Here is a 227,826-nt window from a genome sequence, read left to right as displayed (position 1 = left end):
GAAACTTCGTTCGCGTCCGTGCTCCCCAAGGTTGAGCGGCAGCGCCTGCATGACACCGTGGTGGGCCACCTGCGCAACTTCATCGTGGAGGGCGTGCTGAAGGCCGGCACCAAGCTCAACGAGCGCGAGCTGTGCGAAACGCTTGGCATTTCGCGCACCCCGCTGCGCGAGGCGTTCAAGGTGCTGGCGGCCGAAGGGCTGATCGACATCTCGCCTAATCGCGGCGCCACGGTCGCCAGCCTCTCTGCGACGGAGATCCTGGATACGTTCGAGCTGATGAGCGGCCTGGAAGCGATGTCGGGTGAACTGGCCTGCGAACGCATCACGCCGGTGGATCTTGCGGAGATCAAGGCCCTGCACTACGCCATGCTGGCGTGCCGCGCGCAGGACGACCTGTCGGGCTATTACCAATACAACCGCCAAATCCACGACCGCATCAACCTGGCCGCGCGCAACAGCGCGCTGCGCCAGACCTACCTGGCCGTGAATCGCAGGCTGCAGGCCTTGCGGTTCCGTTCGAACTTCCAGAAATCGAAGTGGGACAGCGCGATCCACGACCACGACGAGATGCTGGTGGCGCTGGAAGCGCGCGACGGCAAGCGCCTGGCAGCAATCCTGCGCCAGCATCTGCTCGACAAGCGCGACGCGGTGCTGAACCTGCAGGCGGCCGAGGCGGAAGCGGCGGACGCGGCCTCAGCGGGATCCCGCGACTGAGATTCAGCGCCGCCGGCCAAGCATGCCCGAGCCCGTCAGGCCACGCCATCCGACGATGAAGGGGATGTTGCGGGTCAAGTAGGTCACCGCAACCCCGTTTGCCGAACGGACCGTCCGCGGTCAGTCCGCGCCCCGGCGCCAACGGGGCGCCCCTTTGACCAGCAGATGGCAGGCAGGGCCAGCGTCAGGACACGTTTCGACGCCGGGCCACCTGATATATCACATATCTGATAGGATGCCCGTGAGATCCACGCAACCGGCGGCGCGCGGTTCAGGGGATGTCGCCGGTTGAAAACCGAGTCCAGCCGAACATGACAACGACGATTGTTTACACCCACGCCGCCTGTCTCGAACACCGGCCGGGGCCGCACCATCCGGAGTCGCCAGAACGCCTGAAAGCCGTCGTACAGGCGTTGCGAACGCCCGAGTTCGCTGCGCTGGCATGGCGCGATGCGCCGATGGGCACCGTCGAGCATCTGCAACTGATCCACGATTCGCACTACATCGACGAGATCGCGCAAAGTGCCCCCTCGCGGGGATACGTGCCGCTGGACGCGGGCGACACCGTCATGTCGCCGGGCTCGTGGGAGGCCGTCATGCGCTGCGTCGGGGCGGCTTGCGCGGGGGTCGACGCGGTGATGGACGGCCAGGCGCGCAACGTGTTCTGCGCGACGCGGCCGTGTGGCCATCACGCTGAACCGGCGAAGGCGATGGGCTTCTGCATTTTCAACCAGGCCGCCATCGCGGCGGCCTACGCCTTTGAGGTGCACAAACTCGAGCGCGTCGCCGTGGTCGATTTCGATGTGCATCACGGCAACGGCACCCAGGCGGCCTTCTTCAACCGCCCCGAGCTGTTCTACGCCTCCAGCCACCAGTCCCCCTTCTATCCAGGCACGGGAGCCCGGTCCGAGACAGGGGTGAACCACAATATCGTCAACATCCCGTTGCCGCGCGGCTGTGAGCCGGCGCAGTTTCGTGCCGCGATTTCGGCCCTGCTGCTTCCCGCGCTAAGGGCGTTCGCCCCCGACATCGTCATTGTCTCCGCTGGCTTCGACGCGCATCGCCTGGATCCGCTCGCCGGCATGAACCTGGAGGACAGCGACTTCCACTGGATCACCCGGGAACTGATGCAGATTGCCGACGAAACATGCAACGGCCGCATCGTGTCGATCCTGGAAGGCGGCTACAGCCTGGACGCATTGGCCACGAGTACGGCGGCGCATGTCAGCGCGCTGATGGCGTAAAGGTGTTGGGCGGCAGCGCGCCTTTATGAGAAGATTTGTGCGCCACAAGCGCCACGAAACATAACCGGCTGCCGCATTGCAGCCGATTCTTTTCATACGTGCCAACACAAAACCACAGGCACGGTTATTCATTGGCGTCTTGGGCAATGTCGTCAGCACGGTTCGCTTACGCAGCATTTACCAGGAGACTCCATGAATCCGAAGCCAGGCTTGCGGTGGTTCACCGCCGCGATTGCATCCCTCTGTCTGACGACCAGCTTCGCGCCGTCATCGTACGCGGCTTCCGTGGCGCCGGTCGCCGCCGAGAACGGCATGGTCGTCACCGCGCAGCACCTGGCTACCCGAGTCGGCGTCGATGTGCTGAAGCGCGGTGGCAATGCGGTCGACGCCGCCGTGGCGGTGGGTTATGCGCTGGCCGTGGTGTATCCGGCCGCGGGCAACCTCGGTGGCGGCGGATTCATGACCATCCAGCTGGCCGATGGCCGCAAGACATTCCTTGACTTCCGGGAGGTCGCGCCCAAGGGTGCGACGGCGAACATGTACCTGGACAAGGACGGCAACGTGATCAAGGGCGCCTCCACCAAGGGACATCTGGCCGTGGGCGTGCCCGGCACCGTGTCAGGCATGGAGTACGCGCGCCGCAAGTATGGAACGATGAAGCGCGCCGACCTGATCGCGCCGGCCATCAAGTTCGCGGAGAACGGCTTCACGCTCCAGCAGGGCGACGTGGATATGCTGCTCACCGCAACCAAGGACTTCGAGCAAGACCCGGCTTCCGGCGCAATCTTCCTGAACAAGGGCCAACCGTTCCAGGTGGGCCAGAAGCTGGTTCAACGCGACCTGGCCAAGACGCTGCGTGCGATCAGCAACGGGGGCACCGAAGGCTTCTACCAGGGCTGGGTAGGGAAGGCGATCGTTGCCTCCAGCCAGGCTGGAAAGGGCCTGATCACGCAGGCGGATCTCGATGATTACAAGACGCGCGAACTGGCACCGGTCGAGTGCGATTACCGTGGCTATCACGTCGTGTCGGCGCCGCCGCCCAGCTCGGGCGGCGTGGTCATCTGCGAGATGCTGAACATCCTGGAAGGCTACCCGCTCAAGGACCTGGGCTACCACTCCGCGCAGGCGGTGCACTACCAGATCGAAGCCATGCGCCACGCCTATGTCGACCGCAACAGCTACCTGGGCGATCCTGACTTCGTAAAGAACCCGCTGGACCGCCTGCTGGACAAGAACTACGCGGCGAGGATTCGCGCGGCGATCGACCCGAAGAAGGCAGGCGTTTCGAAGGACATCAAGCCCGGCGTGGCGCCGCATGAAGGCAGCAACACCACGCACTACTCGATCGCAGACAAGGACGGCAACGCCGTTTCCGTCACGTACACGCTCAACGACTGGTTTGGCGCGAAAGTGACGGCGGCTACGACGGGCGTGGTCCTGAACGATGAGATGGACGACTTTACCGCCAAGGTCGGCGTGCCGAACCTGTACGGCCTGGTCCAGGGCGAGGCCAATTCCATTGCCCCGGGCAAGCGCCCGCTCTCGTCGATGAGCCCGACCATCGTCACCAAGGACGGCAAGCCGGTGATGGTGGTGGGCACGCCAGGCGGCAGCCGCATCATCACAGCGGTACTGCTGACCATGATCAACGCCATCGACTACAACATGAACGTGCAGGAAGCCGTGGACATGCCGCGCTTCCATCAGCAATGGCTGCCGGACCTGACCAATGTGGAGGACTACACATTGTCCCCGGATACGCGCAAGATCCTGGAAGACATGGGGCATCGCTTCGGCCCGCCACAGCCTGCCAACCACCTGGCGGCCATCATCGTCGGCGCACCGGCTCTCGGTGGCAAGCCGGTCGGGAACAACCGGTTCTATGGCGCCAATGACCCGCGCCGCAACACCGGGCTGGCCGCCGGTTATTGATTCGGCATTGCACGCTGGACGCCCTCTGGGCGGACAGCAGGCAGGCGGCGCGAGACCAGTCGGCTCGCGCCGTTTGCTTTTTCAGCGTGGCGGGATCGGCCTGCCGTCACGGGCAACAATGCGCATTCCGCCTGAGTGGCCCATAAGGCTGCCCTCCTCCGCCGGCTCACGTGACGCTTTGATCCCCTTCTCTCCCATGGCAAGCAAACCGCGTGCAACCTGGGATAAGGTATTGGTGCGAAGGCGGACGTCGGCATTATTATTCTGAGATATACGTGGAGTCGCCAATGGATCACAAGATTGTCGCGTCGAAGGCTTCGACCGGGATACCCGGTCTCGACGAAATTCTTGGCGGCGGATTTTCCCGCGGACATGCGTTCCTGCTGGAGGGAAGTCCCGGCACGGGCAAGACGACGATCGGCCTGCAGTTCCTGCTCGCAGAACCGAACGACGCGGCGCTGTACCTTACGTTGTCGGAAACCGAACTGGAATTGCGGGAAGGCGCAAGTTCGCACGGATGGCTGCTCGGCGACAACATCACGATCTTCGAACTGGTTCCGCCAGAAAGCCTGTTAAGTGCGGAGCAGCAGCAGAGCCTGCTTCATTCGTATGATCTCGAACTTGGCGAGACCACCAGGCAGATATTCGAAGCCTTCGAGAAGGTGCGCCCCGCAAGGGTGGTGCTGGACAGTTTGTCGGAGATACGGCTGCTGGCACAGAGTTCCCTGCGCTACCGCCGACAGATCCTGGCCCTCAAGCATTACTTTTCACGTCAGGGCGCAACCGTCCTGCTGCTTGACGACCTGACCGCCGAGTCGATGGACAAGACGGTCCACAGCGTTGCGCACGGGGTCGTCAATCTCGAACAGCTGGCCCCGGAGTACGGATCCGAACGCCGGCGCTTGCGCGTCTCGAAATATCGCGGCCAGGCATTCCGCGGGGGCTATCACGATTTCACCATCCGGTCCGGAGGCGTCACGGTTTTTCCGCGTCTTGTCGCCGCAGAACATCGCACCGAGTTCGCGCGCACGCAGATGAAGTCCGATATACCGGAGCTGGATGCCTTGCTGGGCGGAGGCCTGGAACAAGGCTCCAGCGCGCTGATCCTTGGGCCGGCAGGCACCGGCAAGAGTACCTTCGTGTTCCAGTTTATTGCGGCCGCCGTTCGCCGCGGCGAGCGCGCGGCCGTCTTTGTATTCGATGAAGAGCTTGGCCTGCTGTTCGAGCGCACCCGCGCCGTGGGTATCGACCTGCAAAGCATGCAGGCGTCGGGCGCACTGCATATCGAGCAACTCGACGCGGCCGAGCTTTCCCCCGGCGAGTTCACCCATCGCGTGCGGGAGCGGGTGGATTTTGCGCATGCGAAAGCCGTGGCCATCGACAGCCTTAACGGCTACCAGGCTGCGATGCCCGAGGAACGCGCGCTCGTCCTGCACATACACGAGCTCCTGCAGTACCTGAACCGGCAAGGCGCCACGACGTTCCTCACGGTGGCGCAACACGGCCTGGTCGGGGACATGAAAGCCCCGGTCGACGTCACCTACCTGGCCGACACGGTCATCCTGCTTCGCTACTTCGAAGCCTTCGGGAAGGTGCGCCGCGCCGTGTCCGTGGTCAAGAAGCGCGCCGGCGCCCACGAATCCACGATTCGCGAGTTTGGCATCGGCGCCGCGGGGCTGCACCTGGGCAGTCCGCTGGAGCACTTCCATGGCGTGCTGAGCGGGGTGCCAAGCTTCATCGGCGAGCGCGGACCTCTGCTAGCGACGGAGCGGGAACGCAATGCCTGACGGGTCGCAAACCGTGCATCGCGCGTTGGTCGTGGCGCCGCTGGGTCGCGATGGCGCCATCCTGCTTTCGCTACTGCATGACGTGGGCGTCAGCGCGCAGTCGCTCCCCGACCTGGCGTCCTGTGAAAGCCATCTCGATGACGACGTGTGCTTTTGCGTCATTACCGAAGAAGCCCTCCTTCAATCGCCGCATCGTGGCCCGCTGCGATGGCTGGCCGCTCAACCGAGCTGGTCGGACCTGCCGTTCATCGTACTGGCCCATTCGCAAGGCAGCGCGCATCGCATCGACATTGCGTCCCATATCTGCACCCTGCTCGGCAACGTGACATTCGTCGAGCGCCCCTTCCATCCAACGACCTTTGTGAGCGTCGCGCGCACCGCGGTGAAGACGCGTCTGCGCCAATACGAGGCGCGCGCCCGTATTGAAGAACTGAAGGAGGGCGAGCAGCGCTTGCGCACCGCGCTCTCGGCGGGACAACTGGGATCCTGGGAACTTGACCTGGAACGTTGGACGCTGACGGCTTCCGATGTCTGCAAGGCCATGTTCGGACGTTCCCCGGCGTCCCCGTTTCGCTACCCGGACTTGCTGGCGAGCGTCCATGCGGAAGACCGTCCGGCGATGCAGGCCGCCGTCCGAAAGAGTGTGGAGACCGGGGCCGAGTATTCGACCGAGCATCGGGTCGTGTGGCCGGATGGATCGATCCATTGGGTCGAGATGCGCGCGAGGCGCGTGCAGACCGCCACGGCGACGGGCCAATCCTATCGGCTGGTGGGCGTCTCGCGCGACATCACCAGCAGCAAGACCGCGCAGCAGACCCTCAAGCTGCTGAACAGCAGCCTGGAAGCCCGTGTGGCGGAGCGCACGGCTGCGCTCGAGCAAGCGCACAAGAAAATCCTGGAGGAAATTGCCCAGCGCGAACGAACGGAGGAATTGCTGCGGCAATCCCAGAAAATGGAAATGCTGGGACAGCTGACCGGCGGTATTGCGCATGACTTCAACAATCTGCTGATGGCAGTGCTCGGCAACCTGGAGCTGCTTCGCAAGCAGGTTCCGGCGAATGCCCGCGTGACGCGCCTGATCGACGGCGCGATTCACGGCACGAACCGCGGTGCCGCGCTGACCCAGCGCTTGCTGGCGTTCGCCCGGCGGCAAGACCTGACCATCGGGCCCGTTGACGTCGGGAAACTCCTTGGCGGCATGCATGCGCTGATCGAGCGTTCGGCCGGCCCCGGCATCGAACTGGTCACGGCGCTATCGCCAGACATGCCCATGGCATTGGTCGACGCGAATCAACTGGAGCTGGCCATTCTCAACCTGGTCGTCAACGCGCGCGACGCCATGCCCCGCGGCGGCATGCTGACGATCCGTTCGACGGTCGTAGATGCGCCCGCGGCGGCCGATCTTGCTGCCGGAAGATATATTTGCCTGAGCGTCACCGACAACGGCGCGGGCATGGACGCCGCCACGCTGGCGCGGGCCACCGAACCTTTCTTTTCGACCAAGGAGATCGGCAAGGGAACCGGCCTGGGACTCTCCATGGTCCATGGGCTCGCGCGGCAGCTGAAAGGCACGCTACGCCTCAGGAGCGAACCGGGACGGGGAACCAGCGCCGAATTGTGGTTGCCCGTGACGGACAAGGCCGAGAGCCTTGCGACGGTCGCGGAGGCTGCCGGGGACACGCAGGGCGTGAAAGGCCTGACGATCCTCGTCGTCGACGACGACCCGCTGGTGTGTGCGAGCACCGCCGCCCTGCTGGAAGACCTTGGACACGTCGTCATCGAGGCGGAAACGGGTGCGCAGGCGATCGATATCCTGCGTGAAGGCAATCCCGTCGATCTCCTCATCACGGACTATTCGATGCCCGGCATGACCGGTGTCGAGTTGGTCAGGGCCGCCCGGGAGCTATCACCGGGCTTGCCGGCATTTCTTGCGACCGGCTATGCAGAAGCACTGGCCGACACCGCGCCGGAGCTGCCGAAACTGCGAAAGCCTTATCGGCAATCTCAGGTCGCTGCCCAGATCGCGGAGCTCTTCGGGTCTCGCGCGCAGGCGGTCTCTCGGGCGGTCTCTTCTACGGACGGGAAGCGGCGCTCAATCATTCTCGTGGTCGACGATGACCGCATCGTCCGCGAAAGCACGGCCGCGATGCTGGAGGACCTTGGATTCGACACGATCGAAATGGAATCCGGCGAGGAGGCGCTCGACCTCTTGCGCACCGGCCACACCGTGGACCTGATCATCGCGGACTACTCGATGGGCGGGATGACCGGCACCGAACTGGCGCGATCGGCCAGGACCATCCTCTCCGACTTGCCAGTACTGATTACGACCGGCTACGCAGACATACCCGTTCACAAGGATGACGCCAAGCTGCCGATGCTGCGCAAACCCTATGGCCCGTCGCAGGTCATGGGAGAGATCGAAAAAATTCTCGGCTCGCGCCGGCCGCTTGCGTGATCGGCCGGCAACGGCGCCATGATGGCCCGCCGGCGCACGCCACTTCACAAACGGTTACAACCCCGCACGCGTGGAACCCCTATGCTCTCGTCCGCAAGCGGCCAGCGGTGGCCAATGCATGACGGAGCGAACTCAATGGGCAGGATCGGGGTACTGGGCCTGGTGGCGTCTGCAGCGACGCTGTTGTGTGCTGGCGGGAATGCCTTCGGCCAGCAGGTCGTGGGCGGCATGGGCGAGCCGGTTCATGTCGGCGCGTTCGGTACGCATGCCGATAGCCCACTGGCGGTCCGCAATCCGGGGACAAGACCATCGGCCAGGGCGCGGCGCCCACGCAATACCGGGATGACGGGCGCGCCTGCGCGGCAAGCGACACCTACCTTGCCGGGAAGGCATCTGCGCTAGCCAGGGACGGCGCGAAGCCGTCGCAGGCAGCTGCCGATGCCCTCGCGATGCATCAAGCCGCGGGTTTAGCCGTGGTGGTCTTCGTCGTGGTGGTCGTGATGACTGTCATGGTGGTGGTGATGATGGTGGCGGTTCCACTCGTCACGTTCCCACCAGCGATGACCATCCCAATAGCGGTCGCCGTGCCAGCCCGCGCGCGTGCCGGCCGCAATCGTGGCGGGCCGCGCGTGGTCGACCGGAGCCGGCTGGACATAGACCGGCGCGCCCCGTTCATCCACATACTCGCGCGCCAGCGCAGTCGTGGTGGCGGCCGCGGCAAGCACCCCTAGGGTCAGGCAAGCAGCGTAGCGTCGGATCATGATTTACCTCCTTAGAAGACGAACCAGTATCTTCAATCTACGGCGCAAACCCCGCCCGCCATCTGCCATGGCGGCTGAAAGCCTTGTCGGTGCCTGTCCGATATCGCGACACGCAGTCGAGCCCGCTGCGAAAACGCATGCACATTTTTCCGATTCGCCGGGCGGGCGCTGGTTGAAGGGATTCATCGCTACAACCAAAGTGCCCCCCGCAACGCCTGGGGCAAGCACCGCGCTCTTGTTGCCTACCCGGGAAACAGCGCCATCTGCCCGGTCAGCAGCGTCTCGAAATCATCATCGAGGAACGGCAGGATCGCGTCGGCAATCGGCTGAAGCTGCCTGGCGACGTAGTGGCTGTAGTCGATCGGCGCCGCGCGCGCTTCGAGCGGCTCCGGCCCGGCTGTGGTCATCACATAGCTGATCCAGCCGCCACGCTGGTATTGCAGCGGGCGGCCGTGGCGTTCGTTATAGGCATCGGCCATGCGCGCGGCGCGCACGTGCGGCGGCACATTGCGCTGGTAGTCGTCGAGCCTGCGGCGCAGGCGCTTGCGATAGACCAGCTGCTCGTCAAGCTCGCCGGCCAGCGTGCGGCGCACGATGTCCCGCACATAGTCCTGGTAGGGCTCGCGGTTGAAGATCTTTTCATAGAGCGTCTGCTGGAACTGCTGGGCGAGCGGCGACCAGTCCGTGCGCACGGTCTCCAGCCCCTTGAACACCATCTCCGCCCGGCCATCCGGCCGCTGCACCTGCCCTGCATAACGCTTCTTGCTACCCAGGTCCGTGCCGCGGATCGTCGGCATCAGGAAGCGCCGGTAGTGGGTTTCGAACTGCAGTTCCAGCGCGCTGTCCAGGCCATGGGCCTGCGCGAGGTGCTCGCGCCACCAGTCGTTGACGTGGGCGACCAGGCTGCGGCCGATCTGTGCGGCGTCGGCCTCGGTGCGCGCGCGGCGCAGCCAGACGAAGGTGGAATCCGTGTCGCCATAGATGACCTCGTAGCCGCGGGCCTCGATCAGCGCCCGGGTCTGCTGCATGATCTCGTGCCCGCGCATCGTGATCGACGAGGCAAGCCGCGGGTCGAAGAAGCGGCAGCCGCTCGACCCGAGCACGCCATAGAACGCGTTCATGATGATCTTGAGCGCTTGCGAGAGCGGCTTGTTGCCGTCACGCTTGGCGATGTCCCGGCCTTGCCAGACCCTGGAGACGATTGCCGGCAGGCAGTGCTTCGTGCGGGAAAAGCGCGCGCCCCGGAATCCGGCCACGGAGTCGGCATCATCCGGATGCGCCAGCCCCTCCACCAGCCCGACCGGGTCGATCAGGAAGGTGCGGATGATGGACGGATAGAGGCTCTTGTAGTCCAGCACCAGCACCGATTCATACAGGCCGGGGCGCGAATCCATGACAAAGCCGCCGGGACTGGCCTCCGGCGCCTTCTCGCCGAGGTTGGGCGCTACATAGCCCTGGCGGTGCATCAGCGGCATGTACAGGTGCGTGAAGGCCGCCACCGACCCGCCGCTGCGGTCCACCGGCAGGCCGGTCACGGTGGCGCGCTCCAGCAGGAACGTCAGCAGCTCCGTCTGCGCGAAGATCCGCGTCACCAGTTCGCAGTCGCGCAGGTTGTAGCGCGCCAGGGCCGGCTTGTCGTGCTCGAACATGCGGTCGATGGCGTCCATGCGGTCATAGGGGTTGTCGATCGCCTTGCCTTCGCCAAGCAGCGACTGTGCCACCGATTCGAGGCTGAACGACGGAAAGCTCCAGGTTGCGGAGCGCAGCGCCTCGATGCCGTCGATGATCAGGCGCCCGGCGGCGCCCGCGAAATAATGCTGCTGGCTGGTGTGTTCGCGCCATTCCATTTCCGCGCCGCCACGGCCAAGGCGCAGGGGAATCTTCAACTGGCGCGCATGTTCCTGCAACACGCGCAGATCGAACTGGACCAGGTTCCAGCCGATGATCGCGTCGGGGTCGTGGCGGGCCACCCACTCGTTCAGCCTTTCGAGCAGGACCTGCCTTGTGGCGCAATATTCGAGCGAGAAATCGACCTCCGCGGGGGCCGGCGGTGCCGCGCCCAGCATGTAGACTTGGCGCTGGCCGCAGCCTTCCAGCGCAATCGAATAGAGATCGCCGAACGCGTTGGTTTCGATGTCGAGCGAGACCAGGCGCAGCGTCGGCCGGTAGTCCGGCGCGGGCTTCATCTGCGCGTTGCGCAGCACGCCGCTGCTGTCGGCTTCGCCGGCGTAGGACACCGGCGCTGTGATGAAGCGCTCCATCAGGTAGCGCTCATGCGGACGGATATCGGCTTCGTAGACATCCACGCCGGCGTCGCGCAGCGCACGGCTGTGCTGGCCCAGTTGCCGGTACTGGCGGCAGTAAAGGCCCAGGACGGGCCTGCGCTGGAAATCCCGGAGACCGAGCGTGCGCAGCTCGGCCTGGCCGTCGCCGTGCAGCATCGCCTCGGCGCGCTCGCGCTGCGCCTCGGGGACGAACGCAATGGCCGGCTGCGGCGGCAGGCGCAGCAGGCGCGGTCCGTCGTCGGTCGCCAGCCAGAACTCGACCTCCGTTCCAGCCGGCGTATCCCGCCAATGTCGGGTCAGGATAAAACCCTGTTGAAGTGCCACGCCGCAAACCTTAAGAACCGCTCCGGGCAGGATTCTAGCGGAGAGCCGGACCCGGAACCGATCAGGCGCGGAACAGCATCGCCAGCCGCACCAGGTCGACGACGCGGCTGCACTGCATCTTGGCCTTCAGGCTGGCAATCTGCTTGCGGACGGTGTGCTCGGAAACCGAGTTCGCCACCGCGACCTCCTGCGGCGTGCATCCACCTACCAGTGCGGCCAGCACGCGCGCCTCGGCCCGGGTAATGCCGAACTCCGCGACAAGGCAGGACAGGTCAAGCGCCTGGCCCGCGGTGTTCCGGCGCAACCGGACCAGTGCCAGCGGCTCGCCGACCAACTGCAGCGTGGCCGGAGCAGGCGCGATATCAAGCGAAAGCGAATCTCCCGACGACAGCGCGACCGACGCGTGCGTGCGTGAGCGGGTCCGCATGGCCAGGCGCAGCTGCTCGAGGACCTGCGCACCGACCGCGCCGTTCGGATGCGCCAGGCGCCCGTGCCGGATGGTCAGCCCCTGCCGGCTGTCGAACAGCGCGCCACACGACGGCGACATCCGCACCACCGTGCCGCCCTGCGACACCAGGCATACGGCCTCGCCAAAGGCGCCGAACGTCTCTTCCAGAACGTCGATGCTCTGCGCAATCAGGGCTTGCTTGGTAGCCAGCGCCGCCCGGAACGCACGGACATACGTGCCGATGTCGCCACGGCTCAAGCGCTCGCGCGCGCCCGTCTCGACCGACGCCCGCTGGAAGCTCATGGCGGTCAGGCGCGCGCCATTGCGCTCGAGCAGCAGCGCCAGGATCTGGCGCTGGCCGTTGGGTCGCAGGTAATCGTTGTGGAACGCCGAACGCAGCAGCGTCGCGCGCGGAATGGCCTCGTTGCTGTCGATCCAGGCGCCCACGTCCTGGTTCGCGGCCACATGCGTCAGCAAGTCGTGCCTGTGGAAATGTTCTTCGTATGCCTTCAGCGTGGCGTCGGCCAGCCCGACATGGCTGACATGCATGAGATCGCGGACCCCATCGACCATGAGGAACGAGCCGGAATCGGCGCCGATCAGGTCGCGGGTGGCCGTCAGGATATCGGCCCACGGCGGCGCGGCCTCAGCAATGCAGGCCACCGCCTCCATGGCCCGGTGAAAATGGATAGACGAAGGCACGTAATCCCCCCCTGTGCCTGATGAATCATTTGTTTGCCTGATCGCAATGGTCGTCAGGCTATGTTCTGGTGATTGGCCGCATTGTGGTGCGGCTGGCGTAGCGTAGCAGAGGCGCCGGGGGGAGGCGCTAAGCACTATCACCTAAGAGCGAGTTTGGAAAACAGTGCGTCGAGGCACCAAGGCCTTCGGCGGCGATCTCCTGCTGCGCGGCGCGCCGCATTGGCGACCAGAACCTGCCCTGGGAAGAGCTTTTTGGCTTCGGCGACATAGCGCTGGTAATCGTCGCGCCGGAAGACTCCGGCAACCGCATGGTGCCTAGCCCTCGCAACGGAACGTTCCGCCGTTCCAGGCGACGTTGCCGTTTCCGGCCTTGATGTTGCCGGGGCTCTCGCACGCCGCCCATTCCGCGGAAGCCTTCTTGAGCGTGACGATTTCCCTCCTGCCGGGAGCGATCGGGCCAGCGCCACAGCCAGTCATGCAATTGCCCTGGTCGAACCACTCCACGAACACACGGAATGGACAGTGATTCTCGAACACCGCCCTATCCTTGACCCTTGTCCCGTCGAGCGTCACACACGAATTGGCCAGCCGGTAGGTCTTCCCCGGCGTACTGGTATCCGTGCCACCGGTTGCCGTGCCGCCAATTGCCGTGCCACCGGTTATCGTGCCGCCGCAACCGCTCAACGAAATGGTCAGCAGTGCCACGCAAGCGATCCTGTTCATGGTAATACCCTCCCGTGTCCCGCGAGCAATGCCGCCTGAATGTGCCCGGCAGGCGGCTCCAGATAAACGGCAGATCAGGGCGACCACATGGGCGACGGACGTTCGCCTGGCAGCCGTGCGCTCTCAAGCGTAGAAAATCATTCCAGGCGTCGCGTCATCGGAACCGATGACAAAAGGAAGGCTGCTGAGCGAAAGCTCATCGGCAGAAGTGCTACTTCGGAGCCAGGGCGCAGAGGTGGTGACAAATCTTGTCACTTCCTGGATCGACGAGTGGCAAAATTTGTCCCGCCATCCCATCAAGACCCAGCGTCAATGCAGCAAGCGAGGGTCGTCAGCCAACTTGAGCGCTTATGTGGTCGTGAACTCGATGCTGACGTCTTTGGACTCGCCAATTCCACGCGGTACGGCCAGTTCCTGCCATGTCCGTCTGGACTCGCTATCGACGCACGGCGATCCTACCAGCAAGTATCGGCGCCCACTGGCAGTCACACCGATTCCCGTACGGCGGTTGAAAGACTCAATCGCAGTGCTCACCCTGTACTCCTGGTCTTCAAGGCAGTACCCCACGAAATGCTTTCGGCCAGAGCCTGTCTCGCGTATTCCCCACCGCACGATTGTGACTACTGGGTGTGTGTCAACAGCGGCAATCACCTTTTTCTTCATTGGGTGCCCTATCTCGGATTCACTGCGGACCATGGCCACGAAGAATGCGGTGGTCTGATGCTGCCGCTTTAGTGCCGGCAGGTTGAAAGTAGCGTTCGCGCACCCTTACGCAAAGGGCATGCCAAGTCCCAAGACGGTTTGTGATTGCCCCCCTCGAAGAAATGCTTATCCGACTATGCCCGCTTCAGCGGTGGCGTTTGGCGGTCGGGTTTGGCGGCGGTGGTGGGCTAAGGCCTGCGCTGCAACATTCCGCGCAGGTTTTTTTGTTATTGGTCTTGTCCGTCATCGCTTCCGATGACGCGGCGTTCAGAACGATTTCATAAGCTTACGAGCAACCCGAATTCCTACAGAACCGAGGTGCGCGGTGAATAACCGACGCTCCGTCGGACCGGATGTCGGGTAATGGCCGAAAGCTAGCCAACTCAGTCATTCACGGTCAACCAGGCAACGAGCGCGATGGCTTCTGCGAGAGTGGGCTAGGGACTCGCAGTCTGCCGCCACCGATACGGAGCCGCTGATGAATCCTGATCCCGTTCTGCGCACAACCTGGCGCCATGTTCTTGCCATTGGCGCACTGACATTCTGCGCTGCCGCACATGGCGAGCCGGCGGCAACGCCGGAACAGAAATTCCCGCCCGGCTACCTGGAAGCTTGCTCGACCGGATACGACAACGGTCAGGCCACCCACGAACCTGCTCCAGACAAGACGCAAGCCATGAACCCTGGTCCGGTGCTCCGGACCTCACTGGTTGCCCACCCTCCAACCCCGGGTTCTTCGCCAAACAAAGCCAAGACCGGGAAGTGACCAGGCGGATTTCAGGATAAAGAAGGGACATGCCGATCGCGTCGACATGTCCCTTTTCCTATCCTCCCACCACTCAGAAGATGTGCCGGATCCCCGTGGCTCATCTTGAGGCAGCGCATTGGCTGGAGCAGAATGGCATGCAATCCGCGAACGCTGCAGCGCCGATCTGCGCAAGGCGTTCCTTTGACGGGTATTCCAAATTTTCGCAAAGGAAGAACATGAGCACGCAAGGAAGCCCGATCCGTGCATCGCTGGCCGTCCACTCGCGCGAGAATGGCAAACTGGTTTCGGCACGCGAAGCCGTACGCCTGATTCGCGATGGCGACACCGTGGCGACCGGCGGCTTCGTCGGGATTGGCTTTGCGGAAGAAATCGCCATCGCCATCGAAGCGCTCTGCCTCGCGCAGGATGACGAGGCCCCGGTCAGCATGGCCAAGCCCCGCAACCTGACGCTGGTTTACGCCGCGGGGCAAGGCGACGGCAAGGACCGGGGCCTGAACCATCTGGCGCAGCCCGGCCTGGTGAAGCGCGTCATCGGCGGGCACTGGGGCCTGGTGCCAAAGCTGCAGCAGCTCGCGGTCGGCAACCAGATCGAGGCCTACAACCTGCCGCAAGGCGTGATTACCCATCTGTTCCGCGATATCGCGGCCGGAAAACCGGGACACCTCTCGCGCGTCGGGCTCGGTACCTTCGTCGATCCCCGCTATGGCGGCGGCAAGCTGAACGAGCGCACCACCGAGGACCTGGTCGAACTGATGCGCATCGGTGACCAGGACTACCTTTTCTACAAGGCCTTCCCGATCAACGTGGCAATCGTGCGCGGCACCACGGCTGATCCGGACGGCAATATCACCATGGAGCGCGAAGCCCTGACGCTCGAAGCCCTGGCGATTGCCATGGCCGCGCACAACTGCGGCGGCCTGGTGATCGTGCAGGTGGAGCGCATCGCCGAACGCGGCTCGCTCAATCCGCGCCAGGTGAAGATACCCGGCGTGCTGGTGGACTGCGTGGTGCTGGCGCAGCCCGAAAACCACCAGCAGACCTTTTCCACGCCCTACAATCCGGCATTTTCAGGCGAGGTCCGCGTGCCGGTGAGCAGCGTGGCGCCGATGCCGATGAGCGAGCGCAAGATCATCGCGCGACGCGCCGCCATGGAACTCAAGCCGAACAGCGTGGTAAACCTCGGCATCGGCATGCCGGAAGGCATTTCGAGCATCGCCAACGAGGAAAGGATCCTCGACCTGATGACGCTCACCGCGGAGCCTGGCGTGATTGGCGGCATCCCTGCCGGAGGGCTCAACTTTGGCGCGGCGACCAATCCGGACGCAATCATCGACCAGCCCTACCAGTTCGATTTCTACGACGGCGGCGGCCTCGATCTCGCCTTCCTGGGGCTGGCGCAGGCCGATCGCCTGGGCAACCTGAACGTATCCAGGTTCGGGCCGCGCCTGGCCGGCGCCGGGGGCTTTATCAACATCAGCCAGAATGCGAAGAAGGTGGTTTTTGTCGGCACCTTCATGGCAGGCGGCAGCGAGATCGCGGTGGTCGATGGCAAGCTGCAGATTCATCGCGATGGCAGCGCCAGGAAGTTCGTCGAGGAAGTCGAACATCGCACGTTCTCAGGCCCGCATGCAGCCGCGTCCGGGAAGCCGGTGCTCTATATCACCGAGCGTTGCGTATTCGAGCTGACCGCGCAGGGCCTGGAACTCATCGAGATTGCGCCCGGCGTCGACCTGGAGCGCGACATCCTTGCAAAAATGGCTTTCACGCCGATCGTGCGCTCCCCTGCCCTGATGGATGCGCGGATCTTCAGCCCCGAGCCGATGGGACTGCGCGCGGACGTGTTGCGCCTGCCGCTGGAAGCACGCGTCGACTACGATCCGGACAAGAACATCCTGTTCCTGAACTTCGAGCAGCTCGAGGTGAAGCGCGCCGAGGACATCGCCGCGATCCGCGCGCAGGTATGCCGCGTCTGCGAGCCGCTGGGCCACAGGGTCTATACCGTCGTCAACTACGAGGGTTTCGTGCTTGACCGCGGGGTGGAGGATGCCTACGTGGAAATGATCGATGAAATGGTGCAGCGCTTTTATATGGGCGTCACCCGCTTCACCACCAGCGCCTTCATGCGCGCCAAGCTCGGCGACACGCTCGCACGCCGCGGGCTGGCGCCCTATGTCTACGAGACCGAGGCCGAGGCGCAGGCGTCCTTGCGCGACCAGTCGGCCTGACGACCGCCCAGGCTGGCGGCCCGGGGCCGATCGCGGCGGGAGCACAGCAACTGGTCCCAGTCGGCCTCCGTAATGCCGGATATCCAGCTGTCGTGTGTCGCCTTTGGCAACACCAGCAAGGTGGACGGCCCGTGCCCGGCGAGTTCTTTCTGCAGTGCGAGTCCCGCCTGAGCGCCAACCAGCTCGTCGTGGCCAGCGACCAGTACCGACGAACGCCCATGGTATTGCCTGAGCGCGGTGGCGGAATCAAACGGGGATTTCAATAGCAGGCCGACCGGGATAAACCACATGATCCGAGCCGCGGTCTCGCGCAGGCTGTGGAACGGCGTGATGAGCACCAGCTCTTCTATGCTGGCGGGCATGGCGGCGGCCACCTGCGCCGCCACGCCACTCCCCAGGGACTCGCCCACCAGCGTCACCGGGCCGGGCCAACGCCGGGACACCTCGCCCATCAACGCCAACGCAGCGGGAACGATCGTGGCCTGCGACGGATTTCCGGGGTTGGGGCCAAACCCGGGATACTCGGCCAGAACCAGGCGGTACCCGCGGTTGTTGAAGATCTTGGCGAGGCTGAGCCGCTCAAGCGCATTGCCGTCGTTCCCGTGGAAGAAAAGGGCTGTTTTCGTCGATGCGTCAACGACTGGCGGCTCCACGACTATCGCGTTCACGCCTGGAATGATCTGGGCGCCGGCATGCGCAACCTGCTCCCGCCACGAGGACGCCTCGCTCGTGACCGGGAAGTAGATGAAGCGGTCCTGGCGCACATACATCCACACCAGCAGCAGGCAATAGCCGAGCACGACAATGTGCAGCGTGTTTCTCAAGGTCAGCCGAACTTGCATGGTGGGAGCCCCTGCAAACGTGAGACACAGCACTGTGGGTGCCCGCGCAAAGCGAAAAGAAGCTCCGGACGGCCGGCCCATGGGCGATGGTACGCCGTCAACATCGTTGATGGGGCATCCGGGCTGCAATTCGGGCCGCCGGACCCGCGACGCGACGCCCCGGCGCCATCCGCCCAGGAGTCTACGGATTGCCCCGGACATGGCCCTCGGACTCCGACAGATAGGCCGCGGCAAATGCCGCGAACACCGGACACGCCGGATTGTGGTTGGCATCTCGCCAGACCAGATGCACCTCGGCCCGCACATCATCGCGCCAGATCGGCCGGAACACCACGTCGGGAAAATGCAGATGCTGCGCCGACGCCGGCACCAGTGCCACCCCCAGTCCCGCGCGCACCAGCGCGAGCACGCTATGGGTCTGGCTCATCTGCTGCACCACGCGCGGGGGCCGGCCGGTGCCGGCCAGCACGGCGCCGATCAGGTCGTGGAAGTACTTGCCCTCCGTGGCGGAATACTGGATGAACCGCTGCCCCGCCAGATCGGCCCCCGCGATGCGCTCGCGCGCCGCCAGCGCGTGCGTCGCATGCACGGCAAGCAGCAGCGGCTCGCTGACCGCCGGCCGGCACTGCAGGTCGGGCTCCATGTCGCCGAGCAGGCGCAGGAAGCCGATATCGATGGTGCCCGTGCGCAACGCGTCGATCTGCGCGACCGACACCATCTCATGCAAGGTCACCTCGATCTCGGGCAAGGCTTCACCGGCCCTGGCGATCAGCTTCGGCACGAGATCGTAGCCCGCCACGGCGGTGAAGCCGATGCGCACCTTGCCGCTGGCGCCGCGGTCGATCCGCCGCGCCACGTCCACCGCATGGCCCGCCAGGGACAGCAGGCGCCGCGCATCGTCGAGCAATGCCGTGCCCGCCGCGGTCAGCCGCACCACGCGGCTGTTGCGGTCGAACAGCCGCACGCCGAGCGACTCCTCCAGCATGCGGATCTGCCGGCTCAGCGGCGATTGCGTCATGAAGAGCCGCGTCGCCGCGCGGCCGAAATGCAACTCCTCGCCCACGGCGATAAAGCAGCGCAACTGGTTCAGGTCCGGGATCATTGCATCATGCCAGAAGTTGGATTGATCAATGCAAACTATAGCTTAGACAGGCAACGATCGCGTTTCTATACTCGGGCAAATCGACAACCTGCCGAGATGCCCGCCAGTGAAACCCGCCATCCTGCTGACCCAACCCGTCGTCCCGAGCCTTGAAGCCGGCCTCCAGGCAGCCTATGAGATCCACCGCCTGTATGGCACGCCTTCGCCCGACGCGCTGCTCGACGAAATCGGGCCGCGCATCGAGGCAGTCGTTACCGGCGGCTCGCTCGGCCTGAAGGAATCGGTGATGCGCCGGCTGCCGGCGTTGAAGATCGTCGCGGTGTCGGGCGTCGGCACCGACGCGGTCGACCTGTCGTATGCCCGCGAGCGCGGCATCCACGTCACCACCACGCCGGACGTGCTGACCGCAGATGTCGCCGACCAGGCCCTCGGCCTGCTGATTTCGGTGTACCGCCGCCTGACCGAAGCCGAGCGCTACGTGCGTGCCGGCCAGTGGGGTAAGTCGTCCCTGTCGCTCGCGCGGCGCTTCAGCGGCAAGCGCATCGGTATCGTCGGCCTGGGCCGCGTGGGCCGTGCGATCGCCGTGCGCGCGGCGGCGTTTGGCTGCCCGTTGTCGTACACCGACCTGCGCGAGCAGCCCGACGTGCCGTACACGTTCCTGCCGGACATCGTCTCGCTGGCCACCCATTGCGATGCGCTGGTGCTGGCGGCGTCCGCCGACGGCGCGAAGCCGGTGGTCGATGCCGCCGTGCTCGATGCGCTGGGGCCAGACGGCGTGCTGATCAACGTGGCGCGTGGACGGCTCGTCGACGAGCCGGAACTGGTGCGCGCGCTGGAAACGGGCCGCATCGCCGGTGCCGGACTCGACGTCTTCTTCGACGAGCCGGCCGTGCCGACCGCGCTGCTCGGCATGGACAACGTCGTCATCCAGCCACACCGCGCCAGCGCCACCTGGGAGACGCGCGATGCCATGGGCGAGATCGTGCTCGCCAACCTGCGCGCCTGCCTGGCGGGCGAGCGTCCGCCGACCACGGTGCTGGCATAAGCCGCGCCCCGACCTCTTTTCCACATTGAACAGGCGCCACAGAACGCCGTGACAAGATCAGGAGACACCATGCAAACCCGCGCATTCCCGGCCTCGGCCCTCTCGCCCATTCCGTCTGTTTCTGCCAATTCCGTTCGTGCTGTCCTCCCGGCGCTGGGCCTGCTGGCCGTAGCCACACTCGTCACCCTGGCGCCGCAGTCCGCGCAGGCCGGTGGCGCCTTTCCCGAGAAGCCGGTGACCATCGTCGTGCCCTTCCCGCCCGGCGGCGGCACCGACACCGGTGCACGCCTGCTGGCGCAGCGCCTGACCGAGATGTGGGGCAAGGCCGTCGTCATCGAAAACAAGCCCGGCGCCGCCGGCCAGATCGGCAGCGACTACGTGGCCCGTGCGAAGCCGGACGGCTATACGCTGCTGATGGGCAATGTCGGCACGCATGCGATCAACCCGTCGCTGTACAAGTCGTCCTATGACACGGTCAAGAGCTTCGCGCCGGTATCGCTGGTGGCCGAACTGCCGCAGATCATGGTGACCGCTCCCGGCAACCCCGCGGCCACCGTGCCGCAGGCGATTGCGGCGGGCAAGCGCGAGCCGGGCAAGGTTACGTACAGCAGTTCCGGCAGCGGCAGCTCGATGCATCTGGCCGGGGCCATGTTCGCGCGCCAGGCCGGCGTGGAGATGCTGCACGTGGCATACAAGGGCGGCGGTCCGGCCGTGTCCGATGTGATGGCCGGCCATGTGAACTACACGTTCGCGACGCTGTACGAAACCATGGGCATGATCAAGGGCGGCAAGCTCAAGGCCGTGGCCGTCACCGGCGACAAGCGTGCGGCCGCCATGCCCAACGTGCCGACCGTGGCCGAAGCCGGCCTGGCCGGTTATGAAGCGGTGTCGTGGATCGGCCTGCTCGCGCCGGCGGGCACGCCGCCCGCGCTCGTCGGCAAGATCTCGCAGGACGTGCGCACGGCACTGGCCGACCCGAAGGTGAAACAGATGCTGGCCGACCAGGGCGCGGTCCCGGCGACCAGCACGCCAGAGGCCTTTGCATCGCTGATTGCGCACGATACCGCGCGCTATGCGAAGCTGATCCGCGACCTCGGGATCAAGGCCGAGTGACCGCCTGAATCAGGCGTCCCTCATGTCGAGCCGCGTTCGACGATGCGAAACCCGACATCGACAATCGGCTCGGCCACTGACTCGCCGCGGCAGCGGTCCAGCAGCAACCGCGCCGCCCGCGCCCCGATGGCGGCGCCATCGACCTGCACCGTCGTCAGCGACGGGTTCAGGTGCGCCGCGAAATCGGCATCGCCAAAGCCGCAGATCGCCAGGTCTTCAGGAATGCGCAGCCCGCACGCCAGCGCCTCGACCATGACGCCCTGCGCCAGCTGGTCGGAACTGCAATAGATCGCCTCGATCGTCGGGTCCTTTGCCAGCAGGTCGGCCAATGCCCGGCGGCCGAGGGCCAGGCTGCTCGGCGCCGGGACAACGACGGTCGGGACGTCATGCCCTACCGTCGAGACCAGGCCCTCGCGCCGTACCGACGCGCGATGATCGTCGCCGGTCGCGATGCCCAGGCGGCGCCACCCCTTGCCCAAAAAGTATCCCGCGATGGCGCTGCCCACCTTGAGGTGCGAGAACCCGACCACCATGTCGACCGGCCGGTCGCTGAGATCCCACATTTCGACGACCGGGATGCCGGCGCGCCGCAGGCGCTCGCGCGACGCCTGCGAGTGGACCAGCCCGATCAAGGCGATTCCGTCCGGTCGGCGGCTGATCATGGTGCCAAGCAGTGCCGCTTCGCGCGCGTGGTCGTAGCCTGTCTGACCGAGAATCAACTGGTAGCCGGCCGCGTCAAGCGCATCGGTCAGCGCCTTGACCGTGGGCAGGAACTGCGCGACCGCGATGTTCGGCACCAGCGCCGCCACCATCAGGCTGCGCTTCGACTTGAGCCCGCCCGCCAGCAGGTTGGGGATATAGCCCGTTGTCTCGACCGCCTTCTGTACCCGCGCGATGGTCTTTTCCGACACCATGCCGGGGTTGCCGAGCGCGCGCGACGCGGTGATCAACGAGACGCCGGCCTCGCGCGCAACATCATGCAGCGTCACGGATTTCGGCCCATTGGAATTCGACATGCGGATCCTGAATCAGGGTAAATCGCTACCGGCGATACGCGCCAAGGCGATTGACGATCGGGAATGACAACGTTAGCATTTCCTCCATTCCCGCGACGGTCGCACTAGCTATCCAAAGATATAGAAGCCTCAACCGCGCATAGGAATGACATATGGATTATATCAGCCCCTTCGCCCTGAAATGATAACGTTGTCATTTGACGAATGGAAACTGACCTCTCTCCCTTGTTGCCTGCATCCATGACGAACTGCACCGCTCAATCCGCCGACGCCATCGCCTCGATCCGGCTTTCCTCGTGCTACCTGCCGCTGGCCACGCCGATCAGCGATGCCAAGGTCCTGACCGGCCGCCAGAAGCCGATGACCGAGGTGGCTATCCTCTTTGCCGAGATACGGACGCGCGACGGCCACGAAGGCATCGGCTTCAGCTATGCCAAGCGCGCCGGCGGCCCCGGCCAGTTCGCCCATGCCCGCGAGATCGCCCCGGCGCTGATCGGCGAAGACCCGAGCGATATCGCGCGGCTGTGGGACAAGCTCTGCTGGGCGGGCGCGTCGGTCGGCCGCAGCGGCCTGTCGACGCAGGCCATCGGCGCATTCGACGTCGCGCTCTGGGACCTGAAGGCCAGGCGTGCGGGCTTGTCGCTGGCCAAGCTGCTGGGCGCCCATCGCGACGCCGTGCGCTGCTACAACACGTCCGGCGGTTTCCTGCACACGCCGCTGGACCAGTTGCTGGTCAATGCGGCGGCATCGGTCGAGCGCGGCATCGGTGGGATCAAGCTGAAGGTCGGCCAGCCCAATGGCGCGCTCGACATCCAGCGCGTGGCCGCGGTGCGCGAGCGTCTGGGCGATGCGGTGCCGATCATGGTCGATGCCAACCAGCAATGGGACCGTCCGACCGCGCAGCGCATGTGCCGCACGTTCGAGTCCTTCAACCTCGTCTGGATCGAGGAACCGCTGGACGCCTACGACCACGAAGGCCATGCCGCGCTCGCGACGCAATTCGACACGCCGATCGCCACCGGCGAAATGCTGACCAGCGCGGCCGAGCACTGGGACCTGATCCGGCATCGCGCCGCCGACTACCTGATGCCCGATGCGCCTCGCGTCGGCGGCATCACGCCGTTCCTCAAGGTCTGCGCACTGGCCGAGCATGCGGGCCTGATGATCGCGCCGCATTTCGCGATGGAGCTGCACGTACACCTTGCCGCGGCTTACCCCCGCGAACCGTGGGTCGAGCACTTCGACTGGCTCGAACCGTTGTTCAACGAACGGCTGGACATCCGCGACGGGCGCATCATCGTGCCGACCCGGCCGGGCCTGGGCATCACCATCAGCGAACAGGCGCGCGCCTGGACACGCGAGCAGGCTGTATTTGGCGAGCAGGCCTGACATCGCCCACCGCATTCCGCCGGCCTCCCACACAAGAGAGCAAGAGAGACAAGGAGACAAGACATGAAGAAGCTGATTGCATCCGCACTGATGACCCTCGCCATGACGGGGGCGCAGGCTGCGTGGCCCGAGAAGCCGGTCACGCTGGTAGTGCCCTTCCCCGCTGGCGGCTCGACTGACAACGTGGCGCGCATCCTGAGCGCGAAGTACCAGGCGCAGTTCGGCGGCAGCTTTGTGGTCGACAACCGGCCCGGCGCGGCCGGCATGATCGGCGCCGCCGCGGTCAAGCGCGCGCCGGCCGATGGCTACACCGTGTTCGTCTCGTCGCTCGGACCGTTCGTGATCGGCCCGCACCTGACGAAGAACGCGGGCTACGATCCGCTCAAGGACTTCGACTACGTCAGCGTCGCGGTGCAGGCGCCGAACGTGCTGGCCGTGCCGGCGAATTCGCGCTTCAAGACGATCCAGGATGTCGTCGCCTACGAGAAGGCCAATCCGGACAAGCTGACGTTCGCGTCCGCCGGCAACGGTACCAGCGACCATCTCACGGCCGAGCTGTTCTGGCAGCAAACCGGCACGACGGGCATCCATGTGCCGTACAAGGGCGGCGCGCCCGCGATGAATGACCTGCTCGGCGGACAGGTCGATGCGACGTTCATGAACATCAACACGGCGGTGCCGCACATCAAGGCGGGCAAGCTGCGCGCGCTGGCGATCACGAGCAGCGCGCGCTCGCCGATCCTGCCCGATGTGCCCACCATGGACGAGTCCGGCATCAAGGGCGTGACGGTCTACTCGTGGCAGGCCGTGGCGGCGCCCAAGGGATTGCCGCCGGAGGTCAAGGCCAAGCTGCATAGCGCCACGGTCGCGGCGCTCAATGACCCGGCGGTCAAGGCCAGGCTGCTCGAAGTAGGCTTCGAGATCGTCGCCAATACGCCGGAGCAGTTCACCGCGTTCCAGGCGTCGGAGTTCGCGCGCTGGAAGAAGGTGATCGAGGTGGGCAAGATCACGGCGGACTGACGAGCCCGCCGGAAGGACGCGATTCAGCCGGCGCTTTGCGCGCCATGGTGCCCGGCCCCGTTTGACCGCTTGGTGCGCCGGATCACCATGAACACCAGCAGCACGACCGGCACGATCAGCAGGCCCTCGACCAGTTCGGGGTCCATGCCCAGGTGCAGCGCGTGCAGCGAGCGCAGGCCGACCGCCGTCAGCGAGAGCACATAGTAGGAAATCGCCGCCACGGACAGCCCTTCCACCGCGTGCTGCAGGTGAAGCTGTGTGCGCGCGGTGCGATCCATCCCCGCCAGCAGCCGCATGGTATTGCCTTCCTGTGCGAGGCTGACGCGCGTGCGCAGCAGGTCGACCGCGCGCGCGACGCGCGTCGTGAACTGCTCCAGGCGGTTCGCGCTGGCGCGGCACGTGTCCATGGCCGGCGTGAAGCGGCGCTCCATGAATTCGGCGATGGTCGGGATGCCCTCGATGCGTTCCTCGCGCAGTTCCTGGATGCGCGCCATCACCAGCCGTTCGTAGGCGCGGCTCGCGCTGAAGCGGTGGCTCGACTCCGCCAGCGCCTCGCCGCGCACGGCCAGGTGCGTGAGTTCCTGCAGCAGGTTGGCGTCCACCTTGTCGTCCGGCGCGGAGTCCATGCGGTGCATCAGTCCGGCCAGCGAGCGCTGCAGCACGTTGAGCGAACGGCCCAGTTCGCGCGCGGCGGGCAGCGCCAGCAGGGCCATCATGCGATAGGTCTCGATCTCGTACAGCCGCTGCAGCAGGCGTCCGCCCTGCGCCTCGCGGAAGCCCTCGTCGATGACCAGGAAGCGCGAAAAGCCATCGGGCTTGATGGTCCAGTCGCAATAGACTTCGCCGTTGCCCAGCACGCGGCTGCCGACCTTGATCGGGCCGTCTATCCACTGCCGGTAGTCATGACGTGCAACCGGGGCATTCTCGCCGGACACCAGTTCCATGCGGATCGCGACGAAACGCTTGCCCGCGATCAGCTCGAACCAGGCCGGTGGAATGTGTTCGGTGGCCAGCCCGGAGAAGTAATCGGTGTCATGCCGGGTGGCCACGAACGTGTAGGTCGAGAATTCCGTGTGGCGTTCCCACTTCAGCTGGCGCTCGCCATTCCATTGCGCGGCATAGTGGGTACTGCCCGGCTCGGGCGGCGGCATGCCGGTCAGTTCGCACAACGCCGTCAGCAACTGCTCATGTACGGCGGCATCGTCCGCCGCATAGATCGCCAGGTGAGCGAGCGCGACGGAGCCTGACAAGCGCAGGAAAGGTCTTGCGTGCAGTTCGTTGGCAAGGCTGGCGCGCAGGGCGTGGTCCATATTCGTCGGTCTTTCGGAAGGTTTCAGTCAGGGAGCGTCCGTCAGGATATCAGTCGAAGATGACCGAACGTCGGCACCGAACTTTAGCAAGACCCGGGCCAAAACCCTGAAATCTATCCTTCCCGGCCTTCCGCGGGCGCTACAGTCGCCCCTGGATGCCGTGCCGCGCCAGCGCACCGGCCACCACACCGGTCGCCTTCATCGCTTCGACAAAGCCAGCGAGAAAAACCGCCGCGCGCTCGCCACGCGACTTCGGCACGCCCATGGCCTGCCGGATCACCATGAAGCGCTCGCCGAGCAGCCGCAGGCCATCCTTTCCCGCCGCATCGGATTCCAGTTGCTGGAACCGCTTTGCGCGATCCCTTGTCCGACCAGAACGCCATTGCATGCGTGCCGACAGGGACGGGAGACAAGCTGTTGATTGCCAGTGCCTGCGCTGGCAGCGCCTGTCCGGACAGCTTTTCCTACTACGTGATCGATCCCAGGCGCGTTCTGATTCTTGCGCCCTGGAAGGCCTCTGAAACGCGTGACGAGCGGTGCACGGAAAAGGTGCTGGGAGCCAAGGTGCCTGCAAGCGCCCGAAGGTGACCTTGCTCGGGCCAGCGGCACGCTGCCGCTGAACGCGGATGGCAATTCAAGCCCGGCAAGCAGCCTGCCACATCGGGCAAGCCCCTAATCGTGCCCCGTCACCGCGCGCTTGGTCGCGTGAAATCCGTGCTTGGTCGCATCGCCGACTGCATGCGCACCTGACTTCACGCCGCGGCCGATCGCGAATGTTGCATCGCGCACGGCATGCCCGCCCTTCTTGCCAGCCGCCTTGACGTTGTCCTTGAATGCATGGGCATCCCCGGACAGGCTCGCCTGCGCGAGCGGGGTGGCCGCGGCGAGGATGATCGCGATGATCAGGGTCCTTGTCTTCCTCATGTCAACGTGTCCGATTCTTTCGTGTCAAAGCCCTGACACCAGCCGTCCCGGCCGGTGTCACATATCGACATTTTAGACTCTGCCCGCGACGGCTCGCGCTCAACGCGCCGCAGGCCCCGCTTCCGTGATGGCGCTGTAGACCAGCGTGCGCAGTTGACGTCGCACGGGATAGGCCGAAGAAGGCAGAAGCTGGGTCAGAAAGAGACCGATCAGTTCCTCCTGCGGATCGACCCAGAAGAAAGTGCTGGCGGCACCACCCCAGAAGAAATCACCCGCGCTACCGGGAATCAGCGTGGATTCGGGCCGCACCGTGGTGGCAAAACCGAGCCCGAAGCCCACCCCGTCATACGTGGCCTCGCTGAACATCGAGCGTGACAGGGCTGGCAGGTCCACGCCGCCGGGCAGGTGGTTGGCGGTCATCAGCTTCAGCGTCTTCGGCGCCAGCAGCCGCACGCCGTCGAGTTCGCCGCCTTGCAGCAGCATGCGCGCGAAGCGCATGTAGTCCGCGGCCGTCGACACCAGCCCGCCGCCGCCCGAGATAAAACTAGGCGGCTTGAGATAAGGACTCGTCTGGGGGTCGTCCTGCAGCATCGGTCCCTTTTTCGACACGACTTTCGAACCGAGAACACCAACCGCGTAGCACGCGCAGAAGCGCGATGCCTTGTCTTCCGGCACATGGAAATCCGTGTCGACCATGCCGAGCGGATCGAAGATGCGCTGCTTCAGGAAGGCCTCGAACGGCATGCCGCTAACCTTGCCGACCAGGTAGCCGAGCACGTCGGTCGATACGGAGTAATTCCACGCCTCGCCCGGCGAGAATTCGAGCGGCAGTGTGGCGAGCTTCTCGATCATCTCGTCGAGCGTGCCGTCGGTGGCCAGTTCGCCGAGCTTCAGCTTGCGATACGCGGCGTCGACGTTGGTGTTCTGCTGGAAGCCGTAGGTCAGGCCCGAGGTGTGCCGCAGCAGGTCGACCACCAGCATCGGCCGTGCCGGCGCACGCGTCTGGAAGCTTTCCATGAAGCCGCCCGCATGGACGCCGAGGTTTTCCCACGCCGGAATGTATTTGCTGACCGGATCATCCAGCGCGATCTTGCATTCCTCGACCAGCATCATGACCGCCACCGACGTCACCGGCTTGGTCATCGAGTAGATGCGGAAGATCGAATCCTGCGCCAGCGGCACCTGCCGCTCGCGGTCGGCGAGGCCCAGCACCGAGTTCAGCGCCAGTTCGCCGCGCCGCCAGACCTGGATCAGCGCGCCGGGCAGCTTGCCGGTCGCGATATAGGATTCGTCGATGAAGCGTTCGACGCGGGCAAGCCGCTCGCGGGACATGCCCCGCGTTTCCCTGCTCTGCATAGTCATCTCTCCCCCCGGATGTGCCTGGACCGGCGTCCCGGTTACTTGGTTACGCCGACCAGGGTGCCGCTGAAGGCGGCGCAAACTCCGCCATCATGACATTTACGGTCCGTTCGCGCCAAGCTCGCAGAAACCCACGGCGCCGAAATTTGCGGCGAAACCGTCCCACGGACTGCTGGTATCCACTAAATTGGAAACTCGCTTGCGAAATGACCTTCAAGGGGGAATCACATCATGGCTGCACGGAATTTCGGATTCACCGCACTGGCCGTTGCAATCACGCTGACAGCATGGTCGGGCATGTCATGGGCCACGGAGCAAGGGGAGCAACGCCGCGACGCACGCGACGTGCGGCAAGATACGCGCCAGGACTCGCGGCATACCAAGCAGGATTGCCGCGCGGCCAACCAGAAGAGCAACGCAAGCTGCCGCCACGACAAGCGCGAGACCAAGCAGGGCGGCCGGCAGACGGCCCGCGACATCAAGTACTGATGCTGCGGGCTGACAGGCGGCCACCCGCCTCGCCTGTCAGCCTCCCAATACCCTGCCCCCGCCGTAGCTCGACTGCGTGGGCGCCATCCCGCCAAGGGTCACCCTGATCGCGCAGTACTTGAACTCGGGGATCTTGCCGAATGGGTCCAGCGCAGCGTTGGTGAGCTTGTTGATGGCCGCCTCGTAGTAGCAGAACGGCACGAACACGGCCCCGCGCGGCGTGCCGGCATCGGCGCGCGCGTACAGCGACACCTGTCCGCGCCGGGAGGCCAGCGTGACGACATCGCCCGGCTGGCCGCCGAGATCGGCCAGGTCGAGCGGATGCACCAGTGCCACCGGATCCGGCTCGATGGCATCCAGCACGCCCGCGCGCCGCGTCATGCTGCCCGTGTGCCAGTGTTCAAGCTGGCGTCCGGTGATCAGCACCATCGGATAGTCCGTGTCGGGCCGTTCGTCCGCGGGAACGATGTCCGCCGGAACAAAACGGCCGCGTCCGGTAGCGGTCGGGAACCGGTCGGTGAAGATCACCGGCTCGCCCGGATCGCCTTCGGCGCGGCACGGATAGGTCACCGCGCCCGACGCCTGCAACCGGTCCCATGTCACGCCGCCGATGCTCGGCATGGCGTGGCGCATCTCGTCGAACACGTCGGCCACGCTGCCGTACTGCCACGCCAAACCCAGGCCCTGCGCCATCTGCTGGATGATCCACAGGTCCTGCCTGGCCTGCCCCGGCGGCAACAGTGCCTGGCGCCCGAGCTGCACGGTGCGGTCCGTGTTGGTGAAGGTGCCGGTCTTTTCCGGGAAGGCCGATGCCGGCAGCACGACGTCTGCCAGATATGCGGTCTCGGTCAGGAAGATGTCCTGCACCACCAGGTGGTCCAGCGCGGCCAGCGCCTCGCGCGCATGTTCGGCATCCGGGTCGGACATGGCCGGGTTCTCGCCCATGATGTACATGCCGCGCACCTCGCCGCGCCCGATCGCGTCCATGATCTCGACCACGGTCAGGCCCGGCTGATGGTCGAGCGGCGTGCCCCACAGTTTCTCGAAACTTGCGATCGCCTCGGGATCGTCCACGCGGCGGTAATCCGGGTACATCATCGGGATCAGGCCCGCATCGGACGCACCCTGCACGTTGTTCTGGCCGCGCAGCGGATGCAGGCCGGTGCCGGGACGGCCGATCTGGCCCGTCATCAGCGCCAGCGCAATCAGGCAGCGCGCGTTGTCGGTGCCGTGCACGTGCTGCGACACGCCCATGCCCCACAGGATCATCGAGGCCTTCGACGTGGCATAGGCACGCGCGACTTCGCGGATGGTCTGCGCATCGATGCCGCATAGTGGCGCCATCAATTCGGGGCTGAACGCAGCCACGTTGCGCTCCAGTTCGTCGAAGCCGATGGTGCGGCTGTCGATGAAGTCCTGGTTGACCAGCCCTTCCGTGACGATCACATGCATCATCGCGTTGAGCAGCGCGACATCCGCGTCCGGCGTGAACTGCAGGAAACGCCAGGCAAAGCGCGCCAGGTCCGAGCGGCGCGGATCGGCCACGATAAGCTTCGTGCCGTTCTTCACCGCGTTCTTGATCCAGCTTGCCGCCACCGGGTGGTTCACGGTCGGGTTGGCGCCGATCACGATCACGACCTCGGCGCGGTCCACGTCCATCACCGGGTTCGACACCGCGCCGGAACCGATGCCTTCGAGCAGCGCCGCGACCGACGACGCGTGGCACAGCCGCGTGCAGTGGTCGACGTTGTTGCTGCCGAAGCCCGTGCGCACGAGCTTCTGGAACAGGTAGGCCTCCTCATTGCTGCCCTTGGCCGAGCCGAAGCCGGCCAGCGCGCGCTTGCCGTGCGTGTCGCGGATCTGCACCAGCATGCCGCTGGCCCGCGCGAGCGCTTCTTCCCAGGTCGCTTCGCGGAACACGTCCATCACGTGATCCGGGTCCATGACGAAGTCGCCGCGCTTGGGCACGCCGTCGCGCCGGATCAGCGGCACGGTCAGGCGCTGCGGATGCTGCACGTAGTCGAAGCCATAGCGGCCTTTCACGCACAGGCGCGCGTGGTTGGCCGGGCCATCGCGCCCCTCGACATAGAGGATGCGGTTGTCCTTGACGTTGTAGGTGAGCTGGCATCCCACGCCGCAGTATGGGCACACCGACTCCACCTGCTTGTCCGGCACCGCCAGCGCTGCGTCGCGCGCGGGCATCAGCGCACCCGTCGGGCAAGCCTGCACGCATTCGCCGCAGGCCACGCACGTGGACGCGCCCATCGGGTCGTCCATGTCGAAGACGATCCGCGCCGCGTCGCCACGCAGCGCCAGGCCGATTACGTCGTTGACCTGCTCGTCGCGGCAGGCGCGCACGCAGCGCGTGCACTGGATGCAGGCGTCCAGGTTGACGGCGATGGCGGGATGCGAGAGATCCGCGGCCACGCGCTCGCGCGGCGCGAAGCGCGGCTTGCCGACTTCCAGGCGCGCGGACCACTGGTCCAGTTCGTTGTGCCGCGTGTATTCGCCTTCCGGCATGTCCGACTGCAGCAACTCCAGCACCGTGCGCTGGGCGCGCCGCGCGCGCTCGGACTCCGTCTGCACGGTCATGCCCTGCGACGGATAGCGGCAGCACGAAGGCGCGAGTACCCGCTCGCCCTCGATCTCCACCATGCAGGCCCGGCAATTGCCGGCGGCCTCCAGCCCGTCCTTGTAGCAGAGGTGGGGTACGTCAAAGCCTTCGCGCTGCGCCACCTTCAGCAGGCTTTCGCCCGGCTGTGCCGCCACTTCACGGCCGTTCAGCGTGAACGTGACGGAAGGCTCGGAGGATTCGACCAGCGCGCGTTCGGCGCGCGTCAGCGCATTCATGCCTGTGCCTCCGGGCGCTGCGGCGCCGCCTGCAATTCATGAGGGAAATAGCGGATCACGCAATCCACCGGGTTCGGCGCGGCCTGCCCGAGGCCGCAGATCGATGCATCGCGCATGACGGCGGACAAGTCCTCCAGCGCGGGCAGGTCCCATTGCGGCGCTCGGATCAGGTCGTATGCCTTGGCCGTGCCCACGCGGCACGGCGTGCATTGGCCGCAGGACTCGTGGCGGAAGAAATGCATCAGGTTGCGCGCCGCGCCGACGGCGCTGTCGCGGTTGGACAGCACCACGATCGCCGCCGAGCCGATAAAGCAGCCATGCGGCTGCAGCGTGTCGAAATCCAGCGGGATATTGCCCATCGATGCAGGCAGGATGCCGCCCGACGCGCCGCCGGGCAGGTAGGCATAGAAACTGTGGCCATCGAGCATGCCGCCGCAGTATTCGTCGATCAGCTCGCGCACCGTGATGCCGGCCGGTGCCAGGTGCACGCCGGGCCGGTGCACGCGCCCCGACACCGAGAACGAGCGCAGCCCCTTGCGGCCATGCCTGCCCTGCGAGGCGAACCATTCGGCGCCGTTTTCCAGGATGTCGCGCACCCAGTAGAGCGTTTCAAAGTTGTGTTCGAGCGTGGGCCGGCCAAACAGGCCCACCTGCGCCACGTACGGCGGGCGCAGGCGCGGCATGCCGCGCTTGCCTTCGATCGATTCGATCATGGCCGACTCTTCGCCGCAGATATAGGCGCCCGCGCCGCGGCGCAGTTCGATCTTCGGCAGGCCGGCCACGGGTGGATCGTCACGCAGTTCCTGCAGCGCCCGAGCGAGGATGGCTCGGCAACCCGCGTATTCGTCGCGCAGGTAGATGTAGATCGCCGACACCTGCACCACCGCCGCGGCAATCAGCATGCCTTCCAGGAAGCGGTGCGGATCGCGTTCCAGGTAGAAGCGATCCTTGAACGTGCCGGGCTCGCCTTCGTCGATATTCACCGCCATCAGGCGCGGCGCGGGCTCGTTGCCGACGATGCGCCATTTGCGGCCGGCCGGGAAACCCGCGCCACCCAGGCCGCGCAGCCCGGAGTCCTCCATCGTGCAGAGCACGGCAGCCGGAGCTAACGTGCCTTGCGCAAGCGCGTCGAGCAGCGCGTAGCCTCCGCCCGCGCGGTAGTCGGCATAGCCGGTCTGCGCCACGGATTCATCGTGGATGGTTCCGGCGGCCACGCAGGCCTCCACGGCGGCAACCGTGGCGCCGTCCAGCGGCTTTTGTCCGATCAGCGCAGCCGGCGCCTTCTCGCATCGGCCGATGCAGGGCGCTGCGACCACGCGCACATCCGTCCCAAGCAACGCGGGGAGCTTGTCCAGCAGCGACTGTGCACCGGCCATCTCGCAGGCGATGCCTTCGCACACACGCACTGTCAGCGAAGGCGGCGGCGCGATCCGCCCGTCGGCGTCTTCACGGACGACGTCGAAGTGGTGGTAGAACGTGGCCACCTCGTACACCTCGGCCATGGCAAGCCCCAGTTCCTGCGCCAGCGCGACAAGATGCGGCATGGCCAGCTGGCCGTAGCGGTCCTGGATGCAGTGCAGGTGCTCGATCAGCAGGTCGCGGCGGCGCGGCATGTCGCCGAGCGCGGCCCGGACCTCCGCCAGTGCAGCGGCGTCGACCTGCCGGCCCTTGGGCTGGCGGCGCTTGCGCAGCCGCCCGAGTCCGGTGGCGTCGAGGGGAATGACAACCTGGTTCATGGAATGCGTGTCTCCTGCGGGCGCTATGAAGGCGTTCAGGAAGGCGCCCTTGCGGGCAGCCTTCCTGTCGCTCTTTCTCTTTTCCTTCCTCGTATTGTGCTACCGGCGCCGCCGCCTGTGTACGGTGATGGCGGCGGCACGCCGTGCGGCTTTCTTCATCAGGTCAGGTCCTCCGGTACCGCGCGGTACCCCATCGGGCTCGCGGTATTGGCATGCACATGCTTGCGGGCATGCGCTTCGCGCATCGGCTTGAGGACGAACAGCGCGAGGAATGCGGACAGGCCCGCCATGGCCGAGGCCAGCACGAACACCGCATGCCAGTCGCCCGTCGCCGCCGTGATCACGCTGGAGAACGGAACCAGCAGCGCGGCCGTGCCCTTGGCCGTGTACAGCAGGCCGGCATTGGTGGCGGCGAACTTCGGCCCGAAGGTGTCGCCGCAAGTCGCGGGGAACAGGCTGTAGATCTCGCCCCAGGCGAAGAACACGATGCCGGTCAGCACCACGAACGCCACCGGGTTGTGGCCATACTTGGACAGCAGCAGGATGCCGACCGCCTCCACCGCGAAGGCGAAGAACATGGTGCGCTCGCGGCCGATGTGGTCCGAAATCCAGCCGAAGAACGGACGCGTCAGGCCGTTGAGCACGCGGTCGATGGTCAGCGCGAAGGTGAGCGCGGGCAGCGTCAGGCCGAGGATCGACACCGGCGAATCATGCAGGCCGAAGTCCTTGGCGATCGGACCGAGCTGCGCGGTAGCCATCAGTCCCCCGGCGGCCATCATCACGAACATCGCGTACATGATCCAGAAGATCGGCGACTTCAGCACCTGGCGCGGCGTGGCATTGTAGGTCGCGGCGGCCTTGAGGGTCGACTTGACTTCGCTCAGGATCTTGGCCGACGGCGGATACAGGGCCATGCCCAGGAAGAACACGATCAGGCCCTGGCCCAGGCCGAACCACAGGAACGTGGCTTCGTAGCCCGACGACTTGATCATGTTGGCGATGGGCACCACCGTCATCGCGGAACCCGCACCGAACCCCGCCGCGGTAATGCCCGCGGCCAGTCCGCGCCGGTTCGGGAACCACTTCAGCGCATTGCCCACGCAGGTGCCATAGACCGCGCCCGCGCCGATACCGCCGATGGCCGCCGCGAAGTACAGCATCGGCAACGACGACGCCATCGAGTTCAACACCCAGGCCACGGCGCAAAGCAGACCGCCACCCACGACCACAGGGCGCGGGCCGTACTTGTCCACCAGGTAGCCTTCGATCGGCACCAGCCACGTCTCGGTCACGACGAAAATCGTGAACGCGACCTGGATCGCGGTGCGGCCCCAGTGGTACTTGTCATCGATCGGGTTGACGAACAGCGTCCACCCGTACTGCATGTTGGCAATCATCGCCATACAGATGACGCCGAAGACCAGCTGTACCCACGGCGACGCAAAGCGCGACGTGGACTCCCTCTGCTGCAGTTCCATTGATGTCTCCTTCTAGGCAGTCGAAACCGCCTGTGGTGGAAGAGTTGGGCGCCTTCTGACGCCTCTCGCATACCGCACTTTCCCGAACAGCTGAGCCGTTCTAGTGCTATACGGTATGTGATATATCAACCAAGTCAAGCGTATTCTTCGCGGCTCCGCAGCATGACTTTTCCGCGAAAAAGAAGTCTGTCGCGACGGGCTTGCGCGACTGGTGCGTGGGACGCATCAACCGGACTGTTTTGCCACATCCGGAATCCTTGGGAATCAAGCAGTTAGTTTGGCTTACCGCATCAATCCGAAGAGCCAAGCCGACCTCCAGCACGACGCGATTCGCAGCGTCGGAAATCGGGGAAAACAACGGGGCTGGGGAAAGTCCCTAGATAGATACAACTAAGACATTGCCCATTTGTATGGACAAAATTGGGAACGAATGAAGATGCCGGCAATCGGGCGACCGTGACGGCGGCATGCGTTAATACGCTGCCACGAGAGGGGGATAGCGGCCGAATTTCTGCATGGTTCCTGCGCCTGTCCCTGGTCGTGTATCGGGTGCCAAGGCTCTTACATCAATGCAGGTTGCGGGTACTGCTCCAAGGGTTGCCCGCCGCTACAACCCTTATATGATGCGCCGTTCAGTCATGACGGCGTCAAACGCCCGACAGATCAGGCGTATGCCAGCTCGCCGGCAGCCGCCACCGTGCGCGAGGGACGAACGCGTCCGATGCCATCGTCTTTCTGGTTCGAACCCAGACCGGCGAAGCGACCGTGTGCCTGCGCGGTCACGAGCACATCCATCGGCAGGCGCGTAGCCAGCAGCGTGGTCATGCCGACGCCGGCAGCGATCAGGCCAAGGCCAAGAACGAAGAGAAGAGCGACTTCCATCTGAAAACTCCAGTTGCATTGTGGTTAGGAGTTTTCATTATATGCTGCGCCGCAGTATGTGTAAATATCCTGTATGTAATATATCAGTGAAGTTTTGCATCAATGCAACAGTGCCGCGCCGGGCCTTTCCGCCCGGCGTTGCTAGGCTTCCTGTACCAGCGGAGGTTGCCGGCTCGGTTCGACCGTGTCCTTGTACTCGAGTCCACGCAGCGCATCCCAGATCGCGGCAGCATTGGGTTTCAGCGACCGGCTCTTGCGCCGCACCAACATCACCGTGGATGTCACCTGCGGCCGCAGCGGCCGCATGACGGCGGCCGGATGCAGCCCCCCGGCCTGCGCGCGCGACGGCACTACGCCGATGCCGAGGCCCAGCGCCACCATGCCGAATACGGCGGCGAAGTGTCCCAGCAACTGCAACGAACCCGCGCGCACATGATGATGGCTGAGCGCCTTTTCGACGGCCGGCTGGACTCCGCATTGCTGGTCCAGCGTAAGCACGTTGGCATTGCACAGGTCGCCCCACGCAATGGCGTCGCGCGCCGCGAGCGGATGCTCTGCCGGCAGCACGGCGTGATAGGGATCGATGCACAGCGGTTCGCAATACAGGTCGTCGCCCGATTGCGGATCGGTGGCGATGCCGAAGTCCACTTCGCCGCTGCGCACGCTTTGCAGCACGGATTCCTGCGAACGATCCTTCAGGTGGATGGCGATCGCGGGCCAGGCCTTGCGGCAGCCGGCCAACCACCCCGGCACCGACATCGAACTGAGCACGGGATCGGTCGCGATCTGCACCAGCCCTTGCGACGGCCGCGCCGCGCCCTGGCTGTCGCGCAGGGTCTGCTCGACTTCTTCGATCAGGTGGCAGATCCGTTGCGACAGGTGCTGGCCCGCATCGGTCAGCTCAACCTGGCGCGTGGTGCGATCGAACAGGCGCTGGTCGATCTCCTCTTCCAGTTCGCGCACGCTGCGGCTCACCGCCGATTGCGTCAGGCCCAGTTCGGCGGCGGCACGCGTGAAGCTCTTGTGCCGCGCGACCGCGGCGAACGCCTTCAGTTGGGGAAGCGAGATATTCATGGCCGCCCTCCCCCGCCCTGGGTCCATTGCGGCAACGGCAGCGCCAGGCTGCGATGCTGTCCTGCGGCAAGCGTGGATGATTGCAGTCTGCTCACGGCTGTCTCCTTGGCGGCCCGCCCGCCTGTTTTATGTGTTCTTTGTGTTGTCGTTCCCGTGGCCCACATGGCAAAAGGCCTGCGCCATGCGCAGACCGCTTGCTGGGGGCAAGGCGGGCCCGGACGCCATGTCCGGGTCCGCCCAGTCTCTCGCGCACACCGTCTTATTCGGCTTCTCTGCGCGCCATGAATGCGGCATCCGACACCGGCACCGCTTCCGAATGGCCGGTGATGAATCGCTTGCGCATCGGCGCCAGCACCAGCTTCGCCGACAGGCCCGCCGCGATGGTCACCACCGCTGCAACCGTGAATACGGCATCCCAGCCACCGCGCGCCGACAGCACCGAGGCAAGCGGCACCAGCATCGCCGCCGTGCCCTTCGCCGTGTACAAGGTGCCTGCATTGGCTGCGGCAAACTTGCTGCCGAAGGTGTCCGCGCACAGCGCCGGGAAGATCGAGAAGATCTCGCCCCAGAACAGGAACGTCAGCGCCGCGAAGAACATGAACGCGTACGGGTCGTGGCCGAACTTCATCAGGCCAAGCAGGGCCAGGCCTTCGCCGATGAAGATCACGAACATCGTGTTCTCGCGGCCGAAGCGGTCCGACAGGAAGCCGCACAGCGGACGCGTGAAGCCGTTGCACAGATTGTCGATCGACAGCGTCATCGTCAGCAGCGGCAGCGTCATGCCCAGCATCGTGATCGGCATCGAGGCGAAGCCGAAGTCCTTGGCGATCGGGCCCAGCTGCGCCGTGGCCATGATGCCGCCCGCGGCCACCGCCACGAAGCTCACATAGATCAGCCAGAACACCGGCGTCTTGACCATCTGTCCCGGCGTGAATTCCACCGGGTTGGTCAGCACGGCCTTCGCCGCCACCGCACCCTTCGGCGCACGCGGCTTCACCAGCAGCAGCGACAGCGCGAAGATCGCCACGCCCTGCAGGATGCCGAAGAACAGGAAGGCATGTTCATAGCCGGAGCTCTGGATCATGTTGGCGATCGGAATCACCGTGATCGCCGAGCCCGCGCCAAAGCCCGCGGCCGTCAGGCCCGCCGCCAGACCGCGCTTGTCCGGGAACCACTTCAGCGCATTGCCGACGCAGGTGCCATACACGCCGCCTGCGCCAATGCCAGCGATCACGGCTGCCGCATACAACTCCGGCAGCGTCGTCGCATACGAGTTCATCACCCATGCCAGGCCGGCGCAGAGCGCGCCACCGGCCACTACCGGACGCGGGCCGAACTTGTCCACCAGCCAGCCTTCCAACGGCACCAGCCAGGTTTCGGTCACGATAAATATGGAAAACGCCACCTGGATTGCGGACGTGCCCCAGTGATGCTTGGCGTCCATCGGTGACACGAAGAGAGTCCAGCCATACTGCAGGTTTGCCACCAAACCCATGCAAACCACGCCTACGGCCAGCTGGAACCAACGGTTTTGCAGCCCACGTCCGTTCCCGGTCGTGGCCGCCGTTTCTTGATGCGCCATCTACTGTCTCCTGGTGCTGTTCATGCGTTCCCTGGCGGAACGCTTTCCGGGGCCTCTGTGGGGTGGGCCCTACACAATGAGATCGGCGCCTGACATTGCGGCATGCAAATCTGTGGGATTGATGCTACTTCAATCTAAGATTCAGGCCGCTTAAAGTTTTTTATCATATGCATTGACGAACGTTTATATATTGCACGGAACGACTGATGAAGAACGCCACGCTGCGCCAGCTAAAAGTCTTTGAAACCGTTGCCCGGCACATGAGCTTTTCGCGCGCCGCCGAAGAACTTCACCTGACCCAGCCCGCTGTCTCGACGCAGGTCCGGCAACTGGAAAGCCACGTCGGCCTGCCGTTGTTCGAGCAACTGGGCAAGAAGATCTATCTCACGCCGGCGGGGCACGAGATGCTGCATTACAGCCGCAGCATCATCCAGCAATTCCGCGAGGCCGAGGATGCCATGTCCCAGCTCAAGGGCATTTCGGGCGGCCGGCTGAACGTCGCGGTGATCAGCGCGGGCGATTATTTCTTTCCGCGGCTGCTGGCGGAATTCATGGAGCGCCACGATGGCGTGACGCTGAATCTTGCAGTGCACAACCGCGAGGAACTGATGCACCAGCTCGCCGGCAACCTCACCGACCTCGCCATCATGGTGCGCCCGCCCGAGGGCATGGACACGATCAACGAGACCTTCGCGCCGCACCCTTACGTGATCGTCGCGGCGCCTACCCACCCGTTGGTCGGACATCGCAATATCCCGCTGTCGGAGCTGACCGACGAGGCCTTTGTCTCCCGCGAGAAAGGGTCCGACACCTGGAACTCGATGCAGGAAGGCTTTGCCGGCAAGCTGTCCAACCTGCGCATCGCGATGGAGATCAAGAGCACGGAGACCATCAAGCAGGCGGTCATCGCCAACATGGGCATTGCCTTTCTCTCCGCCCATACCGTGGGACTCGAACTCCAGGCCGGCAAGCTGGCCGTGCTCGACATCCAGGGCTTTCCGGTCATGCTGAACTGGTATGTGGTGCACCGCAAGAACAAGCGGTTGCCACCCGTGGCACTCGCCTTCAAGCAATTCCTGATGGAGGAAGGGGCCAGCCTGATCCAGCGCATCACCGGCGTGGAGGGCCTGATCCGGCACGGCGATATATAAACAACAACTTATGGTTTGCCGATGAAACTTTAATTATCGTAAATCCATGGCCGACCCTATGCTTCCCTCAACCCACCGCTAGAGAGAAGACAGGAGGCGCACCATGAACCAGGTCCACATCGAACACCAGCCAGCCGCCACGCTCGGTCATGACAACCAGCCGCTTCCGCGCGCCACCCAGCTCGCGGCCTACAACGCAGCGTTCATCGAACTGGGCCTGCGCTTCCGCTGGGACGAGGCCATGTACGAATGGCTGTGCGGCATCGAATGCGAGAAGGCACGCGTGGCGCGCTATATCGAGGAACACCATACCCATTTGCTCAAGGCTTACGACGCAGCTTTCCTGAGCCAGCTGATCTTCGACAAGAAGAACGAGTACCTGCGAGCGGTCGGACATCTCAACTGAGAGGCCCGGCCACATTTGAAGCGAGCGCGCTCACGGGGCGCGCTCGCTTTTTTTGTTTTCTAGTCGATGAATGTCGCGGGCGGTAAGATTCGGGATCCCGATTCACGCCGCGCTCCGGACCCGCATTGTCCGGTACCGGCATTCACCGATTCATGGCCAAGCGACGCACCGACGAAGAGTTCACCATTGCGTTGACCCGACTGCTGATCGCCGAAGGGATTTCGGATGAAGATCGGGGATGCGTTCAGCGAGCGCTATGAAATCATCCTGAACGGGTTGCTGGTACGGCCGGTGGGTGATGAGGGAAACTTGAATTGCAGGACGGTTTGCTCCCCTCTCCCGCAAGCGGAGAGCGGGAGAGGGGAGCAAAAAATTCCGATGCTCTGACATCAGTCCTGCCTTACTGCTTCGGAATGCCGGCGTTCTGGATCACGCGCCCCCACTTGTCATACTCGTCGCGCACGAAGCGGCTGCCCTGATCAGGCGTTGCGACCACGGGAATCAGCGCGGCGGCATCGAGCGTGTCCGCAGGTCCGGTTTTTCTGCGCCTGGTTGATAACCTGATTCAGGCGCGCCACTACCGAAGGCGGCGTGCCCTTCGGCACGAACGCCGCCATCCAGCCCACGACCTCGAACCCCGGCACGCCGGATACGGCGATCGTCGGCACATCGGGCAACTGCGCGGCACGCGCGGCGGTTGTCACCGCCAGCGCCCTCACCTTGCCCGACTTGACCTGCGTGACCGCCGCGCCGATGTTGGCAAACAGGAAGTCCACGTGCCCGCCCATCAGCGCGGACATGGCCTCGGACGGACCGCTGTTTTGGTCTGGCTGGCTGCCAATGCAAGAGGCGATCGGTACCAAATCAACGATTTCAGCACCAAAAACGGTTGCTGGCTTGAGCACCGGCAGTCGGGGCGAACACCACACAGCAGGAAGATCCGCGCGCGGAAATGCAATTTCTGTCGCCGCGCGCTACACATCCGGCGCATTTTTTACGGCGAAGAATAGCTTCTTACAGCACTTTCATGGCAGCAATCTATCGCCCTTGTCATCAAATACGAATGATTCGTATTTGTCTTTTCATTTGTATCGTCATATACTCACGCCGCGTCATGGATGCCTTGAATGAAAGGCTTCTATATGGCCTGAACTTGTATTCATGACAATGCATTGATGAACCAGAAAGGGAAGGTTAAACGTGAAAGGACAACAGGACACATTGCGGCTGAACCCGCTCGCCTCGGCCCTCGCCGGCGCAGTGGCAGCCTTTGCCATGCAGGGCGCGGGGGCCCAGGAAAGCAAACCGGCCGCCGCGGCAACGATGACTGAAACCAAGCCAGTGACGTTGCAGAGCGTGACCGTGACGGGCACGCGGGGCGACGGCTACAAGGTCGATGCAGCCCAGTCGTCCAAGTTCACCGCCCCGCTGCTCGACACCCCGAAGTCCGTCACGGTGGTACCCGCCGAAGTCGTGCAGCAAACTGGTTCAGGTTCGCTGCAGGAGGCGTTGCGGACCACGCCGGGCATTACCTTTGGCGCCGGCGAGGGCGGCAACCCGATCGGCGACCGTCCTTTCATCCGCGGCTTCGACTCCATGTCGAGCATCTACGTCGACGGCGTGCGCGACACCGCTTCGCAGACGCGCGACACCTTCAATATCGACCGCATCGAAGTCATCAAGGGCCCCAGCTCGGCCTTCGGCGGCAAGGGATCGGCCGGCGGCATGATCAATATCGTGTCCAAGCTGCCGACGGCCGAGACCTTCACGCAGGGCTCCGTAGGCATCGGCACGGACTCGTACTTCCGCGCGACGGCGGACGGCAACTACCTGCTCAACGACAACACCGCCGTGCGCCTGAACGCCATGGGCCAGAGCTTCGACGTGCCCGGCCGCAATGAAGTCGACCAGCGCTCGTGGGGCTTTGCGCCGTCGGTGACGTTCGGCCTGAATTCGCCTACCCAGGTCACGCTGCAGTACTACCACCTGCAGGGCAACGGCATGCCCGACTACAGCATTCCGTACAACCGTGGGTCGACGGCGCCGACGAAAGAGAACCCGATCGGTCCGGCGAACGTGAATCGCAACAACTTCTACGGCCTGACCGACCGCGACTTCCAGAAGACGCAATCGGACATCGCCACCGCGATCATCAAGCATGATTTCCGCAACGGCCTGGTGTTCAGCAACACCACGCGCTGGGGCCGTGCCAGCAACAACTACATCGTCACCAATCCCGATGACAGCCGTGGCAATGTGGTGAATGGCTACGTGTACCGCAGCACCAAGAGCCGCGACTCGAGTACCGAGACGCTCACCAACGCCACGGACCTGAGCGCCGAGTTCCATACCGGCCCGCTCAAGCACAACGCCAGCTTCGGCTTCGAGTTCAGCCGCGACAACACCGAGAACAATCCGTACAACGTGGTCTCGGCCGGCCCGTCAGGCAGCACCTGCAACGCGGGATTGCTGGCCAGCTTCGACTGCACGTCGCTGTACAACCCGACTCCAAACGACCCCTGGCGCGGCAGCATCTCCAAGATGCCGTACACCACGACCACGACCACCAGCACCCAGTCGGTCTACCTGTTCGACACCGTCGAGATCACCAGGCAATGGCTGGTCAATGGTGGCGTGCGCTACGACAACTACAACACCCACGCCTTCACTCCGGCTTACAAGAACCCGAACACAGGTGCGGCGGTGGCGGCGGCGGATATCCGCAACAACTCGCACTTCTTCAACTACCAGGCCGGCATCGTCTACAAGCCGGTGGAATACGGCAGCATCTACCTGTCCTATGGCACGGCTTCGACGCCGCCCGGATCGACCAACGGCGACGGCGCCGACAATATCGCCGCGACGCAACGCAGTCTGGACCCGGAGCGTTCGCGCGCGCTCGAACTCGGTACCAAGTGGGATCTGTTGTCGCGCCGGTTGTCGCTGACCGGCGCCATCTTCCAGATCGAGAAGAACAACGCCCGCGTGGCGCTGGATGCCAACACCACCATCAACGCCGGCAAGCAGCGCGTGAAGGGCTTCGAACTCGGCTTCGCGGGGAACTTCACCGACAAGTGGGGCGTGTTCGGCGGCTACACCTACCTGGACAGCGAACTGATCGACAACGGCCCGCAGGCCGCGAACGCCATCAACAATGGCAACCAGTTCCCCAATACGCCGAAGAACAGCTTCAGCCTGTGGTCGACCTACCAGGTCCTGCCAGCCTTGACGGTGGGCGGCGGCGCCTATTATGTCAGCCAGGTGTATGGCAACCCGGCCAACTCGCTGTATGTGCCGGCGTACTGGCGCTTTGACCTGATGGGTGCCTACCGCGTCAACAAGAACCTGACGCTGCAGCTGAACATCCAGAACCTGTTCGACAAGACGTACTACACCAAGGCCTTCGCGGCGCACTATGCGGCGCTGGCACCGGGGCGTTTTGGGATGCTGACGGCGAACTTCAGGTTCTGAAGATGCCTGCCGGTTGATTGATACAACCATTGCGAGCAACCGCGAGTTCCGGCGTCATGTCGGGCTCGCGGTTTTTTTGGCACGCAATTCAGCGAAGAACCTTTTTCGCGACGCAGGCAGCGAACTGCCATGCAATCGGTCAAGCATCAGCCCACCGCCGCAGCAGATTGTGATAGACCCCGGTCAACCCGACCACGTCGGCATCCTTCTGTCCCATCGCCTGCGCAACATGCTGGATGCGCGTATCGAGTTCGAACAGCAACGCGCGTTGTCCATCGTCGCGCACCATGCTCTGGATCCAGAAGAACGATGACACGCGCGCGCCGCGCGTGACCGGCGTGACGTGGTGCAGGCTCGTGGCCGGATACAGCACCATGTGTCCCGCCGGCAGTTTGACGCGATGCTGGCCGTAGGTGTCTTCCACCACCAGTTCGCCACCGTCGTAGTCTTCCGGTTCCGTCAGGAACAGCGTCGCCGACAGGTCGCTGCGTATGCGAAAGCCGGTACCGCGCAAGTAGCGGATGGCGTTGTCGACATGGTTGTCGAACGCGTGGCCGCCTTCGTAGCGGTTGAACAAGGGCGGAAACACCTTCAGCGGCAGCGCCGCGGCGAAGAACGTCGCGTTGGCGCCCAGCGCATCCTGGATCAGGTCGCCCACTTGCCGCGCAACCGGCGAGCCCTCCGGCAATTGCATATTGCGCTTGGCGAGCGCCGACTGGTGTCCGGACGTTGCATTGCCATCGGTCCATTCCGCGGCATCCATCAGTTGCCGGCATTGCGCCACCTGGGCCTTGGACAGGACGTCCGGAATCTGCAGCATCATGTTGAGCCTACCTTCGGGATCGGGGATCGTGAACGGATTAGAGCGCCGATTGTAGGCAAAAACGCCCATCAACACAAACGAGAATCATTCTCTATTTAGCGAGATCAAGGACCTCGTGATGGCAGGTCGTCAGCCGCGTGGCGCAGGCCGCATCATGCCGGTCCTCGCCTCGTGGGCTTCCTTCCCACAGGGCATTCACATCACGCAGTGATGAAATCCGCGGACGAAGTTCGCCAGGAACTGCCGGTGCGTCGCACTAGCATGCGGCAAGTCGTGCGCCGGCCGCACCGCGTGCCAGCCATCAATGTGAAAGCGAACCACGGGCGAAGCGCCTCAAGACGCCCGCTCGCACGGTGGCTCGGGATGCAGCGCGGTCGAGTCCTGGGAGCAGTTCTGATGCGCCGTCTGCGATCGAGGAAATTGTCCGGTCGAATTCGACCGGACCTTCGGGCCTAGACTGCCGCCATCGGCCGGAACGGCTCGTTGGCGGGATCGGGAAATGCCAGGGACAGCGGGGCCTGCACACCCTCCACGCCGCGCTCGTCCTCATCCAGGAACTGCGCCACCGTATTGGCGACCAGCCGGCGGTCGTTGTCGATACTGAGCATGTGATAGCTCTCTTCCACAACCAGTAGCCGCGAAGCATGGATTTGCCGGTTGAGGAAGTAGGCTGAACGCAGGCTGGTCAGCTCGTCTTCGCGTGCATGGATAATCAGCGCCGGCCGCGCCACGTGCCGGACGCGCTTGCGCACGTAGCGGCTCAGGCGATCCAGTTCGCGAATGCAGGCAAGCGGTGTCCATGAATAGTGGAAGGTATCGCCCCGCAGGAAGCGAGCCTTGATCGCCGCGCGCAACACGCCGTTCTTGACGCCAAACGGCTCGGATTCCTTCACGCGAAAATTGTCGCGCACCTTGGGGACGTGATAAGCCAGATGCCGCAGTTCGCGATACCAGGGCAGCGACCAGCCATCCAGGAACACCGGCGTCGCCAGTGCAACGACCCTTCCGCGCTTCTCGCCGACCAGCTGGCTCAGCGCCAGCGCCAGCAAGGCGCCCATGCACATACCAACGATGTGAACGGTATCGTGCCTGGCACGCAGGTCGAGATACTGAAGGGATACCGCTTCGAGCCAGTGCTCGAAACGCACACCGACCAAGTCTTCGGGACGCGTGCCATGTCCGGGCAGTACGGCGTACTTCGTTTCGTACCCTTCCCCCCTCAGTGTCTTCTCCACGAGCCGCAACTCATGTTCGGTCCCACCGAGGCCGTGGATCAAAAGGGCCGCCGCTGTCTTGCGTGAACCCGTAGCATCGCCACCCAACAACTTTCCGTCCACTGTTCTCTTCACTTTCATTCGGGTACTGCGCCGCGGCGCTGTGCAGCGCTTTCGCCACCTAGCTCGTAATTGTTTGTAAACGAAACAAATCCTCATCTCGTTGACATTCGGAGGCTAATAGTCTGGCACGCAAGCGTCGCCTTTCACATCAGGATTTCCCCGTCACTCCCACCAATGAAGACCATTTGCGACAGCAAAATGGAGGTTGAATCACGCGGCGAAGGGAGTCGTGGCACACCGCCCATCGTCAGAAATAATCGTCAGCCCTGCGAAAAAATCATTCCTTTCGAATTTCGCCCCTCATCCGCGGGATGCGCCGGGACTCATCGGGGCAAGACTCGGGATGCGACTCTTCGGAAGAGGACTTAGGCGGGGCTGAGCGGCACAGCGTGGCTGGCACGCCGCCGCAGGCCAGACAGATTTCGAAACAAATTGCGTGGGACTTCGCGTCATCGGACGAAGCCGCGGTCCCGTTAGTCGGCACAAGCGGGATCAGACCGGGACCGGCTGGCGGCCCACTCCCGACGTACAAGGTATTTGACCATGAAGAAGTTCCTGACCATCGGCCTGCTGGCCGGACTTTCAGCCCTTGCATCGGCCAGCGCGCAAGCCCACGTTGACGTCGGCATCGGCATCGGGCTCCCCGGGCCGGTCTTTGTCGCCCCACCGGTCTATGCGGCGCCTGTCTACGCGCCGCCACCGCCCGTGGTCGTCCAGCCGCAGCCGGTCGTTGTTGCCCCGGGTTACTACGGCGGCTGGCGCGACCGCGAGTGGCGTGAGCACGAATGGCGCGAGCAGCGTTGGCGCGAGCACGAATGGCGTGAGCGTCACCGGGAATGGCACCACTGGCGCGAGGACGACTGAACGTCCTCCATGCGCCCCGGAAGGGCGCTCAGGCCGCCTCCACAGGGCGGGATCCGTCGGCAGGCACGCCGGCCATCGTGCTCCTACGCCGCGGTCTTCACCTGAGCCTCGAGTTCGGCAATCTTCTTGCGCAGGGCACGTTCTTCCTGGAAGCGCACGGTCTCGTCACGGATGACAGCGACGATGCCCGATATCTTTCCGTCGGCTCCATGCAGCAGCGCCACGGTGAAAGCGATCGACATGGCCTTGCCGTTCTTGTCGACGGCCGGCACTTTCAGCAGATCGTGCCCGTAGCGCGTGATGCCGGTGGCCATGGTCTTGTCATAGCCCTCCCAGTGCCGGCCGCGCAGCCGTTCCGGAATGATCAGGTCCAGCGACTGGCCCATGGCTTCAGCCTGCGTGAAGCCGAACATGCGTTCCGCCGCCGGGTTCCAGAGCGTGATGGCGCCGTTGGCGTCGGAGATAACGATGGCATCGCCAATGGCGGACACCAGTTGTTCGTGGTCGATGCTGGCTTGCATGGGGATCCCCTCTTTGCCGGTCATTGCGGCAGGGTGTATGGATTGACGGCACTACGGCAGCTGACGCGACACAGTTTGGCACAGCTGCGCGTTGCAGTAAAAAACGCCGGAGACCGCTTGCGCGGCACTCCGGCGTTCAGTCCCGTTCAGGCATCGGCAAACCGGCTCAGATCACCTGGCTTTCGCGCAGGCGCTTGATGTCTTCCGCGCCGTAACCGAGGCCTGCCAGCACTTCTTCGCTGTGCTCGCCCAGCAGCGGCGAACCCGTGATTTCCGGCTTGAGATCCGAGAACTTGATGGGACTGCCCACGGTCAGGTAGGTACCGCGCTCCTTGTGCTGCACTTCAGTGATCGACCCGCTGGCGCGCAGCGACGGATCTTCGGCGATTTCCTTCATCGACAGGACCGGCGAGCAAGGGATGTCGAACTTGCGCAGGATATCCACTGCTTCGTACTTGGTCTTGTCCGCGAGCCATTCTTCGATGGTCTTGAAGATATCGAAGATATGCGGCTGGCGCGCCTTGGCCGTGGCGTAGTTGGGATCGCTGATCCATTCCGGCTTGCCCAGCGCCTTGCAGATCGGCTCCCAGGCATGGCCCTGGATGGTGAAGTAGATATACGCGTTGGGGTCGTTCTCCCAGCCCTTGCACTTCAGCACCCAGCCCGGCTGGCCACCACCGCCGGCGTTGCCGCCGCGGGGCACCACGTCGCTGAACTCGCCATGCGGGTACTGGGGATACTCTTCCAGGAAGCCCAGGCGATCCAGGCGCTGCTGGTCGCGCAGCTTCACGCGGCACAGGTTCAGCACGGCGTCCTGCATCGACACGGCCACCTTCTGGCCCTTGCCGGACTGCTGGCGGCCGATGATGGCGGTCAGGATGCCGATGGCCAGGTGCATGCCGGTGTTCGAATCGCCCAGCGCGGCAGCCGACACGGTCGGGGGACCGTCCCAGAAGCCGGTGGTCGACGCGGCACCGCCGGCGCACTGCGCCACGTTCTCGTAGACCTTCAGGTCTTCATAGTGGTGGCCGTCGCTGAAGCCCTTGACCGACGCCACGATCATCTTCGGGTTCAGTTCGTTGATGCGTTCCCACGAGAAGCCCATGCGATCGAGCGCGCCCGGGCCGAAGTTCTCGACCAGCACGTCCGATTCGCGGATCAGCTGTTCCAGGATCTTCTTGCCGTCAGGCTTCTTGGTATCCAGCGTGAGCGAACGCTTGTTGCTGTTAAGCATGGTGAAGTAGAGCGCGTCGACATCCGGGATGTCGCGCAGCTGCGTGCGCGTGACATCGCCCGAACCGGGGCGCTCCACCTTGATCACGTCCGCGCCGAACCACGCGAGCAGCTGCGTGCAGGCGGGACCGGCCTGGACGTGCGTGAAGTCGATGATCTTGATACCTTTGAGTGGGAGGCTCATTTTCGTTCTCCTATTGGATAAGAAGGATGAAATTCGGGTGGATTCGGGTGGATTACTTCTTCGCCGAGCTTTGCGGATTCAGATTGGTCAGGCGGCCGCTTTCGGTGCCTGCCGACGGGTCGATGACGGCGTTGACCAGCGTGGGCTTGCCCGAGCGCAGGGCTTCGTTCACCGCGGCTTCGAGTTCCGCCGTCGTGGTGACGTTGGCGCCGACACCGCCGAATGCTTCCATCATCTTGTCGTAGCGCGCGCCGGGGACGAACGTGGTGACGGCCGGATCCGCGCCGCCGGTCGGGTTCTTGTCGATGCCCTTGTAGATGCCGTTGTTGTTGAAGATGACGATGCAGACCGGCAGGTTGTAGCGGCAGATCGTCTCGACTTCCATGCCGGAGAAACCGAACGCGCTGTCACCGCACAGGGCCAGCACCGGCTTCCTGGTTTCGACCGCCGCTGCGACCGCGTAGCCCATGCCCACGCCCATCACGCCCCAGGTGCCGACGTCCAGGCGCTTGCGCGGCTCGTACATGTCGATCACGGCACGGGCGTAGTCCAGCGTGTTGGCGCCTTCGTTGACGAACGAGATGCTCGGATTGGCCTTGATGACGTCCTTCAGCACGCGCAGCGCGGTGTGGAAGTTCATCGGCGAGACTTCCTTGTTCAGCATCTCGCCCATCTTCGCCAGGTTCTTGTCCTTGCGCTCGTACACGGCATTCAGCCATTCCGCAGGCGGCTTGGCGAAGTCATTGCCGACCTTGCCGAGGATGGCGGAGACGCACGAACCGATGTCACCCACCACCGGCGCGGCGATGGCGACGTTGCTGTCCATCTCGGTCGGCGAGATGTCGATCTGGATGAACTGCTTCGGACCGCCCCAGGTCTTGCCCTTGCCGTGCGCCAGCAGCCAGTTCAGGCGGGCGCCCACGAGCAGCACCACGTCGGCTTCAGCCAGTACATACGAGCGTGCCGCCGAGGCCGATTGCGGGTGCGTGTCGGGCAGCAGGCCCTTGGCCATCGACATCGGCAGGTACGGAATGCCGGTCTTCTCGACCAGCGCGCGGATATCTTCGTCGGCGCGGGCATAGGCGGCGCCCTTGCCCAGCAGGATCAGCGGACGCTTTGCACCCTTCAGCAGCGCGACAGCGCGGTCAACCGAGTCCGGTGCCGGCAGTTGGCGCGGGGCCGGATCCACGACCTTGATCAGCGACTTCTTGCCCTTCTCGGCGTCGAGCGACTGGCCCAGCAGCTTGGCGGGCAGGTCGAGGTAGACACCGCCCGGACGGCCCGAGACCGCGGCACGAATGGCGCGGGCGATACCGACACCAATGTCTTCGGCGTGCAGCACGCGGAAGGCTGCCTTGGCGTGCGGACGCGCGATGGCCAGCTGGTCCATCTCTTCGTAGTCACCCTGCTGCAGATCGACGATCTCGCGCTCGCTCGAGCCGCTGATCAGAATCATCGGGAAGCAGTTGGTGGTGGCGTGCGCCAGCGCCGTCAGGCCGTTCAGGAAGCCAGGGGCCGACACGGTCAGGCAAACGCCCGGCTTTTGCGAAATAAAGCCGGCAATCGCTGCGGCGTTGCCTGCGTTCTGCTCGTGGCGGAAGCTGATGACGCGCATGCCATTGGCCTGCGCCAGACGCGCCAGATCGGTGACCGGAATGCCGGGCAGGCCGTAGATGTTTTCGATGCCGTTCAGCTTGAGCGCGTCGATGACCAGATGAAAACCATCGGTTTGTGCCTGATGTTCTTCCGTGGCGTGACGCTGCAGCTCATTTCCGACTTCTGCCATGGTTGCTTCCTTCTATACAAATTGACTGGGGTTGGAATTCTTTTATTTCAGGGTGTCTTGCGCGGTGGTGATCCCGTACCGCTTCGCTTCGCCTTCTGACATACCTGGTCTCCTCGTTGGACGCGTCTTGGTGGTGCGTGGGGCCTGTCCCCTGCCTCAACCCCGCCGGTCCGTTCAACCGTCTTGATGACATACGGTATGTGATATATCAGAGAACGGCAAGCTATTTTCCTACTCTGCGATCAACTTTCGTCGGTGCACCGCAGCAATCCTGATTCCATCTACACCTAAATCAGCAAAACTCCTGGATCCGTGCCATTCATTCGCTATTTGCACAGATGCCGGTTCTTAATCGCGTGCCGACAGAATGGCGCGTTATATCGATTAGATATATTACATACCAAATTTACAGACGCTTGAAGGCCTTCTGAAAAGCCTTGCAACGTCCTCAACGGCTCATGCCTGCCCTGCTCCAGGCGCTTGCGCCTGATGGCCTGGCGCAAGCGCCAGGCCTCCTGGAAACATCAATGCCTCGCGACAGGTACGGTCATACCCGGATCAATCACCGCCGCGCCTGGCCGATGCGCTCGCAAGGAAGGACATGTCCGACACCGGCATGCGCGCTTCCGAATGGCCCGTGATAAACCGCTTGCGCATCGGCGCCAGCAACAGCTTTGCCGACAGGCCTGCCGCGATGGTCACCACCGCTGCAACCGTGAATACGGCATCCCAGCCACCGCGCGCCGACAGGATGGAAGCCAGCGGCACAAGCATCGCCGCCGTGCCCTTCGCCGTGTACAAGGTGCCCGCATTGGCTGCAGCGAACTTGCTGCCGAACGTATCCGCGCACAGCGCCGGGAAGATCGAGAAGATCTCGCCCCAGAACAGGAACGTCAGTGCCGCGAAGAACATGAACGCATAGGGATTCTGGCCAAACTGCATGAGCCCGAGCAGCGCCAGGCCCTCGCCGATGAAGATCACGAACATCGTGTTCTCGCGGCCGAAGCGGTCCGACAGGAAGCCGCACAGCGGACGCGTGAAGCCGTTGCACAGGTTGTCGATCGACAGCGTCATCGTCAGCAGCGGCAGCGTCATGCCCAGCATCGTCACCGGCATCGAGGCAAAGCCGTAATCCTTCGCAATCGGGCCCAGTTGCGCCGTGGCCATGATGCCGCCGGCGGCCACCGCGACGAAGCAGATATAGATCAGCCAGAACACGGGCGTCTTCATCATCTGCCCCGGCGTGAATTCCACCGGGTTGGTCAGCACGGCCTTCGCCGCCACCGCACCCTTCGGCGCTTTCGGCTTCACCAGCAGCAGCGCCAGCGCGAAGATCGCCACGCCCTGCAGGATGCCGAAGAACAGGAAGGCTTTCTCGTATCCCGCGCTATGGATCATGTTGGCGATCGGAATCACCGTGATCGCCGCGCCTGCGCCAAACCCTGCGGCCGTCAGGCCCGCCGCCAGGCCGCGCTTGTCCGGGAACCACTTCAGCGCATTGCCGACGCAGGTGCCATATACGCCACCGGCGCCAATGCCAGCGATCACCGCGGCCGCGTACAACTCCGGCAGCGTCGTCGCATACGCATTCATCACCCATGCCAGGCCGGCGCAGAGCGCGCCACCGGCCACCACCGGACGCGGGCCGAACTTGTCCACCAGCCAGCCTTCCAGCGGCACCAGCCAGGTTTCGGTCACGATAAATATGGAAAACGCCACCTGGATTGCGGACGTGCCCCAGTGATGCTTGGCGTCCATCGGTGACACAAAGAGAGTCCAGCCATACTGCAGGTTTGCCACCAAACCCATGCAAACCACGCCTACGGCCAGCTGGAACCAACGGTTCTGCAGGCCACGTCCCTCACCGGACGCGACTACCGCTTCTTGATGCGCCATCTACCTGTCTCCTGGTGCTTTTTCTGCGTCCTCGTCGGGACCGCTTGGGGTCTCCTAACTTCGGAGCCCTTGTTCACAACTGGATCGGCGCCTGACATTGCGGCACGTAAATCTGGAATTGATGCTACCTGATGCTTAATTTCGTCAGGCTTAAACTTTTTTATCGTATGTATTTACGATCGTTTATATATTGCGGATTTCGCATCAATTTCATGCCAGGCCGCCACATGACTGCGCTTTGATACATAAGCGATTGTCATCAACGGCGGCCGGCGACGCGCGAAATCAGGCCGGAACCTCCTCGAGCTGGCGCAGCAGCGCGTCCACGCTGCCCTTGGCATCGCCAAACCACATCCGCGTGTTCTCTTTATAAAACAAGGGGTTGTCCACGCCCGCGTAGCCCGCGGCCATGCTGCGCTTGGAGACAACCACGGTCCGCGCCTTCCAGACTTCGAGCACCGGCATGCCGGCGATCGGGCTGGCGGGGTCTTCGAGCGCCCCCGGGTTAACGATATCGTTGGCGCCGACCACCAGGACGACATCGGCGTGCTCGAAGTCCTCGTTGATCTCCTCCATTTCGAGCACGATGTCATAGGGCACGCGCGCCTCCGCCAGCAGCACGTTCATGTGCCCCGGGAGACGGCCGGCCACGGGATGGATGCCGAAGCGCACATTGACACCCTGCGCCTTGAGCCGCCGCGCGATCTCGCTGATGGTGCCCTGCGCCTGCGCCACCGCCATACCGTAGCCGGGAACGATGATGACCTCGTTCGCGTCCTTCAGCAGTGCGCCGACTTCGTCGCTGGAGACCGGCAGCACTTCGCCCTGCTCCGTCGCCGTGCCCTTGGCCTGCGTCGCGCCGAACCCGCCCAGGATCACCGACAGGAACTTGCGGTTCATGGCCTTGCACATGATGTAGCTGAGGATTGCGCCGCTCGACCCCACCAGCGCACCGGTGATGATGAGCAAGTCATTGCCGAGCATGAAGCCGGTCGCCGCAGCGGCCCAGCCCGAATAGCTGTTCAGCATCGACACCACCACCGGCATGTCGGCCCCGCCGATCGCCGCGACCAGGTGCGCGCCCACCAGCAGCGCGATCACCGTCATCACGCCCAGCGGCACCAGCCCGTCCTGCGCAGACCCCGCGTTGATGAACTGGTAGCCCAGCACCACGCATGCGGCGAGCGCCACCGCATTGAGCATGTGGCGGCCCGGCAGCAGCGTCGGCTTGCCGCCAAGCGTGCCGCGCAGCTTGAGGAAGGCGATCACCGAGCCCGTGAAGGTCACCGCGCCGATCAGGATGCCGAGGTAGGTCTCCACTTCGTGGATCACTTTCTCGGCGCCCGTGAGCGCATGCGAATCGAGGTAGTTGGCGTAGCCCACCAGCACCGCCGCCAGCCCCACGAAGCTGTGCAGCACCGCCACCAGCTCGGGCATCTGCGTCATCTCGACGCGACGGGCCAGCACCGCGCCGGCGCCCGCCCCGAGCACCATCGCGCCGATGATGATGGGCACCCCGTCGGGGCTGCCCGCCAGCACCGTGGTCAGGATGGCGATGGCCATGCCGGCGATGCCCAGCAGGTTGCCGCGCCTGGCGGTGGTTGGATGGCTCAGCCCGCCCAGGCTGAGGATGAAGAGCGCGCTCGCGCCCAGGTAAGCAATATTGCTGATTCCCGAAGGCATGTCTGTCTCCTCAGTCGCGCTGGAACATCTTCAGCATGCGCTGCGTCACAAGGAAGCCGCCCGCGATGTTGATGGTGGCGATCAGCACCGCCGCGCCGGCGATGATGGCGGTGGCGAGCGTCGGCTTGCCGAGTTGCACCAGCGCACCGACCACGATGATCCCGCTGATCGCATTGGTCACGCTCATCAGCGGCGTATGCAGGGCCGCGGTCACGTTCCACACGACCTGGTAGCCGACGAAGATCGCCAGCACGAACACCGTGAAGTGCGCCATGAAAGCCGGCGGCGCCACCGCGCCAAGCCCGAACAGCGCAATCACGGCGATGGCCAGTGCGATCAGCGTCGTGCCGGTGCGGCTCGGCGGCTCGGCGGGTTCCGCCGGTGCGGGTACTTCCGCCGCGGGCGCCGGTGGCGGCAAGGTCTTCAGCGGGGGGGGCGGCCACGTTACGTCGCCCTGGTGCAGCACGGTGGCGCCACGGATCATCTCGTCATCCATGTCGACCACGAGCTGGCCGTCCTTGCCCGGCGTCAGTTCCGTCAGCAGGTGCCGGATATTGGTGGCGTAGAGCTGGCTCGACTGCGCCGCCATGCGGCTGGGCAGGTCGGTGTAGCCGACGATCGTTACGCCCTGGTGCGTCACCGACTCCCCGGGCACGGTCAGCACGCAATTGCCGCCCTGCTCGGCGGCCAGGTCCACCACCACGCTGCCGGGACGCATCAGCGCCACCGTGTCGGCTTCGAGCAGGCGCGGTGCGGGCTTGCCGGGGATCAGCGCGGTGGTGATGATGATGTCCACCTCGCGCGCCTGTTCGGCGAACAGCTTCATCTCGGCCTCGATGAACGCGGGGCTCATCTCCTTGGCATAGCCGCCGCCGCCGTTGCCGTCTTCCTCGATTTCCACGGTCAGGAACTCGGCGCCGAGGCTTTCGATCTGCTGGCGCACCACCGGCCGCGTGTCGAACGCGCGCACCACGGCACCCAGGCTACGCGCCGCGCCGATGGCGGCCAGGCCGGCCACGCCGGCGCCAATCACCAGCACGCGGGCGGGCGGAATCTTGCCCGCTGCCGTAATCTGCCCCGCGAAGGGGCGCCCGAATGCATGCGCGGCCTCGATCACCGCGCGATAGCCCGCCATATTGGCCATCGAGCTGAGCGCGTCCAGCTTCTGCGCGCGAGAGATGCGCGGCACGCAGTCCATCGCGAGCACCGTGGCGCCGCGTTGCGACAGCCGTTCGAGCAGCGTCATCTGCTGCGCGGGCCAGACGAAGCTGATAAGCGTGGCGTGCTTCTTGAGCAGTGCCGCTTCTTCCACGCCCAGGCCCGGATGCACCTGGGGCGGGCGCACCTTGATCATGACATCGACCGATGCCCACAGGCTGGCGGCATCCACGATGGCCGCGCCGGCGGCCCGGTAGGCATCGTCCGAAAACGACGCCTGCTGGCCGGCGCCGGATTCCACTGCCACCTCATAACCGAGCTTGGTCAGTTCCCTGACCGAATCGGGCGTCGCGGCAACGCGCCGCTCCCCGGGATGGACCTCCCGGGGGACACCAATTGTCATTGGCATGGCTTTCCCTTTGATTGTTGGGCGCTGTTGGGCAATTACCCGCGCACGTGATTCACCAGCGAGCCGATGCCTTCGATGCTCACCTCGACCACCGCGCCGTCCTTCATCGAACCCACGCCCAGCGACGTGCCGACGGCGATCACATCGCCCGGCATCAGCGTCAGGTCCTGCGAGATGCGGCTGACCTGCTCCTCGGGCGAGAAAATCATGTCCGAGAGCGGGTAGTTCTGCCGCTCCACGCCATCGAGCCGCGTCTTCACGCTGGCGGCGCGCCAGTTGAAGCCGGGCACGATGGCCGGGCCGATACAGCCGAAGGTGTCGAAGCCCTTGGCACGCGTCCACTGCGGGAAATTGGGATCGGCGGCGATCAGTTCGGCGGCGGTCACGTCATTGACCACGGTGTAGCCGAAGATGTGTGACGCCGCCTCGGCCACCGACACATTGCGCGCCTTCTTGCCGATCACGATGCCAAGCTCGCCCTCGTAGACGATCTTGCCGTCATAGCTGCGCGGGCGCTCCACGGCATCGCCGGGGCCAGCCAGCGAAGTGCCCGGCTTGATCAGGAACAGCGGGTGCGTCGGCACGGGTTTTTCCAGCTTGCGCGCCAGCGCGTGGAAGTTGTTCCACAGCGCCACGACCTTGCCCGGCTCACAGGGCGCGAACAGGTGCAGTTCGCCAAGCTTGTGGATGGCGCCGGTGGGTTGAGGGTCGGCATAACCGGGGCCATCGTATTCAATGACGCGGTCGCTATCGGCACCTTCGGTGCGGCCGTAGCCGACACTGCCGTCTGCACGGCGGAAACGAATCCAGGATTGCACAGCACGAACTCCTCCGGCGGGCACGCGTCAGGCATGCCCGCTCGGTGTGGGAAACAGAGGGAGAGAGGGACTGTCGGGCGCTCAGACGGCGCCGGCCAGCTTCATCGCAGCGATCTGGGCCGGCGTGCGGCCCAGCCACTCCAGGATTTCCTCGGTGTGCTCGCCCAGCAGCGGCGCGCGCTCCACCTTCACCGGCGAGTCGGACAGCGCGATCGGCGAGCCCAGCTGCACGTACTTGCCGCGCGTCGGGTGCTCAAGCTCCACCAGGTAGCCGCGCTCGTACATCGACCGGTCCTCGATCAGGTCCTTCATCGACAGGATCGGGCCGCACGGCACATCGACCTCGTTGAGCGCATTCATCACTTCGAACTTGGTCAGGCCGGAGGTCCACTGCTCGATGATGCCGAAGCACTGCCCCAGCTTCTTCAGGCGGACTTCCGGCGAGGCGAACTCCGGGTCGGTGATCAGGTCCTCGCGGCCGCACAGGCGCATCAGCGGCTCCCAGCCCTGCGGCTGGATGATGACGTAGACGTAGTCGTTGGGGCCACCCGGCGAGCAGCGCAGCGCGGCGCCCGGCTGGCCACCGCCCGATGCATTGCCCGCGCGCGGCACGTGATCGTCGAACTGTTCGTTGGGGTACTCGCGCAGCGGGCCGGCATCGAGCCGTTGCTGGTCGCGCAGCTTCACGCGGCACAGGTTCAGCACGGCGTCCTGCATGGCGACTTCCACGCGCTGGCCGCGCCCGGAGTGCTCGCGCTGCAGCAGCGCGGCCAGGATGCCGACCACGCAGTGCACGCCGGTGCCCGAATCGCCGATCTGGGCGCCGGTGACCGTCGGCACGCCGGCGGCGTCGCCGGTGGTAGAGGCCGAACCGCCCATGCATTGCGCCACGTTCTCATACGCCTTGCAGTCCTGGTACGGACCGGGGCCGAAGCCCTTGATCGACGCATAGATCAGGCGCGGGTTCAGGTCCTGCAGGTGGTCCCAGTCGAAGCCCGCGCGCGCCAGCACGCCGGGACCGAAATTCTCGATCAGCACGTCGCTGCGCTGGACCAGGTCTTCGAGCAACGCCTTGCCTTCAGCCGTCTTCATGTTCAGCGTCAGGCTGCGCTTGTTGCTGTTGAGCATGGTGAAGTACAGGCTGTCGGCGTTCGGCACGTCGCGAAGCTGGCTGCGCGTGATGTCACCCCGGCCCGGCATTTCCACCTTGATCACGTCGGCCCCCATCCACGCCATCAGCTGCGTGGCCGATGGGCCGGCCTGGACGTGCGTCATGTCCAGGATCCGGATGCCCTCCAGTGCTTTTCGTTCCATGGCGATGTCTCCTCTGCTTTGTTTAACTTGTGCCAGTCATTTCGACCGTCTTGATGACATACGGTATGTGATATATCAGAAGACGGCAAGTAGTTTTCCTGTCAGTTAGCGAAATTTTGTCGCTGCAGTGCATCAAAAGCCCGCTGCCGGCGGTGCCTTCGCTCCGGCGCTAGACCTTGTCAGGCCTGAGCTCGCAGGCGCTAGCAGGGATCGGGGCGCAGAAAGCGATCGATCATTGCGCAGATGTTGCGCCGAATACACTGATATATCACATACCAAAATGCGGGGCGAACGGCGAAGCCGGAATGCGAAAACGGCGGACAATGTCCGCCGTTCAGGTGCCGCTTTCCGCCCCTCTTGCGCAGGCTCAGTCCAGGAAATCGCAGTGCTTCTCGACGTAGTCGGCCAGGTCCAGCGAGTGCTGCCGCACCAGCCGCTCGGCCAGCTCGGTATCGCGCTTCTCCAGTGCCTCGATGATGCGCAGGTGATCGACGATCGAGCGCGCGGCCCGGTCGCTCTGCGAGATGGTCATTTTCCGGATGGCCCGCACATGGATAAAGATATTGCGGATCGTGTCCATGATGATCTGCGACTTCGACAGCTGCACGATCGCCTGGTGGAACACAATATTGGCGTCCGAGTACTCTTCGATATGCTCGGCCGGCGTTGAATCGCGGAAGCTGTCGAACATGCGCCGCAACTGGGCGATCTCGGCGTCGGTGGCATTCAGCGTGGCAAGACGCGCAGCCATGCTTTCCAGCGCCGCCCACATCTGGATCATCTCGACGATCTCGCGCTTGGTCTTGCGCATGATGTAGATGCCGCGCCGGGGCACGGTGCGCAGGAAGCCTTCCTGCTCGAGCAGCGTCATGGCCTCGCGAATCGGCGTGCGGCTCACGCCCATGGCCTCGCTCAGTACCCGCTCGTCCAGCCGGATCTCATCGCGCGACTGATAGATATCCGCGTCGGCAATGGCCTGGCGCAGCATGGCGTAGGCCTGGTCGCGCAGGCTGGCGCCGGCGTTGATGGGTTGCACGGACAGGGCCAGTGCGGGCGGCTGGACAATCGGTTGGCTTTGCGCAGACATGAATAAGCTCGTGTGAGACCGGTGGCGCGGCAGCCACAAGGCAGCCCGCCGCATTCCTGCACAGCTTAGCAAAATCGCCTGGAGTCATTCCCGAATCGCATCAAACCCCGATGGGGTTCGATGGCGGCGTCCGCGCGGTGCCCGGTTTGTCGTATATGGTATATCACAATTCCCATCCCGACGGCGAAGCCAAGAAAACGTGACTTTCTTCGCCGATGGCACGACGGAAAGCGCCGCCCGGACCGTGCAAGGCATGGACCGGGCGGCGTCGACGTGGTGGCCCGATCAGGCCGCCAGTCGCGCCATCTCGTCGCGCTGTTTGATCAAGCCGAGAACGGCGTCGCACATCGGCGTGGGATGTTCGACCAGCCGGCCCATCTCCTGCACCACCGTAAGCAGCGGATCGATTTCCATCGCCCGGCCCGCTTCCAGGTCCTGCAGCATCGACGTCTTGTGCGCCCCCACGGCGCCCGCGCCGTTGATGCGCCGTTCCACGTCGACGCGGAACTTCACGCCAAAGGACTCGGCAATGCTCTGGGCCTCCAGCATCATCTGGCGGGACAGCGCACGCGTGGCGGGATTCGCGGTGATCACGTCGAGCGTCGCATGGGTCAGCGCGCTGATCGGGTTGAAGCACAGGTTGCCCCACAGCTTGAGCCAGATCTCGTCGCGAATGTTGTCGCGCACCGGGGCATCCAGGTCGGCGGCCATCATCATCTGGCTGAGTCGCGTCACGCGCTCGGACTGGCTGCCGTCCGGCTCGCCCAGCGGAAATTTCTTGCCATACACGTGCTTGATCACGCCGGGCTCGATGATTTCAGCGGCGGGATAGACCACGCAGCCGATCGCGCGTTCGGGTCCGAAACCGCGCCATTGCCGGCCGCCGGGGTCCACGCTTTCCAGCGTCGAGCCGGCGAGCTTGCCGCCATGCTTGTAGAAGTACCAGTACGGAATGCCATTGACGCCGGTGACGATCGCCGTCTGCGGGCCCAGCAGCGGCTGGATCAGATCCACCACGCCGGGCACCGAATGCGCCTTGAGGGTGATGAACACATAATCCTGAGGCCCGAGTTCGCGCGGGTCGCTGGTGCAGTTCACCTTGGCCACCCGCTCCTCGCCGTCAATCAGCAGGCGCACGCCGTTGGCCTGCATGGCGGCCAGGTGCGGGCCGCGCGCAACGAAACTGACTTCCGCCCCGGCGCGCGCCAGCTGAGCGCCGACATAGCCACCGATGGCCCCTGCCCCATAGATGCACACTTTCATTGCCTGTCTCCTTGATGGCTCGATAGTATTCATTGATATATCACATACTATATTCCACAAAGGCCGACGACAACCTTAATCTTCAACTTCCGGATTTCCGCCGCCACAAGCGCTTGCTACCATGTCGGCGACACTGCGCTTGCGGGCCAGCGGCAAGGGCCCTCCTACACTCGATCGGAGCTCACATGGAATCGTCCCTCGCATTGCTGCAGGATCCCGCCGCCTGGGCTGCGCTGGCCACGCTGGTTGCGATGGAGATCGTGCTGGGCATCGACAACCTGATCTTCATCTCCATCCTCACCAACAAGCTGCCGGAAGCCATGCGGGAGAAGGCGCGGCGCGTTGGCATTGGCCTGGCGCTGATCCTGCGCCTGGCACTGCTGGCGACGATTGCCGTGATCGTTACGCTGACCGAGCCGATCTTCACCGTGCTGGGGCGCGGCATTTCCTGGCGCGGCCTGATCCTGATCGCCGGCGGCGCGTTTCTCGTCTGGAAGGCCACGCGTGAAATCCACCATCACGTCGCGGGCGAGCCCGAGGGCGGCGACGACACCGGCAAGGCCAGCGCGACCCAGAGCTTCGCCAGCGCCATCGGGCAGATCCTGGTGCTGGACCTGGTGTTCTCGATCGACAGCATCATCACCGCCGTCGGCATGACCGAACACGTCGAGATCATGTTCATCGCGGTAATCGCCGCCGTCACGGCGATGTTATTCGCCGCCACGCCGCTGGCGAACTTCATCAACCGCAACCCGACCATCGTGATGCTGGCGCTGGCGTTCCTGATAATGATCGGCATGACGCTGATCGCCGAAGGCCTCGGCACCCATGTGCCCAAGGGTTATATCTATACAGCGATGGCGTTCTCGGCCGCTGTGGAGGGGCTGAACATGATCTCGCGGAAGCGGCGGGCGCAACGCAGGGTCCGCGCCGGCGAGTGACTGGGTCGCCCTCTCGCTGTAACAGTCGGTGTCCGAACTTTCGCCGGACCGGGGCGTCTCTTACAGTTCTGCACTGACGCAAGATGAAAAAAGGACGCTGACGCCACATGATGAATCGCCGCACCCTGCTGGTTTCCGCCACCGCCTCCGCTGCCCTGGCCGCACTGGGCATCACTCCGTCGGCGTTGGCCGCCAGCGGGATCAAGCTGGGCGACCCGCGCCCGTTCAGCTTCGACGCCCTCATCGACCAGGCCCGCGCGCTGGCCGGCAAGCCCTACGCGGCGCCGCCCGCCCCGCCGCCCGAGGTGCTCGACCGGATCGACTACGACGCCCACGGCAAGATCCGCTTCCGTCCGGAGAATGCGCTGTTCGCCGACGGCCCCGGCCAGTTCCCGGTGACGTTCTTCCACCTGGGCACCTACTTCCGCACGCCGGTCCGCATGCATGTGATCGACCGCGGCCGCGAGGGCAAGGGCAATGCGCGCGAGATCGTCTACGAAGAAAGCTACTTCGACATGCCCGCCGACAGCCCCGCGCACAAGCTGCCGCGCGGCAGCGGCTTTGCTGGCTTCCGCTTCCAGGAAAGCCGCCTGGGCGACCAGAAAGCGAGGGACTGGAAAAAGAACGACTGGGTCGCCTTCCTGGGCGCGTCGTATTTCCGGGCGATCGGCGAGCTGTACCAGTACGGCCTGTCCGCGCGCGGCATCGCCATCGACGTGGCCGAGGCGGGCAAGGCCGAGGAATTCCCGAACTTCACCCATTTCTATTTCGAGACGCCCGAAGGCAAGGGCGACACCGTGACGGTCTACGCCTTGCTCGACGGACCGAGCATCGCCGGCGCCTACCGCTTCGTCATGCAGCGCGGCAAGGCCGTGGTGATGGACGTGGAATGCGCGCTGTTCCTGCGCAAGGACGTGGCGCGTCTCGGCCTGGCACCGCTCACCTCGATGTACTGGTTCTCCGAGACCATGAAAGGCACCGCGGTCGACTGGCGCCCCGAAGTCCATGATTCGGACGGCCTGGCGCTCTGGAACGGCGCCGGCGAGCACATCTGGCGCCCGCTCAACAACCCGCCGCAGACCATGGCTTCGGCGTTCGCCGACGACAACCCGCGCGGCTTCGGCCTGCTGCAGCGCGACCGCCAGTTCGATCACTACCAGGACGGCGTCAACTACGAACGCCGGCCCAGCCTGTGGGTCGAGCCGCGCGACGGCTGGGGCGCCGGGGCGGTGCAGCTGGTCGAACTGCGCACCGACGACGAGATCCACGACAACATCGTGGCCATGTGGGTGCCCAAGGCTGCGGCGCGCGCCGGCAATACCTACCGCCTGCGCTACCGCCTGCACTGGCTCGCCGACGAACCCTTCCCGAGCCCGCTCGCGCGCTGCGTGGCCACGCGCATGGGCAACGGCGGCCAGCCCGGGCAGCCGCGCCCGCAGGGCGTGCGCAAGTTCATGGTGGAGTTCAGGGGCGCCCCGCTGGAAAAGCTGCCGTTCGGCGTCAAGCCGGAAGCGGTACTGAGCGCATCGCGCGGCAAGTTCTCCTATGTCTTCACGGAAGCGGTGCCGAATGGCGTGGCGGGCCACTGGCGTGCGCAGTTCGACCTGGCGGCCGACGGCAAGGAGCCGGTCGACCTGCGGCTGTTCCTGCGGCTCGGCGGCAAGCCCCTGTCCGAAACCTGGCTATATCAGTACCACCCGTTCCAGTCGCCGACGGGTTACGGTGCCTGACTCGCCTTCGCGACGGCGGTCGCGCGGAAGGCGGCAAGCAAGGCCCCGCCCGCGGTGCACACTATTGCGTCGCAGTGATGTCAGCGGCTTGCGAGCGGGTATGATGACCGCTTACACGGGTCCATCAGCCAGCTTCACATGATCTCCACCGAATTTTCCGGCGGCGCCGATGCCGGCCAGGCTTCGTCGCTGCCGCGTTCCGAGCGCGCCTACCAGCAATTGCGTGCGGCCATCCAGGCCGGACAGCTGTCCCCGGGTACGCGCCTGCGCGAGGTGGAACTGGCCGAATCGCTGGGCCTCTCGCGCACGCCGGTACGCGAAGCGCTGTCGCGGCTGGAATCCGAAGGCCTGGTCGTCAACGAGCCCAATCGCGGCATGATGGTCACGCAGCTCGACGCCAGCATGGTCAGCGAGCTCTATGTCATGCGCGAAGTGCTGGAAGGCACCGCCGCCGCGCTGGCCGCCCGCCACGCCACGGACGTCGAGATCTCGCTGCTGCGCGATATTGTCGAGCGCGACCTGTCGATGGCCGACGACCCCGACCGCCTGGCCGGCAACAACCGGCTGTTCCACGAAACCCTGCATCGCTGCGCGCACAACCGCTACCTGCTCAAGACGCTGCGCTCGCTGCACGAATCGATGGCGCTGCTTGGCCGCACCACGCTCGCGGTGCCGGGACGGGCCCGCGTTTCCTACGAAGAACACCTGGCGCTGGTCGAAGCCTTGGAAAAGCGCGACCCCGCGCTCGCCGAGCAGATCACGCGCCGCCATATCCAGCAGGCGTACAAGGTACGCCTGTCACTCTGGATCGAAGAGCAATCGTCCTCGCTCTGACCGGATCGGCGCGGCTCAGGCCGCCGCTTCGGCACGGGCGGCGCGCAGGCTGCCGACACCCAGCACAGCCAGCGCAGACAGGATCAGCGCGATTGCACCGAACGTCTGCGGGGCAATCTGTTCCCCGCCCAGCCAGGCACCGACGGCCAGTGCCACGGGCGGATTGACGTAGACATAGCTGGTCGCCAGCGTCTGGCTCACGTTCGTGACCAGGTACATGTAGGCGGAAAACGCCACCAGCGAGCCCATCACCACCAGATAGCCCCAGGCCCACCACGCCTGCGCGCTGACCGACGCCGGCCAGGGCTCCTGCCTCAGCACCGACAGGGTCATCAGGATTACCCCGCCGATCAGCATCTCCGCGGCGAAGGCGGCCGCCCCTTCCGGCAGTTCCAGCCGGCGCGCTACCTGCGAGCCGAACGACCAGCTGGCCACGGCCAGCAGCAGCGCCACCACGCCCGTGGCACTGACGCGGAATTCCGCGCCCCCGGTCAGGACGAGGATGCCAGCGCTGCCGATGACAATCGCCAGCCCCTCATACCAGCGCGGCCGCGTGCCGAAGCACGCGCTCCAGAACAGTCCGAAGATGGGCATCGACCCGATCATGACGGTGGTGGCCCCGGATGAAATCGTCTGTTCGGCAACGGCGGTCAGGCCCATGCCGCCCACCAGCAGGAAGATCGCCGGCAGCGCACAGTTACGAAGTTGGCGCCAGGCGGGCATCGGCGTACGCCGCCATGCCAGCCATGCGGTCAGCAAAAGGCCCGCGCACAGGAAGCGCGAGGCGGTCATCAGAAACGGCGGAAAGCTCTCCAGCGTGAAGCGGATCGCAAGATAGGTCGTGCCCCAGACCACGTAGGTGATCAGCAGGCAGCACAGGACGAGCGGGGGCATGGTGTCCGGAAGAACCGCGAAGAAGGCTTGAAAGATAGCCTGACGCCACGCTGGCGCCAAACGAAAAGGTCTGGCAAGGGTTGTGAGTCTGTCTCACAAAACAGCCGTTAAGCCAAAGCGCCACATGCCGGAGAGCTTTCACATCACACGTTGCTTTTCTCGCATACGTATTTTTACGTAATGCTGCAACGCGACAATTCCTTTGCTACAATCAGGGAAAACCCCATGAGGGTAATCCCTGTAAGGAAGGACGCCATGAACACCCAATCCGATATCAAGCTGACCGATCAACTGGAACGCGACCTGATCGAGCGCGAACTGGGCTCCCGTGGCCTGGGCATTTCGAACGACGTGAAGCGCGCCATTGCCTTTGTGCAAACCGTGCTGACCCGTCTGCAGACGCAAGCCCGCAAGGCCAAGGTAAGCTACGCCAACGGTTGAGCCAAGCGCTCCCGGAAGTACCGGTCTCGTCAGCGAGGCCAAATGAAGCCGGCAAGTGCGGCCCGCAGGGGTAGCAACGCCGGCTTTTTCATTCATTGGGACCCTCCCTATGGTGATGCGCGGCTTGCCCTCGATGCCAGGCGGTCCCGCCGGCATCGAGGGTGGCCAATCCTCAGAAAATCTGACGAATGCCAACCGCCACGCCCACCATGCTGCGCTGCCCCGGGGTGGGGAAGTAGCCGGTGGCAAAGCCGGTATTCGACGTATCGAAATTCAGCCCCGCGTTGCGCGCGTACGCGGTCGTCAGGTAGACGTCGGTCCGCTTCGAGAACGCGTAGTCGGCAACGAACGCCACTTCCCACGGGCTGGCCGGGGTAGTGGCCGCGGCCGTCTGCACCAGCCGCACCGATTTCAGGTTCCAGTAGTAATAGCCCAGCTGGAGGCCGAGTGCCGATGTCAGCTGATAGTTCGCGCCCGCCCACCAGAAATCGTCGCGCGACAGCGTCGAACCGTCGGCGAACTGCGTGGAGCCCCAGCGATAGCCGCCCATCACGCTGGCGTTCCCGACGTTGTAGCGCAGTGCGCCAGCGAGCTTGCGCTGCTTGCCCGCGCTGCCTGCGGCAATGGCCGGATGCCATTCGTCATAGGCCAGTGCGGCGCCAAACCCATTCGAGAAATAGGAAACCCCGGCACCAAAGCCGGTGTTGTCGCGGCCGTGGCCGGGCACTTCGCCGGCACCGGCGCCGGCCAGCGGCGTCATGCCGGTCAGCCCGACACCCGTGCCAAAGGAATAGTGGGCCATGGCGGTCAGGCCGCCGAAGGTGCCGGAATACTTGACCGTGTTGTCCGAGCGGTTGTCCAGGCCCGTCAGGGCCCCCACTGGCTCGTAAAGGCTTGCATAACGCAGCGGCGCGAAGTTGGCCATGGTTTCGAACAGCGGCGTGTACTGCCGGCCGAGCATGACCTGGCCGGCGTCGGATTGCAGGCCGACGTAGGCCTGTCGTCCGAACAGGCGTCCGCCGTTGCCCGACATGCCGGTATCCACCCCGAAACCACTCTCCAGCACGAAGATGGCCCGCTTGCCGCCGCCCAGGTCTTCGGTCCCGCGCAGGCCCCAGCGCGGGCCGGCGAGTCCGCCGATTGATCCCATGGCAAGCCGGCTCCCGCCTTGCTGGTAGGTGACCTGGCCGTTGTTGAGCGTCGGCGCGCTGCTGCCCATCTTGCTCACATATTCGATCGGGGCATCCAGTACGCCGTACAGGATGACGTTGCTTTGCGCGAGCGCCGGCGTGCTGAACGACGCCGATCCGGCAAGGGCTGCGCCGCAGGCCACGGTGATGCAGGTCCTTTTCAGGCTTGAACTCATGATTTCGGATTTCCTCTTTGTGGTTTTATTCGGCCCGCCGCATCCGGCGTCTGGCCCGCATGCAGGTCACGGGCAACAGACGCGCGTGTCCGCGCCCGGGACGCGTGCCGCGCGGGCGTTGGGGTGATGCCCGGTTTCGTCGTGAATCGTGGAAGGCGCGAAACGGGCAAGCCGCCGCGCCCTCCCCCGTGCTAGCCGGCCACGAGCTTGGCGCGCACCAGCGCGCTCGCGCCGGTCAGCTCGCCAAGCGGCCGCTCCGCCGTGATCAGGGGCAGCCCCTGCTGCTCCATGCGCTGGAGCTTCATCGCCTGCTCGCATTGGGCCAGTGCCTGCGCGCGCGGCATGAACACAATGCCGCCCTCGTCGGCGATCACCAGGTCCCCCGGCGACACGACCGCGCCGCCACAGCTCACGGGCACGTTCATGGCGCCGCCGATGCCCTGAAGGCGCGTCGTGATGCTGCTGAAGCCGCGTGCCCAGACCGGCAGCGACAGGTCGCGGATTTCCGCGGGGTCCGCGCAGGGACCGTCAACGATCACGGCAGCGACACCGGCCTTGGCGATGGCATAGGCAACGCCTCCGCCCAGGCAGGCGTGCCGGTTGTCACCGAGCCGGTCGATGACCAGGACGTCACCCGGCCGCAACATGCCCACGGCGTGATGCAGCAGCGTGGAATCCGCCGCGGGCAAGGCCAGGGTCACGGCAGGGCCGGCAATGCGCATGCGTCCAAAGAGCGGTCGGATTCCCGCGTCGGGAAAGCCCAGCAGCCGGAAGTGGCCGATGGTGGCGGGCTCGGCTTCCATCGCGGCGCGATGGATCTCCGGAGGCAGCGCCTCCGGCATGGGTCGAATGTCGAACATGGGTAGGCTCCGCTCGGCGCTCAGAGAACGCGGTGCTGGCGCAGCGGCATGCGCGCGCGGATCTGCGTGAGATAGTCGCGGTCGAAGCCTGCCGAGGCATGGCCTTCGGTGTTCGACACCTGGGCCACGATCTGCCCCCACGGGTCGATGATCATCGAATGACCGAAGTTCTTGTACTTGCCCTCGCCGAACGTGCCCACCTGGCCCGGCGCGACAAAGTAGGTCTGCGTTTCGATGGCGCGCGCGCGCAGCAGCACTTCCCAGTGGGCCGCGCCGGTTTCGAAGGTGAAGGCCGACGGCGCTACGATGATGTCGGCGTCGCGTTCCACCAGCGCCCGATAAAGCTCGGGGAAGCGCATGTCATAGCAGATCGAGAAGCCGATCTTGACGCCTTCCACGTCCACGCAGACGATCTCGTCGCCACGTCCGACCAGCTTCGATTCCTTGAGTTCGGTGCCATCCGCGAACACCACATCGAAGCGATGGATCTTGCGGTACTTCGCCAGCAGGCTGCCGTCGCGGCCGAACATGAGCGAGCAGTTGAAGACGTCGTCGCCGGCACGTTCCATCATGCTGCCAATATGGAGAATGATGTTGTGCTGGCGGGCCGCTTCGCTGAAGGCGCGGTAAGCCTCGCCGTCAGGAAACGCTTCGGCGGAGTCGCGCATCTCCTTGGGCGACGCGCTGATGCAGGCCACCATTTCCGGCAGCACCACGAAGTCGGGGGAATCGGCTTGCATGGCTCGCTCGATCAGGCCGAGCGCCTTTTCGATGTTCTTCGGCTTGCTATTGCCGGCGTTCAACTGGATGACTGAGATCTTCATGACTGGGTTTCGGTTGGGTGTAGCGAAATCAGGAAAAAAAGGGAGCCACCGCCAGGCGAGAGCGCCTGACGACTTTGGCTCGGGTAAATCCGGGATGGCGGCGCGCAAGCGCGCCGCGGGATCAGGAAGGGGCCGGGACCATGGCGTCCGTTTGTCAGGACATCGCAGTGGCCGTACGGCCTCGCGCTGCCAGCGTGTAGCTGGCCAGGACAACGACCGAGACCAGCAGTGCGGTGGCGCCCACGGCGGCGACGGCAGTGCGCAATGCCTCGGTGCCTTGCGGAACGAGCTTGGTCATCTCGCCCACCAGCAGCGGTCCGACGGCCAGCCCGCAGAGATTGACCGCGAGGACATAGACCGCCGAGACGCGGCTGCGGATGGACGCCGGGCTGCGCAGTTGAATCAAGGCGGGAGCGACACCGATCGAGCACGTGCAGAGGGCATGCAGGATCGCGGCCAGGCCCAGCAGCAGCACCGGCGTGTGGGCGAGCATGAGCACGGCGGCAAACGGCAGGCCGATCACCGCCGCGGTCAGGGGCACGCGTAGCACACCGACTTCCGGCTGGCGGCTCTGGATGCGGTCAGCCGCCCAGCCGCCGACCAGCATGCCGACGGAACTGGCAACAAGCACGATGAGGCCATAAGGCTTGCCGATCTGGCCGGGCGTCCAGGCAAACTCGCGCGCGAAAATGGACGGCAGCCAGGACAGCAGTGCGTAGTTCATCGTCAGCAGACCGGACATGCCGATGAACAGCGCCGCAATAAAGGTCCGGTCGGACCACATGTAGCGGGCCGTACCCACGTGCGGTGCGACGGCGCCCGCATGGCCGCGTTTCGTGGCCACCGGCGTCTTGTTCTCGGTGCGCGACAGCACCCACCAGAGAATCGGCGTGAGCACCAGGCCCGGCAGCGCCACGGCCACGAACGTCTGCTGCCACGGTTGCAGCGTGCCGAACCACGGTGTGACCACCGGGCCAATGCCCTTCAGATAGTCATACATCGCACCCACGATGTAGAAGGCCGTGCCCGCGCCAATGACCGCCCCTACCTGGAACAGGCTCAGGGCGCGATTGATCATCGTGCGCGGGAACTGATCGTGGATGATGGCGTAGGCCGACGGCGCAAGCGCAGCCTCGCCCGCACCGACCAGCATGCGCGAGGCCAGCAGCCCGACGAAGGTCGTGGTCAGTCCGCATGCCGCGGTCGCCGCGCTCCAGACCAGCAGCCCGACCACGATGGTGCCCTTGCGCGACCACTTGTCCGCGAGCCAGCCGCACGGCAGGCCCAGCACCGCATAGAACAGGCCGAAGGCCAGGCCCTGCAGCAATCCGATCTGCGAATCGGTGATGTCGTACGCCTTCTTGATCGGCTCGATCAGCAGCGACAGCGCAAACCGGTCGATCACGGAGACAACCATCGCCAGCGCGAGGACCATCGTGAGGATCCACGCCCAGCGTTGGACGGTCTTGACCACCGGCTGATTGATTGGTGAATTCATGTTTGCGTATCCTGTTTCAGGAATCCCGGAATCCGGGGATTCCCAGGGGAAGTCGATAAGTGCGTAAGCGCGACGCGGCTTACTGCCCGGAATGGTTTTGCAGCGTCTCGTTAGCCGTCGCCCAGATGGCGCTCAGCCCGCGATACAGCGCAACCTGCTCCATCGCGATGAACACCCGTTCCGCGCCGTGCTCGATCGCAAAAGCCTGCTCTTCCGGGCTCCATGCCGGGAACAACCAGGATTTGCCTGCGGCCTTGGCCGCTCTGACAATCGTCTCGATATCGGCCCAGTCGCCTGCTTGCCGCTTGTAGATGCCGCGGCCGCGCCGGATAGAGAGGTCGGTCGGTCCGATGAAGACCCCGTCCACGCAAGGCAGGTCGAGGATCGCGTCGACTTCCGCCAGCGCGTGCTCGTCCTCGATCATCGGATAGCACTTCGTGTTGCGGTCCTGCTCTGCGATCCAGGCATCTGCCGGGTAGGCGAAATGGGTCGTCCTGCCGCCAGCGAGGCTGCGATCGCCCAGCGGCGGCAGTTTTGCGTAGCCGCACACACGGCGCGCCTCTTCGACGCCCGAGATGTGGGGAATCACGACGGCATCCGCGCCAAAGTCCAGCGCCTGCTGGACAGCTTCACGGGTCGGGCCGAGCACCTTGGCGAAGACTTCATAGCCAAGCGCTTTCAGGAACGGCACGAAGCGGTCGAGGGCATCCAGATCGAAGGTGCCGTGTTCGATATCGAGGATCGCCACGCGATAGCCGATAGTCTTGCCGATCTCGGCGGTCGCTATGTTCGGTCCGGAAAACCAGAGGCCAAGATGGTTGGGGGAAAGCTTCGTCTTCATATCTGGTGCGGGAAAAAATCGCTTCGCGTGAACGGGCCTGCCTATCGATATCGCGTGTGACACCGACCGCAGATCTTATTGCATACGTCGTGTATACATGACGTATGCAAAGATAGAGGTCGCAATCCGCTCCAGCAATCGGCGTTTACCCGACGAATCTGCGTGTGGAGTTGCCGGATCCATGGGCCTTTTCGCGTTTTGCGCTATGATTCGACGTGAATTTCCCGCAGCACACGAATGTGAGCGACATGACCGATAAAGCCTTTTTTCGGTGCAGGCATGTCGCGGATATACATGACGTACACAAAAATCCACCCTATGGGTTCCGAGAGTTCCAAGAGCACCACCGCGCTCTCCGCCGCCGAACGCGCCTACCAGCACATCCACGGGCAGATCCTGCGCGGGCAATACGCCAGCGGCGCCTTCCTGGAAGAAGAACCGCTGTCCGAAGAAATCGGCGTGTCACGCACGCCGATTCGAGAGGCCTTGCGACGCCTGTCGGCGGAGGGATTCATCGAACTTATTCCACGGCGAGGCGCCCGCGTGCGCGGCGTGACCGCCCAGGAACTGCGCCAGTTCCTTGAGGCCCGGTTCGCCCTGGAAAGCCATGCCATCCGGACCATCTGCCAGCAAAAACAGGCCGTCCCCGCGGAACTGGCACGCATGATCGGCGAGATCAGCCGACTGGTCCTGGAGCGCAACTTCTTCGAGGCGGCCGAACTCGACCGCCAGTTCCATCGGGCCATCGTCAGCCTGGCTGGCAATGACCTGCTGGTCGAGCTGTTCGATGCGCTCCGGTTCCGCCACCTGCTGGCCTGCCTTTCGACGCCGCCGGATCCGACGCAGGTCCGCCTGGTCGTCGACGAACACGTGGACCTGCTCGCCGCACTGTCGAGCCACGACGCGGCGCGCGCGCTGGACAACCTCGCCGAACATCTGGACCCGGAGCGCGCGCCACGGCTGCGCGCCCTGTCCGACTGAGGGCCCCGTTTTCCAAGGCGGCGGCCCCGCGCCATGCACGGGCCGTTGGCGTTTCAGGCAGTCGAGGCCGCCGTGCAGAGCGATTCCGGCGCCTGGAAGGCATACCATTCGCGCGCGAGCCATTGCGCAAAGCGCAGTGCCACGAAGTCCGAGAACGCCGCTGCGATAATCTGCCCGCCGAACGGCAATCCACGCGAATCGCGGCCCAGCGGGACAGCGGTGGCCGGCAGGCCGACTACCCCGGGATATCCGGCCCAGAACATCGAATCGGTGCTCTCCTGCGGCTGTCCATTGACATCGAGCATGCGCTCCCAGCGCTCGCCGTTCTGGTTGTGCGCAAAGGCGGTCGTCGTGGCGACCGGGCAGATCAGCAAATCGAAGTCGTTGAAGAAGTGGTCCCATTGCCTGCGCAGCGTCGCGCGGCGCTGGTCGAGCGCGAACCAGTCCCGGTGCGTGAGCGTGGTGCCGCGATAGTGGCAAGCGCGGTAGCTCATGTCGGCGGGGTCAAGCAGGTTCGCCGTGCGCCTGGCCGCGTCGTAGGCGTCATCGGGAAGAAACGCTCCGGTCGCGCCGCGCACAAGGTGCAGGTACACCGCACGCGCCTCGCCGCTGTCGACCGGCCGGCGGTCCTCGCTGACACAGGCAACCTCCCCGCGCAGGAAGGAAGCCAGCGCCTGAAGTCCCGCGACGATCGCGCTGTCGACGCGTGCCACGGGGTCGTCGGCCATGACGGCGATCCGCAGGCTCTCGACCGGCCTGCCGCGGTCGCGCCAGCGCGCTTGCTGCCAGCCGTGGCTGCCAAAGCTATGGGCGGGCGACCCCAGCACGTCCATCGCCAGTTCGAGGTCGTGCGCACAGCGCGCCATGGGCCCGGCCACGGCGATATCCACGCTGTCGATGCAGGCGATCCCCGGCAACGCGTGGCCTTCCATGGGGACTACGCCCCAGGTCGGCTTGTGGCCGTACACGCCGCAGTAGTGCGCCGGATTCCGGATGGAGGCGCCAATGTCGCTCCCCAGTTCGAGGCAGGTGTAGCCGGCTGCCAGGGCTGCCGCCGATCCGCCCGAAGAACCGCCCGGCACGCGGGTCGGATCCCAAGGGTTGCTGGTCGTTCCATATACCGGGTTGAAGGTCTGCCAGTCGGCCAGCGAAACCGGCACGTTGGTCTTGCCGAAAACGATCGCACCGGCATCCACCAGGCGTTGCACGGCCACCGCGTGGCGCGTGGCGATATTGGTCCTGAAGGCCTCGTAGCCCCACGTCGTGGGCAGGCCGGCCACGTCGAACGACTCCTTTACGGTAATCGGCAAGCCGTGCAGGGGGCCCCAGCTCCGACCGCGCGCGCGGTCGGCATCCGCTTCGGCGGCGCGCAGCAGTGCGCGCTCCGCATCCAGCACCGCAACGGCGTTGATGTCGGGATCGATCGCCGAGACACGGTCCAACTGGCTGTTGAGCACCTCGACGCTTGAACTTTCCCCCTGGCTCAGCGAGCGCAGGCATTCATGGGCAGTGGAATAGTCTTTCACCGGACAACTCCCTTCAATCAGCGGTTGACGGCCTGAGCAGGCATCAGGAGCACCGCGGTGCTGCCCAGCGCGAGACAAGCGGCGAGAACGCCCAGGCCGAGCGATGCGCTTCCGGTCGTCGCAAACAGCCAGCCGAACACCGATGGGCTGGCAAACCCGGCGATCTGCCCAAACGCATTGACGAAGGCGAGACCGACGGCGGCCGCCGCACCCGACATGAAGGCCGTCGGCAGGTTCCAGTACAGCGCGTTGGCGACCACGTTGCAGCCGATGGCGAGGGTGCCGGCAACCAGCAGCAGCGTCGGGTTATCCAGCGTCCAGGGCATGACGGCGAGGCCCGCAGCCGCGGCAAAGCCGGGCAAGGCACTGTGCCAGCGGCGTTCACCGCTGGCATCGGAGGTCCGGCCCAGCACCAGCATGCCAATGACCGCCACGACATACGGTACGGCGACCATCCAGCCTATCTCGACCGTGTTCATCACCCCGGCTTTGCGCAGCATGGACGGCATCCAGAAGGCCAGCGTAATGCCGCACAGAAAGGCGAAGTTGATGAACGCAAGCAGCCAGACCATCGGCGAGCGGAAGGCATCGCGCATGCGGTGGGCGCTGGCGTGTTTCGCGTCGCTGGCGACACGTTGCTGCAGCAGTTGCCGTTCGGCCGGGCTGAGCCACTTTGCCTGCGCGATAGTGTCAGGCAGGTAGCAAAGCGTGATCAGTCCTAGCAGGACGGCCGGAAATCCCTCGACCAGGTAGAGCCATTGCCAGGCGGCCATGCTTGCGTGGCCGTCGAATGCGCGCAGGATCCAGCCGGACAGCGGACTGCCGAAGATGCTGGAGACCGGGATGGCCGCCATGAACAGCGTGATGACGCGGCCGCGCCGGTCGGCCGGATACCACTGCGTCAGGTACAGCATGACGCCAGGGAAAAAGCCGGCCTCGGCGGCGCCGAGCAGCAGGCGCAGCACATAGAACTGCGTCGGCGTCCTGACGAACAGGGTGGCCATGGACAACAGTCCCCACGTCACCATGATGCGGGCAATCCAGCGCCGGGCGCCAAAACGCCCCAGCAGCAGGTTGCTCGGGACTTCCAGCAGGAAGTAGCTCACGAAGAAGATGCCCGCGCCCAACCCGAAGACGGCTTCGCTGAAGCCAAGGTCGGCCTGCATGCCGATCTTGGCGAAGCCGACATTGATCCGGTCCAGGAACGCGAAGATAAAGCAGATGAAGAGGAAGCCGACCAGCCGCCTTGTCACCCTGGCGTAGAGGGCGTTCTCGCCCGCGGCGGGACTGGCGGTCATGGAACCGGGCGGAGCCGGAAGCCCTTCCGGGCTCTCGAAGTTGACCTGCGGGCGCATGGCATCTCCTGAATAGTTGGCGGAAGCGCTGGCCTCCGCGATGCCCTGCATGGTAGGAATCCCCTTCTCGTCGCGCTACTGATAAGATTTCATAGCGAACCCTTTTGGTGTTCACCTCAGTATGGCTATCCGCGATGGTGAGAACATGAAGAACAGTCAGTTGCGCGCCTTTGTCGCCATTGCCGAACAGGGCACCATCCGCGCCGCGGCCCGTTCACTGGCACTGTCCCAGACAGCGGTGACCAAGTCCCTGCGGGAACTGGAACTTGACCTGCAGGCGCCGTTGCTGAGCCGCAGCCCGCAAGGCGTGCGGCTCAATGACGCCGGACTTGAACTGCTCAGGCGCGCCAAGCTGATACTGGCCGAAGTGGACGACGCCCGCGCGTCGATCCGGAGCCTGTCCGGACAGGGCACGCCGCACATCCATGCGGCCGTGACGCCGGCGTTCTCGCTGATGTGCCTACCGGACGCACTGCAGCGTTTTCGCAGCCGCTATCCCGACGCGCGCCTGACCATTCGCGACGCCTTCCTGTCGGACATGCTGCCCTTGCTGCGGGACGGATCCGTCGATGTCGCGATCACGTCGCTGATGCCGGAGGTGTTGGGGGCGGACCTGGCGTTCGAGCCGTTGGGTCGCCTTGCCGTCGCCATGTCGACCCGCCCCGGCAAGTTCGGGCTGGGGCCGCATCGGCTGGCGGACCTCGGGAAATCGGCCTGGCTCCTCGACAGTTCGCGCGGCGGCACCAGCGAAACGGTTCGCCAGTGGTTCCTCCGCCATCACGTGCCACTGCCGCGCCAAATCATCGAATGCCCTTCGTCGATGGCATCGCTGGTGCTGTCTACCCAGGGCGATGCCATCGCCCCGGTGCCGCAGCCGGTGCTTTCACTGCCGTGGATGGCGCCGCTGATCAGCGAGATCCGGCTGCAGGAGCCGCTACCAACGATGCAGATCGGGATCGTCCGGCGTAAAGGCAATGTGCTGGATGCGCCCGCCAGCTGGTTCACCGAATGTGCGCGGCTGGCGATACGTTCGGTTCCCGGTCTGAACTTGTCCCGTTGACGATTCCCGCAGGACGGGAAGGAACAGAGGGGTGCTTGCGGTCCGCGAGCCCGCGCTGCCCGAGTACATCGAGCCCGCCCAGCCGGAACCTCTTGCGTCGGGAAGCCACCCTTTCACTGTAAGCGGATGCCGCACATCGCTGCATCGCGAAGATTCGCGATAGGCTTACCTATTCACTGTGCGGTCCGTTCTACCCTGGAATCAATCCCTCGACCGACGCCATGCCTAGCCGCAGCCGCGGGTGGTCGTTCAGCACCTGCAGGATCAGCGCGCGATGACACCGCTGCGCGGCCACGGAACTGCGCAGCGCCGCCAGCGTCTGGCGTGCCAGTGCCGTCTCGACGGTTCCGGCTTGCAGCCCCCTCATCAGCGCGATCTGACGCCGGATGCGCTCGCGCCCATCGTCGATATGTTTTTCGCTGCGCTCCAGGTCGCGGAGCTCTGTCGCCAGATCGAGCATGGTGCTCTCCAGGTGGTCCTGCCTGAGCGACCGCAAACCCCGGATACATCGCCGCTCCTCTCTGATATAGCGACCGGATCGCGCGAAATCTAGATACGTCTCTTCAGGGCAGACTTCACTTCAAGCATAGACCCGGCACGCGAAGTGAATCGCCCGAATGGTTCGCCGCGGCACGACTTGGGTCGCTTGGCATAGCGTTTGCATGGGGATGGGGCACCACCATCGCGTGGAAGACAACCATGGCGCTGTCGCGCATCCGGGGAAAGTGATGGTCGAGCCCAACACAGGTTTCACCAAACATGCCCGCTTTGACGGGCGCATGCTCATCATCGGCTTCGGCAGTATCGCAAGTTCCCTGCTGCCGCTGCTGCTCCGCCATATCGCGCTGGAGCCGTCGCAGATCACCGTGCTCTGCCCACCCGGGACGCCTGTCGAGATCGCGCGGGAATATGGCGTGCAAGTGATCGAACAAGGACTGAACGAGAAAAACCATCGCGAGATTCTCCAGCGCCACACCGGCAAGGGCGATTTCCTGCTGAACCTGTCGGTCAACGTTTCCAGCGAAGCCCTGGTGCGGTATTGCTGGGAACACGGCGTGCTTTACCTGGACACGTCCATCGAGCCATGGCGTGGCGGCTCGGTGGATCCCAATGCCTCGCTATCGCGCCGCAGCAACTATGCCTTGCGCGAAGGCGTGTTCGCATTCCGCCTGGACAAGCGCAACGGGCCGACGGCGATCATGACGCAAGGCGCCAATCCCGGCCTGATCTCCGCGCTCCTGAAGCAGGCCCTCGTCAACCTGGCCGCCGACAACGATCTGCATTACGCGCCGCCCCGGTCTTTCGAGGACTGGGCGACGCTGGCACGACGCCTCGGCATCAAAGCCATCCATATCGCCGAGCGCGACACGCAGGTCGGCACCGCGCGCAAGGGCGACAACGAGTTCGTCAACACCTGGTCGGTGGACGGCTTTATCGAGGAAGGCACGCAGCCCGCGGAACTGGGCTGGGGCACGCATGAACGATACTGGCCCGACGATGCGCAGCGGCATGGCTTCGGTTCCGACGCCGCGGTGTACCTGACGCGTCCCGGCTTCAGCACGCGCGTGCGCAGCTGGACGCCGCTCGGCGGGCCGTTCCACGGCTTCCTGATCACGCACGGCGAATCCATCTCGATGGCCGACCACCTGACGCTGCGGGAAAACGGCGAAGTGGTCTATCGGCCGACCGTTCACTATGCCTACCGCCCCTGCGACGACACCCTGCTGTCGATCGACGAACTGGCCGGGCACGGCTGGCGCAAGCAAGACAGGCAGCGCATCATGCGCGACGACATCACCGACGGCATGGACGAGCTCGGTGTCCTGCTGATGGGAAATGAGCGTGGCGTCTACTGGTATGGCTCGCGGTTGTCGACCGCCCAAGCGCGCGAACTGGCGCCGCACAACACGGCTACCAGCCTGCAGGTCGTGGCTGGCATTCTCGGCGGCATGGTCTGGGCGATCGAAAATCCGCAAGCCGGCGTGGTCGAGCCCGACGATCTCGATTACCAGACCGTGCTGCGCATCGCTTGCCCTTATCTTGGCGAAGTCGTGGGCGTCTACGGCGACTGGACACCGCTGGCCCAGCACTCCGAGTTGTACCGGGAACCGGCGGACGAAGATCCCTGGCAGTTCATCAACGTTCGCGTGACGTAGCGAACCCGGCCCGAGGAGGACAAGCGGATGTCTGGCTTGTTGCATAAGGAACTGGGCGTTATCGAGAACTCCTACTACGAGGCGAGTGTGCAGCGCCCCGTTCCCAACGGACCGCTGCACGGGCATGTCAAGGCCGATGTGTGCGTCGTCGGCGGCGGCTACGCGGGACTGTCATGTGCGATCGAACTCGCCGAGCGCGGCTTCAGCGTGGCACTGCTCGAAGCGCAGCGCATCGGCTGGGGCGCTTCGGGTCGCAACGGCGGCCAGGCGATCGTGGGCTTCGGGTCCGAGGGCGAGCGGGCGATCGAGCGCCAGTGCACGAAGGACATCGCCAAGGCGGCCTGGAACGTGTCAGTCGAGGGAATCGATCTGCTCCGCCAGCGCATCGCGCACTTCGGCATCGACTGCGACTATGTGCGCGGCTACCTGACCCTCGCGCCACGCGAAGGAAAGGTGCGCGACCTGGAGGCATGGGTCAGGCATACCCGTGACGTCTATGGCTATCCGCTCGAATGGATTGGCAACGGCCAGCTGCCGCAGTACGTCGGCAGCAGCCGCTTTGTTGCCGGCGCCTACGATGCACACTCCGGCCACCTGCATCCCTTGAAGTACTGCCTCGGGCTGGGCGCGGCGGCTGTGCGCAAAGGCGTCCGGGTGTTCGAGAACTCGGCGGCCTACCGGCTCGAAGCCGGGGAAGACGCCGTGGTGAAAACCGCCGAGGGCGAGATCGCGTGCAAGCAGGCGGTGCTGGCGGGCAACGTGTACCTCGGTGAATTCGGCGACCACATGGCACCGGAGATCCAGGCGCGCATCATGCCCGTGGGCACGTACATGATTGCGACGGAGCCGATGGAACGCGCCAGTGCCGCTGCGCTGATGCCGGCCATGGCAGCCGCATCGGACAACAACCTCATCGTCGATTACTTCCGCGTCAGCGCGGACCACCGCCTGTTGTTCGGTGCCGGTGAGACCTTCAGTGCCCGTCCGCCCCGCAATCTGGTGGACCGTATCCGGGCGCGCATGGTGCGGGTCTTCCCTCAGACCGAGGACCTGAAGGTCGATTACGCCTGGGGCGGCTTCATCGATATCACCATGAACCGCGCGCCGGACCTGGGGCGCGTCGGCAAGTGCCTCTACTATGCGCAAGGCTTCTCCGGGCACGGCGTGGTGTTCGCCGGCATGGCGGGAAAACTGATTGCGGAAGCCGTCAGCGGCGATGCCACCCGGTTCGACGTGTTTACGCGCATCCGGCATCACCGCTTTCCGGGCGGTGATGCCTTGCGCACGCCCGCACTCGTGCTCGGCATGTGGTACTACAAACTGCGCGACCTGCTCTGACGGCGCCGGCCGGATTGCAGAACCGGCGGCGCAAACCTTCACGTCCGCGCAGAATGGTCAGTCCGTCAGCGAGGCCGGCAGCTTGCCGCCATTCGCCGCCAGTTCCTGCATCAGCCGCTTGTGCAGCCACGTGTTCATCGACGCCGAGTCGTTGGTGTCGCCCGTGTAGTTCAGCTCGTGCGCGAGCGCCTTGCGATGCTCGAGGCTGCTGTCGATGCCCAGCGCCTTGAGCGTATCGACGATCGATGTCCGCCAGTTCAGCGCCTGGCCCGATTCGCTCACAGCCCGGTCCATGACCGCCTCCACGTCGACCTGGGACAGCGGCCGCTGGCCCGTCGCGCCAGAGGATGCCGGTGTCCCGCCCGCCGACGAAGCCGTGCCGCCGGCAGAGGGGCTCCCACCGGACGGCGCCGTGCCCGAAGCGGCCTGAGCGCCTCCGGTGCCTGATGCCATACCCCCAGCCGTACCTCCAGCCGTACCCCCAACCGAACCCGTCGACGTGCCCGGCGAAGTCCCGGCGGTCGTGCCGGGCGCCGCTCCGGGGCTCGCGGTCGAAGTGGTCTGCGGTTGCGCAGCCTGCCCCCTGTGAAGCAGCTTGTTCAGGATGTCTTTGAAGATGCTCATCTCAGCCTCCATACCAGGTGTAAGCCTTGCCTTCGTGCAATTTTCGTTCCCTCCGCGGCAGGCGGGCGCGCAGCACGCCTGCGCTGACATGGCGGCTCGCGCGACCTAGCGCTTCCCGGCCTCGGACCCGGACTCGGGTTCGTCTGACTCAGGCTCAACCCCATCCGCACCGAGATCGGCGCCCGTGACCGGATCGCTGTTGACGTCGGACGCGTCGCGCATGGCAAACGCCGCGACGGCCGACTCCTCTTCCGGCGTCAGACGGACTGTTGCCAAGCCATCTCCGCCATCCACGGCGGGCGGCGGGTCTTCGACGAACTCGAAGTTCCTGTCGTCGTTCCATGGCCCGCGCTTCGGTTCGGTGCCCTGCGACATCCTGTAGTAGACCGAATCGAACGGCTCGACGCCCGGCGTCTTGCCCGGTGGGAAGTTGCCCGCGATCGAGTACAGCGCGCGTTCGAATGACTTCTGGTGCGCGATCTCGCGCGTCATCAGGAAGCCAAGCGCCTCGCTGACGCTGGGATCGTCGCTGAGATTCATCAGGCGCTCGTAGATGATCTTGGCACGCGCTTCCGCGGCAATATTGGAGCGCAGGTCGGCCGTGGGCTCGCCGATCGTATCGATATAGGCCGAGGTCCATGGCACACCCGCCGAGTTCACGAGCGCGGGGCCGCCGCCGAACAGAAGCTGCGTGACGTGGCTGTCGTTGCCCGCGCCGGACAGGGACCGGTACAACTCGGCTTCCTGCTCGGACCCTTCGGCCAGCCGACCCTTCGCGCCCCGGTTCAGCATCGCGATCAGGGACCCGATTACTTCCAGGTGGCTGAGTTCTTCGGTGGCAATGTCCAGCAGCATGTCCTTGCGGCCGGGATCTTCCTCGCTCAACGCCTGCGTGAAATAGCGCGTTGCCGCCGCCAGTTCTCCTTGCGGGCCACCGAATTGCTCCAGCAGAAGGTTCGCCAGGCCAGGGGCTGCACGCGACACGCGCACGGTATATTGCAATCGCTTGTTGTGTATGAACATGGTCAGCTCCAGGATGTGTCCAGACGCGCCTTGTCCCAGCACAGGCGCAGCCGTGCCGCTGCATTGACCATGCCAGTCGCGGCCCGCACACCGCGATTTCAAGAGCAGCCAACCGGCGCCCGGCCGCTGCCGACGCTCGGGCGTGTAGGAATTGCAGTGCGCGGCATGATGGGAGGCCGTTCCTTGCGCGTGGAACGGCTTAATACCGTGGCGCCGCCAGCATCCAGAGCAAGGCGGCATTCATCGTCACGATGATGGCCACGGCCGTCCACGCGAGCCCGATCAACCAGCGCGGATTCACGTGCTCGCCCATTTGCGCGCGGCTGCTGGTGTAGCGCACCAGCGGGATCGCGGCGAACGGAAGCTGCAGGCAAAGAATCACCTGGCTCAGCAGCAGTAGCTGCGCCATGCCGCGCTCGGCATAGAGCGTCGCCACCACGAACGCCGGCACGATAGCGACGCAGCGCGTGACCAGCCGCCGCAGCCAGGGCGGAAGGCGGGTCTGCAGGAAGCCCTCCATCACCACCTGGCCAGCAAGCGTAGCGGTCACCGCCGAACACTGCCCCGACGCCAGCAGCGCCACGCCAAATACCAGGCTGGCCCAGGCGGCGCCCGTAAGAGGACTGAGCAAGCGGTACGCATCCTGGATCTCCGCGACGTCGGTACGCCCCGCCTGATGGAACACCCCCGCTGCCGTGATCAGGATGGCGGCGTTGATGACAAAGGCCAGCGACAGCGCCACCACCGTGTCGATGGCCATGAAGCGCAGCGCTCGGCGCAGGTCCGCCGTGCTGCCATCGAGCGCACGCGTGCGCACCGCCGCCGAATGGAGATAGAGGTTGTGCGGCATGACCGTGGCGCCGATGATCCCGATGCCGATATAAAGCGCGGCAGGATCCCGCAACGTCGGCCCGTGGGGCACCAGTCCGGCCGCCACGTCCTGCCACGCCGGCCGGGCGATCAGCAGCATCGCGACAAAACACGCCAGCACCAGTGCCACCATGCTGATGACGAAGGCCTCCAGGCGCCGATAGCCGCGCTGCTGCAGGACCAGCACCAGCAGCACGTCGAACACGGTCAGCGCGACGCCCCATGCGAGCGGCAAGCCGAACAGCAGGTTCAGCGCTATGGCGGTGCCGATGACCTCGGCCAGGTCGGCCGCGCAGATTGCGATCTCGCACAACACCCACTGCGCCAGCGCCGAGCGTCGCGAACTGAGTTGGCGGCAGGCCTGCGCCAGGTCCATGCCACAGACCAGGCCGAGCCGGCTGGCGAGCACCTGCAACAGCACTGCCATGCAACTGGACATGGCGATGACCCACAGCAGGCGATAGCCATAGGCGGAACCGCCGGCGAGATCGGTCGCCCAGTTGCCGGGGTCCATGTACCCGACCGCCACCAGATAACCCGGCCCCGCAAAGCGCAACATGCCGCGCCAGCCATCGCTCGCCGCGCGTTCCGCTGCGACGAGGGAAGCGCAATGCTCGGGAGGAGGCATCTCAGCCAAGCAAGGCGCACAGGCGGAGGACTAGCGACATGGCCCCGCCGCCCAGCACCAGCATGCCGGCGGTCATCCGGTACGGATGGGCGCGCCAGAACCGGTGCGCCGGATAGATCGACATGGCGGCTCTCCCTCGGCGCACGGGGCGCCGCAGTAATTCAGAACGACGACGGAGGTGCACGACTCGTGCCAGCGCCAGAAGGAGAGCTTCAATACCAGTGCGTCACTTTTCTGTCCGCAACGCGACCATTCCGGGGTGGCGTACCGGCTATGCGGAATGTGTATCCTAAGTGAAGACCAATCGCGGAGAATTGCGATGCCCGACGAGGAGACCCGCGCTCCGGATCTTGCAATTTGCGATCGATATATCAAAGAAGGCCGCGAGCGCGTACGGCGCCAGATTGCACTGGTGAGAGAGCTTGACAGGGACGGGCATGACACCACGGTCGCACGCCAGCTTCTGGCCGCACTGCGAGAGACCGTGACGGCCCAACGGCGACATCGGGATCTGGTTGCGGAACTGAATGGCCGTCTCGGTCCCGTCAAAATTGCCGGGATTCCGATCAAAGCCGGCGGCAGAGCCGGAGAGCCATGAACGCGTCGCGCTGGCCGGACGCGCACCCATAGCGCGCTCGCGGTGTTCAGGGAACCTGGTGTCGGTTTCGACCACGCCCGAGCAGGGCTCGCTGCCCCATCTGCGCCGGCCGATGGCGCTGATTCGCAATTTAGCGGCGTGGGCGTGGCATATCAAGTCACCCCGGGTACGTACGCCGCGATCCGCGCAGGCGCCATTCGCCCATGGACGATGAGCGAAGAGAATGGATCGCAGGGGTGATGAAAGAGGAATTGCGAAACAGCGGATGGGGATTGATTTAGGGAGGCAATTCGCGCGCATACCGGAGACCTCACGCCTGCAGCCCATAGTGCACCCCTGGCGTCTTTGGTCAGACTGACCGGGCCGCACGTGGCGCGGGGAACCTGCCATTACCCGGCGACGGGCGGAAATACATACCAGGCGCCATCCCCATGGCGGAAGAAGGCGATGGACAAGCGCCGAGTGGTTCGCGTGGATTCGACACACACCAGGCAGCCCTTGTGATTGGCAAGATGCCGGAAGCAGGTGACCCGCGCCGGGCTGGCGTCGCTGGGCGACAACCACTTTTCCACCAGCGCGCGTAGCGAATTTTCTGATCTGCGCATCGTGTCACTCCTTCCGGGGCTCTGAGGCACATTCCACTGGCACCGCCACACTGCATCGGCACCTCCTTGATTTCAAGGCTAGATGGGGAACCTCGCCAATGCCTTCAGTGGGGGACGACAAAGCCGGGCCAGGCGGACTGAATCGTGCGTAGGAGGTTCCTGACAGCGCGCCGTGTCGTGGACGGCGCAGTGGGGAGCCTCGCAGGGGCGCGATCGGTCCGATCGTCAATCGTTTCCCTGTTGCCGCTGAAGCAGTCGCCCGGGCGCCTTGCTGGACACGCGTGTGCAGCGACGCATCAGTCGGCAATTGTCTCCAGCGCCCTTCCCCGGGTCTCGATGCCGAACCGGGACACGATTCCCGCTGCCGCAAGGAAACACAAGGCGCCCAGACAGAACACGCCAGCTTGCCCCGCGACAGGCAATACCAGCCCCACGAGTGCCGGCCCGAGCAACGAACCCAGGCGCCCCACCGTCGATGCCATCCCGCAACCCGAGGCGCGCGCACGCGTGGGATACAGTTCCGGTGTGTAGGTATAAAGCACCGCCCACATGCCGAACATGAAGAACTGCATCATGCCGCCGGACAGGAGCAACACCGGAGCATCGGACCCGGAACCTGCGACCCTGCCGTAAATAAACACCATGCACGCACCACCCACCAGTGTCGCCACGCATGTCGGCTTGCGCCCCAGTCGCTCGACGGCCCACGCCGCGCACAGGAAGCCGGGGATGCCGCCGATGGAGATATACACCGTATACAGGACCGATTTGGTGACACCGACGCCGGACTGCTGCAGCAACGCGCCGATCCAGGTGTTCAGGCCATAGAACCCCAGCAGCGCGAAGAACCATAGCCCCCACACGGTCAACGTCCGGCTGCGATACGCCTGCGACCACAGTACGCGCAGACCCGATGCGGTTTGCTCTGCCTCGGCGATCATGGGGGTGACTTCGGGCAGCGCGTCGAGCTTCAACCGGCGCATCACAGATTTCTCGATACGTTCAACCACATCGGCCGCCTCCGCATGCCGGCCTCGCGATTCCAGCCAGCGCGGGGATTCCGGTACATAGCGGCGGATCACGAGCAGGAAGACCGCCGGCACGGCGCCGAGCAGGAACATGGTCCGCCAGCTATAAGCGCTCAGGACGTAGTACGACATCAAGCCCGCGCAAATGAACGCAATCGGCCAGTTTCCGTCCATCAATGCCAGATACTTGCCGCGCTGGCGTGCAGGAATGAACTCCGACATCAGCGTCTGGGCCAACGGCAACTCCATGCCCATGCCCAGGCCCAGCAGAACCCGATATGCGCCGAGTTCCATCGGGCCGCTGGCGGTCGAGCAGAGATAGCTGCCGACGCCCCAGATGATCATGCTGACCTGGAAAACCGGCTTCCTGCCGAACCGGTCTGCCAGCATGCCGGAACAGACCGCACCGAGGGCCATCCCGACGAAGCTCGCACTGCCGAGCATCCCGGCCTGCGCAGAAGACAATGCGAACTCCGCCCGGATCGACCCCAGCAGATAGGTCATCATGGCCAGGTCGAGGTTGTCGAAGAAGAAGGCCAATGCAATGACGGCGAACAGAAACCGGTGGTAGCCGCACACGGGTAGCCGTTCCAGCCGGTCGCCGGTGCGCGCGCGCATCAGCTCGAGTGGGGTGTGTTTCATCTTGTCTCCAGTAGTTTTAATGCCCGCGCTGGTAGGCGCTCATGGCGTTGCGATACGCATCGATGCGTGATCACTTGCTACTGTCGCGTCCTGGCGCCTCGGAGGCCCGCGCGAGAACGCCAAGCTATGTCTCGCAGGTGCCAACCGATTTTCCTTGGCACCAAAAAAAAGAGATGCCGAAGCATCTCTCGTGTCGCCGGATATCCTGACCTATTTCGAAGCGAACTTGTGAGGATCGAACGCCTCGGGTCCCAGGCCGGAAAGCGTAGCACCGGACGGGAAGGGATAGCGCAAATACGGCGCCTTCGGCTGGCCCGGCGGCGAGTACTGGCCGTCCGCGAGGATGCGCTTCTTCGCGCTCAGCTCACGAATCTCGCATCGATAAGCAACGATCTGGCTGGCTGCCCCATCCTCAATCGGCGAATAGTCCTTCTCCGGCCGGAATTTTTCCAGCGCCTGGTTCTGGTGGGCACGCACTTCCTCCGTGCTCTCCCGAAGTCTCACTTCGCATCGTGCAATGACGCTGTAGTACTCGAGGCTCGTGTTCTGCCCCTTGGGAGCTTTCAGGAGCGCCACCGGCCGATCGACCTCGATCGTCACGCGCGGATTCGCCCGAATCGCCGACGCAAGCTTGCCGAATCGGGAGCTGTGGATCAGGAACGCGTCGCCGGTAAAGGTAAAGCTCTGAGCGGTAACGTAGGGAAACGGTTCGTCATGCACCGCAACCCGGCAGATCAGTTCATCCCTGAGGAACGCCTCGATGGCGGGCCAGTCGGTCCAGGCCAGGTCGGCACGACGCATTTCACTATGAAAGTAGAAGGGTGTCTCGATAGTCATGATATGGCTTGATGTTGAGCCCGGAATCGCCGCATCTGCACACGTTCCGGACCTAGTCCGATGCCGCGCAGCGGCCGGCGGAGGGCATCCGACAGCCATTCCAGCAGGGCTTCAAGTTGCGGAGGAAGCGGCGAAGCGTCGTCACGCGGAATGGCGTCCTCTTCGAAAGCAGGAAACCGCATCATCCGGGCGCCTTCACCATCGCATGCGTCAACGACGACAGGGATGCATCGATCGCGCGTCCGCGCAAAGGCTGCCAGACTGTCGCATTTGTTCAGGTAGATCTCGTCGACGCCAAACTGTCGGACAGCAAGCTGGAGTTGAGCGACGTCGAGCAGTCCTACGCGACGGGGCCTCCCGGTCCCCGTGCCATATTCGTTCGACAGCATCCTGATCGCCACGCCGATGGAAAACGAATCGTCTTTCCCAAGCAACGCCTGCGGGTCGAAGCGGCGCGCCTCGTCGGCCTTGCCGCGTCCGCCGCGCGCCGCTTCCGCACAATAGGCCTCGGATTGTTGCGCGCCCAGTTCGGTGGGCAAGGGCCCGCTACCAACGCGGGAGACGATCGCCTTGGCCACGCCGATGGTCTTGCGGTGATACCGGCACGGGAGGTCGCCACCCACGTAAGCGTGGGAAGGCAAGGTATGGCTGGACGTCACCCACGGCTGGGTGCCCTGCACGACATCGAGCATGACCGATTGCGCGCCCTCGAAGAGAACCCGCGCACCGCCTTCCACACGCCGCAGCAGCGAGAGCGGATCGTCGGTCACGAATGGGCGGACCACCCGCCACGCCTGACGCATCTCTTGCATGAAGACGCCGAGACTGTCGTCGTCGCGCTGCGCGGCCAACCGCATCATCTGTCCGAGTACCAGGCTTTCGTCCTGCATCAGGTCGCGAAGTTGAAACGCCGATCGCTTACCGTCCCGCATGCGGGCCGCCAGGTCCGCGTAGCAGGGCCCGATGCCGTTGCCAGTCGTTCCGATCTGCCCGCCATGCTGGCGGTCAGACAGGAAATGGGCGGGCTGGACAACCGGACACCGGTCACTGATGGTCAGCCGTCCGGCCAGGTTAATCCCTTGTCCGGCCAGCATTTCGATTTCGGACGCTAGTTGCTGCAAGCCGATCACGCAGCCTGAACCGATGTAAAGGGACGCATCCGGATGCAGCACGCCGGAAGGAACCTGGCGTAGCCGCAGGGTGCCGTCAGCGGTGACGATGGTATGGCCCGCATTGGCGCCGCCGTTGAAGCGCGCAATCACGTCATACTCGCCGGCGAGGTGGTCGATCACCCGGGCCTTGCCCTCGTCCCCGTATTGCAACCCTACCAGCACGTCCGCATACCCTGATCTGGTTTCGGTGCCCATCGACTACACGTCCAAGGCAAAGGTTGCTTCGATTTCGACCGGGGCGCCAAACGGAAGGCTCGCTACGCCCATCGCCACGCGTGCATGGCGCCCGCGCTCGCCGAAGATCCGGTTCAGCAGTTCCGACGCTGCGTTGATGACCAGCGGCGCATCATTGAACCCGGGCTTCGCCGCAACGTAGCCGCCCACACGGACTACACCGCGGATACGTTCGAAGTCTCCGTCCAGCCCTGCGGCAACCCAACCCAGCAAGTTGGCCAGGCACAGCCTCGCGGCTTCCTGTGCGGCCTCGACCGTGATGGCGTCGGGAACCGTGCCGACGAACACCGGCTTGCCGCTCTGTAGCGGCAGTTGTCCCGATACCGTCAGGAAGCCATGGTGCAGCGTGTAGGGGACATAATGCGCCTTGGGAATTTCGACCGCGGGCAGGACAATGCCGGCAGCCTGGATACGATCCATCACTGACATACGGACTCCTCGACTTGAAAAGATGCCGACGGAGCTTGCACGGTGCTGGCCATCCGCCGACACCCCGACTGTGCCGCACCATGCCGCATGCGAATCGCGCGGCGACGCCAGTTGATGTCGCGCGGACGCCAACCTGCCAGCGCTGCCTATTCCCCAGCTCTATCCCTGAAATACTCGGTGGGCGTCATGCCCAGCGCGCGCCTGAACATGGCGCTGAAGGCGCTCGGACTTTCATAGCCCAGCTGCAAGGCAATGTCCGTGACATGGCAGCCCTCCGCAAGCAGCCGTACCGCGGCCATCAGCCTTGCCTGCTGCTTCCAGCGGCTGTAGGTCATCCCGGTTTCATCCGGAAACAGACGGATGATGGTCCGCTCGCTCGCACCGACTGAGCGGCTCCACGCCTCTACGGAGGTCTCGTCGGACGGGTCCTCGAGAATCTTTGCGCAGATCTTGCTTAGCCGGGGATCCCTGGGTATCGGCAAGTGCAGCGGCACGACAGAAAGCGGCCGCAGATCCTGCAAAAGCAGTTCGACCACGAGGCCATCACGGCCGCCTTCGTCGTAGGCCACGGGCATGCGGACCACCGCGGAAATCAGCTCTCTCAGCAGGGGCGGGACGGCGACGACGCAACAGTCGCGCAGCTCCGCCGGGATGGCATCGGCACGGATATAGACCGTCCGCATCTCGACGTCGCCGCAGGCTTGCATGGCATGCTCGACGTCGCAGGGCACCCACACCGCGCGCTGCGGCGGGACCACCCATGATCCGAAGCCGGTAGTCACCAGGATGGCGCCGACATAGGCGTAAATCAGTTGGCCACGCGGGTGGGAATGCACGTCGATATAGAAGCCATCCTTCAGCTTGCGCGCCATGCCGCCCACCGGCCGGTCTATCGCCTGGTAGTCATCCCGGTTTTCGCTCTTTCCAAACATGGCGTCTTTGCGATAGTCGTTGTCATCCAGGGGCGCGCCGCACCGTACGCCGGCAAGTATCTTTGGCCGGACGCAAATTGCGTCGCAACGATCGAATGGAATCGAAACATCGATCCAACAGTCTGGAGCCAAATGTAATGTCAGTGTATCGAAACTTCAATCAGGAAGAACTGGACCAGCAGTACAACGTCAGGGCGGGCATCCCCGGCTTCCAGGACATATTCCAGGCATGGGCGAAGACCAGCGCCGGATTTCGTCGCGCTAATCCGGTCAGGGAAAATCTTGCCTATGGTCCGGATAGCAAGCAGGCGCTGGACTTCTTTCCTGCGCGCACCACGGGCCGTCCGTTGCTCGTCTTTATCCATGGCGGCTATTGGCAATCGCTGGACAAGTCTGACTTCAGCTACGTTGCAGCGCCCTACCTGCAGCATGATGTCAATGTCGCTGTGGTGAACTACCGCCTGGCACCGGATGTCGGCATGGCGGAAATCGTGCGCGACAATCGCGATGCCGTGGCCTGGCTTTATCGCCACGCAGCAGAACTGGGTTTCGACGCAAACCAGATCTTTATTTCAGGCCATTCGGCCGGCGGACATCTGACTGCCACGCTCGCGGGAACCGACTGGGAAACGCTCGGCGTACCAGCGGATGTCGTCAAGGGCGGCTGCGCGATCAGCGGCCTGTATGACCTGGAGCCCATCCGCCTGTGCTATCTCAACAAGGCGGTCCGGTTGACCGAAGCGGACGTGGCAAGCTACAGCCCGATCCACCATCTCCCGCTGGTAAAACTGCCGATGATCCTGACGGTGGGCGGACATGAGTCTCCGGAGTACCACCGGCTCCAGCGCGAATACCAGGCACTGCTGACCGAATGCGGCTTTGACGTGGAGATTGTGCCGCAGGACGGCGGGCATCACTTCGATGCCGTCGACCTGCTTGGCGATGGCAACGGGGCACTTGCAGCGGCTGTCCTACGCATGATCGAACGTGGCTGAAGGCTGAGTTCGAAGCCGCCAGCATACTCGCAGTCGCTCACCGCGCCATCCATTGCAGCGAACCGGCCGATCTCGCGAGCAGGTCGCCATCGGCCGCCGGTGAATCACTGTCGTCAAGGGTATGAACGGCCGAATGAAATCTTTAAAACAAATACCGCATACCAGCATTGAACAGCCATCGCTGCACGCCCGCCGTTCCTGGTGATGCTGGTATGAAACCCGCTCATAGAGCGACACCTTGCCCGTCGGCATGCCTTTGCCCCCCTCCGCAGGGCCGAGGTCGGGATTGATCGTCGCAGATCCGAGCCCCGCCACCGACACACCGGCACGGCTGTCATCGCTCATGGTGCAAAATTGCACAACCCGATCAACGAAACCCACTTCACACGGAGTCAGCATGAGTGAGCACCGAATCCCGACCGCGGGCCTGCATCGATGGGTAGTCGACCTCTGGCTGGCGGCCGGGTCCGATCAACGCGAGGCCGTATTGACGGCCGACCATCTGGTCGGGGCCAACCTGTCGGGCCACGATTCGCATGGCGTGGGCATGATTCCCAAGTACGTGATGTCGTGGCAGGGAGACCAGCTGCAGCTGAAGCAGCAGGTCAGCGTGGTGCATGAATCGGGCGGCATCCTGAGCCTCGATGGCAATCGCGGCATGGGCCAGGCCGTGACCGAGCAGGCGATGCGGCTGGGCATCGAGCGCGCGCGCGAGCATGGCGTATGCGTGCTGGGGTTGCGCCGCTCGCACCATCTGGGACGCGTGGGCCACTGGGCCGAGCAGGCGACCGCGGCCGGCATGATCTCGATCCACTTCGTGAACGTGCTGTCCAAGCCGATCGTTGCGCCGCATGGCGGCTATGATCCGCGCTTCGGCACCAACCCGTTCACGATCGGCGTGCCAGTGGCTGGCCAGCCGCCGCTGGTGCTGGACTTTGCCACCAGCGCCATCGCGCTGGGCAAGGTGCGCGTGGCCAACAACAAGGGCGTGCCCGTGCCACCCGGCTGCCTGATGGACCCGAACGGCCATCCGACCGACGACCCTGCCGTCATGTTTCCGCATCCTGGTACGCCGCAAGGCGCGCTGCGCACGTTCGGCGAGCACAAGGGTTATGTGCTGGCCGTGATGTGCGAATTGCTGGGCGCGGCCGTGACGGGCGGCCACACGATCCGGCCCGAGACGCTCACGCACGAACACGCGGTCTGGAACAACATGCTGGCAATCATCTTCGACCCGGCGCGGCTGGGCAGCAGCACCACCTTCGGTCATGAGGTGCAAGCGTTCGTCGAATGGATGAAGGCCTCGCGCCTGCAGCCGGGCAACGGTGCCATCCAGTTGCCTGGCGACCCCGAGCGCGCCTGGCGACGTGAGCGTGCGGAATGGATTCCCGTGGACAGCGGCACGCTGGCCCAGCTGGACGATGCCGCTGCGCGCGTGTCGCAGGCACGGGGCAAGTCGCCCGGCCCGCTTTCCGCCCTCGCGGCCAACTGAACAGGAGTTCCGACGATGACCACCACCGCGCATCTGCCCCAGATCCATCCGCTGCCCAACAAGTTTCGCGCCGACATCCTGGCACGCAAGCGCCTGATCGGCTTGTGGAGTTCGCTTGGGCAGCCCGTGACCAGCGAAATCATCGGCCTGGCCGGCTTCGACTGGTTGCTGCTCGATGGCGAGCATTCGCCCAACGATGTGCTGACGCTCGCACCGCAGCTGATGGCACTGAAGGACAGCGTCAGCGCGCCGGTGGTGCGGCCGCCGTGGAATGATCCGGTCATGATCAAGCGGCTGCTGGATATCGGCTTCTACAACTTCCTGATCCCGTTCGTGGAGTCAGCGGAAGAAGCGCGTCGCGCGGTGCGTGCGACGCGTTATCCGCCGGATGGGGTGCGTGGCGTGTCGGGCGTGCAGCGGCAGAATCGCTATGGCACGTTGCCGGACTTCTTCAAGACCATCAACGAGAACATCTGCGTGCTGGTGCAGATTGAAAGCCGCAAGGGGGTGGAGGCGATTGCCGGGATCTGCGCGGAGCCGGGGGTCGATGGGATTTTTATCGGCCCGAACGATCTGGCGGCGGGGTATGGGCATCTTGGCAATCCGAATCACGCCGAGGTGCAGGCCGCTGTGCAGCAGGTGTGCGAGGCGGCCAATCGGGCCGGGAAAGCGATCGGGACGCTAACGGCGGTGGAGGCGGATGCGCGGCGGTATCTGGATATGGGGATGCATTTCGTGGCGGTGGGGTTGGATCATGTTTTGCTGAGGGATGCGGCCAGGGGGTTGAGGGAGAGATTTGCCTGATGGCGTTCCCGGTTATGACCCGGTCGTCGCTGTTGGCAGGCGCCGCTGTTTCGCCGGCGTAGCCGGCGGGGCGTCTCTGGCAATGATTGGGTTATCACTCCTGGCAAACGCCGCTGTTTCGCCGGCGTAGCCGGCGAGTCACTTTTTGTCCGAGCGACAAAAAGTAACCAAAAAACGCGTTGACTTGTCCTAGCGGACCAATATTGATCGTAGTGTGCGAAGAATTTCGTACGGGTATTCGCTTCAGAGTCTGCCCGGCTGCCTGCCGCGTGGAGCACGTCCGTATGCAGGCTCTCCAGCAATGATTGAACGAGCCCCGAAACTGTCCGTGGCCCGACACTGCCACCGTTATCGCATCATCGCCTTCGGCTGCTGCGCGGCTCAGTAGTTGGCAGGCGGACGACATCAACGACACAGAGGCTGGTGCTTCCGTTTCTTCCCTTCTCTTCTCTTCTCTTCCCTCGGTTTTCACAGAGTGCGCGCAGCGCAGCCGTAGGCGTCCTACCGATGGCGCGGTTAGCAGGAGCCACCAAGTAATCCGGGGTCGCTCATCTGACATATCCTGATCATCTACGCGGCAGGCAGTGTGGCTATGCCCTGTACCGTCTTTACCACCACGGGCCGTTCGTCGACCACGAAAACGCGTTTTTGGTTACTTTTGTCGCGAGACAAAAGTGACTCGCCGGCTGCGCCGGCGAAACAGCAGCGCTTGCCAAGAACACCGTCCCCGCAATCAGCGAAACGACTTTCTTGCTAATACCCCTTGCCGCGCCGACGCCACTCAATACTCTCCCCGTATCGTTGCAAACCCAATCAGTATTGGACGCAGCCCGGCAGCCGCTCATACGATGCAAGCATGGTGTCGAGCAATACGGATACCAGCACAGCGCCAACCGAGCGCCAGAGGTAGCCTCCCAGTGTCCCCGGAAGCATCGGCCGAAATACCCGCCCCCCCCCAGCCACCTTACTGAGATCAAGCATGACCAAGCCCTGCATCATTTCTGTCGCGATCACGGGATCCCTGCCGCGCAAGAAAGACAATCCGGCCGTGCCGATCACAGTTAGCGAACAGGTGGAGTCGACCCAGGCGGCATTCGAAGCCGGTGCGACCCTGGTTCATCTCCATGTCCGCAACGACGATGAAACGCCCACGTCCAATCCCGATCGCTTTGCCCTGGTGCTTGAAGGTATTCGCAAGCACGCGCCGGGCATGATTACCCAGGTGTCCACCGGCGGTCGCTCCGGGGCCGGCAATGAGCGCGGCGCCATGCTGTCGCTGCGACCCGACATGGCGTCGCTGGCGACCGGCTCGGTCAATTTCCCGACCCGGGTCTATGACAACGCGCCGGACCTGGTCGACTGGCTCGCCGCCGAAATGAAGGCTTATGGCATCAAGCCCGAAGTCGAGGCCTTTGACCTGTCGATGATCTTCCAGGCGGCAGCAATGCAGGCGGCGAACGCGATCGTCGGTCCCCTGCACATCCAGTTCGTCATGGGCATCAAGAACGCCATGCCCGTCGACCGCGAAGTGCTTGAGTTCTACGTTCGTACCCTCAAGCGCCTTTCGCCCGATGCGACATGGACCGGCGCCGGCATTGGACGCCATCAAATGACGATGGCTCGCTGGTCGCTCGAACTCGGCGGTCACTGCCGCACCGGGCTCGAGGACAATGTGCGGATGGACAAGAACACGCTCGCCCCATCCAATGCCGCGCTCGTGCGCCAGGTTGCCGAGCTCTGCGAGGAGTATGGTCGCCCGGTCGCGACCGCCGCCCAGGCTCGCGAGATGCTGAATCTGGGCTGAGCCGTTTCGGCGCATCGCGCCACGCGCGGAACGTCAACAGGCACAGCAGCGTGATCGCGCCGACTCGAGCTGGTCCGGCGCCAGGCTGCGCAACTGCGCAGCCTGCGGAACGGATCCTAGTCGAGCGAGATCTTGCCCGCCTTGACGATTGCACCGTAACGCGCAATGTCCCGATCGATCAGCTTGCGAAACTCGTCCGGCGTACCACTCACAGGTACGAAGCCCAGGTCGGTCAGCTTCTTCGCCACATCGGGGTTGCGCACGGCCATGGCGATCTCCTTTGCCATCCGGTCGACAATGGCCGGCGGCGTGCCTGCCGGCGCGAGGAGCCCGGTCCACGAGCTCATCACGAAGCCCGGAAAGCCAGCTTCCTCCATGGTCGGAATGTTCGGCTCGCCAGGCCAGCGCCTGGCCGAGGCGACCGCCAGCACGTTGATCTTGCCCTGCTTCGCATGCGGCATCGGCACGAGCAACGGATCGAACGCCACCGAGACCTCACCCGAAACGAGCGCCGGCAAGATCGGCGCGCTACCGTTGTACGGGATGTGGGTCATCTTCACCTTCGATTCCATCGCGAAGCGCTCGCCGGTCAGGTGCGCCGAGCTGCCGACGCCGCTGGAGCCAAAGGTCAGCGTGTCAGGATGCGCCTTGCCGTAGGCGACGAGCTCGGACACCGTTTTGACGGGGAGCTTCTTGCTGGAAAACAGGAACAGCGGCAGCTCCGCCATTTGCGCAACCGGCACCAGGTCAGACGGCTTGTAGCTCAGCTTTGAATACAACGACATATTGGCGCTGTACGCGGCAAGGATCGACACAAAGGTATAGCCGTCCGCTGCCGAGCGGGCCGCGACGCCGACCCCCAGCGTGCTGTTGGCGCCCGGCTTGTTCTCGATGATGATCGGCTGCCCGAGACTTTGGGAGACCTTCTCGAACACCACGCGCGACACCGTGTCGGTCGATCCGCCCGGCGTATAGGGAACGATCACTTTGATCGGCTTGGCGGGCCAGGCATCCGCGGCGGCGGCATGGTTGCCCACCGCCACGCAGGCGATTGCCGCAAGCTGCACCATGGTGACCCAATGTTTCTTGACGCTCAATTTCATCTCCATCCTTCATTGTCATGCGCGCCCCGCCTTCTTCCTGGAGGGCATTCACAGCCGATCCGATCGGCGGATCCATTTTCCGTGCGGCGGCGTCGGAGAGGTAGGCAAGAACAACGGTCTGCACCGAGATTTGCGCGATAAGCGCACAAAGGCAGGGGCAGTGCATGGGCTCCGGCAGATTTCATGGCGGGCACGCTCCGTTGCCCCTGAGGCCCCGCAACCTTCGCTTGAGTCATCACGGCCGCGTCGGGTACGGCACTCTTTCCAGTTCCACCTGGGTTGCCTCTCACCCTCGCGCCATCGAAAGATGTAATCGTCTGTAAATACCGGCGCCACGTCGACCCTTTCCCGGTGGAAGCCCCCGGTGGCTTTGGTACGATCGCGTTTTTTCTTCAGCCCCTGCCGCCGTGAATCGCCGCCCTGTCATTGTGTTTCGCGCGCATTGCGCACGGTGGCTCGCCCGCATCCGGCCTGTGGCGGCAGCCTGCAAAGCGACATCCGGGCATCTTCTCGACAGTGCCCGAAGCCAGCTTCGCCACCCGACACGACGCGGCGTCACTCTCGCGCTCGTCGCCTTGTCGGCACTCTTCGTGCTGTTTACGCTCGCACTCATCCGGTCGACGCCGACGCTCGGTGACATCCGCAAGGCCCGCATCGATCGGCCCGCTTTGATCCTGTCGGCCGATGGCCAAATCCTGGATGAACTCAAGCCGGTCAATCGCGCTTGGGTGCCGCTCAGGCAAATCTCGCCCGACGTCGTCGCCGCATTGATCGCGACGGAAGATCGCCGCTTCTACGACCATCACGGCATCGACTGGATGCGGACGGCGGCGGCGGCACTGCATACGTTTTCCGGCGACAGGCAGGGTGGTTCGACAATCACGCAGCAACTGGCGCGCAACCTCTATCCCGACGACATCGGCCGTGCGCCAACGCTGACTCGCAAGCTCAGGGAAGCCATCACGGCCTTCAAGATCGAATCCGTGTACAGCAAGGAACAGATCCTCGAGACCTACCTGAACACGGTACCGTTCCTGTACAACGCCTACGGCGTTGAAATGGCCGCCCGCACCTACTTCGGAAAATCGGCCGACCGGCTCGATATTCTTGAAAGCGCGACGCTCGTCGGCATGCTGAAGGCCAACAGCACCTATAACCCGGTCCTCAATCCCGAACGCGCACTGCAGCGGCGAAACACCGTACTCGGGCAGATGCAAAAGTACGGCAAGCTCAAGGCCGATGCCTACGCCCGGCTCGAACGGCAGCCGCTCCACGTCGAATTCGCGCCGCAGACCGAGCCGCCGGGTGCCGCACCGCATTTTGCGGCGCAGTTGCGCAAATGGTTGACCGCGTGGGCCGATCGCAATGGCTACAACCTCTACGCCGATGGGCTGGTGGTGCGCACGACGATCGATTTCCGCTTGCAATCCATGGCCACGCAGGCGCTGGCCTGGCAGACGAATCAGTTGCAATGGATCGCGAACCAGGCATGGAACGAGCATACGGGCTGCTGGCCAGGCAATGACCTGTTCCAGGCATTCATCCGGCAGACTTCCGAGTACCGCGCCGCGCGCGGGACCGGACAAACGGACCGCAGCGCACTCAGGAACCTCGCGTCCAATCCCGACTTCGTACGCGCACTCTGCCGCGGCAAGACTCAGGTCCAGGCCGGATTCGTCGCGATCGATCCACGCAGCGGTGACATCAAGGCCTGGGTCGGCAGCCCCGACTTCCGTGCCGAGCCGTTCGATCACGTGCAACAGGCGCGCCGCCAGCCGGGCTCGACATTCAAGCCGTTCGTCTATGGCGCAGCGTTCGCAGGCGGCGCCCAGCCAGGCGATACCATCGTCGACCGCAACGTGGCCATCCCCCTGTCCGACCATGCCGTCTGGCGGCCGACCGACGCCGAACCCCCTACCGACCGGCCCATGACGCTGCGCGACGCGCTGGCGTTCTCGCGCAATCGCATCACGGCGCAGCTCATGCAGAAGCAGGGCCCGGAAAAGGTCGCACGCCTGGCGCAGGCGATGGGCGTACGCGAGAGCCCGCTCGAACCGGTGCCTTCGCTTGCGCTCGGCACGAGCCCGGTGACGCTCAGGGAAATGGTTTCGGCATACGCGACGATCGCCAACCGTGGCAACTATGTCGCGCCTCGCATGGTAACCCGCATCGAGGACCCCCATGGCAAGCTTCTGGCCGAGTTTGCGGGCGCCGCGCCAGCCGCGGCGCTACCCGCCGGGGCCGCGCTGACGCTGGTCGACGTGATGCGCGATGTCGTCACGCGCGGCACCGGCTCGGATATCCGGTCGCGCTTCGGGATTCGCGCTGACGTGGCCGGCAAGACCGGAACGACGCAGGACAACGCCGATAGCTGGTTCATCCTCATGCACCCGCAGCTCGTCGCAGGCGCGTGGGTGGGCTTCGACGATGGACGCGTGACCCTTGGCAGCTATTGGAGCCAGGGGGCGCGCAGCGCCCTGCCAATGGTGGGCGCCTTCTACGACATGGCGCTGCGCGCGAAGGCGATTGATCCCGCCGCGCGCTTCAGCCCCGCAAAGCGCCCTTCTCCGGCGGCCAAGCCCCGGCAGCGTCGCTTCCTCTTCTGGCGATTCTGACAGGACATCGGCGCCCGGCACGCCGGACCGCGGCGCCCGGATTCCGCCTCTTGCGCGACCTCAGGTCGCGCCAAGCCGATCCCGGGTGCGGCGCGCGACGTTCCTGGTCCAGGGAAATGCCGACCAGTACTTGTCCGCGAACGCTTCAATCTCGGCCTGGTGCTTCAGCGAAAGACCAATCATGTCGAGGCCTTCGATAAACATGCGGCGGTGCCGCTCGGACAACCGGAACGGATGCTCGCCCACGGGCGTCTTCACGCGCAAGGTCTCCACATCGATGTGGATCGCGTTCCCGCTATCCGCATCCGCCGCATCCATCAGCGCCTCGATGACAGCGCGCGGAAGCATCACCAGCAGCAAGCGGTTGTTCATTGCATTGGAGTAGAAGATCTCTCCATAGCTCGGCGCAATCACGGCCTGGATGCCGAACTGCTGCAGTCCCCAGACGGCATGCTCGCGGCTCGACCCGCAACCGAAGTTGGCGCCGCCGATCAGGATGCTTGTGTCCGCATACTCCGGGCGATTCAGTACAAAGTCCGCACGCGGATTGCCGTTTCCATCGAAGCGTTGGTCGTACAGAATCCCCTTGTCGAGGCCTGCCTTGTCAATGCCGCGAAGAAACTGCTTCGGGATGATCTGGTCGGTGTCGAGGTTCTCGAAGCGGATGGCGGCCGCCTTGCCGGTGATGCGGGCGTACTCAGACATTGGCGATCTCCAGCTTGCGCACGTCGGTAATCTTGCCGGTGATGGCAGCGGCTGCGGCCATGGCCGGGCTCATCAGGTGCGTCATGGCGCCACGCCCCTGCCTGCCTTCGAAATTTCGATTGGTGGTCGATGCGCAACGAATGCCATCCGCCAGCACATCATCGTTCATGGCCAGGCACATGGAACAGCCAGGCTGCCTCCATTCAAACCCCGCCGCGATCAGGATCTCCGCAATCCCCTCCCGCTCGGCCTGGGCCCTCACCGCGCCGGACCCGGGCACAACCATCGCCCGGACGCCGCTGGCTACCCGCTTTCCGCGCACGACGCCGGCAACCGCCCTGAGGTCTTCGATCCGGCCGTTCGTGCAGGAGCCGATGAAGACATGCTGGATGGCGGTGCCTTCAAGCGCCGAGCCGGGCGAGAGGCGCGTATAAGAGAGTGCGCGCTCGACTGCGCGCCTGCCAGCCTCGTCCATCTGGTCCTCCGGGAACGGGATACGTCCCGACACCGGCACCACCTGGTCGGGACTGGTGCCCCAGGTCACATACGGCTCGATATCGCCGGCGTCGAACGCGAATTCGAGGTCGTATGCCGCCTCCGGGTCGCTCTTCAGCGTCTGCCAGTACGCCAGGGCCGCTGCGCGCTGGGCATCGTCCATGTCCGGCGCGCGGCGCATCACGTAATCGGTCGACACCGCGTCCGGCGCAATCAGCGCGCCGCGTGCGGCCGCCTCCACCGTCATGTTGCAAAGCGTGAAACGCGCTTCGACGCTGAGATCGCGGATGGCCGAGCCGCAGTATTCCACCACGTAGCCGCGTGCGCCCTGCGCCCCGATCCTGCCGATGATCATGAGGATCAGGTCCTTGGCCGTCGTGCCGGCCGGGAGCTTGCCGTCCACGCGAATGCGCATGGTCCTGGCCATGCGGTAGACCAGCGTTTGCGTAGCGAGCACGTGCTCGACTTCCGACGTGCCGATGCCGAAGCCCAACGCGCCCAGCGCGCCATAGGTCGTGGTGTGGCTGTCGCCGCAGATCACCACCATGCCCGGACGGATCATGCCGTGCTCGGGAGCGATGACGTGCTCGATGCCTTGCAGCGTATCGTTGGTATCGAACAGCGGGATACCGTGCTGATCGCAGTTGGCGCGCAGGTTCGTCGCCTGCAGCGACGAGGCAGGGTCGGCGATCACTCGGATCTTCGCCGGATGCGTCGGGATGATGTGGCTGACGACACTGACGTTCTGCCCCGGCATCAACACGCCGCGGTCCTGCTCGTGCAAGCCGGCAAACGCCTGCGGACTCGTGTACTCGTTCATCAAGTGCAAGTCGCAGTACAGCAGGACGTTATCGTCGTCGAGCCTGGTGACGGTGTGGGAGTCGACCAGCTTGTGGTACAGAGTTCGTGGGGACATCGCTGCTACCTGTTTGGCAAACATTCGGCAATCATTCGGCGGCAATGCCGCGCTGCCTGATCAAATCGGCCCACATCGGCATCTCCTTCTCGAGCCGTTTGCGGGCCGCGTCGGGCGTGGTCGGCGTGGGCTCGAAGCCTTCCTTCAGCATCCGGTCCCTGGTTGCCTGCGCCGTGAGCGTGGCGTTCAGGGCGGCGTTCAGCTTGTCGATCACCGGCCTGGGCGTGCCGGCCGGCGCGAATACCATGAACCACGTTTCGAAGTTGAAGCCCGGCAGGCCCGCTTCGGCCGCGGTGGGCACGTTCGGCAAGAGCGCCGAGCGTTTCGAACCCGTGACGGCGAGCGCGGTGAGCTTGCCGGCAAGCACTTGCTGTTGCGCGGCGGACACCACGGGAAAGCTCATGTCGACCTGGCCGGCAATCGTGTCGACCAGGGCCGGGCCGCCGCCACGATAGGGCACGTGGACGATCGATACATTGGCCACCGACTTGAACAACTCGGCGGACATATGGAACGTGCTGCCATTGCCGGCCGAGCCATAGGTCAGCTTGTCCGGCTTCGCCCTGGCAAGGGCGACCAGCTCCTGCAGGTTCTTCGCCGGGACCTTGTTGTTGATGACCAGGACATGCTGGGAGCCGGCCACCATGCCAATCGGCGCCAGGTCCTTGAGCGTGTCGTAAGGCATGCGCGGGAACAGGCCGGGATTGATAGCCAGCGAAACCGTCTGCAGGCCAATGGTGTAGCCGTCGGCCGGCGACTTGGCGACCGCGTCCACGCCAATATTGCCGCCCGCGCCAGCGCGGTTCTCGACGACGATGGTGCCGGCCAGTTGCTTCGACCACGCATCCGACACGAGCCTGGCGGCGATATCGGCACTGCCGCCGGGCGCGTACGGCACGATCAGACGAACCGGGCGCTGCGGATACGACTGCGCCGATGCGGTTCCCAACATGGCGGCACAAGCGGCGAACGCGGCAAGGCGGGCAAGGCTCATCGGGTGTCTCCTTGAATTGATTTTTGTGCGAGGAATGCTAGCACTTGCCTGCGGAAACATAATTTAGGCAAAATCCATTCTTTATTGCCTGGAGTTCATGAGTGGACAGCTTCTCCGACGTCGCCTTCTTCATGGCAATCAACAAGCAAGGGAGCCTGGCCGCGGCCGCGCAGGAGCTTGGCGTAACGCCATCGGCGGTCAGCAAGCGCCTGCTCGCCCTTGAGTCGCGCCTCGGCGTCAGGCTGTTGAACCGGACGACCCGGCGCATCAGCCTGACTGTCGAAGGGGAGAACTATCTGGTCGAGGGCGCGCGCATCCTTGCGGAGCTGGAGACACTTGAACGGTCCGTGGCCGGCAGCAGCAGCACGCCGCACGGGCTGTTGAAGATCGGCGCAACGCTGGGCTTTGGACGCCGCCATATCGCGCCCGCGCTGGCTGCGTTCTCCAGGGCGTTTCCGAAGATCGAGATCCAGCTTCACCTCAGCGAGCGGCCCTTGAACCTGACCGAAATGGGCCTGGATGCCGTCGTGCATTTTGGCGAAATGCCCGATGTCCGGCTCACCGCGCGGCTGCTCGCCAACAACCGGCGCCTGCTCTGCGCCGCACCGTCCTACCTGGCGCGGGCGGGCCTGCCCGGCAGTCCGCGCGACCTGGCCCGGCACAGCTGCATCTTCATCCGGGAGGCGGACGAAACCTTCGGCACCTGGCACATGCGCAACGGCGCGCAGCAGGAAACCGTCAAGGTGCGGGGCCCCATGAGCACGAACGACGGCGAATCCGCGGTGGTCTGGGCGCTTGAAGGGCAAGGGCTGGTGGTGCGGTCCGAATGGGACATCGCGGAACCGTTGCGGACCGGCGCCCTGTGCCGGGTGCTGCCACAGTGGCAGTTCACGCCGGCCGATATCTACCTGGTCTACGGCGCCGGCAAGACCCGGTCAGACCGGGTGAAAGTGCTCGTCGACTTCCTGCTCGATCGCTTTGCGTGCCATCGACAGGAAAAGCCCGGGGCCGATGGGGGCTGGTAGGGGTCGAAGGACTGGCACCCCAACCCTCATGGCCCGCCGCCCCGCGGGTCGCGCAACGGGAAATGAAGCGCTCCATGTTGGCCATGTCCGCCGAGCCACGGCGCAAGGCTGCGAATGGTACACATCGCGGATATAGTGAGCCTGGGTCTTGATCCGAAAGCCGGCGCGGCGAGCCAAGGTGTTCCCGCGCCGTACGACCAGGGTGCGCGACATGGATTACCTGACACATCCTCTTGCCTTGGGCGTCGCGGTTGTCCTGTGCGATGTGCTGGCCTGGCGCCTCATCCGCCCCGAAGGCAGGCGGCTGCGGATCGGCGTGCGCGTTGCGGTCTTTGCGCTGCTGAGCCTGGTGCTCGTCAGGAACGGCATGGGCCCGCTTGGCGGTGCCCCGTTTCCCGGGCAGCCCATGCTGCAGTTCCTGGCCCAGGCGCTGCAGATCGTGTGGTGGCTCCTGGGCGCGCGCGTCCTGACGATTACGCTCGATGCGCTGTTCCTGCCCAAGGCCTGGCAAGGCGAACGCCTGTTCCAGGACGTGCTGGGCGCGGTCATCTTTGTCGCGGCAGCGGTAGCCGCCACGGCCTATGTGCTGGGCCTGCCCGTCAGCGGTTTACTTGCCACCTCGGGAGCCCTGGCAATTATTGTCGGCCTGGCGATCCAGAGCACGCTGGGCGATGTCTTTTCCGGACTCGTGCTTAACGCCACGCAGCCTTACCACCTGGGCGACTGGGTATCGATCGACAGCATCGAAGGCAAGGTCGTGGAAATCAACTGGCGCGCCACGCACCTGTTGAATGGGCAGGGAAATCTCGTGGTCATTCCCAACAATACGACGGCCCGCTCGAAGATCATCAACTCCAGCCGTCCATCGGAACTGCATGGCGTGAGCGTAACGATCGAGGTCACGCCGGAGGCGCGGCCGAAGGCGGTGATCGAGGCACTGGAACGCGCCATCACGGGCTGCCAGACTGCGCTGCCGAATCCCAAATCCTCCGTGGTCGTCAAGCACGCCGGCACCAACTCGATCGAATATGAGATGACCTGCTATGTCGCGACCCTGGCGAACAAGCTGGTCGCTACGAACCAGCTCTTTGACCTGGCCCACCGCCATCTGGCCGCGGCGGATATCAGCCTGCGCTCGCTCGGCGTTCCCGGCAACGTCCCGCCGGCCATCGATCGTCGGGTCCGGTTGCTTTCGATGGTTGGCATCTTCCAGGCCATTGGCACCGACGAACTGACGCAATTGTCCGGGCGCCTGTCGCGGCACGAATACGCGTCGGGCCAGGTGGTCGTGACGAGTTCCGATGTCACCGACTACCTGCTTCTGGTCGATTCCGGCGTACTGTCGGTCCACCAACTGCGCAACGGACAAGCCACGGAAACCAACCGCCTGGGACCAGGCGACGCATTCGGCGAACCGGGCGTGCTAGCCGGAATCGCCATGGATGCCACCATCGAGGCGGTCACCGATGCCGTGCTTTACCGGCTGGACAAGGCGGACCTCACGCCACTGCTGCAGTCGCGACCGGAAGTCGGGATGCAGATGTGCCAGCTTCTCTCCCAGCGGCGCGAAGCCGGCCAGGACCTGGCAAGCATCCAGCCCCCCACGGCAAGCAAGGTCGGGATCATCCAGTGGCTGCAGGACAAGATGCACAGCCTCCACCATCTCGCCGGGGATCGCGGAACGTGAAGCGCGGTTCTCCCGGCCGCCGTGCCTGGGCTTGCATGTGCTCCTTCGTCGGCTATGGTGAATGCAGGACGAGATAAGTTCCGCCCTGGTCGGAAGGACATGCTCCGCCACATTCGGTGAGGACCGCGATATGAGCGCACAGCTAAACCACACCATCGTCTGGTGCAGCGACAAGCAGAAATCGGCAAGCTTCCTCGTGGACATGCTGGAACTTCCAGCGCCGGTCGTGTTCGGGCCGATGCTGGTCGTTGCACTCGACAACGGCGTCTCGCTCGACTTCTATGAAAGCGACGGCGCGATCGCAATGCAGCACTATGCCTTTCTGATCAGCGAAGAAGAATTCGACCGCGTCTTTGCCCGGATTCGTGACAAAGGGCTTCAGTACTGGGCCGATCCCGGCAAACAACGGGCCGGTGAGACCTATCTGCACAACGGCGGGCGGGGGTTTTACTTCGACGATCCTGACGGCCATTTTCTCGAGGTGCTGACTCGCCCTTACAAGATCGACGCCTGACACGCGCAAATTCACCGGCCGGGCTCGGTCCGCGCATTTCAGCCGTCCAGGCACGCGCGCAACGTTCGCGCAAGACGGCTCGCTTCCGCTGCATCGGAGATGTTCGCGAAGCCCATCACCAGGCCGCGTGGCGTATGCCGCGTGCGGCCGCTCGCATACCAGGTCGACAGTGGCAGCACCGCCAGCCCGGCTTCGCGTGCCCGCGCGGCCACGGCGACATCATCGACCGGGCCCTCGGCCTCTTCGGCGAATTGCACGGCGAACTGGATTCCCCCGGGCGGCAACTCGACAATCAGCCGATCGCCAAACGCCTGCGCCAGCGCTTGCGCGATCAACACGCGCCGCTGCCCGTACAACGCCCGCATCCGCTTCACATGCCGCGCAAAATGTCCCTGCTCGATAAAGTCCGCCAGGGCCGACTGCAATAGCAGCGGCGAGCCCGCGTTCATGCTGCAGGCAACCCGTCCTACACGCTCGACAGCGCGCTCGGGGACCACCGCATACGCCAGCCTCAGGCCGGGAAACATCACCTTGCTGAACGTGCCGCAATAGATCACGCGATCATGCCGGTCGAGGCTCTTCAACGCCGGAAGTGGCCGCCCCAGATAGCGGAACTCGCTGTCGTAGTCGTCCTCGATGATCCAGCAAGACCCTTTCTCTGCCCAATCGAGCAGCGCCATGCGCCGTTCAAGCGAGAGCGTGCGCCCGAGCGGGCTCTGATGCGATGGCGTGACCAGCGCGAAGCGCGCGTGCGGATCCAGTGCCAGGCCACGCGCGACATCGATGCCTTCGTCATCGACCGGCACCGGTACGAGCTGCACGCCGGTCTCCGCCAGAAAGCCTCGTGCGAGCAGGTAGCCGGGATCCTCGAACCACGCGCGGTCGTTGGGGCTCGCCAGGCTGCGCAAGACGAGTTCGAGCGTTGCGCGATAGCCGCTGGTGACGAACACCTGTTCCGGCACGCAGCTTACGCCGCGCGACAGACCCAGATAGGTGGCGATGTGTTCGCGCAGCGGCCGATAGCCAACCGGGTCCGGGTAAGCCAGCATCGTGCGCTCGCCACTGCGCGCGCGACGCGAGACAAACCGGTTCCAGATCTTGCGCGGAAATGCGTCCAGCGCGGGCAGCCCCGGCTGCAGGGGCCGCGGCTCGCCGCTCATGGCGACGCTGATTGCCGGCGGCCGCGGCGTCGGCCAGGGACCGCGCAATGCGTCGGGAATCTTCAGCGCGCCCGCGTCTTGAGCGGCCAGCCCGCCGGGCGCTGGCTGGCGGCCCTGCGCGGACACCGAACGCGTCACCGCCTCCGGCAGTGACGGCGACACGAACGTGCCCGCCGCACCGCGCATCTGCAGGTAGCCCTCGTCGACCAGGATCGTATAGGCCAGTTCGACGGTGCCGCGCGCGGTGCTCAGCTGCATGGCGAGGCCGCGCAGCGCCGGGACGCGATCGCCGGGGCGCAGATGCCCTGCCGTGATCGCCGTCCTGAAGCGCTCGCAGATCTGCAGATAGATCGGCAACGGCTTCTGCCGATCGATTTCGATGGCCAACGCGGGCGTTCGTACAGTCATGGCGGTCTGGCAGGGGTGGGACGCAGCATGGATTTGGCCTAGTCATATTGGCAATTCTTGGCCCTTATTGCTAGGGCATGATTGTTCCACAATGGCCTGAGCGATGCGGCGGTGACAGGGACTTCCACCCGATGTCGTGCGCTTGAGCGCCCCGCACGTTCCTCTTCCCTTATCTGGAGACTCTCCCATGAAGATCGTCGTAATCGGTGGTTCGGGCCTGATCGGCTCACGTGTGGTCAGGCTGCTTGGCGAAGCGGGCCATACGGCAGTTGCCGCATCCCCGCGTACCGGCGTCAACTCGGTGACCGGCGAAGGCCTTAGCACCGCCCTGGCAGGTGCGGATGTCGTCGTGGATGTGACCAATGCGCCCTCCTGGGAGCCCCAGGCGGTGCTCGACTTCTTCCGTACCTCGGCGCGCAATCTCGGCAAGGCCGAGGTGGCCGCGGGCGTGCGCCACCACGTCGCGCTGTCGATCGTCGGCGCCGAGCTCATGCCGGACAACGCGTACTTCATTGCCAAGGTCGCGCAGGAAGAAGTGATCGAAGCCGCTGGCGTGCCCTTCACGATCGTGCGCGCGACCCAGTTCATGGAGTTCATCGGCGGTATCGCGGATTTCGGCACGGATGCCGGCACGGTGCGCCTCGGCGACGGACTGTTCCAGCCCATCGCGGCGGACGACGTTGCGGCCAACCTCGCACAGGTCGCGCTCGCGGCGCCGCTGAATGGCTCGATCGACATAGCGGGTCCGGATCGGGCGCCGTTTGCGGAGATCGTGGCGCGTTACCTGAAAGCGGCGGGCGACGCCCGGCCCGTGGTGACCGATCCTGAAGCGCGGTACTACGGTGGCCAGGTCGAGGAACTATCGCTCGTGCCGCTGGGCGATGCGCGGATCGGCCACATCAGCCTCCAGCATTGGCTCGCGCAAGCCAATGCGGAGTAAGGCCATGAAAGCGATCCTGTCGATTGCCGCCGCCATGGTGCTGTCTAGCGTGATGGTCGGGCAGCCAGCCATGGCCGCACCGGAAGCCAGTGTCACGCCGCTGCGCACGGAGCCCTTGCCAGAGTACCCGGGCAAGGAAGTCCAGATGATCGTCGTCGACTATCCGCCCGGCGCGATAGACCCCGTGCATCGCCATGACGCCCAGGCCTTTGTCTACGTGCTGGACGGAAGCATTGTCATGGGCGTCAGGGGCGGCAAGGAAGTGACCCTCAAAGCCGGGGAAACTTTCCACGAACGCCCCGACGACATCCACACGGTGGGTCGCAATGCCAGCTCCACGCAACCGGCCCGGTTTGTGGTGTTCCTGATCAAGAACAAGGGCGCGCCGATCCTGACGCCCGTGAAGTAACAGGCTCGTTGACGCAGGCACCGGCGCTGCCGGACCTGCGCGTGATTCAGCGCTCGCCAAGCTGCCTTGCCGGGCTGAACCCCTCCCTGATTTCCTTCCCTGAAAGCGCGTTTCACATTACGAAATTCGCGCGAATTTTCCCCGCAATATTTTTTCGTTTCCCGAAAACGCGTTCCACATCGCAAAATCACACGCCTATCTCATTGAAAAATAAGGGAAAAGTAAGTCTTATGTCTTATATAAGACCTTACCGCACCGCACCAGATACACCCTACAATTACTCCACGCTGCTTGCTTCGACATCGGTAGCGACACACCGAATCCCTATTCTGAAACGCGCCTCATCCCTTAGGAAATTGACATGGCCCAGTATCAAGACGACATCAAGGCAGTTGCCGGTTTGAAAGAGAAGCATGGCAGCGCGTGGGACGCCATCAATCCCGAGTACGCCGCACGCATGCGTGCCCAGAACAAGTTCAAGACGGGCCTGGACATCGCCAAGTACACCGCCAAGATCATGCGCGCCGACATGGCCGCCTACGATGCGGATCCGTCGAAGTACACGCAGTCGCTGGGTTGCTGGCACGGTTTCATCGGCCAGCAGAAGATGATTTCCATCAAGAAGCACTTCAACAACAACACCGACCGCCGCTACCTGTACCTGTCGGGCTGGATGGTTGCCGCGCTGCGCTCGGAGTTCGGCCCGCTGCCGGACCAGTCGATGCACGAGAAGACTTCCGTCAGCGCGCTGATCCGCGAGCTGTACACCTTCCTGCGCCAGGCCGACGCCCGTGAACTGGGCGGCCTGTTCCGCGAACTGGACGCCGCCAAGGACGCCGCCGCCAAGGCCGCCATCCAGGCAAAGATCGACAACCACGTGACCCACGTGGTGCCCATCATCGCCGACATCGACGCCGGCTTTGGCAACGCCGAAGCGACGTACCTGCTGGCCAAGCAGTTCATCGAAGCTGGCGCCTGCTGCATCCAGATCGAGAACCAGGTGTCCGACGAGAAGCAGTGCGGCCACCAGGACGGCAAGGTCACCGTGCCGCACGAAGACTTCCTGGCCAAGGTCCGCGCCGTGCGCTACGCCTTCCTGGAGCTGGGCGTGGACGATGGCGTGATCGTGACCCGTACCGACTCGCTGGGCGCCGGCCTGACCAAGCAGATCGCCGTGACCCACACGCCGGGCGACCTGGGCGACCAGTACAACTCGTTCCTCGACTGCGAAGAAATCTCGGCCGACGCCCTGGGCAACGGTGACGTCGTCATCAAGCGCGAAGGCAAGCTGCTGCGTCCGAAGCGCCTGCCGAGCAACCTGTTCCAGTTCCGCGCCGGCACGGGCGAAGCGCGCTGCGTGCTGGACAGCATCACGTCGCTGCAGAACGGTGCCGACCTGCTGTGGATCGAAACCGAAAAGCCGCATATCGAGCAGATCGCCGGCATGGTCCGCGAAATCCGCAAGGTCATCCCGAACGCCAAGCTGGTGTACAACAACAGCCCGTCGTTCAACTGGACCCTGAACTTCCGCCAGCAGGCGTATGACGCGATGAAGGCCGCGGGCAAGGACGTGTCGGCCTACGAACGCAGCCAGCTGATGAGCGTGGAATACGACGACACCGAACTGGCCAAGGCCGCCGACGAGAAAATCCGCACCTTCCAGGCCGACGCCGCCCGCGAAGCCGGCATCTTCCACCACCTGATCACGCTGCCGACGTACCACACCGCCGCACTGTCGACCGACAACCTGGCCAAGGAATACTTTGGCGAGCAAGGCATGCTGGGTTACGTGGCTGGCGTGCAGCGCAAGGAAATCCGCCAGGGCATCGCTTGCGTCAAGCACCAGAACATGTCGGGCTCGGATATCGGTGATGACCACAAGGAGTACTTCAGCGGCGAAGCAGCGCTGAAGGCGGCGGGCAAGGACAACACGATGAACCAGTTCTGATACCGGTAATACCCCGAGCAAAACGCCAACCCGTGATGGGTTGGCGTTTTTTTTGGGCGTAAATGGGTGCTTACGCACCCACCCGGCGCATCGCCTTCATTGTTTTCGAGAATCCGAGAATTCTGAGCACGCGCTTCAGGTTGTACGCCAGAACATGCAGGCTCATTTCAGTACCTACATTGGGTAGCGTGCGCGTCAAGAAGTGCGTGTAGCCCATCCAATGTTTGAAGGTTCCGAAGACATGCTCGACCGTTCGCCTGCGAACCGCCATGGCATCTGGCGTCTTGTCGAACCGGCGCTGGACGGCCTCCAGCACTTCCTCATGCTCCCATCTGGAGATGCGCCGGTACGGACGCCGCGTGCATTTCGACCGCATTGAGCACCGTGGACAAGCACTGCTCCAATAGCGGCATAGCTGCAGTCCATGTTCTTCTGTGGTGAAGCGGTATATCGCACGTTCACCGGCGGGACATTGATATTCATCGTCTCGGGCAATGTAGATGTATCCGCGCTGACGCTTGTCGACCTTGCCAGCAGTGAAATTGCGGTCCCGAGTGTTGACTGCCTTGAACTTGCTGCCGTCGATGGGGACCATGGCCTGCGAGAATAACTTCAACTCGCGGCACAACACAACGAAACGACGGCAGACATTGCGAATGCCTGTGCTGTTATCCCTGCGGAAGGCTGCAATCGTCTTGAAGTCCGGCGCCAGTCGACCGGTGGGGCGGCCCGCGGCTACTTCAAGCAAGTCTTGGCAAAGACTGGGACGCACCGGCAGGGAGAACTTGTGTCACTTCTGCTACGCGGCAATATGCCAAGCGCGTGAAGGTGAGTCGCTCAAATTCGCTGAGGCTCGAGGCAATCGTCCTACATGAACATTACCGATAAATAAATTCCCGAATCAATTGGCGAAAGTTTTCCACCTGCGAACTTAATCCTCTGGACGGAAGGCTATGTTTCGCCACGATCGAAGGCATTGCGTAGACTAAAATCTGATCTGCGCAAAACTAAATGCCAGCCTGACCGGTCTTCGCCTAACCTGAAGCCACAATCAGCAAACAACAAGTGCTCCAGGAGGCCGTCATATGGATACGAGTGACAGGGCGGCCCTCCGGCAACGCGTTGCAACGGTCAGGCGAGTGGACGCGCTATTCCGCGCAATGTCGACGGACTTCCTCCTGCGCGAACAATTCATTACCAACCCCACACAGGTTTTGTCCGAGTTCCTGCGCGAGCGAGAAATCCCGCCAGAGCAGGCGGCCGCCAACAATGAGCTCGTGTATGCATTCCTGGCCCACCGAGGGCTCCGGGTGTGGTTGCATCGCTATGCAATCGCACGCCGCGACAGCATCCCGTCCGGGTTGGAGTTTGTCGGCGAATTCGCTCGCGCCGTAGTCGAGACTGGCGCGGTGAGCGTCGTGCGCGCTCTCAGCCGGGCGGCAGCCCCTGGCCATGGTGTTTCTTTCGACCCTGATCTGCTGCATTTTCTTCTGAACTTGCCGTTCGTGGGCAGGGCGAACGGCGACGGTGACACCGCCACCGGACAGACGGGGGAAACCGAACAGACGGGGGAAACCGGACAGACCGGGGAAACCGGACAGACCGGGGAAACCGGACAGACCGGGGAAACCGGACAGACTGGCGAAACCGGACAGACCGGGCAAACCGGACAGACCGGGGAAACCGGACAGACTGGCGAAACTGGACAGACCGGGGAAACGGGACAGACTGGCGAAACGGGACAGACCGGGGAAACGGGACAGACCGGCGAAACCGGTGACGGCCCCGTTGCCGGCACCCTGACGGCAATCACCTTCAAGACCTTCGTCACCAATACAACCGGAACCGGCACCAATGTGACCGACCCGTTCACGCGCAGCCCTTTCACACATGGCGGCACTACCACCGGTACCCCTGTCGCAATCTTAGGTGAAGAAATGTCAGGCTTTGCACCACCCTACGTGATGGTCACGCTCGAAGCTCTGACACGCTATTCAGTCCGCCTAGAGGAAGACGGCGCGCTATAGGCCGCGCCTTGCCCCCCGGGAGGTCTCATGTCCAGGCCATTGGCTGATTCCGCTCAAGTCGCCGCTCAACTGGTCGACACCGGCCAGCGGTTTTCGGATGTGCGAGCGTGGACGGAGGCAGAAGCCTGCTTCCGGCGGGCGATTGAGATCGACGACTGCAATGTCAAGGCCCATTGCGGCCTGGGCTCGATTTGCCGCGGCCGGGGAGAACACGCCGCCGCACTCCAACACTACGGTCAGGCGCTGAGGCTGGCCCCCGCCCATCGCCTGGCGCGACGTAATCTCGCCACGCTCCTGGTGCAGGCTGGGCGCATCGACGACAGTCTGCCGCTGTGGTGCGACGAGTTCGCCGAGCAAGGAGGACTTGCCTGGATGCAAGGACTGATCACGGCGAGCCTGAAGGACAAAGACCTGTCGCTCGCCGGCAGCTATGCGTCCATCGTCGCCCGACTGCGCTGGGGCGCCGACCAGGCATCCCTGGCTCGCTGCGGAAAATCCTGCGCGGAGCTGCTCAGTAAGCCTGGATTCGCACTGTCGGGGCCAAAGCTGCGCCATGACATTGGACAGATGCGGTATTTGATGGGCGAGGGTTTGCTTGACCCCGCCTTTCAGGAGGTAGCGACCCGCTACGAACAGGTCTTGGCCAAGCTCCTGCTTGCCGGCGAAGACGCAAGGTTACCGCTCCACACCGACGCAGCCCGCAGCCTGACCGATGTCTACAATCGACTGCTGCATGTGCATGAAGCGCCTCGAGCACCGCACGCACTGTCGCGCGAATGGGATGCTGCCGCCATCGAGCAGCAGTACCTCGGGAATCCACCCGGCGTGGTCTGCATCGACCGCTTCCTTTCGGACGAAGCACTCGATGGCCTGCTTCGGTTTTGCCTCGCCTCAACGATCTGGTCAACGAATCGCTATGCCAATGGGCGCCTTGGTGCGTTTTTCCAAGACGGTTTCAACTGCCCCCTCCTGCTGCAAATCGCCGAGGAAATCCGCGAGGTATTCCCCCGGATGATCGGCCACCGCTATCCTCTGCGACAACTGTGGGGCTTCAAGTGTGGCCCATACCTGCCACCGGCCGCCACCACCCACGCCGACTTCGCTGCCGTCAACGTGAATTTCTGGATCACGCCGGATGCCGCTAACCTTGATCCGAGTTCGGGCGGACTAGTCATCTACGACGTCGACGCCCCGCAACACTGGGACTTCGAAACCTACAACGGGCGTTCCGACGTCATCGAGCCCTTTCTGCGGCGCCAGCGCTCGCGCTCCATCACGATTCCATATCGCCAGAATCGAGCAGTGATCTTCAATTCCGACCTGTTTCACGGAACCGATCGCGTGCAGTTCCGCCCGGGCTATGAGCACCTGCGCATCAACATCACGATGCTGTACGGCGACCGCGAGCATGATGTCGACCACCGCAACCTGGCCCGTCCGGAGCCAGATTGGTATCAGGCGGGCACCACCCCTGCATGGCGTTCGGCGGCGTTCCGGCGCGCACGTGGCGCCTGGCCTTGAGTGCGTCGACGCTATCACCTCATCTGACTTTAAGGAAGGAGCCACTCATGGACGCAAACACCCTAACTTCACACCTCCACACTCGTACCACGCATGTGGTGACATTGGGTGGCCCCGGCAACGCCATGCTGACCTTCGACCTGGCTTCCGTCAGCATGACGCCCGAGCAGGAAGTTATCGTCCGCAAGCTGTTCAGCCAGCGGCCGGCTCTGGTCGCCACCGAAGGCCTGCACGCTGCCCATGAGGAAGCCGGCAAACCCGGTCCGGCCAGCCAATACCTGACACAGGCCGAATTCGAGAGCATCCGCAACCTCGGCGTGCGCCTGGGTACGAAGGGAGTGCTAGCAGCCACTGCTTGCGACTTCTGCCTCCATTGCGTCAAGTTAGAAGCAATGCCGGCAGCGGGACCGGTGCAGAACGCCTGAACCGAAATGCAACGACTTGACGGGGACTGCGATCTTGCCACGCAGGCCGCTGCCGATCGCCTGATTCTGGGCCGCGCCGCCGAGCACGAGATCGCGGCATTCTTGGACGGCCTGCCGCCGGGCAGATTCGCCGGCGCCTGTGCTGCGCTACTGAGCCGGGCCGACGACGCGCGGCTTCGCTTCGTCGGCGTCTCGCCGCCAGCGCTTGGTGGCTGGCTGTCCGCCCGGTTATCAGCACGCGGGTACGCAGTCGCCTACGACACTCGCACAGCGATGTATGCATTGGCCGATGCCGCAAGAACGCTCTCCGTTATCGACCTATTGCGCTGGCTGACGGTAGTCGAAGCATTGGCTGTGCCCCCCCAGTTCGATAGCGTCCGGGACAGGCTGCTCTTTCAAAGCCGTGCGTTGCTGCGCACACTCGCGCGCCTGGCGGACCACAAGGACCTGCGTCATGAGCACCGAGTGCTGAAATGCCTGAGAGACCGCCGTTGAAGCCGGAGTTACAACCAGGCGCCATCGCCACCGCGCAGCGCGGCCTGTTGCTGGGATTGGGCTGGCTCGGCGAGAATCTGCAGCAATTTTCCGTACCCACGGTCGACCACCAGCGATTTGACAAGCACGACGTGGCACGCCTGAAGCCCCTCTCCGAATTGGCCCTCACACTGTGGATACTGACGAGCAGCGGCGTTCAGCTCCCTTTCCTTGATGCCGCTGCCAGTTGGATCTGGCAACAATGCGAGCATGGCCGCAAACTGACAGCCCTGCTGCTGGCCCGGCACGACTTCCTGCCGTGCTGCGCACTCTATGCTCCGCTGCGCCAACTTGGCTTGCGCGACCCGGCGCTGGACCGGTTGCTGCGCATGCTGTCCCGCACCGATATGGCGACGGCGCTGCCGCTGCAGCCATGGTCGCGACTGGCTCTTCGCTACAACCTGTGGAAGCTTGGCTTGTCGCCATGGCCTGGTGATGAACAGGGCCTTTATGTGATGGCCCGCCCTGAGCCCTGGGTGGTTTCAGGTGAGGTGGCCTATGCCATCACCCACGAGGTGTTCTACCTGACTGACTTTGGCGCGCGCCCGCTTGAAGACGACCTGGTCACCGACTACCTGCGTGCCTGGCTGCCTTACTGGACGCGTTCCTTCGTTGCAGAGACAGATAATGACCTCGCTGCGGAGTTGGCAATGGTTGCGGCTTGTCTGCATGCCGACGACGACGAGTCGAACATCCAGGGGCTGCTTAGTGCCCTAGCCTGTCAGCATTCGGATGGCTCCGTCGCAGGGCCGGAAGGTGCAGGCAGCTTCCTTTTTGGCCACGACGACACTGCTGCGCGCAGGGCCTTCCTCGGCTGCTATCACACTACGCTTGTCACCCTGATGGCCATAGCGATGATCTTGCGGCACGCGGCCGCCTGACCATCGGAGCAAGACCGGCGGGCTCTTTGCGCATGGATTGCAGCCTACGACGTTGTTCTAGAGCCGCAGACTCTGGGTGGCCGTTTCTGGAAGCCTGTCGATCAACTCTTGCAGTGGGCGTGGGAAAGAAACGAATTTCACATTCACCATGGTGATTTCGCATACTGCCGTTTGCACCCGGCACTGGCGGGCAAAACTGATGAATTCAACGCCCTCGGCCTCTTTACAGCAAAGTGGTGCTCCGCGTGTCGAACCGGCCTTCGTCAGGCTGACGGAAACGATGCAAGTTCGAAGTTGGTGGTCAAAAACCCTTACTTTCGAACTGCCAAATTGCCAGCGCGTAGCCAGCGGGTGATCATCATTGTCCGACCGACTTCGCTGACGTTCTGCATATGAGTGCAATCCTGAAAGGCATCAAGGTGCTCGACCTGACCCGCGTCGTCGCTGGCCCATGGGCCACGCAGAACCTCGCCGACATGGGTGCCACCGTCTACAAGATCGAAAAACCCGGCGACGGCGACGACACGCGCCGCATGGGCCCCTTCCTCACGGACGCCAACGGCAACGAGACGAACGACTCCGCCTTCTTCCTCTGCTGCAACCGCGGCAAGCAGTCTGTCACCGTGGACATCTCCCGACCCGAAGGCGCAGACCTGGTGCGCCGGCTGGCGGCGCGTTGCGACGTGGTGGTGGAGAATTACAAAGCCGGAAGCCTGAAGAAATACGGGCTAGACTACGCCAGCATTCGCGCGCTGCGTCCGGACATCATCTATTGCTCCGTCACTGGCTTCGGCCCCGACGGGCCGTACGCGCCCCGCCCCGCCTATGACTTCATCCTGCAAGGCATGGCCGGCCTGATGAGCACCTGCGGCCAACCTGACGGCACGCCCGGCGCGGCGCCTATGCGCACCGCGATTCCGCTTACCGATATCCTCACTGGCTTGTACGCGTCAGTGGCGCTGTTGGGCGCGCTTTACCATCGTCAAGCCACCGGCGAGGGCCAGTACCTGGACGCCGCCATGCTCGACGCCGCCGTGGCCGCCAACGGGCATCTCGCGCTCGGCTACCACATGACCGGCAAGGTACCGCAGCGAGCGGGCAACACGAACCCGGTGGCATCACCGTCGGAGGTGTTCGCCTGCCGCGACGGCCACCTCATCATCGCCGCCGGCAACAATGGGCAGTTCGCGGCGCTGTGCCGCGTGGTAGGTTGCGAGGAACTGATCTGCGATCAGCGCTTCCTGCAGAACATGGACCGCGTCCGCAATCGTCCTGCTCTGCGCGAAGCGCTCACCGCGCACCTGACCAATTGGAACGCGGCGGACCTGATCCGCACGCTCGAAGCAGCCGGCGTGCCGTGTGGCCGGATCAACAGCGTCGATGAAGTCTTTGAGGATCCCCAGGTAAAGCACCGCGGCCTCCTGGTTCGGCTGCCACATGCGAGCGGCACGGACGCACCCACGCTGCGCAGCCCGCTGCGCTTCTCTGCCACGCCCGTGACCATGACAGCCCCGCCGCAACTTGGCCAGCACACCGAGACCGCGCTGTACGCCGAGCTGGGAATGACTCCGGCCGATGTGCGCGCGTACCGCGAGCAAGGACTGATCTGATAACGAACGGGCCGCGGCCCGTTCTTCATTGAAGCAAACTGCGAAGCAACGCATTCAATCCAGCTTCACTCCCGCCTTCTGGACCACCCCGGCCCAGCGCACGAACTCCTCTTTGATGAACCCCTGGAACTGCTCAGGACTACCTCCGACCGGGTCGATGCCGTAGTCAATCAGCTTCGCCCGAACATCCGGCGCATGCACCACCGCGTCGAGTTCCGCCGACAGCTTGTTCAGGATGGCAGGCGGCGTCTTCGACGGCGCCAGCACGCCGATCCAGCTTCCGGGCATGATATTTGGGTAGCCTGCCTCGGCCATGGTCGGCACGTCGGGCGCGGCGGGCCAGCGTTTCGGGTTGGTGATGGCGAGGGCGCGGACTTTGCCTGCCTTGGCCAGTGGGATCATGGTCTGGACGGAGTCGAAGATCACGGCGATCTGGCCAGAAAACAGGTCTGTCAGCGCCGGAGAGATTCCCTTGTAGGGCACGTGGGTCATCGCCACGCCCGTGCCTTGGGCGAACAGTTCACCTGCGAGGTGTGCCCCGGAGCCGCTGCCGCTGGAGGCAAACGTCATCTTGTCCGGATTGGCCTTGCCCCACGCCACCAGTTCCTTGACTGACTTTGGCGGCAATTGCGCGCTCGAAACCATCAGCAAAGGAATGCGGCCGATCTCGCTGACGCCCGTCAGATCCTTGATTGGGTCGTATTTCATATTGGGGTACAGACTCGGATTGATGACGTGCGCTGCCACCACGACCAGCAGCGAGTACCCATCAGGCGCGGACTTGGCGACGTTGTCCGAGCCGAGCATGCTGTTGGCGCCGGGACGGTTCTCGACCACCACCGGCTGGCCGATGCGCTCGGAAAGCTTGTGCATGACGAGTCGGGTCACGGTGTCGGACACGCCTCCCGGAGTGTACGGGACCACTACGCGCACCGGACGCGCCGGGAAACCAGCCGCAGCATTGTCCAGCGCCAGCGCAGGCAAGCCGGGCAGTGCGCTGCCTGCGAACACGGTGGCCTGGATGAGCCGCCGCAGCGCGATGCGTCGGCGCGATCCGCGTTGCGAATCTGAATTGTGTGGGTCCTTCATCTCCGTCAGTCTCCTCTCTGTGGTGATGGTGTCTTTTTCAAGTTCAGTCGTTCGCCCACGCCTGCGGCACGGACAGCGGCAAGTCCAGCAGCATCTGCGCAAAACTCTTCCCGAGCGGGTCGGAGCGCAGGCTCGCCACGCCACCGCCGCCAAGTGCGCCGTGCATGAGGAAGTTCAGTGCCTGCAGGCCCGGCACCTCGAACCGTTCCACGTCACCGGTTACCAGATGGGCGAAATACTCGCGCACGGCGGCCGGCGTCAGTTGTTCGCGCAGCAGGGCCAGATACTCCGGCTTGCGCGCGATCACGCCGATGTTCTCGTCGTCTCCCTTGTCGCCGCTGCGGGCGTAGGCGAGCGACACGAGCGGCCGTTGCACGCGCGGGCCAGATGGCACCGCCGTGGCTGGCGGCATGTCGACCGGTTCCGGGACAGATGGCTTGCCCGCTTCGGCCGCCACCGGCAGCACGATGCGGCGGTCGCCTATCTCGACGACCATCGGCACACGGTCCTTCGGCACAAGGAAGGAAAACACCTTGACCACAGGCTGGATATCGACACGGCCCGAGAACGAGGAACGCGTGCCCGCCGCCATCGACGTGCCGGCCGACGCGCATTCGCGCTGCAGGAAGGCAAGCGCCTTCGCTTGCGTGTGGCGGGCGCCGATGCGCAGAACGACCTCGCGCGTGGGCAGCGCGCGGGCGTGGGGGCCGTAGTGCGACTCGCAGCCGAGCAGTTCCACCACCGTCTCGCTGTAGTCGCCCATGCCTCGCTCGACCAGCATGTTGCGCGTGCGGGCAAGAAGCGCCTCGGCGGTGCGGCGAGCTTTGACGGGGGCATCGATGCCCCGGATCGCCATCATCAGGCTGATCTGGTAGCCGTCCTGCCACGTGGCGTTGCCCTTGTAGTGCGATCCCGGCGTACGCCCCCGGGCGCCATGCACGCGCACCCGGCCGTTGCCGATAGCTTCGGTACGTACCTGCCGGAAGTCGCAGGTGACATCGGGCATCAGGTAGTTGGCGGGGTCGCCCACTTCGTAGAGAATCTGCTCGGCCACGGCAGCGGGATCAATCAGGCCGCCGGTGTGATCGGGCTTCGACAAGACGAAGCTGCCGTCGTCGGCGCAGTCGATCACCGGGTAGCCGATGCGGTCCCAGTCGGGCACGCGCTGCCAATCGGTGAACAACCCGCCCGTCGCCTGCGCGCCGCACTCGATCACGTGGCCGGCGAGCGTGCCAGCGGCGAGGCGGTCCCAGTCGTTCCAGCCCCAGCCAAACTCGTGCGCGAGCGCACCGACCACCACGGCGCTGTCAACGCAGCGGCCGGCGATGACAATGTCGGCCCCGCTGTTGAGTGCGCGCGCGATGCCCTGCGCTCCGGTGTAGACGTTGGCCGACCACGGCTCGGTGGTGGGCACGGGATTGCCGTCGATCTGCGTCAGTCCCGACACGCACCAGCCGGCGAAGTCGTGCTCGACGTCGTCACCGCTGACGACAGCAATGCGCGGCGAAAGGCCTTGCTGCGCGGCGATCTTCAGCAACGCATCACGGCAGGCATGCGGGTTCAGGCCACCGGCATTGGCGATAACACGGATGCCCCTTTCCATGATCTCGGGCAGGTGCGGGCCGACCGCAACGTTGACGAAGTCGGTTGCGTAGCCCAGCGACGAGTCCTTGGCGCGGGCACGCGCCAAAAGCGACATCGTGGTTTCAGCGAGGTAGTCGTAGACGAGATATTGCAGACCCGGCACGGTCAGCAACTGGGGCGTCGCGACGGCCGAATCGCCCCAAAAGCCGCTGGCGCCGCCGATGCGGACTGTCCTGGTGGGAAGTGTGGTGCTCATGCCGCGCCCTCCCCTGTCGCTTCGGCTTCCACGCGCACCAGCACCGCTCCGGCGCTGGCCTGTCCGCCGACCCGCGCCGGCAGTTCCGCCACCACGCCGGCGAATGGCGCGGCGAGTGTGTGTTCCATCTTCATGGCTTCGAGGATGACCAGCGGCTGGCCGGCTTCGACGCGGTCGCCTTCGGCCACGTTTACGGCGACGATGCGCGCGGTCAACGGTGCAGTTAGCACCCCGCTGGCCTCGCCGCCGATGTCGCGGCGACGCGGATCATGGCGGGCGAAGCGCCACGCGCGGCCGTCCTGGAAGAGGTGCAGCGCCTGCTCGTCCGTCGCGTGGACAAGGGGCCACGCGACGCCCTCGCATTCGATGAGGGCTGTGCCTTCGCCGGCATCGGTGCGCAGGATGCGGACGCGCTGGGCAGGCGCGCCGGTCTCGCCGCGCGGGTTGACGATGACGTCCCAGCCGCGCTCCAAGGCACGCAGGCTTGCCTCCCATGACTTTCCGTCGGCGTGCAGTACGATGGTCGATGCGGCGCGCGACAGTGCGGCAGGCTCAGATTGCGCTAGCAGCCCCGACGCGACCATCGCCGCCGCGGTCAGCACATGACGCGGCGGCTCGGCCGGCTGCAGCGCGGCCTGCATGTGGGTGTCGACAAAGCCGGTGTGGACATCGTTGCCGGCAAACGCTTCGCTGGCAAGACACGCCGCCAGGAACGGCTGGTTGGTCGGTACACCCAGCAGCACGCAGTCTTCCACGGCACGCTGAAGCTTGCGGCGCGCTTCCTCGCGCGTGCGGCCGTGGGCGACCAGCTTGGCAATCATCGAATCGTAGTGCGTGGGGATGTCGCCGCCCGCTTCGAGCGCATGGTCGACACGCACATCCCGCCCGGCATGCGGCACGCGCCAGCGCAGCACCGAACCGCCTTGCGGCAGGAAGCCCGCGGGGACGTCCTCTGCCGTCAGCCTCACTTCGATGGCGTGGCCGGCAAGCTTCACGTCGTCTTGCGTGACAGGCAGCGGCTCGCCGGCTGCGACGCGCAGTTGCCAGTCCACCAGGTCGAAGCCGGTGATGGCTTCGGTCACCGCGTGCTCGACCTGCAGCCGGGTGTTCATCTCCATGAAGTAGAAGTTGCCCTCGGCGTCGAGCAGAAACTCCATCGTGCCGGCGCCGACGTAACCGATCGCACGAGCCGCGCGCACGGCGGCGTCGCCCATGCGGGCGCGCAGGGCCGGCGACACGGCCGGCGACGGCGCTTCCTCGATCACCTTCTGGTGGCGGCGCTGCACCGAGCAGTCGCGCTCGCCGAGGTGGATCACGTTGCCGCGCGTGTCGGCGAAGACCTGGATCTCGACGTGGCGCGGAGTAATGACGGCGCGTTCGAGAATCAGTTCGTCGGAGCCGAAAGCGGCAGCGGCCTCGGAACGAGCGCTGGCAAGGGCGGCGGGCAAGGCGGCGGCGTCGCGCACGAGGCGCATGCCGCGGCCGCCGCCACCGGCGGCCGCTTTGACCATCAACGGAAAGCCGATGCGCGCGGCTTGGGCGAGCAGCGTGGCGTCGTCCTGCTCGCTGCCCTGGTAGCCGGGCACACAAGGCATGTCGGCAGCGAGCATCAGGCGCTTGGCCTCGGCCTTGTTACCCATGGCGCGAATGGCATTCGCGGGCGGACCGACGAAGACAAGGCCGGCGTCTGTCACGGCTTCGGCAAACGCGGCGTTTTCAGCGAGAAAGCCGTAGCCGGGGTGAATCGCGTCGGCGCCAGCCGACTTCGCAGCGTCGAGGATGGCGGGGATGTTCAGGTACGACTCGCGCGGCGCGGCGGCGCCAATGCAGACGGCGCGGTCGGCGAAGGCCACGTGCGGACTGTGGCGGTCCGCCTGGGAATAGACGGCGACGGTGGCCAAGCCGAGTTTGCGAGCGGAGCGCATGATGCGCACGGCAATCTCACCGCGGTTGGCGACGAGCAGTGTGTGGAAGGAGCGACTGGGTGCTGACATGGGAAGTTCTCTGGAAATGGTCTTTGCGCTCAGACGCCGGTTGATTGCGCCGCGCGGACGGTTTCTGTGTCGAACCGCACGGTCCATCTTGCCTCCCGCCTCTCACGGAACGCCTCTATACCTTCCGCACCTTCGGTGCGCATACAGGCCGCGAACTCGCGCGAGGCATCGTCAAGCAGACTGTCTACCGGCTCCTGGCCGCACCGCGCCACCAGCGCCTTGAACCGGCGATTGGCGTGCGGGCCGCAGCGGCCTATGCGCGTCAGCCATTCGGCGACGAGGCTGTCGAGTTCGGCACTGTCATCGGCCAACTGGTCGACAAGACCGATGGCAAGCGCCGCGGCCCCGTCCAGCCTCTCCCCGGTCAGCCCGAGGCGACGCGTCAGCGTCGGGCCGAGCCGGCCGACCACGAACGGCGAGATCTGCGCGGCGATGATTCCCAATGTGGTTTCGGACAAAGCGAAGCGCGCGGCGCGGGTGGCCAGGACGATGTCGGCCGCGCAGGCGAGGCCCATGCCACCGCCCATGGCCGGACCGTCGACCGCCGCAATCACCGGCACCGGCAGCGCGGTCAGCCGCGTCATGAAATAGCCGAACTGGCGGTTGCGCGTGGAAACGGGGTCTTCGTCATCGGCACCACCTGCGTCGAGCCGCGCCTGGAAGTTGCCGACGTTGCCGCCGGCGCTGAAGGTTCCCCCAGAGCCGCGCAGCACCAGGGCCCGGACGCCGCTGTCAGCCTCGGCCTGCGCCACGGCGTCGGCCAGGGCGGCGACGACTTCCGGGGCGAGTGCGTTGCGGGTGGCCGGAACGTTCAGTGTGGCAAACAGCACGCCGTCCACGCGGCGCACGATCACCGGGTCACTCATGGTCTTTTCCTCCTGGCGACTCAGCGGTCATTGCGGGACATCAGCCCCATCTGCTTGGCGATGACCTGCAGCATCACCTCGTCCGCCCCACCGCCGATGGAGCCGAGGCGGAAGTCTCGGTAGGCGCGGTTCGCGTGGTTATCCCACGTGTAGCCCATGCCGCCCTGGAACTGGATGCACCAGTCGGCAATCTCGCGCGACAGGCGGCCGGCCTTCAGCTTGGCCATCGACGCCCGCTCCACGACGTCCTCGCCCTTGATATACGCCTGCGTGGCAACATGAACCAGTGCGCGCAGCGATTCGAGTTCAGTCTTCAGCTCCGCCAACTTGAACTGGATGTACTGGTTGTCGAGCAGCGGCTTCCCGAACGCGATACGCTGACGCAGGTAGTCTGCGGTGTTCTCGATCAGCGCGTCACAGGCCAGACGGCGGGCGGCACCATTCAGCCGCTCCTCCTGAAACTGCTTCATCTGGTAGATGAAGCCCATGCCCTCCTCCCCGATACGATTGCGCACCGGAACGCGGACCTCGTCGAGGAAGATCTGGGCGGTATCGGAGCACCACATGCCCATCTTGCGGATCTTTTGGGTCTCCACGCCGCGCGCGCGCTTGCCGTTCTCCTTCAGAGGCACGATGATCAGCGACTTGTTCTTGTGGACTGGCCCGTCGGACGTGTTGCACAGGAGGCAGATCCAGTCAGCCTGGGTACCGTTGGTAATCCACATCTTGGAGCCGCTGATGACGTAGTCGTCGCCGTCGCGGCGGGCGCGGGTCTTGAGCGAAGCGACGTCGGAGCCGGCGCCGGCCTCGGACACGCCGATGGACACCACTACGTCACCCGCGATGGCGGGGGCAAGGAATTCGCGCTTCAACGCATCGGAGCCGAAGGTGGCCAGCGCAGGGGTCGCCATATCGGTCTGCACGCCGACGCCCATGCCGACACCCTGGGCCCGCGCATGGCCCAGCGCCTCGGCTGCCGCCACGGCGTAGGAGAAATCGAGGCCCAGGCCGCCGTATTCCACCGGCTTGGTGATGCCGAGGAAGCCGAGGTCTCCCATCTTCTTGAACAGTTCATGCGCGGGGAAAACTTCGGCGGCTTCCCATTCGTCGACGTGAGGATCGATCTCCGCCGAGACAAACCGGCGGATGCTGTCCATGATGTTGCGGTGGTCTTCGGTGTAGAGCATGTGGTCTCTCCGGTGTTCTTTCCTGTTAGAAGCGGGCCACGCCGAATTGCATGGCACGAGGTGTCCGGGCGGCCGCTTCGCGGACGGTGGCCAGCACGAAGGCGAGCACGGCGCGGGTGTCGCGGGGGTCGATCACGCCGTCGTCCAGAAGCAAGCCGCTGGTGACGAAAGCGCTGCCCTGCCGGTCGAAGTTGGCGACGATTTCGGCGGTCTGCGCGGCGAGCGCACCTTCGTCGACGGCCACGCCTTTGCGCTCGGCCTGCTGGCGGGCCACGATCTCCAGCGTCATCGCAGCCTGTTCGCCGCCCATCACAGCCGTGCGGGCATTGGGCCACGAGAAGCAGAAGCGTGGGCGGAAGCCGCGTCCGCACATGCCGAAGTTTCCCGCGCCGAAGCTCGCGCCGCAGTACAGCGTGATCTGCGGCACGGTGGAGTTCGACAGCGCCTGAATCATCTTCGAGCCGTGCTTGATCATGCCGGCTTCTTCTGACGCCTTTCCGACAATGAAGCCGGTGGTGTTCTGCATGAACACAATGGGCGTGCCTGACTGGTTGCAGGCCTGGATGAACTGGGCGGCCTTCGTCGCGCCGGCTGGATCAATGGGGCCGTTGTTAGTGATGAAGCCAACCACGTGGCCCTCGATGCGGGCGTGGCCGCAGACGGTACCGGGGCCGTAGTCGGGCTTAAAGGGGAGCCAGGCGGAGTCATCCGCAAGGCGGGAGATGACTTCGCGCATGTCCACCGGGCGCTTGTGGTCGAGCGTCATCACGCCATCCAGTTCTGCCGTATTCAGTTTCGGCTGGCGGGCCGGCTGCTGCGGCGTCACCTCGGCACGCGGCCAGTCGAGGCTGGCGACAATGTCGCGCGCGGTCGCGATCCCGTGTTCGTCGTCCTCGGCCACATATTCGGCCAGGCCGCTGACCGTGGCGTGCAGGTCGGCGCCGCCCAGCTCCTCATCGGTGGCGATTTCGCCGGTAGCCGCTTTCAGCAGGGGCGGGCCGGCGAGGAACGCGCGGGCGCGCTTGCGGACCATCACCACGTAGTCGGACAGGCCTGGCATGTAGGCACCGCCCGCCGTGGAAGAGCCGTGGACCACGGTGATGATCGGCAGCCCGGCGGCCGACAGGCGGGCAAGGTTGTAGAAGATGGTGCCGCCGCGCACGAACTTGTCGACGCGGTACTTGCGCAGATTGGCACCGGCCGACTCCACGAGGTGGATGAACGGCAGCCGGTTTTCCAGCGCGATCTCCTGGCAGCGCATCATCTTCATGTTACCGGCCTCGGTCATAGCGCCAGCGTCAATGCCAGAGTCCGTGGCGAGCACCATGCAGCGCACGCCGCAGACGAACCCGATGCCGGCCACTAGCGAGCCGCCAGGGATCGACGTGTCTGGGTCGGGGTCGTCCATGCCGTAGCCCGCCAGCGTGGCGAGCGGCAGGAAAGGCGCGCCGGGATCGAGCAGGCGGGCGACACGCTCACGCGGCAGCAGCGCGCCGCGCTTGTCGAAGCTGACGCGGGCTCGGGCGGAGGCGTCGACGGCACGCTGCTCCAGTGCGCGCAGGCGGTCGATCAACGCCTGCATTCCGCTGCGCTGCGCGGCGAAGGCTTCCGAGGAGGGATCAATCCGGGTATCGAAGGGAATCATGGCGGTGCCTTCTGCGCTCATTGGCTTGTATGGTTTGGTGAAGGCATTGCATATCAGCGCACCGCTCCCGACAACCGCAACTACGCAGATCGTGCATAATATGCACAGTCTTGGTGTTTCCCCTGCCCTCCCCCCATGTCCACCACCTCGACCGACGCACGCGCGGTGCAGTCTGGCGTGCAGAGTCTGTCACGTGCCTTCGCACTGCTTCACCTGCTGGGAGAGCACCATGAACCCGGCCTGACCCTGCCCGAACTGGCCATGCTGGCGGGCATCGACCGCACCACAGCGCACCGGATGGTTCGGTTCCTGGAGTCCGCCGGCTACGCTGAGCGCGAACCAGCCGGAAAACGCTACCACCTCGGCACGGCGGCTATGGCCCTCGGCGTGCGCGCCATGAACCGGCCGCCGCCCAGCAGCCAACTTGTCACTCGCATGAAGGCCGTGGCCCGCCTGACCGGGGACGCCGTCTTCCTGATCGCGCGCTTGGGCGACCACGGCTACTGCCTGCACATGGAGGAGGACGCCAATCGCGCCAAGACCTTCCATTTGCTCACGGGCACCTCGCGCCTTCTCGGCCAAGGTACCGCCAGCATGGCACTGCTGGCACGGCTGGACAACGACAGCATCCGTGCGCATTACGACCGCCACCGGAGGGAATATGAAACTAGCGGCCTAAGCCTGCTGACGCTGCTGCGCGGCGTTGAGCGCAGCCGCCGTCTCGGCTACGCGCTGGCTGGCGCCGCCGGCGTGGCGGGCGTGGGGTATGTGCTGCCGCTGGCGTTGGCGGGGGATGCAGCAGTCAGCGTGGTGTCCACCGCCTCGCGGATGCCTGTGTCGCGCCGGCACGAGATCGGGGCGCTGCTGCGCGCGACGTTCGAGGCGACGTGAGAAGGTCCGGGCCGGCGAACGTTCGCCCGCTGGTCAGTTTGAATCAACTGGCCGGGACTCTCCATGACCGAACTGCCGATCACGCGCCAGTCAGCCGCCACGCCCGGTACGGACAACTTGCGCGCGAGCTTGCCGAATTCGTCCACCGTGTTCGCCGAGATACTGGCGACCAGTGCCGGTCGGTAGGGTCTGTAGAATGGCACCGTGTGCTTCAGGTAATAGTCCCCGCCCTTGCTGGGAATGCCGATGGAGAACAACGTCGCGTCGCTGAATTCCGCCAACGTGCGGCGGCGGATTGCCTTCCCGAAGGTCGTCAGTGATCGTCCTGGTCACTATCGCGCCAAGCCGGTTCAGGTCGAACTCATCGGCCAGACCTTCGGCAAGGGTGCCGGAGGCCGGCATGACGGGATTCTCTAGCCTTAAGGCGCCGATTTCCACGCCAGGATCTACCACGATACGGTCTCCTGGAGATTGAATACAGGTCCTTCCCAGCAGCCCCTTCGATAAGTGAGATCCTGCGTGCCGGCCTCCTTGCGAAACTGCCGAACGCAGGCGAACCAGGCACCCAGGGCGCAGCCCATCTGCTGCTCGAGAGCGATCTCCCCCGGGATGCCGAGGTCGGCGGCAACCCGCTGCAGCAACTGCAGCAGGCGGTTCGATCCACAAGTGGCGACGTAGTCCAGCCTGCGCTCGGCGTGCATGCTGCTGATCAGCGCCTCGACTTGCCCGACCTGGCTGGTGCTGTCCTCGTGGGTGACGATCGGCACGTTTGCGCCGACCTCTCTGAGGTAATCCGCCGACATGACCGGTTCCTGGGATCTGACGCTCAGCACGGCAGTGACAGCGCCGTCGCGCGTTTAGTGGATGACAGCGTTTGTGCGGGTCTCGGGCTCGCTGCTATTTAGCAAGCGCAGGTCACGAGGCGTTCTCGTAGCGGCTGGCGGGCATGACTTCGTCCTCATTGAGCGCGTCCTGCAGGCGGAAATCAAAGCGAACGCGGATAAAGGGACCATCCAAGCCGAGCGACTCATATCCCGCCACACTTTCCACCGGTTCGAGTTCGACCACCAGGCCATCTCGGGTAGCAAACGCAAAGTCGTCGTCCAGGAACGTGTCGCCCGGAATATTTATCTGTGTGGTCAGGGCACGCTTGTCTGCCCCGGAGACCAGGAAATGGATGTGCGCCGGGCGATTGCCATGGCGACCAAGCAAGTCAAACAGTTCCGAGACCGGGCTGTGGGGTGGAATGGCGTAGCCCGGCGGCAGGAAGCTGCGGAAGCGGTAGGCGCCATCGGCGTCGGTCTGGATGCGCCGGCGCAGGTTGTAGTCCGGTTGGTCCGGGTCGAAATGGGAGTATCGGCCAAGTTCATTGCAATGCCAGACATCCACCAGTGCATTCGCGACAGGATTGCCCGCCACGTCCAGCACGCGGCCCTCCATCACCAGCGGCTGGCCCTTGCCTTCGTTGCCTTCATCGAGCCTCCCCTCGCGCTGATGAAGGGGCGCGCCAGCAATATAGAGCGGCCCTTCGATCGCGCGGGGCGTGCCTAGCGCGCGATCCGCTGCACGGTCGGCCTCGTCCTCTCGGATATCGAGCAGCCGATCAAAGCCCAGCCCGGCGGTGATGAGTCCGATCATGTCGGCCTGCCCGAGCCGGGTCAGCCACTTGGTTGCAGCCCAGAATTCGTCGGGCTTCACGTCGAATTCCTCGATGGTCTGGAAGAGATCGCCGACAATGCGTGCGGTGATGGCGCGCACGCGCTCGTCGCCGGGTGCCACCTTGCGGGTATTCACCAGATCGAGCAATTGGGGGATATCAAGTTCGGACATGGTTGTCTCCTTGTCGGTGTAATGGGGAAATACAGTGGCCGGCAGCCGGCCACGCGCTCAGAACTTGTGCCGGATGCCGGCAACCAGTACGGTTTGCTTGTCGTTGGAGGATGGTGCGAACAGGTAGATGTCAGCCTGGGACGATGACGCTTTCTGATAGACGCCGTAGATGTAGACGTCGGTTCGCTTGGACAGGAAGTAATCCAGGCTCAGCTGTCCCATGTGCCATTTGGGACTGCGGTCGATACCGCTGTAACTGCCATCCGTGAATACATAGGCCGCGCCGAGTACGAGCGCCGGCGTGAGGTTGTAGGTGGCGTTGATGTCATAATTGGTCAGGCGCAGGCCAATGCCGTCCTGGTATTCGTATCGCGATTGCGTGACCATGGCGTTGGCACGCCATCTGTCGTTGCCATATCCCGCGGCGAAGCCGCCCACACGCTGGCGTGCGACCCCCGCCGACGGATTAATCGGGCTGGTATGGAACAGCACGAAGGGGGCACCGGCATAGTCGTCGGTCACCGCCCCGTTGGGATTGCTACTGGCGGCCAGACCGGGGCGGTCCAGTTGCATGAATGCAGCCGCCAGGCGCAGCGCCCCGCGGTCGTAAGTGGCGCCGAGGCTGAAGGAGCGATTGTTCATGCTGGTGGCGCTATCCGACAACGCATATGAGGCCTCTGCACGCAGCCCGCCCCAGCTGGGGCTAACGTACTTGAGCGCATTGTTGTGCCGGAAGCTGCCGAAGGCATTGTCGTTGTCGCCGATGTGGGCCGCCATCCCATTCGCCGCCACGGGTGCAGACATGATGTCCAGCGTGTCATAAATGGCGTCGTACTGGCGGCCGAGCGTCAGCGTGCCCAGCGGATCGCTGCCCAGGCCAACATAGGCCTGGCGCCCGAACATGCGTCCCCCCTGCTGAAACTTGCCGTCGTCGAGGGCAAATCCATTCTCGAGCACGAAGACGCCGCGCATGCCGCCGCCGAGATCCTCAGTGCCGCGCAAGCCCCAACGGTTGTTCTGCATGGTGCCCGGCACCATCTTGACTGCCCCATGGCCGCCTTCATTACTGACATAGGCAACACCGGTGGACAACACCCCGTACAGGGTGACCGAGTTCTGGGCGTAGGCGCCGGGAGACTGCGAGAATGCCGCGCATGCGCCTAACGCTGCCATGCCGGCTTTGGACATCGACTTCATTTTCCTCCTCAATTTCTTGGTTTCTCGAACGGTAGGTTCACGGGGACCGATGCATTGCCGGCCACCGGGATCAGCTCTCCAACAGCCATTGCTGCAGCAGCACGGGATCTCGGGTCTGTGTCAGGGCCAGCATCAGGAAGATGCGCAGCTTTTGCGGCGCCAGATCGCCGCCCGCCAGCACGCCGGCGGCGCGCAGGAATGCCTGCGGCGGCACCATGCCACGCGGCGCGCGGGTGGACTGCACCACCGTGGTACCAGTCCCAACGGCGTCGGCCAGGCCTTGCATCTCTGCGCTCGCGGGCCTGCCAGGCGGCAGTCCTGCGCTGACAATGCCGGCGCAGCCGGCCGCCACCAATGCATCGATCGCCGTGCGATCGGCCCCGGCATACGACATGACGATGTCCACGCGCGGCATCGCGTCAAAGCTTGCCAGGTCAAGCATCGGAAGGACCCTGCGTCGTACCGGCAGCCGCCGCATGGTTACCGCTCCGCTGGGCTCGACGCGGCCCAGCGGCCCGAACGGCGGCGCCTCGAATGCGTTCAGATCGAAGCTGGCCGCCTTGGTAACGTCCCTTGCGGCGAAGATATGGCCGTCCATCACGACCAGGACGCCGGCGCCGCGCGCTGCATCGGACTGCGCCACTGCGAGCGCCGCCCGCAGGTTGGCCGGCACATCGCTGCCCGCCGTGTTCGCAGGGCGCTGCGCTCCTGTAATGACCACCGGCTGGTCCAGTACGAGCGCCAGGTCGAGAAACCAGGCAGTCTCTTCCAACGTGGCCGTGCCGTGTGTGACCACGAAGCCGGCCAGGCCAGGATCGCGCCGCGCGGCTTCCCCGATCAGCCGGGCCAGCGCGAGCCAGTCCGCCGGGGTGATGCCGGTGCTGCCCAGCGCCCGGAACGGCACGGGCACCAGTTCGACCGCCTCGGCCACCTCGCCGAGCTCGCCCAGGTCATCAAGCAGCTTTGCAATCGGATGGACCACGCCGCTCTCGCTGTACTCGACCCAGTCAAAGCGATGCCTTGCGTGCATTGCGAACGTCCCGCCGGTGCCGATCACGGCAATGCGTGGCCGCGCGCTGTCGCGCGAGGCGTTGGCCTCTGTGGAGGTCATGGCGCTCATTTTGCCTCCGGTGCGGCAACGTAGACCATGCCGGCTTCCACCTTTACGGCATGGCAGCGGGCATCGCGGGTCAGCGGCGCACACATCGCGCGGCCGTCGCGCACGTCAAACAAGCCGGCGTGCAACGGACACTCGATCCCGTGCCCGTCCATTTCCCCATCCGACAGCAGCGCATTGCCGTGCGTGCAGATGTCGTCCAGCGCATAGATGTCGCCGTCGACCTTGAACAGTCCGATGCGATGGCCATGGACGTCGAGACCGTGACAATCGCCGTTGGCGAACAAGGCGCCTACTTCGCCAGCTTGATACCAGCGGATGACGGTCTCGCGCGCCGCCGGTTCCCGGACCAGATCTGCTTGCTCGGTAATCATGGTGTTTCCTTTCTCACGAATTCAGGCACGCAACTCAGGGTGCCCAGGCTGGCTCGCTACCCTGGCGTCCAGTGCCGCCAGGGTCGCCGCCAGCGGCATCGCGCCCTGGCCCAGCGATGTCATATGGATTTCGGCGAAGCGCATGCGGCAGCACCGCCATTCGCCATCAACTTCACGTCGATAGTCTTCGTGCGTGGTGGCGGCCAGCAGGACGGCATCGCGGTTGTCTTCACGCAGCGCCAGCTGCCACAGGCGCCAGATGCCCTGAGCGCCATCGCCGTCGATCTCGAACCGTGGGCTGCCGTAGTAATGCGCGGCGAAGCACCAGGGCGAGCGCTGAAACCAGTCGTGCAGCTGCGCGCGCCCCACCAGCGAATCGCCGAATCCCTGTCCGCCTTCCCAGATCGCGTCCTCGGTGAAACACAGTGCTTGCTCCCACGCCACCCGGCGCATGCCGTCGTCGTCCAGCCGTGAGTAGTCAGGCCGGTACTTGGCGTCGGCCAGCGCGGCATAGCGCGCTTTCAGGGCACGGATTGCCTCCGCGGCTTCGAGCCGCGCCAACCGCTGTTCGGTGGTATGCGCGCTCATGACGCCAGCACCTTGAGCGCAATCGCACTGTCGGCGAGACGGCTGCGCTCGACCGGTGTGCCGCTGCGCACCAGGGCTTCCAGGTGCTTGCGCTCGCGTCCGTTGTCAATCAGGACCCCCCCCACGACTTGCTCGCCGCGCACCAGCAACATGGCTGCGGGATCGCCGGATGCGCCGTGGCGGACGACGATCTCGTCGGCGTCGCCGGGTTGCCCGACGACCTGGATGTTGTGCCCGAGCTGATCGGTCCACATCCACGGGATTTCGACGTATGGCTCGGTGCGCCCGAGCAGAAATCCGGCGACCGCTTGCGCCTGGTTCTCGGCGTTGCGCCAGGTTTCCTGCCGCACGGCGCGCTGGTAAATGGGGCTGTAGGTGAGCGCCACGTCTCCCGCCGCAAAACACCACGGCACAACCGGACTGCGGCAATCGGCGCCGACCGGAATGCCATGCTCACTGGCAATTCCTGTCCCCTCGAGGAAGCTCACGCTGCCATCGATGCCCACCGCCGCCAGCACGACGTCCGCGGCCACGGACCAGGCTTGGCCATCACGCGCCACCTCCACCCGCATGGCCGTGCCGTGGCGCTCGATACGACGGATCTCGATGCCGGTCTCAATGCGGGCGCCATTTGCCGTATGCAGGCCATGCAGCCATTCCGAAGCCGCTGCAGGCAAGCAGCGGGCGAGGATGCGGCTGCCCACCTCGAGCACGGTCACGTCTGCCCCAAGTGCCCTTGCGCTGGCAGCGACCTCCATGCCGATCACGCCGGCCCCGACGATCACCACGCGCCGCCCCGGACCAAGCGTCTCGCGCAACGCAAGACTATCGTCGAGGGTGCGCAGGGTCACGACGCCCGGCAGGTCAGCACCGGGAATATTGAGCGTACGCGCGCGGCCGCCGGTCGCAACGACCAGTTGGTCAAAGTGAATCTGGCTGTCGTCGTCGAGGGTCAATAGTCGCGCCTCGGCGTCCAGGGCGCGAGCCCGTGCGCGCACATGCTCGACTGCGCTGCCGTCCGTCCAGAAGGCGGCAGGGCCGAGCACAAGCTCTGCCGCAGTGCGTTCGCCTTTGAGCAGTTCCTTCGACAGTGCCGGCCGCTCATAGGGAGCGTGTGCCTCCTCGCCGACGAGCGTCAGCTGTTGGTCATAGCCCAGCGCGCGCAAGTGCTGGGCGACACGACCACCCGCATGGCCCGCGCCCACGATGACGATATGTCGGGGCGTGCTCATGTCGCTGCTCCAGCTTGGGTCGCCAGCGAGGATCGGTTGATGACGCGATACAGGCGGCCGCCCTCGGCGTCGCATGTCCACTGCCGAGGCTCCGCACTGGGAATAATGATCCCTTCACCTTCCGAGAGGTGGTAGGTCTCTCCGGCGGCGTGAACCGTGAACGTGCCCGCCAGCACTGCAGCCACTTCCTCGCCCGCTTCGCCTGCCGCGGCCCCCAGCGATTCGCCCCGGCGCAGCACGTGGATAGCGATGTCGAAGGCGTCGCCACTGGTGGCGTGGCACGCGGGCGCAGTCGAAATCGATTCACCGACCGTTACGCGGCGGCAAAGTGCCTCGCCGGCGCGGGTGTGAACGCCCGCAAATTCTGTCTCGCTCATGCCCGTTCTCCCCGGTCGGCCAGCGGGTAATAAGGCACCGTATCTTCGGCGCCGTATTCCTTGCGGGCGGGTGTCACCACATTCAGCCGCATGCTGACGCCAGCGGGCGCAAAGCGATTGCTGCCGTAGTGCATCAGGCCGGCCGGGATCAGCAGGGCATCGCCCTGCTCCATTACGGTCTCGTGATCGCCGGCTTCACCCAGCCCTTCGAAGACGGAGCAGGCGCCCGAGAACTGCAGCGAGGCCTCCTCGCCATGCTGGTGGGATTTCGCCGGCAGATCCCGGCCGGCGGATTCAACGAACTTGACGACGGCAACGCTGACCGTTTCGCCAAACATGTGTTTCATGTACAGGCCATCGGCGACGACTTCTTTCAGGTTGTCGTCGATGGCAAACACGCGGCATTTGGGCATGATGGACTCCTCTGCGAACGGGGCGATCAAAGTCCCGGCGACAACTTGAATGCCTCGTCGGCGATGAAACGACGCGGATCGTAGCCATCGATCACCGCTTGCTGGCGATAGAACTCAATGGCCGGCGCAACCTCCGCAAGCGACAGCAGCAGGTTCATGAGTGCCTGGGCTTCGGCGGGCATGGCGCCAAGTTCAAAGGTGTTCAGGTATGCGGTAATCGCATCGATCTCCCCGAGCATGGTGTCGGCGAACACGCGGATTTCGTCCATCGAGGCGCGATGGCGCTGGATATTGCGCGCGGTTTCAGTCGTCAGGCTCCAGTGCGCGATCGTGTTCAGGTGCGCAAAGCGCTCGGGCAAGGCTGGCGTGCGTTGCGTTTGCAGACCGCCGATGTTGATGATCTTTTCTTCCATGATTTCGCTCCGCGGTGTCTTATTGCGCTGCGCCGATCAGACGATCGACCACGTGCGCGCCATGGCGCACCAGGATTTCGCTGTCCTGGAGGATCATGTGCGTCTTTGCGCCGGTTTCCGCCGCGGCCTGCGTGCGTTCCAGCGTGCTCATGTCCTCCAGCAGCACGTCGCGTAATGCGACCTTCATGTATTCGAGGAAAAAGCGGCCGCCGGCCGTGGTCATCTCGGGGTAGTACACCCGGCCCTCGAACAGGATCTTGTTGTGCGCGATGGGACGGAACGTGTAAGCCTGGTAATAGTTGGGCCGCAGCGAGACGTAGAAGTCGGGGAAGATGACGTTGAGGTCGAACAGCCAGTTCTTGCTCTGCGTCCAGTTGACGCCTTTGGGCAGGGCCTCGAGGGGAAACTCGTGCTTCGCGCTGCCCATGCCGGCCCGCAGTGCAGCGGCGGCGATGGGTCGAGATCCCGCCGATTCTGCGAGCGCCTCGGTGGCTGCGGCGCCGCCGCTTGTCACCGCTTTCGGGTTGCCGTAAACCGACTTCTGATTGCCCGCGAGCGAGAGGCGCCTGTGCACGTCTCCGCAGACCACGTCAAGAGGGCGCATGATGCCGCCATCGGTCTTGTCGATCGCGTCCGCAATAGAATTGCCATGGATATAGGCAACGTGATAGGCCTCCTGAAAGGCGTCCAGTGCCAGCTTCCAATTGCAGTTGACGACGCTGGTCCACTGGAAGGCGCACGTCAGCTTGTCAAACGGGTATCCCTCAATATCGCCATAGACCGGCTTCATGAACTCGGCCAGCGTCTGTGCCGGCTGGGCTTGCATATTGACGAAGATGAATCCCTGCCACACGTCGCATGACACTTGCGACAGGCCATAGTCTTCACGCTGCAAATCGAAGAAGCAGCCTTCTTCCGGGACACCCGTCAGGCGGCCATCGAGGTCATAGGCCCAACCGTGAAACTTGCAAAAGAACTTTCGCGCGTTGCCGCACTTTTCATAGACCAGCTGGTTCAGCCGGTGCGCGCAAACGTTGTGCATGGCACGGATCTCGCCCTGCTTGTTGCGCACGACGATGATCTCGGTATCGCAGACCGCCAGTTCCTTGACAAAGTAGTCGCCCGGGTTCGGGATCTCTTCCACGCGGCCAACCTGCAGCCAGGTCCTCTTGAAGATCTCGGCTTTCTCGCGCTCGTAGTACTCGGGCGAGATGTAGGGCTCGACCGGTATTGGACCTTTGCCAAGCTCCGGGTACCGGTCGGTGAAGAACGTTTGCTGCAATGTCATTGCGCATCTCCTACTGGATGGGGACATCGGCGAGGGGTCGCCGTCGAATAATGAATGGCATTTTATTTTCAACGGAAAAAAAGTCAAGTTCGAATTTAGATGACTTGCCGAGAGGCTCTTTCGGCATCACCCCTGCCCCATGTTGGTAAAATACCGAACCACGTTGGGGCATCTTTGCACCAGCGACAAGGCGGACAAGAAGACAGCCCGGGGGCGGGCTGGAAGGAAAGGGCAATGCCACAAGTCAAGAAGGCCGGGATGCGCGAGGCGATCCTTGCGGCAGCATTCGATCTGTTTTGCCGCAAGGGCTACACGGCAACCACCATGTCGGAGATCGCGCGCGCGGCCGGCATGACCGTAGCCAATCTGTACGTGTACTTCGATTCCAAGCTGCTGATCTTTTACGAGATCTATACGCCCTGGTTGCTCGCCCGGGTGGACACCCTGCGCGAGTCGGTGCAGAAATTTCCGACTCCTCGCACACGGCTGCGGCGCATCATCGTTGGCCTGTGGGGTGACATTCCCGCGGCGGACCATTCGTTTGCCAACGCGATGATCGAGGCACTCGCCAGTGCCCCGATGGACACCCCGAAGCCGAACAACCTGCTCGAACAATGCGAGGTCGCCATCACGGACCTCATCCTTGATTGCCTGCCGCCGGCGCGCGCCCACCTGGCGTCGAACCGCCTGCTGTCGCATATCCTGTGGATGGCCTTCGACGGCTTTGCCATCAACAGCCGCATTGGGGATACGCGTGACCTAGAGGCGATCGCCGCGTTGATGACGGATATGATCCTGGGGCCGGAGGTCGCCATGGACCCCGCCCCTCGCGGCAAGGGCCGTACGGTGCGCTCGCGCAAAGAAGCGAACACGAACACGGCGTCTTGAGCCTTTCGAAGGCTAAAACGGCCCGCCCCTCGCCCGCCTGAATAGCAAATACCACTTATTTGCCGGCGCCTCATCCACCGGGGCGCTCCCTCCGCATTGCCGTCCGGCAACCTGAATCCTGCCAGCCCACCCACCCTGCCTCCGGGGAATCCGGCCATCCTTGAACGGCCCACGTGCAGTTACCTTGAAGCGCCTATATTTCTATCGCAAACGCGCTGGGGGGTATGCCCCCGAATGCTCTTTCACGCTTCAACCAGAACCGCTCAAGCTGCACTCTGAGGGGCCTCGCCCCATCCGGTGGCATTTTTCTTGAGTACGTGACTAGGGTATGTACCGATGCCTCGCATGTATTAACGAATACTACTATTTATTTAGCTGCTGCCTACGCGGTCTCAGCGTAGGTCGCCGGCAGCCAACGCCCCCATTAAAAGCCGCCCCCTTGGAGTCTTCGCCATGCATGTTGCTGGTACATCCGAAGCCGCCCGGTCCGTGCCCCAACGGACCACCTATCTTGTCCTGTTCCTTTGCTGGATCGCCATTCTTGCCGAGGGGTACGACATCGGCGTGATGGGCACCATCGTTCCCGCGCTGATCCAGGATCCGCAGTGGAAGCTGACACCCCTCGAACTCGGCCAGATGAGCAGCGCGGCACTGGTTGGTACCTTATTCGGCGCCTACTTCATCAGCCCGCTAAGTGACTTGGCCGGTCGGAAAAAGCTTCTGATCGCCTGCGTAGCATTGTTTTCGCTGTCCATGCTGGCCGCAGTCTGGGCCCCGTCGCCCGCTATCTTTGCCTTGGTGCGCGGCATTGGAGGGCTCGGTCTGGGCGGCGTCATCTCAGTAGCTGCCGCCCTCACGGTGGAATACTCGCCGCCCGGGCGCCGCAATCTGAACTTCGCGTTGATGTACTCGGGTTACCCAATCGGTGCTGTGGTCTCGGCGCTAGCCGGTATGGCGTATATGGAGCAATTCGGATGGCGCGCAGTCGTGGCCATTGGCGCCCTCCCGCTGGTGTTCATTCCGGCCCTGATGCTGTGGCTTCCGGAATCGCTGGACTTCCTCGTCAGCAAGGGCCGGCATCGGGACGCACAGGCACTAGCCGAGCGCCTCGGCGTCGAGACGCCTGCTGCGCTAGCCCTCGATGAGACGCCGCCCAAGTCGCTGAAGGACGTCTTTGCCGAGGTCTTCTCGCGCAAGAACGCTGTGGGGACGATCTGTCTGTGGATCGCACAGTTCATGGCGATCACTATGGTCTACGGGCTGGGAACGTGGCTTCCGCAGATTATGCGCAAGAGCGGCTATGACCTTGGCTCGAGCTTGTCTTTCTTCGCGGTCTTCAACCTTGCCGCAGCCATCGGCGGCGTAATGATCGGTCGGATAGCCGATTACTTCGGGCCGCGCAGAACCATCGCCGTCAGTTTCCTGGTAGGCGCGGTCTCGATTCTCGCGCTTTCCCAGAAGAACGGTCTGCTGGTCAACTATGTCCTTGTGGCTCTGGCTGGCTTTGGCAGTATCGCCACGGCCCTGGTACTGCTCGGCTACGTCGCTAGCTACTATGCGCCGCATGCCCGCGCTTCCGCAACTGGCTGGGCGGTCGGTGTCGGCCGCTTGGGCGCGATGGCAGGACCAGTACTTGGTGGCTATATCGCCGGCCTGCACGCCAGCCCGGTGTGGAACTTCGTGCTGTTCTCAACTGCTGCCGTACTGGCTGCGTTGGCGGTGTACGTCACGCCGACGCCAGAGCACGTCGGACAAGCACAGGGCAGGAAGTAATTCGCATAAATTTGCCGGCGCCGGGGCGATACCGGTACCGGCCTCGAATTTGACAGGAATCAGCATGAGCCTTGGTTTTGGATATCTAGCGCGCATCGGACACCTTTACCCGTCCGGCGGCCTATGCGACTTTGAAGTTCAACTGATGGCACCCGCCGGCGTGCAGTTCGTCACCACCCGCATGCCGTTCGCGCGAACCTCGTTGGAGAGCGACAAAGCGGTGGTTGCCGATGTCGAATCCCACGCCGCATTGCTGGCGACCGCCGGGGTCAGTCTGATCGCCATGAATTGCACCGCGGCGAGCATGGCAGTCGGGGCACAGATAATCAACCAGCGCATCTTCGATGCCACGGGCATCCGCTCGGTCACCACCACCGACGCCATACTCGCAGCCTTGGGCGCGGTCGGCGCACGCCGTGTCGCGTTAATGACCCCCTATCCGCGCGAAGTCGTGGAGATGGAGATCGCCTTTCTAGCCAGGCACGGCATCGACGTCGGCAGTGACGTTGCGACGCCCTGTTCCACCCCTATTGAACAAGGCTCCATTCGCGCCTCGCACTGGGCCAAACTGGCGCAGACACTCGACGTCCGCGATGCCGATGCAGTACTGGTAAGTTGCGCTGGCATTCAGGTGAGCGCTGTCATTGAAGAGATAGAGCGCTGTGGCAAACCGGTTATTACCAGCAACCAGGCGTTGCTGTGGCACTGCTTGCGCACGCTCGGGCTGCAAGACAGGCTCACCGGGTTCGGGGCCCTGCTCTCCGGCGCGTTTGACTAGTTGTTCGAGGTTGTTATCGTTGAAGTGATACTGACACCCCAGCCGTTGCGGCTGAGACGATGATTTCCACCAGAATGTCCGGATGACCCAGTTGGCATTGCGCGGTCGCCCGCGTGGACGCGGCGTTCGGAGCAGTCCACGCGTCCCAGATTTCATTCATGCCTTCGAAGTCCCGATCAAGGTTCTTCAGCCAGATCTGGGCTGTGAGCAATCGATGCTTGTCAGTGCCAGCTTCCGCCAGGAATTTCTCGATCTTGGCCAAGGCTTGTCTGGTCTGGCCGCGAATGTCCTGGCTGCGGTCGTCAGCGGTCTGCCCGCCGACAAACACCATGCCGTTGTACACGACCGCGCGGCTACGTCTTTTGTCCGTGGCAATTCGCCGGATTTCACTCATAGGAACTCCTGATTCAGGGCTGTTGATCGTCATACAGAAACATTGCACTTGTTGGCCTCGGCCAATTGGCTGCGGCCAGGTTAAAACTATCCCGCCAGCTCTCCCAAGCTGACGGGCTTGATCGGCGGACGGATCCGGTAATAGCCTACCTCTTGCGGCGGCACGCCACGCCCCTGCGCGATCATTTCGGTCACAGTCAACCCGCACAGGCGGCCCTGACATGGCCCCATGCCACAGCGCCCAAACGCTTTCGTCTGATTCGGGCCCTGGCAGCCAACTTCGATATACTTCCTGATCCGCCCCGCCGACACCTCCTCACAGCGACAGACAATGACCGAGTCATCCGGGGGTATGCGATGCGCGTCCTTGGGGCGATACAACGCGTCCAGGAATGGCCGGATGTGCAGATGCTTCTGCAACTCGGCACGCACCTGCTGCTCTTTCAGCCGCCGGTCGGCCATGCCAGGTCGCTGGAACCTGGAGGCAATCGAGATGGCGGCCAACCTGCCTTGTGCCGCCGAAGCCTTGGCACCCACAATGCCCCTGCTGTCGCCCGCGATATAGATTCGCGTGTCTTCGATTTCACCGTACTCGTCGGTATCGGGAATCCAGCAAAGCTGGGCGTCGCTCCAGTTGTGCCTGGCTCGCAGTGCCCAACTGATCTGAGTATTGGGCACGACACCCTGATGGAGCAATACCAGGGAAGTGTCGATGCGGCGCTCTACGCCCCTGTGCGTGAAGCGCAGCGCTTCGGCACGTTGCTCCCCCTGGATGGCGATGGTCTGCGCCCCCGCATACACAGCAACTTTATGGCGACGCAATAGCCTGAGCATGTCCATGCCCTTGCGGAGATCCCGCCAGCCCCGCAGGGCTTGCGCCAGATGAGGAATGGCTCGCAGATAGTCGGCGCGTTGCGTGGTGTGCACGACGGCCTTGAGCTCGATCCCCGCTCGCAGGTACTGCACCGCCAACAGGTACAGCAGCGGGCCACAACCCGCGAGGACGGCGGGCTCTCGCGGCAACGCACCCGCGCTCTTGATCAGGATCTGCGCCGCGCCAGCGCCCATCACCCCGGGCAGCGTCCAGCCAGGCACCGGGAACGGACGCTCCATGGCGCCGCTGGCAAGCACGATGGACCTCGCCTCTACGGCGTGGCTGACACCGTCCTTCAGATAATTGATCTTCCGGTCCCGGCCGACGTTCCATACGGACGCGCCAGCGATATGCTGGGCGCCACTGGCGGCAAAGGCCTGTGTCAGCGCCGCGCCAGCCGCATAGTCCTCGCCGAGCAGCGCACGCAGCTTCGGGCTTGCCCCGTCGACATTCCGATAGATCTGCCCACCCGTCGCCGGCTGTTCATCCAGTACGGCAACACTCAGTCCCCACTGCCGCGCTTCGATCGCGGCAGACAGTCCGGCAGGGCCAGCCCCCACGACAATGACATCGTGCATGTCAGCGTTCATTCGACTTCACCTTCTTCCTGTATGGCAAGTGCCGAGGCGCCTTGCTGGCGCTTGACGACCATGCCCTCGCGCACCATGGCCAGGCAAGCCTGGCGGCTGGGCTTTCCGTCCACCTCCACCAGGCATTCGAAGCAAACGCCCATCATGCAGTACGGCGCCCGCGGCGCCGAAGTCACTGGCGTGGTGCGAAACGGAGCTACGCCACTCAGCAGCAACGCTGCGGCGACGGTCGTGCCCGCCGGCGCTGTCAGTGTCTGGTCTTCGTACGTCAGCGTGACGCTGCAACAGCGATCCGCCTCTGCCGGCGCAAACAGGGGCGCCGTGGCGAGCTTGTGATCAGTGGGCATTATTAAAACTCCTGGTCGGATCAAGGTAACGGTCCCCGGCAAATGCATCGATGTCGTCTGGCGCAGGTCCGAAGCCCGCAACCCACGGACCGACCACGTATGTGTGCGTGCCGGCGAGCGTCACGCCGCTGTGACTGGTTGCAACGAAGGCTCCCGGGCATGACGTGGATTCCTGATAGATCGGGCTTCCGTCGGGCGTCATCACGCGCAGCGCGCCCCAGGCACGGACCAGGCGCACGTTGGCAAGGATGGGGAACGTCTCCACGGCACGCCGTGCAATCCATTCGATGGCGGACACGGTCGTCCCATCATCGAAGCCGACATCTTCGACCGAGTAGCCAAGCTGCACCGTTCCTTCGGACGTCTGTCGCGCCTTGTTGGTCGGATAGGGCAGGAACGGCCTGAGCCTTTCGGTGATCAACACCTGACCCCGGTTAGGCTTGACCGGCGCGTGCAGCCCGACCTGCGGTGCGAGATGCTTATTGCCAAGCCCTGCCGCGAGAACGACCCGATCTCCGCTCCAGGTGCGCTTGTCCGCCGCTGTGACAACAAAGCCGCCGCCTGGGCGATGACGCACGGCGGTCACGTCCACGCTGGAAAACACCTGTGCGCCCACCGCCTTCAGACCTGCGTGCAGCGCGTGCAGCAGCTTCAGCGGGTTGACGTGGCCGTCCAGCGGACACCAACTGCCCCCGGCGACTTTCGGACCGAGCGCCGGAAGATGGCGCTTCAGCTCGGCATGGTCCATCATCTGGTAAGGCACGCCTGGACCAGTGTTCCTGAGGCCCTCCAGCATCGTCTGGCGAGCCCGCATTTCCTTGTCGCTGAAGCCGATCCAGAAGCCGCCAGACTGCTGCAGATCGACGTCAACCCCGGTCAGTTCCAGCAGTTCGCTGGCGAGTGGCTGCCAGTAATCGATGGCTTCCCTGGACCAGCGGGCATAGCGAGGAAACCCATCGCCTTTGCTCTGCGCCCATACCAGCCCAAAGTTGCCGCGCGAAGCCCGATTGGCGATGTCTCCCTGATCCAGCAATGTGACTGGCGCCCCGGCTTTCGCGGCGCCGAAGGCGATGGCCGCCCCCACCACGCCGCCGCCCACAACGATGACTTCTTCCTTGCGCATGTTTATCCTTCGACCGCCCGATCCTTCCTTCACAACACTGCAACATCGAACGCCGGGCGGCGTCATCTTTCAATCGATACTGATGTGACCGGCCTTGATGACGGCGCCCCATTTGGAGGCGTCGGCTCTGATCAGGTCCGCAAACTGGGCCGGCGTACCCGGCGCAACGGTCGCCCCCAGGCTTTCGTGCTGCTTCATGATCCTGGGATCCGACAGGATCGCGTTGATCTCGGCGTTCAGCTTCTGGACAATCGCGGCGGGCATGCGTGCCGGCCCGACGACTCCGCCCCAGGTCACCATTTCGACGGCGGGAAATCCGGCTTCCGCGATCGTTGGCACTTTTGGCAGCAGCGGCGAGCGGGTCGGGCCCGTGATGGCCAGCGCGCGAATCCGGCCAGCGCGCACCTGCGGCTCCATGGATGTGAAATTGCTGACCATCAACTGGATCTGTCCGGCGGCCAGGTCGGACTCAGCCGCAGGCGCGCTCTTGTACGGAACGTGCGTGATCTGGATACCCGCCTTTGTCCGGAAGAGTTCGGTCACCACGTGCAAGGACGTGCCAGTACCAGTGGAGCCATAGAACAGCTCCCCCGGATGCGCCTTCGCATACGTCACGAGCTCGTTGACCGAGTTGACGGGAAGCGAAGGCGTCACGCCCAGGAGGTTCGGTTGTGTCCATTGCTTTGCAATGGGCGTGAAATCCTGGATAGCCCGATAAGGCAGGCGCTTGGCAGCAAGCGCTGCCACCACGAACGTAGAGAGGTTTGCGCCCCCGATTGTGTATCCGTCAGGCTCGGCCTTCGCAATGACGTCTAGCCCGATAACCCCTGCCCCACCGGGCTTGTTTTCAACAATGAAGGGCTGGCCCAGGCGCTCGCTGAGCGCAGTGGTGAGAATTCGCGCCGTCACGTCGGCGGCGCCCCCGGCGGCCGCATTGACGATGAATCGGACAGGCCGGTTGGGGTATCCGCCCTGGCTGAAGGCCGTAGACGCGGCAAACGTCGCAATCAGGCCGAGGGCAGTCCGGCCGAGGTTCAGCATGGAAAACTTCACAACCGCCTCCTTGGAAAGTCATGATGGAGATGTTATGAAGAAACCGCCGCCGAACCCATGGCCGCCGCATGTGCAACCTATTCAGATTTGATATGGGTCTTGGCCCTCTCCGTCGCCGTCGACAGGTAGCGAAGCAGATCTCGGGCCGGCTCGCTGAGCCGGGTGTCGCTCATCGCCGTGGCATAGAAGGTATAGCTGAGCGTCGGCCTCAGCGGCAGGACTATCCCTCCACGCTTCCGATGCAGTACGCCGGTGAGCGGATCGACAATCGAGACACCCATGCCACGCAGCACCAGTTCGCTCATGGAGTGAAAGAGCGAGGTTTCGACGGTGATATCGAGTTGCAGGCCGGTGGTGGCCAACAAGGCATCCAGCCGCTTCTGAAATGTTCCGGTAGGACCGACAAAGGGCTTCCCGACGAGATCCTTCAATTCCACGGCAGAAGATTTCGGCGACAGCCATTTGCGGGTCCCGATGCAAACGCAGTCCGCACTGAACTCTGCAACGGTCTCAAGATCCCCAAGCGAAAGCGTATCCGCGGTGAAGCCAATGTCTGCCTGACGGTTCCGTACGGCGCGCGCGACTTCGACATACGAGGTCACCGACAGCGTAATGAAGACGTCGGGATACTTGCCGCTCAGATATTCGATCGCCTCCGGCATGATCGAGTGCCCGATCGACGGTATGGTTGCGATGGAGAGCCGTCCCATCTTCTGCTTGCGCAACTGGTCCGAGAATCTCATGATCTCCTCCAGCCCCAGGAAGGACTGCTGGACCTTGGTCATGAGGGCCAGGGCTTCCTCAGTCGGCTTGACCGTTCGCCCGTGCTTCAGAAAAAGCGGAAAGCCCACCAGCTTCTGGAGTTCCGCCACGACCCGGCTCATGGAAGGCTGGGACATGCCAAGCGCATCGGCACCGGCGCTCATCCCGCCATGCATGATGGCGGCTCGAAACGCCTCGATCATCTTGTGGGTAATCACTTTCTCGGACATATGTCACCTGCGGCCTGCTCAACAAGCATGCCACGATACCGCAAGGGATACCCGTCGGCGCTACCTGGCCCGGAAAAACTACACGTTCTGTCCCGAGTGCGCAGAATGAATGCCTTCTGCGTGGAAGCCAACTTACGGGCGTGCACGACGGGGCCCACACGATCGCTGGCGCAATACAATGCTACTGTCCAGACGGCGGTGGGTCCTGAGGGAGTCTCCAGATGACCGACAGCAGAGTGAAATCCAATCTTCACAATACGTGGGAAGCGGCAGCAACCGGCTGGGCGAAGTGGGAGCATGTGTTCGCCACCAGTCTTTCGGGCGCCACGGACACGCTCATCGATATGGCCGGTATCCGGCCGGGCATGCGCGTTCTCGATCTCGCTTGCGGTGCCGGCAGCCAGAGCATCCAGGCAGCGATGCGAGTGGGTGCCGACGGCGAAGTGGTCGCCTGTGATTTATCGGGCACCATGCTCGAGCACGTCCGCCGAAATGCCGCTCAAGCCGGTCTTCAGAATATCGAAACGCTGGAATGCGCAGCAGACGAATTGGACGAGACATTGGCGCCGTTCGACGCAGCGATGTGCCGATTGGGATTGATGCTTTTTCCATCGCCTAGCGAGGCATTGACCGCTGTCCAACGGGCCCTCAGGCCAGGCGCGCGTTTCGCGGCGCTGGTCTTCACGACGCCGGCCAACAATCCCTTTATGGCTCAGCCGATGGCGATCCTGCTACGCCATGCGGGCAAGTCTCCTCCCGCGCCCGGACAGCCTGGAATCTTCGCACTGGGAAGCGATGGCGTGATGGAACGCCTGCTGAACGGCAGCGGTCTTGGCGATGTGAAAACCCAGCGTGTTCGAGCGCAGCTCGTCTTGCCGAGCGCGTCCGACGCTCTGCAACTGATGCAGGAAGCCGCCGGGGCATACCGGGCTGTGGTAGCGGAGCTCGATGTCGCGGCGAGATTGAGGGCCTGGAACGATGTTTATGAATCCCTGAAGCAGTTCGACGTCGGCGAAGGCTTCAAGGCAGAGCTCGAACTCATCATCGGGTCGGGCGCCAAGCCTGGATAGCGTCAACAGGCCGATGCAGATCGGGAGGAAGTTTGCGTCCTGTCCGCGCTACCGGGTTTGCAGGTGTGAGCGAACGACGGCTCAACAACGATGGACGGCCGTTCCGGACACGAACTCTTGATCGACGGAGAAGATCCTTGTTGCTGCCAATACCCGATACCGCGCCCTCGCTCAGCGGCTGCCCTCGAATTCTGCCACGATGGCGTCGATCATCGCCCGCACCCGGGCGGTGTGGCGCAGGTCCTGATGGGTGACCAGCCACACCTCGTAGGGCTGCGCGCGCTCGCGTTTGGGCCAGATCCGCACCAACCCGTCGCGCTCAGCCAGGTGCACGGGCACTTCGCCGATGGCAATGCCGGCCTGGATCGTCGCGCGCAGCATCAGGCTGGAGTTGACCGTCGACACGAGCCGGCCCGCGTGGGTCGGCTCGCCCACCAGCGTCGGAAGGCGGCTACCGCTGGTGTGGGGCTGGTAGATGACGAGGTCGTGCCCGGCGAAGCCGGTGCCGGCGGCGGGCTCGCCGTGCCGCTTCAGGTATGCCCTCGACGCGTACAGTCCGACGGGCCAGCGGGCCAGCAGGCGAGCCGCCAGGTCGGGGTTCCCGGGCTTGATCGTGCGCACCGCGATATCGGCCTCGCGTCGTGCCAGGTTCATCATCTGGGTGGACGTGTTGAGCTGCACGCGTACGTCCGGGTGCTCGGCGTGCAGCCGCTCGATGGCCGGGATCAGGAACGCCAGCGCCAGCGTGTCGGTGGTGGTCACGCGCACCTCGCCCTCCAGCCGGGTATCGACGCCCTGCGCTTGCCGGGCTAGCTCGTGGGCCGACTGCTCCATTTTCTCCGCGGACCGGAGCGCGTTCTCGCCGGCGTTGGTCAGCACGTATCCATCGGAAGTGCGCAGGAACAGCGTCGCGCCCAGCGCGTGCTCCAGCGCAGCGATACGCCGGCCCACGGTGGCCTGGTCCAGGTTGACTACCTTGGCCGCGCGCCGCAGCGTGCGCTCGCGCTGCACGGCAAGGAATACACGGGTGTCGTCCCAGTTCATGTCGGATCCTTCCGAGCAGTCGAATGAGGTGATGCAAAAATGCATTGCTGAACGGGAATATATCAGCATGACTGCATCACCGGGCCTGGCCTACATTGAGGGCCTACCCCAGAAGCCGGGCCGCGTATCGCTCCCGTCGGCCTCCGGCCCATCCAAAGGACATTCCCATGAAAGCCATCGACTTCCTGGACTTCGGCGACGCCGACGTCCTGCAACTGCAGGATCTGCCCGCGCCCGAAATGCGCCCGCAAGACCTGCTGGTGCGCACCCACGCCGCCGGCGTGAACCGCGCCGACATCATCCACCGCCGCGGCGGCTATGGGCGCGCCAGCTTTGGCGATTCCACGGTGATGGGCCTGGAAATCGCCGGCGAAGTCATCGCAGCCGGCGCCGGGGTGACGGGCTTTGCGACTGGCGACCGCGTCATGGGCATCGTGGGCGGCGGCGGCTATGCCGAGGTGGCGCGCATCGACTACCGGCAGGCCATGCGCATCCCCGAGGGGCTTGACTACGTGCACGCCGCCGCGATTCCCGAGGTGTTTGTCACGGCGCACGAGGCGCTGCTGCACCTGGGCCGTCTGCAGCCTGGCGACAAGGTGCTGATCCACGCGGGCGCCAGCGGCGTGGGTTCTGCGGCCGTGCAATTGGCACATGCCACCGGCGCGCGGGTCTTCGCCACGGCTAATGGCGGCAAGCTGGCACGCGTTCGCGGCTTCGGCGCCGACGTGCTGATCGACTACAAGGCGGAGGATTTCGGCGAGGTGGTGAAGCGCGAAACCGATGGCAAGGGCGTGGACGTGATCGTTGATTTCGTCGGCGGTTCCTACCTGGAGCGAAACGTGCTGTCGCTGGCCAATGGCGGCCGGCTGGTGCAGGTCGGCCTGCTTGGCGGCGCAGAGGGTGCCAATCTGCCGCTGGAGCGATTGCTTTACGGCCATCTCCAGATCATCGGCACGGTGATGAAATCGCGTACGCCGGAAGTCAAGCGGCAGATGGTGGCGCGCTTCGCGCAGCGCTGGCTGCCGGGCTTTACCGAGAGCGGACTGGTGCCGGTGGTAGACAGCGTGTACCCGCTGGCCCGGGCCGCCGATGCGCACCGGCGCATGGAGTCGAACCAAAGCGTGGGCAAGATAATTCTGTCGACCGGGGCGTGATCACTACGTTGCCGGCAGGCGGAAAGCGATGGTGGATCTGAGGCATCCAATGCCCCTCGCCGCCCCCCCCGGACGTGGATTGAACTGTTTGCGGCCCAATTGTTTACTCCGTCCGTCAGTCAACGTCATGATGTCCAATCAAGAAGTTGTCCCAGTCGGAGCGCTCTCTTCCTGATCCGCAAGGCATGATCCGTTTTCGCATTAGACGTCCGGCAGCTCAATGCCATCGGCTTGCGTATATCGCGGACATTGAGTACGAATCTCAAAGATACCGCTCTCCATGTTTGCGCATACGGACAATCTTGGCCGGGACTCCATAAGCGACGGCGAACTCTGTAATGTCCTTGTTAACCAAGGCACCCGCACCGATTACGGTGTCGCCGCCAATTTTGATTCGGTGAGTCAGATTTGTGCCCAAGCCAATGGCAACATAAGGCCCGATCTTGCATTCCCCCCCGATGACTACTCCTGGCCCGAGACTGACACAGTCGGCAAGTTCACAGTCGTGGTCGACACATGCGTGAGTGTTGATGATGCAATGTCGGCCAATACGTGAGCACGCATTGATCACTGCACCAGCCATTACCACCGTGCCGGGGCCAATCACGGTATTCCTGCCGATACTGCTTGCGGGATGGATTGCCGTCGCAAACTGAAGCGTAGGGCACAACGCCTTAAGTGTCTCCGAAACGAGGGCGCGAACGCTGTTGTCACCGATAGCAATCAAGGCGCCTTGAATCCGTAGTTCCTTTACCATTCGGCCGAGGCCGGCCTCGTCGCAAACCACCGGATAGCCCAAAACGTGGCGCGGTATAGCGTCTACCAATCCGACAATGCGATATTTACCCTGCTTTTCCACTACATCAATGACGGATTTTGCGTGTCCGCCAGAACCGATGATGACGATGTTTTCCACGGCGGCCCTTTTGTATAGGTCAGGGAATGTGTCGTGAAGCCGGCAAGCCGTTCTGGAATGCCGAAAAGACCACTCAGCGCTGTTGGACGATCGTGCCAAATTGGTGCACCGCACCCGCTGGCAGACTCAATTAAGTGATACTAGGGTCTGATGTAAAAAATATAAAGGTCAGATGGAAGAAATACGAGTGCACGGCACTTCGCTCGCGGGGTAGTCTCTGTGAGACTATGCTTTGTCGGACACACCGGCCCCATTGCCGCGGGCGTCGGGCAAAGGGCTGCGGATCAACGCAATGCGCCCGGCGCGAGTTTTCGGGGGCCTGCAGGGCTCTCTCATTGAAATCGACGTCCAAGTCGGTACGCCATCCCGTGGGGCGCACCGGACAGCCCGAGGAGGCAGCAAGCCTTGTGGCCTGCCTCGCGTCCTGGAAGTCGTCTTTCGTGACAGGACAAGCATGGACGGTCGACGCGTGCGGATGGTGGCTTGTTCCCAGCCTGGACGCGGAGAATGGTGTCAAGCTACGTATGGTTGACCGTGACTTACCGAAGCCACCCACTCTGGACAGCCCGGGCACGCTCGCCGACGAACGTCGTGGGCCAATGCGGGCCGTCTGACCCAGCCAAGGTCAATGGCTGAGACGGGTCGGGTAGCGCCAACAGGCGCCCTGCCCTCTCGGCCGGCTCAAAATCGGCCGGTTTCCACCACTCGCCATCATCATGGCACGGTCATTCGAGCCGCGGCTCTGCTCTAAGCATCAGAGGGCTGGATGACCGCTGTACTTCGGTGCTGACGCCGGCGCCGCGCTTGGACGAACGGCTGCAGTGGGTCGCCTTCTGCCCTACTCGGACCGGTCCAGGAGGAGCGCTCGGTTGTGCTTGGCGTCGGGCCGCACCCGGCCATGAAGCGTCCTTCGCACGTACCGCGGGGAGGACTCTCGAGGGTCGGCTCCGCACTTGCAAGCAGTGTGCGTGCCCAGCGAGCCACCACGGTTCCTGAAGATCCGCTGAACCAACGTCACGACAATCACGGTAGTTGCGCCGTTAGAGCGCGTAATTCCTCGAGAAGCTTGATGGAAGGACCGGGCAGCATGCCGGCCCTTCGACGGAACGCAGTCAGAACTCTCTTGTCGCTGGCGCCTGGTATCTCCAGTGCGTCGATAAGCCCCGCCTTCCGCTCGGCGTCGTACATGGGCTCGGGCATCCAGCCGAGGAAACCTGAACGGCCAATCAAGCTCTTGAGCGCAGTGACGGAGCGTGTTTCGACGACGACATTGGGCAAGTCCAGGTTCTGTCGCGAAAAAACTTTCTTCATGTGCTCGAAAGGCGCTGTTCCTTTCGGAAGCATGGCCCAACGCTCTTGCAGCGTATCAGCGAGCTCCAGATTTGCTTTTTTTCGCAAAGGATGGCGCCGACCAGCAACCACGTAGCTGGTGTCCTCCCAACGGCAATCCTTGACAGCGACGATTTCGTCAGTGTCCTCAACCTCGACCCCCAGCGCCAGATCGATTTCGTGCGAGACAAGCGCATCAGCAAGGCGATCCCAGACTCCTTCGATGATCTGGACCTGAAGATTTGGCCACTTATTGCATGTGCTGCCGATTGCCAATGGAAGCAACAGGCAGGCGATGCTGCCGACTGCGCCGACGCGGATCGTTCCTTTTGCCAAGCCCAGCATCGCCTTGATGTGTTCATTCGCATGCTCGGACTCGCGTTGCAAAAGGAGCGCATGGGGCTGCAACGCCCTGCCCACATCCGTCAACTGCATACCCTTTGAGTGACGCTCGAACAGAGGTGCGCCAACCTGCTCCTCCAGCCGGCGAATCGTGCGGCTCAGCGCCGGTTGCGTCACGTTCAAGCCGTCTGCCGCGCGACCAAGGCTTCCAGATGAAACGATGGCGTTGAAGGCGACAAGATATTGGAGATCGAAAGTCATGCCTAACGGTAATGACTTTCTCTCAAAAAAGCAATTTTCAGGAGGGCGATGAACTTCCACACTTGCGCCATCGAGATAAGCGCTGCGACTCGTCCAGCGCACAACAGAAGGAAAGCGCGAAATGACCGGACCCGTACCCCTCGCCGTCGTCGAAGCAGCCAAGCAACCCGGCACCGTCACCGTCCGCCACGCCGTCGTCGACCTCATGCGTCGTTTCGGCATGACATCCGTGTTCGCGAACCCCGGTTCGACTGAGCTGCCAATGTTTCGCGATTTCCCAAACGACTTCCGCTACGTCCTCGGTTTGCAGGAGGCTACCGTGGTCGGCATGGCGGATGGCTACGCCCAGGCAACGCGAAACGCTTCCTTCGTGAACTTGCATTCGGCAGCAGGCGTGGGCAATGCGATGGGCAACATCTTTACCGCTCACAAAAACCGCACGCCGATGGTCATCACGGCAGGCCAGCAGGCGCGTTCGATCCTCCCTTTCGACCCATTCCTGTCTTCCACCCAAGCCACTGAACTCCCCAGGCCCTATGTGAAATGGAGCATCGAGCCAGCGCGGGCTCAAGACGTGCCGCAGGCCATCGCGCGGGCGTACTACATCGCGATGATGCCGCCCCGTGGCCCCGTTCTCGTGTCGGTGCCGGTAGACGACTGGGACCAGCCAGCAGAGTTGGTGCCGGCAAGGGTTGTGAGTACGGAGCTTCGCCCGCAGCCTGCCGTTCTGGCACAAATAGGCGACGCGCTAGATGCAAGTCATAGACCGGCGATCGTCGTCGGTGCCGCGATCGATCGGGACAACGCGTGGAACGAGGTCGTTGCTCTGGCAGAGGCGCACAACGCCCGCGTGTGGGCGGCGCCGATGTCGGGCCGGTGCAGTTTCCCCGAGGATCATCGGTTGTTCGCTGGCTTCCTGCCCGCAATGCGTGAGCGGATCGTCAAACTGCTTGGTGACCATGACCTGGTCCTGGCCATTGGCGCGCCCGCGTTCGCGTATCACGTCGAAGGCGCGGGACCACACATCCCAAGCGGTGCTACGTTGTGCCAGCTAACCGAGGACCCGGATACCGCGGCTTGGACGCCGGTCGGAATGTCGGCTGTCGGCAGCATCCGCCTGGGCGTACTTGATCTGCTGGCCCGCCCGGCGCCCCAGGTTCGGACCGTGCCGCCGGCCAGGATCAAGGCGCCACGGGCAGAGCCTTCGCCTTTGATGTCAGTTGCCTATGTCCTTCAGACGTTAGCGGAGGTGAAAGCGCCCGAAGACATCGTGGTCGAGGAAGCACCGAGCGCGCGCCCGGTGATGCAAGCCTATCTACCCATCACCCGCAGCGAAACCTTCTTCACGATGGACAGCGGCGGTCTCGGCTATGGCATGCCGGCAGCGGTGGGCGTGGCGCTCGGCAAACCGGGCAGCCGCGTCATCTGCCTGATGGGCGACGGTTCCAGCATGTACTCGATACAGGCGCTGTGGACGGCAGCTCAACTCAAGCTGCCGATCACTTTCGTGATCCTGAACAACCGTCGGTACGCTGCGCTACAGGATTTCGCGCCCGTGTTCGGGTTCGCTGCAACCGATGTCGTTCAGGGAACGGAACTGCCCGACATCGATTTCGTGTCGCTGGCAAAGGGCATGGGATGCGCTGCCACGCTCGTCAGCAATTCCGGCGATTTGCGGGCAGTGCTCGACCTTGCCTTGGCCGGCAAGACGCCAAACGTCGTGGAGGTTCAGGTCGCCTGAACACACCGCCCGCTCCCGCTTCCATACAAGACCCTTCCGGAGACAAACCAATGAAGATTTCGATGTTGATCAACGGCGAGCAAGTCCAGGCCCGCAATGGCGCCACCTTCGAGCGACGCAATCCGCTTGACGGCAGCGTTGCGACGGTCGCGCCTGCGGCCACCGAAGAAGACGCGGTCATGGCCGTCGACGCTGCCGCTGCGGCCTTCAAGACATGGTCGCGCACCGGGCCAACCGAGCGCAGAACGATGCTGACGAAGGCCGCACAAGCCCTCGAAGCGAAAGCCGAGGCCTTCGCGGCTGCCGTGGCGTCCGAAACCGGCGCATCGGCGATCTGGGCAGGCTTCAACGTTCACCTTGCGGCCAGCATGCTTCTAGAGGCCGCATCGCTGACTACACAGATCGGCGGCGAGATTATTCCTTCCGACGTGCCGGGCAACCTCGCCATGGGCGTGCGACAGCCTGCGGGGGTCGTTCTGGGCATCGCCCCCTGGAACGCGCCCGTGATCCTGGCTGTACGGGCCATCGCGACGCCACTGGCTTGTGGCAATACGGTGGTGCTCAAGGGCAGCGAGATCTGTCCGGCGACACACGGCCTCATCATCGAGGCGCTGCAAGAGGCCGGGCTGCCCAAGGGCGTGGTGAACTTTGTCACCAATGCGCCGGCCGACGCGGCTGCTGTCGTCGAAGCCATGATTTCGCACCCGGCTGTGCGGCGGGTCAACTTCACCGGGTCCACCCACGTGGGCAAGCTCATTGCTGCGACCTGCGCGAAGTACCTGAAGCCCGTGGTTCTCGAACTCGGCGGCAAAGCGCCGCTCGTTGTCCTCGAAGACGCCGATGTCGATGCCGCCGTCAACGCGGCCGTGTTCGGTGCGTTCGCCAATTCGGGACAGATCTGCATGTCGACCGAGCGGATCGTCGTCGATTCGGCCATCGCCGATGAGTTCGTTGCCAAGTTGAGCGCACGTGCATCGAGTCTTCCGCTCGGTGATCCGCGTCTTGGCCCGGTGGTCCTCGGCTCAGTCGTGGACATGAGCACGGCAAAGCGCTGCAACGAACTGATCGATGATGCGCTTTTGAAAGGCGCGAAGCTCGTAGCGGGTGGCAAGGCGAACGACACGCTGATGCCCGCGACCCTGCTCGACCACGTAACGCCGGACATGCGCATCTTCCGCGAGGAAGCATTCGGCCCCGTGAAGGGCATCGTGCGTGTCAGTGGCGTCGAAGAGGCAATCGCTTGCGCCAACGATAATGAATACGGCCTCGCCGCCGCGGTCTTCGGCCGTGATGTGGCCCGCGCCATCCAGGTAGCGGGACGCATCGAGTCAGGCATTTGCCACGTGAACGGACCCACGGTGCACGACGAAGCGCAGATGCCATTTGGCGGCGTCAAAGGCAGTGGCATTGGCCATTTCGGCGGGAAAGCTGGTGTCGAAGCCTTCACCGATCTGCGGTGGGTGACCGTTCAAACGACCCAGCGTCACTACCCCTTCTGAGAGAAACACCGGAATGAAAACTCAAGTTGCCATCATCGGTGCCGGTCCGGCCGGGCTTCTGCTGTCCCAAATCCTGCACCTGCAAGGCATCGAGTCGATTGTCCTCGAAACCCGCAGCCGCGAAGCCATCGAAGCCACGATCCGCGCCGGCGTGCTCGAGCAGGGGACGGTTGATCTCATGAACGAGATTGGCGTTGGCGCGCGTATGGGGCGCGAGGGCTTTCGGCACGAAGGAACGATCCTGCGCTTCGACGGGATTGACCGCCGCATCGATTTTCCAGAACTCACTGGTGGCAAGGCTGTAATGGTCTATGCACAGCACGAGGTGATCAAGGACTTGGTGGAAGCGCGCCTAACGACGGGTGGCGACATTCGGTTCGAAGTGACCGATGTCAGCGTCCACGACCTCGACTCGACCTCGCCGAGCGTGCGATTTCGTCAATTGGGCGGCGATCTGCAAACAATTGAGGCCGACTTCATCGCCGGCTGCGATGGCACGCAAGGGGTTAGTCGCCCATCGATTCCGACAGGCGTACTTAGGGGCTTCGAGCGGCTCTACCCTTTCGGATGGCTCGGAATCCTGTGCAAGGCACCGCCGTCATCAGACGAACTGATCTACGCCTTGAGCGATCGCGGCTTTGCTCTCGTCAGCACGCGTTCACCCGATGTGCAACGCATGTACTTGCAGTGCGAGCCGACCGACAAAATTGAAAACTGGTCCGACGACCGTATCTGGAGTGAATTTCGCGAACGTCTGGCAACGCGTGACGGCTGGGTCCCCAAAAAGGGCGAGATATTCAGCAAGACCGTGGTCGGGATGCGCAGTTTCGTGACGGAGCCGATGCAGTACGGCCGTCTGTTCCTGGCGGGAGACGCGGCGCACGTCGTGCCGCCCACGGGCGCCAAGGGTCTGAACCTCGCGGCGGCCGACGTACGAGTGCTCGCACGGGCCATCGGCAAGTTCTACCAGAGCGGCCGTCAGGATTTGCTCGAGCGCTACAGCGAAACCGCACTGCGGCGCATCTGGAAGGCGCAACGCTTCTCGTGGTGGATGACGTCGATGCTGCATCGCTTCCCCAACGCGGACGAGTTCCAGCACAAGGTGCAGGTCGCCGAACTCGACTACGTAACGGGCTCGCGCGCTGCTTCGACAGCGCTGGCCGAGAACTATGTCGGCTTGCCATTCGACGCGCTGGACGACTGAGACTCAGTCCGTCAGACCGCCCGGAAAGAGGCGATGGCTGTCAGAAAGCTATGTGGTGAGGAATGCCGTTTTCTCAATAAAGCAGTTTTCCGGCAGGCGTATAGGTTGGACCCTGCTACTACTACTACCAGGGCGCGCAGACGCCAGAGCGCTCAATCAGGAGACAAGACATGATCGATCGAACCCCGTCAGCCGTTGGCGCGCAAGCATTTCGAGCGCGCAACCAATGCCAGCGCATGCTGCCCACGACCTGCAACCTGGGAGTATGCGCATGAGCTCCCAAGCGGTTCCCTTCAGGGGCAATGCCGATATCGGTCGCCTGCTCGACGACGGCGCCTATACGACCATGCAAAAGTTTGTGGTCTTCCTGGCGGCCCTGTCCATTGTGATGGACGGCTTTGACGGCCAACTCATCGGCTTCGCGATTCCATTGATGATCAAGGAGTGGAACATCACGCGAAGCGCCTTCGCCCCAGCGGTCGCCGCTGGCCTCATTGGCATGGGAATCGGCAGCGCCTGTGCAGGCCTGTTCGCGGACCGATTCGGCCGTCGGATGGCGGTTATCTCCAGCGTCTTTGTCTTCGGCGCAGCGACCTGCGCCATTGGCCTCGCGCCCGATGTCCTGACGGTGGCTGCGCTGAGGTTTGTCGCCGGCCTGGGCATAGGTGGCGCACTGCCGAGTTCGACCACGGTTACGGCTGAGTTCACGCCGGCTCGTCGCAGGACACTCGCCGTCACGGCCACGATCGTCTGCGTACCGCTCGGCGGCATGCTGGCGGGCCTCTTTGCCGGTGAAATCCTGCCGACATTCGGCTGGCGTGGACTGTTCTTTATCGGTGGAACCTTTCCAATTGCGCTGGCTACCATTCTTCTGTTCACGTTGCCAGAGACACCTCGATTCCTTGCACGCCATCCGGCACGCTGGGAGGAGTTGGGCAAGCTGCTAGGGCGTATGGGCCATCCGATGGCTGCCAATGCAACGTACACCGACGCCGCGGAACAGGTCGTGGAAAAGCGGGCCGGATTTGGCGCGCTGTTCTCAAACGGTCTCGCGCGCGACACGCTGGCAACCTGGGCTGCGTTCTTCCTGTGTCTTACCGCCGTCTACAGCGCCTTTAGCTGGCTGCCGACAATGCTGGCATCAGAAGGATTGTCGATGGCCGTCGCTGGCTCGGGGTTGACCGCCTACAACCTCGGAGGCGTAATTGGCGCATTGGTCTGCGCTGTTGCAATAACGCGATTCGGGTCACGTTGGCCCTTGGTGCTGTGCTGCGCCGGAGCAGCCGCCAGTGCATTCGCGATGCAGACCCTGAATGTCGGGCAGGACACGAATCTGTTGATCTTCGGCTTCGGTGTGCATGGCATGTTCGTCAATGCAGTGCAGTCCACCATGTACGCGCTGTGCGCGTTCATGTACCCCACCAGCGTCAGAGCGACCGGCACCGCGTCCGCGCTGGCCTTCGGACGACTGGGTGCGATTCTCAGTGCTTTCGCAGGGGCCGTTGTCATTACGGCCGGTGGTGCGATGGCTTATCTCGCACTACTTGGCACCGCGATGGTCTTTGCGATGCTCGCGCTCCTTGTCGTCAGGCATCACATCCCCAAGCGTGACGGGCTGGTAACGCCGCGTTCCACGGCGGCAATCACTAGCTGAAAATCTGAGGGCAACCATGAAAATTACCATCGTCGGCGCTGGCGCCATGGGCTCAATGTTTGGCGGCTTGCTAGCTGAGTGCGGCAATGATGTCACTTTGATCGACATCAACGATGCACACATCGGCGCCATCCGATCGGATGGCTTGCGATTGGTCACGGACAACGGGGATCGGCGTGTGAAGACGCTGAAGATCTGCCGACCTGAGGAAGCTCGGGAGCTACCCGAATTGCTGGTGATCTTTACCAAGACCCTGCACACTGGCGCCGCGCTCCAAGGCGTCAGGCACCTGATGGGTCCGGAAGTTCATGTGCTTTCCCTGCAGAACGGGCTAGGCAACGTCGAGAAGATCAGCGAGTTCGCCTCGACAGAGCGCATCCTCATCGGCGTCACCACCTGGCCGGCCGACATGGTCGCGCCTGGCCACGTGCACTCGCACGGCAAAGGTATCGTTAGACTCATGACCGCTGACGGCAACGTCAGACCGATCGTCTCCGCAGTCTCCGAGACGCTTTCGGCCGCCGGTCTCCAATGCAGTCCGGATGCCACCGTATGGGCTGCGATTTGGGAGAAGGTTGCGTTCAACGCCGCGCTTAACAGCATCTGCGCCGTAACTGGGTGCACAGTCGATCAACTCGGCACTACGCCTGAAGGTAGCCGGCTCGCAGAGCAAATCGTCGTTGAAGTCCTGTCGGTCGCACAGAGGCTCGGTATCGAAGTGAATCCAGTCAAGTGCAAAGCCAATGTCGCAGGCGCCATTGCCGAGCACAAGGGGCACAAGCCATCGATGTTGCAGGACGTTCAGGCCGGACGCCGCACCGAGATCGAAGCGATCAATGGAGCAGCGGTCGCCACGGCCGAGAGCTTAAACATGAAGCTGCCCACAACCGAGACGCTGCTGTCGCTCATGCGCCTCGTCGAGGCGCGGGTAATTGCCTGGCATCAGCCGTCTCACTCTTGAACGCATCAGGAACGGCGGGCATGCTGAACTACGCGTTCTCTAAGCGCGCGGACGTATATGTGGAGGTCGACTACACCAATCTGAAAGGGACGTGGACCGCATTGAACAGCTCGCCTACCTTCAATAACAGCGGTAACACGTTCGGCAAAGGGACGCGGCTGGGGGCGATGCTGGGGATGAGGCACAAGTTCTAATCCAAGCAATGGCCAGCGGCTTAGGTTCGGCTACTCCACCAAGTCATTGATCCCACGAGTATGACGTCGTCGAGATTCGCTATCCGCGGAATAATCACATGAGCAATCCTCAGGACGGACGTAATGCGTTTCCGGCTTTCAGTTCAATCACGCAAGACGCAATCATGACAAGAGCATTTCCCGGTTTCTTCTCCGTCGGTGACTATCGTTCTGAGGCTAGGCGTCGGTTACCAAGGATGGTATTTGACTATCTGGAAGGCGGAGCGGACGACGAGTCAGGCCTCAGGCACAATCGTGCTGCCTTTGATAGATGGGAATTGCGTCCCCGGCGTCTTATTGATGTGAGCAAGCGGGAGCAGTCTACCGAGCTTCTGGGAAGACAAATCTCCTCGCCGCTTGTGATAGCGCCGACAGGCCTTAATAGTGCGTTCTGGCCCAAGGGAGACCTTGCGCTTGCACGCGCTGCGAGCAAGGCCGGGATTCCGTTCGCACTCTCTACCGCGTCGAATATGTCCATCGAAGAGATATCAAAGGGAGCGGACGGAGACTTGTGGTTTCAGTTATACGTGGTACATCGGAATCTGGCGACCAGCTTGGTCAGCCGAGCCCGAGCGGCTAACTATTCGACGTTGATCCTAACCACGGACGTTGCGGTGAATGGGTTTCGGGAGCGTGATCTGCGAAACGGGTTCGCTATGCCATTCAAGATCACTGCACGAGGAGCTCTCGATGGCATTTCACATCCCCGTTGGCTCTGGTCCTACCTAACGAATGGCATGCCGCAGTTGAAGAACTTAGCGACCGACGACGCGTCTGATACCGCGTCGCAGGCTGCGGTGCTGCGGCGGGAAATGGACGCGAGCTTTGGTTGGGACGACCTCCGTCGTTTGCGCGACGACTGGCCTGGAAAACTGCTCGTCAAAGGCATCCTGACGGCTGAGGATGCCGAACGATGCGTGGAAATCGGCGTCGACGGTATCATAGTCTCAAATCATGGCGGACGACAGCTTGCAGAGCTTCCTGCACCGATTGACTCGTTGCCGAGCATTTCTGATCGGACTCCGACCACCAACCTCATTCTGGACAGTGGCATTCGAAGAGGGGGCGATGTGGTAAAGGCGGTCGCATTGGGTGCCAAGGCCGTCATGCTCGGACGCGCCACCTTGTACGGGCTCTCCGCGAAAGGCGAGACTGGTGTATCTGACGTCGTCGCAATGATCAAAGAAGAAATCGACCGGACGCTCGCCCTAGTCGGGTGCAGTTCGATAATGGAAGTCAATAGGAGCTGTGTCGCTCGGCGGCCCGTGTAGCGAGGGGGTACGCGGGCACATCGACCTGATATTTCCCGCGCGTAATCGTCCCACACTGTCCATGACATCGGGCATTACCAGATGGCGGATTTGTTATGAATAAGATTCGACACTCTCACGGTTGCAGACGTTTGAGGCAGCCGCACCGAAAGTCGGCAACGGCCGACGATGCGCCCGCGACAAAGCGAGTGAGTGGCCGTAGCGCTCCGTAAACCGACGCTCGGCGTACCAAAGGTGGAACGGCGGCAGCGGGTTGACAACCGCCGATCCCGGCGTCAAATTTCGCTTGCTAGATCACAGCCAATTCTGAAACTTACGCGACCGTGGCATACGACAACGTCTTCGGTGTCCGGACGATAACCTCAGGCTCTTCGCCAACAATGACCGTGTCATCGAGCCTGAAGCCGCCGAGGCCATACACGTACAACCCTGGCTCGGACGAATAGACTTCTCCTGCCAGCAGGGCACGGGTATTGAATGCCATGTCCTCCGGATACTCGTGCAGCATCAGGCCAACCGCATGGCCCGTTCTGTGGAAAATGAATTCACCACACCCCGCTGCTTCGATCACGGCCTGAGCGGCGGCGTCCATATCGCAGACGCGCCGGCCGACCACAGCAGCAGCGACAGCGGCATCCGTCGCCTGTGCTGCCACGCGGTAGAACTTCGCCTGCTCGTCGGATGGCTGACCACAGAACCAGGTGCGTTCGTTTTCGACATAGAGCCCATTCAGCCTGGGCAACACAAGATTGACGATCGTGTCGCCCTTGGCAATGCGTGCCCCGCAGGATGCACCGTCGCCATGCGGGGATGCCGACGCCGCGCCAGTCAGGGTCCAGCACTTCAGAATTTCGAAATCCTCGCCGGGAAATCGCGTGGCCGCTTCTTCGACCATGAGCGCCGCCATGGCGTGATCCAGCTCCTGAACCAGACGGCCGGGACGGATGTTCTCCCTGTACCTGTCCTGCACCCAGTCGGTAAGGCCGGCCAAGGCGCGCATGTTCTGCAGTTCCTCGTCGTGCTTGACCCACCGCAGGCTCCGCATTTCGGCAAGGGCCGGGCGCAATGTCAACTCAGGAAGATGGCGCTGTGCCCCGGCAAGTATCGGATGATTGACGTCCACGGCGATGCGTGACATGCCCAGTCCCTTCTGGCTCAGCAACGCAGCGACCACCTCCGGCAGTTGCGATGGCAGCGCAAGACGGTTGGCCACGCGTGGATGCTCGGCGTAGTAAGTCACATCCGAGAGCCATACCGTGCCCTTCTTTGCCGCGAACCGCATGTGGTTGGTGGAGAGCTCGTTCATCACGGCAAACGTCTCGCCATTGCGCGGCACGACAACAAACACAGGCCGCTCCCAGGGCCACACATCAAGCTGGAAGTTCGTGGCGTACTGGAAGAAGTCAGGCATGCCGAAAACCAGGGCATCAACGCGCAGGCGATCCATCAGGCGCTGCATCGCCGACAGGCGGGATTCGTGTACAGCTTTCGTGAGATGAGGCATGGCGTGACCTAGAGAGAGATGTTGAGGCGGCGAATGATTGGCCTCCACGCGTCGGCGTCGCGCTTCATATAGCGGCCGACTTCCGAGGGCGGCCCCTTGATGGCGTCGAGAAACTGGAAGCCCAGCTTCTCCTTGAATTGCGGATCGTCCAGAATGTGGTTGATATCCGTGTTGATCTTCTGGATCACATCTGGCGGCGTGCCGGTCCGCGCCACGATCGCGTACCAGCCTGGCACCTCCACGTCGTAGCCCAGCTCCTTGAAGGTCGGCACCGTCGGCAGCGCAGCCAGCCGCTTTTCACCGGTCACTGCCAGTGGCAGCAGTTTCTTGCCGGCGATGAATGGCTGCACACCGGCCACCACGTTCATCATCACGGGCGTTTGCCCATTCATCAGACTGGTCGATCCTCCGGTCCCGTTGAACGGCACGTGCTGCATCTGGATTCCGGTGCGCTCCGCAACCAGTTCCATCGCCAGGTGCGTGGAGTTGCCGATGCCACCCGACGCGAAGCTGATCTCTCCCGGACGCGCCTTGGCCATGCGCACAAATTCCTGGAACGTCTGTACCTGCAGTGATGGCGAGGCGACAAAGACGAACGGCGAGTTGGCAAGCATGGCCACGCCGGTCAGATCCTTGGTCGGCGAGTACGGCAGCTTCGGATAGAGGAACGGATTGAAGCTCAGGTTGGAAACGCCGGCAAAGAACAGCGTGTAGCCGTCGGCCGGCTGCCCCAGCACGTACGAGATAGCCAGCGTGCCATTGGCACCAGGCTTGTTCTCGACGACAACGGGCTGCTTCCACGCCTGCCCGAGCTTCTCGGCCAATGCCCGGGCCAGTACGTCGTTGCCTGTCCCGCCCGCCTGCGGCACCACCAGCCGGATTGGTTTCGCTGGGAAGCCCTGCGCGCAGGCCGTAGCCGACAGCGCCAGCGAAGCCACCGCCGCTGCAGTCCATCCCCAAATTCGTTGCACGTTCATATCCCACCTGATTCATCTTTTCGTCGGCACCCAAAGCGACGATCGTGATGAATGTACCATGTGGTACACGCTACGGCGAAATTGGGGTTTACGCGAAAGCGCGGAAGCAGCGCGGCGCGGGAAAGGTGATGAGAAGCGCAACCAGAGCGGCGGCGCTACGCTTGATGGAGGGGTGTTCCGAGGACTATCCGCCGGCAAGCAGCCGGCGCCTCGATGATGACGATGGCGTTCTCGGCGGCATGGCCGCCTGCGGGCTATTTTTTCTGCTGCGGCCTGCGGGGTGCGCTCATCTTGCTCGCGAAATATTTGAGCGCAGCCGTTGTTCCCTCGCGATCGCCGGTCGTGATCAGGTCGAGCAGCAAGCCGCGAATTGTCGCGACTTCGACACGTGCAAAGAGTCGCGCCTCGTCCGCGCCGATGTCCATAGCATGCTGCAAGCGCTCGGCAATGACGGCAGTCCAACTGCCGATGACATCATCAAGGAAGCCGCTGAAGCGCGCGCGATCCCGGATGGCTCTGCCGTAGATCTCGAACAGCAACTGCATGATCGGCAGGTAGTTCGACGCCGAATAGCGGTCCCATGCTGCAACCATGGTCGCCTCTGCGTCCAACCCTTCGACATGCAGCATTTCGCGCGCTTGCTGTTCGGCATGTCGCACACGGAATAGCAACGCCTGCCAAAAGCCGTCGGCAGAGCCAAAGTAGTAGATGAGCATCCGGTGGCTGGTACCCAGGGCATCCGCCACGCTTCGCAACGACAGATCGCCAAGGCCGTTCTCGAGGACGTGGGCAGTTGCCGCATCCAGCAATTGAAGTGCCTGCTCGCTGGTCGAGCGGTCAGTCGGCGAGGCTTTGGTTCTTGGCATCCTTCGCTTCGATATCGGGAAAAGGCTAGAGAGGCCAGAATGTACCATGCAGTACACGGACGACGGCTATTACTCCTGCGGGCGGCAGCCGGCCATTATCTGTCGCTTGACCTGCCGCGTTGAGCGGCGCAGATGGAAGGGATAACGGTCGATGGCGTCTCTATGCCGCCGATTCCCTTGGCCGAATGCCCGGAAGTCGACCCGCGTCGCGGCTTCCCTGTCTGCCCACCGCTGCGACGTTCATCATGCGCAACCCCGAAACCGACACCCCCCGCCTATTAGATGTTCTTCAAGTACGCTTGGACGGCCTTTTCCTCGTCCGAAAGCTGCGTCCGGAGTGCTGCCAAAAACTCCCGTGCGGTTGTCGATAGCAAGCGACCAGCGGGAACGGCCTGGATGCAAATAACCATCGCGTCGACTGAGAGTTTGCGAAACGCCAGCCCCCTCTTACTGTATTCGAGGGCCGTAATGGGATTTACCACTCCGATGCCCAGGCCCGCGAGTGTCAACTCACAAACATTGAACGCGTATGGCGCATGAACGGCAATGTTCAATCGAACGCCATGTTCTGTGAGTTTCTCCTCAAGTCGCCTGCGCGAGGAATCTTCGGGATTCATCGCGAGGAAAGGAACTTCTGCAAGCTGTTGAGGCGTAATCACTCGGTGCCGGGCCAGCGGATGAGCCTCCGGCATAACGACGACACCCGCCTGTTCCGCGAACACCGTGCACTCGAGGCCCTCAGTGGTCACTTCATCCGCAAAAAAACCGACGTCAAACTGCCCAGCCGCGACCCGCTCACGCACGTCGCGGGAACTGAGAATTTGCAACGATACGTTCGGCCATTGACCCGTAGACTTTCCTTCCCTCATTCGTCCCAGAGCGCGTGGCACGAGGCCTGAGCCGAAGGCCGGATTACACGCAATCTGGAGAGCGCCAACCCCGAACTCCCGTAGCGTTTTGATGCGGTGCTCGATCGCGCTGAGACCCACATACATCCGGTCGACATCTGGCACTAGTGCGAGGGCCTCCGGCGTCGGCTGCAATCGTCCCCTCAGCCGCTGAAAAAGCGCAAATCCGGCTTCGGCTTCGAGCCGCTTGATGGCTTTGCTGACCGCCGGCTGTGACAGACCCAGCAGACTCGCCGCCTTGCGGGCAGATCCCGCTTGGAGAATTGCTCGGAACGTTTCAATCTCAGTGACGCGCATGGTGGGGGCAATCGCGTGGTGGAAGCAAAACCTATAACGAAACTTTACCATCCGATAACTAAGGGATGCTACTGCCGCGGGCCCCGACCGACAAAATTGCCCTCACCCGCGGTTGCGCTGTAGGTGGCCGGTTGAGCATGCATCAACCCGACACCCTGGATGCTCACGCGGGACCCGGCCAACGGAATTACCCCACCATCAAATGGTACTGGAGACAAAAAATGTCGAAACAAATCACTGCAATGTTCGTTTCAGCCGTCACCGTGCTTTTGGCCGCACCAACAATGGCACAACCCACCGGCACACTCGCAAAAATCCGCGATACGGGCACGATTACCATTGGCACGCGCGCTGCGTCGATTCCATTTAACTATCTGGACGACAACAACAAGCAAACGGGCTTTTCGTGGGATATCGAACAGCGCGTCGTCGAACGTGTAAAAAAAGAACTGAATCTTCCTAATCTCCAGGTTAAAACTATGGAGGTTACGCCGCAAACGCGAATCCCCCTGGTCGCTAATCAAACGGTGGATCTGGAATGCAGCTCAACCACTAATAATCTAGAGCGACAGAGGCAAGTATCCTTCTCCAATAATTTTTTCATCATTGGCCTTCGATTGCTAGTTAAGAAGGATTCCGGCATCAACGACTGGAATGACGTAGCAGGCAAGACCCTCGCCGTAAGTGCCGGCACCACCGGAGACCGCATCGTCCGCCAGTTGAACGAACAGCATAAGTGGAACGCTAACATTGTTCTTACCAAGGACATAAATGAAACGTTTCTCGTCCTCGAGAGCGGTCGGGTAAAAGCCGTTGTGCAAGACGACATCATCAGCCATTCGGTTGTCGCGGGCTCACGGGAACCAAAAAAATGGGCAGTTGTCGGGACACCCGCGATCCGGGAAGCCTATGCATGCATGCTCCGCAAGGATGACACACAGTTCAAGAACCTCGTGGACGACGTCATTACGAAGATGTCAAAGAGCGGAGAGATGGAAGGAAATTTTGAGAAATACTTCCAGAATAAAATTTCCGTCAAAGGTGGTATGACCGTCGGTTTCCCTCTTAACGACGATTTGCGCGAACTGTTCCGCCACCCCAATGACAAGGCCCTCTGAATTGGGAATTAGTCATGAACTACAATTGGGATTTATCGATATTCTTCCATCCGTCTGTCACTGGTGAGGGCACATACGGCCATATGTTACTCGTTGGTTTAGGGTGGACAGTGCTACTCTCGCTATCTTCCTGGGTTATAGCTCTCGGCTTGGGAACATTGGCTGGCATCGCACGCACCGTTCCCAACAAATCCATACGTCTTCTATCATTAATTTACGTACACGTCTTTAGAAACACACCGCTTCTTGTTCAGTTATTTATTTTTTACTTTGTTATTCCGGAGCTTCTGCCAGAAAAATGGGGCGAAGCGATCAAGAACCTTGATCCGACGACGAATCAGTTTCTCACGATCCTTGTTTGCTTGACGCTATACACGGCCGCAAAGGCAGCCGAGGTGATCCGCAGTGGTATCGAATCCATTCCTAGTGGCCAAGCGAAGGCCGCAAAAGCCCTTGGAATGAGGTCCGTCGCGGTATACCGCTATGTCATTCTTCCTCAAGCCTTCCGTATTGTGATACCCCCGCTGACATCCGATTTTATGAACGTCATCAAGAATTCCGCGGTCGCTCTGACGATTGGACTGATGGAATTGACCGGACAGACTAGACAAATCAGCGAATTCAGCGCACAGCCTTTCGAAGCTTTTGCTGCGGCGACCCTCATATACATGGGACTCGCATACCTGGTCGTCCACTTGATGAACTGGCTAGAGCGGCGATCCGATAAGTCCGTCGCGTTGGGGGTAGTAGCGTGAACTATTCATTCGACTGGAATTCCATTGCCCGTGCGTGGCCAGTGTTGGTTGATGGAATGTACACCACGCTTCTCATGACTGTGGTCGCAATGGTGCTCGGCGTAGTCATCGGCACTCTACTGGCCATCGGAAAGACATACGGTGGACATACATTGCGGCGGGTCGTCGAGGCTTACGTCAACCTTTTCCGCTCGATTCCTCTCATTCTGACTATTTTCTGGTTCTATTTTCTTGCGCCACCTATTGCGCGCGTCGTCACGGGCGATCCGAACCTTTCCGTGAGTGCCGTCTTTTCGGCATTGATGGCGTTTGTCCTCGCAGAGTCTGCCTATTATTGCGAAATCGTGAGAGCCGGGATTGGTAGCGTTCGACGCGGGCAAATGCAGGCGGCGTTGGCAATGGGCATGTCACGTTCTCAGGCGCTGCGGCTCGTTGTCTTGCCCCAGGCATTTAGAAACATGACACCGTCGTTAATCAATCAGACGATCGCCTTGGTAAAAGACACCTCGCTGGTCTATGTCATCAGTCTGAATGACTTTCTGGGCGCTGCAACAAAAATTGCGCAGCGAGATGGGTGCCTGGTCGAGATGTACTTATTTGTTGCAGTCGTTTATCTTGCGATTTGCTCGCTGGGAGTCGGTGCAGTCTCGATTTTTAAGAGCCGGCAGAAAGTGTTGTCATATTGATGGCTAGTTGAAATGATCGAACTCAATAGTGTTTCGAAGTGGTATGGCAGCACGAAGGTCCTTGCCGAATGCAGCCTGTCTGTCAGTCGCGGCGAGGTAGTGGTCATCTGCGGACCGTCTGGCTCGGGAAAGTCGACGATGATTCGTACCATTAATGGCCTCGAGCTATTTCAAAGTGGTGATATCACGGTGGACGGCATGTCTCTTCGACACAGCAAAACGAAGCTGCCGGAGGTGAGGAGCCGCGTTGGCATGGTGTTTCAACACTTCGAGCTCTTTCCGCACCTGACTGTCGCCGAGAATCTAACACTGTGCCAGGTCAAAGTGCTAAAACGCGACATGACCCTGGCTCGGTCGAAGGCGCGGTCCTTGCTGGATCGCGTCGGCATGCTGGCGCATCAGCACAAATATCCTGGTCAACTCTCCGGAGGTCAGCAACAACGTGTGGCCATTGCGCGCGCTCTGTGCATGGATCCAGTCGTGATGCTGTTCGACGAACCGACATCCGCGCTCGATCCTGAGATGGTGAACGAGGTGCTTGACGTCATGGCCGGTCTCGCAGCCGAAGGCATGACCATGCTCTGCGTGACACATGAGATGAACTTCGCACGTCGCGTGGGCGATCGCGTTGTGTTTATGGACGCCGGCAGAATTGTCGATGACCTCCCAGTTAGCGATTTCTTTGGCGAGAGCGAACGCAAATCGGCACGGGCAAAGACCTTCCTGTCGCAGGTTTCCGTCTAAATCACGTTGCGCAACCTGCGTTGTATACAAAAAAAAGGAACTCAAGTGAAAAATACTACTGTCTTCCCGACTGATATGCATCACCGCCTCGAGGAAATGCCGGAGTTCATGGGGTTTTCCGTGCCGATTCATCGGGCTTCAACGCTTAAATTCAAAACCGTCGAAGACTTTACAAATCGCCGTAGTCGTTTGTTTGATGGCTTTAGCTATGGCTTGTACGGTACCCCCACAGTTCGATACCTGGAAGAAGAAATTGCCAAGCTGGAGGGAGGTCGATATTGCCTGACGACGCCCTCTGGTTTGTCGGCTGTCAACCTTCCGATGTTGGCATTGCTGCAGAGCGGCGACCACATTTTGGTCGCGCAGAATGCCTACGGTTCGACGCGAGAGTTTTGTAAGGATTTCCTCAATCGCATGAGTATCGCTCATACGATCATTCCCGCCGATGCCTCTTCGGTTCAACCGTGGATCACGCCGGCGACTCGCCTGGTCATTCTCGAGTCCCCCGGCTCCTACACAATGGAAGTTCAGGACATGGGGCAGATTGCGCAGGAAGCGCATGCTCACGGAGCGTTAGTCGCGATCGACAATGCTTGGGGGCTCGGCCTGACTCGCCCATTCGAGTATGGAATCGACATTGTCTGCAACGCCCTCTCGAAGTATGCAGGGGGGCATTCCGACGTCTGCATGGGTTCCGTGACAGTCCAAGACCGCGAGTTGTATGAGCGTCTGAAAACGGCCTCCTTCATGCTGGGCGAAGGCGTCTCGTCTGATGACGCGTCGTTGGTGTTAAGGGGCCTTCAGACGTTCGACGTACGGGTCGCGGAGCACGAACGAAGAGCCCTCCTAGTTGCGGAGTGGTTTATGGAGCAATCCAGCGTAGCACGGGTGATTTGCCCGCAACATCCCGCCGACGAAAACCATGGGCGATTCGCCCGCTATTTCAGCCAAGGCAACGGCCTGCTGAGCGTCGTCCTCGACGAAGCGATCCCCGACGAGCGAGTTATCGAAATGGTCGAAGAGTTTAAGATGTTCAAAATCGGGGCAAGTTGGGGAGGTACTCATAGTCTCGTCGCGCCGGTCCGCGGCACCATGTTCCCATGGCTGCCCCAGCACGAACAGCGGTCTTGGATCCTGCGGTTCCACATCGGGCTGGAACCGTTTGATGGCCTGCTCCATGACCTCGAGGATGGTTTTGTAACCCTGCGCGCGAAGTAAGGGCTTGAGGCGACGCCGCTGCTAACAGAACTTCAAGTCTTTTGCGCAGCGGCTACTCAAATACCCCGACGTACCCTTTTGACGTTTCGTCGGCGGCCTGCATGCCTCTCCTCCCGTACCCTTCGAAATGTAACGCCTCAGCATTTGCAGGCACGCCCACCAACAGCGATGGTGAAGGGTGCACCCCTGTTGGGCTGCCGCATTAACCGGATGGCCCGACCGGGCACAGAAGCGGTCACTCGTAATTACCTCTTGAGCGGCAGCCTGGTCAGAGACGGTCGAGCTTCGAGGTCAGCAATCATGCACTGAAGCAGGGTCTTGCGCCGGTGGGACCGATTGCCGGTCACCGACCAGAAAATTCGGCAGGTCTGCGCTCGAGGAAATGCGCAACCCCTTCCGCAAAATCCTCGCTCTGGATGCTTTCGAACATTTCGGCATTGGCGACTTGCGTGGCTTCGGCCAATGACTGGAACGGCTGCTCCCACAGCTGCCGTTTCATCACGCGAATAGATCGGGGTGAAACGTTCTCGGCCAGGTCGTCGGCATAATCGAGCGTGATCGCCATGAGGGCGTCCGCATCCACCAGGCGGTCGACCAGGCCGATCCGCAGCGCCTCGTCAGCCAGCACCTTGCGCGCCGAGTACAACAGGTCGGCCGCATGGCCAGGGCCGACCACGCGCGGCAGCAGCCAGGAGATGCCGTGCTCGGCAATCAAGCCTCGACGCGCGAACGCGGTACTGAATGCTGCGTCGGCACTGGCGAAGCGCATGTCGCTGTAGAGTGCGAATACCAGCCCCAGCCCCGCTGCCGCTCCATTGATTGCCGCGATCACGGGCTTGCGCATGGCCGGAAAGTAGCCATAGCGCGTCTGGTAATCGGCGCGCCGGTTCATGTCGAACGGGCGCATCCACTGGGCGGCGCGGATATCGCCCGGCGGCAGCACTTCGAGCTCGTTGATGTCCATGCCGGCGCAGAAGCCCTTGCCTGCCCCGGTCAGCACCACCACGCGCACGTTGTCGTCGCGATCGATGGAATCCATGGCGTCGCGCAGTTCGCCCTCCATGACCTTGGTCAGCGCATTGAGCCTGTCCGGCCGGTTCATGGTGACCACGGCGATTCGCTCGCTTTTTCCGGCGCGAGCAACGGTAATCTGACTGTACATTTTGCGATTCCTTTCGATGTCGTACTAAGGGAGCTGAACGGATCTCGGTTCCAGGAACTCCTCCAGCCCATACACGCCGCCTTCCCGCCCAATACCGGACATACCGAAGCCGCCGAACGGTGCCGCGGGATTGAACCGGGCGCCGTTGACCTCCACCTGCCCTGCCCGCAGCGCGTTGGCAACCACCTCGCCGGCACCGTCATCGGCAGCCCAGACACTTGCTGCCAGCCCATAGCGCGTGCTGTTGGCCAAGGTGATCGCCTCGTCGACGCTGTCGTAACACAGCACCGCCAGCACCGGTCCGAAGACCTCCTCGTTCGCCAGCCGGCTGTCGGGTGCGACGTTGCCGTAGATGGTCGGCGCAACGAAATAGCCGGTTGCTGGCACCGGCGCATCGGCACCGCCGGCAATCCGATCAAAGCCTGCCTGCTCCGCTTCGGCGATATGCGCCTGCACGCGTTGACGCTGCTGCGCCGATAGCAAGGGGCCGATCCGGGTTTCGCCATCGGCGGGATCGCCGAGCTTCACCGCTGCTGCCGCCTCCGCCAGCAGTTGCCGGCACTGCGGGTAGTCCTCGCGGGGCACGATCAGCCGGGTAGTCGCGCTGCAAGTCTGCCCCGAGTTGAGGAAACATGAGTTGACAGTCGCCTTGACCGCCCTGGCGAGATCCGCGCCCGGCAGCACGACGGACGCGGACTTCCCGCCCAGTTCCATCGACACACGCTTCATGTCGCCGGCCGCTTGCGCGGCGACCTTGCGGCCGACAGCCGTGGAGCCGGTGAACGACACCATCTGGATGTCGGGATGCGATACCAGCGCCTCGCCGACCGCCGCGCCGCCCAACACGAGATTGAGGACGCCCGGCGGCAGCTTCGTCTGCTCGCACGCGGCCATCATCCGTTCGGTCACGGCCGGGGCCAGCTCTGACGGCTTCAGCACCACCGTGCAGCCGGCCAGCAGCGCCGGCGCCACCTTGGCCGTGATCTGATGCAGCGGGTAGTTCCACGGCGTAATAGCGGCTACTGCCCCGACCGGTCCCAGCGTCACGCGGGAATTGCCGATCGTCCGGACGAAGGCGAACGTGTCCGCCAGCGCCGCCGTGGCGCGCCACGCCGCGATTGGTGCATCGACCTGGATCCGACGCGACAGCTTCAGCGGCATGCCGACTTCGCGCGAGATCTCATTCGCCAGCTCCGTCGCGCAGTCTTCCAGCGCGTCGGCCAGCGCGCGCAGATACGGCGCCCGTCCGGCTGCGCCCAGCGCTTGCCAGCCAGGTTGCGCCCGCGCGGCTGCCGCCACGGCTTCGGCCACATCGCCCGCGGTGCCGAGACAGACATCAGCCAACGGGGCTTCGGTCGCCGAATCGTAGACGCGAATTGACTCGCCGGCTCGAATCGGACGACGTGCGCCGTCTATATAATGTTGGGTAAATTGCTTCACTGCGACTCCCTTGTGTTGCGTTTGTCGAGGAACGCAGCCATCACGCGCTGCGGTTCACCGTCGGCATAGCATTCGAGTTGCGCCCGGATTCCGGCGACACAGGCGTCATCAAATCCCGGCTGCGTCATGGCGCGAAAGCGCTGCTTGGACAGGCGCGCGGCGGTCGGCGGCAGCGCCGCGAGCGATCTGGCCTGCGCGAGCGCCTGCGCCATCAGTTCGGTCTCGCCGCATAGTGCCGTCACCAGACCGATATCGAAGGCGCGCTGGCCACTGACCAGATCGCCCGAGAGCGACATCTGCACGTTATGGGTGTGCCCCACGTGCAGCGTCATCAGGTAGGATCCGACGATGCTCGCCAGGCCTGCCTTGACCTCCGGCTGCCCCCAGCGGCTGTCTGCAGTGGCCAGCCGCCAGTCCGCGCACAGCGCAAGCTGGAAACCCGCGCCTGCCGCCACACCCCGCACTGCGGCCACGCAGGGCTTGTCCAGGTCGCGTACGGCCTGGTACATCGCCCGTTGCCGATTCAGCCAGGGCACGAGCTGCTGCCAGGTCACCGTGGCCGCCTCATCAAGATCCTGTCCGGCACAAAACGCCCGCTCGCCGGCACCGGCCAGCACGACGGCGCGCACCGAAGGCTCGGCGTTGAGCTGGCCCAGGGCTTCGATCAACTCGCCGCGCAAGGCGTCATTGACCGCATTCATTCTGGTCGGGCGGTTCAGCGTGACGATGGCAATGTCGTTATCCCGTTTGACGCGTACAGTTTCCATGTTCAATTCCACTTGAGTTCCACCACAGCATCGACCGCCATGACCCCTTCGCCCGCAGCCATCACCATCAGCGGGTTGATATCCACCGATGCCAGCGCAGTACGGTGACACAATGCCCAGTCGCCGAGCGCCACTGCGGACGCTGCCAGCGCGTCGAGATCAAGCGCCGGGATGTCGCGATAGCCGTCGAACAACGGCGCCAGGCGCAGCCTCGCGCAGGCCGCCTTGACATCTTCGGCCGTGAACGGCGCCAGCAGGGTCACGACGTCCTTGCGTAGTTCGAGCAGTGTGCCGCCCTCCCCGATCATCACCAGCGGCCCGAACACATGATCGACCGAGACCCCCAGCGCAAACTCATGACGGCCCTTGACCATCGTCGCCACAATGACCCGTGGCGATTCCACGCCCAGCCGCTGCAGCGTGTCGAGGCAGTCCTGCGCCGCCCGGGCCACGCTGGAGGCATCGGTCAGGCGAAGCTGCACGAGGCCGTGCTCGCTCTTGTGCGGGACGTCCGCCGCACAGCCCTTGACCACCACCGGCACCCCGCCGAGCGCGTCAAACGCCGCTACCGCCGCATCCACGCTGTCACAGAGTCGGTGCGCCACGACGGGTACGCCGGCTTCGGCGAGCAAGGCCAGGCTACGGGCTTCGTCCTGCAAGCCGCTGCCGTTGAGGCGCTGCGCGTCAGGCCAGGTCGACGCCGTCGCCGTCACCGTTGCCGCCGCGGCCAGCCGATGATGCGCGACATACTGCGCAAGCGCTGCAACGGCATCGGCTTCGGTGACAAAGGCCGGCACGCCGTGTCGCACGAAGACCTCGCGGACCGATTGTTGCGTCGCGCTGACCACCAACGGCTTGGCTTGGCCCGCGCTGAAGTCGGCGGCGTCGCGCGCCAGTGCCTCGACGTCGTAGCCGGGACCCGCCACCGGAATGCCAACCATCACCATGTCGGCCTGCGGATCGGCGCCCAGCGCCTGGAGCACGCGCGGGAACATGTCGGCCTTGCCTAGCAGCGCCGCTGTCATGTCGAGCGGATTGCTGGCCGTGCCAAACTCGGGCAGGATCGCGCCCAGTTCGCGCAGCGTTGCCGGCTGGAGTTCGGTCAGCGGCAAATCGTGTCGTTCGGCCAGGTCGGCCGCCATCACACCCACCGCACCGCTATGGCTCATCACGACCGTGCGGCCCTGCCCCGGGGCGCGCTGCTGCAAATACAGCGGCACCGCGCGGACCAGTTCGCCAATGTCACGCGCACGCCAGATGCCGTGACGTGCTAGGAAGGCATCGATCGCGGCATCGTTGCCGACCAGCGCACCGGTATGCGAGGCCGCCGCCTTGGCACCGCGTTGGCTGTTGCCGGCCTTGATCGCCACGATGCTGGCGCCATGCGCTCGGGCCACTTCCGCCGCGCGGGCAAGCTGGGCAGGGTCGGACACCGATTCGAGGTAGACCAGAATCAACCGCACATCGGGGTCCGCCGCCACGGCCGCGGTCATCGCGCAGGCGTCGAGATCGGCGTCGTTGCCCGTCGCCACCAGGTAGCGCACGCCGTAGCCAGCCTGGCGCAGCAATGCATAAGGCATGACGCTCGCCGCGCCACTCTGGCCGATGATCGCGATCGGGCCGTCCTGGGGCGCCACCTCCATGAACATCGTCGAGAAATTGAGCACCGCGCCGCTGGCGAAGTTGGCCGTGCCTTGCGCGTTCGGGCCCACCAGCCGCATGCCGCTGGCATTGGCCACCGCCACCAATTCCTGCTGCCGCTGGCGTCCCGCCTCGCCCGTTTCGGCAAAACCCGACGCCATGATGACTGCAGCCTTGACGCCCGCGGCGCCGCACTTGCGCACCTGGCCAAGCGTGGCTTCGCCGGACACGGCAATCACGACGGCGTCCGGCGCCTTGCCGATCGCATCAAGATCGGGGTACGCACGATAGCCCTGGATGACCTCGCGCGCCGGGTTGACCGGAAACACCTCGCCCGCATAGCCGAAGGTGCGCATGTAGTGAATCGGTCGTCCGCCCACCTTGTTGGGGTTGTCCGAGGCGCCGATGACGGCCACCGATGCCGGCGAGAACAGCGCGTCGAAGGTTGCAGTGGTCTCAGTCAAGGGTCGCTCCCGATGCCTTGACCACCGGCGACCACTTGCCCGCGTCATGCTGGATCAGTTTCGAGAACTCGGCCGGCGTTCCCGGCAGCGGCCGGGCGCCCAATGCGGCGAGCTGTTTCTGCACGTCTGCCTGCGCCAGCACGGCCTGTAGTTCGCTGTTCAGGCGGCGGATCACATCCGGCGTGGTGCCCTTCGGCGCCGACAGGCCGAACCAGATCGTCACGTCGAAGCCAGGCAGGCCAGCCTCGGCAATCGTCGGCACCTTGGGCAGAGCTTCAGAACGGGTCACGCCGGTCACGCCTAGCGCCTTGACCTTGCCCGCGTTGATGTACTGCCCTTGGCTCGATACGGTGTCGAACATCATCGAGATGCGTCCGCCAAGCAAGTCAGTGAACGCCGCGGCCGAGCCCTTGTACGGCACATGGACGATATCGATGCCGGCCATCGACTTGAACAGTTCACCGGACAGATGGTTGGAGCTGCCGTTGCCGGCCGAGCCGAACGTCAGCGTGCCCGGCTTCTGCTTTGCCAGCGCGATCAGTTCCTTGATGTTGCCGACCGGCAGGTTGTTCGGCACCACCAGCACGTTGACAGTGGATGCCACCGAGCCTACGGCATCGAACGACTTGAGGGGGTCCACCTTCAGCGATCGGTAGAGCCACGGGTTGATGGCCATGGTACCGGTGGTGGAAAAGAAGAGCGTATAGCCGTCGGGGGCTGCCTGCGCAGCGGCCTCGGTGGCGATGGTGCCGCCGGCGCCGCCGCGGTTGTCGACCAACACAGGCTGTCCAAGCTGCTGCGACATGTGCTGGCCGATCAGTCGCGCCATCGCGTCAGTGGGTCCTCCGGCGGGAAACGGCACGACCAGGCGGATCGGTTTGGCGGGATAGCCGGTCGAGGCGGCTGCGGGGGCACTAAAGGCGGCCGGGGTGGCAGCGACGAGCAAGGCGCATAACGGACGCCGGAATGCGCGAAGTGCAGCGGAAAAGCACGGCATGTTGTCTCCAGATATTGCGTAAGCCCTCTCTGAGGGAGGGATGTCCACAGTTTATGGAGTCCTGAGCCAACTCAAAAGAGTATAATCATAGATATCTGATATCCACTTTATGGATGGTGAGCCAGTGTGAATCTGAAACAGCTCGAAACCGTGGCGCTGGTGGCTGAAGTGGGATCGCTGTCACGTGCGGCACGCTCCCTGGGGATAGCCCAGTCACTGGTGAGCCGTGCGATTGCGCAGATCGAGGCGGAATGGGGCGACCGGCTGTTCGAACGAACCGGCCGGGGCGTGGTGCTGTCGGAATTCGGCCAGCGGATCTTCCCGCATGTCCAGTTGCTGCTGGCCCAGTCGGCACGGCTGCGCGATGAGGTCAAGGACGCGGCGGGCGTCCCGTTCGGACAGGTGAGGATCGGCGTGCTGCCGTCAATGGCGCCGCGCCTGATACCGGCGCTGTTCGAGAATCTGCGCGCCTCGGCGCCCGGTGTCCGGCTGCGCGTGGCCGAAGGCTTCAGCGGACAACTCGACGAGGAACTGGAATCGGGCCATCTGGACCTGGCGGTCATCAACCGCTATGGTCCCGGGCCCCGCCAGGGAGAAGACGTGCTTGCTGAGGTCGCCACTTACCTGATCTGCGCGCCCGGCCATCCGCTCGCCGGGGTACCGACGGTGCCGTTCCGCAAGCTCGACGGCGTTCCGCTTGTCCTGCCACCGGCCCCCAACGGGCTGCGATCGATTCTCGACCAGCACGCGCGTCAGCTCGGCATCTCGCTGGATGTGGCGCTGGAAGTCGAATCGTTGAATACGATGAAGGAGGTTGCGCTTTCGGGGGGCGCTTTGACAATACTTCCAATGCTTGCTGTGGACCACGAAGTTGCCACTGGGCATTTGTCCGCCGTCGAGATTGTCGAGCCACGCTTACCACGGACCATTGCCATGGGCATCACGCGACATCACCCATTGTCCCGGGCGGCACGACTCGTTCTTTCTCGACTTCATGACTTGGTGCCTGAAGTTGCAAGGAACACGAGTGCCTAGTTGGAGCCCAATCAAGGTGTCTTACACAGCTGAGTTCGGGGAGGATCGGCTGCCGGCGGGAAGTGAGCGAAGGCGTCTCGAAAAGATCGTGTGCATGGTCATTGATCAATGGCAGAGCGTTCTAGGCCGGATCGGAGCGGCGCCTCAATCCTGAGCTCGTGTCTACGAGAGCCGCCGCCCCGGGTCAGGCCATGATGGCCTTGGTCTCCAGGTACTCGCCAATCCCTTCGGGGCCGAATTCCCGGCCATTTCCGGACTGCTTGTACCCGCCGAAGGGAAGGCTCAGGTCCATGGGCGCCCCATTGATGCGTACGGAGCCCACACGCAGCCGGGTGGCCACCCGACGGGCCCGCTCGACATCCGCCGAAGCGACATACCCGGCCAACCCGTAGGGGGAGTCGTTAGCGATAGCGACCGCATCGTCATCCCCATCATGGGGGATCAGCACCAGCACGGGCCCGAAGATCTCCTCCTGTGCAATCGCCATGTCATTGCGAACGCCGGCAAAGACCGTCGGCCTGGCGAAGTAGCCTTGCTCCAGACCCTGCGGGCGACCCACGCCTCCCGCCACGACGCGCGCGCCCTCTTCCACGCCAAGGTGGATCAGGCCTTGAACTCTTTCGTACTGTGCATGGCTCGACAGAGGCCCCATGCTGACAGCGGTGTCCCCGGGATCGCCCACGGTCACCGCGTCAGCCGTGGCCGCGGCTATCCGGACTGCCTGGTCATATCGCTCTCTTGGCACCAGCATGCGCGTTGGCGCGACACAGGTCTGACCGCTGTTTCCCATGCACTGCAGCACACCATGGCGTACCGCAGTTTCCAGATCCGCGTCATCGAGGATCAGCAATGCCGACTTGCCGCCAAGCTCCTGCGCCACCCGCTTCACGGTAGACGCCGCATTGACCGCCACCTGGATGCCGGCGCGCGTTGATCCGGTGATCGATACCACGTCGACGTCACGATGCGAAGACAAGGCCGCGCCCACCGTCTCGCCGTCGCCGTAGATCATGTTGAAGACGCCGGCCGGGGTGCCAGCATCGTGCATGACCTCGGCAAAGATACGCGCATCAAGCGGGGCGATCTCGGAAGGCTTGAGCACGACCGTGCAGCCGGCGGCAATGGCAGGGGCCACCTTTGCCGCGATCTGGTTAAGCGGCCAGTTCCAGGGCGTGATGAGTACTGCCACACCGATGGCTTCGCGTCGCACCAGATTCCTGCCTCTGGCCGACTCGAACTCGAAGCTTCGCAGGGCCGCCAGGGTCGCCTTCAGTTGCTCGAGCCCCAATGTCGCCTGTACGTTCCTCGCCAGCGTGATGGGCGCACCAATCTCCATGCGCACCGCCTGTGCGATGTCCTCAAGTCTCGCCTGGTAGCAGGCAATAATTCGTTCAAGCAGCGCGATACGCTCGTCGCGGGTCGATTCCGACCAGCCGCGAAAAGCCCCGCGCGCGGCGGCCACCGCACGGTCCGCGTCGCCGGCAGTACCCATCGCCAGCCTGCCGATCACCGATTCGGTCGCAGGGTTGACGATATCCGCCTGTGTGAAGCCTGGTGCCGGCTCCACCCACGTCCCGCCAATGTAGAAAGTATCGATCGTCTCCATGATTTGCTCCTGATTTGGTGCGGCGACTGCTGTGGTGGTGTGTCAGTAGTCGAACTTCATCGGTACGCCCTGGCCGCGAAGCTCTTCGATCACGGCGTGGCGCACTGTCGCCACGTCGGCATACGCCGGGCGGCGCAGGGCAGCCACTTCCGAGCCTGTGTAGGGTCTGAAATCCGCCGGCAACTGGTTGGCGCCAAAGCGCGCGAGCATGAGATTGGTCACCGCAGCGAGCTCATCGTCCGTCAGCGCGGAGTTCGACGCGCCTGGCACGCGGACGATGAATTGCCGACCGGCACTGCTATGCACGAACAGGCCGATGGCACCCCGAAGCGGCGGGATATTGCCCGGCACGCCTTCACCAGCGGCGCCGTGGCAGCCCATGCAATTCAGCACATAGTTCCGGTAGGCGACCGCCTCGTCCGCCGGCTGCCCCCATGCGCTCGTGGCCAGCGACACGGCCGCGAGCGCCATCCACGCAGTCAATGGCCGCCATGCCGGAAAAAGCCTCACAGCCCAGCATCCTTGAGCACCTGCTCGCGCAGGTGCCTGACTTCGGTCGGCGTGAGGTTCTGCGCCCGGCGCGCCTTGACCTCGTCAGCGCTGATTGGCTGGCTGCCGGCCGCCTTCCCGCCGGAGAGGTCAAGCGCGATATAGCTCAACACCCCGGCCAGTTCTTCGTCCGACATCGTGCGGAAGCTGGGCATGCTCCCGTTGTACTGCTTGCCGCCGTTCTGGATGGCACCCAGGAGGCCATACAGGACAATGTTCGCCAGCAGTGCCCGGCCGCCCTCGGTGCTCGCATAGCGGGCCGGATAGACGCTCAGCGCCGGCGCCAGGCCATCCTGGCCCTGCCCATTTGCCTGGTGGCAGACCGCGCAGTTCTTCGCAAAGATGGTCTTGCCCGCATCGAGCTCCTGCGCCCGCGCGCCTGCCGATACGCCCAGCGCGATCACCAGGGACAGACTGGCCTTGATGTACTTCGTCGTGGTCCTCATTGCTCCTGGACTCCCAGCAGGACGGAAACCGAGCAGACGTACGTGGACGGCTGGCTCGCCATGCACCAGTTGATGTCGTTGTTGAGCGACATCTTGTACATCGGGCGCTCCCGCTCGTTCCGGTTGCACATGCAGTGGCCACACGAGGTACTGCCGCAGCAGTCGTTGTACGAGACGATGTAGTTCCGTCCGTCGTGCGGATTCAGGCAGGTGCCGATCCACGTGATGGGCGAGGTGGATGTGCCGGGCGGGCAGGTGCTGGAGCTTCCGCCACAGCAGGCGCACAGAAAGCCGTCGATGGCGCAGTGCTTCCAGTATTCGCAACTGGTCTCGTCATCGATGCCTGCTGGCAGCTTGGGCGCGGCTGCCGGGCCGGCCGCGTAGGCGAGGCGGTCCACCGGCAGCAGCGGCATGGCCGCCGCGCCCACGAGGAGTCGCCCCATCCGGCCGAGCGCGCTGCGGCGGCCATTGCGCTGGGCGACGCTGCGTGCGGAACGCTCAAAGAGTCCGTCGATCCATTTCATGTTTCTGTTCCTCATGCCTGGGCGTGCTGCCCGTCGCGGCGTGCCACATACTCCTGAATCGAAGCCGTTCCGGTTTCGTTGGCTTCGAACAGGCTTTCCAGATGTTCCCGATTGTTGACGAGGCCCTTCGAGCGCACCTTGCCTTCGCCATCGATCACGACCGCGTAGGGCAACCGGCCGATCTGGTAGGCCATGCCGAGTTCCTGCGAAAGGACATAGGGGAACGCGGAAAGACCCGCCTTGCGATAAAAGGCCTCGTGCTCCGCGCGGGGACCATCGCTTGCCAGGACAAAGCGATAGTTGGCACCCTCACTGGCTTGCAGGGACGGCAGCAGCGCGAGCAGCTTCTTGCAAACCGGGCAGGTCGGCGAAACGAAGAAGAGGAAGGTGCTGCGTCCGTCGGCCGAGATGCCGCCAATCCGGACTTCGCTCTGGTATAGGTCGCGCAGGTCGAAGGCGGGCGCCACTGCGCCGACAGCCGGGCCTTTGTCCACCACCAGGGCGCCGACCGGCATGATGCGTTCGTACAGCACACCAATCTGCCGCAACAGCGCCAGGCACACCAGTCCCAGCACAACGACAGCAACCCACAGCATGACTTGCGAAACAACGAGAGCATTTGACATTTCAAGACCTCAACTTCTGAATTGCGGCACCGTTGGCCAGCAGATAATCGATGGCGACAAACAGGCCGCCGCCAACGGCCAGTCCGCCCGTCGCGGTGACATAGTCGATCCATTCGACGGTGCGCTGGGCAGGCTCGAACAGGCATGGCGCCACGAATGCCGCCAGCAGAGCCAGCCGCGCCAGATGCCATCCGGAGAGCCTCGCCGGATGACCATCGCCTTTTCCTCCGAACGCCCAGCAGCCGCAATCGATGTCGCGGTTGCCGCGTGCCAGGCTCACTCCGATTGCGACAAGGAAGAGGCCCAGCAGGCCAAGCCCGGCGAGCGCCGCCGCTGGGCGCGACGGATCGACAAGCAAGGCCGCGGCAATCGCCAGTTCGGCCAGGGCGAGGCACAGAGCCACCGGGGCCACAAGGAACGCCGGCAGCAAGCCATATGACGCCACCGCGCGCCCGAAGCGCTCCGGATTCACAAGCTTGGAAAACCCGGCGGCACCAAACACCACGATGACGGCCGCCTGGCAAGTCCGAAGGACAACGGGATCGATTTCCATCACTCCCCCTCAGAAAGGGAACATCTGAACGACGGCCCTGCCCAGCGTCTTGTCGGCATGCACCGGCTTGCCGCTGACGGCATCGAACGCCTGCACGCCCAGGTAGGTGCTGCCATAGACGATCGGATTGCCACCTTCGGATACCGACAATGTCACCATCGGCATCAGCTTCTCGGCCGCCAGCTTCCACCTAGCCACGCGGGCATGCGACCCGACGTCAAAGACCCAGATCTCCGTGCCCGGCTCCTTGTGCGATCCCTCGCCCCCCTGATGCATGAGGACGTAAAGCTTGCCGGTAGCCTCGCTTGCCGCGAACGGCTGGAGGCCGCCGGGACGCCAGCCCTGGCGCGCCTCCGCTGGCGAGACGAGCTGCCACGGCGCATCGAACCGCGCAGGACTTGCGCTGAAGTCCGCCGGCGTCACCTTGCCGCTGAATGTGACAAACACGTAGCCACTGCCCCAGCGCGCGGCGTGGGTGTAGACCGGGTCGTTCTCCACGTCGATGAAGGCAGCCGACTGCTCGCGGCCGACTTCCCTGCCATCCTGGTCCAGCGTGACAATCAGCGCCTTTCCACTCTGGCACAGCGATGCAAAGCGGTTCCTGCCGGACGGGTACGTCAGCACGCAGGCGGCCGTGTCGATCTCGCCGGCCAGCTTGCGGGTAGCCAGGTTCACAACGGAGACCGACGTCGCCGGCGTGATATTGGTGACGTAGACGAAGCCGCCGTCGTCCGACACCGTGGTATTGAACAGCGACGGCACCTGCTGCGCGTGCTTGGCCGGCAGGACGACCTCGCCAACCTTGCGGAACGATGCGTTGTCCGTGATCTCCAGGACATCGGTGCGTTCGCCGGTGGTGCCGCGCGAGAAGTAGCTCGTCGCGACATAGGTAAAGCGATGATCCGCCGAGCGCGTCACGCCAGGCAGGAACCCCGCTCCCTGTTGGGCAACGACCTTCTTCTTGTCAATGTCGTACACCGTCAGGCGCGCGTCGGTAGGCGCGGACATCTCGAGCGCATAGAGGAAGTGATCGCCACGCGGTGGCATGGGCTGCACGCTGAGCGTCTCGGGCTGCAGCGGCGCCGCGCCGTACACCGTCGCGGAACCCGCCGACGCTGCAAGTGCCGCCAGGCAGGCGACCACGAACGGTCGCAGGTGTGGAATACGCATGGCTGGTATTGGGGGACTTGGATGGAGCAACTATAGGGTCGCGATCGGGGCGCCCGTATCCGGATTCGGCCAACCGGATGACGCGAGTTGTAACCGGGGCGGGCAATCCTCGCGCCAGAACAGTGCGACCTCAGGCTGTCGCAGCAAACTCGGATCGCCGACCGCGCAAAGGTCGTGCCCATCCGGCTGCTGCTGCCTCTTGACGCGATTGAGAGAGACTTGCGGCCGGAGCGAGCCGCATCGTGTTGAGACCTTCAAGCCATCCACTGACGCGATCTTCTGGGGACCGCGCGACGTGGTGGGCCTGTACCCGATGCGGAACCGTTCATTCACCGCGGCGCGAGCGGACCTCGAGAGGAAAAGTCGATCAACTTGCCGTCCGCCGCCAGCACCACGGCGTTGAGGTCGACGCGGTCGGGGCGCGTGGCAGCGGCCATGCCTTCCGTCCCATTGCTGCGGACCGACGCACCCTCCATGCCGACACCTGCTACGCCGCCCTGCGCCGCCACAAGGTCAGTCAGCCCGCTGTGCGTTCCGCTAGGCACCTGCCGCCAGGAGTCCCCGCCGTCGCCGCTGCGATAGACCGTGCCACGCATCCCGGCGACATAGAGCGCACCGTCTGGCCCCGCGGCGCCTGCCCAAAGGCTGCCCTTGTAGCCCGTCGGCAGGTAGCGCCAGGACTTGCCCTGGTCCGTCGAGCGCAACACCAGTCCCTGCTCCGCCGCGATGAACAGCTTCCCGTCCGGCGCCGCGAACAGGCGAAACAGGTTGCGGTCGGCCTTGGTCGCCCCGGGCGGCGCAGGCAGTTCGCGCTGTCGCCATGTCTGTCCGCCATCGTCGGTCTCCAGCAGCAGCGACCACAGCCCCACGGCCAGTCCGTGGTTGCGGTCACTGAACAGCACGGAGAACAGCGGCTGGTCGGCCTCGGTGTCCGACCGCTGAAGCGTCCAGGTCTCGCCGCCGTCGCCGGTATGCAGGATCACGCCCGCGTGGCCGACGGCCCACCCATTTTTTTCATCGGCAAAGCTGACCGATGTCAGCATCGCGCGCACGGGGACGCTTTGCGCTTGCCGGAAATGCCTGCCGTTGTCGTCGGAAAGCAGCACGACGCCGTGCTCGCCCACCGCGACGATCCGGTTGCCGGCACGCGTGGCGCCGAGGATGGCAGCCGTGGCAGCCGATGGCGTGCGCACCGCCGGCATCAATTGCGGCACCGGCGCCTGGCCCTGCGGAGCAGCGGCCGATGCCTGCCCCCCCAGCGTCACGGCCGCCGCAGCCAGCAGTCCGATCAGCTTACGTAGATCCCGTTTTTGCATGCGCCCTCCCTCAGTGCGACATGAAGTTTGAAACCCGCACCGCACCGCGTCGCGGGAACAACCGTTCCAGTACCACCGCCAGGGCGGGAAGCGCCGTCATCGCCATCACAAGGTTGACAAGGAACATGAACGCCAGCAGCTTGCCCATGTCGGCCTGGAACTTGAGGGCGGAGAACGCCCACGTCGACACGCCGATCGCCAGCGTGATCGCCGTGAAGATGGTGGCCATGCCAACCTCCAGCAGCGCGCTTTCCACCGCCCTTGCGATAGGCAGGCCGTCGGCCAGGTGTGCCTGCAGGCGGTTATAGATGTAGAAGGCGTAGTCCACGCCGATGCCGACGGCCAGTACCATCACCGGCAGAGTCGCCACCGTCAGGCCGATGTCGAGTGCTTTCATGAACCAGTAGCCGACGAAGGTCGCCACGGTCAGCGGCAGGCAGCAGGCGATCATGGCCCGCACGTCGCGATACGCCACCAGTACCAGCAGCATGATGGTGGCGTAGACATACAGCATCATCGGCTGCTCGCTTCGCTCGACTTCCTCATCGATGGCCGCCAGCACGCCGGCATTGCCCGACGCCAGCCTGATCTTCACGTCCGGACGTGCGTTGGCGGCCCGGAATGCGTTGACGGCGCGGATCACCCCGGCAATGGTGGTCGCCTTGTGGTCGGCCAGGAACAGGTGGACGGCCGTCATGCTGCAATCCTTGCGCATGTAGCCGCGCAGCCGGCCGATCTCGGTGGCAAGCGCCGCGTAGTTGGCGGCATCCATCGGCACCACCGACATCTTCGGGTAGCCCTCGTTGTATCCCGTGTTGTAGGTGCGAAGCAGACTGGAAAAGCCGCTGATGGACACCACCCCGGGCACGTCGCGCATGGCCCAGGAAAAATCGTCCTGGTAGGCCCCGATGGCCGTGTTGCCGCACGATTCCGGGGCTGCCTCGAACACCACGGTCAGCCAGTCCAGGCCCATGTCATAGCTGGCGGCGATGGACTTGGCATCCTGGTTGAAGCGCGCGTCCTGCCGCAGCTCCGGCGCGCCCGGCTCCACCGTGCCGATCACGCGGTCGCGGCTTTCATAGATGGCCACAGCCAGCAGGCAGGCGCTCATCAGCGTCACGGCCACGGCGGTGCGCGGCTGCGCCACGCGGGCGAGCCCGCGCAGCCAGCGGGAGCGACGCTCGCGCCGGGCCATCGCCCCGTCGGCGTAGGCCTGGGAGAAGCGGAAGAACGATGCCACCACCGGCAGCATCACCAGGTTCGTGACGATCTTGTAGCCCACGCCGATCGACGCCGTGACCGCCAGCTCCCGCACCATCGGGACCGGCACGATCAGCAAGGTGATGAACGAGACGAAGGCCGTCACCAGCGCCAGCGTGCCCGGCACGAGCAGCCCCGTGAAGCTGTTGCGCGCCGCCTGCATGGAGTTCCTGCCGTGCGCCAGCTCGCGGACGATGAAATTGATCTGCTGGACCCCATGCGAGACGCCGATGGCAAAGACCAGGAACGGCACCAGCACGGCGAGCGGGTCGAGGCCGTAGCCGAGCAGCCTGAGCGTGCCGAACTGCCAGACCAGCGAGGTCAGCGAGCACAGGATGGGAAGGACCGTGAAACGCACCGAATGGGAGTACCAGTACACGGCCAGTGCGGTCAGCAGCAGCGCTATCGCGCAGAATCCCAGCACGCCGGAGGCGCCATCAGCAATATCGCCCACCTGCTTGGCGAAGCCGATGATCTGGATCTCGAAGTCCTTGTCCTCGAACCGCTCGCGAAGCTGCTTCTCGAGCAGATGGTTGTATGCGATGTAGTCGAGCTGCCTGCCGTCGCGATCCCGCTCCTCCAGTTCGGCGGTAATCATGGCACTGGTCTGGTCGCGCGAGACCAGCGTGCCGACGAAACCGCCGTCGCTGGTGGCCGAGCGGATACGGCCGATGACGGCATCGTCGAGACGCGGCGGCGTGATGTTGCCATCGATGAGAGGTTCGGCGCGAAAGCCCTCCTCCGTGATCTCGTTGACGTAGCTGTTCGGCGTCCACAGCGACTGCACGCCGAGCCGGTCCACGTTCGGCATGAACAGCACGGCTTGCGTCACGTCGTAGAGCCTGCCCAGCGCGGGCCTGGTCCAGATGGTGCCGTGCCGCGCTTTCACCACCACCGTCAGGCGGTTGGCGCCGAACAGGTCGTCGCGGTAGGACTTGAAGGTCTTGATGTATTCATGGTTCAGCGGCATCTGCTTCTCGAAGCCCGCTTCCATGCGTAGCTGGGCGGCGAAGAAGGCCATCACCGCCGTAAATAGTCCTATCACCACCAGCGTTGCGGTCCGGTGCGCGAACAGGATGCCTTCCAGGCGTCGTACGAATCCGTTCATTGCTGCAAACTTCCAGAGTGCGTGGGTTCGGGGTCGCGCCTGCCTGCGGCCTGCGCGACCCGCGTGGAATTCGTCAGAAGTTCCGGGTCAGGAACGCGCCGACGAAGTTGCGGTCTCCAAGCGGTTGCGCCAGCGGATTGGCGCCCCAGTACATGGTGTAGTTGATGCCGGCCTGCCACTTGGTGGGGTTCTGGTTGAACAGCACGTAGAGGTTGGCGGACTTGGCGCCTTGCATGTAGTTGCCGAGCGCGGTCGGCGTATAGCCCATAAACGAATAGGAGAACGTGACGCCCGGCGTGACCTGCCAGCCCGGAATCAGCCTGCCGTCATAGGTCCAGTTGAAGTCCACCGTCGCGCCCATCGACAGCGAGGTACCCTTGGCCGCCGTGATCGGGTAGCCGAGGGTGGAGTTGGTCGAACTGTCCATCCATGGCTGCAACGCCGGTGCCGGGGCTTGCATGACCTGCACACCGTCTACGGTGCGAACGAAGCGCGAGTTGGAGTTCACGCCAGGAAAGTAGATAGCAACCAGTTCCCCGGTGAACGCCGCGGTATCGGCCCCCAGCAGCTTGAGGAAACCACCCGAATTGCTCGGCGTGAGCGCGAGCAGGCCGGTCAGGTGCGTCTGGAACCGTTTCCTGTCGATCCACTGCTGGCAATTGACGCCGGTCACGCCGTTACTGATGATGTCCAGTGGACCGTTTGGCCCATAGCATGCCGAGAGCGCGACGGCATCGCGCGGCCGGTACGAGAGTTCCCAGCCCACCGCCCAGTCTCCCACCGGGAAGTTGGCGCTGACCCCATAGAGCTTGCGATCCTCCAGGTATTGGACCTGGATGGTGTCGTCGGGGCGCAGGCCCATCACCGGCAGCTTGTCGTGATAGTTCATGACGTAGGTGCCGATGTCGAGCTGCGTGCCTTCCGGCTTGTAGTGGAAGGCAAAGCCGTACTGCCCCGAGTTGCGGGCGTACTGGTTCGGCTGCAGCGGGATGCCGAAGGTATTGAACGGCGGGCCGGCGAATGCGCCCTGGTTGATGCCCTGCTGCACCGACTGGATGGTCCCCTGGTCGCGCGACCGCGCGATCGTCGTGGCGTCAGTGCCGGAGAAGTTCGGGTTCTGCGTGCTGACGTTAAAGGGCTCTGCGCCGCGGCCGAGATTGTCGGTCAGCGAGAAGTACGAACCCACCGGCGGCAGGCGGCTGCCGTTCCACTGGACCTGGTAGTACGCCTCCATGTTGAATCCGTGGCCCAGACCCGATGCGAAGCTGATCATGGGCGCCGGCAGCACGGCTTCCTTGATCTGGGTGCCGGGCACCATCAGCTTCTGGATGTCCAGTGCATTGGTCGCGTTGATGCCGCCAAGCCCGAAGATACTTTCACCCCAGTTGATCACCTGGTTGCCAATGCGCACGCGGGCGCTCTGGTCGCCGATCGAAAAACCCTTGCTGACCCACAGGTCGAGCAGCCGCGTGTCGCGCGCCACCTGGTTGAAGGAGTCCTTGGTCAGGTCGGAGCGCTCGGTATGGCTGGCGGCGACATCGTATAGCCAGGTGCCGCGCGCCATGAACTTGATGTCTTCCGGAAAATTCAGCAGCAGTTCGTGCGTACCCTTGACATACGCAGCGAACAGGTCGCCCTTCTTGTAGTTCAGGTTGCCATTGTCCAGATTGGAGAACTGAGCCGTGTTCACGTCGCCGGCACAGCCGGACGCGTTCGGATCGCCCACGCGCTGGCAGTCGATCCCGTGCGCCCGCATGGCCAGCCCCGTGGTGATCTGCGAGTCGAACGAACCGTAGACGGTCTCTCCCTTGATTTCGACCGCACTGGCATTGCCCATCTGCATGGCCGCCATGGCGGCGGCAATGGCAATACAGCGTCTCTTGCTTTGAATCACTTCTTCCTCCCTGTTTCCGGTTGTCCTGCTTCTTGTTGTCTTGCCTGTTGCCTCGTTGCGCTGTTGGCTGCATGGACGAGCGCCGGCCGCGCCGGTCTGTGCCGGCGTCGTGCCAGGAGCATTCGGGACATGTGGCGAGCGCCGGCGGCGCGGCGCTCGCTTGGGGACTTACCGTTCGCTGCGTGAGCGCAGGCTTTCCGGCGTGTAGTAGTCGAGCTTGAAGCGCGGCTCGTTCGAGTCGGTGACCCAGCGGATATCCTTGCCGCCGCCCACGGTGACGCCGTCGGCGATGTAGCGGCCGGAAATCAGGTCATACTGGACGAACGTCTCCAGGTCGCAGGCCCCCGTTTCCCAGACCGGGATCGGGAAGCCTTCGCGCAGCTTCCAGAGCTTGCCCTGCGCGTCGTAGTCCTCGGACACCAGCGCCAGCCAGCTGTCTTCGTCGAAATAGAAGGTCTTCTTCGGTGCCGTGTGGCGGGCTCCGGCCTTGACCGTCGCCTCGACCATCCAGACGCGGTGCAACTCGTAGCGGCGGCTGGCGTTGCTGATGTACTGCGGCCCCAGCACATCGCGAAGCTTGGCGTGGAAGTCGTAGATGCCGAAGGTGTTCGACGGCACATACATCTCCTTCTTGCCCACGAGCTTCCAGTCGAAGCGGTCGAGATTGCCGATGAACATGAAGGCCTGGTCAACCGTGTACTGGTTCTCCATGCCGATCTGCGGCGCGTCATAGGCGTAGCTCGGCATGCGGCGCACGCGGCGCTGGCCAGGGAAGTAGTACGAGACTTCGGGGGCCGCCCCACCGAACGAGTTGACGCCCACCGCGCCCTGCCCGGCAAGCGCCGCTGGCGACTTGTACTGGAAGTAGGCGGCCTGCAGCGTGTGCTTGACCTGTTCCGGCGTGGTAGCCCCCTTCTTCGCCCACGGGAAGTACAGGGTCATTTCCTGGTTCGCGTCGACCCACTCCTCGCTCCCCGCGCGCGGCGACAGCACCGTGTAGAAGCTGGGGAATACGATGCCCATGCCCCGGTAGCGGGTCTGGAAATTCCACATCGCCTCCGCCCCGGTCTTCGGACGCGGGAAGGCCACGCCCGGCAGGACGGCGTTTTCCAGGATTACGCCGTCGGACGCCATCCTGGCCTCGGCAAGGTTGCGCTTGCTGTTGGCCTGCACCCAGTCCGGCGCACCGCAGTTGCGATGCGTCGGATAGACATCCATGTGGTAGCCCTTTGTCGCCTTGATGAACGCGACCTGGCCGGGGCTGAGCTTGTCGGCGTACTTGTCGACGTTGGTGGCATCGATGGAGAAAAGCGCCTTCTCGCCCTTGTGCGACCAGAACCCGCCGCGCGGCTGCTCCGGCGACCAGCCGGCCGACGGCGTGTCCTTGCCATCCCATGCCGGAATGGCGCCGTCCTTGTTGCCGCTGCGCTGCGCTCCGGCCGGGGTCAGATCCGCGTCCCCCTCCGCTGCCAGGACACCGGCATCCATCACCAACATGCCCGCCGCCAGTGCCATGGCGGTCAGGCCGACTACGAACTTGCGCTGCCTCATCCTTTCTTCTCCCTCGTGTCGATATCCGAAACTCGGGAGAAGTCTACGATCCACCGCGTTCGCACAAGGCCGGGTTTCGGCAGAGGGTAGTAACAGGACTTTGCGCCGGCGGCCCAGATGTGATTGGGGAAATTACCTAGGCCGCTGCGCTCGCGTTTCCTGGACGGGCCGGTCGTGCCCGCGGTGGTGGCCGCGGTGGTGCCTAATGCCGTTCTAACCACCGTCGTCCCCGCGAAAGCGGGGACCCAGTGACTTCATCCCCGAAGGGGACGTGAAAGACGCTGGATTCCCGCCTACGCGGGAATGACGGCGGCGCTTGAGACCTTAACTGAACGGCATTACGCGGTGGTGCCCGTCTAGGCGCGCGGCGTTTCCGAAGGCAGGTAGCCGAACATCCGGTTGTAGTCGGCCGCAAACCTGCCCATGTGAACAAAGCCCCAGCGCGCCGCCGCATCCCTGATCTGCACGCGGTCGGCACTGGTTTGCCGCAACAGCCTGCGAACCAGCGACAAGCGCATCGTGCGCAGGTAGACGTACGGTGTTACGCCGGTGACATCGAGGAACGCTATCTGCAGCGTTCGCCGGCTGACTCGCGCCAGGCTGCAAAGCTCAAGCACCCCGACGGGCTGGCTGGGATTCGCCTGCATGTACTTGCGGCAGCGGTTGACGACATCACTGTGGGACAACCGTGTCACGTCGCCGCGGCGCCGTGGCGCTTCGGCATCGATCAGCAGGCAGAACAGGTGTTCCAGGATATCGTCGCGCGCGGAAATGCGGGCCGCCGGGAATGCCAGCGCTTCGCGGTTTTCCCCGGCGGTGCAAAGGCTTTCCACGATGCCTGCCGACGCGCGCTGCCGCGCCGGCAGGCTGACCTTGAGCAGTTGCTCATCGGCCCAGGCAAGGCTGGCCATCCCGCCGAGGTAATCCGCATACATCGCAAAGATCGAATCGCCGAGCACGATGCCGACATGCTCGCTCGGCCCGGAAGACTGGGCAGAAAACTCCCGTCCGCCGGCAATATGGCCAACGGACGTCCCGATCGAACGCCCATAGAGCGTCGTACGGCTATCGGCAGGCAGCGGGATGCCGAACATCCGGCACCCCCTCCTTACACAGCCTTCCTGCAAGGTAGGGACATTCAGCCGCTCGTGATACACGAAGACATCATCGTCGAGCCTGAACTGCTGCAGTTGGCCCTCATATCGGCCTGGGCCGGTTTGCAGGTATTGCTGGTTAAGCTGGGGGAGGCCAAGCGCGTGGTCTTCCGGATTCCCGAACGACTCCACGTGGCAATGCACGGCATGTGACATGGGGGACGCTTCTGCAAAGAGGCGGCTGGATATGTACTTTGTCCGTACAAACCATAGCCCGAAGCCAAATTTTCACTTTCGTCATCCCGCAGGAATACTAGGGTAACTACCCGGTTCGCCTGCAACAGCGAGAGGAATGGCGCCGGGTGCACGTTGCCTCCTGGTTGTAACAAACGAAAGCAACGCCATTGCCGCTTTCGGACATCGCCCGCCTGACGGCTGCCCTATGCTCGGATCGAAAGGTAACCGCAACAGGATTGTCATGGGAAATAATTCGGGACATCGGAAGGCAGCCGCTTCCCTCGACCGACGGGGGTTCATGCGCCAGACCGGACTGGGCGCAGGCGCGATTGCGCTTGGCAGCGTGGTCGGCGCTCCGGAAGCCCACAGCAAGCCTGGCGAGACGCAGCGCAAGGCGAAATCCAGGGGTGTCGACTATGACGTGATCGTGCTCGGCGGCGGCTTCGCCGGCATCACGGCGGCGCGCGAAAGCAGCAAGAACGGCTACAGGACCCTTGTGCTCGAAGCCCGCGACCGGCTCGGCGGCCGCACCTACACCAGCCAGTTTGCCGGCCACATGGTGGAGCTGGGCGGCACCTGGATCCATTGGACACAGCCGTTCGTCTGGGCAGAGGTCCAGCGATACAGGCTCGACGTGATCGAAACGCCCGAGTCGAACGTCGATCCCGCCGGCGTGCACGCCGTAGTGCTGGTGGACGGCCGCCGGGAGTACCTGGACACGCCGGAACGGCTCGGCGACGTGTTCGGCGCCTTCAACCGCTACTTCGCCGACGCCGGCAAACTGTGGGAGCGGCCCTACGACGCGAAGTACCGCTGGCCCGCCATTGCCGCAGCGGACAGGCTGAGTGCCAGCGACATCGTCCAGTCCATGAAGCTCTCGCGCCTTCAGCAGGTCGCACTCGACGGCTATCTGGCCGGCCTGTCGCACTGCCCGCCCGGCATGGCGTCGCACATCGAAGTCAGCCGCTGGTGGGCGTTGCCCGGCGGGAACCTGACCGCCCTGCGCGACGCTGCCGGCCGCTACCGGTTCAAGGACGGCACCATCAGCCTGATCAACGCCATGGTGGCCGACGGCAAGCCGGAGATCCGGCTGTCGACGCCGGTCCGCGCGGTCGAAGACCTCGGCAGCCATGCCGTGGTCACCACGCAGGCCGGCCAGCGCCTGCGCGCTGCCAGCGTCATCGTGGGGCTGCCGATGAACGTGCTGCCGGGCGTGCAGTTCTCCCCGCCGCTAGATGCCAGCGTCGTGGCAGCCGGACAGGAACGCCATGCCGGCCGCGGCGTCAAGCTGCTGATCAAGGTGAAGGGGCGCGTCGCCGATACCCGTGTGCTGGCGTTGGCCGATCCCACGCATCCGCTGCCGCTGATCATCACCTACGCGGCCGCCGACGACCACACCGTCCTCGTCATGTTCGGCCCCGATCCGAAGCGCATCGACTACCAGGACAAGGCCGCGGTCCAGCAGGCACTGCGCGACTTCTTCCCGGATGCGCAAGTGGAAGAGGTCCACTTCCACCCGTGGACCGAGGACCCGTACAGCCTGGGCACCTGGGCCAACTACCGCCCCGGCTGGTTCGAAAAATACTACGCGCACTTCCAGCAGGACCGTGGCCGCGTGATCTTCGGCCAGGGCGACCATGGCGAAGGCTGGCGCGGCTTCATCGACGGGGCGATCGGCGCGGGCATCCGGGCCGCCGAGCGCGCCAAGATCATGCTGGGCTAAGCCTTCCAACGTCCTCGTTCCTGACACGCCATGAAACCCATGCACGCAAGCAAGACGCCGCGCGTCCACCGGCTGACCCGGCTGGTCGCCACGACCCTCGTGACAGCCGCCGCCCTGCTCGGCTCTTCTGTCGCGGCGGCGCAGCAGCAGAAGCCGAACATCCTGCTCATCCTGGTGGACAACCTCGGCTACGGCGAGCTTGGGGTCTACGGCGGCGGCGCCTTGCGTGGCGCGCCCACGCCGCGCATCGACAGGCTGGCCGGCGAAGGCATGCGCCTCACCAACATGAACATGGAGCCGCAATGCACGCCCAGCCGCTCCAGCATGCTGACGGGCCGCTACGCGATCCGGTCTGGCACTTATTCCGTGCCCATCGGCGGCGCGGCCGACGGACTCACGCAATGGGAAGTCACCATGGCCGAGTCGCTCTCGGACGCGGGCTACGCCACCGCCCTCTACGGCAAGTGGCATCTGGGCAGCACGGACGGCCGGCTGCCCAACGACCAGGGCTTCGACGAATGGTATGGGATCCCCCGCACCACGAACGAGGCGCTCTGGCCCGGCTCCAATGGCTTCTCGCCAGACCGGATGAAGCCGGAGTACATCATGGAAGGCCGCAAGGGCGAGAAAAGCCGGGAGCTTCGGGTCTATGACCTGGAGCAACGCCGCCTGATGGATGCCGACCTCACACGCCGCTCGATTGCGTTCATGGAGCGAGAGGTCAAGGCCGGAAAGCCCTTCTTCGCGTTTGCAAGCCTGACCCAGCCGCACTATCCCACGGTGCCGAACCCCCGCTTTGCCGGCAAGACCGGCAACGGCGACTGGGCCGACATGCTGGCCGAGATGGACGCGAATGTCGGCCAGATGCTGGACGCGGTCGATCGTCTCGGCGTGCGCGACAACACCATCGTCATCTTCGCCAGCGACAACGGCGCCGAGTACCTGAAGCCGTGGGACGGCTGGTCCGGGCCGTGGCGCGGGCAGTACTTCACGGCTTATGAGGGAGGCATCCGGGTGCCCTTCATGGTCCGCTGGCCAGGCAAGATACCGGCCGGCCGCGTCAGCGACGAGATCGTGCACGGCGTCGACCTGTTCCCCACCATCGCCCACGTTACCGGCGCACGCGTGCCGGGGGACCGCCCGATCGATGGCGTGGACCAGACCGGCTTTTTCGAGGGCAAGACCGACAAGTCCGCCCGCGAGGGCATCCTGATCTGGGTGGACAACCGCCTGCAAGCGGTCAAATGGCACAACTACAAGGTGCACTTCTACCAGCAGGACAACATGGAAGCCCCGCCCGTCAAGCTCGGCATTCCGCGCCTGTTCGACCTCTACACCAATCCACAGGAAGACGAGCACAAGCGCGCCTTCTCGAGCTGGGTGCTTGGTCCCATGCTGAAGATGATGGGCGCATTCGAGGCGAGCGTGAAAAAGGCTCCCCTGATCCCGATGGGAACGCCTGACCCGTACCAGCCTCCCGAAGCACGGCCATGAACAAGCTTGACGCCATGACTCCGGAGACTGATCCGGATGCCGGGATGGCGCGGATTCCCGGCGGGTCGTTCCTGATGGGATCGGATCGTCACTACCCTGACGAAGGGCCGTCGCACCGGGTGAAGGTGTCTCCGTTCCAGATCGCGCGGACTGCCGTCACCAATGCTCAGTTTGCCCGCTTTGTCGCGCAAACCGGCTACGTCACCGTCGCCGAGCGTCCGCTCGATCCGGCCATGTATCCCGGTGCCCTGCCTGAACTGCTGGTGCCCGGCGCGCTCGTGTTCACCAGGCCGCCACAGCGCGTCGACCTGCGCAACATCGGGAACTGGTGGTCCTACGAGCCGGGCGCGAACTGGCGGCATCCACTCGGGCCGGGCAGTTCCCTTGCCGGCCTGGACGATCACCCGGTCGTCCAGGTGGCGTACGAAGACGCCGAGGCGTATGCCGCCTGGGCTGGCCTGGCATTGCCCACTGAAGCCGAATGGGAGTTCGCCGCGCGAGGCGGACTGGACGGCGCCGAATTCGTCTGGGGCGACGAACTCACGCCAGGCGGCCAGCACATGGCGAACACCTGGCAGGGCGAGTTTCCCTGGCAAAACCTGTGCGCCGACGGGTACGAGCGCACCGCTCCGGTCGCGGCGTACCAGCCCAACGGCTACGGTCTGTACCAGATGGCCGGCAATGTCTGGGAGTGGACCGCCGACTGGTATCGGTACCGGCACGTCGGCGCGCAGGCAAGCAAGCCCTGCTGCATCCCGCAGAATCCGCGAGGTGGCGACATAAGCGAGAGCTACGACGGCCGCGAACCGGAAAGCCGCATTCCCCGCAAGGTCATCAAGGGCGGATCGTACCTGTGCGCGCCCAACTATTGCCAACGCTATCGCCCCGCCGCCCGCTACCCCCAGCCGGTGGACACGGCGACATGTCATGTGGGCTTCCGATGTGTGAAACGCGAAGACCCGCAGGGGCGGTCTTGTGCCTCTCATACGGCAAGATAGGTACAGAGCGCGCGCGACAGTTCTTCGTCGAACCGATCCCAGCGGGAACGCTGCCGCGTCCCAGGGCGAAATCTTCGCCCTCCAACAACGCGCTATCTCCGTCCGCCGCGGGCAACCAGGCTTGCCATCGGCTAGCCGATCGGTTGCCGATGGCAAGCGGCCATTGCGCTGTCTGACGCTTGGCGCCTGACTATAATACCGACGGCATCCAATGGCTGGAAGCGGCCGGTGTCTGACCCGCTCGCAGCGGTATCCACTGGTCACGTTGCGTCAGGCGGTAATCAAATTCTCGATTACCGGCGCATACAAAGGCCAGCCCAAGCACGGTCGCGCACGTGCGGTACACATCCTTGTTATGGAGAGGACCACACGCGATGGCAGCTGCCGTGCAGGCTAGTGATCAAGTCATTCCGAGAAGAAGCGCCGTTCCGCTTCAGCCGGAATGGTCATGCCAGTGACTCTCGCCTTCTGGAGGACCTCCCAGAAGTAGCGGTAGGTCGCCCTGTCGTGCAATTCCCCCTTGTACTGGATTGGCCCCCATTCGGCGTCCTGTGCCGCCACGAGAATGCCTGCCGCATCCTCGACCTCGCTGAAGTCCGGCCGCATCGCGCTGACGATCGGCAGGATCTGTGCGGGATAGATGCTCCACATACGAAGGAAGCCGAACTCGCAGCGCGCGCGGCGCGCATCGCCGGCGATGACGTCGGCGTCTTTCAGGTTCAGGCACACGTTGTGCGCCGGCACGATGCCGTTGGCCAGGGCCGCTGCCACCATGTCGGCCTTGGCACGCGCCAGCAGGGCGTGCTCGAACTGCCCTGGGCTGCGCATCGCCGCTGCAGGGATGGCTCCATGATGGCCGCTCACGAAATCCATCAGGCCGAAGTCCAGCACCTCGATGCCCGGCAATTCGGCAATACGGAACACATCGCGCAGTGCCCCGTGCGTTTCGATCAACACATGGACAGGAATAAGACGCTGCAGGCCGGCCTTCAGCGCGGCCTCGCCGATGTACTGGATCACTTCCGCGACCTGCCCCACATTGGTCGCCTTGGGGATCGTAAGGTAGGCCAGCCGTTCGTTGGCTGCCTCGACGATGATGTCCACGTCCTGGCGCCAGGCCGGGTGCGACGGATCATGGATACGCGCGCCGGCGCGGCCGAAGCGGTTGCGTTCCGAGGCGATCATGCGGGCCACCATGCCGGCGTGATCGCGCTCCTGCCCGGCGGCGGCGCCGTCCTCGCAGTCACACGTCACGTCGAAGACGGGGCCGTATTCGACCTGCAGGTCCATGGCCTTGCCGATCAGTTTCTCGCTGCCGGCGAAGTGCTCGCAGGCGGGCAGCACGGGGAAGGGCCTCTCGCCCGCGAAGAGGGCGTCATTCGGATGCGTTGCGATTGTCATGTCTTGACTCGATGAGGAACTGAGTTGGGGCGTACTGCCGGCGCGTCCTAGCGGACGCGCTTCGGCATGGCGATGGTGTAGTCGAGGTCGAGCACCACGTTAGGCGGATGGTCGGGCCTGCCGTCGGCGGGAGGCGGAAACGAGATGGACCCGGCGGCAGCATTCTTCACGGCGATCATCCGCAGGCGCAAACCGCCCACATGCGGCTGGCCGAGGTCCGGCTTGTCCAGCACCATGGTGGCGCATGCGATGGTGTCGCCGGCGTGCGTCGGGTTCACATGGCTGCCGCCGTTGATGGCGAGTATCGACAGGCCGTTCTCAAGGCCATCGTAGGCAAGGGAACGGCAGACGGAGATGACGTGCCCGCCATAGACCAGCCGCTGTCCGCCGGCCAGCGCCATGGCATGGCCATCGAAGTGCGCCCGGGCCGTGTTCTGGTACAGGCGCGTGGCGAGACTGTGGTCGCTGTCATTGATGGTCATTGCGCCCGGATGATCAATGCGCTCGCCCGCTGCGTAGTCGTCCCACAGGTCGCCAGTGCCCGTCAGCGCCGGGATTTCGCTCACGCGTGCGGTGTAGTCGTTGCGCCGCAGGAGTTCCGGAGCCACCACGGGCTGCCTGGCAGGCACCACCGTCTCGCCACATGCGGCGCCGTGGTCGCGCTTATGCACCATGACCCAGCGCACCCAGCTCAACACCTCGCGCCCGTGCTGATTCCGTGCGACGGAGCGCACGTACACCACGCCGCTCCTGCGACTGGAGTTCTCCTTCAGCCCGATGACTTCGGTTTCGACCGCCAGTGTGTCGCCGGAATAGACGTGCGAAAGAAAGCGTACTTCCGCATAGCCCAGATTCGCCACCGCATTTAGCGAGATATCGGGCACCGTCTTTCCGAAGGCGGTGTTGAACACCAGCATGTCCTCCAGCGGCCGACGCTCGAAGCCCAATTGCACGGCGTTCGTCTCCGCGGTGCACAGCGCGGCACGGCTGCCGGTTAGCCCGATGTACAGGCTGCGATCGCCCTCTGTCAACGTACGTGGCGTCGCGTGGCGGATCTTCATGCCAACGCGAAAATCCTCGAAGAAATTTCCGCTGCGATTTCTGTCCCTCTTCATCTGCGTTTCCTTGCTCCTGTCGCATGTCGCTGGCGGACTGCGATACGTGCTCGTCCGCGCCTGCCTGACATGTAAGGGAATGCTGCGTGCCCGTCGGAAGCGCGTCAACCACCCATTTCAAGCGGGTATGACCGCTTATGTCCCGTTGTTTAAGTACCGGCATGGTTTTCCCTTTCCCACCCGCTTCGGGCATTGCGACGGCAATTGCCTCACGCCAACAATGCCGGAACGCAACGGCCGCGCCAGCGGCGCCGGCTGGTCCCGGCGGCCACGACATAACGACTACACCACAACAGAGGAGACACCATGACCGGCTCACCCCCAATCATCGACGTCAAGCGATTCATCGACGAACAGCGGTTCTCGCCCTACCAGTGGGGCATTCTCGCGGCCTGCTTCCTGATGATCGCCATCGACACCTACGATGCCTTCGCCGTCGGCTTCGTCGTGCCCGTGCTGATGCAGGAATGGCACATGGATAAGGCGTTGTTCGGGCCCGTCATGAGTGCATCGATCTTCGGCATGGCCATCGGCGCGCTGATCTCAGGCCCGCTCTACGACCGCAGTACGCCCAAGACGGTCATGGTCTGCTCCATGATCCTGTTCGGCCTGTGCAGCTTTGGCAGCACGCTGGCCGAGACACCGCTGCAACTCGGCCTCTGGCGCCTGGTGACCGGGCTGGGCATCGGCGCGGCCGTCCCCGGCGCGACGACGCTGGTCTACGAATATGCCCCGGCGCGGCGCAGCGCGCTGGTGGTCAACACCATGGCCTGTGGCGGCATGGTCGGCGCGGCGGCCTGCGGGCTGACGGCAGGCATGCTGATCCCGGCCTACGGATGGAAGAGCCTGTTCGTGGTCGGTGCAGCGGTTCCCATCGTGCTGGCGCTGTTTGTGCGGTTCACCATGCCCGAACCGCTGCGCTTCATGGTGTTGCGCGAATGGCCGGCCGCGCGCATCGCCGCCGTGCTGCGCCGCATTGCTCCGACGCAGTCCCTCGACGGCGCGCGCTTCGTGCTCTCGGAGGAACAGGGCACCGGCCGCCAGTCCGGCATGGCGGTCATGCTGTCGCGCCGCCTGCGCACCGGCACGCTGATGCTGTGGCTGACCTACTTTGCGGGCACCTTTGCCTATTACCTGCTGATGGGTTGGATGCCGACGCTGGTGCAGGAAGCCGGCGCCTCTCTGCGCCAGGCCACCATGGCCACCAGCCTGCTGTCGATCGGCGGCATCGTCGGCGCGTTCGGCGTGGGCTGCCTGATGGACCGCTTCGAGCGCAACGCCGTGGTGGCGCTGGCGTTCGTGCTGGGCGGCATGTCCGTATGGATGATCGGCCAGCAGACCTCGCATCCCGTGCTGCTGCCGCTCTTCATCTTCCTCGCCGGCGTCGGCCTGAACGGCGCGATGTTCTCCATGGGCGGGCTGGCCGCGATGTTCTATCCGACGAGCGGTCGTTCGTCGGGCGTGGCATGGATGTACGGCGTTGGCCGGATCGGCGGCATCCTCGGCCCGATTGCCGGAGGCGTGCTGCTGCGCACCAGCGGCGGCTCCGGCATGTTCTTCACGGTGGTGATGGCAACGGTGATGGTGCCGGCGGTCGCGCTGTGGATCAAGCGCCGTGACGGAGCGCGTGCCGGCCACAGCCCGGGCGTCATCGCCACCGACGCGAAGGCCGGCTGACGCTGACTCCCGGCCGTCGTACGCTACCGGCCCTCGCGAAGATGGCGCCGGTACTGGTGCGGCGTCGCCCCCTTCCACCGGCGGCAGGCGCGGATAAAGTTGGAGACTTCGCCATACCCCAGCGCCTCCGCCACCTGCTCCAGCGTGAGGCCCGTCGCCAGCAGTTCGTCGGCGAGGGCTTCGCGGACCTCCTCCTGCAACTGGCGGAACGTCGTGCCCTCCTCCGCCAGCCGGCGGCGCAGCGTGCGCGACGTCATGTGCAGTTCATCAGCCAGCGTCTCCATGTCAGGCAGTTGGCCGGGGCGGGCGACCAGCCGGTCGCGCAGCCGCCCGCCCAATCCGTCTCGCGCGCGGCGCTGGGCCAGGATCGCCTGGCACTGCGCCTCGCACTGGCGCGCGACGTCCTCGCTCGCGCCGGGCAGCGGGCGGTCGAGATAGCCGGTCGCGTCCTTGACGATCCGGTTCTCGGCGGCGCCGAACTCGGGCGTCATGCCGAACAACGCTTCATAGGGCCGCGCATCGGATGGCGGGGCGATGCGCAGGCTCACGCTCGTCACCGGCAAGTTCGCCTGGACCAGATCCCGCGTGATGCTCGCCATGCTCGCGCAGCCCCGGTCCACGATGAAGGTGCGCACGTCTTCCGGCACGTTGTGGTCGTCGAGGGTCGACACGATCGAATTCCCCTGCACCTCCGTGTGGATACGCGGGAACGGATAGGACAGGTCCACATAACGCACCGCCATCGCCACCGCGTGGCGCAACGTTGCGCAACTCAGGAGCGCAAACCCCCAGATGCCGTATGTCGTCACCCGGTAGCGCCGCCCGGCGTCGATGCCGATTCCCGGGATATGGCCGAGCACCGCCACGAGGTTGCGGATCAGTTGCAATTCCTGCCGGGCCTCCACCACCGCACCGGGGTCCGACAGGCGCTGCCAGTCGATCCCGGTACCTGCCAGGCAGCGGTCACCCGTCAGACCATGGTCGAGGCCGAACTGGACGAGCAACTGCACCCCCGGACCGTTGTGCCGGGGGAAATGGCTGGACTGTGGACTGGACTGCGACATAGCGGCAGGAGGTGAGAAAAACAGGCTGTCCGGAAATGACAATTTTCTGTCCGAATATGCCATAACGCGGCCGACATCGCCAACTTAGGATTGCGCCACAAGGAAACCGGCCACACCGCGAGCCGGAAGCAATGGGGACATAACTTCAAATGCGACTGCAGAACAAGATTGCGCTCGTGACCGGCGGCGCTTCCGGCATGGGATTCGCCTTCACCCGGCGACTCGCCCAGGAAGGCGCGAAGGTCTGGTTTACCGACATCAACGAAACCGGCGGCAAAGCGGCGCAGCAGGACCTGAAGGCGGCCGGCCTCGACGTGGCGTTCCTGCTCCAGGATGTATCGGCCGAAGCCGACTGGTTGCGTGTGCTGGATCACGTGCGCTGCACCGATGGCCGGCTCGACGTGCTGGTGAACAATGCCGGCATCGCCATCTCGCACCATATCGAGACCTGCACGGTCGAGGACTTCGACCGGACCATGAGTATCAACCTCAAGAGCGTCTTCCTTGGCTGCAAGCACGGCCTTGCGCTGATGAAGGAAAACGGCGGCTCGATCATCAACGTATCGTCGATCACCGCGATATGCGGCGAACCGGTGGCGCTGGCTTACAGCGCGTCGAAGGCCGGCGTGCGCTACCTGTCGAAGTCGGTGGCGCTGCACTGTGCCGAGAAGGGCTACGCCATCCGCGTCAACAGCCTGCATCCCGGCTATATCGACACCCCCCTGCTGGCCGGCAGCAATACCGGAGGCCGGCTGACCGAGGCCGAGATCATGACCTCGCGCGTGCGCATCGGCGGCGAGATCCCGCTGAAGCGGCGCGGCACCCCCGGAGAGGTCGCCGGTGCCGTGCTGTACCTGGCAAGCGATGACTCCACCTATGTCACCGGCACCGAGCTGGTGGTCGACGGCGGCTATGCCTGCCACTGAACCGCATCCCGACAACGACAAACCCACGGAGACCCCACATGGCCCTTCCCGCCGTCCAGACCGAGCAGGACCGCCTGCTGACCGTCGACACCACCGCCCACCCTTTCCTCAAGTCGCTCGGCGGCCACGCGGGCACCGACATCTACCCGCTCTACCTCGACCCGTACAACGGCCTGATGGTGATGCGCGCCCGCTTCGCGCCGGGCCTGACGCTGCCCCTGCACTTCCACACCGGCGCGGTGCACATGTACACGATCTCGGGCTGCTGGTACTACACGGAGTACCCCGACCAGAAGCAGACCGACGGCTGCTACCTGTTCGAGCCAGGTGGCTCGATCCACCAGTTCAACACCCCGGCCGACGGCGGCCCGACCGAGGTCATCTTCATGCTCTTCGGCTGTAACGTGAACTACATGCCCGACGGCACCTTCCTGGGCCTGTCCGATGCAGGCCTCATCAGGAACTGGGTCGACCGCGCGATCAAGGAGCAGGACAACGGCTTGCAATACATCTCGGCCGCCGTGCCGACGTACTCGTCAAAATGATCCACGGAGAGATGGCATGTTGCGCATGATGGGTTTCCCGGGCCAGTACGTGCAGGGGCCGGGCGCGCTGCGGGAACTGGGCGGACTGCTGGCGAAATCGGGATGGCGGCGGCCGCTGGTGCTGTGCGACGCCATCGTCACCGACAAGATCTGGCCAGTGGTGTCCCACGGCCTGCAAGCGGCCGGTATCGTCGCCCGGCACGTCCTGTTCCCGGGCGAATGCACGCGCGCTGCCATCGACGCCCTCGCAGACCAGTCGCGCGAAGGCAACCATGACGTGGTGGTCGGCCTCGGCGGCGGCAAGGCACTGGACACGGCCAAGGGCGTGGCGCTGGCACTGGACGTGCCCATCGCGGTCTGCCCGACCATCGCGTCCAACGACGCCCCCACGAGCCGCGTGATCGTGCTGTACGACGAGGCCCACCGGCTGGCGGGCGCGGAGTTCCTGAAGTCGAACCCGGCTGCGGTCATCGTCGATACGCAGGTCATCGCCCAGGCTCCCGCCCGCTTCTTCGCGGCCGGCATCGGCGACGCCATCAGCAAGAAATTCGAGGCCCGCCAATGCAGGGCGACCGGGCGCAACAACGTCTTCGGCACGCCGCCGCTCGACACGGCCCTGCTTCTGGCGACTGCCACCTACGACACGCTGGTGAAGCACGGCCCCGCCGCATACCGCGCCGTGCTCGAGCGGCAGGCTGACGAGGCCGTGGAGCGTGTGGTCGAGGCCACCGTGCTGCTCAGCGGCGTGGGGTTCGAGGGCGGCGGGCTGTCTCTGGCTCACGGGCTGACGCGCGGCTTCAGCGCCATCCCGGTCCTCGCGAACGCGCTGCATGGCGAACAGGTGGCCTTCGGCGCGCTGGTGCAACTGGTCGCCGAGGGACGTCAGCAGGGCGAGATCGACGAGCTTCTTGGCCTGCTCTGCACGGTCGGCCTGCCGGTCACGCTGGCGGCACTGGGCCTGCCTTCCACCCAAGCCACCGCCGCCGTGGCGCAAATCGCCGATCTCACGCTGGCCGGCCAGGTCGGCCAGGTCATCAGTCCGCCCCTCACCCCCGCCCGGCTCGAAACCGCAATCTGGCGCGCCGACCGGATCGGCGCCGCCGCGCTGAACCGCTGCAACCCATAACAAGCCGACAACAGACCAGTACTGGAAGAGACATGATCAAGCATTGGAAGCAAGCGCTCGCGGTGGCCGCCACGCTATGTGCGCTCGGGCCGGCCGCGTCGGCCGCCCCGCAGAAGCCGAATATCCTCGTCATCTGGGGCGACGACATCGGCTGGGAAAATGTCAGCGCCTACGGCATGGGCGTGATGGGCTACACCACCCCGAACATCGACAGCATCGGCAAGGAAGGCATCCGCTTCACCGACCAGTACGCGCAGCCGTCCTGCACGGCGGGGCGCGCCGCCTTCATCACGGGCCAGTACCCGATCCGCTCGGGCATGACCACCGTCGGCCAGCCCGGCGACAAGCTGGGCTGGCAGGCCGCTTCGCCCAGCCTGGCCGAAGTCATGAAGCAGGCGGGCTACCGCACCGGCCATTTCGGCAAGTCCCATATGGGCGACCTCAATGCCCACCTGCCGACCGTGCACGGCTTCGACGAATTCTTCGGCAATCTCTACCACCTGAACATCGAAGAACAGCCCGAGTACCACGACTACAAGGCCTACGCCGCGTCCTACCCGGGCGGCCCGAAGGCCTTCGCGGCCAAGTTCGGTCCGCGTGGCGTGCTGCACACCTTCGCCTCGGACAAGGACGACCCGACCGAGATGGCACGCTTCGGGCGCATCGGCAAGCAGACCATCGAGGACACCGGCCCCCTCACCATGAAGCGGATGGAGGACTTCGACGCCGCCGAGGTCATCCCGAGGGCCATCGACTTCATGGACCGCTCCCAGAAGGCCGACAAGCCCTTCTTCGTCTGGCTCAACACCAGCCGCATGCACCTCTACACCCACCTGAACGACAAATGGCGCTACGCGGCGGCGAAATATACCCACGAGGATGACCTGCACGGCGGCGGCATGATGCAGCACGACCACGACATCGGCCTCGTGCTCGACTACCTCAAGAAGTCCGGCCTCGACAAGAACACCGTCGTCTGGTACTCCACCGACAACGGCCCCGAGCACGCATCGTGGCCGCACGGCGCCACCACGCCCTTCCGCGGCGAGAAGATGACCACTTACGAGGGCGGGGTGCGCGTGATCTCCATGCTGCGCTGGCCGGGCGTGGTCAAGCCGGGGCAGGTGCTGAACGGCATCCAGGCGCACCAGGACATGTTCACCACCTTCGCCGCCATCGGGGGCGTGCCGGACGTGAACGAGCGCATGCTGCGAGAGAAGAAGCAGTACATCGACGGCATCAACAACCTCGACTACTGGACCGGCAAGTCGCCCGAGAGCGCACGCAAGGACTTCCTGTACTACTACGAAAGCAAGCTGGCCGCCGTCCGCATGGGGCCGTGGAAGTTCCACTTCTCGCAGAAGGAGGACTACTACGCCAACCTGCAGCCCCGGACCATCACCATGCTGTTCAACCTGCGCAGCGATCCGTTCGAGAGCTACGACAGCAAGGACTCCTACGGCCATCTCGTGCAGAAGGCCGCATGGATGGCGGGTCCGCTGGGCGAGACCATCGCCGCCCACTTGCGCACGCTGGCCGAGTATCCCCCGGTGCAGCCCGCCAAGTCGTTCGACCGCTCGAACATGGTGCAGGACTTCCTGAACCAGCAGGCGCAGCTCAGGAAGCAGCAGGCGCAGCCGGCCACCGCGAAAGAAGCGAAGGAGTAAAAAAAAGCATGGCAGTGACGGCAGTCTTCGCTCCGCGCTGGCGGCGCAGGCAAGCAATGCTGGTGCTGGTGGCGGCCGCCGTGGCCGCCACCGGCGGCGGCCACGCGTGGTGGCTCGCCAGCGCAGCAAGGCCCGCCGACCAGTCCATCCGGATCGGCGACGGCGTGACCGGGCCAGCCGGCATGGTCCACGTCCCTGGCGGCGAGTTCCTGATGGGCAGCGACAGCAAGCTCGCGCAGCCCAACGAAAAACCAGCCCACAAGGTGCGGGTGCACGGATTCTGGATGGATCAGCACCACGTGACCAACGCCGAGTTCCGAAAGTTCGTGGAGGCGACCCACTACATTACGACCGCCGAACGCCCGCCGGAATGGGAAACGCTGAAGGTGCAACTCCCCCCTGGCACGCCCCGTCCGCCCGACAGCGCCCTCGTGGCCGGCGGCATGGTCTTCGTCGGGACGGCGCGGCGGGTACCGCTGCAGGACTTCTCGCAATGGTGGCGCTTTGTGCCGGGCGCGGACTGGCGCCATCCCGACGGGCCGGGCAGTTCCATCGATGGCAAGGACGACCACCCCGTGGTGCAGGTCTCGTACGAGGATGCTCATGCCTACGCGAAATGGGCAGGCAAGCGCCTGCCCACGGAAGCCGAATGGGAATTCGCCGCACGCGGTGGGCTGGAGCAGGCCACCTACGCCTGGGGCGAGAAGTTCGCTCCGGAGGGAAAGCAGATGGCAAACGTGTGGCAGGGCCAGCAGGCGCAGCCGTTCCCGGTCCTCAGCCCGAAGGCCGGCGGGGCGCTCGGCACGAGTCCGGTCGGCACGTTCCCCGCCAACGGCTACGGCCTGTCGGACATGACCGGCAATGCGTGGCAATGGGTGGCGGACTGGTATCGCGCCGACCAGTTCCGGCGCGAAGCCTCGGCTGGCGGCATACCACAAGACCCGAAGGGGCCGTCCGGCGCCTGGGATCCGGATGACGCCGGCGTGCCCGCCAACGCTCCCCGGCGCGTGACGCGCGGTGGCTCGTTCCTCTGCAACGAGGACTATTGCCTGAGCTACCGCCCCAGCGCCCGGCGCGGCACGGACCCGTACAGCAGCATGTCGCACCTGGGCTTCCGGCTGGTGATGGACGACAGCACTTGGGCGGACATGCGACAACGCAACGCGGCGTCAGCGCGCACGCAGTGAGCCGATCAGCCCTCGCCCAGCAACCCGTCGCGGACCTCGCGCAGCGCCTCCAGATAGGCATCGCGCTGCTTGCGCATGCGGTCGGCCGGCCCCGCCAGCGAGATCCCGACCGGCAACCCGGCCAGCCAGCCGGCGACCGCGAGGCCATCGACGCCTTCGGCGCCCTCCTCCCGCGCTTCGTACCAGCCGCGCTTGCGGCCTTTGGCGATGTCCCCCATCAGCTTGTCGACATCGACGATCGTGTGCGGTGTGATCTGGCGCCGCGTGCTCTCTTCCAGCGCCGCACGTGCCTCGTCTTCGGGCAGCAGCGCGAGCAGGCCCTTGCCCAGCGCCGACGCATGCAGCGCGGCGCGGGAGCCCACGTCGATGATGTAGCGCAGCGGCTGCCGGCTCGGCTGCATGGCGACGACCTTCACCGCCGTCGGTTCCAGCAGGCCGAAAAAGGCGCTTTCATTGGTCTTCGTCTCGAGTTGCTCCACCGCTTCCTGCGCGGCCGTGGTCAGCGGATCGTTCTCGGCGATCTGACGGGCGAGTTCCATCAGCCGGCCAGTCGGATAGAAGCGGCGCGTGCGCGTGGTGCGCATCAGGTAGCCAAGGCTGTGAAGCGTATGCAGCAGGTCGGACGTGCTGGTCGCCGGCAGCGACAGCAGACGCGCCATCTCGGAATTGGACAGTTCCCGCTTTTCGCGGGCGAAGATTTCAAAAACCGCCATGGCTCGGCCGGCGGCGGGAATCATGATGGGCATCGGTATCCACGGATCGTTCGGTATCGGACAGCACTATACGAAATTTCGTAAGCAACTGGAAGCTGCGAACGGGAAGCTGCGAATCCGAGCACGTGATACAGCGCATGTATTGATCGACATACCGAAAGTATTTTCCAGATCGCCGCCGCCTCCTTAGCATCCATGGAGCCCGGCTTCCCGGGAACAGAACGATACGACAGACAAGGAGACGACATGGCCTTCCACTCCGCCAGGCGACGCCGGATTGTGGCATCGCTGGCGCTATTCGCTTTGCCCCCTGTGTTGCCCGGCTCCCTGGCACTGGCCCAGACCGACTACCCGAACCATCCGGTCAAGATCATCGTGTCGCTGCCGCCGGGCAGTGGCGCCGACACCACGGCCCGCTTCATCGCTCAGCATCTGTCCGAGACGTTCCACCAGCCTTTCGTGGTCGAGAACCGCCCCGGCGCCAACGGCTTCATCGGCGCGCGCGCGGCGGCCGAGGCGGCGCCCGACGGCTACACGCTGTTCATCGGCAGCAACTCGTCGATGGTCACGAACGCTGCCGTGTTCAAAACCCTGCCCTACGACCCGGTCAAGGACTTCGTGCCGGTGGAGCGCATCGCGCGTTTCGCCATGGTCGTGGTGGTGCCGTCCAGCTCCCCGTACAGGACGCTCGGCGACCTCGTCAGCGCCGCCCGCAAGACGCCCGGCAAGCTGAATTTCGCTGCCGGCAGCGCGGGCTACCAGGTCTACGTCGAACTGTTCCATGAACGCTTCGGCATTAAGGGCAACCCCATTGCGTACAAGGGCACCGCGCCGGCCATGACCGACACGGCCGCCGGCAACGTGGACTACTCCATCGGCGAGATCAGCGCGGTACTGCCGCTGATCCGCGCCGGCCGCATGCGCGCGCTGGCCGTGACCGACTCCCGCCGCCTGAAGGAACTGCCAAAGGTGCCCACGGTGGCCGAAAGCGGCGCGCCAGGCTTCGAGGTCACTGCCTGGACTGGCCTGTTCGCCCCGGCCAGGGTGCCCGCGCCGGTCGTCAAGGCGCTTTCGGACGCCGTGCGCACGGGGATGCAGCAACCCGACAGCGTGAAGTTCATCGAAAACCTTGGCGCCACCGTCTACCCGGGCGGCCCGCAGCAGTTGCGCGACTTCCAGCTCGCCGAGATACAGCGCACGCGCGACATCGTCAGGACCGCCGGCATTCCGGTGGAGTAAGGACTTCCCATGCAAGCACCAGACGTGAAGAAAGGCCCGCTCGCGGGCATCAGGGTCATCGAACTGGCCGGGATCGGCCCCGGCCCGCTGGCCGGCATGATCCTGGCCGACATGGGCGCGGAAGTGCTGCGCATCGAGCGACCGGGCGACGCCGACCTCGGCGTGAAGCGCGAGCGCCGCTTCGACCTTATGCTGCGCAACCGCAAGCCGATCGTGCTGGACCTGAAGGACCCGCAGGCCGTCGCCACCGTGCTCGAACTGGTCGAGAAGGCTGACGCACTGATCGAGGGCTTCCGTCCCGGCGTGACCGAGCGCATGGGCCTCGGCCCGGACGCCTGCCTGGCGCGCAATCCGCGCCTCGTCTACGGCCGCATCACCGGCTGGGGCCAGCACGGTCCGCTGGCACACACGGCCGGCCACGACATCAACTACATCGCCCTCACCGGGGCGCTCAACGCCATCGGCCAGCGCGGCGGACCGCCGGCGATTCCCCCGGCCTACCTGGGCGACTTCGCCGGCGGCGGCATGTTCCTCGTTTCCGGCGTGCTCGCCGCGCTTATCGAGGCCGGCAGGTCCGGCAAGGGACAGGTGGTCGACGCAGCCATCGTCGACGGCGCCGCCGCACTGGGCGCTGTGTTCTTCGGCATGACGGCCGCCGGCCAGTGGCGCCAGGAGCGCGGCACCAACGTCCTCGACTCCGGCGCGCACTACTACAACGTCTACCAGTGCAAGGACGGTGGCTGGATCTCGATCGGCCCGATCGAGGCGCGCTTCTACCGCGACCTGCTCGCCCTGATCGGCGTGGAGCCGGTCAGCCTTGGCGCCCAGACCGACCCCGCCAACTGGGACGCCGCCAGCGCCGCGCTGGCCGAGGTCTTCCGCACGCGCACCCGCGACGAATGGTGCGCCCTGCTGGAAGGCACCGACGCCTGCTTCGCTCCCGTTCTCAGCTACGAGGAAGCGCCCCGCCACCCGCACCTGCAAGCGCGCGGAACGTTCGTCGAGGTCGATGGGATCATGCATCCCGGCCCCGCGCCGCGCTTCAGCCGCACGCCGTCGGTGCCGCCCTCGGCGCCGCGAGCACCCGATGCGCGCGATATCGCGCAAGTCCTGGCTGGCTGGCTGCCGCCCGACCGGATCGAGGCGGCGCGTATCGCGTCGGAACAGGCGTGCAGGTCCTCCTGAACATGCCTCGTTCCCAATCGGCCGGAGCATCCGGCCCCTCTACATGCCTACGCAAACCATGAGTCCTTTCCTCGATATCCAACGCGAAGGCGCCATCGCCATCGTCACCATGAACCGTCCGGAGACGCGCAACGCACTCTCGGACAACGACGCCGTGGAGGCACTGGTCGAGATGTGCGAAGCCGTGAACCGCGACCATGCCGTGCGCGTGGTCGTGCTCACTGGCGCCGGTCCGGCCTTTTCCTCCGGCGGCAACCTGAAGAGCCTGCGTGAAACCTTCGGCCGCGAGTCGGGCGAGCCGGTAATGGCCCGCTATGCCTACCGCGATGGCATCCAGCGCCTGCCACTGGCGCTCTCGAACCTGGAAGTGCCGGTGATCGCCGCCGTCAACGGTCCGGCACTCGGCGCGGGCAATGATCTGGTCTGCACCTGCGACATCCGCATCGCGTCCGAGAAGGCCATCTTCGCCGCCACCTTCGTCAAGCTCGGCCTGATCCCGGGCGACGGCGGCGCGTGGTTGCTGCCGCGTGCCGTCGGCATGTCGCGCGCGGCGGAGCTTTGCTTTACCGGCGACACCATCGACGCCGCGCAGGCGCTCGAATGGGGCCTGGTTTCCCGCGTGGTGCCGCCCGAGGCGCTGATGCCCGCGGCGATGGAGCTGGCGCAACGCATCGCCGCCAATCCGGGCCATGCGCTGCGCATGGCGAAGCGGCTGCTGAAGGAAGGCCAGCACGCCCGCCTCGACACCATCCTTGAAATGTCCGCCGGCTTCCAGGCGCTGGCCCACCACACCGCCGACCACGAGGCTGCGCTCGACAGCTACATGGCGAAGCTGAAGCGTTAAGGGGACACGCCATGGAAATCCGCGACAACGTCTTCCTCGTCACCGGCGGCGCCTCGGGCCTCGGTGAAGCCACCGCCCGCCTTCTGGCCGCAGCCGGCGGCAAAGTCGTCATTGCCGACGTCAACCCTGCCGGCGAGGCGCTCGCCGCCACGCTGGGCGGGCGCTTCGTGCGCTGCGACGTCAGCAGCGAGGCCGATGGCCGCGCCGCCGTGGACGCCGCCACCGCCCTTGGCCGGCTGGCCGGGCTGGTCAACTGCGCAGGCGTGGCGCCTGCGTGCAAGACCGTCGGCAAGGACGGCCCCCATCCGCTCGATGTCTTCGAGCGCACCGTCCGCATCAACCTGGTCGGCACGTTCAACATGGCGCGCCTCGCGGCTGCCGCGATGATCGGCAACACGCCCGACGCGGGCGGCGAGCGAGGCGTGATCGTCAACACCGCCTCGGTGGCGGCGTTCGAGGGGCAGATCGGGCAGGCGGCATACGCCGCGTCGAAGGGCGGCGTGGCGTCGATGACGCTGGCCGTCGCCCGCGACCTCGCCCGCGACGGCGTGCGCTGCCTGACCATCGCACCGGGCCTGTTCGAGACACCGATGCTGCTCGGCCTGCCGGAAACGGTGCGCGATGCGCTCGGCCGGATGGTGCCCTTTCCTTCGCGCCTGGGGCGGCCCGCCGAGTACGCGAAGCTGGTGGAAGCGGTGATCGGGAACACCATGCTGAACGGCGAAGTGATCCGGCTGGATGGGGCGATCCGGATGCAGCCGAAGTAGCTTCCTGCGCTCCCGCCTCATCCGACAGGCCGGCTCGCTACCGGCCTGTTTCGCTTTCCGTCAGTCCACCGTCGCCCCCGACCGCAGGATCGTCCCCTTCCACCGCGCCCGCTCCGACTGCACGTAGGCGCCGAACTGCGCGCTGTCGAGGCGCAGCGGCATGCCGCCGATGCGGTCCAGCGCCTGCACGCTGGATGGGTCCTGGAGCATGGCTGACACAGCCTTCTCCCAACGCTTCACTACCGAAGCCGGAGTGTGCGCCGGAAAGAACAGCCCGATCCATGCCGTGGACTGCGCCGATGGATAGCCCGCCTCGGCAATCGTCGGCACCTGCGGCAACGCCGGCAGGCGTGCCGCCCCCATGACCGCCAGCGCCCGCAGCTTGCCGCCCTGCACCTGTGCGAGCGTCGAGGCCGGATAGTCGAAGGTCAGGTCGACCTGTCCGCCGAGCAGGTCGGTGATGGCCGGGGCGCTGCCCTTATAGGGAACGTGGACAAACTTCACGCCCGCTTCCGACTGGAAAAGCTCTGCCGCCAGATGCGTCGCCGTGCCATTGCCGGCCGACGCCACCGCGAGCTTGCCGGGATGCTCCTTGGCATAGGCCACCAGATCCTTCACCGACTGGAACGGCGCCGAACTCTTCACCACCAGCAGGTTGGGCGACGACATCAGCGCGTGCACCGGCACGAAGTCCCGCGCCGGGTCGAAGCGCAGTCCCTTGTAGAGATACTGGTTCGTGGCCATGGTGCCCTGCGTCCCCAGCAGCAGCGTGTAGCCGTCCGGCTCGGCACGGGCCGCCACCTCGGTCGCCAGGTTGCCGCCCGCACCCGGGCGGTTCTCCACCACCACGCGCACGCCGTAGCGCGAGGTCATCTGGCTGGCGACCAGCCGGCCCAACTGGTCGGTGATGCCGCCGGGCGGCCCCGGAACGATCAGCGTGACCGGCTTGGCCGGGTAGTGGTCCTCCGCGGCTACAGCGGGTGTGAGGCCACGAATGCCCAACACGGCCACCGCCGCCCCATATGCCAGTACCTGTCTGAGGAGCTTGCGCTTCGTTTCCTGCATTTGCGTCTCCTGTCGTTGCCGAAGGGTTTTCCCGTCAAGGCATTGTTTGAGCAGACCCGCATGTGCACCCGGCGTCGCAGGCGCCATACGAAACCGCACGGTCGTTTTTACGACCATTCGAATTCTAGTCCTAAATATCGAAATCTGTTGCGCGATTTTGCGAATTCTCGTATTGTCTTCCCATACACCGTACACATGCCTGGTTTTTTCCGGAGCCTGAATTGCCCACGCTGATCCCCGCCGCCAGCCGCACGATGGCCGTATTCGAAGTCTTCGCCCGCGAGCAGCGCGACCTGTCGAATTCGGACGTGGCACGGCTGCTGTCGCTGGCGGACAGCAGTTGCTCCGACCTGCTCCACACCCTGCATTCCCTCGGCTACCTGATGCGCACTTCGCGCACCCGCCGCTTCTATCCGAGCGGCCGGCTGCTGGAGACCGCGCGCCGCATCGCCGAGAGCGACCCGCTGACCGCGCTGGCGCAGGAGGCCGTGGAGCAACTCTCGGAGCGCACCAATGAAAGTGCCTTCTTCGGCGTCCTGGAGCCAATGGCCGTCAAGGTGGCAGCCGCCGCCGCCAGCCGGCTGCCACTGCGCTACATCCTCGATGTGGGCGAGCGTGTGGCGCTGCATGCGTCGGCGCTGGGCAAGTCGATGCTGGGCCTGCTGCCCGAGGAGGAGGCCCGCGCCCGCCTCGACGCCATCCGCCGTCCCGCCGTCACCCCGCACACCGTGGTCGACGTGGACCGCCTGCTGGATCAGCTCCAGCGCGGCCGCGAGCTTGGCTGGTACGAGGCCCACGACGAAGGCACGCCCGGCGTGACGGCGCTGGCGGTCTCGCTCTGGATGGGCGGACAGCCCGTCGGGCTCTCGCTGGCCGGGCCGGTCGACCGCATCGAGAAGAACCGGGAACCCTATCTGTCGGCGCTGCGCGAAATCAGCCAGGCGCTGCAGGCCGACAACTGACCCGCCCCCAATCTGGCAATTACGCAACCGGCAACACGCAACAACTGGAGAAGACATGGATCTTGGATTGAACGATCGCGTGGCGATCATCACCGGCTCGGCGCGCGGCATCGGTGCCGAAACGGCACGCATGCTGGCGAAGGAAGGCGCTTCGGTCGTCGTGACCGATCTCGACCTCGCTGCAGCCGAAGAGAACGCCCGCATCATCGGGGCCGCCGGCGGCAAGGCCATCGCCGTGGCCTGCGACGTGCGCAAGGAAGAACAGGTCAAGCAGCTTGCCGGCGCCGCGCTGGAAGCCTTCGGCCGCATCGACGTGCTGGTGAACAACGCCGGCCTGGTCAAGGACCGCACCATCCTCAAGATGGAAGAAGCCGACTGGGACCTGGTGCTCGACGTCACCCTGAAGGGCGCCTTCCATTGCTGCCGCGCCGTGCTGCCCGCGATGCATGAACGCGGCTGGGGCCGCATCATCAACATCAGCTCGCGCGCGCTGTTTGGCAACCCGGGCCAGGCCAACTACTCGACCGCCAAGGCCGGGATCCTCGGCCTGACCCGCGCGCTGTCGCTGGAGCAGGCACGCAAGGGCGTGACGGTCAACGCCATCGCCCCGGGCTACATCGAGACCGAGTACATCAAGAGCCTGCCCAACTACGAGACCATCCTTGCCAACGTGATGGCAAAGAACGCGGTCACCTTCCCGGGCCAGACCAGCGACATCGCCGGCGCCGTGTGCTTCATGGCGTCGGAGCACGCCCGCTACATCACGGGCACCACCCTGTTCGTGACGGGAGGCCGCTATGGCTGATCCGATGGTTGACGTTGACGGTCTCGACAGCGACCAGCAACTGCTGCGCGACAACATCCGCCGCTACCTCAAGGAGAACATCGCGCCGCGCATCCCGCAGGCGGAGCGCGACAAGAAGTTCCCCCACGAGGCCATGACCGGCCTGATCGACTTCGGCTACTTCGGCGGCATCCTGCCGGAGGCCGACGGCGGCCTGGGCCTCGACTACCCGACCTGGGCCGTGATGATGGAAGAAGCCGGCTACTGCTGGCTGTCGCTGCGCATCCTGCTCAACGGGCTGAACATTGTCTCCGGCATCATCAACGCCTACGGCACCGAGGACCAGAAGGCGCGCTTCGTCCGCCCGCTGCTGCGCAACGAGCGCAAGCCGTTCGTGTCGATCTCCGAGCCGGACGTGGGTTCGAACGTGGCCGAGGTCAAGACCCGCGCCGACAAGCGCGGCGACCGCTACGTCCTGAACGGCAGCAAGCTGTGGGTGACCAACGGCATGTTTGCCGACTTCGGCATCGTTGTTGCCCGCACCTACAGCGAGACCTGCAACGGCGAACTGTCGCTGTTCCTGGTCGAGCGCGACGTGACCAAGTACGACGCCACTCCGGTCGACGTGGTGTTCACCCGCAGCACCGGCACCGCCGCATTCAGCTTCGACAACGCCGAAATCCCGGCCGCCAACCTGATCGGCACCGAAGGCCAGGGCCTGCGCCAGATCCTGATCGGCCTGAACTTCGGTCGCCTGAACGTGGCGATGGGCGCGGTGGGCGCGGCGCAGTGCGCACTCGACCTGTCCATCGACTACGCGCTGCAGCGCAAGCAGTTCGGCCGCCAGATCGGCTCGTTCCAGCTCGTGCAGAAGCACATCGTCGACATGACGATGCGCGTGCAGGCCGCGCGCTCGCTCGGCTACCGCGCCGCCCGCTCGATGCAGAACGGCACCTCGCGCACCGAGTGCTCGATCGCGAAGCTGTACGCCACCGAGGCCGCCTTCGAGGTCGCCAACCTCGCGCTGCAGGTACACGGCGGCATCGGCTACGCCACCGACTACCCGATCGAACGGATCTTCCGCGACACCCGCGGCGGGATGATCCCCGAGGGCACCACCGAAATCCAGACGCTGATCATCGGCCGCGAAATCCTCGGCATCAGCGCCCTGACCTGAACACAAAGACACCAGGAGATACGCAGCATGACCCAACCCGCCATCCTCGACCAGATCGCCCAGACCACGCTCTACTGGGAAGACCTGGCGCCGGGCATGACCTACAACACCTCGTCGCGCACCATCACCGAGGCCGACGTGGCCGCCTTCGCCGCGCTCACCGGCGACTTCAACAAGGTCCACGTCGACGCCGAGTACGCGAAGGGCACCATCTTCGGCCAGCGCATCGCCCACGGCATGCTGGTCGCCGCGTTCATGGCCGGCCTGACCTCGCGCTCGATCCCGAACCAGTTCTTCGAAGGGTCGCTGTTCAGCGTGCTGGAGAACCGCCTGAAGTTTCCGAAGCCGACCTTCATCGGCGACACCATCCGCGTGGAGATCGAAGTCACCGAGCAAAAGCCGACCAGCCGCCCGGACCGCGGCATCGTCAGCTTCCTGCGCAAGGCCGTGAACCAGCGCGGCGAAGTCGTGGCCGAGATGGCCGCCACCTGCCTGTTCAAGCGCCGCACGCCGGGAGAAGCACAATGACCGCCAAGCCAGACGCCAACGGCCTCTGGTTCAGCGACCTCAGCCGCCTGGTCGAGCCGCGCTCGATCGTGCTGGTGGGCGCTTCCGAGAAGCCCGACAGCATCGGTGCCCGTACCTTCGAGAACCTGACGGTCTACTCGCAGTTCCAGGGCGACCTGCACCTGGTCAACCCGGGCCGCAAGGAAATCCACGGCCGCCCGTGCTACCCCTCGGTGCGCGACCTCGGCGCCGTGCCCGACCTCGCCATCCTCGCCGTGCGCGCCGACATGGTGCTCGACTCGCTGCGCGAATGCGGCGAGTGCGGCGTGAAGTTCGCCATCGTCTTCACTTCCGGCTTCGGCGAGACCGGTGACGAAGGCCGCGCCGTCGAGGCAGAGATGCGCGAAATCGTCGCCAGGACCGGCATGCGCATCTACGGCCCGAACTGTCCCGGCCTGAACAACATGAACGCCCGCCTCGGCATGACGTTCTCGCCGGCCTGGCGCATCGACAACGCCAGGCCCGGCCCCATCGGCGTGGCCACGCAGGGCGGCGGGCTGGGCCGCTCGTTCATCCAGTCGATGGACCGCGGCGTCGGCATCGGCCTGTGGTGCTCGGGCGGCAACGAGGCCGACCTGGAGGTCAGCGACTACATCCACTACATGGCGGATGCGCCCGACATCAAGGTCATCGTCACCACGCTCGAAGGCGTGCGCAACGGCCCGCGCTTCATGGCCGCCGCGCTGCATGCCGCGCGCCGGGGCAAGCCCATCGTGGCGCTGAAGGTCGGCAAGTCGGAAATCGGCGCCAAGGCCGCCGCCTCGCACACCGCCGCCATCGCCGGCGTGGCCGAGATCAACAGCGCGGTGTTCCGCGAACTCGGCATCATCGAGGTCGACGACATCGACGAACTGATCGACGTGGCCTCGCTGCTGTCGCGCGCCACGCCGACCGGCAAGGAGCAGCTCGCCGTCTACAGCTTCTCGGGCGGCACGGCGGCGCTGTGCACCGACATGGTGGGCATCGCCGGCCTGACGCTGTCGAGGTTCGCGCCGCAGACGCTTGAAGCGCTGGGCCGCGCCCTGCCCGGCTATGCCGCCTTCGACAACCCGGTGGACGTGACCGCCGAGGTGCTGGTCAATGCCGAAGTCGGCTACGCCGCGCTCAAGGCCACGGCCAGCGACCCGAATACCGACCTCGTGCTGGTCCCGATTCCCGTCGAGTACGGCAAGACCAGCGCCATGCTGGCCGACAGCATGGTCCGCGTGCAGTCCGAGGAAAGCACGCCCATCGTGCCGGTCTGGATGAGCGACCGCACCGGCGAAGGCCAGCGCAAGATGATCGAGGGCGGCCTGATGCCCATGCGCGCGGTCGGCAACGCGGTGCTGGCCGTGAAGCGGTTCATCGAGTACGGCAAGTGGCAGGCGCAGTTCGATCACGGCTGGCGTCCGCTCGGCGAGATTGCTCCGCGCAAGGCCGAAGGCGCCTCTGCATCCCTGTCCGAAGCCGCCGGCAAGGCCCTGCTGGCCAGCGCCGGCGTGACCGTGCCGGGCGGCGTGGTCGCCACCACGGCCGACGAGGCCGCGCAGGCCTTCCGCAAGGTGGCCGCGCAAGGCACCGGCAAGATCGTCATGAAGATCGTCAGCGCGGCCATCACGCACAAGACCGACATCGGCGGCGTGCGCCTGGGCATTGCGTCGGAAGACGCCGCCCGCGCGGCCTTCGAGGAGATCCACGCCAACGGCTGCAAGGCCGCGCCCGCGGACCGGATCGAAGGCGTGCTGGTCGAGCCGATGCTGCCGTCGCCGTTCGTGGAGGCCGTGGTCGGCATCCACCGCGACGAGGTGTTCGGCCACGTCTGCACCTTCGGCCTCGGCGGCGTGGCCATCGAGCTGTTCAAGGACGTCAGCCGCCGCCTGCTGCCGCTCACGCCGCAATCGGCACGCGCGATGATCGCCGAGACGCGCTGCTACGAACTGCTGAAGGGCCATCGCGGCCAGGCGGCATACGACATCGACGCCCTGGCGGACACGCTGGTCAGGTTGTCGGACTTCGTGGCAAAGCACGCCGACCGCATCGACGAACTCGAAATCAACCCCCTTGCGGTGCGCCCGCAGGGCCAGGGCGTGGTGGCGCTGGACGCCGTCATCTCCTACCGTGGCACGGAGCCTTCCCAATGGTAAAGACCGAAATCGGCTATACGACGACCGACACCATCATGGTGCGCGGCAAGAACCTGTCCACCGAGATCATCGGCAAGTTCGACTTCGTCGACATGATCTTCTTCACCACGCTCTCGCGCATGCCCACGCCGCGCGAGAAGGTCATGGTCAATGCGCTGCTGGTGACCACCGCCGACCATGGCATCACCCCGAGCTCGCTGTCGGCCCGCCTGACATACATCGGCGCGCCGGAAGCCCTGCAAGGCGCGGTGGCAACCGGCCTGCTCGGCGCGGGCAGCGTGTTCCTGGGCCCGATGCAGAACGCCGCCGAGATGCTGCTCGAAGGCGCGAAGGAACTGCGCGCCGATGCGACCGACCCGGACGTCATGCAGGCCGCGCGCGATGTCATCCGCCGCCACAAGGAGCGCCGCCAGCAAGTCTTCGGCGTGGGCCACCCCATCCACGTCGACGGCGACCCGCGTGTGCCCGCCCTGCGCGACCTGTCGCGCGAGAACGGCTACTACGGCCTGCACTGGCGCCTGATGGAAGCCATCTCGGAAGTGCTGATGACCGAGCACAACCGCAAGCTGCCGATGAACGTGGTGGGTGCCATCGGCGCGATCATCGCCGCGATGGGCCTGGACCCGCTGATCGGGCGCGGCCTGGCACTGGTGGGCCGTTCGGCCGGCCTGCTGGCCCACGTGCTGGAAGAGAAGAGCCAGCCGATGGCCCGCGAGGCGTGGGAACTCGTCCTGAAGGCCGACCCGCGCAACGTCCTGCCCTGACGTGGGCACCGGCCCGGCCGCCGCGCCGGGCCGGCGAGAAGAATTCGCTGAGAGACATTCCGATGCAGAAGCTCACCGCCGAACGGCGCATGATCCAGGAAGCCGCACGCCAGTTCACGATGGAACGGGTGCTGCCGCTGGCCAACAAGCTGGACCCGGAGAAGGGCCAGATTCCCCGCGAACTGATCGACGAAATGGCCGAGCTGGGCTATTTCGGCATCCTGATCCCCGAAGAATACGGCGGCCTCGGCCTTGGTGCCTACGAGTACTGCCTCGTCGCCGAGCAGCTCTCGCGCGGCTGGATGAGCGTGGGCAGCCTGATCGCGCGCGGCAATGGCCTGATTGGCGCGCTCAAGGCGCTCACGCCCGAAAAGAAGACCGAATACCTGCCGCGCATGGCGGCCGGCCAATTCCTCGGCGCCTTCTCGCTCTCCGAGCCCAATGCCGGTTCCGACGTCGCCAACATCTCCTGCCGCGCCGTGCGCGACGGCGACGACTGGGTCATCACCGGCAACAAGTACTGGTGCACCTTTGCCGACGAGGCGGACTTCATCCTCGTGATCTGCCGCACCGATCCCGTGGTCGACCCGAAGGCGCGCCACAAGGGCCTTTCCGCCTTCATGGTCGAGAAGCCGCGCGGCCAGCTGCCCGAGGGCGTGAACGGCAGCATCATCCCCAAGATCGGCTATCACGGCTGGACCACCTGGGAACTCGCCTTCGACGGCTGCCGCGTGCCGCATTCGAAGATGGTCGGTGAGGAAGGCAAGGCGTTCTACCTCGCCACCGCCGGCCTCGAAACCGCCCGCGCCCACACCGCCGCCCGCTCCATCGGCCTGGCGCAGGGCGCGCTGGAAGACTCCATCCAGTACGCGCACGACCGCGCGCAGTTCGGCTCGCCCATCGGCAACTTCCAGGCCATCCGCTTCAAGATCGCCGACATGGCCACGCAGATCGAGGCGTCGCGCGCGCTGCTCTATTCGGTGTGCGAGAAGATCGACGACGGCGGCCGGGCCGATACCGAGGCGTCGATGGTCAAGCTGTTCGCCAGCGAGATGTGCGAGCGCGTGACCAGCGAGGGCCTGCAGATCCATGGCGGCGCGGGCTACACCACGCATTTCGCCGCCGAGCGCTACTGGCGCGACGCGCGCCTGACGAAGATCTTCGAGGGCACCTCGGAAATCCAGATGCGCATCATTTCCGACGCCCTGATGGGCAAGGTGACGGCATGACACGACCGGCATCCACCGGCGCGCTCGCCGGCCTGCGCGTGATCGACCTCACGCAGATGCTGGCCGGCCCGTTCTGCACCCAGGTGCTGGCCGACCACGGCGCGGACGTCATCAAGGTCGAATCCATGGCGGGCGACGGCACGCGCCTGACCGCCCCCTTCTGCGAGGACGACACGCTGCGCGAGTACGGCGGCTACTTCCAGAGCGTCAACCGGAACAAACGCTCGATTGCCGTCGACCTGAAGACCGCCGAAGGCGTGGCGCTCGTGCGCAAGCTGATCGACGGCGCCGACATCGTGGTCGAGAACTTCCGCGCTGGCGTCATGGAGCGCCTCGGCCTGGGCTGGGAGACGCTGCGGGAGAGCAACCCCCGCCTTGTCTACGGCACTGTCCGCGGCTTCGGCGATCCGCGCTCGGGCGCCAGCCCCTACGCGGACTGGCCGGCCTACGACGTGGTCGCGCAGGCCATGGGCGGCATGATGGGCATCACCGGTCCCGACCGCCACACCCCGATGAAGATCGGCCCTGGCGTGGGCGACACGATCCCCGCACTGATGCTTTGCATCGGCATCCTGTCGGCCGTCCATCGCGTCCGGGAGACCGGCAAGGGCCAGTTCGTGGACGTGGCGATGACGGATGCCGTGCTCGCCATGTGCGAGCGCATCGTCTACCAGACCTCGTACACCGGCGTGGTGCCCGGTCCCGAAGGCAACCGCCATCCGCTGCTGTGCCCGTTCGGCCTGTTCCGGGCGCGCGATGGCTACGTCTCGATCGCCGTCGCCAATGATCCGCTGTGGGAGAAGCTCGCCGCCGCCATCGGCCGTCCCGAACTGGGCACGGACCCGGCCTTCGCCACCAACGCAGCCCGGGTCGCCAACACGCAGCAGGTCATCGACCTGCTGGAAGGCTTCACGTCCGTGCGCACCAAGGAGGAAATCGGCGCCGTGCTGGGCGGCAAGGTCCCGTTCGGGCCGGTCTGCACGTCCGCCGAGATCTTTGCCGATCCGCACTATGCGGTGCGGGAGATGCTGGTGGACGTCGAGCAGCCCGGCTCGGCACAGCGCGTAAAGATCGCCGGCGTGCCGATCAAGCTGAGCGACACCCCGGGCGCGGTTCGCCACCGCGCGCCGATGCTGGGCGAGCACACCGACGAAATCCTGTTTGCAGCCGGCTACGGCCCTGACGACATCGACCATCTGCGCGGTGCAGGCGCAGTCCGCTAATCCCGCAACACAGAGCAGCAGAGATGGACCTCCGACAGATGCGACAGGCCCTCGTCCTGAGCGAGACCCTGAATTTCCACCGCGCCGCCGAGCGCCTGTGCATGGCGCAGCCACCGCTGTCCACGGCCATCCGCAAGCTGGAGGAGGAACTCGGCGCCACGCTGTTCGACCGCCTGCCGTCGGGCCTCACGCTGACGCCGGTCGGCGAACTGGTGCTGCGGCAGATGCGCAACACCCTGTTCTTCGCCGACGAGATCCGCCGCGCGGCCAGCGAAGGCGATGCCGGCGAGCGCGGCAAGCTGCGCGTGGGCTTTGTCGGCTCGTCGGTCTACTCCCTGATGCCTCGTCTGATCCGCGCCTTCCGAACCCGGTATCCGCGCGTGGAACTGGTGATCGAGGAATCCACAACCGTCGACCTGCTGCGGGCCGTGGAGGAACACACGCTCGACGCCGCGCTGGTCCGTCATCCGGTATTGGGCAAGACTGCCGCGCAGGTCACCCTGCTCCAGTCCGACCCGCTGGTGCTGGCGGTGAGCATTGATTCGCCGCTGGCCGGGCGCAAGTTCGTCGCGCTCCCCGAGCTCGGCGACACACCGTTCATCGTCTATTCGCAGGCCCGCGTGCCGACCATGCACGCGCTGATGATGTACGCCTTCCAGGCAGCGGGCATCAGTCCGCCTATTGCCCAGGAGGCCGTGCAGGTGCCGACGATCCTCGCGTTGGTGGAAAGCGGCCTGGGCGTCGCGCTCGTGCCGGCCGCCACCGCCCGGCTGGGCGGCGAAGGCATCCGCCACATCCCGCTGACCGGATTGCCCGAGCAGATGGACTTCGGCATCGCCCTGGCGACGCTGCCCGATCCGAGCAACGCGACGACGCGGAACTTCGTGGCGCTGGCGCAGGAGGCGACGCGGGAGGCAACGCCATAGGCGGCACTGGCAGAGGGAGCAGCCGCCTGCTTACCCGGCATTCTCCAAAGCCCTTCACAAGGCCGCGCCCCTCCGTAGCGCGGCCTTCCTCCGCCAAACCGGCCGTCAGCCCTTGCGTTCGATCAGCGCGTCCACCGCCACGATGCGGTCCGGCGTGCAGATCAGCGGATTCACGTCGAACTCGGCGATCAGGTCGCGCTGGTCGGCCGCGAACTCGGACAGGCTGGCGATGACCTCGGCCAGACGCTCCATGTCCACGCCGGCCGCACCACGGAAGCCCTTGAGCAGCGCCACGCCGCGCAACCGTTCCAGCATCTCGCGCGCCTGCTGCGCCGAGCACGGCGCGATAGTCGCGACCGTGTCCTGCATCAGCTCGACCATCACCCCGCCCAGGCCGACAACCAGCAGCGCGCCGAGGTGCGGATCGACGCGGGCGCCGACCAGGATCTCGACGCCGGCCGGCACCTGGCTTTGCACCAGCACGCCGTTGATGCGGTCGTCGGTCGTCACCTTGCGCGCGTTCGCCATCACCTCGCGGTACGCAACGGCGACTTCCTCGGCCGACTTCACGCCGAGGCGAATCACGCCGGCTTCCGACTTGTGCGGGATGGCCGGGCTTTCGACTTTCAGCACGACCGGATAGCCGCAGGCATCGGCGGCGCGCACGGCGTCCTGCCCGCTCGCCGCCAGGGACTCGCCCACCACCGGCACGCCGTACATGGCGAGGACGTCCTTGGCTTCACGCTCGGTCAGCGTATCGGCCGGCGCGGCCAGGATGCGCGCGCGTGCATCGGCGGCCACCGAAGCGAGCGTCATGCGCGGCGCCTTCGGCGTGGCGCGCGACAACAGCCACTGCTCGCGCCGGTGCCATGCCGCCAGCGCCGCGAAGCAATGCGACACCGAGCGGAACAGCGCCAGCCGCGGCAGCGCTTCGGTCTCGCGCGACTCCGGGCCTTCCATCCAGTTCGACATCCACAGGCCGCAGGCCATCTTGCCGTGCTTCACCGCGAGGTCGTTGAAGACCTCGAAGCGGCGCCCGTTGCCTTCGCCCGTCACCACCAGCGGCACGACGGCGGCGCCATAGGCCACATCAGCGAAGACCGCGTCGCCGCACTGGATGAACGAGTCGAAGTTGTTGGCGGCCTGGGCCGTCAGGTCGCACGGGTTGCGGGCAGCGCCGAAGTCCGGGATATGCGATTCGAGCACGGCACGGGTCGCGTCGCACGGCTGCGGCAGCGGCACGTCGAAGCGCTCGGCCTCGTCGGCGGCGACGATGCCCGCGCCGCCCGAGCCGGAGACGATCGCCACGCCGGTCGCCGTCGGACGCGGTGCCTTGGCGAAGAACACGGTGGTCGGCACCAGTTGCTCGATCGTGTCGACCTGCACCGCGCCGGCCTCGCGCAGCGCCGTGCTGTAGGCGCGGTCGGACCCCGCCATCGACCCGGTGTGCGACATGGCAGCCGCCGCACCCGCTTCGCCACGCGCCATCTTGTAGACGACCAGCGGCTTGCCGGCTTGCGCGCACAGCTCGGCGGCGCGGATGATGCGGCTGGCGTCGGACAGCCCCTCGAACACACAGGCAATCGCCGCGCACGCCGGATCGCCGGCCATGTAGGCAATCTGGTCGGCCACGTCGATGTCGCACGCATTGCCGCACGAGAACACATGGCTGAACGCCGTGCCGTGGTTGGCCGCCTGCTCCAGCGCGAACGCCAGCGCGCCGGACTGGCTCACCAGCCCGATCGCGTGCGGCGGCAGTTCGCCCTCGCGGGCCGGCAGCGCCGTGAACGACACCATCGCGTTGTTGACGTAGTTGGCATAGCCGATGGTGTTGGGGCCGAGCAGCCGCACGCCGCTCTCCCGGGCGATGTCCACCAGGCGGGCCTGGTCGGCTGCCTTCTCCGGATTGCCGGTCTCGGCGTAGCCCGACGCGAACAGCACCACGCCGCCTGCGCCCAGCTTGCCGCACTCGCGCACGATGGGCTCGACCGTGTCGCGCCCGGTGGCGATCAGCACGCAGTCCGGCACCTCGGGCAGCGCGGAGAGCGATGGGTAGCAGCATTCCCCGTTGATCTCCTCGTAGCGCGGGTTGACCAGCAGCACCTTGCCGTCGAACTGTCGCAGGTTGGTCATTGAGCGGCCAGCGAAGGCCTTCTCGTTGGGCGTCGCCCCGACCACCGCGATGGATCGCGGATGGAAGGTGCGGCGCAGCTCATCGTGGGTAAAAAGCTTGCGTGACGACATGCCGGCCTCAGCTCGCCAGGTGGAAGCCACCATTCACGCCGAGGTGCTGGCCGAGCACGTAGCCGGCGGCATCCGACAGCAGAAAGGCGATCGGGGCCGCCACTTCCTCCGGTTGCGCCCAGCGGCCCATCGGAATCATGGCAAGGTAGGTGTCGCGGAAGCGGTCGCTGCGGATGGTCTCGGTCATCGGCGTCTCGACCATGCCCAGGCAGATGGTGTTGGTGCGCACACCGTACTTGCCCCACTCGCGGGCGGCAGCCATCGTCATGCCCAGCATGCCGGCCTTGGCAGAGGCGTAGTTGATCTGGCCGATGGAGCCGCGACGGCCGGCTTCGGACGAGATGTTGACGATCGAGCCGCTGACCGTCTCGCCGTTCTTCGCGCGCTCGACGAGGCGCGAGCCCACTGCCTGGAGCCACAGGAACGCGCCGGTCAGGTGGCAGTCGATCACTTCGTTCCAGGTCTTCAGCGTCATGTTCTCGATCATCGCGGCACGCACGATGCCGGCGCAACTCACAAGGCCGTCCACCTTGCCGAAGCGCGATACGGCATGCTCGACCGAGGCCGAAACGAAGTCGGGGTCGGCCACGTTGCCGACATAGGCTTGCACGTGGTCGGGATGCTCGGCGGCGAGGGCCTGGATGGGTTCGCCCTTCAGGTCCACCGCGCAAACCTTGGCGCCCAGCTTGAGCGCGAGTTCGGCGGTGGCACGGCCCACGCCCTGCGCGGCGCCGGTGACGATGATGACCTTGCCGGCCAGGGACATGAGGTTGTTGTCGGTCATGGTGGATCTCCTCTCGAAGTATTGGAGTAATTCGGGGTTTATTCGGGGTTTATTCGGGACTATTCGGGACTATTCGGGACGCCCTTCCAGGCGGCCCAGATGGAATTGCGTGTCGCCATGCAGCTGGTCGAGCACGAGGATGCGGCGCAGGTAGTGGCCGACCGCGTACTCCTCGGTCATGCCGATGCCGCCGTGCATCTGGATGGCTTCCTGGCAGACCTGCCGTGCGTTGCGGGTGACCAGCACCTTGGCGGCGTGCGACGGCACGTCCGCGCCAGTCAGGTCGTTGCGGCCGGCCAGCGCGAGTGCCAGCGAGACCGCCATGCTGCGGCTCTGCTCCAGCGCCACCAGCATGTCGACGGCGCGATGCTGGAGCGCCTGGTTCGAGCCGATCAGGCGGCCGAACTGCTTGCGCGTCTTCAGGTAGGCGACGGTAAGCGTGTACGCCGAATCCATCGCGCCGACCATCTCCGCGCAGGCCGCGCTGATGCCGGTGTCGAGCAGGCGCTGCAGCAGCGCGGGTGTCAGCGTGCCAAGCCGCTCGCCCTCGGCGTCGTCCAGCGTCACGTCCGCCGCCGGGGTACCGTCGATGAGGCGACCGCCGGCGACGGCCACGCCCGTGGTGCGGGCATTGACCAGGAAGAGCTGGACGCCTTCATTCGGCGCCTGCGCGGTCACGAGGAAGTAGTCCGCCCCGGTGCCATGCAGCACGCAGGGCTTGGTGCCATACAGGCGCCAGCCGTCCACGCCATGGGCAGAATGCGTGGCCACGCGACCGGGCACCGCTTCGCCATGCGCCCACGCCACCTGGAGTTCGCCGCGCGCGATCCGTGGCAACAGGCTGGACTGCTGCGTGGGCGAGCCGAGCTGTTCGATGGCCGTGGCCGCCATGACCACGGTGCCGTGATACGGCTCCAGTGACAGGCACTTGCCCAGCGCCTCGGACACGGCCATTTGGTCCACGGCATCGCCGCCGAAGCCGCCATGCGCCTCGGGCATCGCCGCGGCGGTCACGCCGAGTTCGGCCAGTTGCGCCCACACTTCGGGCGAGTGGCCGGCTTCAGCCGCCACGTATTGCTGGCGGTGGCCGAAATCGTATTCGCGGGCCAGCAGCCGCGCCAGGCTGTCCTGCAGTTGCTGCTGGACGTCGTTCAGTTGCAGGTTCATGACAGGTCGAGCACGGTGGCGGAAAGGATGTTCTTCTGCACTTCGGTGCTGCCGCCGAAGATGGAGACGGCGCGGGAGTACAGATACGACTTGGCGAGCGTTCCAGTGTCCGCCCGCAGCGAGGCCGGGGCGGTCATGCGGCAGATCACGTCGGTGATGGCCTGGAAGATCTCGCTGCCGCGGGCCTTCAGCATCGGCGACAGCTTCATGTCGGCATGGCCGCCGTGCATGCGGAACTGCGTCACTTCCAGCGCGTGCAGGTCGGCCTCGATCATGGCGATCTGGCCGCGATAGGCCGCCAGCGTGGAAGCGGGATGCCCCTCCTCCCCCAGCTTCGCCAGCAACGCCTTCGCGCAGGCCACGCGTTCCTTGTTGCGGCCGATACCGGCGATGTAAGCGCGCTCGTGGCCAAGCAGGAACTTGGCATAGTCCCAGCCCTTGTTCTCTTCGCCGACCAGGTTGGTGGCGGGCACCCGCACGTTGTCGAAGAACACTTCATTCAGGCTGTGGCGGCCGTCGATGCTGATGATTGGCCGCACGGTAACGCCGGGCGTCTTCAGGTCGATCAGCAGGAACGAGATGCCGGCCTGCTTCTTCACCGCATTAGGATCGGTGCGGACGAGGCAGAACACCCAGTCGGAGTAATGCGCCTGGCTCGTCCAGATCTTCTGGCCGTTGACGACGTACTCGTCGCCCTCGCGCACGGCGGCAGTCTTGAGCGAGGCGAGGTCGGAGCCGGAACCCGGCTCCGAGAAGCCCTGGCAGACCTGGATGTCGGCGTTCAGCAGCTTCGGCAGGAAGTACTCGCGCTGGGCGTCGGAGCCGAAGTGGATGATCACCGGCCCGAGCATCGTAATGTTGAAGATGTGCGGCGGCGGCGCCGGGGCGGCGGCACACTCGTCGGCGAAGATCTGCTGTTCGGCCGCATTCCAGCCGGCCCCGCCGCATGCCTTCGGCCAGGCGGGCGCACCCCAGCCACGCCTGTTCAGGGCACGTTGCCAGAGTTCGGTATCGGCCTTGGAGGCGAAGCCGCCGTCGCGCAGGCGTTGGCGCATGTCGTCGGGCAGGTTGGCGGCGATGAAGTCACGCACTTCCCGCCGGAACGCCTTGTGCTGCTCCGAATAGAGCAAGTCCATGGTGGATCCTTTTGTCGGTTCAGCAGCCCTGGAAGACAGGCTGCCGCTTTTCGGCGAAGGCCCGCAGGCCTTCGCGCATGTCATAAGAGCGCTGGTGGTTGCGCAGTTCGAGCAGTTCGTGGCGGAGCGCGTCGGCAACCGGCTTGTCGGCGGCTTCGGCCACCACGCGCTTCATGCGGGCGAGCACCAGCGGGCTCCTGGCCGCCAGCAATTCGCCCACGGCTTGCGCGCGGGCCGCGAGTCCCGCGTCGGGCACGACTTCGTTGACCAGCCCGAAGCGCTCCATCTGCGCGGCGGTGAAGCTCGCGCCGGTGAACAGCAGCCAGCGCGCCACATTGGCGGGCACCTTGCGCGGCAGCACGGCCGCGCCGCCCGCTCCCGGGAACACGCCGAAGTGCGAGTGCGCGTCGCCCAGCTTCGCGCTCTCGGCCGCGAGGACGAGATCGCAGGCCATCACCGTTTCCAGCCCGCCCGCCAGCGCCAGACCATTCACGGCTGCAATGACCGGCTTCGGGAAGGCACGCAGCGTGTCGACGAAGCCAACCACCACGTCCAGGAAATCCGGCTCGCCGGTCGCAGGCGGCTCGGCCACTTCCTTCAGGTCTGCCCCGGCGCAGAACGCACGGCCGTTGCCGGTGAGCACTACCACGCGCACGGCCGGGTCGTCGCGCCAGGCATTGAGCTGCGCGGTCATGGCGGCCGCCATCTCGCGGTTCAGGCTGTTCATCGCTGCCGCCCGGTCCATGACCAGCCAGCCGACCGAGCTCTCGATGCGATGCTGAAGACTCATTCCACCCTCCTCAGCACAGTTCAAGGCCAACTGCGGTCGCCTCGCCGCCGCCCAGGCACAGGCTGGCGAGACCGCGCTTCAGGTCGCGCTGCTTCAGCGCGTGGATCAGCGTCACCAGCAAGCGGGCGCCGGTGGCCCCGACCGGATGGCCGAGCGCGCAGGCGCCGCCATTGACGTTGAGACGGTCATGGCCGATGCCCAGTTCGTCCAGCGCGATCATCGTCACCACGGCAAACGCCTCGTTGACTTCATAGAGATCGACGTCGCGCGCGGTCCAGCCGGCCTTGTGGAACACGCGGCGCGCGGCGAGCACCGGCGCGTCGGCGAACTGTTGAGGCGGGTTGGCATGGGTGGCGTGCGCGACGATGCGGGCCAGCGGCGCAAGGCCCTGGCGAATGGCGTCGCTCTCGCGCATCATCACCAGCGCGGCGGCGCCGTCGGAGATCGACGAGGCATTGCCGGCCGTTACCGAGCCACCGTCGCGGAACACGGCCTTCAGTTTCGGCAGCCTGGCGGCGTCGCACTGGCCCGGCGTCTCGTCCTCGGTGAACTCGCCGCCGCGCTTGAGCGTGACCGGGGCGATCTCGTCGCGGAAGCGCCCTTCGGCGACCGCCGCCTGCGCGCGCAGCAGGCTCTCGCGGGCGTACGCATCCTGCGCCCCGCGGCCGATGCCGCGCGCCTCGGCGGCGAGGTCGGCGTAGTAGCCCATCAGGTGGCCTTCGTAGGCATCCTCCAGACCGTCGCAATACATGTGGTCGAGGAACTGGCCGTGCCCGAGACGGTAGCCGTAGCGGCCGCGCGGGACGATGTACGGCGCGTTGGTCATCGACTCCATGCCGCCCGCCACGGCCACGTTGCAGGTGCCGGCGAGCAGCAGGTCATGCGCGAGCATCACGGACTTCATGGCCGAGCCGCACATCTTGCTGATGGTGGTGGCGGGCGTGGACGTGGGCAGCCCGGCGCCGAGCACCGCTTGCCGCGCCGGCGCCTGGCCGACGTTGGCAAACAGGCACAGTCCCATGATGGCTTCGTCGACCGAAGCCGGATCGATGCCCGCCTGCGCCACGGCGGCGCGGATGGCAATGGCGCCCAGCTCCGGCGCCTTGAACGCCGACAGCGAGCCGTTGAACGCCCCGATGGGCGTGCGCTTCGCGCCGACGATGACGATGGATTCCTTGTTGTTCTGCATGGCGGCCTCAGGAGTGGAATGCGAGCTGCGTGCGCGCGAAGTCGAGAATCACCTGGCTCGATGCGCCGTCTTGCGCGAACAGCGCGTCACCGAGCAGCTTTGCGCAATATGTCTCGCTGCCGCCGACGCTGCGCCATTCATGCAGGCGGCGCGTGAACAGGCCGAGCGCCAGTTCCTCGGTGATGCCGATGGCGCCGTGCACGGCGTGGGCGATGGCCGCCACTCGCTCCCCCGCCTCGCAGGCGCGCAGCTTTGCGGTAGCGGCGCGCAGCGGGTCGGGAAAGTAGCCGTCGGCGGCGCAGCCCAGGCGGGCGGCGAAGACCGCCGAGGCAGCCTGCTCGGCCATCACGCTCAGTTCCTGCTGCATGGCCTGGAACTGGCTGATCGCGCGCCCGAACTGCTGGCGGTCGTTGACGTATGTCACGCTCATCGCCAGCACGCGCTGCATCGCGCCCGCCATGCCCGCGGCATGGGCGGCGTTGCACAGGGCGATGATGTCAGCGTCGTCTTCCCTGAGGCGGAAGACGGCGGCATCGGCGGACTGCCATTGCAGCGAGGCCGATGCCCGTGGGCGGTAGATGCCCGGCGTGCGCATCGCGGCGCTCACCGGCAATAGCAGCCATTCGCCGCGCCACTGCGTCAGCACGAGATCGGCGAGCGCGGCGCCCGGCACGTTGCGGCAGACGATGTGCTGGCCGCCAGCGGCGGCGGGAGCGATGGCAATACACTCGCCCGCGCTCTCGCGCCCCGCCTTCGCCAGCATGGCGCGAGCGATGGCGGTCTCGGCGAACGGGTGGCTCAGGCCGGCGCGGCCTGCAGCGAGGAACAGCGGAAACGCTTCAGGTAGCGACAGCCCGGCGCCGCCGCATTCGGCGGGCACGAGGGCATCGGTGTAGCCAAGGGCGTCGATGGCGGCCCACTGCGCGGCGGCGCCTTCGCCCGCTTCGCTGCGGCGCACCGCCTCGTCGGCGCACAGGTCGGCGAGCGCGCGCTCGAAGCCTTCCAGGAGGGAATCAGTCATATGCGTATCCGGATGAGTCTTAGCGAAGCCCGAGCGAGCGGGCGATGATGCCGCGCAGGATCTGGCGCGTGCCGCCGCGCAGCGAGAAGCTCGGGCAAAGCTGCGTGATGTAGGCGAGCGCGCGTTGCAGCGTCTCCGACGGCTCAAAGTCCGGCATCTGCTCGATGGCCGAGGCGATCCATCCCGGCACGGTCTGCTCGAACTCGGTGCCGAGGTCCTTGACGTAGGCGGCGTCGATCTCGGGGTTCTGGCCCTTGTCGAGCAGGTCGGCCACGGCGAGCGACATCGCCCGCAGCGCGGCCAGGCGCCCGGCGATGCGGCCGGCGATGACCTTCACCGAATCGGGCGCGGGGAGGCCCGACGCACGCACTTCGGCCAGCCACGTCTCGGCCAGCAGCTGGCTGGTCAGGATGCGCTCCGGACCGCTGCGTTCGAAGGCAAGTTCGGCGGTCACCTGCTTCCAGCCCGAGCCTTCCTCGCCGACGGTGGCGTCGGCGGGCAGGTCCACGTCCTCGAATACGACTTCGCAGAAGTGCGCGTCACCGGCGAGGTCCTTGATCGGGCGGTAGCTGATGCCGGGCAGGCTCAGGTCGATCAGTACCTGCGACAGGCCCTTGTGGCGGTCACCGTGCTGGCCCGACGTCCGCACCAGCGCGCACATGTACTGCGTGCGGTGGGCATTGGTCGTCCAGATCTTGCGGCCGTTCAGGCGCCAGCCAGTCTCGGTGCGCACGGCGCCGGTGCGCACGCTGGAGAGGTCGGAGCCGGTGTCGGGCTCGCTCATGCCGATGCACATGAAGATCTCGCCGCGCACCATGCGCGGGACAAAGAACTCGCGCTGCGCCGGCGTGCCGAACTTCAGGATCAGCGGCGCGGTCTGGCGGTCGGCGAACCAGTGGGCCGACACCGGCGCGCCGGCGGCGATCAGTTCCTCCACCAGCACGAAGCGGGCGAAGGCGCTGCGGCCGGCGCCGCCGTACTCTTTTGGCAAGGCGAGGCCGAGCCAGCCCTGTTTCGCGAGGGCGCGGCTGAAATCGGCGTCATAGCCCATCCAGGTGCGGGCGCGGATATGCGTCGGCACGTCGGCCAGCGTCTCTTCAAGGAAGGCGCGGATTGGGGCACGCAGCGCCTCATCCTCGGGCGGGATGGCGACGAGCGGCAGGGATTCGAGGCTTGTGGTCAAGGTGTAGCTCCGGATATGGCGTTACTGCGCGGCCGCGGCGAGCACGGTGGCGCCCTCCTCGGCCAGCTTGCGAATGTCGGCGGCGCTGTAGCCCGCCTCGGCCAGCACCTCGGCGCTGTGCTCGCCGAGGCGCGGGGCCTGGCGGGCAACCCGCGGCGGCGTCCTCGACCATTGCGACGGGATCGCCATCGAGCGGATCGCGCCTTCGGTGCGGTGCTCGACCACGTCGAAGAAGTTCACGGCATCGAGGTGCGGATCCGCCAGCAGCGAGTCGATGGTGTGAAGCTGCATCACCGGCATGTCGGCGGCTTCAAGCAATTCGATCCATTCGGCGGACGTGCGCGTGGGCATCACCTCGGCCACCATCTGGTACAACTCGTTGATGTGCTTGGTACGCTCGCCGATGGTGGCGAAGCGCGGGTCGTTGTCCATCAGGCCCGGCTTGCCGATCATGTCGAAGAACTTGCGCCACTGTTTGTCGTTGTAGACAAGCACGCAGACGTAGCCGT

202 protein-coding genes and 3 pseudogenes (2 of these 205 running past the window's edge) are annotated in these 227,826 nt (G+C 64.6%); 87 read left to right on the top strand and 118 right to left on the bottom strand.

Annotation, left to right across the window (positions count from 1 at the left end; all coding sequences use genetic code 11):
• The 5 genes from ACIGJC_RS20140 to ACIGJC_RS20120 form a co-directional block, all read left to right on the top strand.
• Nucleotides 1-714 carry the 3' portion of a GntR family transcriptional regulator gene (locus ACIGJC_RS20140; protein ID WP_483713909.1) on the top strand. 24 nt of this gene lie to the left of the window's left edge, so only the last 714 of its 738 coding nucleotides appear in the window; its start codon lies beyond the left edge, outside the window; its stop codon occupies nt 712-714.
• 311 nt (nt 715-1,025) lie between these two features.
• Nucleotides 1,026-1,958, top strand: coding sequence for a histone deacetylase family protein (locus ACIGJC_RS20135; protein WP_483713908.1), 933 nt, complete (start codon nt 1,026-1,028; stop codon nt 1,956-1,958).
• Nucleotides 1,959-2,150: 192 nt separating this feature from the next.
• Nucleotides 2,151-3,890, top strand: coding sequence for a gamma-glutamyltransferase (ggt, locus tag ACIGJC_RS20130; RefSeq protein ID WP_483713907.1), 1,740 nt, complete (start codon nt 2,151-2,153; stop codon nt 3,888-3,890).
• A 287-nt stretch (nt 3,891-4,177) separates the two neighbouring features.
• Nucleotides 4,178-5,677, top strand: coding sequence for an ATPase domain-containing protein (locus tag ACIGJC_RS20125; RefSeq protein WP_483713906.1), 1,500 nt, complete (start codon nt 4,178-4,180; stop codon nt 5,675-5,677).
• The gene (locus tag ACIGJC_RS20120) at nt 5,670-8,135 is read left to right on the top strand and encodes a response regulator (RefSeq protein ID WP_483713905.1); all 2,466 of its coding nucleotides are present in this window, start codon (nt 5,670-5,672) and stop codon (nt 8,133-8,135) included. Before ACIGJC_RS20125 ends, ACIGJC_RS20120 begins: the two co-directional genes overlap by 8 nt.
• 132 nt (nt 8,136-8,267) lie before the next feature.
• On the opposite strand, the gene ACIGJC_RS20115 is transcribed toward ACIGJC_RS20120, so the two are convergent.
• The 5 genes from ACIGJC_RS20115 to ACIGJC_RS20095 form a co-directional block, all read right to left on the bottom strand.
• A complete protein-coding gene (locus tag ACIGJC_RS20115) occupies nt 8,268-8,402 on the bottom strand; it encodes a hypothetical protein (RefSeq protein ID WP_483713903.1) in 135 nt (44 codons plus the stop codon).
• Between the two features lie 200 nt (nt 8,403-8,602).
• Nucleotides 8,603-8,896, bottom strand: coding sequence for a hypothetical protein (locus ACIGJC_RS20110; protein ID WP_483713902.1), 294 nt, complete (start codon nt 8,894-8,896; stop codon nt 8,603-8,605).
• 242 nt (nt 8,897-9,138) lie between these two features.
• Complete coding sequence (locus tag ACIGJC_RS20105) at nt 9,139-11,505, bottom strand: DNA polymerase II (RefSeq protein WP_483713901.1); 2,367 nt, start codon at nt 11,503-11,505, stop codon at nt 9,139-9,141.
• A 61-nt stretch (nt 11,506-11,566) separates the two neighbouring features.
• The gene (locus ACIGJC_RS20100; RefSeq protein ID WP_483713900.1) at nt 11,567-12,655 is read right to left on the bottom strand and encodes a helix-turn-helix transcriptional regulator; all 1,089 of its coding nucleotides are present in this window, start codon (nt 12,653-12,655) and stop codon (nt 11,567-11,569) included.
• Between the two features lie 315 nt (nt 12,656-12,970).
• Nucleotides 12,971-13,360 carry a hypothetical protein gene (locus ACIGJC_RS20095; RefSeq protein ID WP_483713899.1) on the bottom strand — a complete coding sequence of 130 codons (390 nt, stop codon included), beginning with the start codon at nt 13,358-13,360 and terminating at the stop codon, nt 12,971-12,973.
• Nucleotides 13,361-14,558: 1,198 nt separating this feature from the next.
• Here ACIGJC_RS20095 and ACIGJC_RS20090 point away from each other — a divergent pair.
• Both ACIGJC_RS20090 and ACIGJC_RS20085 read left to right on the top strand, forming a co-directional pair.
• Entirely contained in the window at nt 14,559-14,846 is a 288-nt protein-coding gene (locus ACIGJC_RS20090) for a hypothetical protein (protein ID WP_483713898.1), read from the top strand.
• 218 nt (nt 14,847-15,064) lie between these two features.
• Complete coding sequence (locus ACIGJC_RS20085) at nt 15,065-17,074, top strand: acyl CoA:acetate/3-ketoacid CoA transferase (protein WP_483713897.1); 2,010 nt, start codon at nt 15,065-15,067, stop codon at nt 17,072-17,074.
• Here the strand turns inward: ACIGJC_RS20085 and ACIGJC_RS20080 are convergent.
• Together ACIGJC_RS20080 and ACIGJC_RS20075 are read right to left on the bottom strand one after the other, a co-directional pair.
• Nucleotides 17,023-17,916 carry an alpha/beta fold hydrolase gene (locus tag ACIGJC_RS20080; protein WP_483713896.1) on the bottom strand — a complete coding sequence of 298 codons (894 nt, stop codon included), beginning with the start codon at nt 17,914-17,916 and terminating at the stop codon, nt 17,023-17,025. The two genes, ACIGJC_RS20085 and ACIGJC_RS20080, sit on opposite strands and share 52 nt — an antisense overlap.
• 181 nt (nt 17,917-18,097) lie before the next feature.
• Nucleotides 18,098-19,018, bottom strand: coding sequence for a LysR family transcriptional regulator (locus tag ACIGJC_RS20075; RefSeq protein WP_483713895.1), 921 nt, complete (start codon nt 19,016-19,018; stop codon nt 18,098-18,100).
• Nucleotides 19,019-19,124: 106 nt separating this feature from the next.
• Here ACIGJC_RS20075 and ACIGJC_RS20070 point away from each other — a divergent pair, with 106 nt between their 5' ends.
• Both ACIGJC_RS20070 and ACIGJC_RS20065 read left to right on the top strand, forming a co-directional pair.
• Nucleotides 19,125-20,063 (top strand): 2-hydroxyacid dehydrogenase, encoded by a 939-nt coding sequence (locus tag ACIGJC_RS20070; protein WP_483713894.1) that lies wholly within the window; start codon nt 19,125-19,127, stop codon nt 20,061-20,063.
• A gap of 69 nt (nt 20,064-20,132) precedes the next feature.
• Nucleotides 20,133-21,176 carry a Bug family tripartite tricarboxylate transporter substrate binding protein gene (locus ACIGJC_RS20065; protein WP_483713892.1) on the top strand — a complete coding sequence of 348 codons (1,044 nt, stop codon included), beginning with the start codon at nt 20,133-20,135 and terminating at the stop codon, nt 21,174-21,176.
• Between the two features lie 20 nt (nt 21,177-21,196).
• Here ACIGJC_RS20065 and ACIGJC_RS20060 read toward each other — a convergent pair whose 3' ends face one another.
• A complete protein-coding gene (locus tag ACIGJC_RS20060) occupies nt 21,197-22,192 on the bottom strand; it encodes a LacI family DNA-binding transcriptional regulator (RefSeq protein WP_483713891.1) in 996 nt (331 codons plus the stop codon).
• 240 nt (nt 22,193-22,432) lie between these two features.
• Here ACIGJC_RS20060 and ACIGJC_RS20055 point away from each other — a divergent pair, with 240 nt between their 5' ends.
• Nucleotides 22,433-23,581, top strand: a complete 1,149-nt coding sequence (locus tag ACIGJC_RS20055; protein WP_483713890.1) for an L-talarate/galactarate dehydratase — start codon at nt 22,433-22,435, stop codon at nt 23,579-23,581.
• A gap of 63 nt (nt 23,582-23,644) precedes the next feature.
• Nucleotides 23,645-24,601 carry a Bug family tripartite tricarboxylate transporter substrate binding protein gene (locus tag ACIGJC_RS20050; protein ID WP_483713889.1) on the top strand — a complete coding sequence of 319 codons (957 nt, stop codon included), beginning with the start codon at nt 23,645-23,647 and terminating at the stop codon, nt 24,599-24,601.
• Between the two features lie 23 nt (nt 24,602-24,624).
• Here the strand turns inward: ACIGJC_RS20050 and ACIGJC_RS20045 are convergent, their stop codons facing one another.
• The 4 genes and pseudogenes from ACIGJC_RS20045 to ACIGJC_RS20030 all read right to left on the bottom strand — a co-directional run bounded on the left by ACIGJC_RS20045 (nt 24,625) and on the right by ACIGJC_RS20030 (nt 28,197).
• Nucleotides 24,625-25,911, bottom strand: a complete 1,287-nt coding sequence (locus ACIGJC_RS20045; protein WP_483713888.1) for a DUF3422 family protein — start codon at nt 25,909-25,911, stop codon at nt 24,625-24,627.
• A gap of 113 nt (nt 25,912-26,024) precedes the next feature.
• Nucleotides 26,025-26,254 (bottom strand): annotated as a pseudogene (locus tag ACIGJC_RS20040) (ABC transporter substrate-binding protein); the annotation flags it as partial.
• Nucleotides 26,255-26,583: 329 nt separating this feature from the next.
• On the bottom strand, nt 26,584-26,835 hold the full coding sequence (locus ACIGJC_RS20035; RefSeq protein WP_483713887.1) for a hypothetical protein: 252 nt from the start codon (nt 26,833-26,835) through the stop codon (nt 26,584-26,586).
• A 99-nt stretch (nt 26,836-26,934) separates the two neighbouring features.
• On the bottom strand, nt 26,935-28,197 hold the full coding sequence (locus ACIGJC_RS20030) for a serine hydrolase domain-containing protein (protein ID WP_483713886.1): 1,263 nt from the start codon (nt 28,195-28,197) through the stop codon (nt 26,935-26,937).
• Nucleotides 28,198-28,425: 228 nt separating this feature from the next.
• On the opposite strand from ACIGJC_RS20030, the gene ACIGJC_RS20025 reads away from it, so the two are divergent.
• On the top strand, nt 28,426-28,683 hold the full coding sequence (locus tag ACIGJC_RS20025) for a hypothetical protein (protein ID WP_483713884.1): 258 nt from the start codon (nt 28,426-28,428) through the stop codon (nt 28,681-28,683).
• A 36-nt stretch (nt 28,684-28,719) separates the two neighbouring features.
• Here ACIGJC_RS20025 and fdhF read toward each other — a convergent pair whose 3' ends face one another.
• From fdhF to oxlT (ACIGJC_RS19995), 6 genes are all read right to left on the bottom strand, one after another.
• Nucleotides 28,720-31,533 (bottom strand): formate dehydrogenase subunit alpha, encoded by a 2,814-nt coding sequence (gene fdhF / locus ACIGJC_RS20020; RefSeq protein ID WP_483713883.1) that lies wholly within the window; start codon nt 31,531-31,533, stop codon nt 28,720-28,722.
• Nucleotides 31,530-33,269, bottom strand: coding sequence for an NADH-ubiquinone oxidoreductase-F iron-sulfur binding region domain-containing protein (locus tag ACIGJC_RS20015; RefSeq protein WP_483713881.1), 1,740 nt, complete (start codon nt 33,267-33,269; stop codon nt 31,530-31,532). Before ACIGJC_RS20015 ends, fdhF begins: the two co-directional genes overlap by 4 nt.
• Before the next feature lie 158 nt (nt 33,270-33,427).
• Entirely contained in the window at nt 33,428-34,747 is a 1,320-nt protein-coding gene (oxlT, locus tag ACIGJC_RS20010; RefSeq protein ID WP_483713880.1) for an oxalate/formate MFS antiporter, read from the bottom strand.
• A gap of 663 nt (nt 34,748-35,410) precedes the next feature.
• A complete protein-coding gene (locus tag ACIGJC_RS20005; RefSeq protein WP_483713879.1) occupies nt 35,411-35,629 on the bottom strand; it encodes a hypothetical protein in 219 nt (72 codons plus the stop codon).
• A gap of 141 nt (nt 35,630-35,770) precedes the next feature.
• Nucleotides 35,771-36,703, bottom strand: coding sequence for a LysR family transcriptional regulator (locus ACIGJC_RS20000; RefSeq protein ID WP_483713878.1), 933 nt, complete (start codon nt 36,701-36,703; stop codon nt 35,771-35,773).
• Nucleotides 36,704-36,962: 259 nt separating this feature from the next.
• On the bottom strand, nt 36,963-38,285 hold the full coding sequence (gene oxlT, locus ACIGJC_RS19995) for an oxalate/formate MFS antiporter (protein ID WP_483713877.1): 1,323 nt from the start codon (nt 38,283-38,285) through the stop codon (nt 36,963-36,965).
• A gap of 206 nt (nt 38,286-38,491) precedes the next feature.
• Between oxlT (ACIGJC_RS19995) and ACIGJC_RS19990 the strand changes: the two genes are divergently transcribed.
• Together ACIGJC_RS19990 and ACIGJC_RS19985 are read left to right on the top strand one after the other, a co-directional pair.
• Nucleotides 38,492-39,436 (top strand): LysR family transcriptional regulator, encoded by a 945-nt coding sequence (locus ACIGJC_RS19990; protein ID WP_483713876.1) that lies wholly within the window; start codon nt 38,492-38,494, stop codon nt 39,434-39,436.
• A gap of 103 nt (nt 39,437-39,539) precedes the next feature.
• The gene (locus tag ACIGJC_RS19985) at nt 39,540-39,842 is read left to right on the top strand and encodes a LysR family transcriptional regulator (protein ID WP_483713875.1); all 303 of its coding nucleotides are present in this window, start codon (nt 39,540-39,542) and stop codon (nt 39,840-39,842) included.
• A 479-nt stretch (nt 39,843-40,321) separates the two neighbouring features.
• Here the strand turns inward: ACIGJC_RS19985 and ACIGJC_RS19980 are convergent, their stop codons facing one another.
• Complete coding sequence (locus ACIGJC_RS19980) at nt 40,322-40,642, bottom strand: tripartite tricarboxylate transporter substrate-binding protein (protein WP_483713874.1); 321 nt, start codon at nt 40,640-40,642, stop codon at nt 40,322-40,324.
• Between ACIGJC_RS19980 and ACIGJC_RS19975 the strand changes: the two genes are divergently transcribed.
• Together ACIGJC_RS19975 and ACIGJC_RS19970 are read left to right on the top strand one after the other, a co-directional pair.
• On the top strand, nt 40,641-40,973 hold the full coding sequence (locus ACIGJC_RS19975; RefSeq protein ID WP_483713872.1) for a hypothetical protein: 333 nt from the start codon (nt 40,641-40,643) through the stop codon (nt 40,971-40,973). The genes ACIGJC_RS19980 and ACIGJC_RS19975 overlap by 2 nt on opposite strands.
• A 69-nt stretch (nt 40,974-41,042) precedes the next feature.
• Nucleotides 41,043-43,313, top strand: coding sequence for a TonB-dependent receptor (locus ACIGJC_RS19970; RefSeq protein ID WP_483713871.1), 2,271 nt, complete (start codon nt 41,043-41,045; stop codon nt 43,311-43,313).
• Nucleotides 43,314-43,452: 139 nt separating this feature from the next.
• Here the strand turns inward: ACIGJC_RS19970 and ACIGJC_RS19965 are convergent, their stop codons facing one another.
• Complete coding sequence (locus ACIGJC_RS19965; RefSeq protein ID WP_483713869.1) at nt 43,453-44,136, bottom strand: Fe2+-dependent dioxygenase; 684 nt, start codon at nt 44,134-44,136, stop codon at nt 43,453-43,455.
• 452 nt (nt 44,137-44,588) lie between these two features.
• Entirely contained in the window at nt 44,589-45,371 is a 783-nt protein-coding gene (locus ACIGJC_RS19960) for an alpha/beta hydrolase (RefSeq protein WP_483713868.1), read from the bottom strand.
• Between the two features lie 645 nt (nt 45,372-46,016).
• On the opposite strand from ACIGJC_RS19960, the gene ACIGJC_RS19955 reads away from it, so the two are divergent.
• Nucleotides 46,017-46,337 carry a hypothetical protein gene (locus ACIGJC_RS19955; RefSeq protein ID WP_483713867.1) on the top strand — a complete coding sequence of 107 codons (321 nt, stop codon included), beginning with the start codon at nt 46,017-46,019 and terminating at the stop codon, nt 46,335-46,337.
• 83 nt (nt 46,338-46,420) lie between these two features.
• On the opposite strand, the gene ACIGJC_RS19950 is transcribed toward ACIGJC_RS19955, so the two are convergent.
• The 10 genes from ACIGJC_RS19950 to ACIGJC_RS19905 all read right to left on the bottom strand — a co-directional run bounded on the left by ACIGJC_RS19950 (nt 46,421) and on the right by ACIGJC_RS19905 (nt 59,689).
• Nucleotides 46,421-46,858 (bottom strand): PAS domain-containing protein, encoded by a 438-nt coding sequence (locus tag ACIGJC_RS19950; RefSeq protein WP_483713866.1) that lies wholly within the window; start codon nt 46,856-46,858, stop codon nt 46,421-46,423.
• Nucleotides 46,859-47,024: 166 nt separating this feature from the next.
• Entirely contained in the window at nt 47,025-48,275 is a 1,251-nt protein-coding gene (frc, locus tag ACIGJC_RS19945) for a formyl-CoA transferase (RefSeq protein ID WP_483713865.1), read from the bottom strand.
• 52 nt (nt 48,276-48,327) lie between these two features.
• A complete protein-coding gene (oxc, locus tag ACIGJC_RS19940; RefSeq protein ID WP_483713864.1) occupies nt 48,328-50,061 on the bottom strand; it encodes an oxalyl-CoA decarboxylase in 1,734 nt (577 codons plus the stop codon).
• A 558-nt stretch (nt 50,062-50,619) separates the two neighbouring features.
• Complete coding sequence (gene oxlT, locus ACIGJC_RS19935; RefSeq protein WP_483713863.1) at nt 50,620-51,957, bottom strand: oxalate/formate MFS antiporter; 1,338 nt, start codon at nt 51,955-51,957, stop codon at nt 50,620-50,622.
• A 285-nt stretch (nt 51,958-52,242) separates the two neighbouring features.
• Nucleotides 52,243-53,640, bottom strand: a complete 1,398-nt coding sequence (gene pntB / locus ACIGJC_RS19930) for a Re/Si-specific NAD(P)(+) transhydrogenase subunit beta (protein ID WP_483713862.1) — start codon at nt 53,638-53,640, stop codon at nt 52,243-52,245.
• 10 nt (nt 53,641-53,650) lie between these two features.
• The gene (locus tag ACIGJC_RS19925) at nt 53,651-55,207 is read right to left on the bottom strand and encodes a Re/Si-specific NAD(P)(+) transhydrogenase subunit alpha (protein ID WP_483713861.1); all 1,557 of its coding nucleotides are present in this window, start codon (nt 55,205-55,207) and stop codon (nt 53,651-53,653) included.
• A 35-nt stretch (nt 55,208-55,242) separates the two neighbouring features.
• Complete coding sequence (locus tag ACIGJC_RS19920) at nt 55,243-56,025, bottom strand: fumarylacetoacetate hydrolase family protein (RefSeq protein WP_483713860.1); 783 nt, start codon at nt 56,023-56,025, stop codon at nt 55,243-55,245.
• An 81-nt stretch (nt 56,026-56,106) separates the two neighbouring features.
• The gene (frc, locus tag ACIGJC_RS19915; protein WP_483713859.1) at nt 56,107-57,339 is read right to left on the bottom strand and encodes a formyl-CoA transferase; all 1,233 of its coding nucleotides are present in this window, start codon (nt 57,337-57,339) and stop codon (nt 56,107-56,109) included.
• A 367-nt stretch (nt 57,340-57,706) separates the two neighbouring features.
• The gene (locus ACIGJC_RS19910) at nt 57,707-58,426 is read right to left on the bottom strand and encodes a GntR family transcriptional regulator (RefSeq protein WP_483713858.1); all 720 of its coding nucleotides are present in this window, start codon (nt 58,424-58,426) and stop codon (nt 57,707-57,709) included.
• Between the two features lie 285 nt (nt 58,427-58,711).
• Nucleotides 58,712-59,689 carry a 2-dehydropantoate 2-reductase gene (locus ACIGJC_RS19905; protein ID WP_483713857.1) on the bottom strand — a complete coding sequence of 326 codons (978 nt, stop codon included), beginning with the start codon at nt 59,687-59,689 and terminating at the stop codon, nt 58,712-58,714.
• A gap of 185 nt (nt 59,690-59,874) precedes the next feature.
• On the opposite strand from ACIGJC_RS19905, the gene ACIGJC_RS19900 reads away from it, so the two are divergent.
• The 3 genes from ACIGJC_RS19900 to ACIGJC_RS19890 all read left to right on the top strand — a co-directional run bounded on the left by ACIGJC_RS19900 (nt 59,875) and on the right by ACIGJC_RS19890 (nt 63,194).
• A complete protein-coding gene (locus tag ACIGJC_RS19900; RefSeq protein WP_483713856.1) occupies nt 59,875-60,630 on the top strand; it encodes a TerC family protein in 756 nt (251 codons plus the stop codon).
• 107 nt (nt 60,631-60,737) lie between these two features.
• Nucleotides 60,738-62,360 carry an OpgD/OpgG family glucan biosynthesis protein gene (locus ACIGJC_RS19895; protein WP_483713855.1) on the top strand — a complete coding sequence of 541 codons (1,623 nt, stop codon included), beginning with the start codon at nt 60,738-60,740 and terminating at the stop codon, nt 62,358-62,360.
• Between the two features lie 138 nt (nt 62,361-62,498).
• On the top strand, nt 62,499-63,194 hold the full coding sequence (locus tag ACIGJC_RS19890; RefSeq protein ID WP_483713854.1) for a GntR family transcriptional regulator: 696 nt from the start codon (nt 62,499-62,501) through the stop codon (nt 63,192-63,194).
• A gap of 15 nt (nt 63,195-63,209) precedes the next feature.
• On the opposite strand, the gene yedA is transcribed toward ACIGJC_RS19890, so the two are convergent.
• Nucleotides 63,210-64,088, bottom strand: coding sequence for a drug/metabolite exporter YedA (gene yedA / locus ACIGJC_RS19885; protein WP_483713853.1), 879 nt, complete (start codon nt 64,086-64,088; stop codon nt 63,210-63,212).
• Nucleotides 64,089-64,343: 255 nt separating this feature from the next.
• Here yedA and ACIGJC_RS19880 point away from each other — a divergent pair, with 255 nt between their 5' ends.
• On the top strand, nt 64,344-64,529 hold the full coding sequence (locus tag ACIGJC_RS19880; protein WP_483713851.1) for a hypothetical protein: 186 nt from the start codon (nt 64,344-64,346) through the stop codon (nt 64,527-64,529).
• Nucleotides 64,530-64,701: 172 nt separating this feature from the next.
• Here the strand turns inward: ACIGJC_RS19880 and ACIGJC_RS19875 are convergent, their stop codons facing one another.
• From ACIGJC_RS19875 to ACIGJC_RS19855, 5 genes are all read right to left on the bottom strand, one after another.
• Entirely contained in the window at nt 64,702-65,895 is a 1,194-nt protein-coding gene (locus ACIGJC_RS19875; protein ID WP_483713850.1) for a porin, read from the bottom strand.
• Nucleotides 65,896-66,086: 191 nt separating this feature from the next.
• A complete protein-coding gene (locus tag ACIGJC_RS19870; protein WP_483713848.1) occupies nt 66,087-66,755 on the bottom strand; it encodes an RraA family protein in 669 nt (222 codons plus the stop codon).
• 20 nt (nt 66,756-66,775) lie between these two features.
• The gene (locus tag ACIGJC_RS19865; protein WP_483713847.1) at nt 66,776-67,579 is read right to left on the bottom strand and encodes a carbon-nitrogen hydrolase family protein; all 804 of its coding nucleotides are present in this window, start codon (nt 67,577-67,579) and stop codon (nt 66,776-66,778) included.
• A gap of 154 nt (nt 67,580-67,733) precedes the next feature.
• A complete protein-coding gene (locus ACIGJC_RS19860; RefSeq protein ID WP_483713846.1) occupies nt 67,734-69,077 on the bottom strand; it encodes an MFS transporter in 1,344 nt (447 codons plus the stop codon).
• A 79-nt stretch (nt 69,078-69,156) separates the two neighbouring features.
• On the bottom strand, nt 69,157-69,918 hold the full coding sequence (locus ACIGJC_RS19855) for an HpcH/HpaI aldolase family protein (RefSeq protein ID WP_483713845.1): 762 nt from the start codon (nt 69,916-69,918) through the stop codon (nt 69,157-69,159).
• A 294-nt stretch (nt 69,919-70,212) separates the two neighbouring features.
• On the opposite strand from ACIGJC_RS19855, the gene ACIGJC_RS19850 reads away from it, so the two are divergent.
• Nucleotides 70,213-70,899, top strand: a complete 687-nt coding sequence (locus ACIGJC_RS19850) for a GntR family transcriptional regulator (protein ID WP_483713844.1) — start codon at nt 70,213-70,215, stop codon at nt 70,897-70,899.
• Nucleotides 70,900-70,952: 53 nt separating this feature from the next.
• Here the strand turns inward: ACIGJC_RS19850 and ACIGJC_RS19845 are convergent, their stop codons facing one another.
• Nucleotides 70,953-72,425, bottom strand: a complete 1,473-nt coding sequence (locus ACIGJC_RS19845; RefSeq protein ID WP_483713843.1) for an amidase — start codon at nt 72,423-72,425, stop codon at nt 70,953-70,955.
• Nucleotides 72,426-72,442: 17 nt separating this feature from the next.
• Nucleotides 72,443-73,780: an MFS transporter gene (locus ACIGJC_RS19840; RefSeq protein ID WP_483713842.1), complete on the bottom strand. Its 1,338-nt coding sequence runs from the start codon at nt 73,778-73,780 to the stop codon at nt 72,443-72,445.
• 145 nt (nt 73,781-73,925) lie between these two features.
• On the opposite strand from ACIGJC_RS19840, the gene ACIGJC_RS19835 reads away from it, so the two are divergent.
• On the top strand, nt 73,926-74,840 hold the full coding sequence (locus ACIGJC_RS19835) for a LysR family transcriptional regulator (RefSeq protein WP_483713840.1): 915 nt from the start codon (nt 73,926-73,928) through the stop codon (nt 74,838-74,840).
• Nucleotides 74,841-75,030: 190 nt separating this feature from the next.
• Here ACIGJC_RS19835 and ACIGJC_RS19830 read toward each other — a convergent pair whose 3' ends face one another.
• Nucleotides 75,031-75,300 carry a hypothetical protein gene (locus ACIGJC_RS19830; RefSeq protein ID WP_483713839.1) on the bottom strand — a complete coding sequence of 90 codons (270 nt, stop codon included), beginning with the start codon at nt 75,298-75,300 and terminating at the stop codon, nt 75,031-75,033.
• Nucleotides 75,301-75,568: 268 nt separating this feature from the next.
• On the opposite strand from ACIGJC_RS19830, the gene ACIGJC_RS19825 reads away from it, so the two are divergent.
• A complete protein-coding gene (locus tag ACIGJC_RS19825; protein WP_483713838.1) occupies nt 75,569-76,996 on the top strand; it encodes a homospermidine synthase in 1,428 nt (475 codons plus the stop codon).
• A 27-nt stretch (nt 76,997-77,023) separates the two neighbouring features.
• Nucleotides 77,024-78,334, top strand: coding sequence for an NAD(P)/FAD-dependent oxidoreductase (locus ACIGJC_RS19820; RefSeq protein ID WP_483713836.1), 1,311 nt, complete (start codon nt 77,024-77,026; stop codon nt 78,332-78,334).
• Nucleotides 78,335-78,391: 57 nt separating this feature from the next.
• Here the strand turns inward: ACIGJC_RS19820 and ACIGJC_RS19815 are convergent, their stop codons facing one another.
• The 4 genes from ACIGJC_RS19815 to ACIGJC_RS19800 form a co-directional block, all read right to left on the bottom strand.
• The gene (locus ACIGJC_RS19815; RefSeq protein ID WP_483713834.1) at nt 78,392-78,958 is read right to left on the bottom strand and encodes a DUF3597 domain-containing protein; all 567 of its coding nucleotides are present in this window, start codon (nt 78,956-78,958) and stop codon (nt 78,392-78,394) included.
• Between the two features lie 105 nt (nt 78,959-79,063).
• On the bottom strand, nt 79,064-79,981 hold the full coding sequence (locus ACIGJC_RS19810; protein ID WP_483713833.1) for a manganese catalase family protein: 918 nt from the start codon (nt 79,979-79,981) through the stop codon (nt 79,064-79,066).
• A 199-nt stretch (nt 79,982-80,180) separates the two neighbouring features.
• Entirely contained in the window at nt 80,181-81,410 is a 1,230-nt protein-coding gene (locus ACIGJC_RS19805) for an Nramp family divalent metal transporter (RefSeq protein WP_483713831.1), read from the bottom strand.
• Between the two features lie 70 nt (nt 81,411-81,480).
• Complete coding sequence (locus ACIGJC_RS19800; protein WP_483713830.1) at nt 81,481-81,603, bottom strand: hypothetical protein; 123 nt, start codon at nt 81,601-81,603, stop codon at nt 81,481-81,483.
• Nucleotides 81,604-81,798: 195 nt separating this feature from the next.
• Between ACIGJC_RS19800 and ACIGJC_RS19795 the strand changes: the two genes are divergently transcribed.
• On the top strand, nt 81,799-82,077 hold the full coding sequence (locus ACIGJC_RS19795) for a hypothetical protein (RefSeq protein WP_483713829.1): 279 nt from the start codon (nt 81,799-81,801) through the stop codon (nt 82,075-82,077).
• Nucleotides 82,078-82,466: 389 nt separating this feature from the next.
• Here the strand turns inward: ACIGJC_RS19795 and ACIGJC_RS19790 are convergent, their stop codons facing one another.
• The 6 genes from ACIGJC_RS19790 to ACIGJC_RS19765 form a co-directional block, all read right to left on the bottom strand.
• The gene (locus ACIGJC_RS19790; protein WP_483713828.1) at nt 82,467-82,682 is read right to left on the bottom strand and encodes a hypothetical protein; all 216 of its coding nucleotides are present in this window, start codon (nt 82,680-82,682) and stop codon (nt 82,467-82,469) included.
• Between the two features lie 296 nt (nt 82,683-82,978).
• Nucleotides 82,979-84,352: an MFS transporter gene (locus ACIGJC_RS19785; protein ID WP_483713826.1), complete on the bottom strand. Its 1,374-nt coding sequence runs from the start codon at nt 84,350-84,352 to the stop codon at nt 82,979-82,981.
• Nucleotides 84,353-84,562: 210 nt separating this feature from the next.
• Entirely contained in the window at nt 84,563-85,189 is a 627-nt protein-coding gene (locus ACIGJC_RS19780) for a pyridoxamine 5'-phosphate oxidase family protein (protein WP_483713825.1), read from the bottom strand.
• On the bottom strand, nt 85,186-86,556 hold the full coding sequence (locus ACIGJC_RS19775) for an adenylosuccinate synthetase (RefSeq protein ID WP_483713824.1): 1,371 nt from the start codon (nt 86,554-86,556) through the stop codon (nt 85,186-85,188). Before ACIGJC_RS19775 ends, ACIGJC_RS19780 begins: the two co-directional genes overlap by 4 nt.
• A 3-nt stretch (nt 86,557-86,559) precedes the next feature.
• Complete coding sequence (locus ACIGJC_RS19770) at nt 86,560-87,024, bottom strand: RidA family protein (protein ID WP_483713823.1); 465 nt, start codon at nt 87,022-87,024, stop codon at nt 86,560-86,562.
• A gap of 146 nt (nt 87,025-87,170) precedes the next feature.
• Nucleotides 87,171-87,956 carry an AraC family transcriptional regulator gene (locus tag ACIGJC_RS19765; protein WP_483713822.1) on the bottom strand — a complete coding sequence of 262 codons (786 nt, stop codon included), beginning with the start codon at nt 87,954-87,956 and terminating at the stop codon, nt 87,171-87,173.
• Between the two features lie 137 nt (nt 87,957-88,093).
• Here ACIGJC_RS19765 and ACIGJC_RS19760 point away from each other — a divergent pair, with 137 nt between their 5' ends.
• The 4 genes from ACIGJC_RS19760 (at nt 88,094) to ACIGJC_RS19745 (ending at nt 93,051) form a co-directional block, all read left to right on the top strand.
• A complete protein-coding gene (locus ACIGJC_RS19760; RefSeq protein ID WP_483714483.1) occupies nt 88,094-88,951 on the top strand; it encodes an alpha/beta hydrolase in 858 nt (285 codons plus the stop codon).
• A 397-nt stretch (nt 88,952-89,348) separates the two neighbouring features.
• Nucleotides 89,349-90,443 (top strand): malate/lactate/ureidoglycolate dehydrogenase, encoded by a 1,095-nt coding sequence (locus ACIGJC_RS19755; RefSeq protein ID WP_483713821.1) that lies wholly within the window; start codon nt 89,349-89,351, stop codon nt 90,441-90,443.
• Nucleotides 90,444-90,458: 15 nt separating this feature from the next.
• Nucleotides 90,459-91,247, top strand: a complete 789-nt coding sequence (gene garL / locus ACIGJC_RS19750; protein WP_483713820.1) for a 2-dehydro-3-deoxyglucarate aldolase — start codon at nt 90,459-90,461, stop codon at nt 91,245-91,247.
• 979 nt (nt 91,248-92,226) lie between these two features.
• Nucleotides 92,227-93,051 (top strand): 3-oxoadipate:acetyl-CoA acetyltransferase, encoded by an 825-nt coding sequence (locus tag ACIGJC_RS19745; RefSeq protein WP_483713818.1) that lies wholly within the window; start codon nt 92,227-92,229, stop codon nt 93,049-93,051.
• 116 nt (nt 93,052-93,167) lie between these two features.
• Here ACIGJC_RS19745 and ACIGJC_RS19740 read toward each other — a convergent pair whose 3' ends face one another.
• On the bottom strand, nt 93,168-94,121 hold the full coding sequence (locus ACIGJC_RS19740; protein ID WP_483714482.1) for a Bug family tripartite tricarboxylate transporter substrate binding protein: 954 nt from the start codon (nt 94,119-94,121) through the stop codon (nt 93,168-93,170).
• Nucleotides 94,122-94,582: 461 nt separating this feature from the next.
• Between ACIGJC_RS19740 and ACIGJC_RS19735 the strand changes: the two genes are divergently transcribed.
• On the top strand, nt 94,583-96,769 hold the full coding sequence (locus ACIGJC_RS19735) for a penicillin-binding protein 1A (RefSeq protein WP_483713817.1): 2,187 nt from the start codon (nt 94,583-94,585) through the stop codon (nt 96,767-96,769).
• 60 nt (nt 96,770-96,829) lie between these two features.
• Here ACIGJC_RS19735 and leuD read toward each other — a convergent pair whose 3' ends face one another.
• The 3 genes from leuD to ACIGJC_RS19720 are packed head-to-tail and all read right to left on the bottom strand — an operon-like array spanning nt 96,830 to nt 99,879.
• Nucleotides 96,830-97,474: a 3-isopropylmalate dehydratase small subunit gene (leuD, locus tag ACIGJC_RS19730; protein ID WP_483713816.1), complete on the bottom strand. Its 645-nt coding sequence runs from the start codon at nt 97,472-97,474 to the stop codon at nt 96,830-96,832.
• Entirely contained in the window at nt 97,467-98,885 is a 1,419-nt protein-coding gene (gene leuC, locus ACIGJC_RS19725) for a 3-isopropylmalate dehydratase large subunit (RefSeq protein WP_483713815.1), read from the bottom strand. Before leuC ends, leuD begins: the two co-directional genes overlap by 8 nt.
• A gap of 31 nt (nt 98,886-98,916) precedes the next feature.
• Nucleotides 98,917-99,879 (bottom strand): tripartite tricarboxylate transporter substrate binding protein, encoded by a 963-nt coding sequence (locus ACIGJC_RS19720; RefSeq protein WP_483713814.1) that lies wholly within the window; start codon nt 99,877-99,879, stop codon nt 98,917-98,919.
• 101 nt (nt 99,880-99,980) lie between these two features.
• On the opposite strand from ACIGJC_RS19720, the gene ACIGJC_RS19715 reads away from it, so the two are divergent.
• From ACIGJC_RS19715 to ACIGJC_RS19705, 3 genes are all read left to right on the top strand, one after another.
• On the top strand, nt 99,981-100,904 hold the full coding sequence (locus ACIGJC_RS19715; RefSeq protein WP_483713813.1) for a LysR family transcriptional regulator: 924 nt from the start codon (nt 99,981-99,983) through the stop codon (nt 100,902-100,904).
• Nucleotides 100,905-101,115: 211 nt separating this feature from the next.
• Nucleotides 101,116-102,591 carry a mechanosensitive ion channel domain-containing protein gene (locus tag ACIGJC_RS19710; protein WP_483713812.1) on the top strand — a complete coding sequence of 492 codons (1,476 nt, stop codon included), beginning with the start codon at nt 101,116-101,118 and terminating at the stop codon, nt 102,589-102,591.
• Nucleotides 102,592-102,721: 130 nt separating this feature from the next.
• Nucleotides 102,722-103,105: a VOC family protein gene (locus ACIGJC_RS19705; protein WP_483713810.1), complete on the top strand. Its 384-nt coding sequence runs from the start codon at nt 102,722-102,724 to the stop codon at nt 103,103-103,105.
• Between the two features lie 38 nt (nt 103,106-103,143).
• On the opposite strand, the gene pdxR is transcribed toward ACIGJC_RS19705, so the two are convergent.
• A complete protein-coding gene (pdxR, locus tag ACIGJC_RS19700) occupies nt 103,144-104,673 on the bottom strand; it encodes a MocR-like pyridoxine biosynthesis transcription factor PdxR (protein WP_483713808.1) in 1,530 nt (509 codons plus the stop codon).
• Nucleotides 104,674-104,860: 187 nt separating this feature from the next.
• Between pdxR and ACIGJC_RS19695 the strand changes: the two genes are divergently transcribed.
• The 3 genes from ACIGJC_RS19695 to ACIGJC_RS19685 all read left to right on the top strand — a co-directional run bounded on the left by ACIGJC_RS19695 (nt 104,861) and on the right by ACIGJC_RS19685 (nt 107,970).
• A complete protein-coding gene (locus ACIGJC_RS19695; protein WP_483713807.1) occupies nt 104,861-105,613 on the top strand; it encodes an SDR family oxidoreductase in 753 nt (250 codons plus the stop codon).
• A gap of 4 nt (nt 105,614-105,617) precedes the next feature.
• The gene (locus ACIGJC_RS19690; protein ID WP_483713806.1) at nt 105,618-106,022 is read left to right on the top strand and encodes a cupin domain-containing protein; all 405 of its coding nucleotides are present in this window, start codon (nt 105,618-105,620) and stop codon (nt 106,020-106,022) included.
• A gap of 361 nt (nt 106,023-106,383) precedes the next feature.
• Nucleotides 106,384-107,970, top strand: coding sequence for an isocitrate lyase (locus ACIGJC_RS19685; RefSeq protein WP_483713805.1), 1,587 nt, complete (start codon nt 106,384-106,386; stop codon nt 107,968-107,970).
• Nucleotides 107,971-108,040: 70 nt separating this feature from the next.
• On the opposite strand, the pseudogene ACIGJC_RS19680 reads toward ACIGJC_RS19685, so the two are convergent.
• A pseudogene (locus tag ACIGJC_RS19680) lies at nt 108,041-108,691 on the bottom strand (transposase); the annotation flags it as partial.
• 364 nt (nt 108,692-109,055) lie between these two features.
• Between ACIGJC_RS19680 and ACIGJC_RS19675 the strand changes: the two are divergent.
• The 6 genes from ACIGJC_RS19675 (at nt 109,056) to ACIGJC_RS19650 (ending at nt 114,968) form a co-directional block, all read left to right on the top strand.
• Nucleotides 109,056-109,997 (top strand): hypothetical protein, encoded by a 942-nt coding sequence (locus ACIGJC_RS19675; protein WP_483713804.1) that lies wholly within the window; start codon nt 109,056-109,058, stop codon nt 109,995-109,997.
• A 27-nt stretch (nt 109,998-110,024) separates the two neighbouring features.
• A complete protein-coding gene (locus tag ACIGJC_RS19670) occupies nt 110,025-111,518 on the top strand; it encodes a tetratricopeptide repeat protein (protein ID WP_483713803.1) in 1,494 nt (497 codons plus the stop codon).
• 47 nt (nt 111,519-111,565) lie between these two features.
• A complete protein-coding gene (locus tag ACIGJC_RS19665) occupies nt 111,566-111,943 on the top strand; it encodes a hypothetical protein (protein WP_483713802.1) in 378 nt (125 codons plus the stop codon).
• 6 nt (nt 111,944-111,949) lie between these two features.
• Nucleotides 111,950-112,438 (top strand): hypothetical protein, encoded by a 489-nt coding sequence (locus tag ACIGJC_RS19660; protein WP_483713801.1) that lies wholly within the window; start codon nt 111,950-111,952, stop codon nt 112,436-112,438.
• Nucleotides 112,417-113,358: a DUF6895 family protein gene (locus ACIGJC_RS19655; protein ID WP_483713800.1), complete on the top strand. Its 942-nt coding sequence runs from the start codon at nt 112,417-112,419 to the stop codon at nt 113,356-113,358. Before ACIGJC_RS19660 ends, ACIGJC_RS19655 begins: the two co-directional genes overlap by 22 nt.
• A gap of 392 nt (nt 113,359-113,750) precedes the next feature.
• Complete coding sequence (locus tag ACIGJC_RS19650) at nt 113,751-114,968, top strand: CaiB/BaiF CoA transferase family protein (RefSeq protein ID WP_483713799.1); 1,218 nt, start codon at nt 113,751-113,753, stop codon at nt 114,966-114,968.
• A 54-nt stretch (nt 114,969-115,022) separates the two neighbouring features.
• Here the strand turns inward: ACIGJC_RS19650 and ACIGJC_RS19645 are convergent, their stop codons facing one another.
• The 6 genes from ACIGJC_RS19645 to ACIGJC_RS19620 form a co-directional block, all read right to left on the bottom strand.
• Nucleotides 115,023-115,841, bottom strand: coding sequence for a tripartite tricarboxylate transporter substrate binding protein (locus ACIGJC_RS19645; RefSeq protein WP_483713798.1), 819 nt, complete (start codon nt 115,839-115,841; stop codon nt 115,023-115,025).
• Between the two features lie 259 nt (nt 115,842-116,100).
• Nucleotides 116,101-117,897, bottom strand: a complete 1,797-nt coding sequence (locus tag ACIGJC_RS19640) for an acyclic terpene utilization AtuA family protein (RefSeq protein ID WP_483713797.1) — start codon at nt 117,895-117,897, stop codon at nt 116,101-116,103.
• Nucleotides 117,894-119,891: an acetyl/propionyl/methylcrotonyl-CoA carboxylase subunit alpha gene (locus tag ACIGJC_RS19635; RefSeq protein WP_483713796.1), complete on the bottom strand. Its 1,998-nt coding sequence runs from the start codon at nt 119,889-119,891 to the stop codon at nt 117,894-117,896. The genes ACIGJC_RS19640 and ACIGJC_RS19635 overlap by 4 nt, the downstream gene beginning before the upstream one ends.
• A 29-nt stretch (nt 119,892-119,920) precedes the next feature.
• Nucleotides 119,921-120,757 (bottom strand): enoyl-CoA hydratase/isomerase family protein, encoded by an 837-nt coding sequence (locus tag ACIGJC_RS19630; protein ID WP_483713795.1) that lies wholly within the window; start codon nt 120,755-120,757, stop codon nt 119,921-119,923.
• Between the two features lie 20 nt (nt 120,758-120,777).
• A complete protein-coding gene (locus tag ACIGJC_RS19625) occupies nt 120,778-121,944 on the bottom strand; it encodes an acyl-CoA dehydrogenase family protein (RefSeq protein ID WP_483713794.1) in 1,167 nt (388 codons plus the stop codon).
• A 25-nt stretch (nt 121,945-121,969) separates the two neighbouring features.
• On the bottom strand, nt 121,970-123,589 hold the full coding sequence (locus ACIGJC_RS19620) for an acyl-CoA carboxylase subunit beta (protein ID WP_483714481.1): 1,620 nt from the start codon (nt 123,587-123,589) through the stop codon (nt 121,970-121,972).
• Nucleotides 123,590-123,724: 135 nt separating this feature from the next.
• Here ACIGJC_RS19620 and ACIGJC_RS19615 point away from each other — a divergent pair, with 135 nt between their 5' ends.
• On the top strand, nt 123,725-124,480 hold the full coding sequence (locus ACIGJC_RS19615) for an IclR family transcriptional regulator (protein ID WP_483713793.1): 756 nt from the start codon (nt 123,725-123,727) through the stop codon (nt 124,478-124,480).
• Between the two features lie 63 nt (nt 124,481-124,543).
• Nucleotides 124,544-124,666, top strand: a complete 123-nt coding sequence (locus ACIGJC_RS19610; RefSeq protein ID WP_483714526.1) for a hypothetical protein — start codon at nt 124,544-124,546, stop codon at nt 124,664-124,666.
• A 150-nt stretch (nt 124,667-124,816) separates the two neighbouring features.
• Here the strand turns inward: ACIGJC_RS19610 and ACIGJC_RS19605 are convergent.
• The 12 genes and pseudogenes from ACIGJC_RS19605 to ACIGJC_RS19550 form a co-directional block, all read right to left on the bottom strand.
• A pseudogene (locus ACIGJC_RS19605) lies at nt 124,817-124,882 on the bottom strand (hypothetical protein); the annotation flags it as partial.
• Between the two features lie 44 nt (nt 124,883-124,926).
• Nucleotides 124,927-125,283, bottom strand: coding sequence for an iron-sulfur cluster-binding protein (locus tag ACIGJC_RS19600; protein ID WP_483713792.1), 357 nt, complete (start codon nt 125,281-125,283; stop codon nt 124,927-124,929).
• Nucleotides 125,284-125,395: 112 nt separating this feature from the next.
• Nucleotides 125,396-126,310 (bottom strand): dioxygenase family protein, encoded by a 915-nt coding sequence (locus ACIGJC_RS19595; protein WP_483713791.1) that lies wholly within the window; start codon nt 126,308-126,310, stop codon nt 125,396-125,398.
• A 57-nt stretch (nt 126,311-126,367) separates the two neighbouring features.
• Nucleotides 126,368-127,507: a porin gene (locus tag ACIGJC_RS19590; RefSeq protein ID WP_483713790.1), complete on the bottom strand. Its 1,140-nt coding sequence runs from the start codon at nt 127,505-127,507 to the stop codon at nt 126,368-126,370.
• A 70-nt stretch (nt 127,508-127,577) separates the two neighbouring features.
• Nucleotides 127,578-128,627 (bottom strand): asparaginase, encoded by a 1,050-nt coding sequence (locus ACIGJC_RS19585; protein WP_483713789.1) that lies wholly within the window; start codon nt 128,625-128,627, stop codon nt 127,578-127,580.
• Nucleotides 128,624-128,998 carry a non-heme iron oxygenase ferredoxin subunit gene (locus tag ACIGJC_RS19580; RefSeq protein WP_483713787.1) on the bottom strand — a complete coding sequence of 125 codons (375 nt, stop codon included), beginning with the start codon at nt 128,996-128,998 and terminating at the stop codon, nt 128,624-128,626. The genes ACIGJC_RS19585 and ACIGJC_RS19580 overlap by 4 nt, the downstream gene beginning before the upstream one ends.
• 21 nt (nt 128,999-129,019) lie before the next feature.
• Entirely contained in the window at nt 129,020-129,586 is a 567-nt protein-coding gene (locus ACIGJC_RS19575) for a nuclear transport factor 2 family protein (RefSeq protein ID WP_483713786.1), read from the bottom strand.
• On the bottom strand, nt 129,583-130,818 hold the full coding sequence (locus ACIGJC_RS19570; protein WP_483713784.1) for an NAD(P)/FAD-dependent oxidoreductase: 1,236 nt from the start codon (nt 130,816-130,818) through the stop codon (nt 129,583-129,585). Before ACIGJC_RS19570 ends, ACIGJC_RS19575 begins: the two co-directional genes overlap by 4 nt.
• Nucleotides 130,815-131,195 (bottom strand): cupin domain-containing protein, encoded by a 381-nt coding sequence (locus ACIGJC_RS19565; RefSeq protein ID WP_483713782.1) that lies wholly within the window; start codon nt 131,193-131,195, stop codon nt 130,815-130,817. The genes ACIGJC_RS19570 and ACIGJC_RS19565 overlap by 4 nt, the downstream gene beginning before the upstream one ends.
• Nucleotides 131,192-131,608, bottom strand: a complete 417-nt coding sequence (locus ACIGJC_RS19560; RefSeq protein ID WP_483714480.1) for a cupin domain-containing protein — start codon at nt 131,606-131,608, stop codon at nt 131,192-131,194. Before ACIGJC_RS19560 ends, ACIGJC_RS19565 begins: the two co-directional genes overlap by 4 nt.
• A 26-nt stretch (nt 131,609-131,634) precedes the next feature.
• Nucleotides 131,635-132,021 (bottom strand): hypothetical protein, encoded by a 387-nt coding sequence (locus tag ACIGJC_RS19555; protein ID WP_483713781.1) that lies wholly within the window; start codon nt 132,019-132,021, stop codon nt 131,635-131,637.
• Nucleotides 132,022-132,040: 19 nt separating this feature from the next.
• Nucleotides 132,041-133,309 carry an aromatic ring-hydroxylating oxygenase subunit alpha gene (locus ACIGJC_RS19550; RefSeq protein ID WP_483713780.1) on the bottom strand — a complete coding sequence of 423 codons (1,269 nt, stop codon included), beginning with the start codon at nt 133,307-133,309 and terminating at the stop codon, nt 132,041-132,043.
• A 234-nt stretch (nt 133,310-133,543) separates the two neighbouring features.
• Between ACIGJC_RS19550 and ACIGJC_RS19545 the strand changes: the two genes are divergently transcribed.
• The 3 genes from ACIGJC_RS19545 (at nt 133,544) to ACIGJC_RS19535 (ending at nt 136,748) form a co-directional block, all read left to right on the top strand.
• Nucleotides 133,544-134,197 carry a TetR/AcrR family transcriptional regulator gene (locus ACIGJC_RS19545; RefSeq protein ID WP_483713779.1) on the top strand — a complete coding sequence of 218 codons (654 nt, stop codon included), beginning with the start codon at nt 133,544-133,546 and terminating at the stop codon, nt 134,195-134,197.
• A 453-nt stretch (nt 134,198-134,650) separates the two neighbouring features.
• A complete protein-coding gene (locus ACIGJC_RS19540) occupies nt 134,651-135,970 on the top strand; it encodes an MFS transporter (RefSeq protein WP_483713778.1) in 1,320 nt (439 codons plus the stop codon).
• A gap of 64 nt (nt 135,971-136,034) precedes the next feature.
• Complete coding sequence (locus ACIGJC_RS19535; RefSeq protein WP_483713777.1) at nt 136,035-136,748, top strand: maleate cis-trans isomerase family protein; 714 nt, start codon at nt 136,035-136,037, stop codon at nt 136,746-136,748.
• 13 nt (nt 136,749-136,761) lie between these two features.
• On the opposite strand, the gene ACIGJC_RS19530 is transcribed toward ACIGJC_RS19535, so the two are convergent.
• The 6 genes from ACIGJC_RS19530 to ACIGJC_RS19505 all read right to left on the bottom strand — a co-directional run bounded on the left by ACIGJC_RS19530 (nt 136,762) and on the right by ACIGJC_RS19505 (nt 142,120).
• Nucleotides 136,762-137,142 (bottom strand): RidA family protein, encoded by a 381-nt coding sequence (locus tag ACIGJC_RS19530; RefSeq protein ID WP_483713776.1) that lies wholly within the window; start codon nt 137,140-137,142, stop codon nt 136,762-136,764.
• 86 nt (nt 137,143-137,228) lie between these two features.
• Nucleotides 137,229-138,605 (bottom strand): FAD-dependent oxidoreductase, encoded by a 1,377-nt coding sequence (locus ACIGJC_RS19525; RefSeq protein WP_483713774.1) that lies wholly within the window; start codon nt 138,603-138,605, stop codon nt 137,229-137,231.
• The gene (locus ACIGJC_RS19520) at nt 138,602-138,952 is read right to left on the bottom strand and encodes a (2Fe-2S)-binding protein (RefSeq protein WP_483713773.1); all 351 of its coding nucleotides are present in this window, start codon (nt 138,950-138,952) and stop codon (nt 138,602-138,604) included. The genes ACIGJC_RS19525 and ACIGJC_RS19520 overlap by 4 nt, the downstream gene beginning before the upstream one ends.
• Nucleotides 138,942-140,075: an NAD(P)/FAD-dependent oxidoreductase gene (locus ACIGJC_RS19515; RefSeq protein WP_483713772.1), complete on the bottom strand. Its 1,134-nt coding sequence runs from the start codon at nt 140,073-140,075 to the stop codon at nt 138,942-138,944. Before ACIGJC_RS19515 ends, ACIGJC_RS19520 begins: the two co-directional genes overlap by 11 nt.
• Nucleotides 140,076-140,144: 69 nt before the next feature.
• Nucleotides 140,145-141,116 carry a Bug family tripartite tricarboxylate transporter substrate binding protein gene (locus ACIGJC_RS19510; protein WP_483713771.1) on the bottom strand — a complete coding sequence of 324 codons (972 nt, stop codon included), beginning with the start codon at nt 141,114-141,116 and terminating at the stop codon, nt 140,145-140,147.
• Nucleotides 141,117-141,205: 89 nt separating this feature from the next.
• On the bottom strand, nt 141,206-142,120 hold the full coding sequence (locus tag ACIGJC_RS19505; RefSeq protein WP_483713770.1) for a LysR family transcriptional regulator: 915 nt from the start codon (nt 142,118-142,120) through the stop codon (nt 141,206-141,208).
• A gap of 221 nt (nt 142,121-142,341) precedes the next feature.
• Here ACIGJC_RS19505 and ACIGJC_RS19500 point away from each other — a divergent pair, with 221 nt between their 5' ends.
• Nucleotides 142,342-143,190 (top strand): class I SAM-dependent methyltransferase, encoded by an 849-nt coding sequence (locus ACIGJC_RS19500; RefSeq protein ID WP_483713768.1) that lies wholly within the window; start codon nt 142,342-142,344, stop codon nt 143,188-143,190.
• Nucleotides 143,191-143,361: 171 nt separating this feature from the next.
• On the opposite strand, the gene ACIGJC_RS19495 is transcribed toward ACIGJC_RS19500, so the two are convergent.
• A complete protein-coding gene (locus tag ACIGJC_RS19495; RefSeq protein ID WP_483714479.1) occupies nt 143,362-144,234 on the bottom strand; it encodes a LysR family transcriptional regulator in 873 nt (290 codons plus the stop codon).
• Between the two features lie 167 nt (nt 144,235-144,401).
• On the opposite strand from ACIGJC_RS19495, the gene ACIGJC_RS19490 reads away from it, so the two are divergent.
• Nucleotides 144,402-145,388 carry an NAD(P)H-quinone oxidoreductase gene (locus tag ACIGJC_RS19490; RefSeq protein WP_483713767.1) on the top strand — a complete coding sequence of 329 codons (987 nt, stop codon included), beginning with the start codon at nt 144,402-144,404 and terminating at the stop codon, nt 145,386-145,388.
• A 262-nt stretch (nt 145,389-145,650) separates the two neighbouring features.
• Here the strand turns inward: ACIGJC_RS19490 and ACIGJC_RS19485 are convergent, their stop codons facing one another.
• Complete coding sequence (locus ACIGJC_RS19485) at nt 145,651-146,304, bottom strand: acetyltransferase (RefSeq protein ID WP_483713765.1); 654 nt, start codon at nt 146,302-146,304, stop codon at nt 145,651-145,653.
• A gap of 227 nt (nt 146,305-146,531) precedes the next feature.
• Between ACIGJC_RS19485 and ACIGJC_RS19480 the strand changes: the two genes are divergently transcribed.
• Nucleotides 146,532-146,918: an SDR family oxidoreductase gene (locus ACIGJC_RS19480; protein ID WP_483713764.1), complete on the top strand. Its 387-nt coding sequence runs from the start codon at nt 146,532-146,534 to the stop codon at nt 146,916-146,918.
• A 409-nt stretch (nt 146,919-147,327) separates the two neighbouring features.
• Here ACIGJC_RS19480 and ACIGJC_RS19475 read toward each other — a convergent pair whose 3' ends face one another.
• Nucleotides 147,328-148,236 carry a LysR family transcriptional regulator gene (locus tag ACIGJC_RS19475; RefSeq protein WP_483713763.1) on the bottom strand — a complete coding sequence of 303 codons (909 nt, stop codon included), beginning with the start codon at nt 148,234-148,236 and terminating at the stop codon, nt 147,328-147,330.
• A gap of 121 nt (nt 148,237-148,357) precedes the next feature.
• Between ACIGJC_RS19475 and mdlC the strand changes: the two genes are divergently transcribed.
• The 7 genes from mdlC (at nt 148,358) to ACIGJC_RS19440 (ending at nt 156,799) form a co-directional block, all read left to right on the top strand.
• Nucleotides 148,358-149,977 carry a benzoylformate decarboxylase gene (gene mdlC, locus ACIGJC_RS19470; RefSeq protein WP_483713761.1) on the top strand — a complete coding sequence of 540 codons (1,620 nt, stop codon included), beginning with the start codon at nt 148,358-148,360 and terminating at the stop codon, nt 149,975-149,977.
• A 50-nt stretch (nt 149,978-150,027) separates the two neighbouring features.
• Nucleotides 150,028-151,476, top strand: coding sequence for an aldehyde dehydrogenase (locus ACIGJC_RS19465; protein WP_483713760.1), 1,449 nt, complete (start codon nt 150,028-150,030; stop codon nt 151,474-151,476).
• A 13-nt stretch (nt 151,477-151,489) separates the two neighbouring features.
• On the top strand, nt 151,490-152,680 hold the full coding sequence (pobA, locus tag ACIGJC_RS19460) for a 4-hydroxybenzoate 3-monooxygenase (protein ID WP_483713758.1): 1,191 nt from the start codon (nt 151,490-151,492) through the stop codon (nt 152,678-152,680).
• A 271-nt stretch (nt 152,681-152,951) separates the two neighbouring features.
• On the top strand, nt 152,952-154,334 hold the full coding sequence (locus ACIGJC_RS19455; RefSeq protein WP_483713757.1) for an MFS transporter: 1,383 nt from the start codon (nt 152,952-152,954) through the stop codon (nt 154,332-154,334).
• 16 nt (nt 154,335-154,350) lie between these two features.
• Nucleotides 154,351-155,295: a ketopantoate reductase family protein gene (locus tag ACIGJC_RS19450; protein ID WP_483713756.1), complete on the top strand. Its 945-nt coding sequence runs from the start codon at nt 154,351-154,353 to the stop codon at nt 155,293-155,295.
• A 20-nt stretch (nt 155,296-155,315) separates the two neighbouring features.
• On the top strand, nt 155,316-155,489 hold the full coding sequence (locus ACIGJC_RS19445; protein WP_483713754.1) for a hypothetical protein: 174 nt from the start codon (nt 155,316-155,318) through the stop codon (nt 155,487-155,489).
• A gap of 164 nt (nt 155,490-155,653) precedes the next feature.
• On the top strand, nt 155,654-156,799 hold the full coding sequence (locus ACIGJC_RS19440) for an alpha-hydroxy-acid oxidizing protein (protein WP_483714478.1): 1,146 nt from the start codon (nt 155,654-155,656) through the stop codon (nt 156,797-156,799).
• A 313-nt stretch (nt 156,800-157,112) separates the two neighbouring features.
• Here the strand turns inward: ACIGJC_RS19440 and ACIGJC_RS19435 are convergent, their stop codons facing one another.
• From ACIGJC_RS19435 to ACIGJC_RS19420, 4 genes are all read right to left on the bottom strand, one after another.
• Nucleotides 157,113-158,303, bottom strand: a complete 1,191-nt coding sequence (locus ACIGJC_RS19435; RefSeq protein WP_483713752.1) for a M24 family metallopeptidase — start codon at nt 158,301-158,303, stop codon at nt 157,113-157,115.
• Nucleotides 158,304-158,311: 8 nt separating this feature from the next.
• On the bottom strand, nt 158,312-159,274 hold the full coding sequence (locus ACIGJC_RS19430; RefSeq protein ID WP_483713751.1) for a Bug family tripartite tricarboxylate transporter substrate binding protein: 963 nt from the start codon (nt 159,272-159,274) through the stop codon (nt 158,312-158,314).
• Nucleotides 159,275-159,534: 260 nt separating this feature from the next.
• Nucleotides 159,535-160,146 (bottom strand): TetR family transcriptional regulator, encoded by a 612-nt coding sequence (locus ACIGJC_RS19425; protein WP_483713750.1) that lies wholly within the window; start codon nt 160,144-160,146, stop codon nt 159,535-159,537.
• A gap of 278 nt (nt 160,147-160,424) precedes the next feature.
• Nucleotides 160,425-161,351 (bottom strand): LysR substrate-binding domain-containing protein, encoded by a 927-nt coding sequence (locus ACIGJC_RS19420; RefSeq protein WP_483713749.1) that lies wholly within the window; start codon nt 161,349-161,351, stop codon nt 160,425-160,427.
• 221 nt (nt 161,352-161,572) lie between these two features.
• On the opposite strand from ACIGJC_RS19420, the gene ACIGJC_RS19415 reads away from it, so the two are divergent.
• From ACIGJC_RS19415 to ACIGJC_RS19395, 5 genes are read left to right on the top strand one after another with little or no spacing between them, the layout of a single operon-like run.
• Complete coding sequence (locus tag ACIGJC_RS19415; RefSeq protein ID WP_483713748.1) at nt 161,573-162,469, top strand: transporter substrate-binding domain-containing protein; 897 nt, start codon at nt 161,573-161,575, stop codon at nt 162,467-162,469.
• Nucleotides 162,470-162,483: 14 nt separating this feature from the next.
• Entirely contained in the window at nt 162,484-163,224 is a 741-nt protein-coding gene (locus tag ACIGJC_RS19410) for an amino acid ABC transporter permease (protein WP_483713746.1), read from the top strand.
• Nucleotides 163,221-163,910, top strand: a complete 690-nt coding sequence (locus tag ACIGJC_RS19405; RefSeq protein ID WP_483713744.1) for an amino acid ABC transporter permease — start codon at nt 163,221-163,223, stop codon at nt 163,908-163,910. The genes ACIGJC_RS19410 and ACIGJC_RS19405 overlap by 4 nt, the downstream gene beginning before the upstream one ends.
• Nucleotides 163,911-163,922: 12 nt before the next feature.
• Nucleotides 163,923-164,654 (top strand): amino acid ABC transporter ATP-binding protein, encoded by a 732-nt coding sequence (locus ACIGJC_RS19400; protein WP_483713742.1) that lies wholly within the window; start codon nt 163,923-163,925, stop codon nt 164,652-164,654.
• A gap of 45 nt (nt 164,655-164,699) precedes the next feature.
• Nucleotides 164,700-165,872, top strand: coding sequence for a trans-sulfuration enzyme family protein (locus tag ACIGJC_RS19395; RefSeq protein WP_483713741.1), 1,173 nt, complete (start codon nt 164,700-164,702; stop codon nt 165,870-165,872).
• A 343-nt stretch (nt 165,873-166,215) separates the two neighbouring features.
• Here ACIGJC_RS19395 and ACIGJC_RS19390 read toward each other — a convergent pair whose 3' ends face one another.
• Genes ACIGJC_RS19390 through ACIGJC_RS19370 form a run of 5 tightly spaced genes read right to left on the bottom strand, consistent with a single transcriptional unit; the run spans nt 166,216 to nt 172,343 of the window.
• Complete coding sequence (locus tag ACIGJC_RS19390; protein WP_483713740.1) at nt 166,216-167,034, bottom strand: enoyl-CoA hydratase; 819 nt, start codon at nt 167,032-167,034, stop codon at nt 166,216-166,218.
• Nucleotides 167,035-167,058: 24 nt separating this feature from the next.
• A complete protein-coding gene (locus ACIGJC_RS19385) occupies nt 167,059-168,474 on the bottom strand; it encodes an aldehyde dehydrogenase family protein (protein ID WP_483713739.1) in 1,416 nt (471 codons plus the stop codon).
• Nucleotides 168,471-169,241 carry an enoyl-CoA hydratase/isomerase family protein gene (locus ACIGJC_RS19380; protein ID WP_483713737.1) on the bottom strand — a complete coding sequence of 257 codons (771 nt, stop codon included), beginning with the start codon at nt 169,239-169,241 and terminating at the stop codon, nt 168,471-168,473. Before ACIGJC_RS19380 ends, ACIGJC_RS19385 begins: the two co-directional genes overlap by 4 nt.
• Before the next feature lie 2 nt (nt 169,242-169,243).
• Complete coding sequence (locus tag ACIGJC_RS19375) at nt 169,244-171,346, bottom strand: acetate--CoA ligase family protein (RefSeq protein WP_483713735.1); 2,103 nt, start codon at nt 171,344-171,346, stop codon at nt 169,244-169,246.
• Complete coding sequence (locus ACIGJC_RS19370; RefSeq protein WP_483713733.1) at nt 171,339-172,343, bottom strand: Bug family tripartite tricarboxylate transporter substrate binding protein; 1,005 nt, start codon at nt 172,341-172,343, stop codon at nt 171,339-171,341. Before ACIGJC_RS19370 ends, ACIGJC_RS19375 begins: the two co-directional genes overlap by 8 nt.
• A 126-nt stretch (nt 172,344-172,469) precedes the next feature.
• Between ACIGJC_RS19370 and ACIGJC_RS19365 the strand changes: the two genes are divergently transcribed.
• Nucleotides 172,470-173,378, top strand: a complete 909-nt coding sequence (locus ACIGJC_RS19365) for a LysR family transcriptional regulator (RefSeq protein WP_483713732.1) — start codon at nt 172,470-172,472, stop codon at nt 173,376-173,378.
• Nucleotides 173,379-173,562: 184 nt separating this feature from the next.
• On the opposite strand, the gene ACIGJC_RS19360 is transcribed toward ACIGJC_RS19365, so the two are convergent.
• The 12 genes from ACIGJC_RS19360 to ACIGJC_RS19305 form a co-directional block, all read right to left on the bottom strand.
• Nucleotides 173,563-174,984, bottom strand: a complete 1,422-nt coding sequence (locus ACIGJC_RS19360; protein ID WP_483713730.1) for an aldehyde dehydrogenase family protein — start codon at nt 174,982-174,984, stop codon at nt 173,563-173,565.
• A gap of 42 nt (nt 174,985-175,026) precedes the next feature.
• Nucleotides 175,027-175,467: a c-type cytochrome gene (locus tag ACIGJC_RS19355; protein ID WP_483713729.1), complete on the bottom strand. Its 441-nt coding sequence runs from the start codon at nt 175,465-175,467 to the stop codon at nt 175,027-175,029.
• 23 nt (nt 175,468-175,490) lie between these two features.
• Complete coding sequence (locus tag ACIGJC_RS19350; RefSeq protein WP_483713728.1) at nt 175,491-175,979, bottom strand: c-type cytochrome; 489 nt, start codon at nt 175,977-175,979, stop codon at nt 175,491-175,493.
• Entirely contained in the window at nt 175,976-176,503 is a 528-nt protein-coding gene (locus ACIGJC_RS19345; RefSeq protein ID WP_220631701.1) for a methylamine dehydrogenase light chain, read from the bottom strand. The genes ACIGJC_RS19350 and ACIGJC_RS19345 overlap by 4 nt, the downstream gene beginning before the upstream one ends.
• An 11-nt stretch (nt 176,504-176,514) precedes the next feature.
• Nucleotides 176,515-177,129, bottom strand: coding sequence for a methylamine dehydrogenase accessory protein MauD (gene mauD / locus ACIGJC_RS19340; RefSeq protein WP_483713727.1), 615 nt, complete (start codon nt 177,127-177,129; stop codon nt 176,515-176,517).
• Nucleotide 177,130: 1 nt separating this feature from the next.
• A complete protein-coding gene (locus ACIGJC_RS19335; protein ID WP_483713726.1) occupies nt 177,131-177,682 on the bottom strand; it encodes a MauE/DoxX family redox-associated membrane protein in 552 nt (183 codons plus the stop codon).
• Nucleotides 177,683-177,691: 9 nt separating this feature from the next.
• A complete protein-coding gene (locus ACIGJC_RS19330; protein ID WP_483713725.1) occupies nt 177,692-178,852 on the bottom strand; it encodes an amine dehydrogenase large subunit in 1,161 nt (386 codons plus the stop codon).
• Nucleotides 178,853-179,181: 329 nt separating this feature from the next.
• The gene (locus tag ACIGJC_RS19325; RefSeq protein ID WP_483713724.1) at nt 179,182-180,168 is read right to left on the bottom strand and encodes a WD40/YVTN/BNR-like repeat-containing protein; all 987 of its coding nucleotides are present in this window, start codon (nt 180,166-180,168) and stop codon (nt 179,182-179,184) included.
• 10 nt (nt 180,169-180,178) lie between these two features.
• The gene (locus ACIGJC_RS19320) at nt 180,179-182,536 is read right to left on the bottom strand and encodes an efflux RND transporter permease subunit (protein ID WP_483713723.1); all 2,358 of its coding nucleotides are present in this window, start codon (nt 182,534-182,536) and stop codon (nt 180,179-180,181) included.
• A 73-nt stretch (nt 182,537-182,609) separates the two neighbouring features.
• Nucleotides 182,610-184,388, bottom strand: a complete 1,779-nt coding sequence (locus ACIGJC_RS19315; protein WP_220631913.1) for a DUF1302 domain-containing protein — start codon at nt 184,386-184,388, stop codon at nt 182,610-182,612.
• A 210-nt stretch (nt 184,389-184,598) separates the two neighbouring features.
• Entirely contained in the window at nt 184,599-185,981 is a 1,383-nt protein-coding gene (locus tag ACIGJC_RS19310; protein WP_483713722.1) for a DUF1329 domain-containing protein, read from the bottom strand.
• A 356-nt stretch (nt 185,982-186,337) separates the two neighbouring features.
• Entirely contained in the window at nt 186,338-187,075 is a 738-nt protein-coding gene (locus ACIGJC_RS19305) for a helix-turn-helix domain-containing protein (protein ID WP_483713720.1), read from the bottom strand.
• Between the two features lie 54 nt (nt 187,076-187,129).
• On the opposite strand from ACIGJC_RS19305, the gene ACIGJC_RS19300 reads away from it, so the two are divergent.
• From ACIGJC_RS19300 to ACIGJC_RS19285, 4 genes are all read left to right on the top strand, one after another.
• Nucleotides 187,130-187,288, top strand: a complete 159-nt coding sequence (locus ACIGJC_RS19300; protein WP_483713719.1) for a hypothetical protein — start codon at nt 187,130-187,132, stop codon at nt 187,286-187,288.
• Nucleotides 187,289-187,610: 322 nt separating this feature from the next.
• Nucleotides 187,611-189,035, top strand: coding sequence for a flavin monoamine oxidase family protein (locus tag ACIGJC_RS19295; protein ID WP_483713717.1), 1,425 nt, complete (start codon nt 187,611-187,613; stop codon nt 189,033-189,035).
• Between the two features lie 30 nt (nt 189,036-189,065).
• Complete coding sequence (locus ACIGJC_RS19290; RefSeq protein WP_483713716.1) at nt 189,066-190,529, top strand: arylsulfatase; 1,464 nt, start codon at nt 189,066-189,068, stop codon at nt 190,527-190,529.
• Nucleotides 190,526-191,527, top strand: a complete 1,002-nt coding sequence (locus ACIGJC_RS19285; protein ID WP_483713715.1) for a formylglycine-generating enzyme family protein — start codon at nt 190,526-190,528, stop codon at nt 191,525-191,527. The genes ACIGJC_RS19290 and ACIGJC_RS19285 overlap by 4 nt, the downstream gene beginning before the upstream one ends.
• A 405-nt stretch (nt 191,528-191,932) precedes the next feature.
• Here the strand turns inward: ACIGJC_RS19285 and ACIGJC_RS19280 are convergent, their stop codons facing one another.
• A complete protein-coding gene (locus tag ACIGJC_RS19280; RefSeq protein ID WP_483713714.1) occupies nt 191,933-192,928 on the bottom strand; it encodes an HpcH/HpaI aldolase/citrate lyase family protein in 996 nt (331 codons plus the stop codon).
• A gap of 47 nt (nt 192,929-192,975) precedes the next feature.
• Complete coding sequence (locus ACIGJC_RS19275; RefSeq protein ID WP_483713713.1) at nt 192,976-194,043, bottom strand: MaoC family dehydratase; 1,068 nt, start codon at nt 194,041-194,043, stop codon at nt 192,976-192,978.
• A gap of 306 nt (nt 194,044-194,349) precedes the next feature.
• Between ACIGJC_RS19275 and ACIGJC_RS19270 the strand changes: the two genes are divergently transcribed.
• The gene (locus tag ACIGJC_RS19270) at nt 194,350-195,720 is read left to right on the top strand and encodes an MFS transporter (protein ID WP_483713712.1); all 1,371 of its coding nucleotides are present in this window, start codon (nt 194,350-194,352) and stop codon (nt 195,718-195,720) included.
• 23 nt (nt 195,721-195,743) lie between these two features.
• On the opposite strand, the gene ACIGJC_RS19265 is transcribed toward ACIGJC_RS19270, so the two are convergent.
• On the bottom strand, nt 195,744-196,724 hold the full coding sequence (locus ACIGJC_RS19265) for an AraC family transcriptional regulator (RefSeq protein ID WP_483713711.1): 981 nt from the start codon (nt 196,722-196,724) through the stop codon (nt 195,744-195,746).
• 209 nt (nt 196,725-196,933) lie between these two features.
• On the opposite strand from ACIGJC_RS19265, the gene ACIGJC_RS19260 reads away from it, so the two are divergent.
• The 5 genes from ACIGJC_RS19260 to ACIGJC_RS19240 are packed head-to-tail and all read left to right on the top strand — an operon-like array spanning nt 196,934 to nt 202,235.
• Nucleotides 196,934-197,710, top strand: a complete 777-nt coding sequence (locus ACIGJC_RS19260; RefSeq protein WP_483713710.1) for a glucose 1-dehydrogenase — start codon at nt 196,934-196,936, stop codon at nt 197,708-197,710.
• Nucleotides 197,711-197,748: 38 nt separating this feature from the next.
• Nucleotides 197,749-198,255 (top strand): 2,4'-dihydroxyacetophenone dioxygenase family protein, encoded by a 507-nt coding sequence (locus ACIGJC_RS19255; RefSeq protein ID WP_483713708.1) that lies wholly within the window; start codon nt 197,749-197,751, stop codon nt 198,253-198,255.
• Between the two features lie 16 nt (nt 198,256-198,271).
• Entirely contained in the window at nt 198,272-199,381 is a 1,110-nt protein-coding gene (locus tag ACIGJC_RS19250; RefSeq protein WP_483713707.1) for a glycerol dehydrogenase, read from the top strand.
• A 32-nt stretch (nt 199,382-199,413) separates the two neighbouring features.
• Complete coding sequence (locus ACIGJC_RS19245; protein WP_483713706.1) at nt 199,414-201,048, top strand: arylsulfatase; 1,635 nt, start codon at nt 199,414-199,416, stop codon at nt 201,046-201,048.
• An 8-nt stretch (nt 201,049-201,056) separates the two neighbouring features.
• Nucleotides 201,057-202,235: a formylglycine-generating enzyme family protein gene (locus ACIGJC_RS19240; protein ID WP_483713705.1), complete on the top strand. Its 1,179-nt coding sequence runs from the start codon at nt 201,057-201,059 to the stop codon at nt 202,233-202,235.
• Nucleotides 202,236-202,240: 5 nt separating this feature from the next.
• On the opposite strand, the gene ACIGJC_RS19235 is transcribed toward ACIGJC_RS19240, so the two are convergent.
• Complete coding sequence (locus ACIGJC_RS19235) at nt 202,241-202,972, bottom strand: IclR family transcriptional regulator (protein ID WP_483713704.1); 732 nt, start codon at nt 202,970-202,972, stop codon at nt 202,241-202,243.
• Nucleotides 202,973-203,194: 222 nt separating this feature from the next.
• Here ACIGJC_RS19235 and ACIGJC_RS19230 point away from each other — a divergent pair, with 222 nt between their 5' ends.
• Genes ACIGJC_RS19230 through ACIGJC_RS19215 form a run of 4 tightly spaced genes read left to right on the top strand, consistent with a single transcriptional unit; the run spans nt 203,195 to nt 206,983 of the window.
• Complete coding sequence (locus ACIGJC_RS19230) at nt 203,195-204,187, top strand: Bug family tripartite tricarboxylate transporter substrate binding protein (RefSeq protein ID WP_483713702.1); 993 nt, start codon at nt 203,195-203,197, stop codon at nt 204,185-204,187.
• A 9-nt stretch (nt 204,188-204,196) separates the two neighbouring features.
• A complete protein-coding gene (locus ACIGJC_RS19225) occupies nt 204,197-205,372 on the top strand; it encodes a CaiB/BaiF CoA transferase family protein (protein ID WP_483713701.1) in 1,176 nt (391 codons plus the stop codon).
• Between the two features lie 58 nt (nt 205,373-205,430).
• Complete coding sequence (locus tag ACIGJC_RS19220) at nt 205,431-206,216, top strand: crotonase/enoyl-CoA hydratase family protein (RefSeq protein WP_483714477.1); 786 nt, start codon at nt 205,431-205,433, stop codon at nt 206,214-206,216.
• 11 nt (nt 206,217-206,227) lie between these two features.
• Nucleotides 206,228-206,983, top strand: coding sequence for a 3-hydroxyacyl-CoA dehydrogenase (locus tag ACIGJC_RS19215; RefSeq protein WP_483713700.1), 756 nt, complete (start codon nt 206,228-206,230; stop codon nt 206,981-206,983).
• A 60-nt stretch (nt 206,984-207,043) separates the two neighbouring features.
• Here the strand turns inward: ACIGJC_RS19215 and ACIGJC_RS19210 are convergent, their stop codons facing one another.
• A complete protein-coding gene (locus tag ACIGJC_RS19210) occupies nt 207,044-208,048 on the bottom strand; it encodes a Bug family tripartite tricarboxylate transporter substrate binding protein (RefSeq protein WP_483713698.1) in 1,005 nt (334 codons plus the stop codon).
• Between the two features lie 221 nt (nt 208,049-208,269).
• Between ACIGJC_RS19210 and ACIGJC_RS19205 the strand changes: the two genes are divergently transcribed.
• The 9 genes from ACIGJC_RS19205 to ACIGJC_RS19165 all read left to right on the top strand — a co-directional run bounded on the left by ACIGJC_RS19205 (nt 208,270) and on the right by ACIGJC_RS19165 (nt 217,803).
• Nucleotides 208,270-209,010 (top strand): IclR family transcriptional regulator, encoded by a 741-nt coding sequence (locus tag ACIGJC_RS19205; protein ID WP_483713697.1) that lies wholly within the window; start codon nt 208,270-208,272, stop codon nt 209,008-209,010.
• A gap of 55 nt (nt 209,011-209,065) precedes the next feature.
• Nucleotides 209,066-209,815 (top strand): SDR family NAD(P)-dependent oxidoreductase, encoded by a 750-nt coding sequence (locus tag ACIGJC_RS19200; RefSeq protein ID WP_483713696.1) that lies wholly within the window; start codon nt 209,066-209,068, stop codon nt 209,813-209,815.
• On the top strand, nt 209,808-210,971 hold the full coding sequence (locus ACIGJC_RS19195) for an acyl-CoA dehydrogenase family protein (RefSeq protein ID WP_483713694.1): 1,164 nt from the start codon (nt 209,808-209,810) through the stop codon (nt 210,969-210,971). The genes ACIGJC_RS19200 and ACIGJC_RS19195 overlap by 8 nt, the downstream gene beginning before the upstream one ends.
• Before the next feature lie 27 nt (nt 210,972-210,998).
• Complete coding sequence (locus ACIGJC_RS19190) at nt 210,999-211,499, top strand: MaoC family dehydratase (RefSeq protein ID WP_483713693.1); 501 nt, start codon at nt 210,999-211,001, stop codon at nt 211,497-211,499.
• Nucleotides 211,496-213,661, top strand: a complete 2,166-nt coding sequence (locus ACIGJC_RS19185) for an acetate--CoA ligase family protein (protein WP_483713691.1) — start codon at nt 211,496-211,498, stop codon at nt 213,659-213,661. The genes ACIGJC_RS19190 and ACIGJC_RS19185 overlap by 4 nt, the downstream gene beginning before the upstream one ends.
• A complete protein-coding gene (locus ACIGJC_RS19180) occupies nt 213,655-214,425 on the top strand; it encodes a citryl-CoA lyase (RefSeq protein ID WP_483713690.1) in 771 nt (256 codons plus the stop codon). The genes ACIGJC_RS19185 and ACIGJC_RS19180 overlap by 7 nt, the downstream gene beginning before the upstream one ends.
• 62 nt (nt 214,426-214,487) lie before the next feature.
• Nucleotides 214,488-215,654, top strand: coding sequence for an acyl-CoA dehydrogenase family protein (locus tag ACIGJC_RS19175; protein WP_483713689.1), 1,167 nt, complete (start codon nt 214,488-214,490; stop codon nt 215,652-215,654).
• The gene (locus ACIGJC_RS19170; protein WP_483713688.1) at nt 215,651-216,877 is read left to right on the top strand and encodes a CaiB/BaiF CoA transferase family protein; all 1,227 of its coding nucleotides are present in this window, start codon (nt 215,651-215,653) and stop codon (nt 216,875-216,877) included. Before ACIGJC_RS19175 ends, ACIGJC_RS19170 begins: the two co-directional genes overlap by 4 nt.
• 23 nt (nt 216,878-216,900) lie before the next feature.
• Nucleotides 216,901-217,803, top strand: coding sequence for a LysR family transcriptional regulator (locus ACIGJC_RS19165; protein ID WP_483713687.1), 903 nt, complete (start codon nt 216,901-216,903; stop codon nt 217,801-217,803).
• Between the two features lie 105 nt (nt 217,804-217,908).
• Here the strand turns inward: ACIGJC_RS19165 and ACIGJC_RS19160 are convergent, their stop codons facing one another.
• The 9 genes from ACIGJC_RS19160 to ACIGJC_RS19120 all read right to left on the bottom strand — a co-directional run.
• Nucleotides 217,909-220,047 (bottom strand): acetate--CoA ligase family protein, encoded by a 2,139-nt coding sequence (locus ACIGJC_RS19160; protein WP_483713686.1) that lies wholly within the window; start codon nt 220,045-220,047, stop codon nt 217,909-217,911.
• 7 nt (nt 220,048-220,054) lie between these two features.
• Nucleotides 220,055-220,831 carry an SDR family NAD(P)-dependent oxidoreductase gene (locus tag ACIGJC_RS19155; RefSeq protein ID WP_483713684.1) on the bottom strand — a complete coding sequence of 259 codons (777 nt, stop codon included), beginning with the start codon at nt 220,829-220,831 and terminating at the stop codon, nt 220,055-220,057.
• A gap of 69 nt (nt 220,832-220,900) precedes the next feature.
• The gene (locus tag ACIGJC_RS19150) at nt 220,901-221,998 is read right to left on the bottom strand and encodes an acyl-CoA dehydrogenase family protein (protein WP_483713682.1); all 1,098 of its coding nucleotides are present in this window, start codon (nt 221,996-221,998) and stop codon (nt 220,901-220,903) included.
• The gene (locus ACIGJC_RS19145; RefSeq protein WP_483713681.1) at nt 221,995-223,134 is read right to left on the bottom strand and encodes an acyl-CoA dehydrogenase family protein; all 1,140 of its coding nucleotides are present in this window, start codon (nt 223,132-223,134) and stop codon (nt 221,995-221,997) included. The genes ACIGJC_RS19150 and ACIGJC_RS19145 overlap by 4 nt, the downstream gene beginning before the upstream one ends.
• A gap of 19 nt (nt 223,135-223,153) precedes the next feature.
• Complete coding sequence (locus ACIGJC_RS19140) at nt 223,154-223,924, bottom strand: enoyl-CoA hydratase/isomerase family protein (RefSeq protein ID WP_483713680.1); 771 nt, start codon at nt 223,922-223,924, stop codon at nt 223,154-223,156.
• 10 nt (nt 223,925-223,934) lie between these two features.
• Nucleotides 223,935-225,113 (bottom strand): thiolase family protein, encoded by a 1,179-nt coding sequence (locus ACIGJC_RS19135; protein ID WP_483713679.1) that lies wholly within the window; start codon nt 225,111-225,113, stop codon nt 223,935-223,937.
• 7 nt (nt 225,114-225,120) lie between these two features.
• Nucleotides 225,121-226,134, bottom strand: a complete 1,014-nt coding sequence (locus ACIGJC_RS19130; protein ID WP_483713678.1) for an acyl-CoA dehydrogenase family protein — start codon at nt 226,132-226,134, stop codon at nt 225,121-225,123.
• A 19-nt stretch (nt 226,135-226,153) separates the two neighbouring features.
• The gene (locus ACIGJC_RS19125) at nt 226,154-227,317 is read right to left on the bottom strand and encodes an acyl-CoA dehydrogenase family protein (protein ID WP_483713677.1); all 1,164 of its coding nucleotides are present in this window, start codon (nt 227,315-227,317) and stop codon (nt 226,154-226,156) included.
• Between the two features lie 21 nt (nt 227,318-227,338).
• Nucleotides 227,339-227,826: the end of a CaiB/BaiF CoA transferase family protein gene (locus ACIGJC_RS19120; RefSeq protein ID WP_483713675.1), read on the bottom strand. It continues 724 nt past the right edge of the window; the window shows 488 of its 1,212 coding nt (coding positions 725-1,212); the start codon falls outside the window, past its right edge; the stop codon is at nt 227,339-227,341.

This window comes from Cupriavidus sp. C3SS-1, from assembly GCF_057073755.1.
This window is presented reverse-complemented; position numbering and strand designations above follow the sequence as displayed.

What these genes read in the sequence shown, in the direction of transcription:
- ACIGJC_RS20015 (WP_483713881.1), bottom strand. Translation starts at nt 33,269, where the DNA reads ATGAACCAGGTTGTCATTCCCCTCGACGCCACCGGACTCGGGCGGCTG.
- ACIGJC_RS19230 (WP_483713702.1), top strand. Translation starts at nt 203,195, where the DNA reads ATGGCCTTCCACTCCGCCAGGCGACGCCGGATTGTGGCATCGCTGGCG.
- ACIGJC_RS19775 (WP_483713824.1), bottom strand. Translation starts at nt 86,556, where the DNA reads ATGGGCACCGAAACCAGATCAGGGTATGCGGACGTGCTGGTAGGGTTG.
- ACIGJC_RS19965 (WP_483713869.1), bottom strand. Translation starts at nt 44,136, where the DNA reads ATGATGCTGCAGATTCCGGACGTCCTGTCCAAGGCCCAGGTGGCGCAA.
- ACIGJC_RS20080 (WP_483713896.1), bottom strand. Translation starts at nt 17,916, where the DNA reads ATGCAAGTTCGGCTGACCTTGAGAAACACGCTGCACATTGTCGTGCTC.
- ACIGJC_RS19760 (WP_483714483.1), top strand. Translation starts at nt 88,094, where the DNA reads ATGTCAGTGTATCGAAACTTCAATCAGGAAGAACTGGACCAGCAGTAC.
- ACIGJC_RS19320 (WP_483713723.1), bottom strand. Translation starts at nt 182,536, where the DNA reads ATGAACGGATTCGTACGACGCCTGGAAGGCATCCTGTTCGCGCACCGG.
- ACIGJC_RS19530 (WP_483713776.1), bottom strand. Translation starts at nt 137,142, where the DNA reads ATGAGTGAAATCCGGCGAATTGCCACGGACAAAAGACGTAGCCGCGCG.
- ACIGJC_RS19590 (WP_483713790.1), bottom strand. Translation starts at nt 127,507, where the DNA reads ATGAAGTCGATGTCCAAAGCCGGCATGGCAGCGTTAGGCGCATGCGCG.
- ACIGJC_RS19660 (WP_483713801.1), top strand. Translation starts at nt 111,950, where the DNA reads ATGCAACGACTTGACGGGGACTGCGATCTTGCCACGCAGGCCGCTGCC.
- ACIGJC_RS19755 (WP_483713821.1), top strand. Translation starts at nt 89,349, where the DNA reads ATGAGTGAGCACCGAATCCCGACCGCGGGCCTGCATCGATGGGTAGTC.
- ACIGJC_RS19345 (WP_220631701.1), bottom strand. Translation starts at nt 176,503, where the DNA reads ATGAAATGGATCGACGGACTCTTTGAGCGTTCCGCACGCAGCGTCGCC.
- ACIGJC_RS19875 (WP_483713850.1), bottom strand. Translation starts at nt 65,895, where the DNA reads ATGAGTTCAAGCCTGAAAAGGACCTGCATCACCGTGGCCTGCGGCGCA.
- ACIGJC_RS19500 (WP_483713768.1), top strand. Translation starts at nt 142,342, where the DNA reads ATGACCGACAGCAGAGTGAAATCCAATCTTCACAATACGTGGGAAGCG.
- ACIGJC_RS19555 (WP_483713781.1), bottom strand. Translation starts at nt 132,021, where the DNA reads ATGGAAGAAAAGATCATCAACATCGGCGGTCTGCAAACGCAACGCACG.
- ACIGJC_RS19990 (WP_483713876.1), top strand. Translation starts at nt 38,492, where the DNA reads ATGAAGAACGCCACGCTGCGCCAGCTAAAAGTCTTTGAAACCGTTGCC.
- ACIGJC_RS19270 (WP_483713712.1), top strand. Translation starts at nt 194,350, where the DNA reads ATGACCGGCTCACCCCCAATCATCGACGTCAAGCGATTCATCGACGAA.
- frc (WP_483713865.1), bottom strand. Translation starts at nt 48,275, where the DNA reads ATGAGCCTCCCACTCAAAGGTATCAAGATCATCGACTTCACGCACGTC.
- ACIGJC_RS19190 (WP_483713693.1), top strand. Translation starts at nt 210,999, where the DNA reads ATGACCCAACCCGCCATCCTCGACCAGATCGCCCAGACCACGCTCTAC.
- ACIGJC_RS19200 (WP_483713696.1), top strand. Translation starts at nt 209,066, where the DNA reads ATGGATCTTGGATTGAACGATCGCGTGGCGATCATCACCGGCTCGGCG.
- ACIGJC_RS19770 (WP_483713823.1), bottom strand. Translation starts at nt 87,024, where the DNA reads ATGTCAGTGATGGATCGTATCCAGGCTGCCGGCATTGTCCTGCCCGCG.
- ACIGJC_RS20115 (WP_483713903.1), bottom strand. Translation starts at nt 8,402, where the DNA reads ATGCGTACCGAACGCGCCGACATGAACCGGCTCGCCCATGCCGCCCAC.
- ACIGJC_RS19740 (WP_483714482.1), bottom strand. Translation starts at nt 94,121, where the DNA reads ATGGTGCAGCTTGCGGCAATCGCCTGCGTGGCGGTGGGCAACCATGCC.
- ACIGJC_RS19720 (WP_483713814.1), bottom strand. Translation starts at nt 99,879, where the DNA reads ATGAGCCTTGCCCGCCTTGCCGCGTTCGCCGCTTGTGCCGCCATGTTG.
- ACIGJC_RS19580 (WP_483713787.1), bottom strand. Translation starts at nt 128,998, where the DNA reads ATGATTACCGAGCAAGCAGATCTGGTCCGGGAACCGGCGGCGCGCGAG.
- ACIGJC_RS19780 (WP_483713825.1), bottom strand. Translation starts at nt 85,189, where the DNA reads ATGACTATCGAGACACCCTTCTACTTTCATAGTGAAATGCGTCGTGCC.
- ACIGJC_RS19830 (WP_483713839.1), bottom strand. Translation starts at nt 75,300, where the DNA reads ATGCTCGATCTGGCGACAGAGCTCCGCGACCTGGAGCGCAGCGAAAAA.
- ACIGJC_RS19795 (WP_483713829.1), top strand. Translation starts at nt 81,799, where the DNA reads ATGCCCGACGAGGAGACCCGCGCTCCGGATCTTGCAATTTGCGATCGA.
- ACIGJC_RS19545 (WP_483713779.1), top strand. Translation starts at nt 133,544, where the DNA reads ATGCCACAAGTCAAGAAGGCCGGGATGCGCGAGGCGATCCTTGCGGCA.
- ACIGJC_RS19255 (WP_483713708.1), top strand. Translation starts at nt 197,749, where the DNA reads ATGGCCCTTCCCGCCGTCCAGACCGAGCAGGACCGCCTGCTGACCGTC.
- ACIGJC_RS19250 (WP_483713707.1), top strand. Translation starts at nt 198,272, where the DNA reads ATGTTGCGCATGATGGGTTTCCCGGGCCAGTACGTGCAGGGGCCGGGC.
- ACIGJC_RS19850 (WP_483713844.1), top strand. Translation starts at nt 70,213, where the DNA reads ATGACGTACACAAAAATCCACCCTATGGGTTCCGAGAGTTCCAAGAGC.
- ACIGJC_RS19925 (WP_483713861.1), bottom strand. Translation starts at nt 55,207, where the DNA reads ATGCCAATGACAATTGGTGTCCCCCGGGAGGTCCATCCCGGGGAGCGG.
- ACIGJC_RS20050 (WP_483713889.1), top strand. Translation starts at nt 23,645, where the DNA reads ATGAAGAAGCTGATTGCATCCGCACTGATGACCCTCGCCATGACGGGG.
- mdlC (WP_483713761.1), top strand. Translation starts at nt 148,358, where the DNA reads ATGACCGGACCCGTACCCCTCGCCGTCGTCGAAGCAGCCAAGCAACCC.
- ACIGJC_RS19450 (WP_483713756.1), top strand. Translation starts at nt 154,351, where the DNA reads ATGAAAATTACCATCGTCGGCGCTGGCGCCATGGGCTCAATGTTTGGC.
- ACIGJC_RS19360 (WP_483713730.1), bottom strand. Translation starts at nt 174,984, where the DNA reads ATGGAGACGATCGATACTTTCTACATTGGCGGGACGTGGGTGGAGCCG.
- ACIGJC_RS19980 (WP_483713874.1), bottom strand. Translation starts at nt 40,642, where the DNA reads ATGTCCGCGCTGATGGGCGGGCACGTGGACTTCCTGTTTGCCAACATC.
- yedA (WP_483713853.1), bottom strand. Translation starts at nt 64,088, where the DNA reads ATGCCCCCGCTCGTCCTGTGCTGCCTGCTGATCACCTACGTGGTCTGG.
- ACIGJC_RS19860 (WP_483713846.1), bottom strand. Translation starts at nt 69,077, where the DNA reads ATGAATTCACCAATCAATCAGCCGGTGGTCAAGACCGTCCAACGCTGG.
- ACIGJC_RS19325 (WP_483713724.1), bottom strand. Translation starts at nt 180,168, where the DNA reads ATGCAAAAACGGGATCTACGTAAGCTGATCGGACTGCTGGCTGCGGCG.
- ACIGJC_RS19175 (WP_483713689.1), top strand. Translation starts at nt 214,488, where the DNA reads ATGCAGAAGCTCACCGCCGAACGGCGCATGATCCAGGAAGCCGCACGC.
- ACIGJC_RS19615 (WP_483713793.1), top strand. Translation starts at nt 123,725, where the DNA reads ATGTCCACCACCTCGACCGACGCACGCGCGGTGCAGTCTGGCGTGCAG.
- ACIGJC_RS20030 (WP_483713886.1), bottom strand. Translation starts at nt 28,197, where the DNA reads ATGACTATGCAGAGCAGGGAAACGCGGGGCATGTCCCGCGAGCGGCTT.
- ACIGJC_RS19540 (WP_483713778.1), top strand. Translation starts at nt 134,651, where the DNA reads ATGCATGTTGCTGGTACATCCGAAGCCGCCCGGTCCGTGCCCCAACGG.
- ACIGJC_RS19895 (WP_483713855.1), top strand. Translation starts at nt 60,738, where the DNA reads ATGATGAATCGCCGCACCCTGCTGGTTTCCGCCACCGCCTCCGCTGCC.
- ACIGJC_RS19160 (WP_483713686.1), bottom strand. Translation starts at nt 220,047, where the DNA reads ATGTCGTCACGCAAGCTTTTTACCCACGATGAGCTGCGCCGCACCTTC.
- mauD (WP_483713727.1), bottom strand. Translation starts at nt 177,129, where the DNA reads ATGTCAAATGCTCTCGTTGTTTCGCAAGTCATGCTGTGGGTTGCTGTC.
- pntB (WP_483713862.1), bottom strand. Translation starts at nt 53,640, where the DNA reads ATGCCTTCGGGAATCAGCAATATTGCTTACCTGGGCGCGAGCGCGCTC.
- ACIGJC_RS19465 (WP_483713760.1), top strand. Translation starts at nt 150,028, where the DNA reads ATGAAGATTTCGATGTTGATCAACGGCGAGCAAGTCCAGGCCCGCAAT.
- ACIGJC_RS19645 (WP_483713798.1), bottom strand. Translation starts at nt 115,841, where the DNA reads ATGCACAAGCTTTCCGAGCGCATCGGCCAGCCGGTGGTGGTCGAGAAC.
- ACIGJC_RS19910 (WP_483713858.1), bottom strand. Translation starts at nt 58,426, where the DNA reads ATGTCTGCGCAAAGCCAACCGATTGTCCAGCCGCCCGCACTGGCCCTG.
- ACIGJC_RS19280 (WP_483713714.1), bottom strand. Translation starts at nt 192,928, where the DNA reads ATGACAATCGCAACGCATCCGAATGACGCCCTCTTCGCGGGCGAGAGG.
- fdhF (WP_483713883.1), bottom strand. Translation starts at nt 31,533, where the DNA reads ATGAATGCGCTGACGCGCGCCGAACGCGCGCTGGTCGAATCCTCCGAG.
- ACIGJC_RS19670 (WP_483713803.1), top strand. Translation starts at nt 110,025, where the DNA reads ATGTCCAGGCCATTGGCTGATTCCGCTCAAGTCGCCGCTCAACTGGTC.
- ACIGJC_RS19620 (WP_483714481.1), bottom strand. Translation starts at nt 123,589, where the DNA reads ATGATTCCCTTCGATACCCGGATTGATCCCTCCTCGGAAGCCTTCGCC.
- ACIGJC_RS19155 (WP_483713684.1), bottom strand. Translation starts at nt 220,831, where the DNA reads ATGACCGACAACAACCTCATGTCCCTGGCCGGCAAGGTCATCATCGTC.
- oxlT (WP_483713877.1), bottom strand. Translation starts at nt 38,285, where the DNA reads ATGGCGCATCAAGAAACGGCGGCCACGACCGGGAACGGACGTGGGCTG.
- ggt (WP_483713907.1), top strand. Translation starts at nt 2,151, where the DNA reads ATGAATCCGAAGCCAGGCTTGCGGTGGTTCACCGCCGCGATTGCATCC.
- ACIGJC_RS19215 (WP_483713700.1), top strand. Translation starts at nt 206,228, where the DNA reads ATGGAAATCCGCGACAACGTCTTCCTCGTCACCGGCGGCGCCTCGGGC.
- ACIGJC_RS19745 (WP_483713818.1), top strand. Translation starts at nt 92,227, where the DNA reads ATGACCAAGCCCTGCATCATTTCTGTCGCGATCACGGGATCCCTGCCG.
- ACIGJC_RS19350 (WP_483713728.1), bottom strand. Translation starts at nt 175,979, where the DNA reads ATGAGGACCACGACGAAGTACATCAAGGCCAGTCTGTCCCTGGTGATC.
- leuD (WP_483713816.1), bottom strand. Translation starts at nt 97,474, where the DNA reads ATGTCTGAGTACGCCCGCATCACCGGCAAGGCGGCCGCCATCCGCTTC.
- ACIGJC_RS20065 (WP_483713892.1), top strand. Translation starts at nt 20,133, where the DNA reads ATGCAAACCCGCGCATTCCCGGCCTCGGCCCTCTCGCCCATTCCGTCT.
- ACIGJC_RS19665 (WP_483713802.1), top strand. Translation starts at nt 111,566, where the DNA reads ATGGACGCAAACACCCTAACTTCACACCTCCACACTCGTACCACGCAT.
- ACIGJC_RS20135 (WP_483713908.1), top strand. Translation starts at nt 1,026, where the DNA reads ATGACAACGACGATTGTTTACACCCACGCCGCCTGTCTCGAACACCGG.
- ACIGJC_RS19705 (WP_483713810.1), top strand. Translation starts at nt 102,722, where the DNA reads ATGAGCGCACAGCTAAACCACACCATCGTCTGGTGCAGCGACAAGCAG.
- ACIGJC_RS19690 (WP_483713806.1), top strand. Translation starts at nt 105,618, where the DNA reads ATGAAAGCGATCCTGTCGATTGCCGCCGCCATGGTGCTGTCTAGCGTG.
- ACIGJC_RS19905 (WP_483713857.1), bottom strand. Translation starts at nt 59,689, where the DNA reads ATGAAAGTGTGCATCTATGGGGCAGGGGCCATCGGTGGCTATGTCGGC.
- ACIGJC_RS19490 (WP_483713767.1), top strand. Translation starts at nt 144,402, where the DNA reads ATGAAAGCCATCGACTTCCTGGACTTCGGCGACGCCGACGTCCTGCAA.
- ACIGJC_RS19820 (WP_483713836.1), top strand. Translation starts at nt 77,024, where the DNA reads ATGTCTGGCTTGTTGCATAAGGAACTGGGCGTTATCGAGAACTCCTAC.
- ACIGJC_RS20035 (WP_483713887.1), bottom strand. Translation starts at nt 26,835, where the DNA reads ATGAGGAAGACAAGGACCCTGATCATCGCGATCATCCTCGCCGCGGCC.
- ACIGJC_RS19805 (WP_483713831.1), bottom strand. Translation starts at nt 81,410, where the DNA reads ATGTTGCGCTTTGCGGGGCCGGGTTATCTGGTGGCGGTCGGGTACATG.
- ACIGJC_RS19165 (WP_483713687.1), top strand. Translation starts at nt 216,901, where the DNA reads ATGGACCTCCGACAGATGCGACAGGCCCTCGTCCTGAGCGAGACCCTG.
- ACIGJC_RS20085 (WP_483713897.1), top strand. Translation starts at nt 15,065, where the DNA reads ATGAGCACGCAAGGAAGCCCGATCCGTGCATCGCTGGCCGTCCACTCG.
- ACIGJC_RS20005 (WP_483713879.1), bottom strand. Translation starts at nt 35,629, where the DNA reads ATGGAAGTCGCTCTTCTCTTCGTTCTTGGCCTTGGCCTGATCGCTGCC.
- ACIGJC_RS19550 (WP_483713780.1), bottom strand. Translation starts at nt 133,309, where the DNA reads ATGACATTGCAGCAAACGTTCTTCACCGACCGGTACCCGGAGCTTGGC.
- ACIGJC_RS19275 (WP_483713713.1), bottom strand. Translation starts at nt 194,043, where the DNA reads ATGAAGAGGGACAGAAATCGCAGCGGAAATTTCTTCGAGGATTTTCGC.
- ACIGJC_RS19785 (WP_483713826.1), bottom strand. Translation starts at nt 84,352, where the DNA reads ATGAAACACACCCCACTCGAGCTGATGCGCGCGCGCACCGGCGACCGG.
- ACIGJC_RS19825 (WP_483713838.1), top strand. Translation starts at nt 75,569, where the DNA reads ATGGTCGAGCCCAACACAGGTTTCACCAAACATGCCCGCTTTGACGGG.
- ACIGJC_RS19445 (WP_483713754.1), top strand. Translation starts at nt 155,316, where the DNA reads ATGCTGAACTACGCGTTCTCTAAGCGCGCGGACGTATATGTGGAGGTC.
- ACIGJC_RS19440 (WP_483714478.1), top strand. Translation starts at nt 155,654, where the DNA reads ATGACAAGAGCATTTCCCGGTTTCTTCTCCGTCGGTGACTATCGTTCT.
- ACIGJC_RS19145 (WP_483713681.1), bottom strand. Translation starts at nt 223,134, where the DNA reads ATGGACTTGCTCTATTCGGAGCAGCACAAGGCGTTCCGGCGGGAAGTG.
- oxlT (WP_483713863.1), bottom strand. Translation starts at nt 51,957, where the DNA reads ATGGCGCATCAAGAAGCGGTAGTCGCGTCCGGTGAGGGACGTGGCCTG.
- ACIGJC_RS19370 (WP_483713733.1), bottom strand. Translation starts at nt 172,343, where the DNA reads ATGCCGTGCTTTTCCGCTGCACTTCGCGCATTCCGGCGTCCGTTATGC.
- ACIGJC_RS19950 (WP_483713866.1), bottom strand. Translation starts at nt 46,858, where the DNA reads ATGCAAGCCAGCATCGACCACGAACAACTGGTGTCCGCCATTGGCGAT.
- oxlT (WP_483713880.1), bottom strand. Translation starts at nt 34,747, where the DNA reads ATGGAACTGCAGCAGAGGGAGTCCACGTCGCGCTTTGCGTCGCCGTGG.
- ACIGJC_RS19335 (WP_483713726.1), bottom strand. Translation starts at nt 177,682, where the DNA reads ATGGAAATCGATCCCGTTGTCCTTCGGACTTGCCAGGCGGCCGTCATC.
- ACIGJC_RS19640 (WP_483713797.1), bottom strand. Translation starts at nt 117,897, where the DNA reads ATGAGCACCACACTTCCCACCAGGACAGTCCGCATCGGCGGCGCCAGC.
- ACIGJC_RS19695 (WP_483713807.1), top strand. Translation starts at nt 104,861, where the DNA reads ATGAAGATCGTCGTAATCGGTGGTTCGGGCCTGATCGGCTCACGTGTG.
- ACIGJC_RS19790 (WP_483713828.1), bottom strand. Translation starts at nt 82,682, where the DNA reads ATGCGCAGATCAGAAAATTCGCTACGCGCGCTGGTGGAAAAGTGGTTG.
- ACIGJC_RS19425 (WP_483713750.1), bottom strand. Translation starts at nt 160,146, where the DNA reads ATGCCAAGAACCAAAGCCTCGCCGACTGACCGCTCGACCAGCGAGCAG.
- ACIGJC_RS19240 (WP_483713705.1), top strand. Translation starts at nt 201,057, where the DNA reads ATGGCAGTGACGGCAGTCTTCGCTCCGCGCTGGCGGCGCAGGCAAGCA.
- ACIGJC_RS19675 (WP_483713804.1), top strand. Translation starts at nt 109,056, where the DNA reads ATGGATACGAGTGACAGGGCGGCCCTCCGGCAACGCGTTGCAACGGTC.
- ACIGJC_RS19535 (WP_483713777.1), top strand. Translation starts at nt 136,035, where the DNA reads ATGAGCCTTGGTTTTGGATATCTAGCGCGCATCGGACACCTTTACCCG.
- ACIGJC_RS20000 (WP_483713878.1), bottom strand. Translation starts at nt 36,703, where the DNA reads ATGAATATCTCGCTTCCCCAACTGAAGGCGTTCGCCGCGGTCGCGCGG.
- ACIGJC_RS19390 (WP_483713740.1), bottom strand. Translation starts at nt 167,034, where the DNA reads ATGTACAGTCAGATTACCGTTGCTCGCGCCGGAAAAAGCGAGCGAATC.
- ACIGJC_RS19235 (WP_483713704.1), bottom strand. Translation starts at nt 202,972, where the DNA reads ATGATTCCCGCCGCCGGCCGAGCCATGGCGGTTTTTGAAATCTTCGCC.
- ACIGJC_RS19655 (WP_483713800.1), top strand. Translation starts at nt 112,417, where the DNA reads ATGCCTGAGAGACCGCCGTTGAAGCCGGAGTTACAACCAGGCGCCATC.
- ACIGJC_RS19195 (WP_483713694.1), top strand. Translation starts at nt 209,808, where the DNA reads ATGGCTGATCCGATGGTTGACGTTGACGGTCTCGACAGCGACCAGCAA.
- ACIGJC_RS19140 (WP_483713680.1), bottom strand. Translation starts at nt 223,924, where the DNA reads ATGAGTCTTCAGCATCGCATCGAGAGCTCGGTCGGCTGGCTGGTCATG.
- ACIGJC_RS19560 (WP_483714480.1), bottom strand. Translation starts at nt 131,608, where the DNA reads ATGCCCAAATGCCGCGTGTTTGCCATCGACGACAACCTGAAAGAAGTC.
- ACIGJC_RS19135 (WP_483713679.1), bottom strand. Translation starts at nt 225,113, where the DNA reads ATGCAGAACAACAAGGAATCCATCGTCATCGTCGGCGCGAAGCGCACG.
- ACIGJC_RS19505 (WP_483713770.1), bottom strand. Translation starts at nt 142,120, where the DNA reads ATGTCCGAGAAAGTGATTACCCACAAGATGATCGAGGCGTTTCGAGCC.
- ACIGJC_RS20090 (WP_483713898.1), top strand. Translation starts at nt 14,559, where the DNA reads ATGAATCCTGATCCCGTTCTGCGCACAACCTGGCGCCATGTTCTTGCC.
- ACIGJC_RS19765 (WP_483713822.1), bottom strand. Translation starts at nt 87,956, where the DNA reads ATGTTTGGAAAGAGCGAAAACCGGGATGACTACCAGGCGATAGACCGG.
- ACIGJC_RS19435 (WP_483713752.1), bottom strand. Translation starts at nt 158,303, where the DNA reads ATGCCTCATCTCACGAAAGCTGTACACGAATCCCGCCTGTCGGCGATG.
- ACIGJC_RS19515 (WP_483713772.1), bottom strand. Translation starts at nt 140,075, where the DNA reads ATGCGCAAGGAAGAAGTCATCGTTGTGGGCGGCGGCGTGGTGGGGGCG.
- ACIGJC_RS19685 (WP_483713805.1), top strand. Translation starts at nt 106,384, where the DNA reads ATGGCCCAGTATCAAGACGACATCAAGGCAGTTGCCGGTTTGAAAGAG.
- ACIGJC_RS19585 (WP_483713789.1), bottom strand. Translation starts at nt 128,627, where the DNA reads ATGAGCGCCATGACCTCCACAGAGGCCAACGCCTCGCGCGACAGCGCG.
- leuC (WP_483713815.1), bottom strand. Translation starts at nt 98,885, where the DNA reads ATGTCCCCACGAACTCTGTACCACAAGCTGGTCGACTCCCACACCGTC.
- ACIGJC_RS19130 (WP_483713678.1), bottom strand. Translation starts at nt 226,134, where the DNA reads ATGACTGATTCCCTCCTGGAAGGCTTCGAGCGCGCGCTCGCCGACCTG.
- ACIGJC_RS19400 (WP_483713742.1), top strand. Translation starts at nt 163,923, where the DNA reads ATGATCGAACTCAATAGTGTTTCGAAGTGGTATGGCAGCACGAAGGTC.
- ACIGJC_RS19865 (WP_483713847.1), bottom strand. Translation starts at nt 67,579, where the DNA reads ATGAAGATCTCAGTCATCCAGTTGAACGCCGGCAATAGCAAGCCGAAG.
- ACIGJC_RS19810 (WP_483713833.1), bottom strand. Translation starts at nt 79,981, where the DNA reads ATGTTCATACACAACAAGCGATTGCAATATACCGTGCGCGTGTCGCGT.
- ACIGJC_RS19520 (WP_483713773.1), bottom strand. Translation starts at nt 138,952, where the DNA reads ATGCCCACTGATCACAAGCTCGCCACGGCGCCCCTGTTTGCGCCGGCA.
- ACIGJC_RS19835 (WP_483713840.1), top strand. Translation starts at nt 73,926, where the DNA reads ATGAAGAACAGTCAGTTGCGCGCCTTTGTCGCCATTGCCGAACAGGGC.
- ACIGJC_RS19575 (WP_483713786.1), bottom strand. Translation starts at nt 129,586, where the DNA reads ATGAGCGCGCATACCACCGAACAGCGGTTGGCGCGGCTCGAAGCCGCG.
- oxc (WP_483713864.1), bottom strand. Translation starts at nt 50,061, where the DNA reads ATGGCAGAAGTCGGAAATGAGCTGCAGCGTCACGCCACGGAAGAACAT.
- ACIGJC_RS19815 (WP_483713834.1), bottom strand. Translation starts at nt 78,958, where the DNA reads ATGAGCATCTTCAAAGACATCCTGAACAAGCTGCTTCACAGGGGGCAG.
- ACIGJC_RS19180 (WP_483713690.1), top strand. Translation starts at nt 213,655, where the DNA reads ATGGTAAAGACCGAAATCGGCTATACGACGACCGACACCATCATGGTG.
- ACIGJC_RS19285 (WP_483713715.1), top strand. Translation starts at nt 190,526, where the DNA reads ATGAACAAGCTTGACGCCATGACTCCGGAGACTGATCCGGATGCCGGG.
- ACIGJC_RS19570 (WP_483713784.1), bottom strand. Translation starts at nt 130,818, where the DNA reads ATGAGCACGCCCCGACATATCGTCATCGTGGGCGCGGGCCATGCGGGT.
- ACIGJC_RS19480 (WP_483713764.1), top strand. Translation starts at nt 146,532, where the DNA reads ATGCTTTGTCGGACACACCGGCCCCATTGCCGCGGGCGTCGGGCAAAG.
- ACIGJC_RS19955 (WP_483713867.1), top strand. Translation starts at nt 46,017, where the DNA reads ATGAAGAAGTTCCTGACCATCGGCCTGCTGGCCGGACTTTCAGCCCTT.
- ACIGJC_RS19625 (WP_483713794.1), bottom strand. Translation starts at nt 121,944, where the DNA reads ATGCTCTACACCGAAGACCACCGCAACATCATGGACAGCATCCGCCGG.
- ACIGJC_RS19510 (WP_483713771.1), bottom strand. Translation starts at nt 141,116, where the DNA reads ATGCTGAACCTCGGCCGGACTGCCCTCGGCCTGATTGCGACGTTTGCC.
- ACIGJC_RS20045 (WP_483713888.1), bottom strand. Translation starts at nt 25,911, where the DNA reads ATGGACCACGCCCTGCGCGCCAGCCTTGCCAACGAACTGCACGCAAGA.
- ACIGJC_RS19800 (WP_483713830.1), bottom strand. Translation starts at nt 81,603, where the DNA reads ATGTCGATCTATCCGGCGCACCGGTTCTGGCGCGCCCATCCGTACCGG.
- ACIGJC_RS19410 (WP_483713746.1), top strand. Translation starts at nt 162,484, where the DNA reads ATGAACTACAATTGGGATTTATCGATATTCTTCCATCCGTCTGTCACT.
- ACIGJC_RS19855 (WP_483713845.1), bottom strand. Translation starts at nt 69,918, where the DNA reads ATGAAGACGAAGCTTTCCCCCAACCATCTTGGCCTCTGGTTTTCCGGA.
- ACIGJC_RS20025 (WP_483713884.1), top strand. Translation starts at nt 28,426, where the DNA reads ATGGCTGCACGGAATTTCGGATTCACCGCACTGGCCGTTGCAATCACG.
- ACIGJC_RS19975 (WP_483713872.1), top strand. Translation starts at nt 40,641, where the DNA reads ATGGCCTCGGACGGACCGCTGTTTTGGTCTGGCTGGCTGCCAATGCAA.
- ACIGJC_RS20125 (WP_483713906.1), top strand. Translation starts at nt 4,178, where the DNA reads ATGGATCACAAGATTGTCGCGTCGAAGGCTTCGACCGGGATACCCGGT.
- ACIGJC_RS19635 (WP_483713796.1), bottom strand. Translation starts at nt 119,891, where the DNA reads ATGTCAGCACCCAGTCGCTCCTTCCACACACTGCTCGTCGCCAACCGC.
- ACIGJC_RS19260 (WP_483713710.1), top strand. Translation starts at nt 196,934, where the DNA reads ATGCGACTGCAGAACAAGATTGCGCTCGTGACCGGCGGCGCTTCCGGC.
- ACIGJC_RS20055 (WP_483713890.1), top strand. Translation starts at nt 22,433, where the DNA reads ATGACGAACTGCACCGCTCAATCCGCCGACGCCATCGCCTCGATCCGG.
- pdxR (WP_483713808.1), bottom strand. Translation starts at nt 104,673, where the DNA reads ATGACTGTACGAACGCCCGCGTTGGCCATCGAAATCGATCGGCAGAAG.
- ACIGJC_RS19600 (WP_483713792.1), bottom strand. Translation starts at nt 125,283, where the DNA reads ATGTCGGCGGATTACCTCAGAGAGGTCGGCGCAAACGTGCCGATCGTC.
- ACIGJC_RS19495 (WP_483714479.1), bottom strand. Translation starts at nt 144,234, where the DNA reads ATGAACTGGGACGACACCCGTGTATTCCTTGCCGTGCAGCGCGAGCGC.
- pobA (WP_483713758.1), top strand. Translation starts at nt 151,490, where the DNA reads ATGAAAACTCAAGTTGCCATCATCGGTGCCGGTCCGGCCGGGCTTCTG.
- ACIGJC_RS19610 (WP_483714526.1), top strand. Translation starts at nt 124,544, where the DNA reads ATGACCGAACTGCCGATCACGCGCCAGTCAGCCGCCACGCCCGGTACG.
- ACIGJC_RS19525 (WP_483713774.1), bottom strand. Translation starts at nt 138,605, where the DNA reads ATGAACGCTGACATGCACGATGTCATTGTCGTGGGGGCTGGCCCTGCC.
- frc (WP_483713859.1), bottom strand. Translation starts at nt 57,339, where the DNA reads ATGGAACGAAAAGCACTGGAGGGCATCCGGATCCTGGACATGACGCAC.
- ACIGJC_RS19245 (WP_483713706.1), top strand. Translation starts at nt 199,414, where the DNA reads ATGATCAAGCATTGGAAGCAAGCGCTCGCGGTGGCCGCCACGCTATGT.
- ACIGJC_RS19475 (WP_483713763.1), bottom strand. Translation starts at nt 148,236, where the DNA reads ATGACTTTCGATCTCCAATATCTTGTCGCCTTCAACGCCATCGTTTCA.
- ACIGJC_RS19890 (WP_483713854.1), top strand. Translation starts at nt 62,499, where the DNA reads ATGATCTCCACCGAATTTTCCGGCGGCGCCGATGCCGGCCAGGCTTCG.
- ACIGJC_RS19420 (WP_483713749.1), bottom strand. Translation starts at nt 161,351, where the DNA reads ATGCGCGTCACTGAGATTGAAACGTTCCGAGCAATTCTCCAAGCGGGA.
- ACIGJC_RS20075 (WP_483713895.1), bottom strand. Translation starts at nt 19,018, where the DNA reads ATGATCCCGGACCTGAACCAGTTGCGCTGCTTTATCGCCGTGGGCGAG.
- ACIGJC_RS19650 (WP_483713799.1), top strand. Translation starts at nt 113,751, where the DNA reads ATGAGTGCAATCCTGAAAGGCATCAAGGTGCTCGACCTGACCCGCGTC.
- ACIGJC_RS19170 (WP_483713688.1), top strand. Translation starts at nt 215,651, where the DNA reads ATGACACGACCGGCATCCACCGGCGCGCTCGCCGGCCTGCGCGTGATC.
- ACIGJC_RS19985 (WP_483713875.1), top strand. Translation starts at nt 39,540, where the DNA reads ATGAACCAGGTCCACATCGAACACCAGCCAGCCGCCACGCTCGGTCAT.
- ACIGJC_RS19415 (WP_483713748.1), top strand. Translation starts at nt 161,573, where the DNA reads ATGTCGAAACAAATCACTGCAATGTTCGTTTCAGCCGTCACCGTGCTT.
- ACIGJC_RS19305 (WP_483713720.1), bottom strand. Translation starts at nt 187,075, where the DNA reads ATGTTCGGCATCCCGCTGCCTGCCGATAGCCGTACGACGCTCTATGGG.
- ACIGJC_RS19185 (WP_483713691.1), top strand. Translation starts at nt 211,496, where the DNA reads ATGACCGCCAAGCCAGACGCCAACGGCCTCTGGTTCAGCGACCTCAGC.
- ACIGJC_RS19710 (WP_483713812.1), top strand. Translation starts at nt 101,116, where the DNA reads ATGGATTACCTGACACATCCTCTTGCCTTGGGCGTCGCGGTTGTCCTG.
- ACIGJC_RS19455 (WP_483713757.1), top strand. Translation starts at nt 152,952, where the DNA reads ATGAGCTCCCAAGCGGTTCCCTTCAGGGGCAATGCCGATATCGGTCGC.
- ACIGJC_RS19330 (WP_483713725.1), bottom strand. Translation starts at nt 178,852, where the DNA reads ATGCGTATTCCACACCTGCGACCGTTCGTGGTCGCCTGCCTGGCGGCA.
- ACIGJC_RS19295 (WP_483713717.1), top strand. Translation starts at nt 187,611, where the DNA reads ATGCGCCAGACCGGACTGGGCGCAGGCGCGATTGCGCTTGGCAGCGTG.
- ACIGJC_RS19310 (WP_483713722.1), bottom strand. Translation starts at nt 185,981, where the DNA reads ATGAGGCAGCGCAAGTTCGTAGTCGGCCTGACCGCCATGGCACTGGCG.
- ACIGJC_RS19565 (WP_483713782.1), bottom strand. Translation starts at nt 131,195, where the DNA reads ATGAGCGAGACAGAATTTGCGGGCGTTCACACCCGCGCCGGCGAGGCA.
- ACIGJC_RS19630 (WP_483713795.1), bottom strand. Translation starts at nt 120,757, where the DNA reads ATGAGTGACCCGGTGATCGTGCGCCGCGTGGACGGCGTGCTGTTTGCC.
- ACIGJC_RS19225 (WP_483713701.1), top strand. Translation starts at nt 204,197, where the DNA reads ATGCAAGCACCAGACGTGAAGAAAGGCCCGCTCGCGGGCATCAGGGTC.
- ACIGJC_RS19380 (WP_483713737.1), bottom strand. Translation starts at nt 169,241, where the DNA reads ATGGAAACTGTACGCGTCAAACGGGATAACGACATTGCCATCGTCACG.
- ACIGJC_RS19290 (WP_483713716.1), top strand. Translation starts at nt 189,066, where the DNA reads ATGAAACCCATGCACGCAAGCAAGACGCCGCGCGTCCACCGGCTGACC.
- ACIGJC_RS20110 (WP_483713902.1), bottom strand. Translation starts at nt 8,896, where the DNA reads ATGATCCGACGCTACGCTGCTTGCCTGACCCTAGGGGTGCTTGCCGCG.
- ACIGJC_RS19315 (WP_220631913.1), bottom strand. Translation starts at nt 184,388, where the DNA reads ATGGCGGCCATGCAGATGGGCAATGCCAGTGCGGTCGAAATCAAGGGA.
- ACIGJC_RS19840 (WP_483713842.1), bottom strand. Translation starts at nt 73,780, where the DNA reads ATGCGCCCGCAGGTCAACTTCGAGAGCCCGGAAGGGCTTCCGGCTCCG.
- ACIGJC_RS19870 (WP_483713848.1), bottom strand. Translation starts at nt 66,755, where the DNA reads ATGTTCGACATTCGACCCATGCCGGAGGCGCTGCCTCCGGAGATCCAT.
- ACIGJC_RS19900 (WP_483713856.1), top strand. Translation starts at nt 59,875, where the DNA reads ATGGAATCGTCCCTCGCATTGCTGCAGGATCCCGCCGCCTGGGCTGCG.
- ACIGJC_RS20120 (WP_483713905.1), top strand. Translation starts at nt 5,670, where the DNA reads ATGCCTGACGGGTCGCAAACCGTGCATCGCGCGTTGGTCGTGGCGCCG.
- ACIGJC_RS19210 (WP_483713698.1), bottom strand. Translation starts at nt 208,048, where the DNA reads ATGCAGGAAACGAAGCGCAAGCTCCTCAGACAGGTACTGGCATATGGG.
- ACIGJC_RS19595 (WP_483713791.1), bottom strand. Translation starts at nt 126,310, where the DNA reads ATGTCCGAACTTGATATCCCCCAATTGCTCGATCTGGTGAATACCCGC.
- ACIGJC_RS19150 (WP_483713682.1), bottom strand. Translation starts at nt 221,998, where the DNA reads ATGAACCTGCAACTGAACGACGTCCAGCAGCAACTGCAGGACAGCCTG.
- ACIGJC_RS19220 (WP_483714477.1), top strand. Translation starts at nt 205,431, where the DNA reads ATGAGTCCTTTCCTCGATATCCAACGCGAAGGCGCCATCGCCATCGTC.
- ACIGJC_RS19880 (WP_483713851.1), top strand. Translation starts at nt 64,344, where the DNA reads ATGAACACCCAATCCGATATCAAGCTGACCGATCAACTGGAACGCGAC.
- ACIGJC_RS20060 (WP_483713891.1), bottom strand. Translation starts at nt 22,192, where the DNA reads ATGTCGAATTCCAATGGGCCGAAATCCGTGACGCTGCATGATGTTGCG.
- garL (WP_483713820.1), top strand. Translation starts at nt 90,459, where the DNA reads ATGACCACCACCGCGCATCTGCCCCAGATCCATCCGCTGCCCAACAAG.